Origin of the sequence: Streptomyces sp. NPDC015661 (assembly GCF_043077765.1) — a bacterium.
In the GTDB taxonomy this organism is placed as follows: domain Bacteria; phylum Actinomycetota; class Actinomycetes; order Streptomycetales; family Streptomycetaceae; genus Streptomyces.
This window is the reverse complement of record NZ_JBIBST010000002.1, coordinates 1-218,165: the sequence shown is the minus strand read 5'-3', so window position 1 is coordinate 218,165 and position 218,165 is coordinate 1. Positions and strand designations below refer to the sequence as shown.

The following is a 218,165-nucleotide window of genomic DNA, read 5'->3' as shown; positions in this document are numbered from 1 at the left end:
AGGACGCGCTCCTGCGGGAGATCCTGCAGGAGTCGGACCAGGCGCGGCGACTCAACGACCGGATTCGGGCCGGCGACCCCGACCCCCGGCTCCCGATCCAGCTGGGGGAGCTCGTCGCGGCCGAAGTGGGGGAGAGACGGGAGACCCTGGCGGCCGGACTCGTGCAGTCACTCGTCCCCCTCGCGGAGGACCACAGTGTCCGCGATCCGGCCGACGGCGACATCCTCAACATCTCCCTGCTGGTCCACGACGACAACAAGGACGCCTTCCTGCAGACGCAGGCGCGCTTGGCCGACGAGGTCGGAGGCGTCTCGTTCCGCTTCAGCGGGCCGCTGCCCCCTTACAGCTTCGTGTAGCGCCCGCCACGCGGGCAAGGTTCGGCGGGTGGCTTCGAGGGCGGCTGGACCGCCCAGGAAATGCCAAGGAAAAAGCCATGGGAATGCTGACCAAACTGCTGACCGCGCCGCTGCTTCCCATGCGGCTCGTGACGTGGGCGGCGCAGAGAGCCGTAGACCGGGCGAACGAGGAGTACTACGACCCGGCCCCCGTCTACTCCGCCCTCGCCGAGCTCGAGCGCGGACTGCGGGACGGCGAGATCGACCAGGACACCTTCGACAGCCAGGAGGACCAACTCCTTGACCGACTAGACGAGATCGTGAAGTTCCGGCAGAACCAGCTGTAACCCGGGAGGTCGGGCATCGTGACTGACCCACTCGCCCACCGGATCGCCCCACTGCCGTCCCGGGCGACCCCGATGTCGTATCCGCCGTCCTCGTCGGCCAGCCTGGCCGACATCCTCGAACGCGTCCTGGACAAGGGCATCGTGATCGCCGGGGACATCCGGATCAACCTTCTCGACATCGAACTGTTGACGATCAAGCTGCGGATCCTGATCGCGTCGGTGGACAAAGCCAAGGAAATGGGTATCGACTGGTGGGAGTACGACCCCTCCCTCTCCTCCCGCCACAGCGGCGACCCGCTGGCGGAGGAGAACCGTCGCCTGCGTGCCGAACTGGACGCCATGCGCGTTCGGTTGGACGCCCTGCCGCGCGACCGGGCGGAGGAGAGTCCGGTCAGGCACGAGGAGGCTCGACCCGCCGGGGACTCCGATTAGGGGAGACGCACACCATGAACCACGAACCCGGTCTCATCTACGTCTACGCGGCGACCGCTCCCGCCCCCGGTCTGGGGGATTCGCTGGCGGATCTTCGCGGCGTGGGAGGCGCTCCGGTCACCCTTCTGGCCCCCCGGACCGGATCACCCGGCCCGGCGTTCGTCGTCAGCGAGGTTCCCAGCGGACAATGGGGGGAGGAAGGCCTCAGAGCACGCTTCGAAGACCTCGCCTGGCTGGAGGACACCGCCAGAGCCCACCACGAAGTCATCCAGGCCCTCACAGAGCACACGGTCGTCCTGCCCCTCCGTCTGGCCACCCTCTACCAGGACAACAACCGAGCTCTGGAAGCCCTGAGCGAGCAGCGGGACATCTTCTCGGCCCGGCTGGCCCTCCTGGCCCACCATGTCGAGTACGGAGTCAAGGTCTACGTCGCCACCGAAGCCGACACGACCGAGGCCGTCGGCGCCGAGGGCAGGTCTCACGGCACCGCGTCGACGGATTCCGCGAGTCCCGGCAAGGCCTACCTCCGCGCCCGCCGGGCCCAGCACCACGCCCGGGAGGACCGCTACCAGCAGGCCAGACGAGCGGCGGACCGGATTGCCGCCACCGCGGCCGTACACGCAACGCATGGCGTCCGTCACCCCGTGCAGACCGGACCGCTCACCCGCGGCGAGGCCGGCGAGAACGTCGTCAATGACGCCTTTCTCGTCCCCGACGAGAAGACCGAGGACTTCCGCGCCGCGCTCGAACAGGCGGGCCAGGGCCTGCCCGACGTCCGCATCGAAGTCACCGGCCCCTGGGCGCCCTACTCCTTCGCGATGCCGTCGGCCCAGGCAGCCGACACGGCCGACCGGCCGGGCCCATGATCATGAGTCCCACCGAACGGGACGAACCCCTGCCCGGACGGCAGGTCGCCCTCGTCGACCTCCTCGACCGGCTCCTGGCAGGAGGCGTCGTCATCACGGGCGACATCGTCCTGTCGATCGCCGACATCGACCTCGTACGCATCTCCCTGCGGGCCCTCATCAGCTCGGTCACCGACTCGGACGATCCCCTCGCCACCAGGAGACGGACATGAACCCGGAGCACGGCGCACAGCCGCCCCCTCGCGATCCGGACGCCCTCGGTGCCCCGCTCGCACACGCCTTCCGGCTTCTCCAGGCGCCCCCAGCCAGGCCGGGCGAGATAGCCAGGTCGGGCGAGATCCGGCCCCCGGCCCACCGCATCTGCACCGACCCCGACGCCGCAGGCGAGGATCTCCTCAAGCTGGTTCTCACCATCGTCGAACTACTGCGCCAGCTGATCGAACGCCAGGCCCTCCGGCGCGTCGACGCGGGCGACCTCACCGACGAGGAGGAGGAGGAACTGGGAGCCACCCTCCTCGCCCTGCACGACCGCATGACCGACCTGTGCGCCGAGCACGGTTACACCCTCGAAGACCTCAACCTGGACCTCGGTCCCCTGGGCCCCCTGCTGCCGCCTGCGGACTGAGCACGGTGACCCGGCCCCCTCGGGGGAGAGGGGGCCGGGCGGTCGGGTGCGGGATCCTCGAGGCGTCGCCGAGCGACGCGTCACCTACGCCGCGCGAACAGACGGAAGATCGCGAGAAGGATGAGCGATCCGACGATGGCGGCGATCCACGTGGACAGTTCGAAGAAGCCGTCGACGGACTCGACGTCGAAGATGACCTTGCCGAGCCAGCCGCCGAGCAGGCCGCCGGCGATGCCGATGAGTGTGGTGACGATGATCCCGCCCGGGTCCTTTCCAGGCATCAACATCTTGGCGATGATGCCCGCGAACAGCCCGAGGAGGATCCAAGCGAGTATTCCCATGATTCCTTCTGTCTCGCGATGTGACGTACGGATGTCATGCCTGTCAGGGGAGACGAGGCCCGCGTTCCTGCGACCGACCGCAGTCGGATCAAGGAAGCTTGTCCTTGGCCTTCTCCTTCGTGTGCCGCGCCTTGCCGCGCATGTACAACGCGCCGCCCTTGGCCGCGAGTTTTTCGTTGCCCATCGCGTGAGCGGACTTCCTGATGGCACTTCCGGCCACTTGCTCCATCTGCCCCTTCGCCTTCTCCCAGTTGCTCATCCCTCCTCCTTCCACAGGTCCTCGTCCTGCACCTACACCCTGTGTCGAATCGCTGCCGGCATCACGGCGTGCAGGGCCCGCCGGACCGTCATCCGCACGCCCCAGGCCATCAGGTGGAGCTCCCATTTCGTGATGCGCACCAAGCTCCGGCGCACGAGAGCACGCGGCGTCCACCGAGAGAGCACCCGGGGTCTCCTGTGGCCGTGCCGGCCAACGCCGAACTTCATCGGTGCCCCTCTCGATCGCACCTCATAGGGCCGCTCTGCCTCGAAAGCCACGGGCGCTCGATGAGGCAGACTGCCCGTGACTTTCCTCGTCTTGATGTGCGAGTGCGCAATCGGTTCGACTTTAAACATCAGGTGGAGGGAAAAGGCAGCAGCGCACACTCGACCACCACACCTGACCGGGACATCGCGACGACCGGACTGCGCGCGCCGGAACGGCCCCACCACCTGCAACGCCCTCTCGGCACAGGCGCCTTCGAAAATCGCCGGAACGCCGAATGGGGTGCCACACCTGGGGCAGGCACAGCATGTGGTGAAGTCGGCGGCCTGCACACGGGTGTGTGCTGCCCTCGACCCTCGGAGGTGAAGAGATCGGCACCGGAACCGGCGCGCTGGCGCTGAACGCCGCACGCAGGGGTGCCGCGGTCACGGCGGCCTGGCCCGCAGTCGTCACAGCGCGTGTGAACGCCCTGCTCCAACGGTTACCGCTGAGCGTCTTGCACGGCGACTTCGCGTCACGCACCGCAGGCCGTCGCCACGACTTGATCGTGACCCATCCGCCGTACGTCCCCGCTCCGGCAGCACAGCCGCCGTCACGTGGCCCTGAGCACGCCTGGGACGCTGGGCCCGACGGACGCTTGGTGATCGACCGGATCTGCGCGCACGCCTCGGGCCTGCTGTGCAGCCCGGCGGGGTTCTCCTCCCGGGAACACCCGATCCCCACGCTCACGTGGTCCCGACGGTGGGAGCGCGGGGGTGACCGGGACCGGTTGGGGGCGCAGGGCTATGGCTCCGCGGCTTCCGTGCCTCGCCGCGCACCGACCCCGCGAAGGCGCCCTCATCCTGGAACGGCTAGGTCTTGAGTGGACGTCGGGGTGATTCGGGTCCGGGGTGCCATTCGACGAGCAGGATGGTGGCGTCGTCTCGCAGGTGGTGGTCCTGATGGTGCAGGAGTTCCTGCAGGAGGCGTCGCAGGGCTTCGGGGGCGGGGTCGCCGGCGGCCATGGCGCGGATGACTGTGTCGGCGAGCCGTTCTTCGCCGAAGAGGTCCCCCTTGGTGGAGCGGGCTTCGGTGACGCCGTCGCTGTACAGCAGGATGCGGTCGCCGGGCTGGAGATGCGTGTGGTGAACGGTCGGCGGGGACGTGGTGTGGAAGGCCCAGCCGAGCGGGAGGTCGGGATCGCGTTCGAGTATGCGGGGCAGGACGTGGCCGTCGCGGATCAGCAGGGGCGGCGGGTGGGCGCAGTTGACCCACCGGAGGGTGCCGTCGTGGACGTTGAGGTTGGCGATGACCGCGGTCATGAGCCGGTCGGTGAACCATTCGTTCAGAACCTTGTCGATCGCGGGCACGATGTCGGCGAGGGCGCCGCCGGAGCGGCGGGTGGCGCGGCAGGCGGCGAGGCCGGCTGCGCTCGCGCCGCCGGAGGCGAGGTCGTGGCCCATGGAGTCCAGCAGCGTCAGGTGGAGCGCGTCTTCGGTGAAGCTGTGGTCGAAGGCGTCCCCGCCGATGTCGTACGCGGGCTCGAGGACGGCGGACGAGGTGACCTGTGAGGTGCCGATTGTGCGTGGGGGCAGGAATGCCCACACCAGCTCGCCCTGCACGGTCATCTTCCGGCGCCGTTCGGTCTCGATCAGCAGATCGTTGTGGGACGACTTCGACACCAGCAGCAGCGCGGTCACGCCGGCCAGCGCCTCGCACCATCCGATCAGGTCGTCGTCGGGATCGACGGCGGTCGCTTTCAGCACGCCGAGGCGTTCGATGCCGTCGATCATCGGTACCCAGAGTGTGCCTCCGTCCCGCGAGCGCTGCGTCCGCTCCGTGCGGTAGGCCAGACCGGCCAACGAGGCATCGATGTCCAGTGCCGATGCTTCTGCGGTCACGGGCTGCGGCAGAGCCAACAGGGTGGTCTGTTGCAGGTCGGTCACGTACACGCCGGTGCCGTCCAGGCCCGCACGCCGGCCCGTCTGGAACACCAGGGGGCCCAGCGCCCGGCCCGGTACCAGGTGCGAGGCGTCGATCAGGTCCGACAGCAGCTTCTCGCGCGACTCCATGGGCACACGCCCTCCGTAGGCTCGCCGATCACGGCCTCACCCACCTACCTACCGAGCGTAGTGGCCGGATCCCCTACGGGCCTGTCCTGGACGGGGACGACCGCGACGGACGGACGGCATGATGCGGCCGAGGATCGCCTGCTCCAGCGCGGAGGCCCGTAGGTCGTCGAAGGTACGACGCCGACGGGCCAGGGCGATGGCGACTTGGAGGCCGAAGGAGCACCTGATCATGGGCGGGGAGTGTGAGCAGGGACTGCACGCTCATGCGAGATCACCCGGGGTCACGAGCACGGCAGCGGCGCAAGCCTGTTCGGATGGGCCGAACTCCACGGGCAGGTGCCCGGTGGGCAGTCCGAGTACTTCTTGAACAGATCTGCCGCCGACGAGGTAGTCGCGAAGATCGAGACGGAGGGCGGCAGCGCCTTCGCGGTCCGCGACGAAGCTCAGGCCATCCGCATGATCGAACAGGCGGCACCCGACGGTCGCCTCGATGTCCTGGTGTGCAACGCAGCTGCGGCTACGTTTGTCCCGACGTCGGTGACTGGGTTGTCCTGGTCCGACTTCTGCACGAAGGTGACCGACGAACTGGCCAGCTCCTACACCCTGGCGCAGCGCGCACTGGCCCTGATGGAGAAGCGGAAGAGGGGCAGCATCGTCTTCGTGTCCAGCACCGTGGCCGACGGCCCGCCGGCCCCCGGGATGGCGGCGACGGCCCGCCGGCCCCCGGGATGGCGGCCCACGGAACGGCCAAGGCCGCCCTGAACACCTTCGCTCGATTCCTTGCGTGCGAGGCCGGCCCCATGGGTGTCCGGGTCAACGTGGTCGCCCCCGGCTTCGTACGCACCGAAGCCGGCGCCCACATGCCGGAGGCGGTCCAGCAGCAGTTGGCGGACCGCGCGCCCCTCGGGCGCGTCGTCGAAGCGGACGACGTCGCGAGGGCCATCGCGATGCTCGTGAGCGACGACGCCCAGTTCATCACCGGGGCCGTGGTGCCGGTCGACGGTGGATCGACCGTGTCCCGCAGGTGAGTTCGGGTTGCCGTGGCCCGGTGCTGCTCATTCACTGATTGCGGAGGCGGTGAGTGAGCTGCTGGGGTGGGGCGGTGTCCACGTCGATCCTTTGCCGCGCGTGGTTCAGGACGCCGGAGCTGTAGCGGCTGGTGGCGCGTGCTTGGAGCAGCTGGGCGTTCAGTGCTTCGAGCAGCCGCAGCTGCACGTACTCTTCGCGCAGCACGTCGTCCCGCGCCGTCTAACGACCTTGGGAGCGATTGACCTCGTGACGGGTTGGCCTGGTGGGGCTCGGCGAAACTCCGTAGAAGCGAAAGGCGGCTGACCAGGCATGATGACGGACGTAGAGTGGCCATCACTGGCTGCAGCGGGCTCCGGACCTCTCCGAGGCGACCTCGAGCGGATCACGGCTCGGTTGACTGTGTGGCCGCAGGCCGCAAGCCGCCGTCCGCGCACGACGGGCGGCGGCGCATCGCGTGGCTCGGGTCAGGCGAGGCCGAGCAGGGCGCGGACTCGGTCATGCGGGAGGGCTGGCGTGCGGTGTCCCCGGCGGCCGGTCATGGGCTCGTTGGCGACCAGGGCGTTGAGCACCGCTTCCTCGACGCACTGCACCGCCGCTTCGTAGAAGGGGTCGATGCGACCCCACGGGACGAAGCGGAGGTTGTCGTAGTCCTCCTTGGTCGGGTCCCCCTCGGGGAAGGTGCTGTTGAGGGCGCCGGCGTTGGCGGTGGAGAAGGCGAGGAAGATGTCGCCGGAGAAGTGGCCTCCAGGGGTTCCGGTGCGTCCGAGTCCGAGTGCGGCACGGCGGGCGAGGGCCTTGCACTGGCCGGGGAGGAGGGGCGCGTCGGTCCCGATGACGACGATGACGGAACCCGCCCCGCCCGGCACGCGGCCGGGTGTACCTCCCAGGTCCCGCTGGAACCAGTCGTCGTCCTCCAGCGGGTTGTCGTCGAGCAGGGAGCGGCCCACCGGCGCGCCGGCGATGACAAGTTCGCGCCGGTCGCCGAAGTTGGCCTGGGCGAGGGCGCCGATGGTCCAGGTGTCCGGCCCGTACCCGACGGTGCGGGAGGACGTGCCCGAACCGCCCTTGAAGCCGTAGCAGTTCATGCCGGTGCCGCCGCCGACCGATCCCTCCTCCAGTGGGCCCGAGGCGGCCGCGTCAATGGCGGCGATGGCGTGTTCGGGGTGGACATGGCGGCCGTTGATGTCATTGAGGTAGCCGTCCCAGGTCTCGGCGACCACGGGGAGCATCCACTGCGCGGCGAGCCGCGGATGGTTCTCCGCGACCCACTGGTCCACGCCGGTGTGGACCGCGCCGACCGCGTGGGTATTGGTGAGTGCGATCGGCAGGTTGAAGCCGCCGGACTCCTCGATCCAGGTCGTGCCGGTCATCTCGCCGTTGCCGTTGAGCGAGTACCAGCCGGCCGCGCAGGGCGTACCGACCCCGTTCCGGCCCCTCGGCAGCAGGGCGGTGACGCCGGTACGAACGCCTTCGCCCTCGATCAGAGTGACGTGCCCGACCTCGACGCCCGGGACGTCGTTGATCGCGTTCCAGGGGCCGGGGATGCCGTCGAGCGGGATACCGAGGGCGCGCGCCCGGGGACGGCCTGAGGGAGTGTGGTGGGCGGGGACGGCCTCGGTCGTGCTCAGGGGGGCGCTGAGGGTCATGATGCGGGGCTCTCCGTATGAGTGGTGGGTGGTTCGTGAGTGTCAGCGGGACCGAAGGAGAAGGCTCGCTGCTCGGTGACGCGTGCTTCCGCGACTGCACGTCGGCCTTCGCGGAAGAAGCGGAGGAGCCGGCGCTCGGTCGGCAGCCCCATGGGGGAGCACGGTGCGCGGCCGAGAAGCCGTGCGCCGGCGAAGGCGGTGGTGCTGCAGGCGCAGATGAGCAGGTGGCCGGTCGCCCGGGTCCTGCGGAAGGCTGGACTGCCATCAAGCCGCTCCAGGATGGTGACCAGATCATTAAAACGAAATTTAAGAAGCTTCCCTCAAGGCTGTCAACAGATGATGCCCTCTGTTTTAATGGGAGTGAGATGCACTGAGGCGTGGCTGTATGGCCGAGGAGGTACTGTCGTGGGGCGCGGCGCAGGCAAGGGCAAGGAAGCCCGCATGACGGAACTGACCGAGGCGGTGGAGCGCGCGCTGTTCGCGCGCGGGCTGGAATCCCTCCGGCTTCGGGACGTCGCCGAGGAAGCAGGTGTCACCCCGGCCGCGCTGCTGTACTACGGGGATCTCGACGCGCTGGTCCACGAGACCTACCAGCGGGCCATCGAGCGCTTCGCGCGTGAACGCGAGGAGGCCGTCGAGGCCCACCCGGACGCGCGGGACCGGCTGCGCGCCTGCATCGACAAGGGGGTGGCGACCGGACCGGACGACACCCTCACGCGGCTGCTGTTCGAGTACTGGCCCCGCTGCCTGCGCGACGTCAAGGCCGCCACGCTCGACAGCTCCCTGACCGAGCGCCAGATCGCGATCTACTACGGCATCCTGCTGCTCGGCCAGGCGCAGGGGCACTTCACCCTCCAGGGCCCGCCGTTGCAGCTCGCGGCCACCTTCCTCGCGCTGGAAGACGGATTCCAGATGGAGGTCCTCGCGGGTCGCCGTTCCCGTGACCAGGTGATCGCCGCCGTGTACGCCTACGTCCGGGCGGTCACCGGCTGGACGCCCTGAAACCGGCTCGGCACCGGCCCGTCCGTATGTCGATCCGGCAGGACGCGCGCGCCGTAGGGGACCGCGATGCGGATGACGTGGTTCTGGGAGCGTTCGACGCGGAGCCCCTGATCGTCATGGGTGGTACCCGATGGGTGGTCGGCGGGTACTGGTCTCCGTTGGCGTTCTGGGCTTCCTGGGCCGTCGCGTGATCACAGGGCCCGGCGTCGAGGTCGTTCAGGCGCCGGCGTCTACCTGCAGGAGCACCTTCCGGACTTTCGGTTGTACGGCGTCAAGGTGCCTCACGCGTGCATCAGCGTCCGGCATGTCGTACCGGCCGAGGAGATCGGCGTCGAAGGCGTGAGCGCCGGCGGCATCGAGCGCACCGGCATGTGAAAGGCCGTAGGCGGCCGCCTATGTGTCGTGCGGGCGGCCCGTCCTGCCTCGCGCCACTCGTGCTCGCTGCGTGGCCGCGCTCGGCGTGCTCCCGGCGGTCCGCCTCGTCCTGCTCGCCTTCGCGGCATCCCGCCCCGTGTGCGCGGTCCGGTCGAGCGTGGCGCCGAGCGGTGGACCGCCCCGTCCACCGTGCACTACCTCGACGACTACTCCCTCTTCGGCCACCGCCTCTACCAGCGCCCGGGCCTCGACAGCCGTCTGCACTGGGCGTCGACCGAGACGGCCACCGACCATGCCGGACACATCGAAGGCGCCCTCGCCGCAGGAGAACGCGCAGCCCAGGCCGTCCACGAGGCACCCGCCGGCGCGAACGACGTCACCATCGACGTCACCGCCCCCGGCAGATAGGGCCGCTCTCCGCTGACCAGCAGGCAGCCAGTCCGCCTGGCGCTTGAAGGTGACGGACCAACCGCACCGAACCCGCACGCATCACAGCACAACGCCCCTCAGCAATGCCCGGCCCTTACGCATGGCGATGTCGCTATCCCGGAAGAGAGATGACCAGCACGGAACCCGCCGGAACGACGGCCCTCATATCCGACCCCGCCCAGACACAGCGGCGTATCCTGCGCGTCCTGGTCGCCTCCCAGGTCCTCAGCGGAGCGGGACTGGCAGCCGGCGTCACCGTCGGCGCGCTCCTCGCCCAGGACATGCTCGGCACCACCGCCCTCGCCGGGCTGCCGAGCGCCCTGTTCACCGCTGGATACGCGCTGACCGCCGTCGCCGTCGGCCGCATCTCGCACGCCCGCGGCCGTCGCCCGGGTCTGGCCGCCGGATACCTCGCCGGGGCGATCGGCTCGGCCGGCGTCATCACCGCGGCCGTCCTCGACAACGCCGTCCTGCTGTTCGTGGCGCTGTTCGTCTACGGCGCGGGCACCGCCACCAACCTCCAGGCCCGCTACGCCGGAGCCGACCTCGCCGCACCCGGCCACCGCGCCCGCGCGGTCTCCACGGTCCTGGTCGCCACCACCCTCGGCGGCGTCGCCGGTCCCAACCTCGCCGCCCCCACCGACGCCCTCGCCGAGCACCTCGGCATTCCGAACCTCGCCGGACCGTTCATCCTCTCCGGTGCCGCCTACGCGCTCGCCGCGCTCGTCCTCGCCTTCTGGCTCCGGCCCGACCCCCTACTGACTGCCCGCGCCCTGGCAGAGGCCGAGGCCCAGGAAGCCGACACCGCGACCGCCACAGCCACCACCAACACGGTGGACGGCCGCGGAGGCGTCGTCCTCGGCGCGCTCGTCATGATCCTCAGCCAGCTCGTCATGGTCGCGATCATGACGCCGGTCCACATGCACGAGCACGGCCACGGCACCGCCGCCTCCGGCCTCGTCATCGCCATCCACATCGGCGTCATGTACCTGCCCTCCCCGCTGACCGGCTGGCTCGTCGACCGCTACGGCCACCTGAAGATCGCCGCCGCCTCCGGCATCACCCTCCTGGCCTCCGGCATCCTCGCCGCGCTCGCGCCCGGCGACTCGATCGCTCTCCTCGCGCTCGCCCTCGCCCTGCTAGGCCTCGGCTGGAACTTCGGCCTCGTCGCCGGCACCGCGATCACCACCGACACCGTCCCGCTCGCCACCCGCGCCAAGACCCAGGGCACGGTGGACGTCTGCGTCGCCGTCGCCACCGGCGGCATGGCCTCCGGCCTCATGGTCGCCGCCACCGGCTACCCCGCCCTCGCCCTCACCGGCGGCATCCTCTCACTCGCGCTCCTGCCCGCCGTCGCCGCCTACCGCCGATGAATGACCACCGCCACGACACCCCCGCGCCGGACATCACCGTCGACGGCACCGGCCTCCCCTGCGTCAGGCTCCTGCTGCGCCAGCGCAAAGAGATCGACGGAGCCGAGCCGGGCATGGTCGTCCACGTCATCGCCACAGATCCGGCCGCACCGCTCGATCTGCCCGCCTGGTGCCGCATGACCGGCCACCACTACCTCGGACCCGTGCCCGGTCGCGCCCCGGACCGGTACGTCCTTCGCCTCGCCGCCCGGCCGACGCCGACCAGGCCCGGTGCACCCTGGCACCGGGCCGAATCCCCACAAGGCCGTGCCCCAGCCGCGCCAGTAACAAGAACATCGCAAGGTGCGCCGGACGGCGTCTGCGCGATCTCACCGCTGGCGCCGTCTGACCCGAGAAGGAGAGCGCAGAGCAATGTCAGCGCGTTCCGTCACTGACGTCACCTTCGCCCATGAGGTCCTCCTCAGCGACAAACCCGTCCTCGTCGACTTCTGAGCCGACTGGTGCCCGCCGTGCCGCATGTTCGGCCTGGTCTTCGAGGCCGCGTCCGAGCGCCACCCCGACCTCGTCTTCGGCAAGGTCGACACCATGGCACAGCCGGAACTCGCCCAGGCGTTCGACATCCAGTCGATCCCGACGCTCGCGATCATCCGGGACAAGGTCGCCATCTTCTCCCAGCCCGGTGCCCTGCCCGAGAACGCCCTGCAGGACCTGATCGCACAGTCGCGGAAGGTTGACATGGACGAAGTAGGCAAGCAGATCGCCGAGGAGCAGAAGAAAGATGAACCGCGAGTTTTGGTGTAAAACGCGACCCCTGCCTACGTGGGGCGAGCGAGGGGCGCCTGCCCGGGCAAAAGACCAGGTCAGGCGCCCTTTTTCGTGCCCCTAGAAGAACCCGAGCTTCTTCGGCGAGTAGCTCACCAGCAGGTTCTTCGTCTGCTGGTAGTGGTCCAGCATCATCTTGTGCGTCTCGCGGCCCACGCCCGACTGCTTGTAGCCGCCGAAGGCCGCGTGGGCCGGGTAGGCGTGGTAGCAGTTCGTCCAGACGCGGCCCGCCTGGATCGCTCGGCCCGCGCGGTAGGCGGTGTTCGTGTCGCGGGTCCAGACTCCGGCGCCGAGGCCGTAGAGGGTGTCGTTGGCGGTGCGGATCGCGTCGTCGAAGTCGGTGAAGGACGTCACCGCCACCACCGGGCCGAAGATCTCCTCCTGGAAGATCCGCATGCGGTTGTCGCCCTCGAAGACGGTCGGCTGGACGTAGTAGCCGCCCGCCAACTCGCCGCCGTGCTCCACGATCTGGCCGCCCGTCAGGATCTTGGCGCCCTCCTTCTGGCCGATCTCCAGGTAGGAGAGGATCTTCCGGAGCTGGTCGGCGGAGGCCTGGGCGCCGATCATCGTGTCCGTGTCCAGGGGGTGGCCCGGGACGATCTTCTCCGTGCGGGCGACCGCCGCTTCCAGGAAGTCGGCGTAGTGACCGCGCTGGACGAGGGCGCGCGAGGGACAGGTGCAGACCTCTCCCTGGTTGAGGGCGAACATCGTGAAGCCCTCGAGGGCCTTGTCGCGGAAGTCGTCGTCCGCCGCCCACACGTCGTCGAAGAAGATGTTGGGGGATTTGCCGCCGAGTTCGAGGGTGACCGGCTTCAGGTTCTGCGAGGCGTACTCCATGATCAGCCGGCCGGTCGACGTCTCGCCCGTGAAGGCGATCTTCGCCACGCGCGGGCTGGACGCCAGCGGCTTGCCGGCCTCCTCGCCGAAGCCGTTGACGATGTTCAGGACGCCCGGCGGCAGCAGGTCCGCGACCAGGCTCAGCCAGAAGTGCACCGAGGCCGGGGTCTGTTCGGCCGGCTTGAGGATCACCGCGTTGCCCGCGGCCAGCGCCGGGGCCAGCTTCCAGACCGCCATGAGGATCGGGAAGTTCCACGGGATGATCTGCGCGACGACGCCCAGCGGCTCGTGGAAGTGGTACGCGACGGTGTCGTCGTCGATCTCGCTCAGCGCGCCCTCCTGGGCCCGCAGCGCCCCCGCGAAGTAGCGGAAGTGGTCGATCGCGAGCGGGATGTCCGCGGCGAGCGTCTCCCGGACCGGCTTGCCGTTGTCCCAGGTCTCGGCGACCGCGAGCGCCTCCAGGTTGCTCTCCATGCGGTCCGCGATCCGCAGCAGGACGGCCGCCCGCTCCGCCGGTGCCGTCCGTCCCCACGCCGGGGCCGCCGCGTGCGCCGCGTCGAGGGCGCGTTCCACGTCCTCGGCGGTGCCGCGCGCGACCTCCGTGAAGGGGCGGCCGTCGACCGGGCTCGGGTTCTCGAAGTAGCGGCCGGCCGCCGGGGCGACGTACTCGCCGCCGATCCAGTGGTCGTAGCGGGCCTGGTACGACATGAGCGCGCCCTCGGTGCCGGGTGCGGCGTAACGGGTCATGGATGGCCTCCCTGGGACGCGCCGGCCGTCCCTGGCCGGCGCTCACGCCCGAGTGTGGAGACCCGTACGTTGCAATCCCGTTGCACCGGCCGACAGTTCCGCCTCCAGAGAGGCGAGACGCGCGCGTACGGGGGGAAGCTGGGCGGCGGGCACCGCCTGGCACAGCGCCCGCCAGACCACCACGTCGTCCTCGCCCCACGCGCTGTACGCCCAGTCGGCGAGCAGCCCCGGATCCCGCCGGTCGACCAGTGCCGCCCGCAGCCGGTCCGCGAGCCGTTCCCGCAGCCGTACGACCCCGGGCGCGGTCGACGCGGGCAGCAGCGGGCCCGCGTAATCCCCGGCCGCGGCCGCGACCGCCCCCGAGGCGAGCCGCCGGTCGACCGTCGCGAAGTCCGCGTCCACCGCCCCGGAGAGCCGGTACGGCCGCGAGCGCAGCGCCTCGGGGCCGAGCAGCGCCCGCAGCCGGGACAGCTCGGCCCGCAGCGTCACCGGGGTCACCGACTCGTCCTCGTACAGGAGGGTGAGGAGCTCGTCTCCGCCCACTCCCTCGGGACGGTGCGCGAGGACCACCAGGATCTCGCTGTGCCGGCGGCTCAGCCGCAGCCGCCGTCCGCCCACCGAGAGCACCGCCTCGTCCCGTCCGAGCGCCGACAGCCTGAGCCGGCCCGGGTCCGGGGCCGGGCCCAGCAGGGCCAGCTGGGACTCCGCCGCCCGCGCCACCGCCTGCACGAAGCCGAGGCTGTGCGGGTGCGCGAGCCGTTCGCCGCCCGTGATGTCGACCGCGCCGAGCACCCGGCCGCTGTACGGGTCGTGCACGGGGGCCGCGGCGCAGGTCCAGGCCCGCACCGGACGCCGGAAGTGCTCGGCGGCGACGACCTGCACCGGACGGTCCACCGCCAGGGCCGTACCCGGCGCGTTCGTCCCGACCGCCGCCTCCGACCAGCGGGCCCCGGCCACGAAGTTCATCCCCCGGGCCTTGCGCAGGGTGCCCCGATGCCCCTCGACCCACAGCATCCGCCCGGCGGCGTCGCAGACCGCGAGGAGATGCTCCCCGTCCGTCGCGTACGCCCCCATCAGCTCCCGGATCACCGGCATCGCCGCGGAGAGGGGATGCGCCTCGCGGTACGCGGCGAGCGCGTCCTCGTCCAGTTCCACCCGCGCCGCCCCGTCCGGGCTCACGTGCGCGCGGAGCGAGCGCCGCCAGGACGCGGCCACCAGCGGGCGGGCCTCGCGGTTGTCCGGGTCGGCCTCCCTGCTCGGGCCGACGTTCCCTTCCGGATCCCCAGCCGGTGCCCGCTCCGTGCCCAAGCGGCTCGCCGGCGCCCTCATGGACGCCTGCTCCCCGGCCACCCACGCATCGCTCAACTCGGCCTCCTCGTCGAGGTCGTCCCGGCCCATCGCGCTCATCGTGGTGCGCCAGGGCGCCGCCGACAAGCCACCTCGCACCACGGCATATGCACCCTGTCCGGGACCGGCCCCCGACCGCTCACGTAGAGTGGGCCCCGGGCCGTGACTGGCGCTTGAGGTGGATCACCACCGGGGAGCGGCCCGGCGGAGCGTCCCCCGTGGCGCGACCGTGCCGATGCCGTGCGCCTGGGCGAACCACCGGTCAGAGACGACGCCCAGGAGTTGCCATGTCCACCAGCACCGCCACCCTCATGGACGGTACGGCCCTCGCCCGCCGCACGGTCGAGGAGACCGCCGCCCGAGCCGCCGAGATCACCCGCCGCACCGGCGTCACCCCCTGCCTCGCGACCGTTCTGGTCGGCGCGGACCCGGCCTCCGTCACGTACGTGAAGATGAAGCAGAACCGCTGCGCGAAGGCCGGAATCCGCTCCAAGCACGTCGAGCTGCCCGCCGGGACGACGACCGAGGCGCTCGTCGCCGCCATCACCGCCCTGTCCGAGGACCCCGAGGTCCACGGCATCCTGCTCCAGCACCCGGTCGGCCCGCACATCGACGAGCGCGCCGCCTTCGAGGCCATCGCCCCCGAGAAGGACGTCGACGGCGTCACCATGGCCTCCTTCGCCGCCATGGGCTTCGGTCTGCCCGGGTTCGTCTCCTGCACCCCCGGCGGCATCATGCGTCTCCTCGACGCGTACGACGTCGAACTCACCGGCAAGCGCGCGGTCGTCGTCGGCCGTAGCGCCATCCTCGGCAAGCCCGCCGGCCTGCTCCTCCTCGGCCGCGACGCCACCGTCACCTACTGCCACTCCCGCACCCAGGACCTCTCCTCGGCCGTCCGCGAGGCCGACATCCTCGTCGCCGCCGTCGGCAAGCCGAACTTCATCAAGGGCGAGGACATCAAGCCGGGCGCCGTCGTCATCGACGCCGGCTACAACCCGGGCAACATCGGCGACGTCGACTTCGCCTCGGCCGCCGAGCGCGCCTCCCTCATCACCCCGGTCCCCGGCGGTGTCGGCCCCATGACCATCGCCGTGCTCCTCGCCCAGACGGTCGAGGGCGCGCAGCGTCAGCTCGGCCTGTAGGCAGCCATGACCGGGCGGCGGCGGTGACGGGGGAGCGGCGCTGGCGTCCGCGCGCCTCCGCACCGCGCCGCCCGGGCGTGTCCGGTCCCACCGGCACGGACGCCTCGACACACCCGACCGCACCGGCCGATCCCCGCGTCACCGGGCCCGGCCTCACCGATCCCCGCGTCACCGGCCCCCGCGTCGTCGAGCGGCTCGTGACCGGTGGCGAGGGCGGATGGTCGACTCGGTTCGTGCGGCCCGGCGCACCCCGGCCGGGACCTGAGGCGCGGCGCGCCCGTTGGTTCGGTGTACCGCTCGTGCCGCTGGTCACGGCCGCCCTGGTGGCCGGCGCCTTCCTGACCGCCCGTGGCGGCGCGGAGGGCGGCGCACTCGCCGACGGCCGACCGGGAGGGGCACCCGCCGGCGCGCCGTCCCCCGCCGTCACCGGTGGTACGGGATTGCCCGCCCCGGCGACCGGAGGTGAAAGGGGCGACACGCCGACCCGTACCGAGCCCGTGGACCGCACACCGGCGGACCCTTCCCGGTCCGCGAGCACCGCCCCCGTGCCCTCGGGGCGCCCGTCGGGCGAACGGCTCCCCGAGCGGCCCGTCTCCTTCGAGGCGCTCCGCGTCGGCGACTGCTTCGACATCGACCGCGACGCGCCGGGCACGGCCCTCCGCCGCGGTTGCGACACGCCGCACCACGCAGAACTCGTCGCCCGGCCCCGCCTGGTCGGCACTTTCGCCACCGACCAGGCCGTACGCGAAGCGGCCACCGCGCTCTGCCGCGAACCGCTCCGCCGCAAAGCCGCCCGGCAGCCGCTCGGCACGCGCTGGACGACCTTCGCCCAGTACCCGTACCTGACGAGTCACCTCCTCGGCGCGGACACCGTCGCCTGCAGCCTGGCTGCCGTCAGCGGCACGCTCAGCCACCGGCTCCAGTAGCGCCGGCGGCGAACGCCGTCGCCAGGGCCGCCGCCGGGTCACGGTCCGGCGGGCCGGCCGGGGACCATCGGGCCCCTGCCTTCAGGTACGGCCACCAGCGCCCGTCCTCGCCGAGCCGCAGCTGCGCCTCCGCGCCCGCGACCGTCCACCGCGCGCCGCCCGCGCGTCGCAGCACCGGCCGTTCGTCGTCCTGCCAGGCCCCGGCGAGCCGGAGCCCGGCCCGGTCGAGCGCCTCCGCGTCCGGCGTCCACTCCTCCTCCAGTACGGCGAGGGCGGCGGCGCCCCCGAACCGCCACGCGCGCGTGGCCAGGTCCAGCTCCGTCCGCGACCTGCCCGAACCGGAGGCGAGGCGCGCCGCGATCCAGGGCACGGGAGCGGCCGCCGCGAGCCGGACCGCGTCCTGAGCAACCGTCAGGCGTCCGTCGGCCGAAGCGGTCGCGCCTGCGTCCGCCGACAACTCCCCGAGCAGCCGCTGCGCGCGTGTCGCCGCGTCCTGGGCGAGGAACTCGAGCGCGGCCGGGTCGACCCCCGGCTCCGGCGGGGTGTCCGTGTCCAGGGACGGCGACCGCCCGGGCGCGGCCGGCGCGACCGGAGGGGCGGGCAGCGGCGGTACGAGGAACCCCGCCGCGAACACCTCCCCGGCCGACACGCCGGGCAGCCCGCCGACCCCCTCGAACCCGCCGCCCGCCTCCTCCCCGCCCCGCGCGGACGGCGCGACGGCACGTGCCGCGCTGCGCTCCTGCAACTGCTCCAGGAGGGTGCGCTCGCCGCGCCCCCGCATCAGGAGGAGGACGAAGGGATCCTCGTCGAGGAGGCGGGCGACCTGGTAGCAGAGCGCCGCCGTGTGCGGGCAGTGGTCCCAGGCCTCACAGCCGCACTCCGGCTCCAGATCCCCGATGCCCGGCAGCAGGTCGAGCCCGGCCGCCGCCGCGTCCTCCACCAGATGCGGCGGCATCTCGCGGTCCAGGAGAGCGGCGATGTGGCCGGCGCTGTCCACGGCGAGGCCGAGGAGCCGCTCCCACTGCTCCTCCGAGAACTCCCGCACCAGCACGTCGCCGCGGTACGTCGTGCCGGCGTGGTCCTTGACCAGGGCTGTGATCCGGCCGGGTCGCACCGAGACGGCGCCCACCGCCCCCGCGCGCGCGTGACGGCGCCCCGCCTTGAGCTGCTGCCCGTCGAGCGCGGAGTCCTCCAGGGCCTTCAGCCACGCCTGTCCCCACCAGGTGCGGGCGAACCCGCCGCCGCCCACCGGCGGCAGCGCCTCGAAGGTCCGTTCGTCGTCCGCGCGGCCGTGGCCATGACCGTGGCCGTGTCCCGCTTCGTACGCGCTCATCGTCCGTCCCCTCGCAGCCGCACCAGCTCCGCCAGTTCGGCATCGGTCAGTTCGGTCAGTTCCGGCGGGGCGTCCCCGCCGCTCCCGAGGACGGTGTCCGCCAGTTCGCGCTTGCGGTCGAGCATCGCGGCGATCCGGTCCTCGATCGTGCCCTCGGCGATCAGCCGGTGGACCTGCACCGGCCTGTCCTGCCCGATCCGGTACGCACGGTCGGTGGCCTGCGCCTCCACGGCCGGGTTCCACCAACGGTCGTAGTGCACCACGTGTTCGGCGCGGGTCAGGTTGAGCCCCGTCCCGGCGGCCTTCAGGGACAGCAGGAAGACCGGGACCTCCCCGCTCTGGAAGCGGGAGACCATCGCCTCGCGCTCGGCGACCGGCGTGCCGCCGTGCAGGAACTGCGTCCGCACGCCCCGCGCCGCGAGGTGCGTCTCCAGGAGCCGGGCCATTCCCACGTACTGGGTGAAGACCAGGGTGCACGCGCCCTCGGCGAGGATCGTGTCGAGGAGTTCGTCGAGCAGCTCCAGCTTTCCCGAACGTCCCTCGATCCTCGGCCGCTCCTCCTTGAGGTACTGGGCGGGGTGGTTGCAGATCTGCTTGAGGCCCGTCAGGAGCTTCACGACGAGGCCCCGGCGCTCCATGCCGTCGGCCTCGGCGATCGCCGCGAGCGTCTCCCGTACCACCGCCTCGTACAGACCGGTCTGCTCGGGCGTCAGGGAGACGGTCCGGTCGGTCTCGGTCTTCGGCGGCAGCTCGGGGGCGATGCCGGGGTCGGACTTGCGCCGGCGCAGCAGGAAGGGGCGTACCAGCGCGCCGAGCCGCTCGGCCGCGGCCGGGTCCTGCCCGCCCTCGACGGCGGCGGCGTACCGGGTCCGGAAGGCGCCCAGGCTGCCGAGCAGCCCCGGCGTGGTCCAGTCGAGGATCGCCCACAGCTCGGAGAGGTTGTTCTCCACCGGCGTGCCGGACAGGGCCACGCGCGCGCGTGCGCCGATGGTCCGCAGCTGACGGGCTGTCGCCGAGTAGGGGTTCTTGACGTGCTGTGCCTCGTCCGCGACGACGAGCCCCCAGTTCCGGTCGGCGAGCCGCTCGGCGTCCAGGCGCATCGTGCCGTACGTGGTGAGCACGAAGCCGCCGTCGGCGAGCGCCTCCAGGTCACGGGCCGCGCCGTGGAAGCGGCGCACGGGTGTGCCCGGCGCGAACTTCTCGATCTCCCGCTGCCAGTTGCCCATGAGCGAGGTCGGGCAGACGACGAGGGTGGGCCCGGCGGACGCCGGGTCGGTCTGTCGGTGCAGATGCAGGGCGATGACGGTGATCGTCTTGCCGAGGCCCATGTCGTCGGCCAGGCAGCCACCGAGGCCGAGCGAGGTCATCCGGTCGAGCCAGTCGAGTCCGCGCAGCTGGTAGTCGCGCAGGGTCGCGGTGAGCGCCGGGGGTTGCGAGATCTCCGGGCGGTCGCCCTCGGGTTCGGCGAGCCGCTTCCGCAGTCGCTCCAGCCAGCCGGTGGCGGCCACCTCGACGGGGCGTCCGTCGACCTCGGTCGTTCCGGTGAGGACGGCCGCGAGGGCGTCCACCGGTGTGACCTTGCGGTCCTGGTGGGCGCGGGCCCGCCGCACCTCGGCCGGATCGACGAGGACCCAGCGGTCGCGCAACCGTACGAGTGGCCGTCCGGTCTCGGCGAGCCGGTCGAGCTCGGCCCGGGTGAGCTCGTGGTCGCCGACGGCGAAGCGCCAGTTGAAGGCGAGCAGGGAGTCCGCGGCGAGGAACGAGGGAAGCGCGGAGGCGCGGGCGGATCCGGCGGAGTCCGCGGATTCCGAGTCGTCGGCGGCGCGTCCGACGCCATCGTGGAGGCCGGAGTCGGCGGCCCCCGCTCCGGCTTCGTCATGGAGACCGGAGCTCGCGGTGCCGGCGGCGGCTTCCTCCGGGCCGATCACCGCGCGGGCGGTCAGCCGGTCGGCGAGTTCGCGCGGCCAGTGCACAGGGACGCCCGAGGCCGCGAGGGCCTCGCCGGCAGGACCCAGGAGCTCCGCGACCTCCTCGTCGGCGAGTTCGACGGTGTCGGGCACGGCCGCGGACAGGAGCGGGGACAGCGGGGGCCAGGCGCGGGCGGCGCGCCGGAGAGCCAGGAGCGCGTCCATCCGGGCGCGGGGGCCGAAAGCGGCACCGGCCCGGCCGGAGCCCGCCCACACCTCCGCCGCGTCCGCGATCAGAGTGGGGTCGGCGACCCCGTGCAGCTGGAGCACGCCCCGGAAGGCGGGCGCTTCCCGCGCTTCCGCGGTGAAGCCGGGCAGTTCGAGCCGGAGCGAGAGCCGGACGCCCGCGTCGTGCACCGCCGCCACGTCGGCGGCCCAGGCCCGCTGTTCGGGAACGATCTGCGGTTCGTCGGCGGCGAAGGCGGGGCCGCCGGCCGCGAGCGGGGCCGCCGGGGTACGGGGCAGCGTGTCGGCCACCGCGTCGGCGAAGGCCCGGAGCAGTGCCTCGGGTTCGGGCAGCAGCAGCGGCTCGTCGTCGGAGAGCGGTACGGCGTCGGACTCCGAGGCGTGGACCGACACGGGTGCGGCGTCGGACTCCGAGGCGTGGACCGACACGGGTGCGGCGTCGGCCTCCGAGGCGTGGACCGACAGGGGTACGGCGTGCGCCGCGGGCGGCATCGAGGCGGCGAGGGTGCGGAGTTCGGTCAGTTCCGCGGGACCGAGGGGTCCGGCGCGCCAGGCGTCGTGGTCGCCGGGTGTGAGGCCGGGCAGCAGCAGACCTCGCGCGACGAAGTTCAGGGAGAGCAGGGACGCGGCACCCCAGAAGGCGGCCGCGGGGGAGGCGGTGTCCGAGAACCGCGCACGGGCGAGCAACGGCAGGGCGTCCCGTACGGACAAGGTGCGGGCGGCGATGGTCACGGCCTGGAGCGAGTCGCCCTCGACGACCGTGATCGTCGTGTTGCCCGAGGGAGCGTCGGCGGCGTCCGGCAGGGGTTCGCCGTCCGGTGACCAGAAGGCGATCCGTCCGGCGCGGGGCGGATCGGCGGGAAGGAACACGGCGGAGTGGTGCAAGAGTTCGGAGGCTTCGGGGACGGGTTCGCGGGCCGGTTCATGGGATCCGTGCGAGAGCGACAACGCATTCCTCAAATTTGACTACCTGGAGACCGAGTCGCCGAGGATACCTGACGGGATCGACCCGCGTAGGCCTGTCCCGGGTGACCTGCATCACTCGGCGTGAGGGGTGGGGATCGCCCTACCCCCACACCCCGGTGCGCCCCCGGCAGTGGACGGGTGGTGACGCCATGGCCCCGGACGATCACGGATCCGTACGTTTCTGACAGGCGCCCACCGACCCCATCGACCGACAGAAACCGGAGCCCGCCATGTCCCAGGCCACCGTCCTGCCCCCGGCCGCCGCACCCGTCGCGGCGCCCGCCCGTGCCCGGGGCGGCAGCGAGTTCAGCCCGCTCCTGCGGACGGTCAGGGAACAGGGCCTCCTCGAACACCGCCCCGGCTGGTACGCCCGGGGCATCGTCGTCAACCTTCTCGGCATCGCCGCCGTGGTGGCCGGACTCGCCCTGATCGGGCCTTCGTGGTGGGCGCTGCCGCTCGCCGTCCCCCTCGCGCTGTTCTCCGCCCGCGCCGCCTTCGTCGGCCACGACGCCGGCCACGCCCAGATCACCGCGAACCGCAAGGCGAGCCGGATCCTGCAGCTCGTCCATGCCAACCTCCTCCTCGGCATGAGCCGGGAGTGGTGGAACGACAAGCACAACCGTCACCACGCCAACCCCAACCACCTCGACAAGGACCCGGACGTCGCCGCCGACATCCTCGTCTTCGCCGACCACCAGACGGCGGGCCGCACGGGTCTGCGCGGGTTCCTCACCCGCCACCAGGCCTGGCTGTTCTTCCCACTGACCACCCTGGAGGGCATCGCGCTCAAGGTGTACGGGATCCAGGCCCTGCTCGCGAAGGACGGCCCGTGCCGCACCCGGCGCGAGCGGCTCGTCGAAGGCGCCCTGCTCCTCGCCCACTTCGCCGGATACGCGACGCTGCTCCTGGCCTTCCTGACGCCCGCCCAGGCCCTCGTCCTCGCCCTCCTCCACCAGATGCTCCTGGGCGTGCACCTCGGCATGGCCTTCGCCCCGAACCACAAGGGAATGGACCGGCCGGACGAGCACGAGGACGGCGAGAGCTGGGGTCATCTGCGCCGCCAGGTGCTCACCTCGCGCAACATCCGGGGCGGCGCCCTGACCGACTGGTTCCTCGGCGGCCTCAACTACCAGGTCGAGCACCACCTGTTCCCGAGCATGCCGCGCCCGAACCTCCGCCTGGCGCAGCCCGCCGTGCGGGCCCACTGCGCCGCGCTGGGCGTCCCGTACACCGAGACCGGCTTCGTGGACTCGTACCGCCAGGCCCTCGGCCATCTGCACGAGGTGGGCGCGCCGCTGCGCGCCGAGGGCGCCGAGTAGGGTCGTACGGAGAGGCGCGATGTGATCATCGGTCCGGGTGGGGGCGGGGAGCCTCCGCCTGCACCGGCAGAGAAGGGGAGCTCTCACCATGAGCGGCGGTACCGTCACCACGGTCAGCAGCAACGGCACGTACTCGTTCACCAAGCCCAACCGGGAGGGCATCACCCTGCTCGCCGGGCTCGGCGTGGAGGGCGACGTCCACGCGGGCGTGACCGTGAAGCACCGGTCCCGCGTCGCCCAGGACCCGACCCAGCCCAACCTGCGCCAGGTCCACCTCATCCACGCCGAGCTGTTCGACGAGGTCGCCGGCGCCGGCTTCGAGGTCGCCCCCGGCGACCTCGGCGAGAACGTCACGACCCGCGGGATCGACCTCCTCTCCCTGCCCACCGGCACGCTCCTCCACCTCGGCGCGGAGGCCGTCGTCGAGGTCACCGGACTGCGCAACCCCTGCGCGCAGATCGACAACTTCCGGCACGGTCTGCTCAAGCAGGTCCTCGGCCGCGACGAGAACGGCGAGATCGTGCGCAAGGCGGGCATCATGGGCGTCGTGCTCACCGGCGGGGAGGTGCGGCCCGGCGACCCGATCCGGGCCGAACTGCCGGCCGGGCCGCACCGCCCGCTGGAGCGGGTCTGAGCGTCCTCAGGAGCCCGCTCAGCCCTCCAGGGCGCAGGAGTTGACCACGTCACCGCTCGTGGGCCGCGCGATCGTACGGTCCGCGGGCGGCGCCGTACCCTCCTCGACCCAGCGCGTCAGGGCGTCGAACGCGGAGCGGTAGCACGGCAGGATCGGCCGCAGCCTGTCCGGATAGGTGTCGTACAGGCCGTCCGTGTGCGTCCCGTCCTGCACCGTGTAGTAGCGGTGCAGGACACCCCGGCCCCGCGCGTCGATCATCCGGTCGTACACGTCGGAGTCCGTGGCGATCGGCAGCAGGGTGTCCAGATCGCCGTGGAGCGTGATGAGCGGCTTGCCGATGCGTCCGGTGAGCGCGACCTTCGCGACCGCGCGGTGGACGGACGCCGGCCGCGAGGCGTAGTCGTAGGAGGCGTCCGAGGCGCAGGGCGCGAAGATCTGCTCCACGGTCCCGCCGGCGGTGGAGCCGGGGCAGGCCGGGTCGTACGAGGGGTCGAACTCGGCCCGGAACAGCTTCTGCGTCAGACCCCAGTAGGCCTTCTCGTGGTACGGCCACAGGAAGCGCGAGCCGGGCGCGAAGCCCGCCGCGATCAGGTCCTCGTCGGTGGCGAGCCCCTGGGACCTGGCTACCGTCACCGGCAGGCTCGTCAGGAGGTTCGGGCCGCGTGTCGTCCACAGCACGCCCTCCCAGTCGACCCCGCCGTCGTACAGCTCGGGCCGGTTCTCCAGCTGCCAGCGCGTGAGGTAGCCGGCGTTGGAGATGCCGGTCATGTACGTGCGCTCCGGCGCGTGCCCGTAACGCTGCCGTACGACCTTCTTGGCGGCCCGCGTCAGCTCGGTCACCCGGCGGTTCCACTCGGCGACCGCGTCGCCCGGCTCCTTCCCGTCGGTGAAGAAGTCCGGGCCGGTGTTGCCCTTGTCGGTGGCGGCGTAGGCGAAGCCCCGGGCGAGCACCTGGTCGGAGATCAGCGCGTCCGTGGAGTACTGGCGGCGGGAGCCGGGAGCGCCGGTGACGACGAGCCCGCCGTTCCAGTGGTCCGGCAGCCGGATGACGAACTGCGCGTCGTGGGCCCAGCCGTGGGTGGCGTTGAGACGGGAGTCGTCGGGGAAGTAGCCGTCGATCTGGACGCCCGGAACCCCGGAGGGGTTGCGAGTCGCCTTCGAGGCCAGACCGGCCTGGTCGGCCAGGTCGGTGTACGGGGTGCCGGCCAGGCCGGTCGTCGTCAGGTCGTCCAGACAGGCGGACTGCTGACGCTCGGCGCCGGGCACCTGGACCCGGTCCTGCCGCGCACAGTGCGCGGTGGCGGGCGTCCCGGCGCCGGCGGCGCTCGCGGGGCCGAGGACGGTGACCCCGGTGAGGAGCGCGGCGAACAGGGAGACGCCTGGGGACAGGCGCATGGTGAGCCTCCGATGGGACGACGGAAAAGAGGGTGCGGCGCCACATCGTGCGGCGCACCACCACCGCCGGACCATGGTTCGGAACCACACCGAGGGACGCCGTCCTATGGGGCGCGGAGACGGGTGGTACGGGTGGGGTCCTTCAGGAGGCGCGTACCGCCATCGCGTCGAGCGCTTCGAGGAGCGCGGGCAGCCTGGGCCCCCGGGTCACGGGCAGCACCTCGCGCGGCGCCTCGTCGAGGAGGACGAACGCCATGTCGTCCGCCTTGGCCACGAGCGACCAGCCGGGACCGTCGGCACGGAGCATCCCGGCGGACGCGCGGACCCTGCCGACCGGCGGGGGCTCCTCCAGATAGCCGCGCAACTCGTCCAGGGCCTTCCTGACGCCGGTGTACGGGCGGGGGGAGGCGTCATCGGAGCCGGCGCCACCGGGGGTCGGGGCCTGGGCCGGGGGCGTGGACTGCCCGGTGGTTCCGGGGGTCGGGGCCTGGGCCCGGGGCGTGGACGGCCCGACGGCTCCGGTGGTCCCCGGGGCACGGGCGGCCGCGGGTTCCCCGCCCTCGTCGCCCACCCGGGCCCGCCAGGCCTCCCACTGGGCCGCCACCTCGTCGGCGCCCAGCCGGCGCTGTGCCGGGCCCCACTCCTCGCCGGAGGGCGGGACGAGGGGCGCGGGATCGCCCTCCTCGGGCTCCGGGTCGTGCGGGGCCGGGACTCCCGGGGCGACGGTCGCGACGGGAAGCGGCCAGCCCGGCAGGCCGGCCACCACCGAGTGCTCGTCGGGGGAGAGGTCGTACGCCATGCCGCAGTCCCAGGAGGAGATGGCCACCGCGACGAGCGACACGTCGTCGACGACGACCGTCCAGCGGGCACCGTGCCCGTCCTGGCCGAACACGAGCCCGTACCCCTCGGCGTACGGCTGCAGGCCCAGCGCGGCGCAGGCCGCCGGGTAGTCGTCACCGAGCACGCTCGGGAAGCGCGCGGGCGTGAGCAGTGCCGCGGTCAGCACAAGGAGCGCGTCGGCGTCGGCCTCGGCGATCGGGTCCGTCCCAGCCACGGCTTCCTCCCCATCTGGTCGTCGGCGCACCTTAACCAGTGGGTAACCCGCGCGTCGAGGGTCTCCACCAGGGAACCTCGACGCACCGGCGCGGGTCCGTCACGTGTCACCGGCCCGCCGGGGCACCGGTACGTCCCGCAGGCCGAGCAGCGAGCGGGCGACGGTGCGGGGGGACTGGTTCCGTTCCCGCGCGAGGGTGATCAGCGCCCGGCATGCCAGTTCGTTGACCCCGAAGGAGAGCATGCCGGGGGAGACCCGGCTCGCCGCCTCCTCCGCCCGGGCGGGGTCGTCCTCGGCGCAGGCCGCCACGTACTCGGCGGCGGCCTCGAAGAGGTTGTGCCCCTGCCGGGGGCGCGGTGGAGCCGGCGCGGCGGCTTCGGGCGCCTTCCGGCCGGAGGGGAGGAGTCTGCGCAGTCTTTCCGGAACTCGTGCCACGGCCCGCCGCCTTTCCCGGGCACGACTGCCCGGCATTTCTACGGTAGACAGTGAAGTGCCGGTAAAGAAGGGTGCGTTGACTCCCTGCTTCGGTCCTCCTGCTTCAGTCCTCCTGCTTTGGTCCTCCTGCTTCAGTCCTCGCGGACGGCGAGGGCCAGATAGCGGGCGTCCTCGTCGACGTAGCTGACGAGTCGCCAGCCGGCCTCGGCGAGCACGGGGCGCAGCCGGGGCTCGGCGCGCAGGTCGTCGGGCGTGATCTGCCGGCCGTGACGGGCCGCGAGCGCGGCTCGCCCGATCGGGTGGAAGAGCGCGAGTCTGCCCCCGGGCCGTACGACCCGGGCGAGTTCCCTCAGACCGGTGCCGGGTTCCGCGAGATGCGAGATGAGCCCCGCCCCGAAGACGGCGTCGAGGGCTCCGTCCCGTACCGGCAGCCGGCCGACGTCGGCGAGCAGCAGCGTCCCGCCGCCCTCCCCGGCGCGTCCTGCGGCGACGGCCCGTTCGAGCATCTCGGGGGTGAGGTCGGCCCCGAGTACCGTGCCGGAGGGGCCGACGGCGGCACGGAGCGGCGGGAGCGCGCGGCCGGTCCCGCAGCCGGCGTCGAGCACGGCGTCGCCGGGCCCGAGGCCGAGTTCGTCCACGGCAGCGGCGTACGCGGGTCCGTCGTCGGGGAACCGGCTGTCCCAGTCGGCGGCGCGAGCGCCGAAGAACTCTCGTACGTGTGTGGGGTCATCGCTCATGCGCTCATGATCTCGCACGATGCGGCACACGGAGGGGTGAACGTTCTGTGTGCACGTTCGAGCTCGGCGTGATCGTTCGGGACCATCTCTCTGTCATATTCCAACAGCTTTCGAAATGCGCCCCCGGTGCGCCCCCCGGTGCGCACTAGCGTCCCTGAGCCATGGGACACCTGGACCACGCCACCTTCGGCTGGCTGACACCCGCGCTGTCGTACGCGATGGCCTGCATCGGCGCCGCCCTCGGACTGCGCTGCACCGTACGAGCGCTCGACGCGACCGGCAGGTCGCGGCGCAACTGGCTGCTCACCGCCGCCTCCGCGATCGGCACCGGCATCTGGACGATGCATTTCGTGGCGATGCTCGGATTCGGCGTGACGGGCACCGACATCCGCTACGACGTTCCGCTCACCATCCTCAGCCTCGTCATCGCGATGGCCGTCGTCGGCGTCGGGGTCTTCGCCGTCGGCTACGGACGCGACCGGGTCCGCTCGCTCCTGATCGGCGGGCTGACCACCGGCATCGGTGTGGCGAGCATGCACTACATGGGCATGGCCGCCCTCCGGCTCCACGGCCAGGTGCGGTACGACCCGCTGCTCGTCGGCCTCTCGGTGCTGATCGCCGTCGTCGCCGCCACGGCCGCGCTCTGGGCGGCGCTCAACATCCACGCGCCCGTGGCCGTGGCCGTCGCCTCGCTCGTGATGGGCGCGGCCGTCAGCAGCATGCACTACACCGGCATGTTCGCCGTGCGGGTCGAGGTCGCCCCCTCCGGAGCCGCCCTCCCGGGAGCCACGGTCATGCAGTTCATCTTCCCGCTCGCCGTCGGCCTCGGTTCGTACCTCTTCATCACCTCGGCCTTCGTCGCCCTCTCCCCGACGGCCCGGGAACGCGCCGCGTACGCCTCCGCCGGACGCCTCACCGAACCGGACGAGCGCGCGGTCGACGTCGCCCCACCCGGCTTCCGCCCCGCGGAAGCGGCCCGGACGCCCACGACCTGACCCGCATGACCTGACCCCCGACGTATGCCACACCGCACCAGAGACAGACGCATCCGGAACGAGGAGGCCATGCGAACTCCCCGCAAGAACAAGGACGCCGAGGCGGCCACGCCGCCACCGGCGGCCGCGCGCGGGCGGCGCGCACACGCAGGCCCGCCCGCCGACGAGCCGGGGGAGCGGACCCCCGGGGCCTCCCCGACCACCCCGGGCCACGAGGGCACCTCCGCGCCGGGCGCCGCCGCGCACGCCGCCGGGCACCCTGCCGGGCACTCCGCCGGGCCCTTCGTCGCCGGAGGTGCCGACACCGCCGCACCTGCCTCCGAGCGTCGTCAGACCTCCGAAGGTCCCCAGGCTTCAGGATGGACCCAGGCCTCCGAGCGTCCTCAGGCCTCCGAGCGTCCTCAGGCCTTCGAGCGTCCTCAGGCCTCAGGAGGGACCCAGGCCTCCTCCGACGGGCCCCGGGCGTCCGACGTGGGACGGGGCCGGCCCGCGTTCCAGGGGCTGCGCCCGCGCACGGTCCGCGCCAAGATCGTCTCGCTCCTGATGGTCCCGGTCGTCTCGCTCCTCGCCCTCTGGGGCTTCGCCACCGTCACCACCGCGCAGGACGTGGCCCGCCTCCGCCAGCTCCAGCGCGTCGACGCCGAGATCCGCGAGCCCGTGACGGCCGCCCTCGCCGCCCTCCAGGCCGAACGGCGCGCCGCCGTACGGCAGGTCGCGGCACCCGGAGCCACCCGCGCCGCCGAACTCAAGGACCGGATCCGCCGTACCGACGAGGCCGTCGACAGGCTCCGCCTGGACGGCACCCACACCGTCGGCGACACCGGAGACCTGCCCGGCGACGTCGCCGACCGGGTGAGCGTCTTCGTCGGCAAGGTCGAGGGCCTCGCCCGGCTCCGCACCGCCGCGGCCGACGGGCGCGCCGACTGGGACCAGGTCTACGCGGCGTACACGGACACCATCTCGGCCGCCTTCGCGGTCGGCGGCGCCCTCACCGGCATCCAGGACGCCGAGCAGGGGTCCGACGCGCGCGTACTCCTCGAATTCGGCCGGGCCGGCGAGATGCTGTCCCGCGAGGACGCCCTCCTCACCTCCGCCCACCTCACCGGCCGGCTCACCGCGGACCGGCTCCGCGCGTTCTCCGGGGCCGTCGAGACCCGGCGTACCCTCACCGCCTCGGCCACCGTCGACCTGCCCGCCGCCGAACGCGCCGCGTGGGCCCGGCTCTCCGAGGGCGGCGACCACGCCCGGCTCACCCGGGCCGAGGACCGGGTCGGCGCCGCGAGCCCGGGCCGCCCCGCCGCCCAGGCCGTGACCTCCGCCGAGTGGGACGACACCCTCGCCGCCGTACGCGGCGGACTCACCGCGATCGAGACCGACGCGCGCGGAGCGGCCGCCGACAGCGCCGACCCCTTCGCCGGCGGAGCCCTCACCGCGGGCGGTGCGGCGGTCGTCCTCGGCCTCGCCGCCGTCGCCGCCTCGCTCGTCATCTCCGTACGGATCGGCCGCGGCCTCGTCGTCGAGCTCGTCAGCCTCCGCAACACCGCCCTCGGCATCGCCCGCCGCAAACTCCCCGCCGCCATGCGCCGGCTCCGCGCCGGCGAGGAGATCGACGTGCAGGCCGAGGCCCCGCCCGGTCCCGTCTCCCAGGACGAGATCGGCCAGGTCGGCGAGGCCCTCACCACCGTCCACCGCGCGGCGCTCTCGGCAGCCGTCGAACGTGCCGAGCTCGCCAGCGGCATCTCCGGGGTCTTCGTCAACCTCGCCCGCCGCAGCCAGGTCCTCGTCCACCGCCAGCTCAACCTCCTGGACAGCATGGAACGGCGCGCCGACGACCCCAACGAACTCGGCGACCTCTTCCGGCTCGACCACCTCACCACCCGCATGCGACGCCACGCGGAGAGCCTGATCATCCTCTCCGGAGCCGCCCCCGGCCGTGCCTGGCGCATGCCCGTCCCGCTGACCAACGTCGTCCGCGCGGCCGTCTCCGAAATCGAGGACTACGCGCGCGTGGAGGTACGCCGGCTCCCCGAGACGGCCGTCGTCGGCGGAGCCGTCGCCGACCTCACGCACCTCCTGGCCGAACTCATCGAGAACGCCGCCCAGTTCTCGCCGCCCCACACCAAGGTGCGGGTCAGCGGCGAACCCGTCGGCAACGGCTACGCCCTCGAGATCGAGGACCGGGGGCTCGGCATGGGCAAGGACACCCTCGCCGAGGCGAACGCCCGCATCGCCCAGTCCGAGGCCCTCGACCTCTTCGACAGCGACCGGCTCGGCCTTTTCGTGGTCAGCCGCCTCTCCTCCCGCCACGACATCAAGGTCCATCTGCGGACCTCCCCCTACGGCGGGACGACCGCCGTCGTCCTGCTCCCGACCGACCTCCTCCAGGGCGCGCTGCCCTCCGGCCGAGGGGCGTCGGCGAGCGCGTCCGACACCCCGCCCGCCGGAACCCCGCGCGCGGGGCACCCCCGTACGCACGCGCCGGGCGGACCGGCCGCCGACGGCAGGACCGGCAAGGCGGCCCCGCACACCGACGACGCACGGGCCGCGCGGGAACGTGAAGAGGCGCACCGCGCCGAGGCCCGCCGCTTCGGCCGGCCCCAGGCGCCGCAGTCCACCCCGCCGGTCCGCCCGCCTGCGCCGGCGGGCCCCGCGCTCACCGGACGACCGGACTCGCCGTTGGCCTCGGGACGCCCGGCCGCACAGCCGCCGGCGGGCGCGCGACCGGGGAACCTGCCCCCGCAGACGGGCGGATCCCGTCCGCCGGCCCCTCCGCAGCCCCCGACGGCCGGTCGCCCGCAGCCGCAGCCGCAGCCGCTGCCGCGCCCGACAGCCGTGCCCGCGCTCGGGTCGCGCCCGGAGCCCGGCCCCGCCCCGGCATCCGCGGGCGTCACCGAACTGCGCCGCCGCGGCCCCGCCGTACCGCCGCCCGCGCCGCCGGCCACGCGCGAGCAGTCGCCCGGCGCACCGACCGGTGAAGCACCCGTCGGGCACGGTGACGCCGAGGGTGAACTGCCCCGTCGCGTACGGCAGGCGAGCCTCGTTCCCCAGCTGCGTGAGGCGCCCGCCCCGACGCCGGTGCCCGTACCGGTCGCACCCGGCACCGACGCACGTACACCGGAACGGGTACGGGACCGCATGGCGGCGTACCGGGACGGCTGGCAGCGCGGCGGTGGCGCCGCCCCCGGCGCCAGACGGCCCCTCGGTACGGGCTTCGCCACCGACACGGGCCGGGACCTCGGCCACGGCACCGCCCCTCTCGACCCTCGCTCCGAAGGAGACGACGCATGATCGACCACGAGCGGATCTCGTACCACCGGTCCGGCGAACTGGACTGGCTCCTCGACGACCTCGTCATGCGGGTCCGCGAGGTCCGACACACCGTGGTGCTTTCGAACGACGGACTCGCGGTGGGTGCCTCCAACGGGCTCAGCCGGGAGGACGCCGAGCACCTGGCTGCCATAGCCTCCGGCTTCCACAGCCTTGCCAAGGGCGCCGGACGCCAGTTCCACACCGGCGGGGTCCGCCAGACGATGGTCGAGATGGACGACGGCTTCCTCTTCGTCGCCGCGGCGGGGGACGGCTCCTGCCTCGCCGTCCTCAGCTCCGTGAGCGCCGACATCGGCCTCATCGCCTACGAGATGGCCCGCCTCGTGAAGCGCGTCGGCGAGCACCTCCACACCCCGCCGCGTGTCGCGGCGACCCCGCCGGCCGCCGGCTGACCCGGAGAAGCCCATGAACGACGACAGCACCGGCGGCGACCCGAGCGTGCCGGGCAGTCAGTGGTACGACGCCGAGGCGGGACCGCTGGTACGCCCGTACGCGATGACCGGCGGACGGACCAAACCGGGTCCCAGCAACGTACGGTTCGACCTCATCGCCCTCGTCGTCGTGGACGACGAGCCGCCCGGTCCGGCCGAGGAAGCACTCCTCGGCCCCGAGCACCGGTCCCTGCTCACCCTGTGCCGGGCCGAGACCCAGTCGGTGGCCGAACTCGCCGCCGACGCGGACCTGCCCGTCGGCGTCGTCCGGGTCCTCCTCGGCGACCTCCTCGAATCGGGCTTCGTGCGCGTCAGCCGGCCCGTACCTCCCGCACAGCTCCCCGACGAAAGAATCCTGAGGGAAGTAATCGATGGCCTACGAGCGCTCTGAGAGCACCGGTGCCGAGGACGGCCCGGACACCACCGCCCTCGCCCTGAAGATACTGGTCGCCGGTGGATTCGGCGTGGGCAAGACCACCCTCGTCGGCGCGGTCAGCGAGATCCGGCCCCTACGCACCGAGGAACAGCTCAGCAGGGCCGGCGAACTGGTCGACGACACCGGGGGCGTCGACCAGAAGACCACCACGACCGTCGCCATGGACTTCGGCCGCATCACGATCCGCTCCGGGCTCTCCCTCTACCTCTTCGGCACGCCCGGCCAGGACCGGTTCTGGTTCCTGTGGGACGAGCTCTCCCAGGGCGCCCTGGGAGCCGTCGTCCTCGCCGACACGCGGCGCCTGGAGGACTGCTTCCCCGCGGTCGACTACTTCGAGCACCGGAAGATCCCGTTCGTGGTCGCGGTCAACTGCTTCACGGGCGCGCGTACGTACGGGGCGCACGACGTCTCCCGGGCGCTCGACCTGGACCGCGGCACGCCCGTCGTCCTGTGCGACGCGCGCGACCGCGATTCGGGGAAGGAGGTCCTGATCCGCCTGGTCGAGTACGCCGGCCGGATGCACACCGCGCGGCTCCTCGACTCGGTCGGCTGAGGGGGGCCAGGTGGCGGGGCCGGTACCTCAGTCGGAGGCGGCGGGGTCGGTACCTCAGTCGGAGATGCCGGCCTCGGCGATCACCTTCTCGATCCTCACCCGGACGAGGAGTTCGCCGGGGACCGCGTTGCGCTCCCCGAACTCCTCCGCCCGGTCCGCCCCCATGTACCGGCCGCCGATCCGGGTGGCCCAGCGGCGCAACTCGACGGGGTCCTCGATGAGTTCGGCGCGACCGCGGAGCGACACGTAGGCGAAGGGCGGGGTGTCGTCGTCGACGCAGAGGGCCACGCGGCCGTCGCGGGCGAGGTTGCGGCCCTTCACCGTGTCCTTGCCCGTGTTGAACACCAAGTCGTCGCCGTCGAGCAGGAACCAGACGGGGACGACGTGTGGACTGCCGTCGTCGCGCACGGTCGCCAGCTTGCCCGTGCGGGTCCCCTCGGACACGAAATTCCGCCACTCTTCCTCGGTCATTCTCGTCATGGCCCCATCCTGCGGCACGCGCGGGCGTGGTGCGGTGCTTGCCCTGTTCACGACAGTGCGTAAGGCTTGCGGCGATACGCGGACCACGACGGTACGGACCACGAGGCCTCGCGGACCAACAGGGTCCGCCCGAGGGGGACGTACCGGCTAGGGGGAGGACCACTGATGGCATTGGACAAGGGCCTGGACTGGCTCCTGGACGACCTGACGCAGCGCGTCGGATACATACGGCACGCGCTGGTGCTGTCGAACGACGGACTGGTGACGGGCGCGAGCAGCGGACTCGTCCGCGAGGACGCCGAGCACCTGGCGGCCGTCTCCTCGGGCCTGCACAGCCTGGCGCGGGGCTCGGGCCGGCACTTCCGGGCGGGCAGGGCGCGGCAGACGATGGTGGAGTTCGACGACGCGCTGCTCTTCGTGACGGCGGCGGGCGAAGGCAGCTGCCTGTGCGTCCTGAGCGCGGCAGAGGCGGACGTCGGTCAGGTGGCGTACGAGATGACGCTGCTGGTCAACCGAGTCGGCGAGCACCTCGGTGTGGCGGCGCGACAGCCCGGAATCCCGGGCGGAGGCGCGCTCTGACGCCATGGGCGGTGGTCTGACGCCACCGCCGGTGGTCTGACGCCACGGCCGGGCGGTTGTCCACAGGGCGTTGTCCACAGGTCGTACGAGTGTCGTCACTCTGCGTTACGTTCTTCGAGTGGGTCCGAGGGGCCCGCGATCCGAAGAGAACACGGACGCAAGGGGGAGGGCCGCGACATGACGGTGGACGAGGGAGCGCGCACGGTGACACCGGGGCGGGCCGCACAGGAACTGGAACTGAGGCGCGACGAGTTCGGGCTCGCGGTCCAGCTCGGCCTCGTGAGGACGGTGCCGGCCGGCGAGGGAGAGCGGCGGCGGGTCGAGCGGTGCGAACTCGACCGCCTCCGGGCGGCCCCGGACTTCCCTGCCGGCCTGCGCGAGCGGGTGCGCGCGGTCGGTACGGGGGAGGCCGCCGCCCTCCTCGGCATCACCGCCGACCGGTTCACCCGGCTGGCCCGGACGGGGCACGTCAGTCCGGTGCGGTTCTCGCTGAACCGCTACCGGGCCGTGGTGTGGCTGTATCTGGCGCAGGAGGTCGTCGAGTTCGGCCTCACGCGCCCGGACCTCCTCACCGGGCGGCTGCCGCTGGAGCTCCGTGCGCGTCTTGCCGCGCACGAGGACCGGCGGCCCAGGAACTGGCGGGCGCGACGGCTCTCCCTGCTGCTCCGCGCCACCGGGGACCCGTGGGCGCGGGCCGCCGCCATCGCCTCCCTGCTCGACCCGGTCCAGGTGGCCGAGGTCGTCGACGATCCCTACGAGCGCACCCACCTCGACCGGCTGCGCCCGCCTCCGCCGCCCGGGGTGCCCCTGCGGCCGGTCGCGCGCGAGCTGGCCGAACGGCTGACTCGGGCCGACGACCCGGACGAGATCCTCTGGCACCGCCTGAGCCTGGGCCTGGCCGTGGACGAGGCACGCGCGGAACGACAGGCGCCTCATCCCGGGGACACGGGGGTGGCCGCGCAAGTTCAGATGGTGCCGGCGAGGCCATGGGCACCACCGGCGGTGCCTGCCCCGGTTGTGCCTGCTCCGGTGGTGCCTGCCCCGGCGGCGGAGGACCACGCGGTGGAGGTTCCCGGGGTGGAGGCGCTGGTGGTGGAGGTTGCCACGGTGGAGGCTCCCGCGGTTCCGGTTCGTGCCGTGTCGGTTCGTGCCGTGCCGGATCCTGCGGGACCAGTTCCGGCAGGTCGGCCCGGGGCGGTCGATCGTCCTCCGGGGCGGGCCACGCGCCGCAGGCTGTTCGAGCGTTTCCGGCGGGGGAGGGCGGCCGGTGGGGCGCGGCCTCGGCGGCGGAGGCGTCCGGTGGCCTGGCCGTGATGCGGTGGTCCGGCGTGCGGAGGGGGCGGCCGGTGGGGAGGATGGGCCCATGCTGCTGGCGCGTGTCGCGGAAGTGTCCCGGGAGGTCGCCGCCACCTCCGCGCGCTCGCGCAAGATCGCTCTGCTGGGCGAGCTGTTCGCCGAGGCGGGACCCGAGGAGAGCCCGCTCGTCATCGCGTATCTCTCCGGGCGGCTGCCGCAGGGGCGGATCGGCGTCGGGTGGAGCATCCTCAAGGAGGTCATCCCACCGGCTGTTCCTCCCGCCGACGACCCCGGGCTCACGCTGGGGCAGGTCGACGAGGCGATGGCGGAACTCGCCGCCGTGTCCGGCGCAGGGGCCCGCGCCGAGCGGACCCGGCTCGTCCACGCGCTGTTGGCGGCCGCCACCCTCGACGAACAGGAACTCCTGCTGCGGTTGCTGGCCGGCGAGGTGCGCCAGGGGGCTCTGGACGCCATCGCCCTGGAGGGCGTGGCCAAGGCGGCAGGGGTGCCGGCGGTCGAACTGCGGCGCGCCGTGATGCTCGAAGGCTCGCTGCCCCCGGTCGCCCAGGCGGTGCTGACCGAGGGAGCGTCCGCCCTCGACCGGTTCACGTTGCGGGTCGGCAGTCCGGTGCAGCCCATGCTCGCGCACACCGCCGCTTCCGTGGCCGAGGCGATCGCCGACCTGGGGGCGTGCGCGGTCGAGGAGAAGCTCGACGGGATCCGGATTCAGGTGCATCGGCGCGGCGAGGACGTCCGGGTGTACACCCGCTCGCTCGACGACATCACCGACCGCCTCCCCGAGGTGGTCGCGACCGCCCGGGCGGTCGACGCCGACGCGTTCATCCTGGACGGCGAGGTGATCGCCCTCGACCCCGGAACCGGGCGTCCCGTGTCGTTCCAGTCGATCGCCTCCAGGGTCGGCTCCCGGGCCGACGTGGCCGGTGCGCGCGCCGCGCTTCCCCTGACGCCGGTCTTCTTCGACGTCCTCGCGGCGGAGGGGGAGAGTCTGATCGACCGACCGGGCGTCGAGCGGCACGCCGTCCTCGCCCGCCTGCTCCCGGAGTCCCAGCGGGTCCGCCGCACCGTCGTGACGGATGCGGCCGACCCGGGGCAGACCGAGGCAGCCGGCGGGTTCTACACGGAGACCCTGGCCCGGGGACACGAAGGTGTGCTGGTCAAGGCGTTGGAGGCGCCCTATGTGGCCGGGCGCCGTGGGCGCACCTGGCTGAAGGTGAAACCGGTCCACACCGTCGACCTCGTCGTGCTCGCGGTGGAACGGGGCCACGGTCGCAGAACGGGGCTGCTCTCCAACCTCCACCTCGGCGCGCGGACCGCCGAAGGCGGCTTCGTCATGCTGGGGAAGACCTTCAAAGGGCTCTCGGACAGCATGTTGCGGTGGCAGACCGAGCGGCTCGGCGAGCTCGCCGTGTCGGACGACGGCTTCACCGTACGCGTGCGGCCGGAGCTCGTCGTGGAGATCGCGTACGACGGACTCCAGGCCTCGACGCGCTATCCGGCCGGTGTCACGCTCCGGTTCGCCCGGGTCGTTCGGCACCGGCCCGACAAGTCGGCCTCGGAGGCCGACACCGTCGAGCGGATCATCGAAAGCGGCCACTGACCACGGAGGGCGGACCTCGCGGGGTGGCCTCCCACGAGGGATGCTGGAGACGTGGCACGACGAGCGCCCGGCACGAGGAGCGCGTGGCACCACGAGCGGGCGAAGGGCCGCGAGGAGATGAGCGACGTGTACGACTTGCACATCGACACCGACGTCACCGTGCAGCTCAGTGACTGCTGCAAGGAGGACGCCCAGGCCGTGTTCGACGTCCTCGACCGCGTCTACCAGTTGGAGGACATGGAGACGGTGAGCCCGCAGGCCGCCACGGGACCGGCCCCCACCGTCTGGAGCGCCACGTTCGACACCGCCGCCGGACGGCACGAGGAAGTGGGTCCCACCCACCTGACCGCCCTGGTCGGCGCCACGCTCACCGGCGGCTACCACGCCGTCGACGAGGTCGAGAAGGTGCTCGCCACCGGCTTCGACATCCAGTCGCTGCAGTCCGTCTCCGGTGACCAGGAGACCGAGGCCCGACTGTTGCTCGCGTCCCGCTGAGCGGGACGCGCGGACACTCCGGGCGGCGCGGACGGGCGCCGTCCGGGGTTCTCGTGTGCCCGTGAAGGGCAGGCGGACCCCGCCGACATCCCCGGTATACACCGTGTGTAGAGTGCCTTTCGATCAAGCCCACCGCCCTGACCAGCGGTGACGGCTGTACCGAAGACACCACGGGGAAAGCGGGTCCACCATGTTCCGATCCAGGCCTGGCCGCGGCAGGGCAGTGACGACCGCCCTGCTCGCCGCGGCATCGCTGATGCTGACGCTCGGCGGTTGCGGCGTCGACCCGATCACGCCGCAGGATGCCCGGGGCGAGGCCGGAACGGACGGCAAGGCGGGCGGCACGGCCCGCCGGGTCGACTGCACCAAGGTCAAGTGCATAGCCCTGACCTTCGACGCGGGACCGGGCAAGGACACCCCGCATCTCCTCGACGTCCTCAAGGAGAAGCGGGTTCCGGCGACCTTCTTCCTCCTCGGCAGCAAGCACGTCGACCGCTACCCCGACGTGGTCAGGCGCATCGCCGACGAGGGCCACGAGGTGGCCAACCACACCTGGTCGCACCGGATCCTCACCGACCTCGACGAGTCCGAGGTGCGCGAGGAACTGTCGAAGACCCAGGACGCCATAGAGAAGATCACCGGCCGGAAGCCCACGCTCATGCGCCCGCCGCAGGGCCGCACCGACGGTACGGTCTCCGACGTCAGCCGCGAGCTCGGGCTCGCCCAGGTCCTGTGGAGCATCACGGCCAAGGACTACTCCACCACCGACTCGGCCCTCATACGGCAGCGGGTCCTGGAGGCCGCCCACCGCGACGGGATCATCCTGCTCCACGACATCTACGACGGCACGGTGCCGGCCGTGCCCTCGATCATCGACGAGCTCAAGCGGCGGGGCTTCACGTTCGTGACGGTGCCGGAGCTGCTCGCTCCCGGAAAGGCCGAGCCCGGTGAGGTCTACCGCCCCGAGAGGGACTGACGGACCTGCCGAAACCGGGTGAGGTGCCTCACATCGACCACCCGGGATTTCTCGGAACATTCGGGAAAGGTTTACCGTTCATACGTATGTGACTGCGAAGGGGTCCGGTCCCCAAGGTCCCCCCCGAGAGGTGACCGCTCTTCGTCCGTCACGGCGATCGGCCCCGGTTGGAATCCCCCGTCCAACCGGGGCTTTGTCGCGTAGGCGTCCTCATCGCCGCCGCCCCTTCTCCGCCCCTTCTCCGCACCTTTTCGGCACGTGGGCAGCACGTGGACGGCGCGTGAGGGGCGCGCACCCCGGCGCGTTCGACTCGTTCGAGTGAGCCTCGGCATGGTGGCCCGACCGCCGGGCAGTGATCTTCCCGAGCCGGTCAAGACGATCACCGCCGGCCACTCCGACCAGGGACGATCGAAGGGGGACCCTATGGTCCGCACCACCTCCCGCGCCCGTCGCGCCCTCCTCGCCGCAGCCGCCGCGCTCCTGCTCTCGGGCTGCGCCACCGTCGGACCCGGTGGGCCCGAGCCCCCGGGTGTCCCGGCGAGCACCGCGGCCCAGGACGAGCTCCTCGCATCCGCCGAGCACCGCCTCGTGGTGGACTGTCTCGACGCCCGGGGGCTCACCCTCACGGCCCGGCCCCGCGCTCCGGACGAGGACCGCACCTTCCAGGCGGCGCTCTTCGGCGCCGGACCCCGCGAGCTCTCCGTCACCCTCGCCACGGGTGCCACCGTCACCGCCCACGAGGACGGTTGCCTCGCCACCGCCCGCCACCGGCTCTACGGAGACCAGCGCCGCTGGTTCCGGGCCCAGGTCACCGTCGACAACCTCCGCGCCGAGGCTCAGGCCCGGATGCGCTCCGACCCCGCCCACCAGGCGGCGCTCGCGCGTTGGACCCGCTGTGCGAGCCCACCCGGCCACCCCCGCCCCGACCGCCCCGATCCCGCCGTCGCGGCCCGCTGTGCCCGCGAGACCGGGCTGGCGGACGTCCGCGCCCGGCTGGAGGCCGCGGAGCTGGTCACGGTGCGCACCCTGCACCGCGAGGAACTCACCACCTATCGGCAGCTGCGCGACCGCGCGCTGCGGCGGGCAGTCGCACTGTCCGCGTCCACCCACCCACAGAAGGGCTCCACCCACTCGTGAAGCGACTCATCGCCACCTCCGCCGCCGCCCTCCTCGCCGTCACCTCCGGACTCGCCCTCGCCTCCGCCGCCGGAGCCGCCGAATGCCCCGCCGGCGAGTTCTGCGTCTGGCAGGACGCGAACTTCGGCGGTCAGCGCGCCAACTGGAGCGGGGATGACGGCTGGTGGGAGAGCTGGATCTCCGACACCGACTCCTCGTGGGCGAACCACGGCATCTCGGGACCGGGAATCAAGGACCACGTCCAGGTCTACGAAAGCGCCTGGCAGGGCGGCAGCATGACCATCTGTCTCGCCCCGGGGCAGGAGGTCGGATACGACGGCGCCGCCAACGACCGTGGTGACTCCCACATCTGGTCCACCGGCTGCTGACCCTCCGCCGGCCGCGCGACAGTTGCGCAGCCCGGGTGGCGGAGGGTCAGTAGCCGGCAAGGGGCGGGAGCGGGTCAGGCCTCGGCGCCGAGCCACAGGTCGGGGCCGAAGACCTCGTAGTGGATGTCGGCCGCCGGGGTGCCTCGGCCGAGGAGGTCGCCGCGGACCGCGCGCAGGAAGGGCAGCGGCCCGCACAGGTACGCGGTGGTGCCCGCCGGCAGGTCGATGAGGGTGACGTCCGCGCGGCCCGGCCGGGCGTCGGACTCGCCCGGCTCCTCGTACCAGAGGTGCAGCGTCCCCTGCGGGAGGGCGTCCACGAGGCGCCGCAGCTCCTCGGCGTGCGCGTGCGTGGCGGGCGCGCGGTCGGCGTGCACCACGACGACCGGCCGGGTCGATCCGGTGGCGACCAGGTGGTCGAGCATCGCCAGCATCGGGGTGCTGCCGATGCCCGCGGAGGCGAGCAGCAGGGGAGTGTCGCCCTCGGGCAGGACGAGGTCGCCGAACGGGGCCGAGACCTCAACGGTGTCGCCCGCGCGGGCGTGTGCGTGCAGCCAGGAGGAGACCTCGCCCGCCGGGTCGCCGTCGACCCGCTTCACCGTGATCCGCCACTGCGGGTGCCCGGGAGCGGAGGAGAGGCTGTACTGGCGGATCTGCCGGGCGCCGTCGGGCAGCTCGATGCGGACGCTCACGTACTGGCCCGGCCGGAACGGGGCCGTCGGGGTGCCGTCGGTGGGGCGCAGGACGAGGGACACCGTGTCGGACGTCTCCTCCCGGCGCTCGGCGATCTCCATCGGGCGCCAGACCTGGCCCTCGGTGACGCCGGCCTCCTGGTAGAGACGGGCCTCGACGGCGATGAGCGCGTTCGCCATCAGCCAGTAGACCTCGTCCCAGGCCTGTGCGACCTCGGGGGTCACCGCCTCGCCGAGGACCTCCACGATCGCGGCGAAGAGGTGCTCGTGCACGGTCTTGTACTGCTCGGAGGTGACGCCGAGCGAGGCGTGCTTGTGCGCGATCCGGGACAGCATGGCGTCGGGGCGGCTGTCCGGGTTCTCGAGCAGGGCGACGGCGAAGGCGGCTATGGAGCCCGCGAGCGCCTTCCGCTGCTCGCCGTTGGCCTGGTTGCCCCGGTTGAACAGGTCGCGCAGGAGCTCGGGGTGGGCGGCGAAGAGGCGCCCGTAGAAGCGCTCGGTGATCTCGTCGAGTGCGCCGCCGACGGCGGGCAGGGTGGCGCGGACGACCGGAACGGCCTGCTCGGACAGCATGGGAACTCTCAATCTGGTAGATGATCTACGTATTAAAAGGTGTGGATGATCCCCCGGGGTCGCCCAGTCGCTCGGCGGCCCGGTCGAGCGGGCTCGGTCAGGGGAGTCGCGTGGGGCTCGGGCTGAGGGTGAGGAGCAGGGGGCCGGTCGGCGAGCCCACGAGCTCCGCCACCGTGATCGGGTCGAGCGTGCGGTAGAAGGCCTCCTGGGCCTCGCGCAGCGCTCCGCGCAGCCGGCATGCCGTACGCAGCGGACACGGTGGATCGCCCTCGCAGGCGACGACCTCCTCCTCCCCCTCTAGGGTCCGCGTCAGCCAGCCCACCGAGGAGCGGCGCCCCAGCTCCGTCAGAGCCAGCCCGCCGCCACGGCCCCGTCGCGCCTCGACCACGCCGAGGTGCTGGAGCCGTGTGACCACCTTCGCCATGTGGGCGTAGGGCACGTCCATCGACTCCGCCACCTCGCGGGTGGTGACGGACTCCTCGGGTGCGGTGACCGCCAGGCGCATGACGGCACGGAGCGCCAGGTCGGTGAACTTCGTCAGCCTCACGGCCTGACCGTATCAAAGATGCATCTCATATACGTATTAGGGGGGTGGTTGACGGCGTCGTCGCCGGCGCCGCCACAGCCACCATCCGCCCGTGACCAGGCAGCTCGTCGTCAGGACGATCCCGGCCACCGGCCACCGTCCGCCCGCGATCCGGGTGTCGGTCACGATGACCAGGAACAGGGTGACCGCCGGGAGCAGCATCGATCCGAGCGCACGCAGCCCCGCCGTGGCCATGGCGGGGTCGACGCGGACGCCACGCGGGGTGCGCTGGTCACGCGAGCCGACGTAGAAGACGGTGGCCCGGTCGATCATCCGGTTGGTGGCGCGGTTGTACGAGAAAGCCATGTACGGCAGCCACACGAGCGGGGCCACCAGGCCCACCAGGAACACGGCGCCGACGAGCGCCCACTGGCCGATCCGGGTCCATCGTCCGACCTTCTCGTCGGAGGGAGTGAGCAGTCCGAGCAGCCAGGCCATGCGCACCACGAGATAGCGGAGCGAGGCCACCCGCCCGCGCCGGTTCTCCGGCCGAGGCCTGCCGGTGGTGGTGTCCAGGGCGGCCAGCGCCGTCCCGGTGTCCTCGTACACCCCTTGCAGGACCAGCAGTTCGGCCGCCCGCTCCGGATCCGTGGTGTCGCGCCCCTCGGTGGCGGCGAGTTCGAGCATCATGCGCGCCTGGGAGAGGAGGGCTCCGCAGAAGGCGACGGGGATGAGGAGCATGAACGGTCCCCCGACGAAGGACCCCTCGGCTGTGACCCTCCGGCGCCCGCGGCTGACGACGAGGGCCCGCAGGGCCGCCCCGTCGGCCTCGGGGTGCTTCGCGCGGAGGCGTTCGACCGACGGCCCCGCCCCGGGGCCGAGGTGACGCAGGGCGAAGGAGGCGAGCGCTTCCGGCAGCCTCCCGGGCTCCGCCGCGACTTCCCGCAGCAGGGAACCACTGAGCCCGTCGCCGCGCCCGCCTCCCTCGGTGTCGGCGCGCCGCCGTCCCGCCCGCCGCATGTGGAATCTCAGGACAGGACCTTGGCCTTGGCCTTCTCGAACTCCTCCGCCGTGATGGCCCCCTTCTCCTTGAGGTCGGCGAGCCGGGCCAGTTCGTCGGTGGCGCTGCCGCCGCCGCCCTGCGTCCCGGCGGTCTTGCGGATGTACTCCTGGAACGCCGCCTCACTCTCCTTGGCCTGCTTGACGTCCCGCTGACCCATGCTCTTGCCGCGAGCGATGACGTAGACCAGCACGCCGAGGAACGGGAGCACGATGCAGAAGATCAGCCAGCCGGCCTTGCCCCAACCGTTGAGGGAGTGGTCCCGGAAGATGTCGGTGATCACCTTGAACAGCAGGAACAGCCACATGATCCAGAGGAAGAACCACAGCATGGTCCAGAAGAGATTGAGGGCGGGGTAGTCGTCCATGCCTGCACACTCCGTTCCCGCGCAGGCCGGGGAGGCCTGGCGATGCAGCGAGTCTCACCCAGCCTCCGCCCGTCCGCATGTCGTGCCGGAGGTCCTGCCGACTCCGTGTGCGGGCCGGGCGCGGCCGTGTTCGGATGGAGGCCGCGGATCGTCGCCGGAGCCGGGCACCACCCGCCCGCGCCGGGCCGCGAACCGCACGAGGAACGGAACGGAGCAACATGGGCCCGGTGGAATGTGTCGTGCTCGCCTTCCCGGGGGAGCGACTGAGAGTGGCGGCGGTGACGGCCGTCGCGGAGCTGCGCAGAGCGGGCCAGGTGCGCCTGGTCGACTCGCTCGTCGTCGTCAAGTCCTCCTCGGGCGAGGTGTCCACCTCCGAACTCGTCGAGTACGAGGAGTTCGACGAGGCCACGGCGGAGATCGGACCCGAGATCAATCTCCTCGGCCCCGAGGACGCCGCCGAGGCGGCGCAGACGCTCGAACCGGGTTCCTGCGCGCTGATGCTGCTCGTCGAGCACGTCTGGGCCACGCGCGCGTCGGAGGCGATCCGCGAGGCCGGCGGCCGGATCGCCGCGACCGTGCGCGTACCGCACGAGCTGGTCGAAGAGGCGCGAGCCGTCCATCGCGAGGCCGTGGCCGCCGCAGCGGTCGGAAGGAGCTGAACGTGTTCCTGCGACGACGCCCCCTCCTGCGACCGGTCGTCCGGCCCGCCGGCGCGCCCCTGTTGCGTGGCGCCCTGGTCGGCGGCGCGGCCTACGCGGCGGGCCGCAGCTCCGCACGCGCCGCGCGCCGCGAGGAGGACCAGGAGCAGGCCATCGCCGAACTCCAGGCCCAGCAGCAGTCGGCGGCACCGCAGCCCGGCCCCCCGGCCCCCGCCGCGCCCCCGCCCGCGCCGCCCGCCCCCGGCGGGGAGGCGTCGATCACCGACCAGCTGGCGCGGCTGGGCGAGCTCGCGCAGCAGGGCCTGCTCACGCCCGAGGAGTTCGCGGCCGCCAAGGCGAAGCTGCTGGGCGTCTGACAAAGGGTCCGCGGGGTCAGGCGCCGCGCAGGGCGGCCAATGCGCGGTCCGCGTGGGCGCTCATCCGCAGTTCGCTGCGGACGACCTCCCGGACCCGCCGGTCCTGGCCGATCACGAAGGTGACCCTCTTCGTCGGCGCGAGCGAGAAGCCGCGCTTCACGCCGAACCGTTCCCGGATGGCACCGTCCGGGTCGGACAGCAGGGGGTAGCCGAGCGAGTGCCGCTCGGCGAACTCCTGCTGCCGCTCCACCCCGTCGGTGCTGATGCCGACCGGCAGGGCGCCGACGGCACGGAACTCGGCCGCGAGGTCACGGAAGTGACAGGCCTCGGCGGTGCAGCCCGGGGTGAGGGCCGCCGGGTAGAAGAAGAGGACGACCGGGCCTTCGGCGAGGAGGCCGGTCAATGAGCGCGGTGCGCCCGTCTCGTCCGGAAGAGTGAAGTCCTCGACGAGGTCACCGACGTTCATTTCAGGCCGTCCTCGATGCGTCCGCGGGGTGCCACCGGTGCCTCCGATGGCCGGCCCGTGACGTTACCGCACGGTAGGACCGGCGTCACCCCTGGCGTACCGCCTCCGGGGCCGCGCTCCCTGCGGCGGCGCGCCGGTCGAGCACGGCGAGGGCCCGCTCGCCCCAGCGCAGGTTCTCCTCCTCGAAGAACCGCCCCCGCATCAGCGTGAGGTACGGCCCGACGCGCTCCGCCTCGCCCAGGTACGTGTCCTCGTCCCGGCCGTCGAGCATCCACTCCCGCAGCCGGTCGTAGCGGGCGAGCTTCGCCCTGGCCGTCTCCATCCGCTGCGCCACGAACTCCCGGACGGCCGCGGTGTCGCCCTCGTCGCAGGCCTGGACCTGCACCATCAGCTCGTCGCGGACGGCGCTCGGGCGCGGCGGTGTGCTCGTGCAGGCGACCAGATCCCGGCGGCCCGACTCCGTCAGACTGAACATCCGCTTGTTGGGGCGCCGTTCCTGCTCCACCACGCGGGCCGCGATCAGGCCGGCCTCGGCGAGCCGCTCCAGCTCGCGGTAGAGCTGCTGCGGGGTGGCGGCCCAGAAGTTGGCGACGGACACGTCGAAGATCTTGGCCAGGTCGTATCCGGAGGCCTCGCCCTCCAGGAGAGCTGCGAGGACGGCGTGCTTGAGGGACATTCGGACACGCTAGCAGCACGTTGAATAGTTTCCTCCGCACCTATTCACCGATGCGGCCTCCGGGAGCGACCGGCGCGGCCTCCGGGAGCGACCGGCGCGGCGTCCGTGGGCGACCGGCGCGGCTTCCGTGGACGGCGGGCCCGGCATCCGCAGACGGCCGGCCCAGCATCCGTCGACGGCCGGCCCGGCATCCGGGCACGCCGGACGGAGGCCCTTCGCTGGCAGGTCCGTCCGGCGCCTGCCTAGGCTGGAGAGGGGCAGGCCGCGGGGGAGCAGATCCGAGGGGCAGTGCGATGGACAGCGACACGTTCGTGTACACCACCTACATCCGGACCACTCCCGAGGAGCTCTGGCAGGCGCTCACGGAGCCGGAGCTCACCCGCCGCTACTGGGGCGTGGCCTTCGAGTCGACGTGGACCCCAGGCGCGTCCATGGTCTGGGACGAGCAGGGCCGCAGGACCGTCGACCCCGAGCAGGTGGTCCTGGAGGCCAAGCCCGGCCGCCTCCTCTCGTACACCTGGCACACCTTCACCCCGGACTGGGCGGAGGCCGTCCGTCTTGAACCGGAGGCGTACGAGCGCCTCACCCGCGAGCGCCGGTCCCGGGTCACCTTCGTGATCGACCCGTCCGGCGACACGGTCAAGCTCACGGTCACCCACGGCGACCTGGAGCCCGACGGCACCATCAAGGGCCTGATCGGCGAGGGCTGGCCCGCGCTGATCTCCAGCCTCAAGTCCCTGCTGGAGACGGGCGAGGAGCTCCCGGAGCCGCCCCGCTGACACCCGCCCGGCCGCCCCGCCCCCGCCTGATCTCGACCGCCCCGCTGACCCATTCGAGTCGTCTCGCCCCCGACTCCGCGCCACGCCCGGCGCCTTGATCATCTTTTTCTCCTTTCATCCGTTTTGATGCTGCGGTCGGCAACGCCCGCCGACGCCACCGCATGAAGGGGATGGTGTCCGACGTGCCGTCACGCCGATACGCACGGGGATGGGGAGCGCTCTCCCTCGCCGTGGGGGCCGTCCTCGTCAGCACGGCCGCCCAGTCGCCGGGCCCCGACTCCGCACCCGAGCAGGGGGCCGCCGCGGACCGGGACGCCACCGCCGTCGTCTCCCTGGACGGCTGCGCCGCCGCCGACGGCCTGTGCTCCGCCCCGCCCCGGACGGTCGTGCTCGGCGGCGACCGCGTCCTCACGGGCCGGCCGTTCACGCTCGACCCGAAGGCCACCGGCCGCGTGGAGCTCGCGCTCCGTACCCCCGGCGTGCTCGCCGACGTCAACGTCACCGACCGGCGCGGCCGCCGTGTCGCCGGAGTGCAGAGCGCGGACCACACCCGGTGGACCAGCGCCGCACCCCTGCCGGCCGGCGCCCGCTACGCCGCCCGGATGGTCGTCGACGGGACGGGGGCGTACGGCCCGCACCGCGCCCGCCTCGACTTCCGGACCGCCCCCATGCCCGCCGGGGAGCGGCTCACCGTCGCGTTCGGACCGGAGGACGGCGGCACGTACGGGGTGGGGCAACCGATCACCGCCGAGCTCAGCCGGCCCGTCCCGGCGGACGACCCCGGCGCCCGCCGCGCCGTGGAACGAGCCCTCGCCGTACGGAGCTCACCCCATGCCGAGGGCGCCTGGCACTGGGTCGACGCCGTCACCCTCCACTACCGGCCCCGCACGTACTGGCCCGCCCGCGCCACGGTCCGCGTCCGCAGCGGCCTCGACGGGGCCCGCATCGGCGGTGGCCTCTACGGCGGCCCCTCGCGCCCCCTCACCTTCACCACCGGAGCCCGGATCGAGGCCGTCACCGACGTCTCCGCCCACGAGATGAAGGTCTTCCGCGACGGGGAACTCCTGCGCACCCTGAAGGTCACCACCGGCAAGTCCGGCTACCGGACCAGAGGCGGCATCAAGGTCGTCCTCGGCAAGGAGCCGCTCGTCCGCATGCGCGGCGACTCCATCGGGATCGCCCGCGGCAACAAGGACTTCTACGACCTCAAGGTCCGCTGGGCCACCCGGGTGACGTGGAGCGGTGAATACCTGCACGCCGCGCCCTGGTCGCTCGACTCCCAGGGCAGCGAGGACGTCAGCCACGGCTGTACGGGGATGAGCACCGAGGACGCCGCCTGGCTCTTCCACACCGTCCGCGAGGGCGACCTCGTACGGGTCGTCAACGGGTACGGGAAGCCCATGACGCCCTTCGACAACGGCTTCGGCGACTGGAACCTCGGCTGGTCCGAGTGGCTCCGGGGCAGCGCCCTCGCCGTGGACACCACCAACGGCACCACGGTCGCTGTCGTCAGGTCCGTCGCGGGTGCCCTGAGCCCGAGACTCTGACCGTCCGACCCGAGGGAGCACCGATGCAGGAGATCACCAAGGTCGAGGTCGGGGACGCGACGCTCTTCGTGGAGGCACGGCGCCTCGGTCCCGACTCCGGACTCGAAGGGCTCGGCGACCGCCTCCCGGACCTCTCCGCCGTCACCGATGCCCTCGCCTCCTTCGCCGGACGGATCGGCGAGGCGCTCCATGAGGCGGCCCCGGACCGTGCGACCGTCGAATTCGGCTGCCAGCTCGGCCTGGACTCGGGCAAGCTCACCGCACTGGTCGTCCAGGGCAGCGCGAACGCGAGCCTGCGCGTGACCTTGGAATGGGTGAGGAAGCCCGGTCGCTGAGCCGTCAGCGACCGGGCCCCGTCTCCGCCGGCTCCGTCATGTCCTCCGGGGTGGCCGGGGCGGGTTCGCCGAGGCTGAGCCGGGGACGCCGCTGGAGCCCGGCGCCCACGAGGACGCCCAGGGCGATCGCGGACACCGGGGCGAACTAGCAGGACGACGGTGGCACCGCCGCCCTGGCGCCCCTCGCACCCACCGGCCGCCCGGCGTGTCCCTCACACCCACCGGCCGCCCGCTGTGTCCCTCACACGCACCGGCCGCCCGCTGTGTCCCTCACACCCACCGCCGCCCGGCGTGTCCCTCACACCCACCGACCGGCCGGCGCGCCCCTCACACCCGCCCGCCGCCCGGTGTGTCCGAGGAGAGTCGCTGGGCCGCGTAGATCGGGATCACCGAGAGCAGCACGAGCGCCGCCGCCACCACGTTCACCACCGGGGCCTGCTGAGGGCGGGTCATGTTGTTGAAGATCCACACAGGCAGGGTCTGCACCCCCGGTCCCGCCGTGAACGTCGTCACCACGATCTCGTCGAAGGACAGCGCGAAGGCGAGCAGTCCGCCCGCGAGCAGCGCCGAGCGCAGCAGCGGGAAGGTGATGTCCCAGAAGACGCGGAAGGTGTGCGCCCCCAGGTCCATCGCCGCCTCCTCGTACGAGCCGGGCAGCCGCCGCAGCCGCGCCACCACGTTGTTGAAGACGACCACGATGCAGAAGGTGGCGTGGCCCACGACCACCGTGAACATCCCGAGTCCCACGCCGAGGGGCTCCAGGACCGTGCCGAAGGCCGAGTTGAGCGCGATGCCCGTGACGATGCCGGGCAGCGCGATCGGCAGCACCACCGCGAAGGAGACGGCCTCGCGCCCGAAGAAGGCGTACCGCTGCACGGCGAAGGCGATGAGCGTGCCGAGGACGAGGGCCACCGCCGTCGCCGCGAGACCGGCCTGGACGGAGGTCCACAGCGCCGCGCGGGCGCCCTCGTTGTCCCAGGCCGCCGCCCACCAGTCGAGCGTGAGGCCGGGCGGCGGCCAGCTCGCCGAGCGGTCCGGGTTGAGCGAGCCGAGCAGGACGAGCAGCAGCGGCAGATAGATCGCCGCGAAGCCGAGGCCGGCCGCGGTGCGCAGCGCGATCCGCGCGGGACGGGAGAGGTTCATCGGTCGCGGTCCTTCCGGCCGGTCACAGGCTGCGCAGCGCGCCGGAGCGCCGCACCGCGAGCAGGTACACCACGATGACGGCGACCGGCACGGTGCCGAGCGCGGCCGCCAGCGGCAGGTTCAGGGTGACGTTGGAGTAGACGAGGTTGCCGATCAGCTGGGTCTTCCCGCCGACGATCTGCACCGTGATGTAGTCGCCGAGGCTCAGGGAGAAGGTGAAGACGGACCCGGCGGCCACCGCCGGCCACACCAGCGGCAGCACCACCGAGACGAAGGTCCGCCGGCTCCTCGCCCCGAGGTCCGCCGAGGCGTTCAGGAGGTTGTCGGGGAGCTGGGCGAGCGCGGTGTGGATCGGCAGCACCATGTACGGCAGCCAGAGGTACGTCAGGACGAGCACCGTCGCCGTGAGCCCGTACCCGGGTCCACTCAGGCCGAACGGCCGCAGCGCCCAGTCCAGGGGCCCGCCCTCGGAGAGGATGAGCCGCCACGCGTACACCTTCACCAGATAGCCGGCCCACAGCGGCATGAGCAGAGCCACCACGAAGAGCGGACGGCGGCGCGGGTGCGCGACGCGCGCCGTGTAGAAGGCGAGCGGGAAGGCGATGACGGCGCAGAGGGCGGTCACCGCGAGGGCGACGCCGACGGTCCGCAGCGCGACCGTCCGGTAGACGGGCGAGCTGACGAGTTCCTCGAAGTTCTGTGTGGTCCAGATCCGGACGACCTCGGAGGTGAAGCTGTCGGTCGACCAGAACGCGGACAGGAACAGGGCCGCAAGGGAGCCGAGGTAGGCGAGGACGAGCCAGAGCAGCGGGGCGGTGAGCAGGGCCGCGAGCCGCAGCCGGGGCCGCCGGTGCAGGGCCCCGGCGAACCGCCGGACGGCACTGCGGCCGGGGCTGGCGGCTCGCGTCGCGGACTCGGGGGAGAGCCCGGGGGAGAGTGCGGTCATGGCGTCCGGGTCAGCCCTTGATCTCGTTCCAGGCCTGGACCCACTTGGCGTACGGCACGCAGCGCGCGTCCGTCCGGCCGTCCAGGCACTGCTCGATGGGCGTGGTCCAGAAGTGGACCTGCTTCCAGTAGTCCTCGTCGGTGGCGTGGAAGGTGGCGCAGTGGTTCTTGTCGGTGGTCTCGGCGCACGACTTGGCGTTGGCCGGGGCCTCGCCGAAGTACTCGGCGACCTGTGCGTTGGTCTTCGGCGAGACGATCCAGTCGAGCCACTTGTAGGCGCAGGTGGGGTGCTTGGCCTTGGCCGAGACCATCCAGGTGTCGGACCAGCCGGTGGAGCCCTCCTTCGGCAGGACCGCCTCGACCTTCGCGCCCTCGGCCTTCGCGAGGTTGGCGATCACCTGCCAGCTGGTGCCGACGACCGAGTCGCCGCTCTTGAAGGCGGAGATCTCCTTGAGGTAGTCGCTCCAGTACTCGCCGATGTGTCCGTTCTGCTCTTTGAGCAGGGCCACGGCGGCGTCGAACTGCTTCTGGTCGAGGGCGTAGGGGTTCTTGATGCCGAGCCCGGGCTTGGTCGCCTTGAGGTACAGGGCGGCGTCCGCGAGGTAGATGGGGGAGTCGTAGGCGGTGACCTTGCCGCTGTGCGCCGAGGCCTTGTCGAAGACGGCGGACCAGGAGTCGGGCGCCGGCTTCACCTTCTCCGTGTCGTACATGAGGAGGTTGGCGCCGCGGCCGTGCGGGATGCCGTAGGAGACGCCCTTGACGGAGTTCCAGTCCTTGTTCTTGAGTCCGGCGAACACGTCGGCGTAGTTGGGCACGAGCGCGGTGTTCACGGGGGCGGCGTCGCCGGAGGCGATCAGGCGGAGGGAGGCGTCGCCGGAGGCGGAGACGGCGTCGTACGCGCCGGTCTTCATCAGCGAGACCATCTCGTCGGAGGTCGCGGCCGTCTTGGCGTTGACCTGGCAGCCGGTCTGCTTCTCGAAGGCGCTGACCCAGTCGACCTTCGGGTCGTTGGTGCCGTCCTCGACGTATCCGGCCCAGGCGATCAGGTTGACCTCGCCCTCGGCCTTGCCGAGGGCGGTCGGCGCCTTGAGGTCGGGCGGGTTGAGGCCGCCGGACTTCCCGGAACCCGTCGGGTCGGCCGATCCGCAGGCGGTGACGAGGAGCAGCCCGGAGAGGGCGGCTGCGGTCAGGAGGGAGCGGTGCGGGCGCACGTGGTTCTCCGTTGCGTGAGGGGACGGGGTTGTCGGCGAGTGCTCTACGCGTGGTCCGGGACGGGCACCGCGTGGCTCGGGTGCCACTGGAGGCCGATGCGGGCGCCCCGGAAGGCGGCGAGGTCGGCGGAGGAGGTCTCCAGGTTCTGCTGGAGGGCGGTGAGCCGGCCGCCGCCGTCGAGGTCGACCAGGAAGCGGGTGGAGTCGCCGAGGTAGACGACCTCGGCGACCGTGCCGGCGGCGGTGGTGTGGCCGGGGTCGGCGGCCGCCTTGTGGTCGGGGAGGATCCGGATCTTCTCCGGGCGGATGCTGTACGTGCCCGGTGCCCCGACCACCCGTCGCGCGGTGTCCCCGGTCAGCAGGTTCGAGGTGCCGACGAAACCGGCGACGAAGGGGGTCGCGGGGCGCTCGTAGATCTCGGCGGGGGTGGCGACCTGTTCGATCCGGCCCTGGTGGAAGACGGCGATCCGGTCGCTCATCGTCAGGGCCTCCTCCTGGTCGTGGGTGACGAACACGAAGGTGATGCCGACCTCGCGCTGGATCTCCTTGAGTTCGACCTGCATCCGCTCGCGGAGCTTGAGGTCGAGTGCCCCGAGGGGTTCGTCGAGCAGGAGCACGCTGGGGCGGCCGACGAGCGCGCGGGCCAGGGCGACGCGCTGGCGCTGGCCCCCGGAGAGCTCGGCGGGCCGGCGCCTGCCGAGACCTTCGAGTCCGACCTGCGTCAGGGCGGCGCGGGCCCGCACCAGGCGCTCGGCGCGGGGGACGCCGCGGACCTTCAGGCCGTAGGCGACGTTCTGTTCGACCGTCATGTGCGGGAAGAGCGCGTAGTCCTGGAAGACGGTGTGCACATCGCGTTCGAAGGGGGCCAGGCGGGTGACGTCGCGGCCGGCCAGTTCGACGGTGCCGGAGGTCGGTTCCTCGAAGCCGGCGATCATCCGCAGCACGGTGGTCTTCCCGGAACCGGAGGGGCCGAGCATCGAGAAGAACTCGCCGTCCGCGATCTCCAGGTCCACCCCGGCCACGGCCTCGGTCCGGCCGTAGGCCTTGCGCAGTCCCGTCAGCCGGATCGCCATTCCCTCCATGGGCGGGAACCTTTCTGGTGCGGTGGAGCGTTGTTCGGGCGTGGGTGTAAACATATGAAGTCATAGTTCAAATCTCAAGACCCCTTTAAGGTAAAGCCTGAGTCAACGCTCGACGCGCGAGGTGGTTAACCGTGAGACCGAACGGCAGGCCGGACGACGGCGGCGGCGCGGCCGGGACGGGCGCGGCCCGCAGGGCCGTCTTCACGCCCGTCGACACCCGGGCCCGGGTCGACACCGTCGTCCGCCGCATCGGCGACGCCATCGAGCTCGGACTCCTCGCCGACGGGGAGCAGTTGCCCGGTGAGACCGAACTCGCCGGACAGCTCGGCGTCTCCACCGTCACCCTGCGCGAGGCCCTCATGGCCCTGCGGCAGCAAGGCCTCGTCACCACCCGCAGGGGCCGCGGCGGCGGCAGCTTCGTCACCCTGCCCGACAACCCGCCGGAGGAGCGGCTGCGTGCCCGCCTCGCCGACTGGTCCACCGAGGAACTCCGCGACCTCGGCGACCACTGGGCCGCCGTCTCCGGCGCCGCCGCCCTGCTCGCAGCCCGCCGCACCCAGCCCGGAGACCTGCGCCCCCTGACCCGCACCGTCGAGGAACTCGCCGCCGCAGGAGACCCGGCGACCCGCAGCCGGCTCTACGGGCGCTTCCACGTCGAGCTGGCCGCCGCGGCCCAGTCCGCGCGGCTCACCCGCGAGGAGATCGCCCTCCAGACGGACCTGGGCGCACTCCTCTGCCTCGTCCTCGACGACCCCGTCCATCTCGGCGATGTGTCGGATCGTCACCGCGCCGTGATCTCCGCCGTGCAGGATGAGGCCGACGAGCGGGCCAGAACGCTCGCCGAGACGTGTGTACGGGAGTCGGTGGGGCGGCTGATCGCGCTGCGCCTCGGCAACCCCGGCCGCGCACCCGAGCCCCAGGAGGACACGCATGGGCAGGAGCACCGGGCTCGCGGGCCCCGCGGGGGTCACCGCTGACGCGGAGGCGGTCGACAGGGTCGTCCGCCGCGTCCGGGGCACCCTCGAAGAGGTCTTCGCCGTCGTCGCCGAGACCGGCGCCGACACCGGCGCCCTGCTGGCCGGGGCCTCCCGGCCCGGGCGCGAACCCGTCGCCGCCGACCTGGCGGGCCTGCGCCCCGGACTGCGGGCCCGGCTCGCCGGCCACCCGCTCGTCTCCGGTGTGGGCTTCGTCGCCGCGCCGGGCCTCCTGGCCGACGTGCCGGGCTGGCTGGAGTGGTTGCAGCGCGGCCCCGACGGAGCCGTACGCCCGCTCCTGCTCGACCTCGACCCGGAGCACTCCGCGTACTCCGACTACACGCACTGGGACTGGTACACGCTGCCCCGCGAGACCGGCCGCCGGGCCGTCGCCGGGCCGTACGTGGACTACCTCTGCTCCGACGAGTACAGCCTCACGCTCTCCGCGCCGGTCGAACTCGGCGGCCGGTTCATGGGCGTGGCGGCCGCCGACGTCTATCTGCGGCACTTCGAGGCGGCCGTCCTGCCCGTGCTCCAGCGGCTGCCCGTACCGGCCCGGCTCGTCAACGCGCGGGGCCGGGTCGCCGCCTCGACCGACCCGGCGCACCTCGCCGGATCCCTCACCAAGGGCCCGGACTTCGCCGCCGTCCTCGCCGGCCCACCGGCCGAACACCGCACCGACGGCCTGCTCCTGCGTCCCTGTGGCGACACCCCGCTCGTCCTGGTCACGGCGGACGCCTGAACCGAGGACCCGGCGGCACACGAGTACCGCCGGGAGGAACCTCCTCGGAGGCGTCGCGTGACACCGCCGCCCTGCTCGCCGCCCCGGTCCTCGCCGTGCGGGGCCGCGCGCCGATGGTCAGAGGCTCGTCAGCAGGTCGTCGAGCGGTTTCGGGACCTGCTCGGTGTCGAGGGCCTCCACCAGGAGGGTGCCGTAGCGGATCTTGCGGCCCTTCTTCGTGCCGAGGAAGCGCCGCAGCTGCTGGTGACGGGGCCGTCCGTGCTGGGCGGGCTGGCTCAGGAAGGTCTGCCAGGGGCGCAGGTCGCCCTCCGCCCGGATGATCTCCTCGACCCTCGCCGGGCCGAGCGCGCGGATGAGTTCGTCCTCCAGGTCCGCCACACAGACGAAGAAGTCCTGCAGCGGCGCCCCGGCCCGCTGCAGCCCCCGCTCGTAGTAGCCCCGCTCGCGTTCGTCGCACAGGCCGGTCAGACGCAGGTCGAGACCGGGCGGTCCGAGCAGTTCGGCGTAGCGGGCCACGCTCATCGCCCCGCCCATCGACACCACGCACACGCCTTCCGCGGCGAGGTCCCGGCCGCGCCGCGCGGCCAGCGTCTCGACCGCCGCGAAGTCGCTCGGCCCTTCCAGGAGCACCGCCGTCCGCACCCCGAGGCCCGCGGCCAGCTCCCTCGCCGTGTCCCCGCCGGAAAGGCCGGCGGCCCAGCGGCGCACCTCGTCCTGGAACGCCTTCATGTCTGCCATGGGGCGAGTCTGCACGGCCACGCGCCCGCACGGCACCGGAATATCCGGCGGTCAGTCGTTCACGGCCGTCAGCAGCACCACCGCGTCCTCCAGGGCCGTCAGCCCGTGCCGCTCCTTGGGGATCATCCGCAGCGTGCCCGCCGGCAGTTCCTCCGCCCACCCGGCGGCGGTCAGGTTCACCCGGCCCCGCAGCACCTGGAGGCTCGCGGCCGGCGGCGCGTTGTGCTCGTCCAGGGAGGTGCCCGAGGTGAGGGCGATGACGGTCTGCCGCAGCACCCCGTCGTGCATGATCCGGTGGGCGCTGCGCCCGTGCGGTGCCGTACGGGCCGCGGCCAGGTGTTCGTCGGCGAGGGCGGTGAGGTCCAGCTTCATGACTCTCCCTGCGGGATGCGCGGGCGGATACCCCCAGCCTCCCGTGTGGCGTCCGGGACGCAACTCGGGGCCGCCGGTCGTGCCGCGACCGTCACCACGAGCCCGGCGACGGCGACGCACGCCCCCGCGGCGAGCAGGGCGACGGGCCAGCCGTGCGCCGCGTACAGCCAGGACCCGGCGAGGGAACCGAGGGCCCCGCCGCCGAACGTGGCCAGCATGAAGACCGTGTTCACCCGGGCCGCCACCGCCCGGCCGATCCCGAAGATCCGCGCCTGTCCGGCGACCTGGCACGAGCTGACCCCGACCACGAGGAGGTTCGCCCCGGCCACCAGGGCCACCGGGGAGTACGGGGCGAGCCCGGCCACCGCGAGGCCGAGCCCCGCACAGGCCAGCCCCCCGGCGCTCACCGCGGACGCCCCGTACCGGTCGGCCAGCGGCCCGGCCGTCGCGGACAGCAGCGCCGCGGGCAGGGTCAGCACCCCGAAGAGTCCCGCGGCCCCCGGACCGTACCCGAGCGGCGGCGCCGCCAGATGGAAGGCGAGCACGGACCAGAAGACGCTGAACGCGGCGAAGACGCACGCGCCGAGCAGCGCCGAGATCCGCAGCTCCCGGTGGACCGCGAGGAGCCGGGGAAGTCCGGCCAGGAGGCGGGGGTACGAGGTGTGTCCCCGCGACCCGAGCCGTTCGGGCAGCCGGCGGGGCAGGACGAGGAGCAGCGCGGCCGTCGCCACGGCCGCCACCACGTAGGCGACCCGCCAGCTGCCGCTCGCGTCGGCCACGGCGCCGGAGACCGTACGGGACAGCGTCGAGCCGAGCGTCAGCCCGAGGCCCACCAGGCCCACGACCCGGCCCTGCCGTCCCGGGCCCGCGAGCACCGCCGCCACCGGGGTGAGGATCTGCGGCAGCACCGTCGTGGTGGACAGCGCGAGCGTCGCGAGGGTGAGGGTGACGATGTCGGGCGCCGCCGCGGCGACGAGCAGGGCGGCACTGGTCAGGGCGAGCAGTACCGAGGTGAGGCGCCGCAGTCGCGCGGAGTCGGCGAGCGGCACGAGCAGCAGGATGCCGAGCGCGTAGCCGATCTGGGCGGCCGAGGCGATCAGCCCCGCCGTCCGCTCCGACACCCGGAGGCCGTGCGCCACGGCGGCGAGCAGCGGCTGCGGGAAGTAGATGTTGGCGACCGTGGCCGCCCCCGCGACGGCGAGGAGCAGGACGTTCACGGGCCGGGTGGAGGTGGCGGGGGCGAGGGGGCGAGGGACCACGGAGGGCCTTCCGTACGGGGGAGGGGGACGCCTCCAGGCTCCCGGCCGCCGGCCCGGCCGATCAAGATGCCATCATGAAACCGGCGTTGAGCCACACTCAACGATCAGCTGATGTCGAGGACGGAACCGATGCTCGAACGGTACGAACTGGAGGCGTTCCTCACGCTCGCCGAAGAACTCCACTTCGGGCGCACCGCCGAGCTCCTCGGCGTCTCCACCGGCCGGATCAGCCAGACCGTCAAGAAGCTGGAGCGCCGCGTCGGCACCCCGCTCTTCGCCCGCACCAGCCGCAGCGTCCGCCTCACCCCCGTCGGCCAGGCCCTGTACGAGGACCTGCTGCCCGCCCACCGACAGATGAGGGCCGCCCTCGAACGGGCCACCGCCGCGGGGCGCGGAGTCCACGGGAGGCTGCGCGTCGGCTTCGGCACCCCCTGGGGCGGCGAGCTGCTCACGGCCGCCGCCGACGCCCTGCTCGCCTCGTACCCCGACTGCGAGATCACCGTCCGCGAGGTGCCCCTCGACGGCGGGGTCCGCTCCCTCCAGGACGGCACGCTCGATGTCCAGTGCGCCGCCTTCCCGGTCCACGAGCCGGACCTCACCACCGGCCCCGTCGTCGTCACCGACGAACGGGTCCTGCTGCTGCCCGCCGGACACCGGCTGGCCCGCCGCGACTCCCTCGGCCCGGAGGACCTCGCGGGCCTCGACCTGATCGCGCCCGGCGGAGCCGTACCCCGCTACTGGACCGACCACCACTACCCGCGCAGCACCCCCTCCGGCGCCCCCGTCGGCCGGGGACCGGTCGCCGGCACCTGGCAGGAGGTCCTCTCCCATGTGACCGCCGGCCGGGGCGCCTCCCCGGGGGCGGGCCGGGGCGCCCGGTACCACCCCCGCCCCGGCGTCGCCTACGTCCCCCTGCACGGCACTCCGCCCCTCGAATACGGCCTCGTCTGGCCCACCGCCTCCGAATCCGCCCTGCTCAGGGCCTTCGTCGCGACGGTCGAAGGTCTCGCTGCGGAACGGCCAGGGCACCCGTCAGATGGTCGTACGCCACGTGCGCGTGGAGACGGACACCGGTGACGAGGGTGTCGTCGTCCGCGTAGAAGTGCGGGTTGTGGTTGGTGACCAGACCGCGACCGCCCTCCACCGCAACCGGCCGGCCGGAGGCGTCCAGCAACGCGTCCTGGACGCCGAGCATCACGTACAGGCCGCCGAACCGGCCGACCAACTCGGAGACGTCGTCGTACCCGAGCGTCCCGCCCGTCGCCACCACGCGTTCCCCGCCGGCCACCCGGCGGAGGGTCGGCAGAGCGGCCTCCACCCACGGCCCGCTGTTGTGCACGGGCGGCACGGACTGCAGATACTCCACGGTCGCCGTCGCGCCGTACGCCGCCGCGGAGTGCTCGACCAGTGTCGTCAGGCGCCGCCGGACCTCGGCCATGTCGGACTCCACGGCGCAGCGGACCGTCCCCCACAGGGTCACCGTCTGGCCGATGATGTTGAACCGGCCCACGTCCTCGACGTGCCCGATCGTCACCGTGACCGGGTCGAAGGCCGAGACCTGCCGGTACAGCTGGCCGATGCCGGTGAGGACCGCGCCGACCGCCGGCATCGGGTCGACCCCCTCCCACGGCGTGGAGCCGTGGACCTGCTGTCCGGTGACGACGACACGGACCAGGGTGGACGCGCCGTACTGGTTGCCGATCCTGTACCCCACGTACCCCTTCGGATAAGGCGTCACATGCAACCCGAAGGCCATCGTCGGCACCGGGTCCGCGAAGGCGCCCGCCTCGACCATCGCGCGCGCCCCGCCCTCCTCCGTCACCGGCGGGCCCTCCTCGGCGGGCTGGAAGACGAAGAGAACGGTGCCGGGAATCCGCTCGCGGACACCCGCGAGCACGGTGGCCGCACCCATCAGCATCGCCGTGTGGCAGTCGTGCCCACAGGCGTGCGACACGGGGAACGGGCCTCCCGGGTAGTCGGCGTCCACCACCTCGGAGGCGAAGTCCGCCCCGCAGAGGTCCTTCACCGGAAGCGCGTCCATGTCCGCCCGCAACGCGACGACCCGCCCACCGCCGGGCGCCGTCCGCTCACCGTCCGGCGCCGACCCGCGCAGGACGCCCACGACGCCGTGCCCCGCGATGCCCGTACGGACCTCGTCGAGGCCCAGGGCGCCCAGGTGGTCCGCCACCAGGCGGGCCGTGTTCACCTCCCGGTTGGACAGCTCCGGATGCCGGTGCAGATGCCGCCGCCAGGCGACCACGCGCTCCGACACCTTCGCTGCCCGCTCGTCCAGTTCACCGTGGATCGCCTCGCTGCCCAACGGGGACTCCCTCTCGTACCGGCTGACGCCGTGGCCCTGGGAACCGTGCCCGACCAGACTGCCACCCATGACGGCCCGCGGCGCCGGCCCGGTCAGTCGGCCGGACCCACCGGGGCACTGCTGCGCCCCCGGTCCCTCCCGGTGAGCTCGGCGTCGAGCGTCTCCTGGGCCACCCGCATGGTCTCGGCGTACGCCGGGTCCTTGAGCCGCCGCCACATCTCGTCCTCGGCGACCTCCTCGACGAGGCTGCTCACCCACCAGATGTTTCCGAACGGGTCGCGGACCCGCCCGCCGCGCTGCCCGAAGGCGTCGTCGGCGAGCGGGGTCACGACATGGGCGCCCGCGGCGGTGGCCCGGGCGAACGCCTCGTCCGCGTCGGCGACGAACACCCGCAGCAGGCTCGGCAGGACGGGCCAGTCCGCACGTCGGTCGAAGGCCAGCACGACGGTGTCGCCGACCCGGATCTCCCCGTGACCGATCGCTCCGTCCTCGGTGGCCACCCGGGCCAGCTCCACACCCTCGAACGCACGGGTGACGAAGTCGAGGAAGGCCCCCGTGTCGTCGGTGACGACCCAGGGCGCCACGGTCGTGTACCCCTGCGGAGTGGTGCCGGTGTGCTCGGACATCCTGATCCCTTCGCCAATGGCCCTCGTTGTCGTACGGGGGTCACGCTAGGCGGGAAGTAGGCCAGGAGCTGTCCGACATGACCGGTCAGGCGGGTGTGGCCACCGCATCCGGGCCGCTGCGCGCGATGATGGCCGCCGTGTCCACGCCCGCCGGCAGCGTGCCGAAGGCGAGGCCGCGGTCGCCGTCGAGACGCGAGGCGCAGAACGCGTCGGCGATCGCCGGGTGACCGTGCCGGACGAGCAGCGAACCCTGGAGCACCAGCGCGAGGCGCTCGACGAGCCGCCGCGCCCCGTACGCCGCCGCGTCCGGGTCGCCGAGTCCCGCGAGGTCCTTCCGCAGGCCCGCGACCGCCGTGTCGAGCCGCCGGTCGGCGCCCGCACCCCGGTCGACCTCCGCGAAGTACGCCTCCACCGCATCCGGCTGACGGGCCATCGCCCGCAGCACGTCGAGCGCGGCGACGTTCCCGGAGCCCTCCCAGATGGACGGCAGCGGCGACTCCCGGTAGAGCCTCGGCAGGCCCGAGTCCTCGACGTAGCCGTTGCCGCCCAGGCACTCCAGGGCCTCCGCCGCGTGCGCGGGGGCCCGCTTGCACACCCAGTACTTGGTCACCGCGAGGCCGAGCCGCCGCAGCTGCTCCTCCTCGGCGTCACCGCGCGCCGCCCGGTCCACCGCGCCCGCGAGGCGCAGCGACGCGACCGTCGCGGCCTCCGCCTCCACGGCGAGGTCGGCGAGGACGTTCCGCATCAGGGGCTGGTCCACGAGCCTCGCCCCGAACGCCGAGCGGTGCGTGGCGTGGTGCACGGCCTGTACGAGCCCCAGACGCATGCCGGAAGCCGAGCTGATGGCGCAGTCGAGCCGCGTCATGTTGACCATCCGGATGATGGTGGCCACCCCGCGCCCCTCCTCGCCGACCAGCCGGCCGAGGGCGCCCTCGTACTCGATCTCGGAGGAGGCGTTGGACCGGTTGCCCAGCTTGTCCTTGAGGCGCTGGAGCCGGATCGCGTTGCGGCTGCCGTCGGGCAGCACCCGGGGCACCAGGAAGCAGGAGAGTCCGCCGGGCGCCTGAGCCAGGGTGAGGAAGACATCGGACATCGGCGCCGAGGTGAACCACTTGTGGCCGGTCAGCGCGTACACGCCGGGCTCGCCCGCGGGCACCGCCCGGGTCGTGTTCGCCCGGACGTCCGAACCGCCCTGCTTCTCGGTCATCGACATCCCGGCGATGATGCCGCGCTTCTCCGTCGGCACCCGCAGCCCGAAGTCGTACGAGGAGGAGGTGAGCAGCGGCTCGTACACCTCGGCGAGCTCCGGCTGGACGCGCAGCGCCGGCACCGCCGCGTACGTCATGGAGACCGGGCACAGGTGGCCCGCGTCGGCCTGCCCCCACACGAACACCTTGGCCGCCCGGGCCACGTGCGCCCCCGGCCGCTCGTCGCGCCAGGGTGCCCCGTGCAGTCCGTGCCGCACGGCCACGTCCATCAGCTCGTGCCAGTGCGGGTGGAACTCGACCTCGTCGATCCGGTGCCCGTACCGGTCGTGGGTGTGCAGGACGGGGGAGTGGCGCTCGGCGAGCCGCCCCCACTCCTGGGCCTCCTCGCCGCCCGCCTTCGCCCCGAGCTCACGGACCTCGGCCTCGGCCCAGCCCGCGCCCTCGCGGCGCAGGGCCTCCAGGAGCGCGGGGTCGGCGGAGACGTCGTAACCGGTCAGCGGTGGTACCTGGTTGGTGACCTCATGCGTGGTCGGCATCGGGAACTCCCAGTGCTCGCAGGGTGAAGGTGACGAGTGCGGGTACGGTCTCGGGCCCGACGGCCCCCTCCGCCAGCGGCCCGACGAGCGCCTCGGCGCCCGCCCCGACCAGCGCCGAGGCCGTCAGGGCCGGGTCCTGGGGCGGCAGCTCGCCCGAGCGCACGCCCTCCTCGACGCGCGCGGCGAACACGTCCCGGAACGCGCGCCGGAAGACGAGGCGCTCCGCGTCCACGGCCGGGTCGACCGGTTCGGCGAGCAGCGCGTAGGCGAGGCGCGGCGACTTCAGGGCGCGCTGGGCGAAGGTCTCGATCACGGCGACCACCCGCTCGGCCGCCGAACCGTGCCCGGGGTGCCCGGCCGCCTCGGAGACGGCCGCGACCTCCCGGCTCACCACGGTCCTGAACAGTTCGACGGCGAGTTCCGCCTTGCTCGGGAAGTGGCGGTACACGCTGCCCGTGGCGATCCCCGCGCGCGCGGCGACGGCGGCCATCGTGCAGCCCGCGTACCCCTGTTCGGCGAGCAGCCCGAGGGCCGCGTCGACGACCGAGGCGCGCTGGGCGTCGAGCCGGGCCTGGACGGCGGGGGTGCGTCGGTAGGGCATGGAAGGAGTGAAGCAGTGATTCACTGCTTCATCAAGAGGCCGGGCGGGGGCACCCGCCCGGTCGCGCCGAGTGTCAGCCGCCGGTCAGGTCGCGGAGCGCGAAGTCGTCCGGCAGCGGGGTGCCGAGCTCGTTGAGTGCCGTGACGAGCTTCTTCTCCTCGTACGTGAAGTGCGACTCCACCAGGGCGACGAGGCCGTCCAGCTCGCCGCGTACCCGCCGCACCTCCGCCGGATCCGGGTCGGTCCCCGGCTCGGCCGGGAGGGTGTCGAGGAGTTCCTGGAGGCGGACCAGGATCTCCTCCACCTGCACGTGGTCGCGGGCCAGTTCGTCGAGCACGGGCCGCAGCGCCGGATACGTCTCGGCGAGGACGGGGAAGACGCCCCGGTCCTCGGCGGTGTGGTGGCGGGTGAGCGCGGAGCGGAAGGCGAGGCAGTGCGCCCGCAGGTCGCGCGGGCGGGAGCCGCCGCCGGAGAGGAAGGAGTCCAGCTCCTCGCGGAGGCGGGCGAGCTCCTCGCGGAGCCAGAGGTGCACGTCGACGAGTTCGTTCCCGAACGCCGTGAGGCGGTCGGCCGGTTCGGAGGTGGTGGCCATGCGGCGCATGATTCCACCGGGCCCGCTCCGGCGCACGCCCCGTCCCGGAGCGACGGGCGTGCGCCGGAGCGGGGGCGTGCTCAGCCGGTGAAGACCTCGGTCAGGGACCAGACCGCGAGCCCCGCCATGCAGATGCCGCCGATGCGCTGCACGGTCTTGAGGGGGACGCGCTTGGCGATGAAGCGGCCCGCGACCAGGGCCAGGGCGGAGACGGTCGTCAGGGCGGCGAAGGAGCCGATCGCCGTCGACCAGGTGCCGTTGGTGGCGGCCAGGTTGGCGGTGGTGATCTGGGTCAGGTCGCCCCACTCGCTGATGAAGACGGCCATGAACGCGGTCGAGAAGACGGGCCAGAAGCCGCTGACCGTGCGCCCGCCCTCGTCGGCCTCGTCGTCGTCGCCCTCGCCGCGCAGCAGCATGAACGCGCCGAAGCCGAACATCAGGGCCGAGGCCAGCTTGACCGTCCAGCCCGGCAGCAGCCCGAGCAGGCTGCCGGCGCCCACCGCGATGGCGACGTGGGCCAGGAAGGCGGTGGAGGTGCCGATCCACACGTACAGCGGACGCATGCGCGTGCCCATGGCGAGGGACGCGAACATCGTCTTGTCGGGAAGCTCGGCGAGGAAGATCAGCCCGAAGGCGGTGAGGATCGCCAAGGGGTCGAGGTGCATACCGGGGCTCTCTGCTCGGTCCGGGCCCCGTGGCTCCGGGCGCCACCTCGGTGGGCGACGGGAGGACCACTCGGCCCGGCATGACGGACCACGCCCACGGGAACGCGGACGTGGCTGTTGCCTGGCCGAAGGTCTCGCCCGTCCGCGTCGTGCGCGGACCCGGTCACCGGGAACCCGGGGGTTCCAGTGTGTCGACGACCGGTTCGCGGGGCTACTCCCCTTCGCTGCCGTCGAGTGTAACGGATCAGGGCGCACGGAAGGGTAGACACTGTCTACTCGATCTTGGTAGACAGTGTCTATGACCCTGCATCGGAACGGCCCCGAGGCCGAGACCACGGACGGGCTGCGCGACCGGCTCGTCCGGGTCGGCGTCGAGCTCGTGAACACCGAGGGCGCCCAGGCCCTCTCCCTGCGCGAGATCGCCCGCCGCGCCGGCGTCTCCCACGGAGCCCCACGGCGCTACTTCCCCGCCCACCTGGACCTGCTGTCCGCCATCGCCCGCCAGGGCTTCGCCGAACTGGCCGCGCGCATCGCCGAGGAGGACCCCGAAACGGCCCCGGCCCGCGAGCGGATCGAGGCCCTCGCCCGCGTCTACCTCGACTACGCCGGCAGCCGGCGCGGCATGTACGAGCTGATGTTCCGGCACGAACTCCTGGAGAGCGGCCGGCTCGGGCTGCGCGAGACCAGCCTGCCGCTCTTCGCCCACCTCGCCGCGCTCCTCGCCCGGGTCCGCCCGGACGCCGACCCCGTCCTCCTCGCCGGCGCCCTCTGGGCCAACCTGCACGGCATCGCCCAGCTCTGGCACTGGGGCAGTCTCGGCCTCGCCACCGGCGCCGACGACCCGGGCCCCCTCCTGTCGGCCGCGCTCGACGCCCATCTCGGCCCCGCGGAGACCGCCCCGTGAACCGGACCCTCGCCTGCAGCGTCGTCGGTGCCGCCGTCGTCGCCCTCGACGGCACGGTCCTGACCGTCGCCCAGCCCGCCCTCCAACACGACCTGCACGCCCGCGTCGGCCAGGTGCAGTGGACCAGCACCGGCTACCTCGTCGCCGTCGCGAGCCTCCTCGTCTTCGCGGGCCGCCTCGGCGACCGTTACGGCCACCGCCGGGTGTTCGCCGTCGGCGCCCTCGGCTTCGCCGCCGCCTCCACCGGGATCGCCCTGGCCCCCGGCATCGGCACCGTCATCGCGCTGCGCGTGCTCCAGGGCGTCTGCGGAGCGCTCCTCCAGCCCGCCACCCTCGGCATGCTGCGCACCGCCTACCCGCCCGAACGGCTCGCGACCCCGATCGCCGTGCGCACCGCCGCCATCGGCCTCGCCGCCGCGGCCGGCCCCGTCGTCGGCGGCGTCCTCGTCTCCTCGTACGGCTGGCGCGCGGTCTTCCTCCTCGGCGTCCCCCCGACCCTCGCGATCGGCCTGCTGGCCCTAGGGGGTGTCCGGGACGTCCCGCACAGCACCCGCGGCGCCCGGCACGCCCCCTCGCCGGACCGCCCCACCTCACCGCAGCACCCACCGACGGATTCCCCCGACCGCCCGGCATCCGGCCCCGCCACCCCCTCCCGCCTCGCCGGGCTCGACCTCCTCGGCGCCCTCCTGCTCGCCGCCACGCTCGGACTGCTCGTCCACGGGCTCGACGCGGCCTCACGGCCCGGTGGCACCGGCGCCGCCGTCCTCGCCTGCGCCGGGGCCCTCGGCGCCGGGGCGGTCTTCGCACGGCACGAGCGGCGCGTGGCACACCCCCTGCTGCCCCCGGCGCTGCTCAGGAGCGTTCCGGTCGTCGCGGGGCTCGCCGCGCTCCTCGCGGCCTCGGCGGCCCTCTCCGGCGCGCTCTTCGTCGCGACGTACTTCCTCCAGGACGTCCAGGGCCTCGACCCCCTCGGCTGCGCGCTGCGCGTCCTGCCCCTCGCCGCCCTCATGATCCTCGGCGCGCCGCTCTGCCCGCCGCTCCAGCGACGCTTCGGGCCCCGGCGGACGGCGACGGCGGGCGCCGCACTGCTCACCCTCGGGGTCCTGGGGCTCTCCCGGCTCGACGCGACGGCCGGCGCGGCCTCCGTCGCCGTCGCCTCCGCACTCGTCGGGGCCGGGTTCGTCACCCTCATGGTCACCGCGACCTCGGTCGTCGTGCACCGCGCCCCCGAGGGGCACGCGGGGGTCGCCGGCGGCCTCCAGCAGACCGCGATGAACGTCGGCCCGGCGCTCGGCGTCGCCACCGCGAGCCTCCTGCTCGCCCTCGTCCCGGACGGCGGCTTCGTCCCCGCCCGGGGAGCCGCCCTCCCGGCCCTGGCGGCGATCGCCGCGCTCGCCCTCCCCGCCGCGCTCGCCCTGCCCCACGCCGCCCACCGTCGGGGAACACGCCCGGAGGAGGCGCTGCCGGGGCCCGGCACACAGCCCTGCGTACGATCATGAGATGCCCGCAGCCGGTCCCCGCCGCCCTCCCGGCACGGCGGCGCGCACCCAGTTCAACCTCGGTCGCGCCCTGCCCTTCCTGGTCCTGGTCCTGACGGTCGTCGCCGACCTCGTCACCCCGGACCGGGAGCGTTTCGACCGACTCCTCGTCGCCGCGCCCGCGCTCGCCGCCGTCACCTGGAGCGTGCGCGAGACCGTCGCCATCGGACTGACCGCGATGGGCGTCCGCGCACTCCTCGGCTTCAGCAGGGGTGAGGAGTTCGCCTCCGAACTCCTCGCCAGCGAGGCCGTCATCGCCGCGGTCACCGCCGCCTCCGCGTGGGTCAGCCGGGTGCGGACCCGCTACGAGCAGGACCTGCGCGAGGTCACCGCCGTCGCCGAGGTCGTCCAGCGGGTCGTCCTGCGCCCGCTGCCCGAACACCTCGGCCGCTTCGAACTGCACCTGCTGTACGTCGCGGCCGCGGCCAAGGCGAGGATCGGCGGCGACTTCTACGAGGCCGTCAAGGTCCCCGGCGCCGTGCGGGTCATGCTCGGCGACGTCCAGGGCAAGGGCCTCGGCGCCGTCGAGACCGCGTCCGTCCTGCTCGGCTCGTTCCGTGCCGCCGTCAACGACGCCCACGACCTGGCGGCCCTCGCCGACCGGCTCGACGAGGGCCTCGCCCGCTACGGGGCCTGGGACCCGGACTCCGACGCCGCCGAACGCTTCGCCACCGTCCTCCTCGTGGAACTCCCCGACGGCCGGGACATCGCACGGCTCCTCAGCTGCGGCCACCCCGCCCCGCTGCTCCAGCGGGCGACCGGCGTCGAGCCCGTGCACTTCGCCGACCCCTCACTGCCCGTCAACCTCGCGGGCCTCGCCGAGAACCACCACCGGATCGAGGAGGTGCCCTTCGGGCCGGGGGACCGGCTGCTCCTCTACACCGACGGCGTCAGCGAGACCCGCGACCGGGCCGGCACCTTCTACCCGCTGGAGCTGCGCCTGCGCGGCTGGGCCAGGGAGCCGGCCGCGGAGCTGCCCGCGCTCCTCCACCGCGACCTCGCCGCCTACGGGGCGGACGGCCTCGACGACGACGTCGCCGCCGTCGTCGTGGTCCGCCCGCCCGGGACCGCCTAGGGGGTGTCGCGGGCCGGCACCGGCCGGAACGTGCCCCCGTACATGGGCAGGTCGATGCGGTCGCCGTAGCGGGCGAGCTGGTCCCACGGCCGGTTGATGCCCGCCGAGCCGTACGTACGCACGCGCGTGACGGTGTCGAGGTCGAGGACGTCGACGAGGACCTCCTCGCCGGGGCCCGCCTGCTGGCGGATGATTCCCTCCGGGTCGACGATGACGCTGCCGCCGACCCCGGCCGGGTCCGCGGCGTTGACGTTGACGACGAAGAGCTGGTTCGTCCAGGCGTTCGCCCGGGCGCAGACGAGCTCCATCTCGCGGTCGCGGGTGGTGGTCAGCGTCGGCTGGATGATCACCTCGGCGCCCAGCCAGGCCAGCTGCCGCGCCGTCTCCGGGAACGAGCCGTCGTAGCAGATCGCGAGGCCCGCGCGGCCGATGCCGGGCAGGTCGAAGACGACGAACTCGCTGCCGGGGCGCGTCTGCTCGTACGGCTGCCAGGGGAAGACCTTGCGGTAGCGGGCGGCGATCTCGCCCTCGGGGGAGACGGCGAGGGCCGTGTTGTAGACGTGGCCGTCGTCGGCCTGCTCGTAGACGCTTCCCGGGACGAGCCAGAGGCCGGTCTCGCGGGCCAGGGCGCGGAGCCGGTCCGTCAGCGGCCCGGGGAGCGGCACGGCGGCCTCCCGCATCCACGCCACGCGGGCCTCGAGCAGCGGTGCCTCCGCGGAGAGCAGCAGCTCCGGGACGACGACGAGCTGGACGTGCGGGAAGGTGCCGCGTACCGCGCGGACCTGGTCGGCGAACCGTTCCCAGCTGGCCTCCGGGTCATGGGCGACGGGGGTGGTCTGGACGGCGGCGACGGCGAGGGTGCGCATGGGTTCAGTTCTCCGTGACGGACAGGGTGGTGACGGCCGTGCGGCCGTCCTGGAAGAAGCGACGGTGGCGGGTGCGGACGAGCAGCATCACGAGGCCTCCGAGGACGATCGAGCCGACGCCGAGGAGGAAGACCCCGCCGACCCCGCCGACGGACGTGGAGCCGTAGTCGGGGTCGGCCATGTCGTAGGCGCTGCGGACGAACGCCGCCAGCATCATCAGGCCGCCGGTCGCCGGCAGGACGCCCTTGACCAGCAGGTCGCGCGGGGAGTTCCGCAGCTGTCGGCGGAAGTACCAGGCGCAGGCGAAGCCGGTGACGCCGTAGTAGAAGGCGATCAGAAGGCCGATCGACAGGATGGCGTCGCCGAGGAAGTCGGCGGAGACCAGGGTGAGCAGGACCAGGGCGACGGCCGCCACGGCTCCGCAGAACACCGTCCCGAAGGCGGGCGTGCGGAAGCGGGGGTGCATGCGTCCGAAGGCGGCGGGCAGGGCGCCGTGCGCGCTCATCGAGAGCGTGCTCCGGGGGCTGGAGCCCGCGCAGGTCAGCAGGGCGCCCACGGCCGAGACGGCGATGGCGAGCGTGACGACCCGGCTCGCGGCGCCGCCGAGGACGGTGGGGGCGAGGTGGGTGAGGACGTCAGCGGCGTTCTCCTCGTTGCCGAGTCCGAGGCCTGCGGTGCCGGTCCCGGCGAAGGAGATCGCGGCGAACGCGGTGAAGAGGTAGGCGACGAGCAGGATCAGGGTGGAGGCGACCGCGGCCCTGCCGGGGGTGCGGTCGCTGTCGACGGTCTCCTCGTTGAAGGTGATCAGGGCGTCCCAGCCCCAGTAGATGAAGAGGCAGAGGAGCACCGCCTCGGCGAAGGAGCCGAAGTCGTCGAAGGCGAAGGGGGAGACCCAGCCAAGGGACGGGGTGGCGGCGCCGTCCCGGGCGAAGGCGGCGACACCGAAGGCGAGCATCGCGAGGAGCTGGAGGCCGAGCATCGCGTACTGCACGTGGGCGGCGAGCTGGATGCCCCGGTAGGCGACGGTGACGACCAGGGCGATCAGGACCACGGCGAGGGCCGTGACGGCGAGGGTGCTGCCGGCCGCCGCGTCGAGCCCGAGGAAGGCGAGGATCGCGGCGGCTCCGACCTGGGCGAGCGCGGTCATCGCGAGGACGGTGGCGACCAGGACGGTCCAGCCGCCCGCCACCCAGCCGACGGCCGGGCCGAACGCCCTCGTGTTCCACACGAAGGTCGTGCCGCAGTCCGGCATCCGCCGGTTCAGCTCACGGAAGGCGAAGGCCGTGAGGAGGATCGGCACGAAGCCGAGGAGCAGGGCGGCGGGAGCCAGGTCGCCCACCACGAGGGTCACGAGGCCCAGGGTGATCGCGATGCTGTAGGCGGGGGCGACGGAGGCGAGCCCGAGGGCGATCGTCGCGAGAAGGCCGACGGAGTCGCTCCGCAGGCCCTTCCCGGCGGGTGGTGCCGTGGCGGGTGGGGTGTCGGATGCGCTGGTCATGAGGGCCTCCTGAGGAAAGCGTACGGACGCGGCAGATTCGTTAAACGGAGATTTAAGGAAGCCGCCGTGGTGCGGTCAAGACCTGGCGCTGTATCTTTTGGTTGCGATTTAGTTCACGAGACGGGGGAGGGGTCCGGTGGCGCGGAACAAGGACCAGGAGGCCCGGCGTGCCCAGCTGGGCGAGGCCGCGGCACGCGCCCTGCTCAGTCGGGGACTCGAAGGGCTCCGGCTCAAGGACGTCGCCGCCGAGGCCGGGGTCACACCGGCGGCGGTCCTGTACTACTACGAGGACCTCGACGCCCTCAGGTACGAGACCTTCCAGCAGGCCATCGAACGGTTCTGCCGCGAGCGGGAGACGGCGGCGGAGCGGGAGGCGGACGCGCGGGGGAGGCTGCGCAGCTGCATCGCGTCCGGAGTGGCGTCGGGCCCCCAGGACCGGCTGCCCCGGCTGCTCTTCGAGTACTGGCCCCGTGCCCTGCGCGACCCGAAGGCCGCCGCCCTCGACAGCGTCCTGACCGAGCGCCGGATCGGCGTCTACCCGCACGCTCGCCGCACGGCCGAAACACCCAAGTAGCTCCGCTACGAGGGCGTCCCGGCCTGATCCGACGCGCATGGTCAGACACCCCCTGGGGAGGTGTCCTGAGGGCCGCCCGACAAACATCGGCTTCGGGGTGGCTTGTGTCGTTGCCGCCCGGTTGCGCGTCCCGTGCGCCGTTCGTGCGCTCTGGTCGCCCCGTTCCCGGTACGTGAGGCTTGCGGGCATCCGCAGAGCGGACAGCCAGCAGCCCAGTCGAGAGGAACGGGTGCACGTGCCCCAGGACACCCCCTTCGCCAACGGATCGTCCGAGGAATTCCCCGGCTTCCCGGGCATCACGGCCCGCCTCACCGCCGCCGAGGCCTCCCGCATGACCGGCCGCGGCCTCTGGGCCGCCGACGGCACCGTCGACCCCGACGCCGTCCGCCTCGGCCAGACCCTCGCCACCGCCCTCCTGAACGGGGGCGACGGCGAACTCCCCGCCGTACTCGCCGCGCACATCGAGGAGGTCCGGGGCCTCGCGCTGCCCGCGTACCACCGCATCGATGCCACGGACGGCATCCGGCTCTCCGCCTTCAGCCTGCGGCAGCGGGGCCCCGGGCCGCACCCGCTGGTCGTCGTCCCGGCCGGCTGGACCCCGTTCGGCTGGCCGCTGTTCCTCTGGGCCTACCTCGCCCTCGCCCGCAGGGGCTACCACGTCCTCGCCTACACACCCCGCGGCCTCGGCATCCCCGGACTGCCCTCCACCTCCGAGGGCTTCGTCGACGTCGCCGGACCCCACGACTGGGCCGACGGCTCCGCCGTCGTCGACTTCGCGGTCGAGCACCTCGCCCCGAGCGTGATCGGCTTCCTCGGCGAGTCCTACGGCTCCGGCATCAGCCAGCTCGTCGCCGCCCACGACGACCGCGTCGCCGCCGTCGTCGCGCTCAGCACCTGGGGGAACCTCGCCACCAGCCTCTACGACCACGACACCCGGCACCTGGCCGCCGTCAAGGCCCTCCTCGCGCTCACCGGAGGCCCGGTGGAGACCAAGTTCGACGAGGCGAACCAGAAGATCCTCGCCGACTTCCTCGCCGACCGGAACCTCGACCGGGTCGTCGAGTGGGGCCGGCTGCGCGCCCCCGAGTCGTACCTGCACCTCACCAACGAGAACGAGACCCCCACCTTCTTCTCGAACACCTGGCACGAGGGCCTCTTCGCCGTCAACCAGCTCCTGGAGACCTTCGACGGGCTCGACGTCCCCAAGCGGCTCAACCTCTGGATCGGCGACCACGCCGCCCCCGAGGGGCCGGGGCTGATCGGAACGGAGCCCGGCAGGACCAACGTCCCCATGGCCGAGGCGTACGCCTGGCTCGACCACCACCTCAAGGGCGAGCGCAACGGGGTGGAGGACTGGGAACAGGTCTGCCACCAGGTCATGTTCACCTACGTCACCGAACCCGTCCCGGATCCCGGCACCGGCGAGCCGACCGGCGAGAACCGGATCGTCGAAGAGGCTTCCCGGGAGCGCCGCGCCGACTGGAGCCGGGTCACCACCGGCGTCGAGGTGTTCGGCCTCACCGGCGACGGCGCGGGCGGCACCGACGGCCGGCTCCTGCCCGCCGGCGAGACGACGGCTCCCTCGGAGGTCACCGGCTGGCGCCGCGCGTTCCTCGCGGGCGTGGACACCGAGGCCACCGTCATGGACGGCCTCATGAAGACGGGCCGGGCGGAACGGGACGGGAACCCCAAGACCTACGACACCCGCAAGATCGACCGGCGGCACGCCCTCGTCTGGACCACCGCACCGCTCGCCTCCCCCGCGGGGGAGGCCACGGCCGGCCGTCGCGTCCGGGGCATCCCGCGACTGCGCCTCACCGTCCGCTCCACCGCCGCCTCCGCCTGTCTGATCGCCCACCTCTTCGACGTCGCCGAGGACGGCACGGCCCGGATCATCACCCACGAGCCGCTCAACGTGTACGGGCTGACGCCCGACCAGGACCGCACCGTGACCTGGCGGCTCCAGGCCGCCGCGTACGACATCGCCGCCGGTCACCGGCTGATGCTGGTCGTCGACAGCAAGGACCCGCTGTACGGGGACGCCTCCGTCACCTGGACGCAGACCGTCATCAGCTCCCCGGAGGGCGCACCGGCCTTCCTGGAAGTGCCGCTGGGCTGAGGACGGCCGTACGACGGAGGCGGGTGCCCGGGATCCGGGCACCCGCCTCCGCGGGTCACGCCACCGGCGCGAGCCCCAGATGTTCCCGGAGCGTCGTCCCCGTGTACGCCGTCCGGTACACGCCCCGCTCCTGGAGCTCCGGCACGAGCAGCTCGACGATGTCGTCGAGTCCGTCCGGCACCAGGTACGGCGAGATGTTGAAACCGTCGACGGCCCCGTGCCGCGCGAACCGGGCGAACTTCTCCGCGAGCCCGGCCGGGGTGCCGACGTGGCCGCGCTGCGGACCGAGCTCGATGACCGTCTCGCGCAGCGTCCAGCCGTTGGCGTCGGCCTTCGCCCGCCACTCGGCCACCACGTCCAGGGTGTCGCCCAGTTGGCGCGTGCCGAACTTCCCGTCGTACTCGGCGACCACCGGATCCTCGGCGGGCAGCGGCCCGTCCGCGTCCCGCCCGGACAGGTCGAATCCCCACAGCCGGCTCGCGATGCCCAGCGCCACCGCGGGGGTGACCTGCTGGAGCCGGACCCAGCGGGCCTTCTCCTCCGCCTCCTTCTCGGTGGCCCCGATGACGATCTCGGTGCCCGGCAGGATGCGCAGGGCGTCCTCGGGCCTCCCGGCCGCCCGCAGCCGGCGCCGGACGTCCTCGGCGAAGGCGAGAGCGTCGTCGAAGTCCTCACCGTGCGCGGAGAAGATCACGTCCGCGTTGCGGGCCGCGAAGTCCCGGCCCTCGCCGGAGTCGCCCGCCTGGAAGATCACCGGATGCCCCTGCGCGCTGCGCGGCAGCGTCGGCGCCAGATCGACATCGAAGTGGTCCGTCCGCGTCCGTACGCGTGCCACCGCCCCCGGCACCGACCAGGACCGGGCGTCGGCGGAACCGGCGACCGCGCCCTCTGCCCAGCCGTTCCACACGGCGCGGGCGACGGAGAGGAACTCCTCGGCGCGCCGGTAGCGGTCGGCGTGGTCGAGGAAGCCGCCGCGCCGGAAGTTCTCTCCGGTCCAGGCGTTGTGGGTGGTCACCATGTTCCAGCCGGCCCGGCCACCGGAGAGCAGGTCGAGCCCGGCGAGCCGCCGGGCGAGGTCGCCGGGCTCGTTGAAGGTGGTGTTGGAGGTGGAGACCAGACCGATCCGTTCGGTCGCCGCGGCGAGCGCCGACAGCTGGGCGATCGAGTCCGGCCGGCCGGCGACGTCCAGCTCGTGGATGCCGCCCTCCGACTCGCGCAGCCGCAGGCCGTCCCCGAGGAAGAAGGCGTCGAAGAGCCCGCGTTCGGCCGTCCTGGCCACCCGCAGGAAGGTCGCCGGGTCGATCTGGGAACCGCTGGACGGGTCCGACCAGATGGTCCAGTGGTTGACGCCCTGGACGAAGACACCGAAGTGCAGCCGGGCGTCCGGGCGGGGGACGTCGTCGTGGTCGGCGCGGGTCATCGGGTCTCCTCCCGGACGAGCGCGGCGGCGCCGTCGGTCGTGAAGCGGCTGAGGGGCCGGGGGAGGCCCAGGGAGGTGCGCAGGGTGGTGCCGGGCAGCGGGCGGGCGGCGATCCGCCGGACGAACAGCTCGGGCAGGACGAGCCGGGAGAGCACCGCCAGGTCCTCGTCGAGGACGAGCGGACGCAGCCGCACCCCGTCCACATGGCCACCGAGCTCCGTCAGGAGGTCCACCAGACCGGCGGCGGAACCGGCGTACCGCAGCCGTTCCGGGCCGCCCTCCCACGGGGCGTACCGCTCCAGGTCGGCGATCCGCTCCCGCGCCGTCGCGCCGGGGGTGTCGAGGGCGACCTCCAGCTCGGCGAAGGCGAGCGGCGTGCCTGCGGCCGCGGCCGCCTCTCCCGCCTCGGCCGGCGTCGCGCCGCCGACCAGCGCCACATCGGCGAGACCGGCCGGGACGAGACCCGCGCGGGCGAGGACCACGGGACGGCCCTGCGGCGGGCGCGGCACGATCGACGGGCCCTTCACGGAGTACGTCTCGCCCGTGAAGTCCACGGCGTGGAGCCGCGAGCGGTCCAGATAGCGGCTGGTGGCGACCGACCGGATCACCGCGTCGTCCTCCCACGAGTCCCACAGGTCCCGTACGACACGGAGACCGTCACGGGCCTCGCGGGCGCGCGCCTCGGCGCCCTCGACGAGCGGGCGACCCCAGGCGCCGGCGGCGGCGGGGTCCTCCTCGACCCCCACCACCCAGCCCGCCCGGCCGGCCGAGACGTGGTCGAGCGTGGAGAGCTGCGAGGAGACGTGGAACGGCTCGGCGTACGTGGTCGCCACGACGGGCGCGACGCCGAGGACGCTCGTCGACGCCGCCGCGAACGCGGCCCGCTCCACCGAGCCGATCCGTCCCACGGGACCGGACTCGGTGGAGGAGCCGTCGCCGGGCGGCAGGATCGAGTCATCGAGGGTGACCAGGGTGAACCCGGCGTTCTCGGCGGCGGCAGCGACCCGGGCGAGCCGTCGGGGGGTCAGCAGCTCGCCGGGGGAGTGCGCGGCACGGCGCCACGCGGCCGGATGGGCACCGTCGCCGTCGATCTCGACGGCCAGGTGCAGGGCAGGGCGGGGCATGGGAGTCCTTCCGAACGACAGGGACGCGCGACGGCACGGCAGCGGTGCGGAGCACGGCTGCGCGGGGCCGGGCGACGGGACGTCACGGGACGCGCGGACCCACGCGGGGCGGGGTCAGGCGCGAAGGGAAGGACAGATGGCCGAGGAGGTACGGCAGTAGTCGACGTGCCGACGGCAGACGAGGCACGTGCGCGGACGGGCGGAGAGCGCCGCGGTGATCATCGCGAGCATGTGCGCCTCCCCCCGGTTCCGGTCCCGTCCGGGGTGCGGACGGCGACTCCTCACCATAGGCAGCCCGCCTTCGGCACTGTCAAGATCCTCTCGAAGGCCGGGACGTCGGGACGGGCAACTCCGGCCGGGCGCCCGGGACCGGATCCCGTGTCAGACCCTGGGCTGACCGAACGTAGGCCCGTGGACGGACGCGCGGCTCCGGCCCCGGCACCTAGCGTGCCTCGCATGATCCGATTCACCAGGGCGGCCGCGGCCGCCGTGCTCGCCTGCTCCCTCGCCTTACCCGCCGGCGTCGCCACGGCGGCCGACACGGACAGGCCCGTCACCGAAGCCCCGACGCCGGTCGCGCGCCCCGCCGCACTGCCGGACCCCACCGGGCCGTACTCCGTCGGCAGCACCGTCCTGCCGCTCGTCGACCGCTCCCGTACCGATCCCTGGGTGCCCACCGCCGACGGTCGCGCCCTCATGGTCACGCTCCACTACCCGGCCGCCCACCCCGGCGGTGGCCGCCCCGCCCCGTACGCCACCGGGGACGAGGCGCGGCTGCTCGCCGAGCAGCTCGGGCCCGGCGTCTCCGGCGACGTCCTCGCCCGCACGCGCACCCACAGCAGGACCGACGTCCGGCCCGCGGCCGGCCGGCACCCCCTGGTGCTGCTCTCGCCGGGCTTCAGCGTCTCCCGCTGGACGCTCACGAGCCTCGCCGAGGACCTGGCCTCGCGGGGCTACGTCGTCGCCTCCGTCGACCACGCCTACGAGTCGTACGGGATCAGCCTCCCCGGCGGCCGCACCCTCACCTGCGTCGCCTGCAAGGCCCTCGACGAGGGCGGGGTGCACGGCAGCGTCGTCACCTCGACGCGCGCCGCCGACATGCGCCACGTCCTGGACCGGCTCACCGGGCCCGAGCCCGTCTGGCGGTACGCGGGTGTGATCGACGCGCGCCGCGTCGGCATGGCCGGCCACTCCATCGGCGGGGCGAGCGCGGCCACCGCGATGGCGGCGGATCCGCGCATCGACGCCGGGATCAACATGGACGGCGCCTTCTGGGAGGACCTCCCGGCCGAGGGCCTGAGGGGCCGCCCGTTCCTGATGCTCGGGACCCACGACAGCATGCACCTGCCCGGCGGGCAGGACACCAGCTGGGACCGGACGTGGACCGCGCTGGACGGCTGGAAGCGCTGGATCACGGTCGCCGGATCCGAGCACTTCAGCTTCTCCGACGGTCCCGTGATCCAGCGTCACTTCGGGTTGCCCCAGCCCGAGCTGCCCGCCGACCGGGCCGTCGCCGTCACCCGGACCTATGTCGCGGCCTTCTTCGACCGGCATCTGCGCGGAGTCCCCCGCCCGGTCCTCGACGGCCCGACGCCCGCGAACCCGGAGGTCCACTTCCAGCACCGGTGAGCCGTGCGGGCGGGGGTCAGGAGCGGTACGGGGTGTTCGCCTCCGCCCAGTCGGCCAGCGCCCGCGCGCACTCGGCGACCGATTCCCGCCAGGTGCGCGCGGCGCCGTCCCCGGCCTCGTCGCTGACGTGCTTCACGATGCGCAGCGGCACCCCGGCGAGCTCCGCGGCCGCCGCGAGCGCGTACCCCTCCATGTCGACCAGCGGCGCCCGCTCCGCGAGCCGGGCACGGGCCGCCTCGTCCGAGATGAACGCGTCGCCGGTGGCGAGGACCACGTCACCGCCGTCCGGAAGCACCAGCGGCGCCCCGTACGTCTCGCCGGTCAGCGTGGCGAGCAGCTGCCCGTCGAGGTCGTGCTGCACCACGGTGCCGACGACATGCGTCCCGGTCCAGCCGGGCCGCAGCGCCCCGGCCGTCCCCAGGTTCACGATCCCGGAGGGCCGCGGCCCCCGGCCGAGGACGGTCGCGAGCGCGGTGGCCGCGTTCACCTTGCCCATGCCGGTGAGCAGGACGGGCAGCTCCGTGTCGAGGAACTGCGCCTCTTCCTTGACGGCGAGCACGAGCAGGGGACGGCCGGCGGTGATCTCTCCCAAGAGTTCCATGGGGGCCACGCTAGTTCGACGGCCCGCCCGCCGTACAACCGGGCGGGGCTCAGCCCAGCGACTTCCCCTGCTCCGCGAGCGCCTCGCCGAGCACCCGCAGGGCCTTCGGCCCGACGCCGTGCAGGGCGGCGAGCTCGGCGGCCGGCACATCCGCGAGCTGGGCGAGGCGCGTGTACCCGGCGGCGACGAGCGCACGGGTCGCGGGCGCGCCGATCCCGCGCGGGAGGTCCGTCTCGGGTCGTTCCGTTCCGTCTGCCATGGACCGATCGTGCCACGCCGGGGAGCGGGAGGCGGGCCGACCGGGCGCCACGGGGCCGTGCCCGCCGGCGCCCGTCCTCACACCGGCAGCAGCCGGCCGATCACCGCGCCCAGCTGGCGGGCGTTCCGGCAGGGGCGCATCTCCACGAGCTCGGCGTAGGCCGGGGCCACGGAGTCGCCCGTCCCCCACAGCGAGGGCTGTTCGGGGTTGAGCCAGTGGACCCGCCGCGCGCGGTCCGCCACGAGCCGGAGCGCCGCGAGGTTCGGGTCGGCGCCGTTGGTGCGGGCGTCGCCGAGGACGAAGACCACCGTGCGCGGGCCGATCGCCTCCGCGTACCGCTCGGCGAACTCCCCGAGCGCCGTCCCGTAGTCGCTCTGCCCGTGCCACCCCGTGAGCTCCGCCTCCGCGAGGATCCGGTCGCCGAGCCCGGCGGGATCCGCCGCGCCCCGCGCGATCAGCCCGGTCACCTCGTCGACGCGGTTGACGAAGGCGAAGACCCGTACCCGGCTGAACTGGTCGTGCAGGGCCTGCACAAGGAGCATCGTGAACTGCGCGAACCCGGCCACCGACCCCGACACGTCGCACAGCAGGACCAGCTCGGGACGCCGGGGGCGACGCCTTCGCAGGACCGGGCGCACCGGCACGCCGCCGGTCGACAGCGAGCCGCGCAGCGTCCGCCGCAGATCGATCTCCCCGCGCGCCGCCCGGCGCCGCCGCGCCGCGAGCCGGGTGGCCAGCTTCCGCGCCAGCGGCCGTACCGTACGCCGCAACTCGTCCAGCTGCGCCCGCCCGGCCAGCAGGAAGTCCACGCCGTCCGCCGGCCCCGCGACCGCCCGCCGCGCGACCCGGTCACGGCCCTGCCGCTCGGCGACGCGCCTGCGGGCCTCGGTCCGCACGCGCTCCCGGAAGGCCTCGATCCGCCGCCGGATCTCGTCGTCGACGAGTCGCTCGGTGAATTCGGGGTCCCCGTCCGGGGCCGCCGCCCGCAACCGGTCGCGCACCCGGGCGAGCAGGGTCTCGGGGCGCAGCCGGGAGAGCGTCTGGTACGAGGACCAGCCGTCCGACTCCGGCCCGGAGCCGTAGCCGCCGAACCCGCCCACCGCCTCCGCGGCCAGCCGGTCGAGCGCGGCGCCGTCACCGGCGGTGAGGGCCTCCGCCAGCCGGTCCCGGAGCGCCGCCAGGTCCGCGGCGGTGTTCTGGTACGTCTCGGCCGCCCCGGGAGCGCCGCCGAGCGGGAAGTACAGGTCGAAGACCTGGTCGAACACCGTGCGCCGGCCCTCCCCGTGGAGCAGCGTCGCCGCCAGCGCCTCCCGGACCCGCTCCCGGTCCGTGAACCCGACCGCTTCGAGCGCCTGGCCCGCGTCCACGGTCTCACCGGTGCCGATCCCGAACCCGTGCGCGCGCAGCGCGGCGACGAGCCCGGTGAGCCGTACGGCGACCCCTGCGGGGGCAAGGGAGCCGGCCGGGTCCGCCGTGCCGGCGCCGCCCGTGGAGGCGCCCGCGTCCGCCGTACCTACTCCTTGCGCCGTACCGACTCGTTCCGCCGTACCGACTTCTTGCGCCGTACCGACTCGTTCCGCCGTACCGACTTCTTGCGCCGTTCCGACTGGTTTCGCCGGGCCGGCCGCCGGCCCGCTCACACCGCGTCCAGGTCGAGCTTGGCCGCCGCCTTCACGATGTCCTCCTGGTGCTTGAGGAGGACGCCGAGGGTCTCCCGTACGACCCGCTCGTCCAGCCGCTCCGCGCCGAGCGCGAGCAGCGTGCGGGCCCAGTCGATCGTCTCCGACACGGACGGCACCTTCCGCAGGTCCATCGCCCGCAGCGCCCCCACGACCCGGACGACGGACGCGGCGAGCGCGGCATCGAGCCCCGGCACCTTGAGGGTCACGATCCGGCGTTCCAGCTCCTCCTCGGGGAAGCCGATGTGCAGGAAGAGACAGCGGCGGCGCAGTGCCTCGGACAGCTCGCGGCTCGCGTTGGAGGTGAGGACGGTGAACGGCCGCCTCGTCGCCGTGAGGGTGCCGAGCTCGGGCACGGTCACCTGGAAGTCGCTCAGGACCTCCAGGAGCAGCCCCTCCACCTCGACGTCGGCCTTGTCGGTCTCGTCGATGAGCAGCACCGTGGGCTCCTCGGACCGGATGGCGGTGAGGAGCGGCCGGGGAAGCAGGAACTCCTCGCCGAAGATGTCCGTGCGCGTCTCGTCCCAGGACTCGCCCCGGCCCGCGGTGATCCGCAGCAGCTGCTTGGCGTGGTTCCACTCGTACAGCGCGCGGGACTCGTCGACGCCCTCGTAGCACTGCAGCCGGACCAGGCGTGCTCCCGTGACCTCGGTGACGGCCTTGGCGAGCTCCGTCTTGCCGACTCCGGCGGGGCCCTCGACGAGCAGCGGCTTGCCCAGCCGGTCGGCGAGGAAGACGGTGGTGGCGACGGCCGGCGACGCCAGGTAGCCGGTCGTCGCGAGCCTTTCGGCGACGTCGTCGACGGAGGTGAAGAACCCGGTCGTGGTGGCTGATCCGGTCGTCATGCGGTCCCCCCGGGAAGCGAAAACTCGTACTGGCCAGTAGCCTCAGGTGTACTTGATCAGATCGGGCACCACCGCACAACCGTCCCGGGCGAGCTCCGTGCCGCGCGCGGGGCGGCGGCCGCTGGTGCAATGGGGGGACCGGGTGTACGACCCGGAGGCCCGCACGGCGGTGGAGGTGTCGTGGCGGAACAGGACGAGGCTGCTCTGACCAGGGCGCGGGCCCTGGAGCTGGCGATCGGCGAGATCGGCACGACGCTCGACGCGACGACCACCTGCCGCGAACTCGTGGGCTTCCTCGCCCGTCACCTCCGGGGCACCGTCACGGTCGATCTGCTCGACGAACCGGGAGGCCCGGTCCGGCGCGCGGCCTCGGCGGGCGCGGCGGACACCGGCGGTGGCGAGGGCCCGGTCCGGCGCGCGGCCTCGGCGGGTGCGGCGGACACCGGCGGTGGCGAGGGCCCGGTCCGGCGCGCGGCCTCGGCGGGTGCGGCGGACACCGGCGGCGGCGACCGTGCTCCCAGCCTCGCCGTCCCCCTCGCCGTCCACGGCGAGCGCCCCCTCGGGGCGGTGATCGTCACGCGCCGGGGCGGCCCAGGTTTCACCGCCGACGAGGTCGCGGTCCTGCGTCACTCGGGACGGCTGGCCGCCCGCCACCTCGGCCATGCCCGCCGGCTCGCCGAGACCGAGGAGACCGCCCTCCATCTCCAGCGGGCCCTCGTCGCCGAACCCGGTCTGCCGCACCCCAACCTGCAGATCGCGGGCAGCTACCTCCCGGCGGGCCCGCGCGCCCTCGTGGGCGGCGACTGGTTCGAGACCGTGCGGCTCCACTTCGGCCGCAGCCTCCTCGTCGTCGGCGACGTGATGGGCCACGGGCTCGACGCGGCCGTGGACATGAACGCCTACCGCGCGCTGCTCCGCGAGGTCGCGGGGACCGATCTGCCGCCGCACCGGGTGCTGCGCCACCTCGACTCCGTGGTCGCCGAGGACGACGCCCGCCGGCCCGCCACCTGTCTGCTCGTCCGGGTGGACCCGGCCCGTGGCACCGCCACCTTCGCCAACGCCGGGCATCTGCCGCCCGCCGTGTTCGCCGCGGACGGCTCCGCGGAGATCGTCGACCTCCCGGTGGGACCGCCGCTGGGCACCGGCGTCGGCGGCTACGAACCCACCACGCGCCCGCTCACCCCGGGGGAGACCCTGCTGATGTTCACCGACGGCCTCGTCGAGCGCCGCGGGGAGGACGTCGACGTCTCGCTCGCCCGCCTCGCGGCCCTCCGGCTCCCCGCGGACTCCGGCCCCGAGCAGGTCGTCGAAGAGGTGCTCCACCGGCTCGACGCCCACCGGGCGGAGGACGACGTGGCCGTCCTCGCGGCCCGCATCCGCGCCCGCCCGGCACCGTGACACAGGGTCACATCCTCCCCACGGGGCGCCGTGACACACGGTCACACCACCCCCGCCGACGACGTGTTTCCCGCCGCGGCGGGATTGTTGCCGCAGGACGCTTGTGCGCGGACCCGGGGCCCGGCACGCTCCTCGTATGAACACGGCCAGGCATGCCAGTGAACGTCTGATGAGCTGGCCCTCGCTGACCCCCGGGCGCGCCCATTGCGGCGCCGAGCTCGGACTGGGCACCGGGACGCAGGAGATCGTCCACTTCCACGGCGAACACGAGGCGGACGTCCACCTCACCCGTGCCATGGTCGCGAAGCTGCGCCCGGCGCTCCTCGGGTCGAGCGCGGTCCGGTTGCGGGCCGGGTCCGGCTGGGTGACGGTCCGTCTGGACATGGGCTCGGACATCGACCTGCTCGCCACCCTGGTGAGCGCCGCCCTCCAGGCCAACGGTGTCCCGGACGTCGCCCCGGACGGCTGCACCCGCACGCGTCCGGTCCCGGGCACCCGCTGAACCCGCCGGATCCGCTGAACCCGCCGCATCCGTCGCGTCTCCCGGGTCCCCCGGGTCCTAGGACGGAACCGGGAACAGCATGCAGGTGCTGGTCGCGTGACCGAGGAGACGGTCCTCCCCGTCGTACAGGCTCGCCTCCGCCAGCGCCGTGCGGCGCCCCTGCGACAGCACCGTGCCGACGGCCCGGATCTTGCCCGTGTCCATCGTGATCGGGCGCAGGAAGCGGGTCGACAGGTCGAGCGAGGTGTACGCCATGCCCTGCGGCAACGTGCTGTGGACCGCGCAGCCGGCGGCCGAGTCGAGCAGCGTCGCGTACACGCCGCCGTGCACACTGCCGATCGGGTTGTAGTGCTCCTCGCCCGGTTCGAGCGCGAACACCGCGCGCCCCGGCTCGACCTCCTCCAGGGTGAATCCGAGGAGGGCGGCGAGCGGCGGTGCGGGCAGCCGGCCCGCCACCATCTCCCGCAGGAAGTCGATGCCCGCCATCGACATCGCGGCCCGCGCGCTGGCCCCGGCGTCCTCCCACTCGACCGTGCGTGACCGCCCCATCACCACTCCACTCCGCTCACTGTCCGACCGATCTGGCTCTGTATGGCGAAGCTAGCCGCGCGGTCGCCTGACTGTCAACGACAGAGCCAGGTGGCTACAGTGGGCGCATGAACTGGCTGGATACGGATACGGAGAACTGCCCCGTCCGCCGTGCCCTGGACGTCGTGGGCGAGAAATGGAGCCTGCTCATCCTGCGCGAGGCCTTCAACGGCGTCCGCCGGTACGACGAGTTCCGCCAGCACCTCGGCCTCTCGGAAGCCGTCCTCGCCGACCGCCTCCGCAAGCTCGTCGCCGCCGGCGTGCTCCGCAGCGAGCCCTACCGCGAACCGGGCGCCCGCACCCGCCACGAGTACCGCCTCACCCGAAAGGGCGTCGACCTCTGGCCCGTACTCCTCGCCCTCAAGCAGTGGGGAGACACCCACGCCGCCGAGCCCGAGGGGCCGGTCCTCGACATCCGCCACGCCGACTGCGGCGCCCCCGTCCGCGTCGTCGTCCAGTGCGAGGGCGAGGAGCGGGCCACCCTCACGGCCCGCGACGTCACCGTCCGCCCGGGCCCGGCGGCCCGTCCGCGCCGCGCCGGCTGACCCTCGGCCGGCCCCCGCCACCCCGACCCCTCCGCCCGCCCCACCCGTTCGGCCGTACCCCTGCGATGCCCCGGCGCCCCGCCGGGTACCTCACCAGGCATGCCCTCCACACCCGGTCCGCCGCCCGACGGTGCCCCCGCCGAACACGGCCACTGGTTCGCACGGCTCCACGCCCGCGTCCTCACCTCGTCCATCGGCCTCGCCTGGAGCCGCGGCCGGGCCATGGAACTCATGCACCGCGCCATGGGCTTCGCGGCGCTCAGCCTGCTCACCCTCGTCCCCCTGCTCATCGTCGTCGCGGCCGCCGACCTCGCCAGCGGCAAGGGCTTCGCCCGCTGGCTGGTGCAGGGCCTCGGCGTGTCCGACGTCTCCGAGGAGCAGGTCGAGCGGCTCTTCGGCCAGCCGGGACAGGCCCTGCAACGCACCACCGCCTTCGGCCTCGCAGCCCTCGCCGCCTTCGGCGTCACCTTCGGATCGGCCGTACAGACCGGGTACGAGCGGGTCTGGGACCTCCCCACCGCCCGCTGGCACACCATGTGGCGGCACGTCGTCTGGCTCGCGGTCCTCGTCGCGGCCCTGCTGCTCTTCGTCGCCTTCCCCACACCCGACAAGGCCCCGGCGGGCGTCACCACGGCCGTCGCCCTCGGCGACGTCCTCGGCACCTTCGTCTTCTTCTGGTGGTCGCAGCGCTTCCTGCTCTGCGGCCGCATCCGCTGGCGCGCCCTCGCCCCCGGCGCCGTCCTCACCGCGCTCGGCCTGCTCGGGCTGCGGATCTTCTCGCAGCTCGTCTTCTCCCCGCTGATCGCCTCCAACGCCGTGACGTACGGCCAGTTCGGCACCGTCCTCGTCCTCCAGTCCTGGCTCGTAGGCGTCGGCTTCGTCGTGTACGGAGGCGCCCTCGTCGGACGCCTCGTCCACGAACACCTCGTCATCCGCCGGCTGCGGCGTCTCCAGTGACCCCTACTGGTCCCGGCCGCGCACCGCGAGGACCGTCACCACCGCCCCGCCCAGCGCCCACAGCACGAACACCAGCCACGCACCGCCCGCCGACCACGGGAACGGCTCGTCGACGGGCGGTCCCGCGTCCGCGAGCCGCTGCCAGGCGTGCAGCGGGGTCGCGTGGGCGAGCGCCGCGGTCAGGTGACGCCGCTCCGTGAGCACCGCGGGCAGCAGCAGAAGCAGGACCACCGCGCCGACGACCGAGGCCGCGCTCTTCCTCAGCAGCGCGCCGATCGCCATCCCGGCCACCGCGCACACCGGGGCGAGGAGCGCCGAGGCCACGACGATGCGCAGCGCCCCGGGGTGGGTGATCGGCAGCCCGATGTCCCGGGCCGACAGCATCGCCTGCGTCGACCAGAAGGAACCGCCCGCGACCATCGCCCCGAAGAGGACCTGCACCACCGTCACGACCAGCACCTTCGCGGCCATGAGCGCGCCCCGCGCGGGCACCGCCGTGAACGTCGTACGGATCAGCCCGCTGCTGTACTCGCCGACCACGGCGACCGCCCCCATGGCGGCCGAGGAGAGGATCAGCACCAGCGCCGCGTTGTACGTGAAGGCGTCCCACAACGCCATGTCGTTCGCCGTGAACTCGGCCCGGCTCGCCGCGTCGTACTGCAGCCAGTAGCGGTAGTGGTCCCAGGCGGTGCCGAAGTTGAAAGCGACCACGGCGAGCGCGCCGAGCAGCAGCGACCAGCCGGTCGAGCGCAGCGACCACAGCTTCAGCCACTCCGACCCCACCAGGTCGCGGAAACGGGCACGGGGCTCCACCACGGAGGCCACGGGAGCCACGGGAAGATCGAGGGTCGTCATCGGGCGTCTCCTGCCAGGTACTCGACGCTGTCGGCGGTCAGTTCCATGAACGCCTCCTCCAGGGAGGCCGTACGGGTGGTCAGCTGGTCGAGCAGCACCCGGTGCTCCAGGGCCAGTTCGCCGATGCGGGCCGCCGAGAGCCCGGTCACCGTCAGCAGACCGGCCTCCTCCTCGACCTCCGCCCCCTCCCCGAGCAGCAGTGCCGTCAGGCCCGCCCGGTCCGGCGAGCCGACCGTCACGCTCAGGCGCCTGCCCCGCGCGGCGAACTCCGCCAGGCTCTCCGCCGCGATCAGCGCGCCCCGGCCGATGACCACCAGCTCGTCCGCCGTGTGCTCCATCTCCGTCATCAGATGACTCGACACGAAGACCGTGCGGCCCTCCGCGGCGAGCCGCCGGAACAGCCCCCGCACCCACTTCACGCCCTCCGGGTCGAGGCCGTTCAACGGCTCGTCGAACAGCAGCACCGGTGGGTCGCCGAGCAGCGCGCCGGCGATGCCGAGACGCTGCCGCATGCCCAGCGAGTACCCGCCGATCCGGCGCCTCGACGCCCCCGAAAGACCGACCTCCTCCAGGACCTCGTCGACCCGGGACAGAGGGATGCGGTTGCTGCGCGCCAGGACCGCCAGATGCGCCCGGGCGGTCCGGCCCCCGTGCACGTCCCCGGCGTCGAGGAGCGCGCCGACGTGCCGCAGACCGCGCGGCCGGTCCGCGAACGGCCGTCCGTCGACCGTCACCGACCCGCTCGTCGGCGTGTGCAGGCCCAGGATCATCCGCAAGGTGGTGCTCTTTCCCGAGCCGTTGGGGCCGAGGAAGCCGGTGACCCGGCCCGGCCGGACGGTGAAGGTGAGCGCGTCGACGGCGGTCGTGGCGCCGTAGCGCTTGGTGAGTTCCCTGACTTCGATCATGCGCACCACCGTGCCGTCCGGGCCCCGCGCGGGGCATCGGCCCCGTACGGACAATCGGCGGCGGCCCCTGTCACCCCAGGTCGTACACCCTCGGTCCGATGCCCCCGTCCAGGGCCGCCGTTTACGATCACCGCATGTCCGCCACCCCGTCACAACCGTTCTTCAAGAGGGTCACGCCCGGCGGGTGGGCCGCCGTCGCCTGGGTCGCGGGCATCGTCTTCACCGCGCTCCTCCGGATCCGTGTGCCCGGTCAGGAAGGGCCGGACGTCCTGCCCGGCTTCGTGATCCTGCGCTGGGACGGCCTCACCATGCTGGCCGTCGCCACGCTCCTCACCTTGCGCGGCAGTGCCCTTCTCGCCCGCCGTCCGACCGCCGCCCTCAACTACCTCCTCGTCGCCTCGGTCATCGCCTCCACCCCCCTCGGCGTCACCGCCATCCCCTTCGCCCAGTACCTCGCGGTCGACGTCGCCCTCTACGCCATCGCCGCGGGCCGCCCCCGCCACGAGGCCTGGCGGGCGTTGCTCCTGGCGCTCGGTCTCCTCGTCGTCTACCTCGCTGTCCGGCTGCTCGCAGGCTGGGGCGCCGGCACCACGAGCGAGCTGGCCGTGGCCCTGACCGCCCTCGTCGCCTGGCTCCTCGGCCGCTCGGAAGGGCAGGCCCGGGAGTACGCCGAACGGAGCCGCGCGCAGGCCACCGAGCAGGCCGTCACCACCGAACGCCTCCGGATAGCCCGCGAGATGCACGACACGGTCGCCCACAGCATCGGGATCGTCGCCCTCCAGGCCGGCGCCGCCCGGCGGGTCATCGCGACCCAGCCCGAGGCCGCCCGCCAGGCCCTCACCGACATCGAGACGGCGAGCCGGGAGACCCTCGCGGGCCTGCGCCGGATGGTCGGCGCCCTGCGCACGGCGGCCCCGGAGACGGAAGCGGAGACCGGGTCCGAGGCGGATCAGCCGACCGCCACCGGCCGTACGGCCTCCGCCGATCTCCCGGGACTCCCCGAGATGCCCGGCCTCGCCGCCCTCGAACGGCTCGCCGAACTCACCGGCAACGCGGGCGTCCGGGTCGCCGTCCGCCGCATGGGAGCCCCCTGCCCGCTGCCGCCGGACCTCGACCTCTCCGCCTTCCGGATCGTCCAGGAGTCCGTCACCAACGTCGTACGGCACTCGGGCGCCGAGTCCTGCACGGTCACCGTCGACCACCGCGACCCCGAGTCCCTCGCCGTCACCGTCGAGGACAGCGGCCCCGTCCCCGGCCACGCGCGCGTGAGCACCGGCCCGGGGTCCGGATTCGGCCTGACCGGGATGCGGGAGCGCGTCGCGGTGCTGCACGGAGAGTTCAGCGCGGGACCCCGCCCCGGCGGCGGCTTCCGCGTCACCGCCCGCCTTCCCCTGCCGACAGGAGCCACGAACCGATGAACCAGACCACCGCGGAGCAGCCGGTCCGTGTCGTCCTCGCCGACGACCAGCCCCTGGTGCGCACCGCGCTCCGGATGGTCGTCACCGACACCACGGACCTCGTCGTGGTCGGCGAGGCCGCGAACGGCGCCGAGGCCGTCCGTCTCGTCGAGGAGACCGGCGCCGACGTCGTCGTCATGGACCTGCGGATGCCCGGCACGGACGGCATCGAGGCCACCCGGATCATCACCGAGGGCCCGACCGGCGCCCGGGTGGTCGTCCTCACCACCTTCGACGACGACGACCACGTGTACGCGGCGCTCCACGCGGGCGCGTCCGGATTCCTGGTCAAGGACATGGCCCTGGACGACATCCTCGCCGCCGTCCGCGTCGTCGCCTCGGGCGACGCCCTCATCGCGCCCAGCGTCACCCGACGCCTCATCAAGGAGTTCACCGACCGCCCCAGGACCTCGCCCGCGGCGCCGCGCCGGCGCGCCGAGGGGATCACCGACCGGGAGCGCGAGGTCCTCACCCTCGTCGGACGAGGCATGTCCAACGCCGAGGTCGCCGACGCGCTCCACATCAGCATCGCCACCGCGAAGACCTACGTCACCCGGCTGCTCGCCAAGCTGGACGCCCGCGACCGCGTGCAGCTCGTGATCATCGCGTACGAGGCGGGTCTGGTCTCCGCCGCCTGACCGTTCCACCGCCGGAGCGTTCCGGCGGGCGCTCACACGATCCGGTGATCCACTCGCGAGCCGCCGGCCGGCCCGCCCAGGACCGCTTGGATGGAGGAGATCCATTCGGTCCGTCGAGAGAGAGCCGCCCATGGCGAACACCTGGTTGCCGCCCGCCGAGTACGTCGACACGCTGCCGAGAGCGACCGCGTACGCCTGCCTCTACTTCACCGACACCGCAGGCCGCCCCTTCCAGCTCCGGGCCACCTATCAGACCGAGCTGTGGCAGTGGCCGGGCGGCAACATGGACCCGGGGGAGACGCCCTGGGAGACCGCGGTGCGCGAGTGCCACGAGGAGACGGGGCTCGTCTTCACCGGCGAGCCGCGGCTCCTCGCCGCCCACTTCGTCACGGACCGGGGCGAGGACTGGCCGGCCAACCACATCGGCTTCATCTTCGACGGGGGCGAGCTGACGGACGAGCAGATCGCCGCCGTCGTCCTCGACCCGGAGGAGCACAGCGAGTACCGCCTGCGGACCCTGGACGAGTGGAAGCGGGAGATGAAGCCCCGCGAGTTCGCCCGCCTCGCCGAGATCGACCGGGCACGCAGGACCGGGTCGACCGTGTACGTGGAGACGGGCGCCACCGGAGGGTGAGCGGTACGGGTGAGGGGCCCGTCCGGGGGACGGGCCCCTCACCCTGCCGGTCAGGACCGGCAGCCCATGGTGTGGGCGATGTCGACGACGAACCGCTCCGGCGAGTGCAGCCGGAAGGTCTTGTACACGGGCTTGGTGTCGAAGGCGGCTCCGATGGTGACCACGCCCTCGAAGTCGCCGGTGAGCGCGACCCCCTTGAGCGTGGGCAGGTAGATCTTCACCAGCCGGGGGCCCTTGTAGACGGACCGGCCGGAGTCGTCGTGGGCGGCTGCGGGGGAGAGCTTGATCTCCAGGAAGTGCTTCCCCGCGAGCGGGACCCTTTCTCCCGATCCGTCGTAGTACAGCGCGCGGGTCTGGTGGACGGTGACCGGGGGCATGGCGCCGCGGACGTCGATCACGAGCCGGTCGAAGGTGGCGTGGCCGCCCCAGCGGGCGTTGACGACCAGGGCCGTGGTCGGGGTCGTGGTGCTCAGGGTCGGGGCGTTGGCCGCGCCCGCCGGCATCGTGGCGCCGATTCCGGCGGTCAGCAGGATTCCCGCGGCGACGGCCGCGAGGGTGTGGCGGTGCTGCATGACGTCCCCCAATTTCTGCTGTTCCGGGGACAGGGGTGTCACTGGCAGAGACATCCCTCACCACCATACGGTTCCGCCTGTTATGAGGTATATGGCAGTTATGGGGTAAAAGTGCGTCATGTGCTGGAGTGCGACCGCCGATCTCTGGGCGGGCCTCGGGATCGGCGCCGTCGGCGTCGCCTCCCTGGCCTCCGTGCGCCGCCCCGGCGACGTGCCGCTCGCCGCCCTGCCACTGCTCCTCGGCGCCCACCAGATCGTGGAGGCCGCCGTCTGGCACGCCGGGGGCGGCACCGGGCCCGCCACCCTCGCCTGGGCCGTGATCGCGCTTCCCCTGCTGCCCGTCTGGGTGCCGCTCGGCGTCCTGACGGCCGCCCGCCCCGCCGACCGGCCGCGCCTGCTCGTACCGCTCGCCGCCGGCCTCGCGACCGCCGCCGTCCTCGCGTACCGCCTCGTCACCCGCCCCGTCTCGGCCGGGATCCGCGGCCACACCCTCGGTTACGCGGTCGACCTGCCGTACGTGCCGGTGGTCCTCGCCGGATACCTGCTCGCCACCGTCGGCGCCCTCCTCCTCGCCCGCGACCCGATCCTTCGGGCCCTCGGACTGCTCACCGGCGCCGGAGCGCTCGTCTGCGCCCTTCTCTGGCGCACCGAGTTCGTCTCCACCTGGTGCGCGCTCGCGGCGGTCGCCTCGCTGCTGCTGCTCGCCTGGGTCAGAGGACGACCGCGATCGGTCCCCGTGCGTGGATCCGAGCCCGGCCGACCGTAACCCGACGGCGTCTCAGCAGTTGACCAGGGCATGAAGAAGCGCAGCATGCTCGCCATCGCCTCCCTCGCCGCAGGCGTCGTCACCGCCATCGTCACCCCGCCGCCGCAGGCCAGCGCCGCGGACAACCCCCTGGCCGGCACCACGGGCCTCCTCCAGGAGGACCAGACGTCGACCGTCCTCCACGAGACCGTCCAGGGCGCCGAGGGCGCCCTCCAGAACCAGCAGGCCGGCGGGCTCCTCTGACCTCGCGTCCCAGGTGGCGACCGGTGCCCCGCGTTCTCCAGGGAACGCGGGGCACCGGCACACCGTGACCCGGTAGGAGGCAGCCCGTGCGCGCGCCGTGTGTGTCTAATGACAGGATGTCCCCATGAGCGACAACGTTTACTTCGACATCACCATCAACGACGAGCCCGCGGGCCGCATCACCTTCAAGCTGTTCGACGAGGTCGTCCCGAAGACGGCCACGAACTTCCGCGAGCTCTGCACCGGCGTGCACGGCTTCGGTTACGCCGGCTCCTCGTTCCACCGCGTCATCCCGCAGTTCATGCTGCAGGGCGGCGACTTCACCCGGGGCAACGGCACCGGCGGCAAGAGCATCTACGGCGAGAAGTTCGAGGACGAGAACTTCAAGCTGAAGCACGACCGCCCGTTCCTGCTCTCGATGGCCAACGCCGGCAAGAACACCAACGGCTCGCAGTTCTTCATCACCACGATCGTCACCGACTGGCTCGACGGCAAGCACGTCGTCTTCGGTGAGGTCGTCGAGGGCCAGGACCTGGTCAAGAAGATCGAGGGCCTCGGCTCCGCCTCCGGCGCCACCAAGGCCAAGATCACGATCGCCGAGTCCGGCATCGTCAAGTAGGTCTGATCGCCTCTCCGGGCTGAGCGAAGGTCCTCGTGCCCTCGCTCGCCCGCAGGCCGGGGCGGGGAACGCGGTCCGTCGGACGCGCGTCCCCGCCTCCGCCATGTGGTGAGCGGCCGGCAGGTTCCTCAGGCGAAGGCCGGCGCGTTGCGCTCCGCCCACGCCGAGAACGGCCGCGGCGGCCGACCGAGCACCCGCTCCACGTCGGGGCTCACCCGCCGCTCCTCCGCACGGGGTTCGCCCATCACCGACAGCATCCCGTCGACGGCCTCCTCCGGCAGGAACCGCACCAGCTGCGCCCGCGCCTCTGCCGCGCTCTGCGGCACGAACTCCACCGGAGCACCCAGGGCGCCGGCCAGAGCCCGCACCTGCTCGCGCGGCGAGACCGCGACCGGGCCGGTCAGGACGTACGTCCGCCCCGCGTGGGCCGGGTCGCGCAGCGCGGCGGCCGCGACCTCGGCGATGTCCGCGGGATCCACCACCGGCAGCGCCACGTCCGCGAACGGGGCCATGACGGTACGCGCGGAGCGCACCGGCTCGGCCCAGAGGAAGGCGTTGGACGCGAAGCCGCCGGGCCGCAGCACCGTCCACGCGACGCCCGACTCCCGTACCGCCGTCTCGAAGGCGCGCAGGATCTCGTGCGACACCGAATCCGTCCGCGTGCCCACCAACTGCGAGGACTGGAACACGATCCGCCGTACCCCGCAGGCCACCGCCGCCGCCACGATCTCGCGCGGACGCAGCTCGTCCCCGAGCCCCGCGACGAGCAGATACACGGCCTCGGCACCCTCGAACAGCCCCTTGAGGCCGTCGACATCGGCCAGGTCGCCCTGCCGGTGCGTCACACCGGCGGGCAGCGCCCCGGCAGGACGGCGGCTCACCGCCGTGACCTCCTCGCCGGCCGCGGCCAGCAGCTCCACCAGCGGTCGCCCGACGTTTCCGGTCGCTCCGGTCACCACGATCACAGCTGTTCCCCTCCAGGGAGTCCGTGGCGGAGCGCGAGCGCCCCGCCGTCTTCGTGACCTCATCCTGGAAGGGAAACTGTCCACCTTCTGGCCAGTTTCAGAAGCGACTTCCTCCGGTTCTTCTCTCTCCTGGCCCTCTTGGGCCTCTTTCTCCCGGCCCTCTTGCTCCGGGGCCGCCCGAGGTCACTCCTCCTCGCCGAAACGGCGCTGGAACTTGGCGATCCGGCCTTCGGAGTCCACGGTCCGGGCCGTGCCCGTGTAGAACGGGTGGCTCTCGGAGGAGATCTCGACGTCGATCACCGGGTACGTGTTGCCGTCGTCCCACTCGATGGTCCGGTCGCTGGTCGCGGTCGACCGGGTCAGAAACGCGTACCCCGCCGAGCGGTCACGGAACACCACGGGGCCGTACTCGGGCTGCTTGTCCTGCTGCACGTGTCCTCCTCGGGCTGCCGCCCTGGCTCGTCCGGCCTGATCGGCGCGGCACCACCCAGCCTCCCCGCGCCCATGGCACCCGACCAGCGCCAAGGGCCCGACCGGGTGACGGGCCGGGAAGGCTCAGCCGCTCTCCGTCCACCGCGCCGCGAGCAGCAACGCGATGTCGTCCGGCCGTGACGTGGCGGCCCGTGCCTCCCGGATCAGCCGGTCGGCCGTCTCCGCCAGCGGCAGCGCACCCGTCGCGGCGAAGACGCCGCTCAGCCGCTCGATCCCCTCGTCGATGTCCTTCCCCGGCTGCTCGATCAGACCGTCCGTGAACAGTGCGAGGACGGCCCCCGGCGCCAGCCGCAGCCGCGTCAGCGGGTACGAGGCCCGGGGGTCGACCCCCAGCACCATCCCGCCCGCCAGGTCCACCTCCTGTGTCGTCCCGTCCGGCCGCCGCAGCAGCGGTTGCGGATGCCCGGCCCGCACCGCGCGCGCGTCCCCCGTCTCCGGGTCGAGCAGCACGTAGCAGCAGCTCGCGAACTGGCCCGGGTCCAGGTCAATCAGAAGCCGGTTGGTGCCCCGCATCACGTCCTGCGGCCGATGGCCCCCCAGCGCGAAGGCCCGGACGGCGCTGCGCAGCTGCCCCATGGTGGCCGCCGCGGCCACCCCGTGTCCCTGCACGTCGCCGATCACCAGGGCGAGCCGCCCCTGACCGGTCTCGATCACGTCGTACCAGTCGCCGCCCACGTCCATGCCCTGGGTGCCCGGCAGGTAGCGGCCCACCGTGTCCACGCCGTCCCGAACCGGCAGCCGGTGCGGGAGCAGCGCGTCCTGCAGTCCGCGCGCGACCGCCGACTCCGTGTCGTACCTCTGCGCCCGCTCCAGGGCCTGGGCGATCAGCCCCGCGAGCGCCGTCAGCACGGTCCGCTCCTCCGCGCTGAAGCCGCGCGGCGAGTCGAAGCCGAGGATGCAGGAGCCCACCGGCCGGCCCGAGGCGATCAGGGGCAGGAAGGCCCGCGCGCCCGAGTGCGCGTCCATCGGGAGCTCCGGATACGCCAGCCCCAGCTGCTCCATGGACTCGAAGAACAGCGGCCTGCCGGTCGTCAGCGTCTCCACGCCCGGCACCCGGGCGTCGAGGGCCACCCCGTCGAAGGGTTCGAGGAATCCCGGCGGGAAACCCGTCTCCCAGGCCAGGTAGAGGCGGCGGTCGCTGAGCAGATAGATCGCCAGCTGACGTCCGCCGAACGCCGGAAGGAGTTCTTCCGTCACCACCGCGGAAACCTGGCGTGCCGTCACCGCCTCGGAGAGCGCGATCGCCAGGGCCACCGGCCGGTAGAGCGCCGCCGCCCGCTCGCCGGGGGCCGACAGCACGTGATCCGTCCGCCGCTCGCTCGCGGACAGGACGTCGTCCGTCGCCCGCCCGCCCCCCGGCGGGGCGTCGTCGGTCCGCGGCTCGACCTGCGGCGGGGCGTCGTCCGTGGGCCGCTCGACCCGCGTGGCCGCTGCGGGCGGCGCGGGATCCTCCTCGGGGACCAGCACCATCGTCAGCCCGTCCCGGCCCGGGTGGAGCGAGACCGACAACCACCGTCCCCGGCCCGGGTGGGCCAGGAAGCGCACCGGCTCGCCGGAGAGCAGGGCGGCGCGCAGCTGTTCCTCGTGGAGGGGGTGACCGAACCAGGGCAGCGCCTCCCACAGCGTCCGCCCCGCCAGTGCCGTGCGCGGCCGGCCGAGGAGGCGTTCCGTGCGCTCGTTGACGTAGGTGACGCGGCCCAGCCGGTCGACGGCCAGGATGGCCCGCGGCAGCCGGTCCGTGGCGTCCGAGCCGACCAGTCCCGTACCGAGGTCCACGAGCGTGCCGTCCAGCCGCCCGCCGCCCGAAGACCCCGGCCCCGACGCGGTCCGCCGTGCCCGCGCGGACACCTCGAGGAGGTGCAGGCCGCCGTCCGGGCCCTTCAGCCGGATCCTGCGGACCGGCGACCGTCCGTCCGCGCCCGTCGCCTGCCGGGCCGCCGCCCACAGCGCGTACCCGTCCTCGGGATCGAGGAGCGACGTCAGCCCCTCGATCGAGCAGGGCGAGCCGATTCCCGTCCCGAGAATGGCGAGGAGCCCGTCGTCCAGCGTGACCCTCCCCGTGTCCAGGTCCCAGGAGAAGGAGCCGTACCGGACCGGCGGACCCGAACCGATGGGCAGCTGCACGCACACCGGGTCGCCGGGCCACTCCACCACCGTCCCCTGCCGGGCCAGCTCGGCCAGGGCCCCGCCGAGACGGAGCGCGTCCCGCGTCATGCGGTTCCGGTCCCGCGCGTCCACCGGCACCCCTGGCGTCGGTGGACGCAGCGCCACGAGCACGCCGAAGCGCTCACGGCCCGCGACCACCGGCGCGTACAGCGAGGAGAACGGGAACGGCAGGCTCGCCACCAGCTGGGGGAAGCGCCGCATGGCCTCGTCGACGTCGGCGAGGTGGACGGACTGCCCGGAGCGGTGCACCTCGGCGACGGGGAACGGGCGGTTCGCGTGCATGCGCCACCAGGGGCGGAACAGGGGCCCTGGCAGCCCCACCAGGACCGCGAGCCGCAGGAGGCCCGGGGTGCCGGAGCGCAGGTACACCCCGCCCGCGTAACCGCCGACCTCCTCCACCGCCGCGAGCGCCGTCTCCGCGAGGGCCCACGTCAGCGCACCGGAAGCAGGCCCGTCGGCAGTGCCGTTCCCGGACGGACGCCCGGTGCCGCCCGCCGGGCCGGGGCCGGACGCGCCGTGCGAGGTCACACAGCCAGGATGCGCCCCAGGCGAAAGCACCCGCATCCCGGACCCGGCGCCGCGTGCGGTACGGGGGTGCCGAGGGCCCGACACGCTCCCGCGCGCCCCGGCCGACGAGGTTGACCCCACGCGCCCGCACCGTCACACTCGGTCGTCGACCGCCGCCGTCCGTGCGCGGCGGCACGACCTCGCGAGCAGGGGGCACGATGACGGGCCAGGTTCTTCCGTACGACGTACACGGCGAAGGCCCGGGGAGGGCCCTCGTGCTGCACAACTGGTTCGGCGACCGCACCAGCTTCGCGCCCCTGCGCGCCCACCTCGACGACACCCTCGGCACGTACGCCTTCGTGGACTGCCGGGGCTACGGCGAGGCCCTCGACCACGAGGGCGCCTACACGATGGAGGAGGTCGCGGCCGACGCCCTGGCGGTCGCCGACGACCTCGGCTGGGACTCCTTCTCCGTCATCGGCCACTCGATGGGCGGCAAGGCGGCCCAGCTGATGCTCCTCGACGCCCCCGACCGGATCCGCTCGATCATCGGCGTGTCACCGGTCTCCGCCGCAGGCTTCCCGCTCGACGGCGAGACCTGGGAGCTCTTCGCCGGAGCCGCCGACGAACCGGCCAACCGCCGCGCGATCATCGACAACACCACCGGCGGCCGCTACGGCGACGCCTGGCTGAGCGCACTCGTCGACCGCTCCGTCACCCGCTCCTCCGCGACGGCCTTCCGCGCCTATCTGGACTCCTGGTCCCGCACCGACTTCCACGAGCGCGTCCGGGACAACCCCGTCCCCGTCCTGCTCGTCGTCGGCGCCCACGACCCCGCGCTCGGCTCCGAGGCGATGGAGGCCACCTGGCTGCGCTGGTACCCGAACGCGCGTCTCGAAGTGCTCAAGGACGCCGGGCACTACGCCCCGGAGGAGACCCCGCAGGCCCTCGCCGAGGCGATCGAGGCCTTCCTGGGGGCCTGAGACCGCGGGGCCGGCTTCGGCCGGCCCTCTCCCGGCCTGACGTCGATTCTCATCCGAAGGTCTACGGAACCGACGACTTTCGAGGACAGCGGCGGGGCCCCTCGGCAGAGGAACATCGTGCTCACGACCTCAGGGGGGTGGTCCTCCACGGACCGTCCACGACCGCCAGGAGCACGACCGATGGGCCTCGCACAGTCACAGCAGCGTTTCCTCGTACGGCAGAAGGTGACGCCGATGGCCAACCGCTACATGGTGCACACCGTGGGCCCGGACGGCGGGGAGGCCGAACTCGTCGCCTTCGCCCACCAGAAGAGGATGGCGCTCAAGGAGCACGTCACCTTCTACACGGACGAGTCCCAGCGCCAGATCCTCTTCACCTTCAAGGCGCGTCAGGTCATCGACCTGGGCGCGACGTACGACGTGTTCGCGGCGTCCGGCACCCGACTGGGCGGCTTCCGGAAGGACTTCGGGGCGTCCCTGCTGCGCAGTACGTGGCACCTGAGCCGGGAGGGCGAGGGGCGGGAGGCCACGGGACAGGAGCGGAACGAGACGGTGGCGCTGCTGCGGCGGGCCTGGGAGTTCCTGCCGTTCACGGACCTCGTGCCGTTCGTCGTGCCGTACCACTTCGACTTCGCCGACGGCGGTCGCTCCGTCATGTCGGTCGACAAGCTGTTCGGGATCCGGGACCGGTACGTGCTCGACATAGCCGACCCGGAGCTCGACCGGCGCCTCGCGATAGCCCAGGCCGTGGCCCTCGACGCCCTGCAGTCCCGCTGACCGGTCCGGCGCCGGCCCGCCGATCGGGCGGCGCCGCCGACCGGGGCGGCCCGACTACTCTGGAGGGACGGGCAGGGGACGGGGCACACCGTTCCGCCCCGGGCCCGAGCCGCGCAGGCGGAAGGGCGGCGGACCATGTTCTTCAGCGATCGTACGGACGCGGGGCGGCAGCTGGCCGCTCTCCTCGATCACCTCAAGGGCCATGACGTCGTGGTCCTCGGGCTTCCACGGGGTGGCGTCCCGGTGGCGGCGGAGGTCGCCGACGCCCTCGACGCGCCGCTCGACATCTGTCTCGTCCGGAAGCTCGGGGTGCCGCACCAGCCGGAGCTCGCGATGGGGGCGCTGGGGGAGGGCGGTGTGCGGGTGCTCAACGAGCGGGTGCTCCTGGAGACCCGGGTGGGAGAGCGCGATCTCGCCGCCGTGGAGGAGCGGGAGCACGCCGAGCTGGAGCAGCGCTCCCTGCGTTACCGGGGGAGCCGGCCGTCGGTGCCCCTCGAAGGGCGGACGGTCGTCGTGGTCGACGACGGGCTGGCCACCGGGGCCACGGCGCTGGCGGCCTGCCGGGTGGTACGGGCCCGGGGCGCGGCCCGGATCGTCCTCGCGGTCCCGGTGGCGCCGCGTGGCTGGACGGCCCGCCTCGGTGGCGAGGCCGACGAGACCGTCAGCGTGCACGCGCCGGAGCTGTTCTTCGCGATCGGGCAGTTCTACCGGGACTTCTCGCAGACCCCGGACGCCGAGGTGATCGCCTGCCTGGAGCGGAACAGGGCCACGCGGGCCCCCGTCGTGCGGGACACGGACGTGAGGATCCCGGTCGGCGGGGTCACCCTGAGTGGGCGCCTGGCGGTGCCCGAGGACGCGGGCGGCATCGTCCTGTTCGCCCACGGCAGCGGCAGCAGCCGCCACAGCCCGCGGAACCGGGCCGTCGCCGCGGCGCTCAACCGGGCGGGCCTGGGGACGCTGCTCTTCGACCTGCTGACCGAGTCGGAGGCGACCGACCGGGCGCATGTCTTCGACACCCCGCTCCTGGCCGGAAGGCTCGCCGGGGCCACGGAGTGGCTGGCCGCGAGGCCCGAGAGCACGGGACTCCCGTTCGGGTACTTCGGCGCCAGCACGGGCGCGGCCGCGGCGCTGTGGGCGGCGGGCGATCCCGCGTCCCCGGTGAGCGCCGTCGTGTCACGCGGCGGCCGGCCGGACCTCGCCGCCGAGCACCTGGCCCGGGTGCGTGCCCCGACGCTGCTGGTGGTGGGCGGCGCGGACGCGCTGGTCCTGGACCTCAACCGGCGGGCCCTGGCCCTGCTGCGCTGTGAGAACCGGCTCTCCGTCGTGGGCGGCGCCGGTCACCTCTTCGAGGAGCCGGGTGCCCTGGAGGAGGTGGCGGACCTCGCCACCTCCTGGTTCCAGGAGCACTTCCGGCGGCAGGCGGTCAGTACGCCGAGTTGACGTTGTCGATGGAGCCGTAGCGGTCGGCCGCGTAGTTGCAGGCGGCGGTGATGTTGGCGACCGGGTCGAACAGGTCCATGGACGTGCCGGGCACGTGGTAGGCGAGGAAGGTCGGCTCGATGACCTGGAGCAGGCCCTTCGACGGGGTGCCGGCGACGGCGTTGGAGTCCCAGAGGTTGATGGCCTGGGGGTTGCCGGAGGACTCGCGCATGACGTTGCGGAGGATCCCGTCGTAGGAGCCGGGGATGCCGTGCTGGCCCATGATGGCCAGCGACTCCCGGATCCAGCCGTCGAGGTTGTCGGCGTAGTTGGTGGCGGCGACCGGGGCCGCCTTGACGGCGGCCGGGGCGGCCGCGGCGGCCGAGGCGCCCGCACCGGTGGCGACGGCGGGGGTGGCCGACCGGTGCGCGGAGCGGCTCGCGCGCTCCGTCGTGGCGGACTTCTTCGCCTTCGCGGGGGCTGCCTTCGCGGAATCCCGACGAATCGTCAGTTCGAGACCGGGGCGAATGAGTGACGGATTGTCACCCACGACGCTCTTGTTGACACGGTAAAGGCTCTTCCAGCCGCCCTGAATTCCCTTCTTGTGGGCGATCAGGGAAAGCGAGTCGCCGCTCACGACGGTGTACGTGTGCGCGGCGGCCGGGGCGGCGGGCGCCTTGGCCGCGACCGGCGCGGCGGGGGCGGCGAAAGACTGGGCGGCGATCTGCGGGGCGCCGGAGACGGGCGCCGCGCCGGCGACGGCCGGGGCGATGAGCGGCAGGGTCAGGGCGGCGCCACCGGTGCCGACCAGGGCGAGGCCGCGCGAGACGCGGACGCGGCGGGGGCGGCGGTGCTTACCGTGAGCAGGCATGACGGTTTCCTCTCCGGCGCCTGCGGGGTGAGCTGTCGGGTTCGGACGGGAGCTGTCCGGCCGCGCGCACGCGGCTTCACCCCGAGCCGTTCCGGAATCCGGACCGGCGTATTCGTGGGTCCCCCGCTCCTGCCGTCGGGTGAAAAGGGAGGTTTAGCGAGCGGCGGCAGGATTGGGCGTTCCGCTCGAATGGAGGTGACCGTAGGCCAGTAATGCGACGGATAACAAGGGGAGTGGTTGCCGTGTGCCGTTAAATGGATCAATGAATTCGGTGAATTCAAGATCGATGCCGTCCCCGGGGTGCCGAACTTCCTTGTCCGGTACGGGGTGGGGGAAGGAGTCGCCGGGCGACCGGGTTGCCCGAGTGAGTCGCATCACCCGGAGTGCAATGTCCGAATTTGGGGTGTAATTCCGGGGTGGGTAATTAGGGGGGGAATCCCCGCGATGGGGCGTGTTCCTCCCGGCGACTCTCCGAGTGGGAGCAAAAGTCGCAAAACCGACATTCGTCTTGAAAGATGGAGGGAGTCGACCCAGGAGCCACCCCCATGCCGCCTTCCACCTCCCAGCTCAGCCCCGACGCCCTCGACCGCGAGGCGGCCGCCCTCTTCGAGAGCGCCACCTGGCAGCGGATCGTCACGGACTGGAACGCCCCGGAGCCCTCGCCACCCGCGGAGGAGGGCTGGCGGGAGCTGCTCAGTGTGCCCGTGGACCGGCTCGTCGCCGACGCGCTCGCCGCCCTGCCGCCGGCGCTGCCCGTCGAGCGCCGGCTCCCGGGGCGCCTCGGAGCCGTACTGCCGGACCGGCTGCACGCCTGGCGCCGCATCGGACAGCCCGAGCTGCGCCCCTCGGTCCACCTCGGCTACGCGCGCCTGGTGCTGACGGAGTGGGGCTGGCAGAACGCCCCGTACAAGCTGCGGGACGTGCGCGGCGCACGGTGCGTCTGTGGGGCCCTGCTCGCAGCCCACCGGCTCGGCTACGGCGGCGCGGACACCATGAACGAGGCGGCCGCCTGGATCATGACCGAGTTGCGCTCGCGGGGATGGCAGGAGCTGATCGGGCCGTGGAACCGGGCCCCCGGCCGTACGGCCGCCGACGCGGTCGCCCTCCTCGACGCCACGGTCCGCCGCGCCGCGCTCGCCGGCCGCTGACGGCACGCCCGGGATCCGGACGGCGACCGCACGGCCGCCGCCCGGATCCCGGGGCGGGATCAGCCGCTGACGCTCGCGGCGCCGGTCTCGATGTGCCCGGTGTACCGGCGCGACCAGGTTCCGTCGATGTCGGCGGAGATCGTGAAGTCGTACCAGCCGCCGTTGTACGCCACCGCGTTGAAGAAGTCCTCGCGGCTGGAGTTCGCCGGCACCGTGTACGTCCACGGGCCGTCGGAGCGGTAGGCGTTCGAACGGATCGTGAAGGTGACGGGACCGGCCGAGGTGTTCGTCATCCTGAACCACAGGGCCGTCTTGCCCGTCCCCGCCTCGGGCGCGAAGCGGGCGGCCACCTCGACGGCCTTGCCCGCCTTGGACGCGTCCCCGATGAACCGGCGCAGGAAGCGGTTGGGGCCCATCATCGAGATGTCGTACTTCCCCGAGCCCGAGCCGAGTCCGATGTTGAAGTAGTCGGTGGCCGTGCCGCCCGGGTCGACGGTGTACTGCCAGGCGGCCGTGTCCCGGTACTGGTGCGGGTGGATCGAGAAGTGCGCGGAGCGCTTGGCCTCCGTGCCCTGGTTGGTCATCGAGAACCAGGCCAGGATCTTGCCCGCGGCGCCGAACTCGAAGCGATCGAGGTTGCCGTTCACCTGGTACGGCAGCGCGCGCGCCGGACGGGTGCCGGACTCCTGGGCGGGCAGCGCGTTGTTCTGGGGCGCCGGATTCGGCAGCGGGCCGCAGGTGGCCTGCCCGATGACCTTCGCCGTCGAGGGGAGGCCGGCGGGCACTCCGTACACCGGGTGGGCGAAGTCGAAGACGCCGGTCAGATCGCCCGTCACCTTCCGCCGCCAGTCGCTGATGTTGGGGCAGGTGGCCGGGGTGCCGAGCGCCGTCGTCCAGGTCTCCATGAAGCGCAGCACCGAGGTGTGGTCGAAGACCTCGGAGCTCACCCAGCCGCCCCGGGTCCACGGGGACATGACAATCATCGGGACGCGGAAGCCCAGACCGATCGGCACGCCGTCGAGGTACTCGCCCGGGGTGCCCGGAGGGGCGACCGGCGGCGGCACGTGGTCGAAGAAGCCGTCGTTCTCGTCGTAGTTGAGGAACAGCACCGTGGAGTCGAACACCTCGGCGTTCGCCGCCAGCGCGCGGTAGACGAGGTCGACGAAGTGGGCGCCGTCCCCCGGAGGGGCGTACGGGTGCTCGGAGAAGGCCTCGCTCGCGACCACCCAGGACACCTGCGGGAGGGTGCCCGCGACGACGTCGGCGCGGATCGCCGCGGCGATGTCGTCCGGGGTCGAGCCGGTCACCTTCGGGACCGAGCCCATGCCCCGGTCGTACAGCGGGTCCCCGGGCCGTGCGTCGGTGAACTTCTTGAAGTACGCGAGACCGTTGTCGCCGTAGTTGTCCTGGGCGTTCTGGTAGACCTTCCAGCTCACCCCGGCGCGCTGGAGCGCCTCGGCGTACGACTCCCAGGTGAGGCCCGACTCGTCGCCCCCGTCCTTGCTGGAGCCGTCGATCTTCCCGCTCCACAGGAACGTGCGGTTGGGGCCCGTGGCGCTCAGCGTCGAGCAGAAGTACGCGTCGCAGATCGTGTAGTTGTCGGCGAGCGCGTAGTGGAAGGGGATGTCCCCGCGGTCGAGGTGGCCGAGCGTCCGGGTGTTGCCCACGCCCGTGACCCAGTTGTCGAGGCGTCCCTTGTTCCACGCGGCGTGCTGGGAGGTCCAGCTGTGCGGCAGGTCGCCGTTGCACTGTGCGAGGGTCTCGCCGTCGACGCCGCCGGCGGGCGGCGTGTCGCTGAGCTTCCAGGGGTACTGGCGGCCGCCCCAGTTGGGCTGGTTGAACATGCCCCAGCCGCCGGGCAGGTTGCCCGCGGCGCGGTCGCCGAAGCCCCGCACGCCCTTCAGGGTGCCGAAGTAGTGATCGAAGCTGCGGTTCTCCTGCATGAGGATCACCACGTGCTTCACGTCCGTCAGGGTGCCGGTCGCGGTGCTCGCTGATGCGGATGCCTGGACCGGCGGCAGCGCGGCCCCCGCCATGAGCCCCGCGCCGATCCCGACGAACCCCCTGCGGCTGATGGGAATCATGCCCCGCCTCTCCTGTCACGGTGTGCCCCAGCGGCACGTCGGAGACATGATGAGGGAGGGGAGCTTAAAGGTATACAGCCGTGCGGTAATTACTGCGTGAATACACAGAGGCCTTGGAGGCAGAGGCTCTCGATTGGTTCATCTTCAGACCAATGAGCCACATGGTTCAGACGGTGAGGACCTTCACCCCGGCCTCGGTGAGCTGCTCCACCGTCTCCTGCGCGATGCCGGTGTCGGTCACCAGCAGATCGATCCGATCCAGACCGCAGATCCGCGCGAAGGCCCTGCGGCCCATCTTCGAGGAGTCGGTCACCACGACGACCCGGCTCGCCCGCTCGGCGAAGAGCCGGCTGATGCTCGCCTCGTCCTCCTGGTGCGCCATCACGCCGAGTTCGGCGTCGACCCCGTCGACACCGAGCACCACCACGTCGAGCACGACCTCGTTGAGCACCCCGACCGTCAGCGGACCCACCAGCTCATAGGTCTGGGGGCGTGCGACGCCTCCCGTGGTGACGATCTTGATCTGCGGACGCACCGCCAGCTCGCCGGCAATGTTGAGCGCGTTGGTGACCACGGTCAGCGCGGGCCCGGCCGACACCGCCGCTCCCGGAGCCTCGGTCCGGCCGCTCGCGAACCGCAGCGCGAGCGCCCGCGCGACCTCCGTCGTCGTCGTACCCCCGTTGAGCCCGACGACCTCGCCGGGCGCGACCAGATCCGCCACCGCCTCCGCGATCCGCCGCTTCTCCGGCGCGTGGCGCGTCGACTTGTACCGCAGGGGCAGCTCGTACGAGACGCCGTGCACGACGGCCCCGCCCCGCGTCCGTACGAGCAGCTGCTGCTCGGCCAGCTCGTCGAGGTCCCGGCGGATCGTCGCGGCGGAGACGTCGAGCGCGGTCGCCGCCTCCTCCACCTCCAGCTTCCCCGAGGCCGCGAGCAGCTCCAGGAGCGTGTTCCACCGCTCGTGCTTGGACATGGGTCCCTCCCTCCACCGGGGCCGCGACCACATGACCACCCCGCTCGTGCGCGCGTCCGATTCTAGCCGCCACAGGGTGCGGGATCTGGAAAGAGGATGCGTGTTTCTGCTTGAATAGGAGCGACTTCAAGCAACTTCCATCATCATTGCGCACTCTTCTTGCAAGGAGATCGGCATGACCACTCGCACCGCCGTGGAGATCGCCTCCCAGCCGGCGACCTGGCGCCAGGCGGCCCGCACCCTGCCCCAGCACGTCGCGGCCCTGCCCCGACGCGGCGAGCGGGTCGCGGTGATCGGCTGCGGCACCTCCTGGTTCATGGCCCTCGCCTACGCGGAGCTGCGCGAGTCCGGCGGCCATGGCGAGACCGACGCCTTCGCGGCCTCCGCGTTCCCCTACGGCCGCCGCTACGACCGGGTCGTGGCCATCACCCGCTCCGGCACCACCAGCGAGGTCCTCGCCGTCCTGTCCCGGCTGCGCGGCACGGTTCCCACCGGCGCGATCACGGCCGACCCCACGACCCCGGTGATGGACCTCGCCGACGAGGTCGCCGTGCTCGACTTCGCCGACGAGCAGTCCGTCGTCCAGACCCGCTTCGCGACCACCGTGCTCGCCCTCTTCCGCGCGCACCTGGAGTCCGAGGACGCCCTCCCGGAGGGGGTCGGCACCATCGAGGACGCCGCCCGGGACGCCGAGCAGGCCGTCACGTCCCCGCTCGACGAGAGCGTGCGCACGGCCGAGCAGTTCACCTTCCTCGGCACCGGCTGGACCTACGGACTCGCCCTGGAGGCGGGCCTGAAGATGCGCGAGGCGGCCGGCGCATGGACCGAGGCGTACCCGGCGATGGAGTACCGCCACGGCCCGATCAGCATCACCGGCCCCGGCCGGGTGACCTGGGGCTTCGGCCCCCTGCCCGCCGGACTCGCGGACGAGGTGCGCAAGGTCGGCGGCACCCTCGCCGAGAGCGACCTCGACCCGCTCGCCGACCTCGTCCGCGCCCAGCGCCTCGCCGTCGCCGTCGCCGAGGCCCAGGGCCTGAACCCCGACACCCCCCGGAACCTCACCCGCTCCGTCGTCCTCACCGACGTCCATGCCTGACCGCCGACCCGCAAGCGCCCACCACCCCGGAGACGCACCATGCCGCTGACGCCCACCGACGAGATCGTCCGCCGCGCCCGCGCCGCGGGCACCGGGGTGGGGGCGTTCAACGTCCTCCAGCTCGAACACGCCCAGGCCATCGTGGCCGGCGCCGAGAACGCCGACCGGCCGGTCGTCCTCCAGATCAGCGAGAACACCGTCCGCTACCACGGAGCCCTGGAACCGGTCGCGCTCGCCTCCCTGGCCGTCGCCCGCGCCGCCAAGACCCCCGTGGCCGTCCACCTCGACCACGCCGAGAACCCCGACCTCGTCCGCGAGGCCGTCGCGCTCGGCCTGGGCTCGGTCATGTTCGACGCCTCGAAGCTCCCGTACGCGGAGAACGTCGCCGCGACCCGCGAGGTCGTGGAGCACTGCCACAGCCACGGCGTCTGGGTCGAGGCCGAACTCGGAGAGGTCGGCGGCAAGGGCGGCGCCCACACACCGGGTGTGCGCACCGACCCCGAGGAGGCCCGCGCCTTCGTCGCGGCCACGGGAGTCGACGCCCTCGCGGTCGCGGTCGGCAGCTCCCACCAGATGGTGACCCGGGACGCCGTCCTCGACCTCGACCTGATCGCCCGGCTGCGTGCCGCGGTGGACGTCCCGCTCGTCCTGCACGGCTCCTCGGGCGTCTCGGACCCGCACCTCGCCGAGGCGATCACGGCGGGGATGACCAAGGTGAACGTCTCCACCCATCTGAACAAGGCGTTCACCGGGGCCGTCCGCACCCACCTCACCGAGCACCCCGACACGGTCGACCCGCGCCACTACCTGACCCCGGCCCGCGCGGCCGTGGCCCGTGAGGTCACGCACCTCCTGGCGGTCCTGGCACCGTGACCCCGTCCGTACGGGGCCTCCTGAAGCACGCGCAGGAGGCCCCGTACGGGTGGCGAAACCGCCGGCGCACGAGCTAGTCGGTCCGCTCGGCGACGAAGAGGGGGATCTCGCGGTCGGTCTTGCGCTGGTAGTCGGCGTAGTCCGGGAACGCCGCGACCGCCCGCTCCCACCAGGCCCGGCGCTCCTCGCTGGTCACCAGGCGGGTCTTCATGTCCCACGCGCGCGTGCCGTCGCGCAGTTCGATCAGCGGTGCCGCGACCAGGTTGTGGTACCAGACGGGGTGCTTGACCGCGCCGCCGTTGGAGGCGACGAGCGCGTACGCGCCCTCGTGCTCGACCCGCATGAGCGGGGTCTTGCGGAGCTTGCCGCTCCGGGCGCCGAGGCTCGTCACCAGGACGACGGGGAGGCCCCGCATCGTCGTGCCGTCGGTGCCGCCCGACGCTTCGTACAGCTCGACCTGCTCGCGCACCCAGGTCGTCGTGCTGGGCTCGTACTCGCCTTCGAGGGGCATCGGTGTGCGTCCTTTCGCATGGCGTCCGGCGGCGCCGGCCCGCTTGTCGCCGACGCTATCCGAGACCTCGCGCCCGCGGCGGCAACCGTTCCGGCGGGCGTTGTCAGTACCCGCTCGTAGGGTGACTCCTGACGGCAGGACAGTGGTGCGACACAGGGGAGAGAGCGGCATGCGGGAGTTGTTCCTGGAGGCGGAGCGGGCGTACATCCGGTGGATCGACCTGCCGGGGGAGGGCCCCGTGCGGGTCTTCGTCCACGGGCTCGGGTGCACGGCGGCCTCCGACTTCGCCCACATCGCCGCTCACCCCGCGCTCGGCGGCGGCCGGGCGCTGCTGGTCGACCTGCTCGGTTACGGGCTGAGCGACCGGCCCGCCGACTTCGACTACCGCATGGAGTCCCAGGCGGCGGCGGTGGCCGCCGTCCTGGACCACCTCGGTGTCTCGGGCGTGGACCTCGTCGGGCACTCGATGGGCGGTGCCGTGGTCATCCACCTGGCGGCGGTCCGCCCCGATCTGGTCGCGAGACTCGTGGTGGCCGAGCCGAACCTGTACGCGGGCGGTGGGGTGTTCAGCTCGCCCGTGGCCGCCCAGGACGAGGAGGTGTTCGTCGCGGAGGGCTTCGCCCGGATGCTCGCCGGCACCGACCGCCCGGACTACGCCGCCCGGCTGCGGCTCGCCGACCCGAGGGCCGTCCATCGCAGCGCGGTCGCCCTGGTGGAGGGGAGCGTGCCCGCGCCGGGCGACCTGCTGGCCGGCCTCCGGATGCCCCGGACCTTCCTGGTGGGGGAGTTGAGCCTGCCGGACGCCGACGCGGAGAAGGCGGCCGCGCTCGGGATCCCGGTGACCGAGGTGGCCGGGGCGGGGCACAACCTGATGCTGGACAATCCGGACGGCTTCGCGGAGGCCCTCGCCGACGCGCTCGCGGACGGGCCGACGGGCCCGGTTCCCGGCCACCGGAGCGCCTGATCCGGCCAGGTGAACGGGCCTCGACGGGGGTTCCATTGCAAGCGTATGGCGGATACATGACAAGACCTCAACTCCCTTGAGCCACGCCCGTGGAGCGGCCAGGCTGCTGATCACGTCGGGACCGGACACACCGGTCCCGACCGTGTACGTGGCCCCACGTGCACCCCCCACAGTCGCGCCGCCCCACCCCTTCGGGCGCGACGCCCATGAGGAGGACTCCCGCGCCATGGCACTCCCCAAGAGCAACAAGACCCGCCTCGCCGTGACGGCTTCCGCCGCGACCGCCGCAGCCCTGCTCGGCACCTTCGCCGCCGTCCCCGCCCGGGCCGCCCCCGCGGAGGGAACCGTCCTCGCTGCGGACTCGGCCGACGCGGTCCCCGGCAGCTACATCGTCACCCTCAAGCAGGGCGCGGGCTTCAAGGCCGCCTCCGCCAAGGGGCGGAACCTGATAGCCGGTTACGGCGGCACGGTCCGCAAGACCTTCGGCTCCGCGCTCAACGGCTACACGGCCACCCTCGGAGCGACCGAGGCCCGCCGCCTCGCCGCCGACCCGGCCGTCGCGTCCGTCGAGCAGAACCAGATCGTCCGCGCCGACGCGACGCAGACCAACGCCCCCTGGGGCCTGGACCGCATCGACCAGGCCGACCTGCCGCTGTCCGGCACGTACACGTACCCCGACAGCGCCGGCAGCGGCGTCACCGCCTACGTGGTCGACACCGGCGTGCGGATCAGCCACTCCCAGATCGCCGGGCGCGCGGTCAACGGCTACGACGCCGTCGACGGCGACTCGGTCGCCCAGGACGGCAACGGCCACGGCACCCACGTCGCCACGACCATCGCCGGCTCCACCTACGGCGTGGCCAAGTCGGCGAAGATCGTCGCCGTCCGCGTCCTCGACGACAACGGCTCCGGCACCACCGCCGGCGTCATCGCGGGCATCGACTGGGTCACCGCGAACCACACCGCGGGCGCTCCCGCGGTGGCCAACCTCTCCCTCGGCGGCGGCGCCTCCACCGCCCTCGACAACGCGGTGAAGAACTCCATCGCCGACGGCGTCACCTACGCGGTCGCCGCAGGAAACTCCGGCGTCAACGCCTCCTCCTCGTCGCCCGCCCGGGTCGCCGCCGCCCTCACGGTCGGCGCCACGAACAACGCCGACGCCAAGGCCGGCTGGTCCAACTACGGTTCGGTGCTCGACCTCTTCGCCCCCGGCGTCTCCATCACCGCCGGCTGGAACACCAGCGACACCGCCACCAACACCATCTCGGGCACCTCGATGGCCACCCCGCACGTGGCGGGCGCCGCCGCGGTCTACCTGGCCGGCCACACCTCCGCCACCCCGGCCCAGGTCGCCACCGCCCTGGTCAACGGCGCCACGCCCAACAAGGTGACCAGCCCGGGCAGCGGCTCCCCGAACCGCCTCCTGAGGATCGTCCAGTAGCCGAGGACACGGAAAGCCCCCGGAGGCAGCCGCCGCCTCCGGGGCGTTTCCGCGAGCTCGTACGGCACACCGGAGGCCGCCCGCCCGCCCGTACCGCAGGACGGCCCCGCGCTGCTCGACGGGGTACGGGCCGTGGTCGAGCCGTACTACCGCTGACGCGCCCGCCGCGGCCCCCGCCCTCCCCCGTGAGACCGGACTCCGCATGCGTCAGGATGGGGTCATGACCGAGATCCTCACCCCCCGACTCCTCCTCCGCCGCTGGAGCGACGACGACCTCGTCCCCATGGCGGAGATCAACGCCGACCCCGAGGTCATGCGGTGGATCGGCGACGGCTCGGTCCGGACCCTGGAACAGACCGCGGAAGCCATCGAGCGGTGCGAGGAGGAGTGGGACGAGGAGGGCTTCGGGATCTTCGCCGTCGAGCTCCTCGGCTCCGGTGAGCTCATCGGCTTCGCCGGACTCTCCGTGCCGGAGTTCCTCCCGGAGGTGCTGCCCGCCGTGGAGATCGGCTGGCGTCTGGGCCGGCAGTACTGGGGCCAGGGGTACGCCTCCGAGGCCGCCCACGCGGTCCTGGAGTTCGCCCTCCAGGACCGTGGGCTCGACCGGGTCGTCGCCATCACCCACACCGGCAACCGCGCCTCCGAGAACGTCATGCGCAAGCTCGGGATGGTGCCGGAACGGGAGACGAGCCACCCGGTCTTCGGTCTTCCCCTGCGGGTCTACGCCATCGACCTCACCGAGTACCAGGCCTGATCACCGGGACCTCGCCGGGGAGCCGTCGTGGACGCTCCGGGGAGGTCCCGGTCCGCCGTCAGTGACGCTCCGGCAGGTCCCGCTCCGCCGGCAGCGACGAGACGTCGCCCGCGCCGGGCGAGGAGGCGGCGCGCGAGGACGGCGCAACCGCCGGCTTCGTGCCGCAGAAGGCCGCCTCCAGGGTCCCGCCGAGCGCCGTGTTGGCCTCGCCGTGGTTCGAGGTGTTCGCCATGGCCGACAGGCTGCGCCGGCCGTCGCGGGTCGAGAAGGCGTAGGTGTAGAAGCCCTGCACGGTGCCCGTGTGCCCGTACACCCGGGTGCCGCACGACAGGTCGTAACGGCGCAGGCCGAGACCGTAGAACCGGGTGTTGGTGGTGTCCGTCGGCGTGACCGTCGTCATCGCCTCCAGCATCGCCGGGGACAGCAGCCGGCCCCGCATCAGCGCGCTGGTGAAGGCGTTCAGGTCGGCCGGGGTGGAGATGACGGCACCGGCCGACTGCGCCCAGGACACGGTCTGCTCCGTGGAGTCCACGAGCGGGTCCCCGGCCGCGTCCGGGTGCAGATAGCCCCGGACGTTCAGGCCCTTGATGCGCGTGTCGGGGTGGACGTACGACGTGCCGCGCAGCTTCAGCGGCTTGAAGATGCGCCGCTCGTACGCGTCGGACACCGGTCGGCCCGTGAGCTTCTCGATGAGCATGCCGACGACCACGAAGTTGGCGTTGGAGTACTTGTACGCCGCGCCGGGTTCGGTGGTGCGGGGCTCGCTCAGGGAGAGGTCGACGAGCTCCTGGTAGCTGAACACCCGGTTCCGTACGGCCTCGAAGCCCGGCACGGTGTCGTTGAACATCGCGTTCGTGTAGTCGGCGAGCCCGCTGCGGTGGGTGAGCAGGTGCCGGACCGTGATGCGGTCGTCGGGGAGCAGCCCGGGCAGGTAGCGGTTGACGGGCGCGTCGAGTTCCAGCCGGCCCTCCTCCACCAGCTGCAGGAGCACGACCGTGGAGAACGTCTTGCTGACGCTGCCGATCCGGAACCGCGCGTGGATGTCCATCGGCGCCCCCGACACCCGGTCCCGGACCCCGACGGCCCGGCTCTCGACCCCCTCGGGGCCGGTGAACCGGGCCATCGCCCCCGGCGCGCCGTTGGCCATGGCCGAGTCGAGCGCCGCGACCACGCCCTCCATGTCCGGGGCGGGAACCGCGGGGGCGGCGCTCGCGACGGGGGCGGTCCCCGCGTCGGGGGCGAGAGGAGCGGCGAACGCGCTGGTGGCTGGGGCGACACCCGTCGCGAGGGCGGCGAGCACAGTGGCACTCACGGCCAGGCGGCGGTGCGAAGACAGGGGCACGGTGATTCCTCGGCTTCTTCCGGATCGTGGGGCGCGGCACCGGCAGGGGCGGGCCGCGGGGCGGGGGACCGCGCCGGTGTCGCGCGTGACCCCCTGTGTCCACCGATCATGAGTGCCGTCGTGCGAGAACGGTTCCTGATATGGGTGGACAAGATCCGGACGGCGTAGTTCCGTCCCGGGCCCCCGCCGTTGGGCGGCTGCCCAGCCGGGCCCGGGCAGGACTGGGCTCCTGCCGACAGACAACCGCCCCGGGGAGACCGATCATTGCGCTGGTCACGCTTGCGAGGACGCGCAACGGACCACATCCGCAAAGGAGTTCACATGTCACGGAGTTGGGGCCGCGCACTCGGCGGCCTGCTGCTCGCCTTCCTGACGGCGGCGTACGCCGGGCCGGGCACCGCGGGCGCGACGGAGCCGACGACCGGCGGGATCCCGTCGGTCGGCACCGCCTGGGACCAGCCGGGTCCGTACGAAGTGACCGTCGACATCGAGCTGGTGCACACCTTCTACCACCCGAAGGACATGGGGCAGCGGGGAGAGCTCCACCCGGTGGTGATCTGGGGCAACGGCACCGGCGCCGTGCCCGGGATCTACAGCTCCCTCCTCCGCCACTGGGCGAGCCACGGCTTCATCGTCGCCGCGGCCAACACCCCCACCTCCAACTTCGCGCTCAGCATGCGCGCCGGGATCGACGCACTGGAGCACCGGAACGCCGACAGCTCCAGCCCCTTCTACCGGAAGGTCGACCTCGAACACATCGGCTCCGCAGGCCACTCGCAGGGCGGCGCGGCCGCGGTCAACGCCGCCGTCGACCCCCGGGTCGACACCGCCGTCCCCATCCAGCCGGGACCGCTCACCGACCCCGACCTGATGGACGAGCCGGTCTTCTACCTGGCCGGTGAGCGCGATCTGACGGTGTGGCCGGCCCTCGTGCGGGCGCTGTACCGGGACTCGTCCCACGTCCCCGCCGTCTACGGCGAGGTCCGCGGCGCCGGGCACCTCGACTCCATCGGGGACGGCGGCGACTTCCGCGGCCCGACCACGGCCTGGCTGCGGTTCTGGCTGATGGGCGACGAGAACGCCCGCGGGATGTTCTTCGGACCCGGCTGCGCCTACTGCACGGACACCGACGTGTGGTCCGGCTGGGAGCGCAACACCCGGGCGCTCCAGATCCCGGGCCCCGCGGCCTGACGGTCGGCCGCCCCGTACTCCGGCAGGGTAGGCTCCCGGCCGTCGCGATGATCTTCGAGACGACCGAGGGCCGGACCCGGTACGGAGGGGGAAGACGTGAAGCGCGCCGTTGTCCTGGGAGGAAGCTTCGCCGGGCTGCTCGCGGCCCGGGTCCTGAGCGAGTTCGCCGAGGAGGTCGTGGTCGTCGAACCCGACCTCCTCGACGGAGAGCGCAACGGTACGGGTCCCGGCGCGCCGCACCGGGGACAGCTGCACGCCCTGCTCGCCATGGGCCACACCCAGATCGAACGGTTCTTCCCCGGCATCACCCACGAGATGGTGAGCGGCGGAGCCCGCCTCGGACAGGGCGACGAGGTGCGGTTCTACGTCGACGGAACGCTCAAGGCACCCGTCGCCGACGCACGGATGCTCGGCGCGACCCGGCCGTTCGTCGAGACGCACATACGGCGCCGCGTGACGGCCCTCGCCAACGTCAGGTTCGAGCCCGCCACCGGCAAGGGGCTGCTCCTCCGGGGCGGACGGGTCGTCGGCGCGCGCGTGGCGGCGGTGAACGGCGCGACCGCCGAGCCGGAAGAAGAGACCGGGGCCGCCGAGTACGACCTCACGGCGGACCTCGTCGTCGACGCCATGGGACGCTCCAGCCGGCTCGGCAGCTGGCTCGCCGCCGAGGGCTGGGGCCAGGCACCGGTCGACCGCATGCGCGTCGACCTCGGCTACGCCACCGCCCGCTTCGCCCGCGGCGATGAGCTCCCGGACACGGTGATCGCCCACTCCACACCCGGCCCGGCCAGCGACTACCAGCCGGCCGTGTGCGAACCCGGGGCCCTGACCGCCGTCGAGGGCGACGCCTGGTCCGTGGTCCTCGCCGGATACGCCGACCACCGCCCCGGGCGCGACCGGGCGGAGTTCCTCGCGCGGATGAGGCGCTGCGTCGAGCCCCTCCGCGAGGTGGCCGAGCGGTGCGAGATGACCGGCGAGGTGGAGCCCTTCCACTTCAGCGAGAGCCGCCGGCGCCGGTTCACCGACCTGACGAACTTCCCCGGCGGGCTCGTCGTCCTCGGAGACGCCCTGGCGACCGTGAATCCCGTCTACGGCCAGGGGCTGACCCTCGCCACCCTCCAGGCCTCCTCGCTCCACGTCCACCTGAGGTCCGGCGCCTCGCCGCACGACCCCGCCCTGGACTACTTCCGCCGCGCCGCGGTGGTCGTCGACGCCGCCTGGCAGCTCTCGACGACCGCCGACCTCGCCCAGCCGCACGTCACCGGACCGTACCCGCGCGGCTACCGGTTCCTGCGCTGGGCGGGCGACCACATCACGACCGCGTCGGTCAGGGACTCGCGGGTGAACCAGACGTACATGGACGTCGTCCACATGCGGAGGCACCCGAAGGCGCTCACCGGCCCCCGCGTCCTCGCGCGCACCGCGCGCGTCCTCTGGCGGGGGTGACGGGACAGACGCTCGGGACCGCCGCTGACCAGCGAGGACACACGTACGCGTACCCTCGTGGACGTGTCTGCCTCACGTCTCCACCGCGTCGCCGTCCTCGTACTCGAAGGCGCCAAACCGCTCGATGTCGGAATCCCCGCGCAGGTCTTCACGACCCGGGCGAGCATGCCGTACGAGGTACGGGTCTGCGGCGCGGAACCCGGGGTCGTGGCCGGCGGCGACGGCCTCGCCTACCAGGTCGCCCACGGCCTGGAGGCGCTCGCGTGGGCCGACATCGTCTTCGTCCCCGGCTACCGGCACCCGGACCGCGAGGACCCGCCCGGGGCGGTCGTCGACGCGCTGATCGCCGCCCACGACCGCGGGGCACGGCTCGCCGCCATCTCGACGGGGGCCTTCGCCCTCGCCGCCACCGGCCTCCTCGACGGCAAACGCGCCACGACGCACTGGCACTACGCGCGGGCCCTCGCGGCGAAACGCCCCCTGATCCAGGTCGACGAGAACGTCCTCTTCGTCGACGAGGGCAGCATGCTGACCTCCGCCGGCGCCGCCTCCGGCATCGACCTGTGCCTCCACATCCTGCGCCGCGACCTCGGCGTGGCCGCCTCGAACCACGCCGCCCGCCGCCTGGTCGCCGCCCCGTACCGCAGCGGCGGCCAGGCACAGTACGTACCGCGCAGCGTGCCGGAGCCGCTCGGCGAGCGGTTCGCCGCCACCCGCGAATGGGCACTGCACCGGCTCGGCGAGCCCCTCACCCTGGAGATACTCGCCCGGAACGCGGCGGTGTCACCGCGCACGTTCTCCCGCCGGTTCGCCGAGGACACCGGCTACACGCCGATGCAGTGGGTCATGCGGGCCCGCATCGACATGGCCCGTGAACTGCTCGAACGCTCCGAGCGGGGCGTCGAGCAGATCGCCGCCGACGTGGGCCTGGGCACCGGGGCGAACCTGCGCCTGCACTTCCAGCACATCCTGGGCACCACGCCGAGCGAGTACCGGCGCACGTTCGCACAGGGGGAGTAGACGGTCCCGAGGGCGTCGTGGCGTGACCTTGGCGCGATACTTGCGGACCGTGGCGATCACGCCGCTGGTTGAGGCGGGCGTTCCGCGCGAACCTTGGTGGCGAATCGGAAGGTCGGAAGGGACACCACCGCTCATGACTCGCATCGCCATCAATGGTTTCGGTCGCATCGGACGCAACGTGCTGCGCGCGCTCCTGGAGCGCGACACCGACCTCGAGGTCGTCGCCGTCAACGACCTCACGGAGCCCACCGCCCTCGCGCGCCTCCTCGCCTTCGACTCGACGTCGGGCCGTCTCGGCCGCCCGGTCACCGTGGACGGCGACACCCTCGTCGTCGACGGCCGCCGCATCAAGGTGCTCGCCGAGCGCGAGCCGTCGGAGCTGCCCTGGGCCGAGCTCGGCGTGGACATCGTCCTGGAGTCGACCGGCCGCTTCACCTCGGCCAAGGCCGCCCGCGCGCACCTCGACGCCGGGGCGAAGAAGGTGCTCGTCAGCGCTCCCGCGGACGGCGCTGACGTCACCCTCGCGTACGGCGTGAACACCGACGCGTACGACGCCGATCTGCACACGATCGTCTCGAACGCCTCCTGCACGACCAACGCGCTCGCGCCCCTCGCGAAGGTCCTCGACGACCTCGCCGGCATCGAGCACGGCTTCATGACGACGGTTCACGCCTACACGCAGGAGCAGAACCTGCAGGACGGCCCGCACCGCGACCCGCGTCGCGCCCGCGCCGCCGGCGTCAACATCGTGCCGACCTCCACGGGCGCCGCGAAGGCGATCGGCCTCGTGCTGCCGAACCTCGACGGCAAGCTGTCCGGCGACTCGATCCGCGTGCCCGTCCCCGTCGGCTCGATCGTCGAGCTCAACACGACCGTCGCCCGCGACGTGACCGTCGAGGACGTCCTGGCCGCCTACCGCACCGCGGCCGAGGGCCCGCTGGCCGGCGTCCTGGAGTACTCGGAGGACCCGCTGGTCTCCGCCGACATCGTGGGCAACCCGCACTCGTCGATCTTCGACTCGGCCCTCACCCGCGTCGAGGGGCGCCACGTCAAGGTCGTCGCCTGGTACGACAACGAGTGGGGCTTCTCGAACCGCGTCATCGACAGCCTGCAGCTCCTCGCCGCGCGCTGACGAAGAGCCGAACGGACTGCTCCCGCCGCAGGGCGGGAGCAGAAACGGTCACACACGCCGACTCGGGCCGCACGGAGTCGGCGTGTGACGCGTTTCCGGGCGGAAACCGCCCCTCAGCCGCCCCCGGCGTCGGCCGACAAACCGTTCGCCCCGCCGGCAGGGCAGGTGGCAGGGTGCGGGGCATGGCACCCCAGTACCAGATCCGTGCCGATCACGACGCACGCACGATCGTGGTCTACCAGGCCTACTCGCCCGCCATCGCCGACGCGGCGCTGCGCGCCGGGCGCTTCGTCGCTCCGTTCTCGTTCCATCGGATGACATGGATCAAGCCCTCGTTCCTGTGGCTGATGCACCGCAGCAACTGGGCCCGGAAGTCCGGCCAGGAGCGGATTCTCGCGGTGCGGATGACCCGCGAGGGGTGGGAGGAGGCCCTGTCACGGGCCGTGTTGACGACCGCGGACCCGGCGGCCGTGGCGAGGGCAGCCGTGCACGTGCAGTGGGACCCGGAGCGCTCGGTCCGCGGGGCGGCCCTGAACCACTACAGCATCCAGGTCGGCATCAGCCGCCATCTGATCCACGCGTTCAACGACGACTGGATCGTGGAGCTCACCGACGTCACTCCCCAGGTCCGCAAGGCCGCGACGCTGATCCAGTCGGGACGTGCGGCCGAGGCACGGGCCCTGCTCCCCGCCGAGCGTGCCTACCCGCTGCCCCGGACCCTGGAGACCCTCCTGTGTCCGCCGGGATGACGGGCGTCGCATGCCGACTGGATACCGTTGCGCGGTGAAGCCCACCACCCCCTACCGCCCCCTCGACATCACCCTTCCCTTTCCCGAACTGACGGCGTACGCGCGCACCGCGACGCGACTGCATCCGCGCCCCGGCGCGCCCACGGCCGCCGACAGTTCCGTGGGCGGGCCGTTGCTGTGGCCGGAGGACGAGGCGTGGCCGGAGTGCCGGGAGCACGGCAGGGTCCGGGGCGTGCGGCTGCAACGGGCCCGCCGCTACGAGGAGATCCTCGGGGCGGCCCGGGCACGCCCCTGCCCGGACGGAACCGCCGGGTGGGCGTACACGGACGCCGAACGGGCCGAGGTCCAGGAGATGGCCGACGCCGGACATCGGCCGGACCGGCACGACGGCGGCCCCCTGCCGCTCCTCGCTCTCGCCCAGTTCCACGTCGGCGACGTGCCCGATCTCGCGGCCTACGCCCCGCCGGGGAAGGACCTGCTCCAGGTGCTGTGGTGCCCGTTCGACGGCCACGATGACGGTTCGTACAGCGACTTCGGGCCGTCGACACGCCTCTTCTGGCGCCGCGCGGCGGACGTGACGGACCCGCTGTCCGCGCCGCCCGAGCCGCCGATCGCGGAGCACGCGTGGTACGTGCCGGTGCCCTGCGTTCTTCATCCGGAGCAGATCGTCGAGTACCCGTGGGCCGACTACCTGCCGCCGGACCTCGTGGACCGGATCTACGCCTGGGAGGACGACGTCGAGGCGCGGGTGGGCCGGGCGGCACCCACCTACCAGTACGACCTCTCCCTCGCGCCCGGCTGGAAGATCGGCGGCTGGGACTCCTGGCACAGGACCGACCTGACGCGGGTCCACTGCGATGCCTGCGGAACCGAGATGCGTCTGCTGCTCACCATGGACTCGTGCGAGTCCCAGGCCAGTTGGGGTCCCTTCCCCGAGCCCGGCTGCCCCACCGGCGTCAGGGCGGGACGCGACGAGTACCGGGCCTTCGTCTGCCCGGCCGACCCGGCGCATCCCCACCGGATGAGCACCCAGTAGGACGCCGACGGGCATTGTCAGTGCCCTGCGACAAGATGTTCGACATGACGACAACGCCCGCCGTTGAGGCGCACTTCAGCCTGTCCAGCCGTGCCGCGTACGAGGCCGCCATCGAGCGTCTGCGCGACGCCTCCCGCACGTACTTCGGCGCGGGCTACAGCGTCATGGACGACGCCACGTACGACCGGCTGCGGCTCGCCGTGAAGGCCTGGGAGGAGGTGCATCCGGAGGACGTCGCTCCGGACTCGCCCGCCGATCAGGTCGCCGACGGGGCCGCCCCGGCCGGTGACGTCGCGCACACCACGCGGCTGCTCAGCCTCGACAACGTCTTCGCGCCGGAAGAGCTCCTCGCCTGGGGTGCCTCGCTCCAGCGGCGGCTCGGGCACGAGCCGGCGGGCGGGTTCACCGTCGAGCCGAAGATGGACGGCGCCGCCGTCGCCGCCCGCTACCGCGACGGACGCCTGGTGCAGATCATCACCCGCGGCGACGGCACGCAGGGCGAGGACGTCAGCCACGTCATAGGGACGATCGTGGGCCTCCCCGACCAGCTGCCCGTACCCGCCACCTTCGAGGCGCGCGGCGAAGTCCTCTTCACCCAGGAGCAGTTCGAGACAGCGAACGAGACGCGGATCGCGCACGGCGGAGACGTCTTCGCCAATCCGCGCAACGGCGCCGCCGGCACCCTGCGGGCGAAGGACCGGCCCTACCGACTGGCCATGACCTTCTGGGCGTACGGCGCGGTCGACCTGGACGACACGGCGTTCCTGCCCGCCGGGGCCGGTCACGCCGAGACGCTGGCCGCGGTGGCGGCGGCGGGCGTGCAGACCACGGCGGCGACCCCCGCCGGACTGCACGTCGTCACCACCCTCGCCGAGGCACAGCAGAGGGTCGACGCGATCGCCGCGATGCGCGCGACCCTGCCGTTCGGCATCGACGGAGTCGTCGTGAAGGCCTACAGCGCCACCGAGCAGGCGACGGCGGGCTTCGGCAGCCGCTTCCCGTACTGGGCGATCGCCTACAAGCTTCCGGCCGTGGAGCGCCAGACCGTCCTCGAGGACGTGTTCTGGGAGGTGGGCCGAACGGGTGTGCTCGCCCCGACGGCCGTGCTCGCCGCCGTGGAGCTCGACGGGTCCACCGTCACCCGCGCCACCCTCCACAACCCCGCCGACATCCTCCGGCGCGACCTCCACATCGGCGACACCGTGACCGTCCACAAGGCCGGCGACATCATCCCGCGCGTCCAGGCCGCCGTCGTCGAGCTGCGCCCGCAGGGCGCCCCGCCCGTACCGCTGCCCGAGGAGTGCCCGAACTGCGGCGGGGAGATCGACAAGAGCCAGGAGCGGTGGCGCTGCGCCAAGGGCACCGCCTGCGCGCTCGCGCCGCTGATCGAGTACGTCGCGGGGCGCGACATCCTCGACATCGACGGCCTCGGCAGGAAGTACGTCGACGCCCTGATCGGAGCCGGGGTCGTCGGGGACGTCGCCGACCTGTTCACCCTCACCGAGGAGCAGCTCACCACCGCCTCCGGCAGCGCCAAGCGGGGGGCGAAGCTGGCCGAGCAGATCCGGCTCGCCACGTCCCGACCCCTCAGCCGGGTCTTCTGCGCGCTCGGTGTGCCGGGCACCGGCCGCAGCATGTCCCGGCGCATCGCCGCGCACTTCGGCACGATGGAGGCGATCCGGGCGGCCGACGCCGACGCGCTGCAGGAGGTCGAGGGCATAGGCCCGGAGAAGGCGCCGGTGATCGTGGAGCAGGTCTCCGCGCTCGCCCCGGTGATCGACAAGCTGATCGCGGCGGGCGTCGGCATGACCGAGCCGCGAGAGGAGAAGGCCGAGGACGCGGTCGAGGGCCCGCTGAGCGGGAAGACCGTCGTGGTCACGGGGAAGATGACCGGTCCGCTGGACGGCTGGGGCCGCTCCGAGATGGGCGCGATCATCGAGAAGGCCGGCGGCCGCGTGGGCAGCGGTGTCAACTCCAGGACCACCTACCTGGTGGCGGCGCCGTCCGCGAGCGGCAAGCCGAGCTCGAAGGCCGTCAAGGCCCAGGAACTGGGCGTCGAGGTCCTCGCTCCGGAGGCCTTCGCCACGCTGGTGGCCGCGTACCTCGACTGAGCGGCAGGACCGCCCGTGACGGTACGGGCGGAGTACGACGGCGGCGTCAGTCGCCGCCGTTCCTCGGGCGCGGAACGGCCACGGTGCGGGGGAGCCGGGGCGGGGCGCCGAAGCGGACGGGAACGCCCGGTGAGTACAGCACGCTCACGGGCTCCCCGAGCGGGCGGCGCAGTCCGGCCGCCGTGAGGAGGGTCTCGTCGCAGGTGAGAAGGCGGGCGCGGTGCAGTGGCCAGCGGGGGTGCGTGTTCGGCAGGTAGAGGGGGCGCCCGCGGAAGGAGCTGTGCATGCCCCAGCGGGCGGTCAGGAAGTGTTCGAGCGCGGTGGGCTCCACGACCCGCTCGCCGATGTCCAGGCTGATCGCGCTGCGCGCCCCGCGCGGTCCCGGCCACCGGCGCCTGCTGGTGTACGTGACCGTGGAGGCGTCTGTCCCGACGGTCATCTTCGACCACACGTACGGGATGCGGAAGGCCCACCGCCCGACGGCCACGGGGACGAGACGGGACGCGTCGAGCGAGCGGAACACCACACCGCGGCGCCCGTGGCCGTCCACGGAGTAGAGGCGGACGTTCGTCTCCGGAAAGCTCCCGAGGTACGGGATCCCGGGCAGGCGGAACCAGCCGACGCGGTGCATCCGGAAGGCGACGAGGCCGACGTAGGTGACGCCGTCGAGGGTGTCGGGCACGGTCCCGGCGGGAAGGAGCGGGGCCACCTCGGAGGGATCCACGGACCAGTGCAGAAATGCCAGGTCCAGCCAGGACTGGGTGAGCAGGGTGCGGGCCGTCCGGTGCGGCGGGTCGGCCGATATGGGCTCGGGCTCCCTGGCGGGCGGGGTCTGCGGCATCGCGCCAGTATCCAGGGTGCGCACGCCCCGCCCGCCGAAGGGGTGGGGTCGTGCTGGGGCCTGCAATCCTTCGGGGGCGGCGCTCAGGCCTGGGTTTTGTTGAGGGCGCGCTCAGGCCTCTGGGTTCCGTTGCGGGCGGCGCTCAGGCCTGCGCTCCGTCGGGGGCGCCGCTCACGCCCCGTCCGCCTGCGCCGCTCCGGAGGCCTCGGCGACGATGCGATCGAACTGCGCGCCCATCGCCTCGGCCAGCGCCTGGGCGGCGGAGAGCGGCCGGACCATGACCATGAAGTCGTCGATGCGGCCCTGCTCGTCGAGGTGGAGGAAGTCGCAGCCGGTGATCGCGCGGTCGCCGACCCGGGCCTCGAAGACGAGGGCGTGATCGCGACCGTCCTCGCCGGTGAGCTCCCGGACGTAGCGGAAGTCGGTGAAGACACGGGAGACCCCGCGCAGGACGGCCGCGGTGATGGCCTTGCCGACGTACGGCTTGAACGCCACGGGGCTGGTGAAGACGACATCGTCGGCGAGCAGCGCCTCGATGGCCGCGTGGTCGTTCGCCTCGACGGCCTGACGGAAAGACTTCATATACATCTCCGCAGCTAGTCAACAAAGTGAGTAGGTGAGGAGAGGCTAGTGACGCGGGACAGCCCTGTCCAGGCCCGGAGGGCCCCCGCCCCGGCGAACTCCGGGGCGGGGCCGCGCGTGGGCCTCGGCGAGCCGATCCGTACCGAGACGGTCAGCCCAGCTTCTTGAGCAGCTCCGCGGCGAGCGGGGCGGAGGATGACGGGTTCTGGCCGGTGACCAGGTTGCCGTCGACGACGACGTGCGGCGCCCACGGCTCGGCCACCTGGACGTCCACGCCGGCCTCGACGAGCCGGCTCTCCAGCAGCCACTTGGCCCGGTCGGCGAGGCCGCCCTGGGTCTCCTCGGCGTTGGTGAACGCGGCGACCTTGCGGCCGGCGAAGGCGTTCGAGCCGTCGGCGTTCGTGGCGGCGAGGAGCGCGGCCGGGCCGTGGCAGACGACGCCCAGCGGCTTGCCGGACTCGAGGGTGTCGATCAGCAGCCTGCCGGAGGTCGCGTTCACGGAGAGGTCCTCCATGGGGCCGTGGCCGCCGGGGTAGAAAACGGCGTCGTAATCGGCCGGACGGACGTCCTCCAGCCTGACCGGCTTCTTGATCTCGTCGAAGGAGGCCAGCGCCGCGGCGATCCTGTCCGCGCCCTCCTGGCCGCCGTTGAACTCCGGGGCGAGGCTCCCCGCGTCGACGGTCGGGACGACACCGCCCGGCGTGGCGACGACGACCTCGTGGCCCGCGGCCTTGAACGCCTCGTACGGGGCGACGGCCTCCTCGGCCCAGAAACCGGTCGGGTGCTTGGTGCCGTCGGCCAGCGTCCAGTGGTCGACACCGGTCATCACGAAAAGGATCTTCGACATGAGGGAGCTCCAGGGGATGGTGGGCCCGGACGGGGCCCGGAGGCGGGAATGCGCACACTGACACTCTGGTCCGAGTGACGTTCCGCGGCGAGATCGTCAGTGCGGCGATGTCGTCGACAGTAGGTCGGCCATCCATTGGTTTCCAATGGGGAAACCAATGCCTCCCATAGGGATCCCGATGTCTCGGCAGGAATACGAGCAGGGGCGAAGGTCCCCGCGACGGAGGGACGGGTCACCGTCGCGGGGCGGGGCGGAGCCCGTGCAGCCTCACCCCCGTCGGGGCGCCGTCACGCACCCGTCCCGTCGGCCGGGGCATGGAGCGTGATCGCCTGTACGGGGCAGGCGCGGACCGCCTCGCGGACCAGCGTTCCGGTGCCGTCCTCCCTGCCCGGGACGACCGTCCCGAAGCCGTCGTCGTCCTGGGTGAAGTCGTCCGGCGAGGTCAGCGCGCACTGACCCGCGCCGATACAGACGTTCGCGTCGATCGAGACCCGCATCCGCGCCTCTCCTTTCACCACGTGACGGGGAGTTCGAGCATCCCCTGAATCGTGTCGCCCGGCTTGAACGGGATCTCCTCGGCGGGGACGGCCAGCCGCAGCCCCGGCAGCCGGTGCAGCAGGGTCCCGAGGGCGATCTCCAGCTCCGCCCGCGCCAGGTTCTGCCCGAGGCACTGGTGGATGCCGAAACCGAAGGCCACGTGGTGACGGGCGGAGCGGGCCCAGTCGAGGGTGTCCGGATCGGCGTAGGCGGCGGCGTCCCTGTTGATGACCGACGTCGAGAAGACCACGCCCTCGCCCGCGCGGATCACCGTCCCGGCGACATCGATGTCCTCGCGCGCGACCCGCAGCAGTCCGTCGGCGATCGACAGGAACCGCAACAGCTCCTCCACGGCGACGGGTACGAGCCCGGGATCGGCGCGCAGTTCGGCCAGCCGCTCCGGGTGGCGCAGCAGGGTGTACGTACCCAGCGAGATCATGTTCGCCGTGGTCTCGTGCCCGGCCACCAGCAGGATGGTGGCGAGCTGCACCAGCTCCTCGCGTTCGGGACCGCCGTCCTCCGACCCGCGCGCCACCAGGTCGTCCAGGACACCGTCCCCGGGCTCCCGGCGCTTGCGGTCGATCAAGTCGCCCAGGTAGCCCTCCAGCCGGGCCAGCGCCCCCTCGGTGTCCGCCACGGTCGGGCCGCGCAGCAGCCGGCGCGACTGCTCCTCGAAGAAGTCGTGATCCGCGTACGGCACGCCGAGCAGGTCACAGATGACGATCGACGGCACCGGCAGCGCGAAGGCGCTCACCAGCTCGGCGGGCGGCCCCTCTTCCTCCATCGCGTCCAGGAGCCGGTCCACGGTCTCCTGGATGCGGGGCCGCAGGCCCTCGGCGCGCTTGAGGGTGAAGCTCGGGATCAGCAGCCGCCGCTGGGCGTTGTGCTCGGGGTCGTCCCAGCCGAGCAGCGCCGCTCGACGCCGCCTGCGAACGGCCGTCGCGCGCTCCGTCGGCAGCGGGAAGCCGCCACGGGTGGAGTCGGTGGACAGGCGCTGGTCCGCGAGGAGCGTGCGGGCGGCGGCGTGTCCGGTGACGAGCCACACCTGCCTTCCGTCCCACAGGGAGACCCGCGACAGTGGGCGGTCCTCCTCGGTCCGGGGGTAGGCGGTGGGCGGGTGGTAGGGGCAGGTCCGGTCCTGGGGGAACGCCACGGCTTTGGTCACGGGGGCCTCGCTAGGGGCGGATCGGTGGCAGGGGCTGTGGTGCCGTCAACTGTGGTGCGGTCATCGGTGGTGCCGCGGTGGTGCCGTCGTCTGTGCTGCCGTCGTGTGTCATGCCGTCGTCTCCACTACATGCCTCAGGCACCTATCTGGTCTACGCACAGTTCGGCCATTCCACCGGAACGGACGCGGCCGCTACGCCAGAGGCGCCGAGGCGGGCGGAGCGCGCCCGGTCCCAGGGTGATCGCGCGCGGTCTCAGGGCCGTGGCGACAGCGGGATGACGGCGGTCAGAACCGTCCCCTCGCCCGGAGTCGACTCGATGGTCAGGGCACCGCCGAGCTGCTGGACACGCGCGCGCATGGCGGGCAGTCCGTGGCCGCGCACCCCGCCGGGCCGCTCGACGGGGTCGAAGCCCCGGCCGTCGTCGGCGATGTCGAGGACGACCTGATCGTCCAGATGGCTGAGGGTCAGGGCCGCGGTGCCGGCATCGGCGTGCTCGCGGATGTTGGCCAGCGCGCCCTGGGCGATCCGCAGCAGCGCCGCCTGTACGCGGTCGGGGAGGGCGGCCGTCGGCGTGCCGTCCTGGTGGAAACGGACCTGGAGGATGTCGGAGGACTCCCGCTCGGCGAGCGTGCGCAGCGCTTCGTCGAGGCCGCCGCCCCCGGCGAGGTCGGCGGGCGCGAGGTCGTGGACGAAGCGGCGGGCCTCGGCGAGATTGCGCTCGGCGATGGACTCGGCCGTACGGATGTGGCGGCGGGCGGAGGCCGGGTCGGTGTCCCAGAGCCGGTCGGCGGCCTGGAGCAGCATCTGCTGGCTCGACAGTCCCTGCGCGAGGGTGTCGTGGATCTCCATGGACAGCCGCTGGCGCTCGGCGAGGGTGCCCTCGCGGCGCTCGGTCGCGGCCAGTTCCCGGCGGGTGCGGACGAGGTCGTCGATGACGGCCCGCATCCGGTCCGCCTGGCGCTGGGAGTAGAGGAAGACGGCGGTGGCGACGGCGGCGCCGGCGAACGGCGCGAACATCAGGTTCGGGTCGAAGCCGAAACGGAGCCGCAGTTTCAGCTGAGCGGCCACGACGCACAGGGTGATCAGGCCGACCAGGACGATCGCGGACCGGGTGCGCAGGGAGCGCAGGCTGGTGTACAGGAGCGGCACCACGCACCAGCCGAAGCTGGGCGCGAGGACCACGAGGGTGAACCACACCCCGATGACGGCCGCGAGCCAGAGCCTGGAGGTCGTGGGCGCGGAAGCCCCGGGGCCGTCGGCCTGCTGCGGGCCGAGGACCGGGCCGAGTACGTACAGCAGGGCCAGGACGACGGCGAGGATGATCACCCACGGGGTCGTACGGGCCCCGGGGTGGACGATCAGGTACCGGGTCAGCGACGAGCACAGCAGGACGAAGAACGCCACGTGCATCACGGTCGCGAGCCAGCCGGCGTCCGGGTCGGCCACCTCCGTGTCGATCGGTGACCGCCTGTCCATCCGCACCGTCCACTCCTTGCCCCGCTGCCGACCGTTCTCCCGAGCCCCAGGCTATCCGGACGGTCTTGTTCCGCATCGACCGATCGGTTGACCCCCGTGTCGTCCGCCGGGCGCGCCGGACCGAGCCCGTAGGCCGACCGGAGAGGGCCGTGAGCGACACCAGGATGGATGTCAGAGCGGGAACGCAGAGCTTCCCGAGCCCCCCGAGGGGGTTGATGCCCAAGGAGCTGATGATCGTGAAGAAGATGACCCTGCGCACCCGTGTCCTGACCGGTACCGTCGCCGCCGGCGCCCTCGCCGCGGGCCTGTTCGGCACCGTCTCCGCGAACGCCGCCGCCCCGGCCGCCGCTCCCGCCGCCGTCATGGCCGACGCGGACAACGGCAACACCCTGCAGACCACGCACCTGACGATCGCGGCCGCCACGAAGGCCGCGCAGGCGACCCTGGACGCCGCCGAGAAGGAGAACCAGCGGGTCTCCGTCGCGGTCGTCGACCGCAACGGCAACACCCTCGTCACCCTGCGCGGCGACGGCGCGGGCCCGCAGTCCTACGAGTCGGCCGTCAAGAAGGCGTACACCGCGGTCTCCTGGAACGCCCCGACCTCCGAGCTCGCCAAGCGCCTCACCAACGCCCCGACGCTGAAGGACATCCCCGGCACCCTCTTCCTCGCCGGCGGCGCCCCGGTGACCGCCAAGGGCGCCCCGATCGCGGGCATCGGCGTCGCCGGCGCCCCGTCCGGCGACCTCGACGAGAAGTTCGCCCAGGCCGGCGTCGCCGCCCTCGCGAAGTAACACCCCGCAGACACCGGCGGTACCCGGCCCCCCGTCCGGGTGCCGCCGGTCTCCTCGTCACGGACACGGAGGACAGGGAGGGACCCGGGCCTGCAGAAGGGCGACCGAAACCCCGCCGAAGAGCCCTACCGCGACCGTCCTACCGGGCGGCACGATGACGGTCACCCGCGACGCCCCGGCGCGCGCCGACGAGTGCAGGCTCACCGTCTCACCCGCCGCTTTCCTGCTGGTCTCCTTCCGGCGCATGCCGACCTGGAAGGCGATCGCCCTCGGCCGGATGGGCGCCGGCGGCCGCAGGCCCTGGCGCGCCCCACGGCTCGGTCGCCTCGTCACCACGCCCTGAACCGAAGGACGAGCCCGGCCCTCGTACGCCACGCTCTCGTCGGTAGGCTGCGTCGTCATGACACGTGCCTGGATCCTGCCGACATTGATGGTCATCAGCGGCGCACTCGCTTCTGCCGGTCTGATCACCCGCGGCAGTCTCCTCCAAGGCACCGTGCTCCTCCTGGTGTTCCTGCTGCTCGCTGTGGCGAACTCGCCGCTGATCTACCCGAGATCGATCGGCGCGGCGGAAGCCCGACGCCGCAGCGAGGCCGACGGCCGGCCGATCGTCTACTGGCGGCCGGGATGCCCGTACTGTCTGCGGCTGCGCATGAGCCTGGGCCGCCGTGCCCGCCGGCTGCACTGGGTGAACATCTGGCGCGACCCGGACGGAGCCGCGGCCGTGAGGGCGGTGAACGACGGCAACGAGACCGTGCCGACGGTCGTCGTGGCGGGCCGGCCGTTCACCAACCCCGATCCCTCGTGGGTACGCGAGCAGCTCTCGCCCTCCGCCTGACGGGTCAGCTCGCGCCCTCCTCCGTCCACGGGCGGAGCTTCTCCGGGTTGCGGACCGCCCAGATACGGGTGACGCGGCCTTCGGCCAGCTCGAACGCCGCCACGGTCACCGTCACACCGGCGTTCTGGGCGACGAGCCCGGGCTGGCCGTTGACCGTCCGTTCCAGGAGCGTCAGCCCGGGAGCCTTGTCGGCGATGTGGATGAGGTACTGAGCGATGAGCCGGCTGCCCTCGACGGGACGCAGTACGGCGCCGACCAGTCCGCCGCCGTCGGCCGTCATCGTCGCCTCGGGGTCGAGCAGATCGACGAGGGCCTTGATGTTCCTGGCCTCCCACGCCTCCTTGAAGTGCCGTACCAGAGCGGCCCGTCCGGCCACCGGCGCGGCCGGGGGCTGCGCGGCCCCGACGCGCCGACGGGCCGAGGACGCCAGCTGCCGGCAGGCCGCGGGGGACCGGCCGACGATGTCGGCGATCTCGGCGAACGGGTAGCGGAAGACATCGTGGAGGATGAACGCCACGCGTTCGGCCGGCGTCATCGACTCCAGTACGACGAGGAACGCCATGTTCACCGACTCGTCCAGGGTGATCCGGTCGGCGGGGTCGACGGGCTCGGCCCGGCCGCCGTCCGCACGCACACTGGACCACTCCACACGGTCGGGCAGCGGTTCGGGCAGCCACGAGCCGACGTAGCGCTCGCGCCGGACCCGCGCCGAGCCGAGCATGTCCAGACAGACACGGCCGGCCACGGTCGTCAGCCAGGCCCCGGGAGAGTCGACGGCCTCGCGCTGCCGCGGCGACAGCGCGTACCAGCGAGCGTACGTCTCCTGCACGGCGTCCTCGGCCTCGGCGAGCGAACCGAGCAGCCGGTAGCCGAGGTTGAGCAGGTGGCGCCGCTCGCCGACGACCACGCTCAGGTCCGGCTCGGACCGGTCGAGTCCCGACTCGAAGGAGGTGCTCATGATCGCGAGTGCTCCCTGGTTCGCTCGTCGCGTGCGATGACGCTCTCGGTCCCGTGTCCGTGTGACGGAGAAAGCCCCTCCGGAAAAGAAGCCGGGCACCCGCCTCACATTTCACGGGCCTGCGTCGTCGGACAGTCGAGACACTACCGAGCAACCGCCGCGAGGCAACCGCCGCGAGGCAGAGAAAAGGATCACGTCATGGCCACGACTGCGCAGACCACCGCGGAGACCACGGCAGTACAGGGCAGCGGCAACCCCACCTTCCTGCGGGTCTCGATCGCCCTGCAGACCCTCACCCTCTTCTTCCAGGCGGCCACCGCCGGGCTGTTGCTGACCTCGTCCACCGGCGAGCTGCTGCACAGCGTCGGGGCACGCGTGACGTACGGCGCGACCATGCTGTACGTGCTCGCGGCGGTCCTGGCGTGGAAGCCGGGCGGCGGTTCGCCCCGCCCCATCCTCTACTCGACCGGCTTCCTCGTGCTCTCCTCGATACAGGTGGTGCTGGGGATCGCGCACAAGCCGGCCCTGCACGTCCCCCTGGGAGTGCTGATGTTCGGCCTCAGCGTGCTGGCCCTCGGCCAGGTCCTCACCGCCCGGTGGAAGGGACGCCCCGGCACCGGACGGCGGTAGTCACCACCGGGCCGCCACCCGGTGGCCGGCGTGATCGCGGAGCAGTTCTGCTGTGATCCACATGTCCGTTCCCGTTCATGCCCTCGCCCACCGGCCGTTGACGACCGAGGCCGTCGCCGAGAGCCTCGTCACCGGGCCGGCCCTGACGCACCGGATCTGGCGCACCGCCACCCACGCCCTGGTGATCGGACCGGCGGCCGACAACGGCCCGTACGGCTACCTCACCCATCTGCAGCTGTCCTGCACCCCCCTCGACTGCGCTCCCGAACTTCCGCCCGCCGACGACGAGGACGGCCTGGCCGAGTGGATCGCCGCGCACATCGACTGGTGACCCGACCGCCCGGGGCGCTCAGATCCCGGCCAGCAGGGAGCGGCCGAGGGGAGTGAGGCTGTGGAGCACGGCCGTGCCGGTGCGCACCGTCTCGACAAGTCCCGCTCCCCGCAGGACGCTTGCGTGTCCGCTGGCCGCCGCCAGGGACACGCAGGCGCGTTCGGCGAGGGCCGTGGTGGTGGCGGGGGAGCGCAGGAGCGCCAGCACCTGGGCCCGCGTGCGGCCGAGGAGCGCCGCGAGGGCCTCCGGGCGGTCCTCGGCCGAGCCGGCCGCCCCCGCCCCGGCGGCGACCGGGTCGTCACCGTCGTACATCGGGTAGACGAGGACGGTCGCCGACTCGGGGCGGTACATCACCATCGGGCCGGTCGCGAACCACGAGGGGACCAGCAGCAGCCCGCGCCCGCAGAGCGGGACGTCGTACGCCGACGCGGAGGGCAGGTGCAGGGTCGGTGCCTGCCACCGCCAGGTCGTCCCGAGCGTGGTCAGCAGGGCGTCGACACCCCCGCGCAGCAGCATCTCGGCCCGTAGCGCGCGGTCGGTGAGGGTGTCGCGGCGGATCCGCGGCCAGAGCGGCTCGACGGAGCTCGCGAAGTAGCGGCGGGTGTCGTCGAGCAGGGCGCGGGTCGCGGCCGGCGACCCCTGGGCGAGCTCGTGGGCCCACCGGCCGGGCCGGACCAGACCGCCGTTCCAGCCGGAGACCTCCGGGATCCCGAGATCCCGTGCGAGGCGCTCCACGGGCGTCGACGAGGCCGCGTCGAGGGCCTCGGCGAAGTCGTGGGCCGAGGGTTGCAGCAGGAAGTCCGGTACGAAGCCGTCCTCCGCGACCAGTTCGGCGAGGACTCCGGCCCGGGCGCCCGCGCCTCCCCGCAGGGAGTGGTGCCACTGCCGGGCCGCGGGCCGCGGACGGTACGGCTGTGCGCGGCCGCGGCTCTGTCGCGCACGGCCCAGGCGCAGACTCAGCCGCAGGCTCAGGGCGGTCTCCGAGAGCGCGTCGGCCCCCGGGGCGAGGGTGATCCGGCCGAGGTCGGCGGCCGTGAAGTGAAGGCGGATCATGCCGACCGATTATCGGCCCGTCGGACCCTTTCACCCAGGGGTGAAAGGCAGTGCGTTCCGGGCGAGGACGCAGGAGGCTCCCGTTGTCCCCCTCACCACCCCGCCGATGCCCTTGCCGGAGGTCGTGCCGATGCGCCGCATCCCCGTCCGAACAGCCTGCCTCACAGCCGCACTTCTGCTCACCGGCCTCGCCGGCGCTCCCGGCCCCGCGAGCGCCCGGGACCTGCCGGACACCTATGTCGTCTCCCGGGACCCGGGCGTGCTCCCCGAAGGGATCGCGGTCACCCCGGACGGCACCCTGTACGTCTCCTCGGACGGCCGGGGAACCCTGTACCGGGGCCGCGTCGGCGACCCGGAGCTGAAGCCGTTCCCCGCGCGCGGCCTGGAGAACCGGCCCAGCACTCTGGGCGTGCACACCGACCGGCGCGGCAGGGTCCTGTCCGTGGGCGGCGCGAGCCTGACCGTCCACGACCGCCACGGACGTCTCCTCGCCACCCGAACGGCACGCGGCGGCCCGCTCGGCGCGCCCCGCCTCAACGACCTGGTCGTGACGGACGACGCGGTGTACGTGACGGACTGGGCCAACCCCGTCGTCCACCGGGCGGAGATCCGGGGCTCCACGCTCGGCCCCCTCGAACCCTGGCTCGACATCCGGGCCGCCTTCCCGCAGTTCCCCGCCCAGTACTGGCTGCTGAACGGCATCGTGGCCGACGAGTCCGGCTCGACCCTCCTGGTGGCGTCCAACGGCACCGAGGCCGTCTGGCGGATCGGCACCGCCGACAAGGACGTCAGCCGGCTCGACCTCGGCGACCAGTCCTTCGGCCCCGACGGCATGGTGCTGCACGGCCGGACGCTGTACGCGGTGCTCAACTACGGTGCCCCGCACGGCGTCTACCTCGCCCGGCTCGACGAGGAGCTGCGGACGGGCACGGTGACCCATCGCCTCACGGACGGACCCTTCGACCTGCCGACCACCCTGGCACGGCACGGCTGCCGCCTCTACGTGGTGAACAGCCAGCTCGACGAGCCGCCGGGCCGGCCCCCGTACACCGTGAGCGCGATCGACGACCCGATGTGCGAGGACAGACCGTGATTCCGCGCGTCAGCGTGGCTCGGGAGCGGGCCACGCGCGCGGGTAGGGCACACGCAGCGACTCGGCCGCCACGGGGGTGTGGCCGGCCGCCGCGTGCAACCGCCCGTCGCGCAGGACGATCCCGCCCGCGGAGAGCATGGACGTCACCAGGTCGGTGGCCAGGGCCTCGGGAGTGAGACGCAGGAGGCGTGCGGCGTCCGTCAGCCACGCACGCGCGTGGAGGTACGGTTCGACCTCCCCGGACGGGATGCCGCCGCGGATCATGAGCGCGAAGGCGAAGATCCGGCGGACGCCGTACCAGACGGCTCCGTCGGGGTCGTCGACCAGCCGCCGGCCCCGGCGCAGGGCGGCGGCGAACGCGGCCCCCGTGTCGACGGGCACCGGGCCGTGGGACGGCAGGATCACCCGCGGATCGAGGTCGGCCATCCGCTGGAGGGAGGCCAGCGCCGTCGCCGCGGCGCCGGGCCCGTCGAGCGCGAGGTTGACCCAGCCGACGTCGTAGTCCGACAGCGCGTCGCCGACCACGAGCAGCCGCTCCTCCGGCTGCCACAGGGCCAGGTGGCCCGGCGTGTGACCGGGTGTGCGGACGACCTCCCAGTCGGTGTCGCCGAGGCGGAGGACGTGCCCGTCGTCGAGGGACAGGTCCACGGAGTACGGGGCGACCGGCTGGTCGAGGTACTCCGCCGCGCAACAGCCGGGGTCCCGGCGGGAGAGCGCCTCGGCTTCGGGGGCCCCGGCGGCGACGGCGGCGCCTCGTGCCTGGAGGAGGGCGTTGCCGCCGACGTGGTCGGAGTGCCAGTGCGTGTTCACGACGAGGCCGATCCGCCCGGCCCGGGCGCGCGCCCACTCGGCGGTCTCCTCGGCGTGGCCGACGAACCCGGAGTCGACCAGGGCCGGTTGCTTCCCGTGGAGCAGCAGCGTGTTGGCGTCGGGGAACGGCCGCTGCCACCAGGTGGCCCAGGACGGCAATGTCGGCGGCGGGCTCACGGCCCGGGACCGGGGGCTCACTGCTCGGCTCCGTCCACGCGGATCAGCGTCTGCTGGCCTGCGGCGACGAGCTTCCGCTCGCCGTCGGCCAGGACACCGAACACGTCGAGGCGGCACACGGTCAGCGTCCGGCCGGACTTCAGAACGGTGCCGACCGCCTCTATGTGTGTGCCGACGGCCGGCGCGACGAGATTGATTTTGTACTCGACGGTGAGCACCTCCGAGCCCTCGGGGAACAGGGTGAGGGCGGCGTAGCCACCGGCGCTGTCCGCGATGGCGCTGGTGCCGCTGGCGTGGAAGTAGCCGTGCTGCTGGGTCACTTCGGGGCGGGCAGGGAGCACGACGTGCACACGGCCGGGGCCGATGTGCGAGAGGCGCGCGCCGAGGTGGGCCATCAGCCCCTGACGGTCGAAACTCGCCTGGACGCGCTGGCGTACCTCCGGGCTCGCCTGTTCCCGCTGCGTCGGGTCTTCCACGTGCTCTCCTTCGGCTGCGACGGACATCACGATCATGGGATCGTACGGGCAGGGGGTCGGATAACCGGTCGACACCCCGCTCCCGGCCGGGTTGGCTGGACGGCATGCCAGAGCTGCGAACCGACCGTCTGCTGCTCCGCCGCTGGCGGGAATCCGACCTGGAACCGTGGGCGGCCATGAACGCCGATCCCGAAGTTCGGGAACACCTCGGGGACCTTCTGACGCGGGAGGAGAGCGATGGCGTGGTCGCCCGCATGCGGGCCGATTTCGACGCGCGGGGTTTCGGCTGGTGGGCCCTCGAATCACGGGTGACCGGTGAGTTCATCGGCCGTGCCGGCCTGGACGTGGTGGGCGAGGACATGCCCTTCACGGGAGTGGACGTCGGATGGCGCCTGACCCGTACGGCATGGGGCCACGGCTACGCCACCGAGGCCGCCCTTGCCTGCCTGGCCTTCGGCTTCGAGGTCCTCGGCCTGCCGGAAGTGCTCGCGTCGACGACCGTCCACAACGTTCGCTCCCAGGCGGTGATGCGCCGGATCGGCATGACCCGGGATCCGGCGGACGACTTCGAGGACCCGAGCGTCCCCGAGGGGCCGCTGCGCCGGTGCGTGCTGTACCGGACGCCCGCGGAGCCGCGTACGGCCCACCGGGGCACGTGACGCCGCTCCGCGGACCGATGGCCTCAGGTCCCCGTGGTCGCGGTCCGCGCGATGCGTTCGAGGGTGGTGCGCATTCCGGCCCGGTTGAGCGCGATGCGACGGGCCGGGTTCGATCCGGCGAAGACCGTGCCGAGCAGTTCGGCGACCCTGGCCCCGAACCCGTCCGTTCGCAGGTCCTGCCAGAACTCGGTGAGCCGGGTCCCCGAGCCCTCCGGTTCGAACCGGTAGCCCCAGCGGGCGATCGGCAGCCCGAGGACGCCGATGTCGAAGACGAACTCGCGGTCCGGAAGCATTCGGGTCACCCGCCCCTGGGTCGGCCAGAGGAACGGACCGCGCCGGTTGAACCCGATGAACCGGGTCCCGGTCCGCGCCGGCGGCCGCAGGACCCACACGGAGCGGCACTCCGGGCTCCATCGCCCCATGTTCCGCAGGTCCGACACCAGCCGGTAGACGACCTCCGGCGGCGCGTCGACGACCGTGCTCTCCTCCAGGCTCAACTGCCGATCCACGGCCATGCCCCGCTCCCCTCGCCCGGTGGGGGAGACCGCCCCCACTACCTACTCGCCGGTACGTTAGCGGGCGCGGGAGCGGCCTGTCTCGCTCAGTTCTCGACGTCCTGCGGGTACCAGCGCAGTTCGACCGTGTTGCCGTCGGGGTCCTTCACGTAGACCGACTGGGCCGAGCCGCGTGCGCCCCAGCGCGGGACCGGACCCTCCAGGACCTCGAACGTGCCGGAGTCGATGACCTCCTGCCAGTCCAGGGGGTCCACGACCAGACAGATGTGGTCGACGTTGGATTCGCCGCGCGGGCGGGAGAACAGGTCGATGACGGTGTTCTCGTTTATGCGTACGGACGGGAACGACACCTTGCCGGCCCGCCACTCCTCGACACGCTCGGGCTCCAGGCCCAGGGCGCCGGTGTAGAAGTCGAGGGACTTGTCGACGTCCGTCACGTTGAGCACCAGGTGGTCGAAGGCTTTGACTCGCATGAGGGGGCTCCCTGCCTCTCCGGGGTTGCGTCTCGTCTTGATGATCATGGTGACTGCGGAGGCCGCGATCAAGGGCTCCGGAGGTCCACGATCCGGACCGTGCGCCTCCGGCCCCGGCCTCCCGGGCGGCCTCCGTGCCGTCAGATGTGGAGCTCGGGAGGGAATCCGGTCCAGCGCAGCTCGGCGGGGAGGTGCCCCGTGTCGTTGAAGAAGAGGACGGCAGGGGCCCGGCCGGGCGCGTACCGGATGACGGTCAGAGCCGCGTTCGCGTGGTTGATGCCCATCCATCGTGCCTTCGGCGCGTCGAGGGCCTCCCGGACGAGCCAGGCGATGAGGAAGTTGTGCGTGACGACGAGTTCGTGGCGCGGCCGGCCGCCGTCGATCGGGCCGGTGAACCGGGCGACGGCCTCCGCGGCCAGTCCGGGCCCCTCCTCACGCTCCCGCGCCGGGAACCCTGCCAGGAAACCGAGCATCGCGTCGGCCGACTCCGAGGGCAGTTCCTCGCGCCTCGGGAGGTAGGGGATGTAGTCGCCGGCGGGCGGGGACATCCGCACGGGCACCCCGTCGAGCTGGTCCCCGACCAGCCGGGCCGTCTGCTCGGCGCGGGCCAGCGGGCCGTGATGGATCGCCGTGAGCGGGGCCTCGCGGAGCCGCTCGCCGAGCAGGACGGCCTGGCGGCGCCCCCTGTCCGTCAACGTGCTCTCGTCCTCGGACGCTTCACCGTGCCGCGCCAGGTACAGGTAGCGGGCGGCGGTCTCGGTCATGCTCGACTCCTCCGGCAAGGTTCATGATCGTGCGAACGCGTGAACAGACGTGCTGCGGCGGCATGTGGTTCCGCGGCCAGGGGTGTTGCCGCACGAAGGGCGGTGTCAGTGCGTCTCTCTAGGGTGCACCCATGAACGTGATGGAGCCTTCCGTGGACAAGGTCCGCCCCGCACCTGAGCGCACGGTGCGGCGCCTCCTGGAGTCGGCGCGTGAACGGGCGACGCAGGTGGACCTGGAGGCCGCCTTCGCCTGGGTGACGGAGGGGCGGCTCGCGCATGACCTGCTGGCCGAATGGCACGCCCTGCGGGAGGAGGCGGACGCGGAACTCGGCCGCTGCCGGACGTCCCTGCGCGGTCTCAGGGACGCGGCGACCCCACAGGACACCGTGCGGTACGGCCGTTGCGCGGCGGAGAAGATCCTCGAGGGAGAACTGCGGGAGCTGGTGTCCCGTACGGAGAGGGCCGTGGAGTGGTGCGAGAAGGCCCGCGACCAGGTCATGGCGGACCTCGGCCGGCTGGTGAGGGAGCGGCGTACCGAGTTCCCCTCGGCCAAGGCGGCACCCCTGGGGGAGCTGCTCGCGGAGTCGACGCGGGCACGAGCGGACCTCGACCGCGCTCTGGAGACGTACCGGGAGGAGATGCGCGAGCTGGCCCTGGAGGAAGAGCGGCGCCAGGAGTACCTGCGGAGCGGGGACAGCATCTCCCTGGAGGAGATCCGCGCCCTGTCCAGTCGCGGCTTCGAGGAGCTGATCGCCTCGCTCCTGGAGCGCGACGGCTGCGAGGTGCGGCGCGCGCACGGCGGCGCGGGCGACGGGGGAGCGGACGTCATCGCGATGGGCGGCAACGGGGAGCGGATCGTCGTGCAGTGCAAGCTGCGCAGGAAGCCGGGCGCGGCGATCGGGGTGTCCGATGTCCAGACCTTCAACGGCACGGCCCGGCCCGACCACCGGGCGACCCATCCCCTCATGGTGACGAACGCCCGCTTCACCGCCCAGGCGGAGGCAGCCGCGGCGCGTTACGGGATCAGACTGATGGACAGGGGAGCGCTGCGCGCCTGGGCGACCTTCGGGAAGCCCCTCGGACTCGCCTGAGGGCGTCAGAGCCGGAGGAGGACCAGGGCCGTGTCGTCGGTGATGCCGGTGGGCGGGGTGAGCTCGGCGAGCAGGATGTCGGCGAGGGACTCGGGAGGGACGGCCCGGTGCCGGGTGAGCGCGTCGGCGAGCCTGGTCAGGCTGGTGTCGATGTCCTCACGGCGGCGTTCGACGAGACCGTCGGTGTAGACGGCGAGGACCGTGCCGTCGGTGAAGGAGACCCGGGCCTGCGGCCGGGGCGCGTGTTCGGGGAGGGCGCCGAGCGGGGGGTCGGTGGCCCGGTCGAGGAACTCGACGGTGCCGTCGGGGTGGCAGAGGACGGGTGGGGGATGGCCGGCGCTGCTGTACGTCAGGACACGGTTCGTCCAGTCGATCACGACGGACACGGCGGTCGTGGACTCGGCGCCCGGGACGTCGCGCGAGTACAGGTCCAGGACTTCGAGGGCACGGGCGGGGCCGTCGGCGACGCGCGAAGCCGCCGACAGGGCGCTGCGGAGGAGTCCCATCACGCCGGCGGCGCGCAGACCGTGGCCGACGACGTCGCCCACGGCGACCGCGGTGCGGCCGGGCAGCTCGACCAGGTCGTACCAGTCGCCGCAGACGTTGAGCGCTCCGGTGGCGGGCCGGTAGCGCACGGCGGCGTGGTGGTGACCGAGGGGGTGCGGCGCGGGCAGCATCGCCTCCTGGAGGTGGAGGGCCACCTCCCGCTCGTGGGCGTGCGCCCGGCGCAGGCGTTCGTTGACCGCCTGCAGCTCCTTCGCGCGGGTGTATAGCTCGGACTCCAGGACCTGGGCGCGCTCCCCGGCACCGCCCCCGCCGCGGGCCTGGATCAGTTCGGTCACCTCCTCCACGCGGTGCAGAAGCAGAGCCACGGAGCCGTCGGGCGCGAGGACGGGGGCGTTGACCGGGCTCCAGTACCGCTCCTGCCACTGCCCGGGCCGGTCGGGGGACTCGACGTCGTAGCGCTGCAGCGCCATGCTGTCGGGTGCCCCGGTGGCGAGGACCCGCTCCAGGGAGGCGCGCAGGTTCCGCACGCCGGTCGCGGACGGGTCGTCCGGGTTGTCGGGGAAGACGTCGAAGAGGTACCGGCCGACGACCTGCTCGCGCGTCCGGCCGGACATCGACAGAAACGCCTCGTTGACGTCCGCGTAGACGAGCCCGGGGGTGAGCAGCGCGACACCACCCGGCAGGGCCTGGAACACCGCCTCGTAATCGATCCCGGGTCCGTTCACCCTTCACCTGCCCGTCCGCCGCGGGTCCGGCAGTGAGACTGCCCCCACGATAGGCGCGACCCACGACCACGGCCTCCGGACGGCGCCCGTCCGGAGGCCGTGGTCCGCCCCGGCCCCCTTGCCGGGCGCCGAAACGAAGCGATCATGTCGGGATGACAGATCACCACTCCTCCGCGTCACCGGCCGTGGTGCGGCTGGCGGCGTACACGAAGGCCGACCAGGACGAGATCCTCGGCGACGGTGCCGACCCCTTCGGGGTCGCGGACGCCGGGCTGACCTGGCTGCCCAAGAAGCAACACTTCGGCATCAGACAGCAGGACCGCCTCGTCGCCCACGCCGGCCTGCTGCGGCTCCCCCTGTCGATCGGCGGCGCTGACACCCAGGCCGTGGGCGTCGGCGGCGTGGCCGTCGCCCCCGACCTTCGCGGCCATGGACTGGCGCGCGCGGTCCTCTCGGCGGCCCTGGACCACGCCCGGACGCTGGGGCCCCGGCACGGGCTCCTCTTCTGCCGGCCACCACTCGTCGCGCTCTACCGGCGACTCGGCTGGCACCTCCTCGAACAGCCCGTCCACGTCGAACAACCCGAGGGGCCCGTGATCATGCCGCTCCGGACGATGTGGACACCGCTGCACGCCGACGCGACCTGGCCGCCCGGAGAGGTCCGGCTGCTCTCGCTCCCCATGTGACCGACGGCGGGGCCCGGGGCCGGCCTCCGTGTATCGCGGGCATATCGAAAATCGGAGACGCCGGGGCAACGGGCTCCCGGCTGCAATAGGGGGATGAACGACCACACCTCTCTGTCCGTACCGCCCCGCCGTGCCCGCAGGATCGTGTTCCCCGGTCTCGCGGTGCTCGGCCTGGCGGGCGGCCTGTTCGTCCTGCGGGGGCCGCTCCTGATGGCCGCCCCGCGGTGCGTGGCCGGGCAGTGGCACGGATGCTTCGACACGTTCAACGGCGTCGTGCTCATGACGCTGGTCACGCTGCCCCTGGCCGTCCTGGTGGCGTGGGGTCTGGCGTCCTGGCGGCGTGCCGCGGGAGTCGCCTCGGCGTGGCGGATCTCGCTGGCCGAGGTGGGCATGGTCCACGGGACGGTGCCGTTCCTGTGGCTGACCATGATGCCGGGCGCCGGCGCCGGTGTCGTCCCCGGCCGGGTGAGCCTGGTCCCGCTGCGGGACCTGGTCACGATGGGGTCGCTCGGGATCGCCGGAAACCTGTTGGTCTTCGCGTCGCTCGGGTTCTTCGCCCCGATGCGGTACGCGGCGCTGGCCTCCGTGCCGCGGATCCTCGCGCTCGCGGCGGGCTGCTCGGTCCTGGTCGAGACCGCACAGTACGTCCTGCGGCTCGACCGGGTCTCCTCCGTCGACGACGTCCTGGTCAACACCACCGGCGCCGTCCTGGCGGCGCTCGCCTCGCGCCGCTGGTGGCGCGCTCCGGGGGAAGGACCGTCGGACGCTCCTCGCCCGGCACCGGCATTCCACGGTGCTGCTTAGGCTTGAGGCATGCGTGTACTGATCGTGGAGGACGAGCCCTACCTGGCCGAAGCAGTCCGTGACGGGCTCCGCCTGGAAGCGATCGCCGCCGACATCGCCGGCGACGGCGACTCCGCGCTGGAAATGCTCGGCGTCCACACCTACGACCTCGCGGTCCTGGACCGCGACATCCCCGGACCCTCCGGCGACGAGGTCGCCCGGCGCATCGTCGCCTCCGGCAGCGGCATCCCGATCCTCATGCTCACCGCCGCCGACCGGATCGACGACAAGGCCTCCGGGTTCGAGCTCGGAGCCGACGACTACCTCACCAAACCGTTCGACCTGCGCGAGCTCGTCCTGCGGCTCAGGGCCCTCGACCGCCGCCGCGCACACGCCAGGCCCCCGGTCCGCGAGATCGCCGGCCTGCGGCTGGACCCCTTCCGCCGGGAGGTCTTCCGCGACGGACGTTACGTCGCGCTCACCCGTAAACAGTTCGCCGTCCTCGAAGTCCTCGTCGCCGCCGAGGGCGGTGTCGTCAGTGCCGAAGAGCTCCTCGAACGGGCCTGGGACGAGAACGCCGACCCCCTCACCAACGCCGTCCGCATCACCGTCTCCGCCCTGCGCAAACGGCTCGGCGAACCCTGGATCATCGCCACCGTGCCCGGCGTCGGGTACCGCATCGACTCCGGCGCGCGTGGATAGGCGCCCGGGGCTCAGCGCCCGGCTGAAACTCACCCTCAGCTACGCCGGGTTCCTCGCCGTCGCCGGCGCCCTCATGCTCGCCGTGGTGTGGGGGTTCCTGCTGCGCTACGTACCGGACAACTCGCAGGGTCTTCTCGGGATCTCGCCCAACCGGTACCTCCTCGTGCACACCTTCGCCCCCGCCGCGGCCGTGGCGATGGCCTTCCTGCTGGTGTTCGGCCTCGTCGGAGGGTGGATCCTCGCCGGCCGGATGCTCGCACCGCTCACCCGGATCACGGCCGCGGCACGGACGGCAGGAAGCGGTTCCCTGTCCCATCGCATCCGCATGAAAGGCCGCCGGGACGAATTCCGCGAGCTGTCCGACGCCTTCGACTCGATGCTCGAACAACTCGAGTCCCACGTCGCGGAGCAGCAGCGCTTCGCCGCGAACGCCTCCCACGAACTGCGCACCCCGCTGGCCGTCTCGCGCACGCTCCTCGACGTCGCCCGCAAGGACCCCACACGCGACCGGGACGAACTCATCGAACGTCTGCAGACCGTCAACACCCGGGCGATCGGCCTCACCGAGGCCCTGCTCCTGCTCAGCCGCAGCGACGGCGGAAGCTTCACCCGGGAGAGCGTCGACCTGTCCCTCGTCGCCGAGGAGGCAGCCGAAAACCTGCTCCCGCTCGCCGAACAGCGCCGGATCACACTCGACGTCACCGGCGGCGAGGCCCGCACCCGCGGCTCCGCAGAACTCCTGCTGCGGATGGTCACGAACCTCGTCCAGAACGCCGTCGTCCACAACCTCCCCTCCGGGGGCACCGTGACGGTCCACACCGAGACGCAGGACGGCGCCGCCGTGGTGCGGGTCGAGAACACGGGGCAGCCGCTGTCACCGGACGTGGTGCCGACCCTCACCGAGCCCTTCCGGCGCGGAACGGAACGCGTACGCACCGACGAGCACGCCGGCGCCGGCCTGGGCCTCGCCCTCGTGCACAGCGTCGTCCGCGCCCACGACGGGACCCTCGACCTCGCCCCTCGCCCCGTCGGCGGTCTCCGCGTCACGGTCCGGCTTCCCGGCGCGCCGTAGCACCGCGCCGTGGACCCCGGTGGCGCCCCGGGCTCTCACGCCGCCCCCGTCCGCACCGGCCGGCGCACCAGGTACAGGGCCGCCGAGGTGACCAGGAGCAGCATGCAGCCGGTGAACACCAGGCCCGCCTGCTCCAGGCCGAGCGGCTCGGCAAGCAGGCCCACTCCGATGACCGGGATCGAGATTCCCGTGTACGCGACCACGAACAGGGTCGAGATCACCGCCGCACGCTGCTCCACCGGCGCGGCCGCCGCGACGGCGGACAGTGCCGCGCGGAAGGAGAGCCCCTGGCCGACTCCGCCGACGACGGCGGCGAGGACCACGAGCGCGAGCAGCTCCGCGGAGAGCGCCCCCGCCAGGAACGCCAGGCCGGCGAAGAGCACGACGCAGCCCAACGGCAGGGACCGGGGCACTCCGAGGCGGCCGACGGCGAGCTGACCGGCGGTGGAGGCGAAGAAGGCCAGCGCGACGATCAGACCGCTCACGGCGTGGTTGTCGACGTGCAGGTAGCGGGCCAGGAAGGCGGGGCTGACCGAGGTGAACACCCCGAAGAGGGCGAAGCCCGCGAAGGACGCGATGGCCGCGGGGAGGAACACCGGGCGGACCTGCGGGGGCAGGGCCGGCCGTTGTGGCCGTACGGCGGTCAGTGGCCGCGGGGCCCGCACGGTCTCCGGCAGCCGCAGGAGGACGAGGGCCGACACGGCCACCATGGCGAGGTGCACGGCGAAGGGGAGCAGCAGCGGCTCGGGGGCGTACTCCGCGAGCAGGCCGGCGAGCAGGGGCCCGCAGCCCAGTCCGCCCATGTTGGCGGCCGTCGCCACGAGCGTCGCCCGGGACTGGCCGCCGGGCGGGGCGAGATCCATGACGTACGCGGTGGCCGCCCCGGTGAACAGGCCGGCCGAGAAGCCCGAGAGCAGACGACCGGCGTACAGCCAGCCCAGCCCGTCGGCGCTCAGGAAGCAGACGGCGCTCGCCCCGGCGAACCCGAGCCCCCACAGGAGCGTCGGCCGCCTGCCGACCGTGTCCGAGGCGTTGCCCGCGAGCAGCAGCACGCCGATGACCCCGAAGGCGTACACGGCGTACACGACGGTCACCGTCAGCTCGGAGAAGCCGAACTTCTCCTGGTAGAGCGGGTAGAGCGGAGTCGGCAGCGTGGTGCCGGTCATCCCCACGACGAACACGCCTCCGGCGAGGAGACACCGGAGCCACCCTTGACGATCACCAACCATGCCGCCGACGGTAACCCCGCCCCGCGCCGCAGCCCGGCAACGCGACGCCTGCGATCGGGTCATGTATGGGCCCACGGGACGAGGGGCTCTGCGCGCTTCGCAGCCAGCGGGGTGGGGCTGTCCCCACCTCCTGTACTCCGGCCTGCTCCGGTGACCCGTAGGAGTTCATGCGGGACAGTGGTCGGTATGACAGCAGCAACACCGCGGACGGGCTCCGCGGTCCCGTCGCGATCGACCGCCCTCCACGGTCGCGCACTCGCCCTCCTCACCGGCGCCGTCCTGGCCCTCGCCGCCGCCTTCGTCCTCGCCCCGCGCACGCTGGCGGCGACCGGCCCGGGGGACGACTTCGGAGAGCCGGGAGTCCTTGCCGGGGCCTTCCGCAAGGCGTTCGTCGGGTATTGGAGCGCGGGCGAGCGGCGATTCCCGGCGGACTTGGACGGAATCGTCGACTACTGGTCCCGCTATCACGTCGCCAAGGGCGTGATCGCCGCCCTGTTGCTGACGGCGTTGGTCGCGCTCGGCGTGCTGCTGTGGAAGGCCTTCGTGAGGGCCGACGGCCTGGGGCCGGCGAAGAGGTTCTCCCTCGCTGCGGCCGGCGTGGTCACGACGCTGCTCGCGCTGTTCTCGCTCGCGGCGGTGATGGCCAACATCCAGGGTGCGACGGCACCCTTCGCCTCCCTCCTGCCGATGCTGCCCGCCGGCACGACCGACGGTGAACTCGCGGGCGCACTCGGCGAGGTCGGGCAGCGGCTCGCCGTCGCCCCGGGCGCGGGTCACCAGGACCCGCCCGCTCTTGACGTGATGATCGGCGACTTCGCCCGCTACCACGAGGCGATGGCCGTGATCGCCGCCACGGTCGCGGTCGGCCTCGCCGTCTTGGGCGTGCTGTCCTGGAGGAGGTTCAGGAGGACGGGGCCGGCCGATCGGCGAACGAGGCGCGCCGTCGCGGCGTTCGGCGTCCTCTCGGCGCTCGCGGCGCTGTTCGTGGTGATGGTCGCCGTGGCCAACACGACCACAGCCGCCGACCCCCGGCCGGCGCTGCTGGCCTTCTTCGAAGGCGGGTGGTGACGCACCGGGGTGGTCAGTCCACGTCGTCGGCGCGCAGGGTGAGTTCGAGGAGGCCGGGGAAGCGGGCGTCGAATTCCTCGCGGCGGAGGCGGTTCAGCCGCTTCGGGCCCTGGTCGCGCTGCTCGACGAGGCCGGCCCCGCGCAGGACGGTGAAGTGGTGGCTCTTGGCGGCCCTTCCCACGGGGACGTCGAAGTTGCTGCAGCTGAGCGTCCAGTCGGGCTGGGAGGCCAGTTCGCGGACCAACTGGAGGCGTACGGGGTCCGCGAGCGCGGACAGCGCGGTGAGGAGGGCGACGTCATCGGGGTGTGTGTGCACGGGCGCCGCACGATGGCCCGCGCTGCCCTCCGGCTCCGGCATCCCGCTCACTCCTTCGTCGCGATCCATTCGCTTGCCGAATGTTCGATGACCATCATACAGTGCGAGTGTTCGCTTCTCGTTGAACACTCCGTCCGAGCTCTCCGTCCGAGCTCTTCCTGAAGGGTGGTTCGTCCATGCGCGCGATCGAGTTCCACGAGTACGGCGGTCCCGAGGTCCTGCGAGTCGTCGAGGCCACGACTCCCCGGCCGGGACCGGGCCAGGTGGCCATCGACGTCGCCTGGGCGGGGGTGAACTTCGCCGACGTCAAGGCACGCGCCGAGGGATACCGCGTCGACGAACTGCCCTACCGCCCCGGCCTGGAGGTCTCCGGTCGCGTCCTGGCCGTCGGCAAGGGAGTCGACGGTCTGGAGGTCGGCCAGGAAGTCGCCGCCCTCGTCGGAGGACGCGGATACGCCGAAGTCGTCCTCGCCCAGGCCGAGTCCGTCTTCCCGCTCCCCGAGGGCCTCGATCCGAGGACCGCGGCGACGCTCCCCACGGTCCTGCCGACCGCGCACGCCCTGATCCACGAGGTGGGGCGGCTCCGCGCGGGGGAGAGCGTGCTGGTGCACGGCGCGGCGGGCGGCATCGGTACGGCCGTCGGCCAACTGGCCCGGGCGGCGGGCGCCGGGGCCGTGTACGGCGTGGCCTCCACCGAGGCGAAGGCCGCGTACGCCCTGAAGTACGGCTACGACGAGGTCTTCGGGTCCGACACCTTCGCCGAGGACGTCCGCCGGGCCACCGACGGCAGGGGAGTCGACCTCGTCCTCGACCCGGTGGGCGGGGACACCCTGCGCCGCGGCCTGGGCGCCCTGGCCCCCTTCGGACGTCTCGTGTCCTTCGGCAACGCCGGCGGCGGCGCGCCCTGGCAGGTCGGCCAGCCCGAGCTGTACGGCCAGGGGCACACCGTCGCGGGCTTCTCCGTGCTGTCGCTCGCGCAGACGGCACCCGCCGCCGCCCGCGCCCTGACCGAGCGGGCCCTGCGCGCGGTCTCGGAGGGCGTGGTGACCCTGCCCGTCACCGCCGAGTTCCCCCTGGCCGAAGCGGCCGAGGCCCACCGGCTCCTGGGCGGCCGCACCTCCACGGGCAAGCTTCTGCTGCGCGTGAAGGACTGACCGCGCCCGATCGAACGCCGGCCGCTCCGGCCGGCATGTCCTCGATGAGACCGGCGGCGCGCGGAGTTCTCACGGAGCGGATTCACAGCTGGTGGATCCAGGCGATGACCAGCACGACCCCGGCAACCGAGGACGCCAGCAGGACCAGCACGGGAGCCGCTCCCACCCTGCGCCCCCACATCCAGCCCGCGAGCCGCGACCGCAGGCGGTCCAGGAGCCAGAGGGCGCCCAGGCCGGCCGCCGCGAACGGCAGGGCGACGAGGAAGTGCACGAGCCACGCCCCTGCCATGGTCGGACCGCCCCAGGAATGGTCGTAGGGGCCCTGGTCGACGAGACCGTAGAGCACTCCGCGCAGGACGAACAGCACCTCGATGCCGACGGGGATGAGGGCGAGCAGCCCGAGCGGTACGCACACCAGCGCGTGCGCGAGCAGGCGCACCGCGCCGGGCTGCCGGGTGGACGACCGCACGGCCGGATCCTGCTCGTCGACCCGCGCCCACCAGGCGCGCGCCGTGTCCGAACGTCCGGCCACGACCGCCCCGAGCGTCGCCACCGAGGCCGGAAGCAGGGCTGCGGCATACCCGGCCCGGCGCGCGAAACGTGCCGGGAGCGCAGGCGAACCGGAGCCCGAAGGCCGCGAGTTGTGACGCCGTGCGGCAAGGAATGACATGACCCGTCCCCGTTCTCGTGATGGTCGGCCGCTGCCGACGCCCGGAGAGTAGGGGGAAGCCACCGTCGACCACGTCACACCACGGTGCCAAGGCGCCGTCGTACCCGAGTAGGGGGTGGGCGCCGCGGCGGGCCCCGCCGGGCGCCGCCAGCTCCCAGCCCGCCGCGTGGGTACCCGCGCCGCGTCAGCGTGTGGTCCTGTCGTCCTGCCGGCGGAGGTCCAGCATGCAGAAGACCTTGTCGTAGCGGTGTTCGCCGACCGCGACGAAGTCGGGCAGACGGCCGTACTCGGTGAAGCCCAGCGTCCGGTAGAGGTGCAGGGCGGAGGCGTTGTCGCCGCGGGCGTCCAGGGTGAGGACCTCGATCCCCGCCTCCCGGGCGTCGGCGATCAGGGCCGCGGTCAGCGCCCGACCGACGCCGAGGCCCTGGGCGGAGGTGTCCACCGCGATCTTTTCGAGGTCGGCGTGCGGCCGATGGGTCGGGCGGGCGTAGCGGAGCCAGTACCCCAGTCCGACGAGCCGACGGTCGAGGTAGGCGACCCGGAGGGCCGCGTCCCCGGCCCGTACGGCGGCGAGGACGTGGTCCAGGAGCTCCGCCACCTCGTCCGGCGAGGGCGGTTCGACCCAGCCCAGCGCGGCCCCGCCACGGACCAGGTCCGCCAGGATCCGGTGCGCCGACCCGGCGAACCGTTTCCGCAGGGCGGGATCGGAGGTCAGCTCCACGGTGTCGAGGACGGCGGGCTTGACGGTCGCGTCGTGGGGCAGGCCAGGCTTCATGATCGACAGCCTAGCCATCCCGACGTCAGGGCCGGCGCCGGCGCTTGCGGTTCGGCCGGTGCGGGCGGTCGAGGGCGTCGAGGGCGCCCACGGCCGCACGGACGTGCGCGGCATCGCGCGGGACGCGCCCGCCCGCGCACCACCAGGACGGCGGCCCGTCCGTCAGATATGGATGCATGCCGAGGTCGTGCTCCCCGCAGAGGGGCCATGCCTGCCACAGTAGCTCGGTGACGGTCTCCTGCGCGGCGTCGACGACGGCCATCAGGGCGCGCACCGGATCGTCGGCCGACTCCGGATCCAGGAAGTTGCCGTGCCATTCGCCGTTGGCCAGGGCCACGTAGACGTTCTCGCCCTCGCCCCCGTCGTACTCCGGCACTGCGAGGAGCCGCAGAGGCTCTTGGTCCGGCAGGGTCACTGCGAGATCCCGGTTGACCAGGACGAGGGCCTCGTCCCAGAGCGGGTGGGTGCCCGGAAGGGCATGGCGGGGTGCGGACGCATCGAAGGCGGGGCTCACGGGGACCATCCTGCACGGTCGGCCACCGAGAAGCCCCTGCATTTCGTCCCCCCGTCGACGCGACACCGGCCGGGGCGGGTCGCCGCCCCGGCCGGTCGGATCACTCGCCGGAGTCGACCGTCGGCCGGCGCAGCTGCACCTCGGCACCGGTCTGCTTGAAGGATTCGGCGGACACCGGAACGAGCACCGCGTCGCGGTGGAAGTCCCGCAGGTTCGTCGACCCGCAGCTGATCATCGTCGAGGTGAGCTTCGCACGGGTCCGCTCCACGTTGTCGTAGAGGCTGCCCGCGTACGGCACGTAGCCGTCGACGCCCTCCTCGAAGACCATCTGACCGCGCTGGCCGTAGCGGGCCGCGTTCTGCGCGCGCCGCGAGCCCTCACCCCAGTACTCCTTGTACCACTGGCCGCCGATCTGCAGCTTCCGGGACGGGCTCTCGTCGAGTCGGGCGAAGTAGCGGCCGAGCATGATGAAGTCCGCTCCCATCGCCAGCGCCATCGCCATGTGCGAGTCGTTGAGCAGACCGCCGTCGCAGCACAGCGGCACGTACACCCCGGTCTCCTGGGCGTAGGCGTCACGCGCCTCGACCACGTCGAGCAGTGCGGAGGCCTGGCCGCGGCCGATGCCCTTCTGCGCCCGCGTGGTGCAGATGGCGCCGCCGCCGATCCCGACCTTCACGAACGCCGCGCCCGCATCGGCCAGGTACCGGAAGGCCCGCCCGTCCACGACGTTCCCCGCACCGACGTGGACGTCGTCCCCGTACGTCTCCCGGGCGAACTCGACGGTCCTCGCCTGGTACACGGAGTAGCCGTCGGAGGAGTCCAGACACAGCACGTCCGCACCGGCCTCCACCAGAGCGGGGATGCGGTCCTTGAAGTCCCGGGAGTTGATGCCGGCTCCCACGCGCAGCCGCTTCTCGCCGTCCACGGTCGCCCGGTGGAAGGTCTTGTGGGCCTGGTAGTCCCGCTTGAGGACGAGGGAGGCGATCCGGCCGTCCTCCAGGACGGGAAGCACGTCCAGATGGTGCTGCCAGATCAGCTCGTTCGCCTCGGACAGGGAGACCGTGGCCGGCGCGGTGACCAGGCCGTCACGGCCCCGCATCCGGTTGCCCGCGGTCTCGGTCGCCCCGTGACGCTCCAGATGGAAGTCGTCGAGGCTGATGATGCCGAGGAACTCGCCGTCCGCGTCACCGCTCCGCGTGACCACGGCCACGCCCTGCTCGGTGTCGGCCAGCTGCCGGGAGACCTCTCCGAGCGGCGTCGTCGGCGCCACGGTGACCTCGCTGGTCCGGAAGCCGGCCTTGTGCCGCTTCACGGCCCGCACGTCCGCGGCCTGGTCCTCGATCTGCTGGTTCTGATGGACGAACGACAGCCCGCCGGCCTGCGCGAGTGCCACCGCGAGCGTCGGTGACGACACGGCCTGCATGATGGCGCTCACCATCGGGGTGGCGATCCGGATTCCCGGCTCCTCGCCGACCCGGTGACGCACCAGCGGCGCCCCGAGATCCACATTGTCCGGTGTGCAGTCTTCTGTGGTCAGGCCGGGAATGAGGAGGTACTCACTCAGCGTACGAGAGATCTCGGGAAGGATTTTCACATCGTCTCCAGCAAGGAGCCTGCACACCGGTCAACGACGGAACGGCGGGGCTCGTACGGGCAGTGCGGATCGATGCCGGCCGGGTGCGCACTGACGGAAGAAGACGCTCCGGAAACCCGGGAGCGGGCGCGCCCGGCGAGGGCAGTGCAGACACACGCGGCCGGATCGACGGCGGAGGCGCGACCGACCCGAATCCCACGATGTGGCACAGGCGTTGACTTCCATTACGCCATACGTGATCTTAGCGCACCGCGCGTGCGCACCCGTCCGCTCAGGGCGACGGGCCCGTCGGCGGACCAGGTGCGGGGGATAGGGTCCCGCCATGGTTTCGGTACTGCAGAATGTGGCGATCGACTGCACGGACGCCTACGGGCTCGCGCGGTTCTGGAGCGCGGTGACGGGGCGTCCGCTGGATCCGGAGGACAGGCCGGGCGCCCTGGAGACGCAGGTGCTCCTCGCGGAGGGCCCGGTGCTGTACTTCAACCAGGTGCCCGAGCCGAAGACGGTGAAGAACCGGCTCCACCTGTGCCTGCGCCCCGAGACCTCGCGCGATCAGGAGGTGGAGCGACTCCTCGGCCTCGGCGCCACGTTCGTCGGCGACCACCGGAACGCCGACGGCACGGGCTGGGCCGTCCTCGCCGACCCCGAGGGCAACGAGTTCTGCGTCCTGCGCAGCGATTCCGACCGGGCGTCCGCGACGTCCTGACGCCCGCGAGCGTCGGGGCCCGGCCCGGCCTCGCCGCCCCGGAGCGGGTGAAAAGGCCGCTGACTATGATCAGTTCATGAATGCCCCCGTCGTACTGCACGTGGCCGCGACGCCGGCCTCCCCCGCTCTCGTCCTCCGCCCCTGGCGCCCGGAGGACGTCGCCGCACTGGTCCAGGTGAGCCGGGATCCAGGACTGAGCCTGTGGGCGAGTTCCGTCGTGGACGACGAGGCCCAGGGGGCGCAGTGGGTGCGGACCCGGCAACAGGACTGGGCAGGGGGAGACCGGTTGGGCTTCGCCGTCCTCGAGGAACAAGGGGATTCGGCCGGCGGACGGCTGGTGGGCAGCGTGGTCCTCAAGGACGCCGCCCCCGGCAGGCCGGCGGCGGAGGTGGGCTACTGGACCGCGGCGCGCGCCCGTGGGCGGGGAGTGGCCTCCCGCTCCTTGGCGGCCCTCACCGGCTGGGCCTTCGACACCTTCGCAGCCGACGGGCTCGAGCGCCTCGAACTCCTGCACCAGGTGGACAACCTGGCGTCGTGCCGGGTCGCGCAGAAGGGCGGGTACGACTTCGACAGCATCCTGCCGGCGTCGCCGCCCGCCTTCCCCCACGACGGCCACCTGCACATACGGCGCGCGAGCGCCTGACGTCCTCCCGGCTTCGGCGGATCCGCCGCCGGCTCCGTGCCCGGTCAGCCGGCGTGGAGGACCCGGAACCGATCGGGGTGTACGGGGTCCCGGTCGACGACCTGGATCGGCGCCCACGTCCACTGCCACACGCCGATGCCCGGCGCGCGGGAGAAGCGGATCGGCCCGCGTGTGCCCTCGACGGTCACGCGCGGCCAGGACCCGGCGACCACCAACCGGTCCGTGCCGTGGGAGCGCAGCGCCTCGGCGAGGACGGTGATCGTGTCCCAGCCCTCGAAGGCGACGAAGGAGGGCGCCTCGCCCAGCCGCTCGGCGAGCTCCTTCCCGACGCGCTCGCCCAGCGGCCCGAAGTGCTCGGGCCGATAGCGCAGGAAGGGGATCCCGGCGCCGTCCTCGCCGAGCGCGGCGGCCCATTCCGCGAACTCCGGCTGCCCGGCCGGAGCGCCGATCAGCAGCTCCGCGAGCCGCCGGTCGCCCCGTACCGCCCGGACGATCGGCACCGCCGGCTCCGGGCTGCCGACCAGGAGAAGAAGCGCCGTGGCGCCGTGGTCGACGAGCGCGTCGCACAGGGCGTCGGGGGTGAGCGTGGTCGCGTCGAGTTCGACGACGCTGCCGCCCCGGGAGGCGAGGTGGTCCCGCAGGACGCGGGTGCCGGTCGCCCAGTAGACGCTCGGCTGGGTCGCCACGGCGATCCGGGGCCGGCCCGCGGCGAGGAGGAAGTCCGCGTAGATCCGCCAGCCGCGCGACTGGGCCGGAGCAAGGCGTGCGACCCACTCCGTCGGCTCCTCGGTCAGCGCGTCGAGCACCGCCGACGAACACAGGAACGGCACGCCGAGGGCGTCGGCCCGGGCGGCGGCGGCACGGGCGACGACGCTGTGGTACTCGCCCACCACGGCGGCCACGCCGAGGCCCGCCAGTTCGTCCACGGCCGCCGCGGCCCGTTCGGGGTCGGCCGCGGTGTCCCGGACCACGAGCTCCACCGGACGGCCGTCGATCCCGCCCGTGTCGTTGACCTCGCGCACGGCCAGGTCGAGCCCGGCGAGCAGGTGCGTGCCCGCCTCGACCCAGCCGGGACGCGTGAGCGGTACGAGGGCGCCGAGGCGGACGGGCGAGCCGTCCGTGTGAGGGGCTTCGGACGGAGAGGGTGGCGTGTTCATGGCGCTCATTGGAACCATGCGCACCGGGCCCTCGGCAAGCCCTTATCCGCTCGCGGCCCTCAGCGCCGGTGAGGCGGTGAACAGGGCGGACACGGCGGCCCGTACCTGTTCCGCGACCACCTCGGGGGAAGAGGCGTCCAGCTTGCCGTCGAGGTGCAGGAACGCCAGGCCGTGGACGAGGGCCCACACGGTGGTCGGGAGGGGACCCGTCCCGTCCGCGCCGGGAAACGCCTCGCGGACCATGCCGCGGACGTACTCCGTGATGACGGCGGTCGCGGCGACCCGCTCCTCGCTGGTCGGATCGCAGGGCTCCGCGAACATCGCCCGGAACAGCGCGGGGTGGTCGAGGGCGAAGCGCACGTAGGCGACGGCGACGGCTGCCAGGTCGTCGGGAGTCGACGGCGCGGGGTGGGCCTCGGCCAGGTGCTGGGCGAGTTCGCGGTAGCCGTCCGCGGCGACCGCGGAGACGAGCGCGTCCCGGTCGGCGTAGTGACGGTAGGGAGCCGTGGCCGACACGCCCGCCCGTCGGGCGACCGCACGCAGCGAAAGGCCCGCGCTGCCGTCCTCCTCCAGGAGTTCGCGCGCGGCGCGCAGGCAGGCGGCGCGCAGATCGCCGTGGTGATACGTACCGGTTTGCGACATAGGTCACACTCTTTTATGTTTGCGCTGCTTACATCGAGGCTTAATGTTTGTGGTGCACACATCGTAGGTGAGGGAGAAGGAAGAGGGAACCGGGATGACCAGCGCGCTGTTCTCGCCGCTGCCCCTGCGCTCGGGGCAGGTGCTCGACAACCGCATCGCGAAGGCGGCCATGGAGGAGAACATGGCCGGCGGCGGCCAGCTCCCCGACCGGCGGCTGCTGACCCTGTACCGCCGATGGGCCGCCGGCGGCACCGGGCTGCTCATCACCGGCAACGTGATGGTGCACGCCGAGGCGCTGACCGGCCCCGGCGGAGTCGTGCTCGACGAGCATGCGCCCCTGGAGCCCTTCGCCGAGTGGGCGAAGGCCGGCAAGTCCGGCGGCGGCGCGATCTGGATGCAGATCAACCACCCCGGCCGCCAGGTGGCGTCCGACATGCCGGGCGTCGTGTGGGGCCCGTCCGACGTCGCCGTCGACCTGGGCAAGCACAGCGGCCGGTTCGGCCGGCCGACCGCCATGACCCCGCAGCAGATCGAGGACACCGTGGCGCGGTTCGCCGTCACCGCCCACCGCGCCGAGCAGGCGGGCTTCGACGGAGTCGAGATCCATGCCGCGCACGGCTACCTGCTGTCGCAGTTCCTGTCCCCGCTCGTCAACAAGCGGACCGACCAGTGGGGCGGGTCCCTGGAGAACAGGGCCCGGATGCTCCTCGACGTCGTCCGCGCGGTCCGCGCCGCCGTCTCGCCGTCCTTCGCGGTCGCGGTGAAGCTCAACTCCGCCGACTTCCAGCGCGGCGGCTTCGAGGCCGACGACGCACGCCAGGTGATCGAGCTGCTCGCACCGCTGGGCGTGGACCTGGTCGAACTGTCCGGCGGCAGCTACGAGAGCCCGGCGATGGCCGGCCGTCCCGCCGAGGGCCGGGGGAGGGGCGGCCGTCCCGCCGACGACCGCACCCGCGCCCGCGAGGCCTACTTCCTGGACCTGGCCGAGGACCTGGTGAGGACCAGCCCCATCCCGCTGATGCTCACCGGCGGCATCACCCGGCGCGCGACGGCCGAGCAGGTCCTCGAAAGCGGCGTCGCGGTCGTCGGGATGGGAACCGCCCTCGCCGTCACCCCGGACCTGCCCGACCGCTGGAGGAGCGACCGCGAGGCCGAGCGGCGCCTCGCGCAGGTGAGCTGGTCGGACAAGACCCTCGCCTCGGCCGCCGGGATGGCGCAGGTCCGCCACCAGATGCGCCGGCTCGCCCGGGGCAGTGAGCCCAGGCCCGGTACGCACCCGGCGATCGCCCTCGTCTCCGAGTACCGGAAGCAGCGGGTGGCCCTGCGCGGCTACCGCACCTGGCTCGCCACGAGCCGGTAAAGGGGGGGGAACTTCCCCGCCTTCGCACGCGTTCCGGAAGGCGACCTGATCATTTGACGTGGGACACGGCGGCGGGGCGCGCCGTCGGGGGAAGTGAGCAAGCCATGGCCATGGTGGGCCTGTTCTGGATCGCCGAGGGCGACGTGTACGTGGGCGCGAAGCCCTCCGGCCTGGCCCCTGGGGTCCGCCTGACGCCCGACGGTGTGGTGGCCCTCGGCGACGGGCAGTCCGGCCTCCATCTGTGGGAGGACGTACGCGCCCTCACGGTGGCGGACGTTCCCGTGAAGTCCTTGAAGCGGCAGGTCGGCGTCGTCACGGACGTGGCCCTGGACGTGGTGATGAACCTGGCCATGACCTTGGGCCCGGGCCGCACGGGGGAGGCCCCGCCGATGATGACGCTGGGCCTGGAGTCGGGTGACGGCGCGTACGAGCTGAAGGCCTACGTGGCCGCGGCCGTCGGCTACTCGCCGGCCGAGGTCGAGCTCTCCCGCGCCCTCCTGTCCCGCCTCACGGAGGGCGCCGCGACGATGGCCACGACGCTCGCGGCGATGTCGGAGTGGGGGCGCGCCTGGGAGGGCGGGTCGCCGCGCGCGTCGCAGCGCGAGGAACTGCTGCGGCGGTGGCTGGACTAGCCGGCGCATCGGGTTGCGTTTGCACCCGAGGCGGGGACCATGGAAGGGAGAACAGGGATTCGACGCCCGTAGAAGGCGACCCGCGTCAGGAACGGGCGGGGCCCGGACACGGACGCCCCCGCTCCGCATGCTCGTCGTGCGGGTCGACCATCGACTCCCGGCAGGGCCGCGAAGCCAAGGCGGACCGGCCGGTCCCGTCCTGACCCGCCACGCATCCGATACGGCCCGGACTCGACCGCACTCCCCCTCAGGAGGCGTCATGACCGAACCCGAAGACCCACTCGGCCAGTGGACGGGTCGGTTGCTCCGGCTCGGCGTCGGCATCGCGCCCGAGGCCGCTCGGAGTTTCGTGCACGACCTGTACGCACAGGCCCAGTCCGACCTCGACGACGAGCGGGCGGAGGCCGACTTCCAACGGGAGGAGTGAAGCCGGGCGAGAGCCGTCGTGGATCTGGTGAGGAACGGAGTTCCACATGACCGACACGGAAACGTGGGGCGATGACGTCTACCAGCCCGACGGCAGCGAAGTCCAGGACGACGCGGGTGTCCTGGACTACGAGGACACCCTCGAAGGACCGGTCGGCGACCCGCTCGACGCGGGGTACTCGCCGCCGGAACGGCCCCTCGGGGCCGAGCACACGGGCGAGACCGCGGCCGAACGGCAGCGGGGCGAATCCCTCGACGAGCGCCTGGCGGAGGAGGAGCCGGAGCCGTCCCTCCTCGATGGCGACGGCATCGGCGACTCGACGGACACCGACGGCGAGCTCCTGGACGACCAGGTCGGCGGCCGGCGCGCGGGCCGACTGATGTCCGAGGACGAGGGCGCGCACGCCATCAGCTCGGAACTGAACGCCCGGGACCTCGGCATCGACGGCGGTGCCGCGTCCGCCGAGGAAGCCGCGATGCACATCATCGACGTGGAGTGACTCAACCGGCCTTCGGATCGCGGACCGCCAGGAGCGCCGCGCCGAAGTCCGCGGCCGCGCGCGGGTCGGCGAGGGAGCGGCCCGTCAGTTCCTCGACGCGCCGCAGGCGGTAGCGCACGGTGTTGGGGTGCACGAAGAGGCTTCGGGCCGCGCCGGCGGCCGAGCCGGCGGCGGCGAACCAGTGCTCCAGGGTGCGCAGCAGACGGGACCGCTCCGCGGCAGGGAGATCGAGCACCGGCCGGAGCACCACGTCCATCAGGTGCGCGGCCTCGGCCGGAGCCGCGGCGACGACCATGGCCAGCGGATTGTCGTCGAAGCGGGCCACACCGGGGCCGGTGCCTTCGAGCCCGGCCAGGGCGAGACGCGCGAAGCGCAGGGCCTGCGGTGTGTCCCGCAACGACTGGAAGCGTGGACTGAAGCCCACACGGGCGCGTGTGCGGCGCAGGATGCGCAGACACGTGGCCTCCGCCGCCGGCGTGGGCAGGGCGATCAGAGCGAGCTGCTGGTCCGGCAGGAGCCTCCAGGCGGACGGAAGGTTCGCCTGGCGCAGCGCCGCCTCCGCCCCGGTGAGCGGTTCCTCGCCCGGCGTGGCGGCCTTCGCCGCGGCGACCGCGTAGGGCCCGTGCTCGGGCAGCTCCAGTTCGCGCGCGGTCTCCCACAGCGTGCGATCGGTGACGATCCCGGTGAACAGCGCCTCCACCAGGGCGGACCGACGTGCCTGTCCCTGCGAGGTGAGCTCGGCGGCCGCCTCCCGGTAGGCCACCGCCACGGACTCGGCGTACAGACCGGACAGCGCCCAGAACTCCGTCGACTCCGACAGCAGGAGGTCGACGGAGATCTCCGGGCGGGTGCGGGCCTCGGCGAGGATCTCCGTCCACAGGAGCTGCGAGCCGATCCGGTACGCGTGGAGGGTGTCCGCCAGCGGTACCCCCTGCTCCGCCCGCAGCCGACCCGTGTCCCGGGCCGAACTCGCGTCCGGAGTGCCGCCGAGACGGAGGTGGGTGAGGATCAGGTCCGCGTTGGCGGTACAGGAGCGGCGCAGGGAGTCCAGCGGGATCAGCGACTCGTCCTCGTACGCCTCCACCTCCGCACGGATGCGCAGTGCCATGCGCTCGCCGAGTTCCGGAAGCCCTGCCTGAAGCGTCGCGGCCACGCCCGAAAGGATCATTCCCGCAGCTTAACGCGGTCACATTGTGGTCAGGGACAAACCCGAACGTCATGCGTTGTCGCACCGGCCATAGGCCGGTCGTGCATACGACGGCAGTATGTCGACGATGTAAACATTCGATGATGCCGTGTAACGGAGGCAGGTCATGGCCAATCTGGCAGGGTTCCTCGTGGAGACGGCTGCGCGGCAGCCCGAGCGTCCCGCGCTGCGCCTGGGGGAGCGGGTCATCAGCTACGCGGAGCTGGACGAGAGCAGCGCCCGCGCCGCCGCTCTGCTCAGGTCCGAGGGCGTCCGGCCGGGTGACCGGGTCGCGCTGATGCTGCCGAACGTTCCCGAGTTCGTCGTCCTGTACTACGGCGTGCTGCGTGCCGGAGCGGTCGTCGTCCCGATGAACCCGCTGCTGAAGACCCGGGAGAGCGAGTTCCACCTCGCCGACTCCGGCGCGGTGTGGCTCTTCGAGTGGCACCAGGCTCCGGGCGAGGGCGCTCAGGGGGCGGCCGCGGCGGGTGTGCGGCACACGGCCGTCGAGCCCCTCGCGTTCGCCGCGGCGCTGGCCGGGCGGGAGCCGCTGCCCGAGGTCGCCGACACGGACGACGAGGACATGGCCGTCCTGCTGTACACCTCCGGCACCACCGGCCGCCCCAAGGGCGCCGTCCTCACCCACGCCGGCCTGCGGCACAACACCGAGGTCAACAGCGTCCACATCCAGGAGATGACCCCGGAGGACGTGGTGGTGGGCTGTCTGCCGCTGTTCCACATCTTCGGCCAGATCTGCACCATGAGCGCCGCCGTCCGCAGCGGCGCCTCCCTCGTCCTCATCCCGCGCTTCGAGCCCGGAGCCGTCCTCGCGGCCGTCGCCCGCGAGCGGGCCACCGTCTTCGAGGGCGTGCCGACCATGTACGCGGCGCTGCTCCAGCACCCCGCGGACGCGGACGTGTCGACGCTGCGGATGTGCATCTCCGGCGGCGCCTCGCTGCCGGTGGAGATCCTCCACGGCTTCGAGCGGCGCTTCGGCTGTCCGGTCCTGGAGGGCTTCGGCATGTCCGAGACCAGCCCGGTGGTCACGTTCAACCACCCCGACCGGCCGCGCAAGGCCGGCTCCATCGGCACCCCCATCCGGGACGTCGAGGTGCGGCTCCTCGACGACAAGGGCCAGGACGTGGCCCCCGGCGAGGTCGGCGAACTGTCCGTCCGCGGACCCAACCTGATGAAGGGTTACTGGAACCGCCCGCAGGAGACGGAAGCGGCCATCCCCGACGGCTGGCTCCGCAGCGGCGACCTCGCCCGCGCCGACGAGGACGGCTACCTCTACGTCGTCGACCGCAAGAAGGACATGATCATCCGCGGCGGCTACAACGTCTACCCGCGCGAGATCGAGGAGGTGCTGCACGAGCACCCGGCCGTCGCCCTCGCCGCGGTGGTGGGATTCCCGCACCCCGAGCTCGGCGAGGAGGTCGCGGCCGCGGTCGTGCTGCGCCCCGGGGCGGAAGCCGCCCCCGAGGAACTGCGGGAGTACGTCAAGGACCGCGTGGCCGCCTACAAGTACCCGCGCAGGGTGTGGCTCGTGGACGCGCTGCCGCTGGGGCCGAGCGGCAAGATCCTCAAGAGGGAGATCACCGTGCCCGCGGCCTCCGGCGAGCCGGGTCAGTAGGCGGTCGCCCTGTTCTCCTCCGCCCAGAGCCGCTCCGTGTCGGAGCCGCCGGGCGGAGGAACGAGCCCGTTGATCATCCAGAGCTCCTCGCTGGTCTCGTCGACGTGGAACTCCCAGTGGAGCCCGGCGTGCCGTTCGAGGTGGGGGCGCACCATCTCCCTGATCCAGCGGGCCGTCCGGCGCCTGCTCTCCTCGTCGGGGTTGCGCCGGGCGATGTGGTCGATGGTGATGCGGACCCCGACCTGGGCGGGCTCCCCGCCGACGTAGAAGTCCTCGGGCCGGGTCTCCTGGAACAGGGTGACCACATAGAAGCGGGGCAGGCCGGCCTTCTCGTAATGGTCGGCGACGGACGAGGCGAGCCGGTGCTTCTCGTCGGCGGAGAAGATTCCCGGCGTGTGGTGAACGGTCCACAGGGGCATGGCGGTTCGTGGCTCCTCGGTCGGGGGTGCGGGGTGGTCAGCCGGCGGCCGGGAACGTCAGGTGTTCCACGGGCCCGGACAGCGCGGACTTCACGGTGATGCTGACGTCGTCGGCGAGCACCTCGACGGCCCCGGCCTCCAGGCCGTCGACGATCCGCGCGGCGACGTCGGCGGGCTTGGCCTTGCTCCGGTCGAGGGCGGACACCATGTCGGTGTCGATGAATCCGGCGTGCACGCCGACGACGTGCGTGTGCTGCGGCGCGAGTTCGAGCCGGAGCGAGTTCGTGAGCGACCAGGCCGCCGCCTTGGAGGCCCCGTACGCTCCGCTGCCCGCCAACCACGACAGTACGGAGTGCATGTTCACCAGCGCTCCGCCGCCGTTCGCGGCGAGGACGGGGGCGAACGCCCGCGCCACCCGCAACGGTCCGAAGACGTTGACGTCGAAGGTCTCGGCCGTCTGCTCGAAGTCGCCCGTGAGCAGCGGCGCGGGCAGCAGGACCCCGGCGTTGTTGAACACGATCCCGGCGTCCGGGGCGAGCTCCGCGAGGGCGGCGACCGACTCGGCCGAGCGGACGTCGAGCACGGTGGTCACCACCCGCGGGCGCTCGTCGACGTAGGCCGAGCGGGCGGTGGAGTACACCTTGCTCGCCCCGCGTGCCAGGACCTCGTCGACGAGCGCGGCGCCCAGTCCTCGCCGCCCGCCGGTCACCACGACCACCTTGCCCGCCACCGTCACCACGACACTCACTTCCCATCTGGATAACGACCTCGTTAGTCAGATGCAAGCACGTCGGGGCTGAGTAACGCAAGCATTAGTTACAATGGGCCGGTGGCGATGAGCTTCGAGAAGAGACTGAGCGACCGGGACACGTGGTCGATCGGCGACGGGTGCTCGGCCGGCCGGGTGCTCGACCTGCTGAGCACCCGGACGGTCTTCATGGTCGTACGGGAGTGCTTCTACGGCACGACCAGGTTCGAGGACTTCGTGGTGAGGATCGGCACCTCCGCGCCCTCGGTCTCCCGCGCGCTCAAGCAGCTGGAGTCGGCCGGGGTCGTGGCGCGCACTCCCTACCAGGAGCCGGGCAAGCGGGCCCGCGACGAGTACCGGCTCACCGAGGCGGGCGAGGACCTGCTGCCGGTCTTCCTGTCGCTCGTCCGGTGGGGGGACGCGTACCTGCAGGACGGCCGTCCGCCGCTGGCCTTCGTCGAAGCCGGGAGCGGCCGCCCGCTGAGCGTGCGCGTGACCGCCGACCCGGCGCCCGATCCGTCGTCCGACGACATCGAGATCCGTCTGCACCCCGACTGGCGTCGCGACTGACGCCGGCGCGGCGCGAGGAGCTGTACGGGGCTCAGTCCGCGCGCTTCCTGCCGTGGAGGTGCAGCGAGCGCAGGGCCGCTTCGAGGGCGAACCGGTGGTCGGGATCGAGGAGCCGGTCGCCGAAGTGGTTGTCCAGGTTCCGCAGGCGGTAGCGGACCGTCTGCGCGTGCACGCCCAGCATCTCGCCGACCTGTTCGGCGGGGGCGCGCGTGGAGATGTGGACGCGCAGGGTCTCGATCAGCCGCTCGCGCCGGGTACCGGAAAGGTCGTCGAGCGGGGCCAGTTCACGCGCGGCGAGATGCGCCGTGAGGGCCGGATCGGACAGCAGCCACAACGTTGTCAGGTGCTCCTCGCAGCGCACGAGGGGCGCGTTCGCCACGATGCCGTCGTCGATGAGTTGCAGTACGCGCCGGGCCCAGCGGATCGAGTGCGCGGCCTGCGCCGGCGGCACGGTCAGGCCGACGACGGCGGGAGTGCCGGCCAGGGCGGATTCGAGCATCGCGAGGCGCTGCGGGGTGAGCGGCCCCGGGATGAGCAGGTGCGGCTGGGGAAGGCTGAGGTCGGCCAGGACGTCCCGGTCGAGACCCGCCTGGACGAGCTCGGCGACCGGGGGACGGAGGGCCACCAGGGTGCATTCGGCGGGGAGCTGCCAGGAGGCCTCCTGGCACAGCTCGGCGATCGTCGCCCGGGGCAGTGGCGGACCCGCGACGACGAGGTGGAGTAACTGTCTTCTCCGTGCCGCCACGTCGGACACCGCGCGGGCCTGGGCCATGACGTAGCCCTCGCGGGACAGGGCTTCGAGCTCCTCGACGTACGCGAAGAGGGCGTCCGCGAAGGCCAGGATGAGGGTGGGGGAGAGGTTGTAGGTGCGGCCGATGCTCTTGGCCCGGCGCAGCGCGATGCGGGCCCCGAGACGGTAGGCGCCCTGTAAGCAGTCGAGGTCGCGGCCCTCGTAGGCCTCCACGCGGCCGAACTTGCGCAGCAGCTCGTCCCGGAGGACCGACTTCGTGCCCGGGGCGGCGACCCGTTCCACGAAGGCCGCCAGGGCCTGTTCCACGCCCTGGCGGATGGCGTCCGAGTGCGGTCCATTGAAGAGATGGGCGTAGACGGGATAGGTCCGCTGGACCTCCACGCCGATCTCCTTGATGAGGCCCGGGATCTCCGGCCTCATCAGGTCGGCGAACTCCCTGGGGAGCGGGTCGAGCGGCTCGCCGATGTTCGGTGACTGTGCCATAGCGGGCATGGGCCGATCCCTTGCTCTCCTGCGCGACCGGTGGGGAGCGGCGGTGCGGCGCCCTCCCTCGTGGGGTGGGCGCCGCCCCGGCCGTCAGGTGCGTACCAACGGGGACTGCTGAAGCTAAATCAACTGCTGTGTGCTGTACACAACTTGCGCAAGAGTTGGCGGTCCGGGGGCCCGTGTGCCGCCTGACTAGGCCGGGAATCGCCCTTGGGTGGCCGTTACCTGACGGCCGAGTGCCAGTTCTGCGAGAAGACCTTGCCGGCGTCGGGGGCGATCACGCCGGGGGCGTAGAGACCGGTCAGATACGTCTGGGTGTTGTTGAGGGTGAGGCTGTTGCGGCCGGCGGCGGAGGGCAGCCCCGTCTTGAGGTTGACCGCGCCGTTGACCAGACCGAGCCCCAGGCCGCAGCCGCTGGCACCGGGGACGGCGAAGGTGGTGTCGACCTGGGTGGAGCCGAGGAGGTTGAGGCGGCTCATGTCGCCTTCCTCGTTCGGGGTGCCGTCGCCGGAGTAGCGGTCGACGGAGAAGTCCGGCGCGGTCTTGTTGCTCGGGCGCAGCAGGATCGGATTGGACTTCGTCCCGATGTAGCAGTTGCTGCCGAGGAAGGGGTTCTCCAGGTGGATCCGGACCGGGATGGTCACGATCGGCATGTCGGTGAGAACGCCCGCGATCTGATCGAAGTTCGAGGGCGTGCCGACCGATTCCATGGTGGCGGTGATCCTGTTGAGGTCGGCGTCGGACAGCTGTCGGCAGATGTCGGTGATGAACGGGATGTCGCTCGGACACATCAGGCCGAGCAGGCCGCCGGGGACGGTGGCGGAGTCCGTGATGATCGAGCCGGCGGGCGGGGCGACGACGGTGTTGGTGCCGTCGGCGTTCTGGATCACGCCGATCTGGAGGTTCGTCCTGCCGGTGACGACGGTCGTGTTCCCGAGCTTGATGGAGCCTCCGGCCGAGGAGGACGACACGCACTGCGGCGCCTTGTCGAGACCGTCGGCGGCGACGATCGCGGGGGCGTCGACGGGGCAGCGGTCGAACGGGGCCCAGCTGCCGTTCAGCTGCGGTGCGGCCGCGGTCGCCGTGCCGACGGAGACGAAGGCGCCGAGAGCGGTCAACGCGGAGAGGGTGGCGAGTCTCGTGCGGGAGGAGACGAGGGACATGGCGGATGCCTTCCGTCGGGGAGAGGGGGACAGGGCGGTCTGTTCAGCGTTCGGGCTTGGGGACCACGTACGGCTGGCGGTCCTCGGTGCACTGGCCGTCGGTGGGCACGTCGACGCCGACGGCGCAGGTCTGACCCTGGATCTGCTTGATGTGGTTGCCGGGGCCGGAGATGGACGCGGTCAGGAGCCGGTCGAGGTTCTCGCCGCCGGCCCCGCAACCCTTGAAGGCGGGGATGGACACCTCGCCGGAGAGCGGCCCGCCGCCGGTGAGGAGGTAACCGGTCGCGTCCGTGCCGTTGAGGAGCTGTCCCTTGCCCAGGAGCACGAGGTGGTCCCCGGGGTACTTGACGGGGTCGGGCTCGGGGGAGGTGAGCGGCCTCTCGGTGCGGCAGTCGGGCCCGACGTCCAGCCGGGTGCCGTTCACCCGGACATCGAGGACGCGCAGCACGAAGGGGGCGCGGATGTACGTCTCCGAGAGGTTGTCGGGGAAGACCAGCAGGACGTCCGAGTCGACGGTCAGGGGCCCCGTCTGCTCCAGGACCATGGTGGCCGTGGCCGGCGCGAAGCCGAACGTCAGGAAGGTGGCCTTGAACGGCGGGGTCTGTTTGCGCCCCCGGTAGGAGAGGTTGCCCGTCGACGGAGTGAGGAGGTGCATGCTTCCGTCCGGCCGGATGACGAATTCCGGCTGGCCCTGCTCGATCAGGACGCAGGACACCGGAATGACGGTGGCGCCGTTCAGCTTGCGCACGTTGGAGTAACCGGTGATGTACGCCGACAGCGAGGTGGGGGTCGGTGCCTCGGTGACGCAGGGTGGTGCTGCGGGTCGGCCCGCCGGGGTGCCGGGTGTGTCCTCGTCGGTCACCGTCAGGCCCCTGCCCCTGTCCGCCTGCTGACCGATCCGCGGGCCCTTCGGGTTGTGGCCGTTGGCCGTTCCCGGCCTCACCGGGACCGTCCGTCCCGAGGGGGAGGACGGCCCGCGGGAAGGGGAGGAGGAAGGGGACGCCGAAGGGGCCGACGGCGGCGGAGGGGTGCTCGGTTCCCCGGTGCCGGTGTCGGCGCCGACCGGGACCGTGGCCAGCAGGGTCCGGCCCTCCGCGTCCCGGCCCGGGGTGCAGGTGACGGAGACGGACGTGGGGGTGGTGGGTGCGCCGGCGTCCGTGCTCGGGGCGAGATCGAGGGTGAGGCCCGCGGCGGTGAGGGTCAGATCGCCGGCCGTGCCCGTCGTCAGCGTGGGCACGTCGCCGGTCGTGGTGAGCACGAGAGGCCCCTCGGCCGGGACGTCGAGGGACTGCGCCGTCCCGTTCCATGTGGTCTGCGCGCGCTGCTCGTTCTGGGCCACGTCGACCGTGAGCCGGGTTTCCGCCCGTACGGTGGAGCCCAGGGGCGCGGTGAGGCCGGCCGCGGCCGGGAGTTCCACCGTCGTGGTGACGCCGGTGGGCCTGATCTCCTCGCCGGGGGCCGCCCGGTCGGGGAAGGCCGCCGTGATCCGCACCGTCGCCGGCTGCTGTCCGGACGGCAGGGCGCAGACGTAGGGCAGCGCGGTGTCGACCTTCAGCGTCCCGACGGCGACGGCTGCCGCCGGGAGCAGGGGGGCGAGCGCCACGAACGCGGCGATCGTCGCGCCGCTCGCGCGGATACGGGAAGGTCGAGGGGTGGGCCCGGGGCCTCTCATCTGCTGCTCCGCTCGGGTCGTTCGTGCGCCGGTGGGGAAGGGGGCCGGCGAAGGGCGCGCGCACAGGCCCGCGTCCGCCCGGCCGGGGTCGCCGGCCGGACGGACGCGGGTTTCTGCGTCCTTACGGGTTGGAGCCGACGATCGTCGGGATGGTCGTGGTGCCCGCCACCTTGAAGAGGTAGGTGCCCTTGAAGGTGGGCTTGGCGCCGACCGGGACGGCCGAACCGCAGCCGCTCGACGAGACGACGGTCAGCTCGCCGGAGACGCTGTTGACGGCCAGCGCGCCCGTCGAGTTGGTGTACGTGCTGGACGCCTTGCCCGTCACCCGGAAGACACAGGCGCCGACGGTCACCGTGGCGTCGACGTTGCCGACGTAGCCCTTGGTGACGCCCGTCGAGGCGGTGTAGTCCTGCGCCACGATCGTCCAGGGGGTGGCGGGGACGGCGGTCACGGGGCCCAGCACGCTGGTGCAGGGCGTGCCGCTGACGCCGAAGGCGATGGAGTTGATGGTGCCCACGGTCGCCGGGTTGCCGGTGGTGCTCTGCCCCGTGCCGGAACCGTTCGACTTCGTACACGTCATGGCGATGCCGTTGACGCTGAGGACGATGTTCCCGCTGTTGACCGCGGTGATGCTGGCCGGCGACGGGCTGACGGTCCAGACCGTGGACGCCACCGCCGACGCGGGGCTCACGGCCAGGGCGAACGCGGCCGAGGCGGCTCCGGCGACGACGGCGAGCTTTCTGATGGGCTTCTTCATGGCTCTGGGACTCTCCTTGGGGATTGACCGGCAGAGGGGTGGCCGCGGTGGGGGTCGAGCGGCCGGCGGCCCGACATTTCTCGGCCGCGAAACCAGACGTTACTTGCGGGAAACTTAGCTGAACAATGGCGCAGTCCATGATTCTTTGGAGATGTCGAAATGCCTGTCAAGTGGGTGAGCGATGGCGTGAATCCCCTTGGTTCCCGGGTGCGTAATGTCGACAATTCTGATCGATCGCCGGGGTGGCCCGACACTCTCCCCGGTGATAAGCGGTGGGGCCGAACTGTCTCCCGCCTGATAAATGTTCCGCCGTTTGATTTCCTGTCGGGAAAACTCGGAATCGGCTATTGCCGCGAGAGGTTACTCGGCCGTAGCGTTCCCGGGGCGGCGCACCCTCGCAGGTCGGCGCAGCTCTGTGTCTCCACGGAGACAAAAGTCGATCCCGACCTTGTCTCCGTGGTGACAAATACGGGGCCGGATCAAGGAATGTGACGCCCGCCTATTGTCCGGGTGATCCGCACCGCCTTAACGTGCGCCCGCGGCGCACACCCGACGCACGCCTGCTGGAGGTGGGATGGGAATCGAAGTAGTCGTTGAGGGGCTGACCATGTCCTTCGGCAAGCAGAACATCTGGCAGGACGTGTCACTGACCCTGCCGGCCGGAGAGGTCAGCGTCATGCTCGGCCCTTCCGGTACCGGAAAGACGGTCTTCCTGAAATCGCTCATCGGACTGCTGAAACCCCAGCAGGGCCGTGTCCTCATCAACGGTGTCGACATGGTCAGCAGCCCGGAACGGGACATCTACGAGACCCGGAAGCTCTTCGGCCTCATGTTCCAGGACGGCGCCCTGTTCGGCTCCATGAGCCTCTTCGACAACATCGCCTTCCCGCTGCGCGAGCACACCCGCAAGCGGGAGTCCGAGATCCGGCGGATCGTCATGGAACGGATCGAACTCGTCGGTCTGCTCGGCGCGGAGGACAAGCTGCCGGGCGAGATCAGCGGAGGCATGCGCAAGCGCGCCGGACTCGCCCGCGCGCTCGTGCTGGACCCGCAGATCGTGCTGTGCGACGAGCCGGACTCCGGACTCGACCCGGTCCGCACCGCCTACCTGTCCCAGCTGCTCATCGACCTCAACGCGCGGATCGACGCCACGATGCTCATCGTCACCCACAACCTCGACATCGCCGCCACCGTCCCCGACAACATGGGGATGTTCTTCCGGCGCAGGCTCGTCACCTTCGGGCCCCGCGAGGTCCTCCTCACCAGTGACGAACCGGTCGTGACCCAGTTCCTCGCCGGCCGCCGCGAAGGACCCATCGGCATGTCCGAGGAGAAGGACGCCGCCCTCCTCGCCGCCGAGGCGGACAACCCGGCCGGCCACGCGACCGCGCCCCGCGTCATCGTCCCGCAGCTGGAACCGTCCCCGGGGCTGCCGCCCCGCGCGGCCGTCACCCGGCGCCGGGAGCGCGTCCTCGGCATGCTCGACCAGCTGCCGCCCGCCGCCCGCGCCGCCATCCGCGACACCTACGCGCGGACCGCCGCCGCACCCACCCTGACCATGCCGGCCACCGGGAGCGGCTCGTGATCACCGGCGCCCTGCGGCAGACCGGCCGCCTCTTCGCCCTCGCCGCCGAGGTGAGCAGGGCCGTCTTCCGGCGCCCCTTCCAGTTCCGCGAGTTCATCGAGCAGTTCTGGTTCGTCGCGAGCGTCACCATCCTGCCCGCCGCACTCGTCTCCATCCCGTTCGGCGCCGTCATCGCCCTCCAGGTCGGCTCCCTCACCCAGCAGCTGGGAGCCCAGTCGTTCACCGGCGGTGCCAGCGTCCTCGCCGTCATCCAGCAGGCCGGCCCGCTCATCGTGGCCCTCCTGATCGCCGGCGCCGGCGGCTCCGCCATCTGCGCCGACCTCGGCTCCCGCAAGATCCGGGAGGAGCTCGACGCCATGGAGGTCATGGGCGTCTCGCCCGTCCAGCGCCTGGTCGTCCCGCGCGTCCTCGCCACCATGGCGGTCGCCGTGCTCCTCAACGGCATGGTCTCCGTCGTCGGCACCCTGGGCGGCTACTTCTTCAACATCGTCCTCCAGGGCGGCACCCCCGGCGCGTACCTCTCCAGCTTCTCCGCCCTCGCCCAGCTGCCCGACCTCTACATCAGCGAACTCAAGGCCCTGATCTTCGGGTTCATCGCCGGCATCGTCGCCGCCTACCGGGGGCTCAACCCCCGCGGCGGACCCAAAGGCGTCGGCGACGCCGTCAACCAGTCCGTCGTCATCACCTTCATGCTGCTGTTCTTCGTGAACATGGTGCTCACGGGCATCTACCTGCAGATCGTCCCGCCGAAGGGAGGCTGAGACCGATGGCCTCCCCTTTCGTATGGCTCGACCGGTCCGGTGACCAGCTCCTGTTCTACGTCCGCGCCCTGCTCTGGATCCCGCGCACGCTGCGCCGCTACCTCAAGGAGGTGCAACGGCTGCTCGCCGAGGTCGCCTTCGGCTCCGGCGGCCTCGGCGTCATCGGCGGCACCATCGGCGTCATGATCGCGATGACGCTGTTCACCGGAACCGTCGTCGGCCTCCAGGGCTACGCGGCCCTCGAACAGATCGGCACCGCCGCCTTCACCGGATTCGTGTCCGCGTACTTCAACACCCGCGAGATCGCCCCGCTCGTCGCCGGACTCGCGCTCTCCGCCACCGTCGGCGCCGGATTCACCGCCCAGCTCGGCGCCATGCGCATCAACGAAGAGGTCGACGCCCTCGAAGGCATGGGCATCCGCTCCATGCCGTACCTGGTCACCACCCGCATCATCGCGGGCGTCGTCGCCATCGTCCCGCTCTACGCGATCGGCCTGCTCTCCTCCTACCTGGCCTCCCGCTACGTCACGGTCCTCTTCAACGGCCAGTCCCAGGGGACCTACGACCACTACTTCAACCTCTTCCTGTCACCGACGGACGTCCTCCTCTCGGTGCTGAAGGTGCTGATCTTCAGCGTGATGGTGATCATCGCCCACTGCTACTACGGCTTCCGGGCCACCGGCGGCCCCGCAGGCGTCGGCATCGCCGTCGGCCGCTCCGTACGCAACGCCATCGTGCTGATCAGCGTCACCGACTTCTTCCTGTCCCTGGCCCTCTGGGGCGCGACCACGACCGTGAAGGTGGCGGGGTGAGATGAGCGACTCACGTGCCGAGACCGTCCGCCGCCGGTTCGCCGGCGTCGTCTTCCTGCTCGTACCCGTCCTGCTCGCCTCCCTCGCGGTCGCCGTCTACGACAAGCGCTTCACCGACTCCGACCCGATCACCGTCGAGACCGGCAGCGTCGGCAACGAGATGCACCTCGGAGCCGAGGTGAAACTCCGCGGCGTCGTCGTCGGCGAGGTCCGCGCCATCGACGCCACCGACGGCGGAGCCCGGCTCACCCTCGCCATGCGGCCCGGAACCCTGAGCCACGTCCCCTCCGACGTCCGCGCGCAGATGCTGCCCACGACCCTCTTCGGCGAACGCTTCGTGGCCCTCGTGCCGCCCGTGACCCCCTCCGCCCGGGCGCTCGGACCCGGAGACGTCATCCCCGAGGACCGGTCGAGCAACGCCGTGGAGCTCCAGCAGGTCCTCGACGACGTCCTGCCCCTGCTCACGGCCGTCCAGCCGCAGAAACTGTCGGCGACCCTCTCCGCCGTCTCCCGCGCCCTCGAAGGACGCGGCGACAAGCTCGGCGAGACGCTCGCCCAACTCGACGCCCACCTCCGTGAGTTCAACCCGCACCTGCCCGCCCTCACCCGCGACCTGAAAGAGCTCGTGAAGGTCAGCCACCTCTACGCGGACGCCGCCCCGGACATCGTCACCGCGCTCACCGACTTCACCAGGACCAGCGGCACCCTCGCCGAGAAGGAGGGCGAGTTGGCCGGAACCTTCGGCGCCACCACCCGCACGGCACAGGACATGACCGCCTTCCTCCGGCAGAACAAGAACAACATCATCCGCCTCAGCGCCACCGGCAGGCCCACCCTGGAACTGCTCGCCGAGTACTCCCCGTCCTTCCCCTGCACCCTGCGCACCCTCGCCCAGTTCGTGCCCGCGATGGACAAGGCCCTCGGCAAGGGCACGAACCAGCCCGGACTGCACGTCGAGGTGACCACCGTCCCCTCGCGCGGTGCCTACGTCCCCGGCCGCGACACGCCCTCGTACGGATCGGGCGGCGGCCCCCACTGCTACCCCGTGCCCTACCTCGGCGTCCCGGCCGCACCCGCCGCGCGGGCCTCCGCCGCGGCCGAGCAGCACCTCGGGCCCGCCAACTCCCCGCAGGAGAACGACCTCGTCAACGAACTCCTCGCCCCCGCGGCGAAGAAGCGGCCCGGCGACCTGCCGGACTGGAGCAGCCTGCTCGCCGGCCCGGCGTTCCGCGGCGCGGAGGTGACCCTCCGATGACGACACGGCCCTCCGCCACGCGACGACGCGGCCTGACCGGGACCGTCCTGAAGTCCCTCGCGTTCGTCCTGGTCACGGCGCTCGCCACCACCGTCCTCGGCTTCAGCATCGCCAACACCGGGGTCGGCTCCGCCACCCGCACGTACAAGGCGCTGTTCACCGACGTCACCGGGCTCGCCGAGGGCGACTCCGTGCGCATCGCCGGAGTGAAGGTGGGCGAGGTGACCGACGTGCGCGTCGTCCAGCGGCGCACCGCCCAGGTCACCTTCACGGTCCGCGAGGACCGCACCCTGCCCCGGTCGGCGACCGCCGCCGTGAAGTACCTCAACATGGTCGGGCAGCGGTACGTCTCCCTCGGCCGGGGCACCGGCGACCTGACCGGCACCCTGAACGCGGGTGACACCATCCCGCTCGACCGCACCACACCCGCACTCGACCTGACCCTGCTGTTCAACGGCTTCAAGCCCCTGTTCGAGGGACTCTCGCCCGCCGACGTCAACGATCTCGCCGGCTCGCTCGTGCAGGTCCTCCAGGGCGAGAGCGGAACCGTCGACAGCCTCCTGCGGCACATCGGCTCCCTCACCAAGACCGTGGCCGCCAAGGACAAGGTCATCGGCGAGGTCGTCACCCACCTCAACACGGTCCTCACCACCCTCAACAACCGCGAGGCCGCCTTCGGGGACCTCGTCGTCACCCTCCAGAAACTCGTCACCGGCTTCAACACCGACCGCAAACCCCTCGGCGAGGCGGTCAAGGCCATCGGCGACCTCACCACGACGACCGCCGGACTCCTCCAGGAGGGACGCGCCCCCCTCAAGAAGGACATCCGCGAACTCGGCCGGCTCTCGGGCACCCTGGGCGACCACACCCCCGCCATCGAGACCTTCCTCGCCCACACCCCCGGCAAGATGACGGCCCTGGCCCGGCTCTCCTCGTACGGATCGTGGTTCAACCTCTACCTCTGCGAGGCACGCGTGAGCGGCGTGGGAACCTCCGACGGCTCCAAGCCGCCGACCGGCATCGCCGTGACCGAGGCGAGGTGCCGCGGATGAGCCCGCTCGGCCGGATCAAGCCGGTCAAGGAACGCAGCCCCGTCGCCGTCGCCCTCGTCGGCCTCGTGGTCCTCGCCCTCATGACCGTCCTGGCGTACAACGTGGAACGGCTGCCCCTCGTCGGCGGCGACACCGCCTACAGCGCCGACTTCACCGAGGCCGCCGGACTCGACGCCGGCGACGAGGTCCGCATCGCCGGGGTCAAGGTCGGCAAGGTCACCGAGGTCGCCCTCGACGGCCCCAGGGTCAAGGTGACGTTCGAGGTCGGCGACGCCTGGATCGGCGACCGCTCCACCGCCGCCATCGCCATCAAGACCCTCCTCGGTGAGAAGTACCTGGCACTCGACCCGCTGGGCTCCGCCCCGCAGGACCCCGGCACCCGCATCCCGCAGTCCCGCACCACCTCCCCGTACGACGTGACGCAGGCCTTCGAGGACCTCAGCGGCACCGTCGACGCCATCGACACCGAGAAGCTCGCGGAGAGCTTCGAGACGATCTCCGACACCTTCAAGAACAGCCCGCCGCACGTACGGAACGCCGCCACCGGTCTGTCCGAGCTGTCGAAGTCCGTCTCCAAGCGCGACACCGAGCTCGCCCGGCTCCTGGAGAACAGCAAGAAGTTCACCAAGACCCTGCAGGACAAGAAGTCCAGCTTCGAGATCCTCATCGAGGACGGCGGCTCGCTGCTCGGGGAGCTCAGGAAGCGCCGCGAGGCCATCCGCGCACTCCTCAAGGGAAGCAGGGACCTGGGCACCGAGCTCAGCGGCCTCGTCGGCGACAACAAACGGCAGCTCGGCCCCACCCTGAAGGCCCTCAGCCGCGTCACCGGCGTCCTGGAGAAGAACAGCGGCCAGCTCGACAAGACACTGGCGCTCATCGGCCCGTACTACCGGCTCGTCGGCAACACGCTCGGCAGCGGCCGCTGGTTCGACAGCTACCTGTGCGGCGTGGTGCCCCGCACCTATCTGCCCGAGGCCTCGCAGCCCAAGACCGGATGCCTGCCGCCGAAACAGACGGCGACGGCCAAGGGGAGCGGTGAACGATGACCAAGCCCAGAAAACCCCTCGTCGCCGGGCTCGCCCTCACGGTGCTCGCGGCCTGCGGCCTCGTCGCCGTCCGCGTCCTCGACGACGACGGCATCCGCGTCACGGCCTGGTTCGACCGGGCGGTCGGCATCTACGCCGGATCCGACCTCCGCGTCCTCGGCGTACGCGTGGGAGAGGTGGAATCCGTGGAGCCGCAGGGCACCCGGGTCCGCGTCGAACTCCGCCTCGACGAAGGCGTCCGCGTCCCCGCCGACGCCCGGGCCCTCGTCGTCGCCCCGAGCATCGTCGCCGACCGGTACGTCCAGCTCACCCCCGCCTACAGCACCGGCCCCGCCCTCGCCGACGGCGCCCAGCTGCCCGCCTCGCGCAACCGCACCCCCGTCGAGATCGACCAGCTCTACGACTCGATCACCGAACTGAGCAAGGCGCTCGGCCCCGACGGCGCCAACTCCGCCGGAGCCCTCTCCGCACTCCTGGACACCGGGGCGAAGAACCTCAAGGGCAACGGCACGGCCATCGGCACCTCCATCGAACAGTTCGGCAAGGCCGCCAAGACCCTCGACGGCAGCAGCGAGAACCTGTTCACCACCCTCGGCCAACTCCAGACCTTCACCACCATGCTGAAGAAGAGGGACGGCGACGTCCGCACCGCGCAGGAACGCCTCGACGAGGTCGTCGGCTACTTCGCCGAGAACAAGGAGGACCTCGCCGGCGCCCTGAAGGAACTCGGCAAGGCCCTCGCCCAGGTCAAGACCTTCATCAAGGACAACCGCGGTGAGCTGAAGAAGAACGTCGACCGGCTCGTCCCCCTCACCCAGACCCTCGTCGACCAGCGGGCCTCCCTCGCGGAAGCACTCGACGTCGCCCCGCTCGCCGCCGGCAACGTCGTCAACGCCTACAACCCGGACACCCGCACCCTCGACGGCCGCGCCGACCTCAACGAGATCAGCATGGGCGGACCCCTGCTGCCCCTGCCGGTCACCGGAGCCTCGTCGGCGAGCACCGGAGAGGGGGAGCGGTGAACCGGGACTCCCTGCCCTCCCGGAGGGCCGTCGGGGCCGGCGCCGTCGGAGCCGTCGCCCTCGGCCTCGGACTCGCCGTCGTCCTCGGCGCGATCCCCGCGCACCCCGTCCGCTTCGACGGCATCGAGAACCTGCCGCTGCCCGGCGGCGCCGACCTCGGCCCCCACCCCTACACCGTCACCGCCGAACTCGACGACGTACTGAGCCTCGTCCCGCAGTCCGCGGTCAAGGTCAACGACGTCGCCGTCGGCCGCGTCACCGCCATCGAACTCGGCACCGGTACCTGGTCCGCCCGCGTCACCCTGAAGATCAACGGCGACGTCCGGCTCCCCGCCGACGCCGGGGCACGGCTGGAACAATCGAGCCTCCTCGGCGAGAAGTACATCCAGCTCGTCGCCCCGCGGAAGGACACCGGCGCCCGCCTCACCGACGGCAGCGTCATCCCGCTCGCGCGCACCAGCCGCAACACGGAGGTCGAGGAGGTGTTCGGCGCGCTGTCGCTGCTCCTCAACGGCGGCGGCGTCAACCAGCTCAAGACCATCACCCGGGAACTCAACGCGGCGCTCGGCGGCCGCGAACCCGAGGTCCGCTCGATGCTGAACCGCGTGAACACCCTGGTGACGAACCTCGACGCGCACCGCGGCGACATCACCCGCGCCCTCGACGGCGTCAACCGGCTCTCCGCCACCCTCGCCGGCCGCAAGAAGGACGTCGACACCGTCCTCACCGGCCTCTCGCCCGGCCTGAAGACCCTGGAACACCAGCGAGGCTCCCTGCTGACCATGCTGCGCGCCCTCGACACCCTCTCCGGCGTCGCCGTCTCCACCGTCGACGCCAGCAAGAAGGACATGATCGCCGACCTCAAGGCCCTCGCACCGACCCTCACCGCGCTCGCGGACGCCGGAGCCGACCTGCCCGCATCACTCCAGGTGCTCCTCACCTATCCCTTCACCGACGAAGTGATGCGCGGCATCAAGGGCGACTACCTCAACACCTACCTCCACCTCGCCGCCGCCCCGGGCACCGAGGTCGTCCCGCCCCTGATCCCCAGGGCCGAACCCACCCCGACCCCCAGCCCGTCGGCCCCGGAGCCGACCGCCCAGCAGCGCACCGGAACGAAGGACACCCCGCGGAACCCGCGACCGGCGCTGCCCCTGCCCCCGGTCACGACGGGCACCACACCCAAGGACGGAGGCGAGAACCGGTGATCACCCGCACGATCCGACTGAAGAACCTCGCGTTCCTCGTCATCGCCGTACTCGTCCTCGGCTTCGTCGGCATCCGCTACGCCGACCTCGGCCGCTACGCCGGCGTCGCCGACCACTACACCGTCCGCGTCCACCTCGCCCGTACGGGAGGTCTCTTCACCCACTCCGACGTCACCTACCGGGGCGTCTCCGTGGGCCGCGTCGGCGCCATCGACCTCACCGCCGACGGAGTCGTCGCCGAACTGCGCATCAAGAAGTCGGCGCCCCGGATCCCCGCCGACGCCCGCGCCGTGGTCGCCGGACTCTCCGCCGTCGGCGAGCAGTACATCGACCTCCGCCCCGAGAGCGACGGCGCACCCTTCCTCGCCGACGGCGCCCGCATCGAACAGTCCGACACCGAGGTGCCGGCGCCCGTCACCGACGTCCTCTCGAGCGTGAACGACCTCACCCGCTCCGTACCCCTCGACTCCCTGCGCACGGTCGTCGACGAACTCGGCAAGGCCTTCGAGGGACACGGCGACGACCTCCAGGTCCTCCTCGACAACGGCAGCAGATTCGTCCAGGCCGCCGACCGGTCCCTGCCGGCCACCACCCGGCTCATCGACGACGGCGAGGTCGTCCTGCGCACCCAGGCCGACGAGAGCCGCGCCATCCGGGACTTCGCCACCGGCGCCCGCGACCTGGCCGCCACCCTCAAGGGCTCCGACGCCGACCTGCGCCGCCTCCTCGCCGTCACCCCCGACGCGACCGGCCAGGTCAGCGGCCTCCTGCGCGACCTCGACCCGAGCCTCGGCGTCGTCCTCGCCAACCTCCTCACCACCTCGGAGATCGCCGTGACCCGGCAACGCGGCACGGAGGAACTCCTCGTGAAGTTCCCGGCGGCCGTCTCGGCGGGAGCCACCACCGTCGACGGAGGACACGTGAACTTCGGCATGGCCGTCACCTTCTTCACACCACTGCCGTGCACCTCCGGCTACGGCGGTACGCGCTACCGCAACGGACTCGATCTTGGGACCGCGCCCGCCCTCAACACCCGAGCCGCCTGCACGTCCCCGGCCTCCACCGGCATCGCCGTACGCGGCTCGGCCCACGCCCCCGGGAGCGGCCGCGTACCCACCCCGGCCCGGCCCGGCTCCCTGCCCTCCGGCAGCGCGCGCACCACCGGCGACACGCACCAGGCCCTGCCGGGCGCGCTCGCCCTGCCCGGCGAGACCGGCACGCCGACGGACATGGCCGGACTCCTCGGCCTGAGCACCGGGAGCACCCGATGAAGCGGGGGAAGGCCCTGGTCACCGGCGCCCTCGTCGTCGCCCTCGGCTTCTGCGGGACCGGAGCCTGGACCTACGCCCAGGCCCGCACCGACGAGGAGCTCGCCTTCAGCCGGGAACGCGACACCGCCCTCGCCGAAGGCCGCAGCCGCATCACCGTCCTGAACACCCTCGACGCCTCGACCCGCGAACGCGCCGAAGCGGGCATCCGGGCCTGGCGCGAGGCCTCCACCGGACCGCTCCGCACCGAACTCGGCCGCACCGCACCCGCGGTCGGCGCCTCGGCACGCGCCACGGTCACCGAGGCCGCGCTCACCGCCCTCGACCCGAGGGCCGGTACGGCGAAACTCATCGCGACCGTACGCGTCGACGTCACCCCGCGCGGCGCCGCGACCGCCACCACCGACCGCAAACGCCTGGAGGCCGTCCTGACCCGCACGGACGAGAACACCTGGAGGGTCGCGGCACTGAGCGCGGTGCCGGTCGCCGGAGCGGAGGACGGGAACCGATGACGCGACTGCTGCGCGAGGAGACCGCAGGGGACACGGAAACCGACGGGGGAGAGGCAACGGAGCCCGTCGGGGGAGAGACACCGGAGACCGACGGGGGAGAGGCAACGGAGCCCGTCGGGGGAGAGACACCGGAGACCAACGGGGGAGAGATACCGGAGGCCGACGGCGGAGAAACACCGGAGGCCGTCGGCGGAGAAACACCGGAGGCCGACGGCGACGACCGGCCGGAGACGACGTCGGTCACGGACGGGGACGCGACCGGGACCACCGGCACAACCGGACGCCGATCCGCCGGCGCGTGGCGAAAGGGCGCCCTCGCCGCCGCCCTCACCGTCCTCCTCCTCGGCGGCAGCGGGTTCTTCCACGCCGCCCACCAGCTCCGCTCCACCCCGTCGGCGCGCAACCACGCGCTCACCGACACCGAGAACACGACCCGGGTGAGCGGCGACGTCGCCGAAGGACTCGCCCGGGTCTTCTCCTACACGGCGGCGAACACGGACGCCGCCGAACGCTCCGCCCGCACCGTCCTCGCGGGGCGCGCCGCCCGCCAGTACGCCGACCTGCTCGCCCAGGTCCGCGCGCACCTGCTCGAGCAGCGCATCACCCTCTCCACCCAGACCGTCCGCACCGGAGTGATCGAACTCGACGGGGACAGCGCGCGCCTCCTCGTGTTCCTCGACCAGCGCTCTCGCCGGGACAAGGCCGCCGCCACCTCCGCCGCGGCCCAACTCACCGTCACCGCCGAGTACCGCGGGGACCGGTGGCTGATCGTCGACATCAAGGCCCGCTGACGATGAGCGGGAGACAGGAGAAGCCCATGACACGCCAGGTCCGCGGCTCGGCGGGAAACCGGCCGGCCCTGGCCGCGGCCCTCGTGCTCACGCTGGTCGCGGGCGGCTTCGCGGCCTGGGAGGGCCGGAGCTGGTACGCCGCGGCCCACGACGACTCGGCCGCGTACGCCGTGCAGCGCGACCGGGCGCTCGCGGCGGGGGAGCAGGCCGTGCAGAACCTCAACACCCTCGACCACCGGCGGGTGGACCAGGGCCTCGACCTCTGGGAGACCTCGACGGCCGGCGAGCTTCACCAGCAACTGGTCGACGGGCGGGCGGAGTTCACCACGCAGGTGAAGTCGGCGAAGACGGTGACCACGGCCCGGGTGCTGTCCGGCGCCGTCACCGAACTCGACGACAGGGCGGGCCGGGCACGGCTGCTCGTCGCGCTGCGCATCACCGTCACGACGCCCGACAGCAAGAGCACCGAGAAGGACAGCCGCATGCTGGGCGAGCTCACCCGCACCGACGGCCAGTGGAAGCTCAGTGCTCTGGGGCAGGCCCCCGTGGGCGGCACGACGACCGGTTGACCGGACCGTCCCGTACGTGTCAGCCGCAAGCACCGAAAGGACCCGCACGATGCCAACGCCCCGCCACCACCTCAACCGCCAGCGCCGCCGCCAGGCCCTCGCCGACCAGTCGGCCCCCGCGTCCCGGCCCCGCTCGGCGGTCGCCCTCCTGCCGGAGCCCGAGCCCGAGCCCCGACCCGCGCCGAAGTCCGGACCCAAACCCAAGCCCAAGGCAAACCCGGAAGCGGCGGACGGGAGACGCGCCCGTCCCCTCGCCCCCCTGGTGGTCCTCTGCGTCCTGACCCTCCTCCTCGGAGGCTTCGCCGGTTGGGCGCACAGCAGGACCGGGGAACTGCGGGCCGACCCCGCGCGCGGCAACACGGCCCTCACCGACCTCGCCCGGACCAGCGAGATCAAGGGGCAGACCGCCGCGGCCGTCGCCGCGCTCTTCTCGTACGACCACGCCGACACGGGTCCCTTCGAACGGGCCGGGAAGACCCTCCTCACCGGCAAGGCCGTGGCCCAGCACCGGACGCTCTTCGGCGGGGTGCTCGCCCAGGCGGCCCAGCAGAAGACCGTGATCACCACGACGGTCACCGACAGCGCGGTCGAGCGGATCGACGGCGACCGTGCCCGGGTCCTGGTCTACGCAGACCAGAGCAGCGTGAGCACGGCGGGAACCGTCAGGACCGGCGGAGGGAAGCAGAAGCCGAAGGCCCAGGACCAAGGCGTCTACGCGGGTGCCATGTTCGCCGTGGACGTCGTGCGCCGCGACGGCCGCTGGCTCGTCGAGAACATCGACACCTTCGGCCGCTGACCCGCCCGCACGGGAGAAGCAGCGGCTCTCGGGCCGTTCAGAGCGGTACGACCGTCGTCTCGGTCGCCTTGACGCTGGTCCAGACGGGCACCCCGTCGGCGAGTCCGAGTTCGGCGGCGGCCTGCGGGGTGATCTCGGCGACGAGGTCGGGGACGCCGTCGGAGGTGACGAGGACCCGCAGCCGGCTGCCGCTCGCGGTGATCTCGCGTACGGTGCCGGGCCAGACGTTACGGGGGCTGCCGGCGGGCTTCTCGCGGTGGACGGAGACCGCCTCGGGCGCCACGATCGCCAGCGCCGCAGTGCCGACCGCCGGTGGGTCGGCCGCGACCAGGACACCGCCCTCCTCCAGGGCGAGCCCTTCGGCGATGGCGGTGCCGGGCCAGGCGTTGCGGCCGAGCATACGGGCGACCCAGGGGGAGCGGGGATGCCGCGTGACCTCGGCGGGGCTGTCGTCCTGGAGCGCCCGGCCCTCGTCGAGGACGAGGACGCGATCGGCGAGGGACACGGCCTCGACGGGATCATGGGTGACGATGAGACAGACGCCGCCGAAGCCCGCGAGGTGCGTGCGCAGGGTGTGGCGTACGTGGCCGCGGGTGGTCTGGTCGAGGGCGGCGAGCGGCTCGTCGAGGACGAGGAGCCGGGGGCGGGCGGCGAGCGCCCGGGCCAGGGCGACCCGCTGCGCCTGGCCGCCGGAGAGCTGGCCGGGGCGGCGGTGGGCGAGGTGGCCGACGCCGAGCCGGTCGAGCCAGTGCCGGGCCGCGCGCCGGGCCTCCGTGCGGGGGACGCCCTGGGCGCGTAGACCGTAGGCGGTGTTGGCGAGGGCCGTCATGTGCGGGAAGAGGGCGCCGTCCTGCGGCACCCAGGCGACCCGCCGCCGGTGCGGCGGGAGAGCGGTGACGTCGGTGCCGCCGAGGGTCAGCTCCGCGTGGGCCCGGGGGGTGAGGCCGAGGAGGGCCCGGAGCAGGGTGGTCTTGCCGGCACCGTTCGGGCCGACGACGGCGATGGTGGTGCCCGGTTCGGCGTCGAGGGTGAGGCGCGTGAAGCCGGTGGCCTCGGCGTGCAGGGCCCAGCGTTCCCCGGACTGCTCCGCCTCGGCGGAGTCGGCGGCGGAGGTCCCCGGTTCCGGATCCTCCACGGGCTCGGGGGCGGGCCGGGCCTTGCGGTCGACCGGGGTGCCGGTCCACCGTCCGCGCAGGGCGACGAGTACACCCATCGCGATGGCGAGCAGGAGCAGCGAGACGGAGGTGGCCGCCTCCGGTTCGTCCTGGAGCAGCAGATAGACCTGGAGGGGGAGCGTCTGGGTGGTGCCGGGCAGATTGCCGGCGAAGGTGATGGTCGCGCCGAACTCGCCCAGGGCCCGTGCCCAGGTGAGGGCGGCGCCGGCGACGACGCCCGGAGCCACCATGGGCAGCGTGACGGTGAAGAAGACGCGGACGGGTGAGGCGCCGAGGGAGGCCGCCGTCTCCTCGTACCGCGGCCGCAGTCCGCCGAGCGCGCCCTCCAGGCTGATGACCAGGAACGGCATGGCGACGAAGGTGGCCGCGAGGACGGCGCCCGAGGTGTGGAACGGGAGGGTGATCCCGAAGGCCGACTCCAGCCACGGCCCGAGCAGGCCGCGCCGCCCGAAGGCGAGGAGCAGCGCGACGCCGCCGACGGTGGGCGGCAGGACCATCGGCAGCAGCACGAGCGAGCGGACGAGCGCCTTGCCGGGGAAACGTACCCGGGCGAGCAGCCACGCGAGCGGCACCCCGAGCAGCAGCGAGAGCCCGAGCGCCCAGAAGGAGACGAGCAACGAGAGCTTCAGCGCGGTGACCGTGCCCGACGCGCTCAGATGTCCGGCGAGCTCGCTCCACTCGGTCCGTACGAGGATCCCGATCAGGGGCAGCGTCAGGAACGCCACGGCGAGCAGCGCGGGCACGGCCAGCGTCAGCGGCGGACGGGTACCGGACCTACGCGCGCCTGAGTGTTTCATCGAGTGACCCCGCAGAGATGACGACATGAGGACGAGGGGCTGTCCGTTCCCCCGGCACGGACAGCCCCTCGCGATCCGGACGATCCCGGATCCGCTACGGCTTCTGGAAGCCGGCGTCCTGAAGGATCTTCTGCCCCTCGGGCGAGGAAAGCCAGGCGACGAACGCGGCGGCGGCCTCGGCGTTCTTCGAGTCCTTCAGCGCGGCGGCCGGGTACTGCGCGATCGCGTTCTGCGCGTCCGGGATCTCGACGGCGTCGACCTTGTCCTTGGCGCTCTCGGCGTCCGTCTTGTAGACGAGACCGGCGTCGGCCTCGCCGAGTTCGACCTTGCTGAGCACCGCGCGCACGTTCGGCTCCTGGGAGACCGGCTTCACGGTGATCTTCTGGGCGTCGAGGACCTTCTTGCTGTACTTGCCGGCCGGCACCTCGGGCGCGGCGAGGACCACCTTGAGCTTGGTGTCCGCGAGGTCCTTGAGCTCGTCGACCTTGAAGGGGTTGCCCTTGCCGGTGGCGATGACGAGCCGGTTCTTCGCGATGACCGTCGGGGTGCCGGTCTCGGCCTTCACCTTGTCCATGCTCTTGGTGTCGGCGGTGACCAGGACGTCGGCGGGGGAGCCCTGGGAGACCTGGGCGACGAGCTCCTGAGAGCCGGCGAAGGAGAAGGTGAGCTTCGTACCCGGGTGGGACTGCTCGTAGGCGGCGCCGGCCGTCTTGAAGACGTCGGTGAGGGAGGCGGCCGCGAGGACCGTCAGGTTCGCCCCGCTCGCGGTGCTCCCGGAGCCGGTGGCCCTGCCGGTGTCCTTCTTCGTGTCGTCGCTCGAACAGGCCGCGAGCGGGACGAGCAGGGCGGCGGTGAGGACGGCGGCGGCCGCACGGCGTCCGGCGGGGGTGACGGTGACGGGCATGAGGGTCTGAACTCCTATGGGGACGAACGGAAAGTGCGGTGTGAGGGCGGCTGCGCCGATGGTGCTGCGGTACTGCGTGAGGGGTGGTCAGGTGCGGTCGACGTGCACGCTGGTCGATTTCACGCGGGCGGTGGCCTGCATGCCGACTTCCGGTCCCAGCTCCTCCACGGCCTCACCGGTGAGGAGGGAGCCCATGCGCTGCGGTCCGGCCTGGATGGTGACCTGGGCCGCGATGTCCCCGGGATCGATCCCGGTCACGATGCCCGGGAAGGCGTTGCGCGCCGAGGTGGAGGACGCGTCGTCGTCACCGCTCCGGGCGATCAACCGTGGGGCCTGCCCGATCGTGTAGGACTGCATGTGCGACACCGTAGGGCGCTCAGGCTCTCATCTGCAACAACTCCGTGCGACCCTCCATCGCGAATGCGAGTGGGCCTGGAGGAAGGTACGAGGGGGAGCGCGGCGCCCGCCTGCGGCTCGTAGGGATCCTGCACACGGCAGAGTGCTTCCCCGGTGAACATCGGAGAGGTGTTTCGCCGATCGACCACCACCGCGCGCGGTGGAGGCGCTGCGGGGCAGGGACGGCGCGAGCGTGCGGATCGAGGCTGACGTCACCGTCTTCGACGCCTGGTACCTGTACCTGCCCGACGACGGCCAGGTGCCGCCCCGGATCCCGCACGAGATCGGAGAACTGGTCGGCCGCCACCGGCGCCTCCAGGACCGGCGGGCCGCACCCCGCAGGCAGGCTCACGAGGAGCAGGTGACCCGGTCGAGCGCGGCGTACTGGGGAGCCGAACGGCCTGGAGGAGGCCCTGCGCGCCTGTGGGCTCGCCGCCACCGCGTACACCGTGGCGGTCGCGGTCGCGACCTCGGGCGACGCGGAGGACCGGGGCGACGCGGCCGTGGCCCTCACGGGGGCGCTGCGGCCCCGGCGGACCGTCGCCTTCGCCGCCGCCGGACGCCCGGAGGGGGAGGCCGTCGCCGTGCCGGACCGCGAGCCGGACCCGGGCGAGGGCGTGTCGGCACGGCTCCGAGAGGTGTGACCGCTGCTGCGCGCCGGCAAGGGCTCGAACGCGAGCCTCCTGGACACCCCGGAGGTCTTCCTGGCGCACAACTGCTCCGGGGCCAGGACCGGAGGCCCGCACCTGCGCGTGAACACCGTCCGCTACCGCATCCCGGCCGTCCCTGCACGACGGCACGCGGCGCACCGAGCCGCCGGCGCCCCGGCGGCTCGGACGCTCGCGTCAGCAGGATCCGGTGATCGGCTTCGTACCGACGTACACGACACCACTGGAGTTGATGTCGACGGTGGACCCACCGCCCCACTGGCTGTTGCTGCTCCACACCGCCCGCGTGCTCCACTGGGGGTAGACGACGAAGTTCCCGTCGTTCTGGTAGACGGCGTAGTAGCCGGAGTACTGGGTGTTCGCCGCCCAGCAGACCTGCCGGTCGCCGATCACGTCCCCCTTGTACTCCACCAGGTTGCCGTCCTTCTGCATGACCAGCTGGTAGAACGAGTAGTCGTTGATCCAGCGCGTGATGTACTCGCCGGGCCCGAGCGACTCGCCCCGGACGAGGCGGTCGGAGTACGAGTGCGCCGCCGAAGCGCTGCCGGCGCCTCCGACCAGCACCCCGGCCACCATCGTGCTCACTGCAAGTGCCGTCATGGCTGCTCGACGCTTCATCAGGTCCTCCTGGAGTCCCGCCCCGTGGTGTGCGCGGGCCGGTCCCGCGCATGGCCGCGACCCTAGGAACAGCCGCCAACGGCTCGCCAACGGATCTCCAACAGTCGGGCGCGGGCCCTCAGCCTTCCTCGTCCCGGTCGTCGCCCCCGGGCTCGTAATCGTCCAGTTCGCCCCGCAGGGAGCCCGAGCCCGCGGCGGGGCCCTCGCGGAGGAGGGTGAGGAAGCTGCTCAGCGGGTGGTGCCGGGGGCGGGCGTCGTAGTCGATGCCCTCCGGGTCCCGGTACTCGTGCAGGCGCGTGAAGGGCGCGATCACATAGGGGCGCCTGGACCAGGGGTGACCGTCGGCGGGGTCCGGGTCCATGCGCCACTCGGTGCCCCGCGTGCGGTTGTGGACCTCCCCCACGTACCAGCAGGCGACCTGCACCAGGGGAGTGTGCTCCTGGGCGAACAGGTCGTCCACGGACGTGAGGTGTTCACGGACGAGGGCTTCCATCCGGTCGAGCGAGCGCTCGCCGAAGTCCCATCCGCCGCCGTGGTCACGGCTCCAGTCCGCGAAGCCGTCCTCCTGCTCGCGCAGCCACGCCGCAAGGCGGGGATTGTCGGCGTGCTCCTTGTCGATGCGCTCGGCGACGACGTACTCGTCCCCGCCCTCGTCGCCGTCCTCGTCGTCCCAGATTTCATTGCTCACAGCAGCTAACCCTAGCTCCCCCTGTGTGACCGTAAGTGTCGCGAATCTGCACGGAGTTAACACACTCCACGCCACCGAAACGACGTTGCTGCGGCAAACCGACGCCCTAGGATCGGACCGCTCGTGCGGCGCCCACATGAGCATCGGGGGCCCTGGCGCCACACGGCCGCACTCTGACCCGTGGGGGCTCCCGGGGGAAAAGCACTGTGAAGCCAGTACGAATAGCCAGCCGCTGGCGTGCGCTCAGGAACAGCCTGCTCGCGCTCGCCTGCGCCACCGTCATCACCGTCACCGGCCAACCCGTCACCGGAGTCGGCGGCGTCGCCGAAGCGGCGCCGCCGCCGCTGAAGCCCGGCAAGCGGTGCGACGAGATGTACGGGGTGAAGGACGTACCCACCGGCGGTCTGCCCATGGGGGACGCCTCACGCGCGGTGGACCGCTGGGACACGTACGAGTACACCAACCCCGGTCTCCAGTTCGACGGCCTCGCGCCGACCCAGGCCGAACTCGACGCCGCGGGTACCGACTACAAGAAGTACGACCACAGCGACCCGAGGCGCATCTACGCCCGGTTCAACGCGCAGAAGCGGTGGAAGAGCTTCGGCGACTACCTGTCGAAGGTCTACATCCCGAACCAGGGCTACGACGCCCGCGGCAAGGCCTTCATGGGCAAGGTCGTGCGCGAGATGGGGCTGACCGGCCCGGACTGGATCTGCGAGAAGGAGTTCTGGTTCAAGGACCCCGAAACCGGCGAGCGCTACAAACGCCGGCTCGACGCGTACAACAAGCGCACCCGGGAGATCGTGGAGGCCAAGTCCAACGGCAGCCCCGACGGCCGCGAGAAGCCCGCGGACCGCGCCTGGGCCAAGAACCAGGGCTGGCGCTCGTACAAGTACACCTACGTCTTCGCGGAGAACCAGACCCGCGATGCCAAGAACTTCATGAAGGAGTTGAAGGACACCGCGGGCAAGGACGCCCTCGGCCGTGACCGGGTCCGTACCTACGACTACCAGTCCCACCACAAGGGCCTGCCCCCCAAGGGCACCGAGAACGGCCCGTACCGCGCGAACGGCACGACGATGTCGCCGGGCAACGGCACGTCGACCGGGTCCCGCGGCTCCGGCAACCAGGTCGTCAACCAGTCCCCGCCGAACCCGCAGACCCTCAAGGAACAACTCGACCGGCTGGGCAAGACCGGACAGCGGTCCCTCATGAACCGCGGCCTCGGAGGCATCGACTTCACCACCCTCGACCTGCGGTACATCGGCAAGGGCAAGAGCGGCAAGGGACTCGACTACGCCTTCTCCGCCAAGTCGGTGGAGGACGAGTACGCGGCCGGGTGGGGCGGCCAGGAGAAGGGCAACCTGATCTCCGACTCCTTCTTCACCTGGCTCGCCCTCGACCCGTCCACGTTCTGGGTGAACCTCAACCCGGACGAGCCGAACCGCATCATCGACGAGAAGTTCGGCAGGACCGACGCCGGCCGGGTGCTCCTGGAAGCCGACCTGGAACTGAAGCACGACATCTTCAGGGCCATGGACCCGGAGACCGAAGCCGGCCGCGACTTCATGAACGCCCTGCCGAAGCGCAACGGCTTCCCCTGCTGGGCCGGCTTCCGCTACTGGATCGAGCCGGAGACCGCGGTCGTGCGCGAGCAGGACGGCGGCATCCACATCCTCGACACCCCGCTCAAGCTGTCCACGGTGCCGCAGGAGACCCACACGCAGCCGCCCGGCGGAAAGGGCTGCGACCTCACCGAGGCGGAGACCCAGCAGTCCGACCGCGTCCTCGACCGCTACATCACGCCCCTGGTCGCCGAGAAGGTCAACAACGGCGACTACTACGCCGACCTGCGCCGCGTCTACACGGCCCGCGTCGCCGCCGAATGGGTACGCCAGAACGCGGCCGACATGCCAGCCGAGTACCGCAGGATCATCAACAGCAACGACGTGAGGCGCTGGCCGCTGCGCGCCCCGCACCAGAACTGGACCGGCAAGCAGGTCTGGGACCGCTACTACAAGGCCTTCACCGAAGGCACCTTCAAATACAAGTGGTCCAACGGCGAGGACGTCTACGTCTACACCGTGGGCGGGGTCGACTTCTCCAAGCAGCCCAAGCGCAACATGAACCCCGCGCGCTTCCGCACCGAGCAGCGCTACAAGCCCCGCACCGTCGGCTTCGCGGTCGACACGATCGCGGACGACCCGAACAAGCAGGGCTACCTGATGTTCGGCGGCAACAGCGCCGGACACTCCGAATCCGGCACGCCCACCCCCACCCCCACGCCGACCGGCACCGGAACGCCGACCCCGGGCCCGACCGGCACGGCCACGCCCACCGCGTCCCCGACGGGCAGCCAGTCCCCGCAGGACCCCGGGGCCACCACCCCGCCCGGCCCGACGGACCCCGACGGCGACCTCGCCGACACCGGCAGCAGTGCCCCCGTCGGCCTGATCGTCGGGATCGCCGCCGCCGCGATCGCCGCGGGCGGCGCACTCGTCTGGTGGCGCCGCCGGGCGAACACCGGGAGCTGACCGGCACGGCACCGGCACAGCAGGAGGGGCCCTTCCCGTACACGGGGAAGGGCCCCTGTCACGTACGGGCAGCTCGCGCCGTCGCGGCCAGCTGCGCCTCCGCCCGACCCAGGAGCGTGTCCAGGACGACGGGATAGGCGCTCTGGTTCATCCGCTCCGCGAGCAGGTGCGCGGTGGCCGCGATGTGGGGGTGGGTCTCGGCCGGAAGCCGGGCGTAGGTGGTGGTCCACATCTCCTCGTCCGCCTCCCGCACCTCGTCCTTGATGGCCAGCGCGCCCGCGTCCAGGGCGGCGAAGGCCAGAGCCAGGTCGATGAAGGCGTGGTACACGCCGACGGCGTCCGCGTCGCGGAAGCCCGCGCCGCGCAGGATCCCGAGGATCGTCTCGTCCACCTCGATCTCCCGGGGGCGGCCGGTCACGCGGCTGGCGGTCAGCAGCGCGGCCTCGGGATGGGCGAGGTAGGAGGCGTGGACGGCCAGGCCGAGCGCCCGCAGGTCGGCACGCCAGTTCCCCGTGGCGGTCCAGCTGTCCAGGGCCCGCCCCATCAGCTCCTCGCCGATGGCCCGGGTCAGGCCGTCCAGGCCGGCGAAGTACCGGTACACGGTGCTCGGGTCGGCGCCCAGCGCGGCGCCGAGCCGGCGTGCGGTCAGGCCCGCGCTCCCGTGCTCGCGCAGCATCCGCAGCGCCGTCCGCACGATCAGCTTCTCCGACAGCACCGTGCCCTGCCGGGTCGGCCGCCGCCTGCGCCGCTCCGCCTCCGGAACCACCTTCTTCGGCATCGTGCCACCGCCTCGCCGCTTCTCCCGCCCCTTATGCCAACGCCGTAGACCTTAACCGTGAGGCTCGTGTTCCATCGAGTCGTCCCCGGGCAACCGCCGGGACGGACTCGACGAAAGGGTGTGTGACATGCGTGTACTTCTCGTGGGTGCGGGCGGCGTCGGAACCGCCGTGACCCGTATCGCGGCCCGCCGTGACTTCCTGACCCACATGGTCGTCGCCGACTACGACCCGGCCCGCGCGGAGGCCGCCGTGGCCGCGCTCGGCGAGCAGGAGGACCGGTTCAGCGCCCACCGCCTGGACGCCTCCGACGAGGCAGCGGTCCGCCGGCTCCTCGCGGCGGAGAACTGCGACGTCCTCCTGAACGCGACCGACCCCCGGTTCGTGATGCCGCTCTTCAACGCGGCGCTCGCCGCCGGCGCGCACTACGTCGACATGGCGATGTCCCTGTCCGCGCCCCACCCGACCGCCCCGTACGAACAGTGCGGCGTCAAGCTCGGCGACGAGCAGTTCGCCCTGGCCGAGGCCTGGGAGAAGGCCGACCGCCTCGCCCTGGTCGGCATGGGCGTGGAACCGGGACTGTCGGACGTGTTCGCCCGCTACGCGGCCGACGAACTCTTCGACGAGATCGAGGAACTCGGCGTCCGCGACGGCGCGAACCTCACCGTCGAGGGGTACGACTTCGCCCCCTCCTTCAGCATCTGGACCACCATCGAGGAGTGCCTCAACCCGCCCGTGGTGTACGAGAAGGACCGCGGCTGGTTCACCACGGCACCCTTCAGCGAGCCGGAGGTCTTCGACTTCCCCGAGGGCATCGGCCCGGTGGAGTGCGTGAACGTCGAGCACGAGGAGGTCCTCCTCATGCCCCGCTGGGTGGACGCGCGGCGGGTGACGTTCAAGTACGGCCTCGGCGACGACTTCATCGCCAAGCTGAAGACCCTCCACGAGCTGGGCCTCGACTCCACGGCGAAGGTCACCGTCCCGGGCGCGGACGGTCCGGTCCAGGTCTCGCCGCGCGACGTGGTCGCCGCCTGTCTGCCCGACCCGGCCACCCTGGGCGACCGCATGAAGGGCAAGACCTGCGCGGGTACATGGGTCAAGGGAACCAAGGACGGCGCGGCGCGCGAGGTGTACCTGTACCACGTCGTCGACAACGAGTGGACGATGCGCGAGTACGGGTCCCAGGCCGTGGTCTGGCAGACCGCCCTCAACCCGGTCATCGCGCTTGAGCTGATCGCCGACGGAACCTGGAAGGGGCGCGGAGTCCTGGGCCCCGAGGCCCTGCCGCCCCGCCCCTTCCTCGACCTGCTCGGCGCGTACGGCGCTCCGTGGGGGCTGCGCGAGGAGAACCGGGGCTGACGGTGCCCGTCCACCCGGGATCAGGGGCGGTGCCGCACGAAGCTGAGGTAGGCGAAACCCTCGCCTTCGCGCGGCGCCCGGGTCCAGGACCGGGTGGTGAAGGTACGGAGCCTGCCCTCGCTCAGGGCGAAGCGGGGCAGTGAGAGACCCAGCGCGGTGTGCAGGGCCTCCAGGAACCGCCGCTCGCCCTCCGCCGGGCCGTCCTCCGGGCGGAACAGCCGGGTCGGGTCCAGCTCCTCGGGGATCGTGCCGGACCGCTCGACGTCCGTGCCCCGGACCGTGAAGGCGTAGAGCTCCCGGCCGTGTTCGGCCACCGACAGGTGGAACGTGCCCGGGTCGTCGACCGGGGACGAACGCCCGGGGTCGCACCACACGACCACCGCGCGGCCGGCCGACGAGGCGGCCACGGCCGGGGACGCGAACAACGCGTGCAGACGGCGGTGGGAGTAGCCGTCGAAGGCGAAGGCCCATGCGTCGTCGGCGCGGCCGACGGCGACGACGGCCCGGTCCTCCCACAGCTCCACGCCTTCGCGCTCGTGCGGCCCGGGCGCCCGCCGGGAAGCCTCGCGCGGATCCACGGGCGCGCCCAGCTCGGCGCCCTCCTCACCGATCAGGGCCGGCAGATCGGCGGGGTCGGCCCCCTCGACCCACACGCAGCGGTATCCGTCGAACCGCTGCCGATGACCGGCAGGCTCCGTCAGCCACGCGAGGCCCGGCGGGTCGAGATCCGGCACCGGTTCGGGAGCGGCTCCCGTCTCTCCGGCCCGCGGCGTCCCGAGGATCTCCCGACCGCGCTCGGGGGTGACCAGCGACCCCAGGACAGGATCGGCGAGCAGACCGACCGGGGCGATCAGCAGGGGTCCCGGCGCCTCCCACAGCGGCAAGGCCTCCCGCAGGATCCGCCAGGCGGCGTCGGTCCGCCCCCAGCGGGCGGACTCCCGGGCCTCCGCGACGGCCCGGCCCCACGGACCGGGCGGCGCGTAGCGGTAGGTGCCGTCCCGCATCGTGCCCAGTACGGTCTCGGCGGTCTCCCGGTCGACCCCGCGCGCGGTCATCATCCCGACCCAGTGCTCGTCCCCGCCCGGCCGCCACTCGTGCCGGGCCGGCGCCATGGCCTGCACCGGGAGGAGCTCGGGCAGGTACCGCGGGTCGGCGACCAGCAGGTGGCCGAGGTCCCGGGCGCTGCCCGGAGCGAGCAGATGCCGTATCTGGTCCAGCAGGACGGCGCTCCGGGGCCGTCCGAAGGACAGCGCCTCCTCCAGCAGGGGCAGGGCCTCCTCGTACCGTCCGCGCAGGGCGAGCAGGCGGGCCGCGTCCACCCGGCCGTCCTGCACGCGCGTGGTCGCGTTCACGAAGTCGGGGTTCCCCGCCCGATCGCCGTGGAAGCTGCGGTACATGGCCTCCATGTACGCGCGGAACGACGGATACCGGGTGGGAAACTCGCCGCCCCACCCCTTGTAGACATAGAGGGCCCACTCGCCGTCCTGATCGCTGTCGCCCGGGTCGAGCAGGGCGTGCGACATGTCGGAGTCCGTCTCCAGCCGCAGCGCCCGCTGCCACATCCCGGCCAGCAGGACGTCCTCCTCGCGGGGGTTCTCGCCCAGACTCTCCTCGTACAGCGGGGTCATGTCGTAGGGGTCGCGGAACCAGTCGACCTCCGCGGCGCCGCCGAGCTGGTAGACCCCGGCGGTCTGCTCCACATGCCATCCGTCGCTCACGGCCAGGAACTCCCGGTACGAGGGCGGCAGTCGTCGACCAAGACGCTCCTCGGCCGCCGCGATGGCGCTCTCGTCCGCCCCCGGCGCACCCAGGGGGCCGACGGCCTCGTCGTCCTCGTCCTCGTCGGCGGGCGGAACCCACTCCTCCTGCCAACGCCGCAGGAACTCATGCCAGTCGAAGGACACATCGCTCATGGGTGGATCGTGTCATCCGGCACTGACAACGAGCCGGGGGACCAGCGTGGCCCCGGCACTGACAACGAGCCGGGGGACCAGCGTGGCCCCGGCACTGACAACGAGCCTGGGGGGCCAGCGTGGCCCCGGCACGGACAACGAGCCCGGGGGACCAGCGTGGCCCCGGCACGGACAACGAGCCCGGGGGACCAGCGTGGCCCCGGCACGGACGACGAGCTCCCTGATCCGGCCAAACTCCTTTGAGCCCAGGTCCCGTTGGGGCCCCCTCTGCGACGATGGCCTGCGACCACCCCTGCCGAGGAGCGGAGTGCAGTGTGAGCGGGCCACACCTGAGTTCGGCCGTCATGACCCACCCCGTACGCCTCGACCAGGCGAAGGAGCTGGCCGCCCGACTCCGGCTCGACCACCTGGCCGTCGACCCCGATCCGGACGGCCCGCCCTCCGCCCTGCGCACCGCCCTCGTCGCCTGGGCGGCCGCGGATCCGGAGGCCGGCCACCACCTCGTCGTCCAGGACGACGTCGACGCGCCCGCCGAGCTCCTGGAGATCGTCGCCCGGGCAGCCGCCCGGTTCCCCGACGAAGCGCTGGTCTTCTACACCAACTGGCATGCCCGCAACGGCGCCACGGCCCGCCTCGCCGCCCTCGCCGGCGCGACCTGGGTGCGGGCCGTCCCCGACGAGTTCACGCCCTCGCTCGCCGTCTGTCTGCCGACCGCGACCGCCGCCGCCTTCCGGGCCTTCGCCCGCGACAGCGACGAACGACACGACGACGAACTGTTCTCCGTCTTCTTCCGCGGCCGCGGACGGATGAGCCTGCTCGCCGTACCGAACATCGTCGAGCACATCGGCACCAGCAGCATCAACGGCCACGCCGCCCAGGGCATCCGTCTCGCCGTGTGCCCCACCCCGGCGACCGACGCCACGCCCCTCCTCGACCGGGGCAGCGTCCTGGAGGAGCCGGGCTGGGTCCCGTACATGCGGTACGGGGAGGGCTACATCCGGCTGGTCGGACAGGAACACGGCCCCGACGGGGGGCGAGGCCACCACCGCTGGCGCGAGGCCCTGCCGGCGACGGGCCTCACGGAGGAGATGGTCCGCGCCGCCAGGGACGCGCACCTGCCGGAGGGGCTCGCGGCGGGGGTGGCCGGCACCTTCGGCAGGCCCTTCGCCGAGGAACTGTGGACCCACTGCCTGCTGCTCGGCCGCCAGGCCGCCCACGCGGCCCGCCGCCTCCCCGGAGCCGGGGACGACGTGCCCACGGACGCCCTCGACCGGATGCGGCACTCCGCAGTCGCCACCGCGGGACCCGCAGGACTCCCGCCCGAACGCCGCCCCGAGGCGGGCCCGGGCGAGGTCCGGGCGATGACGGCCCTGGCCTGGAGCGCGGTCCGGGCCGGCGAACAGCTCCCGTGACGAGTGAGGTTCTCCAGCGCCTGTCCGGCGGATCGGGGCCGGACAGGACCTAAACCCGGTGGGTGATCCACACCCCCGGCTCCCAGTACCCGCCGCGGTCCCGCGCGCGGTCCACATGGAGCGGCGCGAGGCCGCCGGGGAACACGTACTCCCCGTCCTCCGGGAACGCGAGGCCCGTCCACCCCTCCCACTCGGCGACCGTCCCGGTGATCCGCGAGGAGTGGGCGGACGCCGCCGCGATGGTGCCGCCCGCCCCCACCTGGGTCCGGATCCACGGGTCGAACGGGCTTCCGTCGTCCCGGGTCCATGCCGCGTACCGCTCGATCGGCACCAGCGGATACCGGTCCTTCCAGGTGGGCCGGACCGGCACCAGGACCGTCCCGAGCCCGGCGCGTCGGGCCGTGTCCGCCATCGCGTCGAGCAGCACCTTCGACAGGCCCCGGCCCTGGTGGTCCTCGGCCACCTCGATCCCGAGCGCGCACAGCGCACCCGGGGCGCGCCCGGCGTCGCGGTCCGCGAAGGCCCGCGCGATCGAGTCGTCCAGGCCCGGCCCCAGGTCCTCGGGCGTGCCGTCCCACGTGCGGGGCAGCGAGCGGCCCGCGCCCGCGACGACATCGCGCTCGTCGTCGTACAGGACGAACTGGTACTCCGGGAAGTCCGTGAACAGCCGGTTCCAGTAGTCGCCGTTGATGTCGCCGTGCAGGTTGTACTCGGGCACCACGCCGGCGAACCGCTCCGGGATGCGGTCCCACAGCTCGGGCCGCTCCGAGTGCCGTACCAGGACCAGGGACATCAGGCCTTCTCCCCCCGGGCGGGGACCTCGACGTCCCAGACGACCACGATCGGCAGGCCCTCCCAGGCGGCGCGGGCCGCGTCTCCGACGGCCTCCTCGTAGCCGCCGGGCGCGAGCCGTCCGTTGAACAGCGGCTCTTGGCAGGCGCGGACCCGAAGCCCCGCCGTCCCGAACGCGTCCAGGTACTGGCTCAGCAGATGGACGTGATTGCGGACGAAAGCGAGCTCCTCGGAGCCGCGGACGAAGAGGCACTGCCCCTGGAGGGCGATCACGAAGGGGTGCAGATCCGTCACGACGATCCGTCCGCCCGGCCGCACCACACGCGCCAGCTCCGCGACACCCGGGGTGAGGTCGCGCAGATGGGTCAGGGCGAGCGAGCAGACGGCGAGGTCGACGGAGTCGTCGTCGAGCGGCAGCCGCTCCAGGTGTCCGACGCGGAGATCGGCCCCGGGGGAGTGCGCCCGGGCCTTCTCCAGCATGTGCGGCGACTGGTCCACGCCGATGACCCGGTGACCGCGCTCGGTCAGCGTCCGGGTCTGCCGACCGGTCCCGCAGGCCGCGTCGAGGGCGACACCCGGCGCGAGACCGTCGAGGATCTTCCCGACGACCGGTTCCTCCACCTCGATGTACGAACTGGGAAGCGAGTCGTACACGGCCGACCAGGCCGCGTACCCCTCCGCCGCGTCGAGTTCGCTGACGGTGGCACCGCCGTCCGGCAGCTTCCCCTCGCCGGGCTCGGCGAGCGCGAAGCGGCGGATGTCCTCCACCCGCTCCCGGAGGAAGGCCTCGTCCCCGTCCACGGCGTTGCGCAGCAGCGCGAGCCCCTCGATTCCCAGCACCAGTTCCCGTACGCGGAATTCACCGCTCATGCGAGCCCCTCACCGATCTGCCGAAGATCACGTCGTCTCTTTCGGAATCCGCACTACCCCACCCAACGGGCCGGAATGCGACTTCGCGTCGCCGTGGCCGAAAAGCGGGTCCGAATGGCCGGTTGGGGGCGCCGTTGTCCGTCGGGCTCACGGCTGCCTACCATGACCGCCATGATCGAAGGATATCTGGGAAGAGAAAGCGTCACCCTCGGTGGTGAGATGACACTGCACATCTCCACCGACGCCCCACGATTCCGTCTCCGCTTCTACCGGCTCGGCGACACGCTCGCCTTCGTCGGGGAATCCGAGGAATTCGAGGGAGGCATGCACCCGATCCCCTCCCATCCCCACGGATTACCCGGACGTGCCTCGCCCGCCGACGACTGGAAATGGCCTCCGCTCACCCTCCCCGTACCCGAAGAGTGGACCCAGGGGATCCACCTCGTCGAATTCGTGGAGTGCGGTCCGGCGGGCGAGGGCGGAGATCCGCCGCTCCTGGACCTGGCGCGGCTCGAAGGGCACGCGCGGGAGTTCTTCGTCGTCCGCCCCCGTGTCCCCGGCAGCCGGTCCCGCATCCTCTACAAGAAGTCCACCTACACCCGGCACGCCTACAACCGCTCCGACCGGCCCGGGCTCGAACGGGCCGTCAGCCTCTACGACCAGCCCGTCCACCGCCCCGGCGGCGCCGGCGAACCCCCAGGTCACAAGGTCAGCCTCCACCGCCCCGGCGGAGTGATCGACCTCGCCTACTGGGACGCCCCCTTCATCGGATGGCTGGAGCGCCACGGCTACGACGTCGAGTACGCCACGGACCTCGACCTGCACGAGGACCCCGCCCTCCTCGCCTCCTACGACCTCCTCCTCAGCGTCGGGCACGACGAATACTGGAGCGAGCGCATGCGCGACCACGCGGAATCGTTCGTCCGCGACGGCGGGAACATCGCGTTCCTCAGCGCCAACACCTGCTGGTGGCGCATTCACCCCACCGACGGGAACACCGCGTTCGTCTCCGACACCGACCACCACGTGGGCGAGGAATACCCGCACCTGCCCGCCACCGACCAATGGTGGACACCCGCACCCGACGGCGTCGGAAATCCGGAGAACTCCCTCACCGGCGTCAGTTTCCGCAACGGGGGAATGTGGGCGGCCACCGAATGGCCCGGCGACCGGCCCCGCGAGGGATACACCGTGCAGCACGCCGACCACTGGATGTACGAAGGCACCGGATTACGCGACGGAAGCGACGGAGGAACCCCCGACCGGCTCGGCGCGGGAACCCCCCTCATCGGATACGAGTGCGACGGCGCCGCCTACGCCTACGACGAATCCGGAATCGCCCGGGCCACCGGCGAGGACGGAACTCCGGAAAACTTCCTCATCCTCGGAATTCACGTCCTCGACCCGGTGCACGAGGATTTCCACCACTTCAAGTACGGCCACTGGAACAGCGTCGTGCGCGAGCCGGCCATCACCAGCCCCCGGGCCGCCACCATGGGCCTCCACACCGCACCGGGACCCACCGGCGGCACCGTCTTCACCGCCGGCACCACCGACTGGCCCGTCGTCTGCGGCCACGAACAGGACCCGGCCGTCGTCCGTGTCACCCGGAACCTCCTCGACCGCCTGCGCCACCGCCTGCGGTGAGTTCCCGCAGCCCGGCGATCCGCACCGCCCCTTCCGGCAGCGGCGGAGCGATCCCGTCGACCGCCCGGTCCGGCCGCCACAGATGGACCGCCCGCATGCCCGCCGCCAGCGGACCGAGCACATCGGGCACCCACATGTCGCCCACGAACAAAACCCGCTCCGCCGGCAGGGCGCACCCTTCGAGCACCGCCCGGTAGATCAGCGGATGCGGTTTGCGGGCCCCCGTCCGCGCCGAGCCCACCACCAGGTCGACCGTCTCGCCGAGCCCCACCTCGGCGACACGGTCCTCCAGGTCCCAGTACCAGTTGGAGCACACCCCGACGAGCAGCCCGCACCGGCGCAGCGCGGCGAGCGACTCCCGAACGTCCGCGAAGAGCGCGAGCCGGACGGCCTTCATCGCCCGGTCGAGCTCCTCCACCAGACCGTCGAGCGCCTCCTCCGGCACGCCGCAGGCTCGCGCCCGGCGCCGCAGCCGCTCGCGCTCCCACGTCACGTACGCCGTCTCGTCCGCCGAGTGCGCCGTGTGCTCCTCGCCCTCGCCGGGGCCCACCGACCACTGGTCGCCCCAGAGTTCGCCCTGGGCCGCGAGACCCCGGCGCGCGAAGACACCCCGATGGTCCGGCGGCAGCGGCTCCACCATGCGGACCAGCGTCCCGTAGAAGTCGAAGACGACCGCGCGGATCCCGGGCGGCACCACCACGGGAATCTCCTAGAACCGGCCGTACCTGCGCGGGAAGTAGTCCTCCAGGGTGCCGTCCCGCTCGATGTCGACGGTCGCGCAGTGCAGTCCGCCGCCGAACGGTCCCACCGCACGGAACGGCACCGGCACGATCTCGAAGCCGTACGAGGAGAGCTGCTCCGCGAGCCGCACCTCGTTCTCCTCGACGCACAGCGTGTTCTCGTCGAGGTTCAGCATGTTCCCGGCGAGCCACGGGCTGCAGAACGACAGCTTCGGCGGATGGTCCCAGCTCGCCGGCTGCACCGCCTCGACGATCTCCCAGTCGTTCAGCTTGAAGAACTCCATCAGCTCCGCGTCCGCGAGCCGCTCCCCGCAGTGCAGCACCAGGCCCGGGCGCAGCGGCACCCACGTGGCGTCGATGTGCAGCGGATGGGTGTTCGTCGAGGTCACCGCGTGCACCCGGTGGTCGGGGAAGTGGCGCCGCAGCCAGTCGTACCCGCTGCGGTTCGTCACGAACGACAGCTGCACGAACAGGTCCTTGCCGAACCGCGCCACGTCCGCCGCGTCGAACAGCGGCTCCGCCTCGGTGAGCACCAGGTCGTAGTCACGGACCCTGGCCAGCTGCACATCGGTCGGCAGCTCGTTGTACGTGTCCCAGAAGCCGGTCTTGTACGAGGCGTCCGTGAGCCTCGGCTTGGGCGCGGCCTCCCAGCGCATCCGGGGGTCGGCGTCGAAGAGGTCCTGCAGCACCGGCCGGTAGCAGAGGTACTCGAACCAGCGGCTGCGGTACGACATGGTCGCTTCGAGCACCTCGTTGCCGACGGTGAGCAGCAGGTCCCGGGGCGGCATGCAGCCGAACATCGACTCGTGCGTCCACTCCGGCGTCGACACCTCCTGCGTGAAGTCGAGCGGCGTCGGCCGGTCCACCCGGATGCCGCGCCGCCGCAGCAGGTCCGCGAAGTCGTCGAGCTGCTGGTCGGCCTCGGCCACCATGTCCGCCGGCATCGGGCCGTACGCCCCCAGCGGGAAGCCGTCGTCGGGGTAGTCCCGGCGCACCGCGTGCTCGGGCGCCTGCACCACCGTGCCCTCGGCCCGGCCGACGATCACATGCCGCAGCGGGTCCCAGCCGTTCCACGCGTTGACCCGCACGGGCCGCTCGGCGGCGCCAGTGGGGTCGTGAGCGGAGCTGTCCTGTGCGGGGGTCGTCCTCTGCTCGGTCACGTACAAACCCTTCGATGGGGGACGTGGAGTGCCGCAGGGGACAAACTGCGGGCAGCGAGCCGTCACCGTCAAGAGTCACTCCGTCACCCACCGTGCCGTTCGCGCCAGCGTGGCCTGAGCACGGCCCCGCCGCTGCCGCACACGAGGACAACGGCGCAGCGCAGCGGGGGAGCGCTCGGCCCTTCGGGGGACGCGCACCGCCGTCTTCCGGCCGAAACTCCGTGGCGCGGCGAGGTCCCGTGATCGGCGGGGTAGGGAGAGACCGTCGCCGAAGCCCCGTACATCCCCCGCGTCCCCGCCACGTCCCGCACGGAGGAATCCATGACACCGCGCCTGCCCCGCCGTTCCGTGATCCTGGGAGCCCTGCTGCTCACGGTGGTGGGCTGCGGCTCGGGTGACGGCGGCGCACCGGGCGAACGGGCCGACGGCGGCGGCAGGCTGACGGTGTGGCTGACGGTGGACGCCCGGGAGAGCTGGCCGGAGATGGTCGCCTCCGCGAACAGCCGGTTCGCGAAGGCGCACCCCGGTGTGGAGGTCGACGTCCAGTACCAGCAGTGGACGACGAAGAACCAGAAGCTCGACGCGGTCCTCGCCGGCCGGAACGTGCCCGACGTCGTCGAGATGGGGAACAGCGAGACCACCAACTACATCGTCAACGACGCCTTCGCCCCCCTCGACCCCAAGACCTTCTACCGGTCCGGGCAGTGGCTGCCCGCCCTCGCCGACGCCTGTCGCCACGACGGCCGGACGTACTGCGTGCCGTACTACGCGGGAGCCCGCGTCGGCGTCTACCGCACCGACTACTTCAAGAACACCGGCATCACCAGCGCCCCCCGCACCTATCCCGAGCTGATCTCCGCCCTCGACCGGCTCAAGGCCCGGTACGGAGCCGGGGACCGCGGCTTCTCCGCCCTCTACCTGCCCGGCCGCTACTGGTCCGCCGCCATGGGCTTCGTCAAGGACGCCGGCGGCGAGATGGCGGTCGAGAAGGACGGCCGCTGGCAGGGCGCCCTCTCCGCGCCGAAGTCCGTCGCCGGGCTCACCACCTGGAAGAAGCTCATGGACGACTACTACGTCGGCGACCGGGCGAAGGACAACGGCGACCAGCCGGCCGTCATCGGACAGGGCAAGGTCGGCGTCTTCTACGGCAACACCTGGGAGGCGGAGGCCGCGGCCGACGCCCGGTCCGGCGGCGACCCGCGCCTCAAGGGCAAGTTCGCCACCTTCGCCTTCCCCGGACCGTCCGGAGAGCTCCTCCCGCCGTTCCTCGGCGGATCCACCCTGGCCGTGCCCGCAAAGTCACGCAAGCAGGACCTCGCGGCCGACTGGATCCGGATCTTCACCGACCAGGAGTCCCAGCGGCAGCTCATCGCCGCCAACACCCTGCCCAACAACACGGTCCAGCTCGCCGACGTCGCCGCCGGAGGCATCAACGGACCCGCCGCGCAGGCCGCCGCCCGCGGCTGGGTCACGCCCCTCGCCCCGGGCTGGACCTCGGTGGAGAAATCCAACATCCTGCCGGAGATGCTGGAGCGCATCGCCACCGGCAAGGCCTCCGTCGAGGACGCCACCCGCGAGGCGGACCGCAGGATCGACGCGGTGATCAATGAGCGCTGAACCGGCCGGGCGCCGGCCGCGCCCCCTCCTGCCCTACCTGCTCCTCGCCCCGTCGCTCCTCGCCCTCCTGGTCGTCCTCGGCTATCCGCTGGTCGACATGGTGACCCTGTCGTTCCAGGACATGACCCGCAAGGAGCTGTTCAGCGGCGCGGCACCCCCGTGGGCGGGGCTCGGGCAGTTCCGGACGATCCTCGGCGACGGATTCTTCTGGACGGTCGTGGCCCGCACGGCCCTGTTCACGGGCGTCTGCGTGACCCTCACCATGGCCTCCGGACTCCTCGTCGCGCTCCTGATGCGCCGCACCTCGCCCTGGGTCCGGGCCGTCGTCGCCGGGGTGCTCGTCGCCGTCTGGGCCATGCCGGTGATGGTCGCGGCGGCCATCTTCCGCTGGCTCTTCGACGCCGACTACGGCCTCGTCAACTGGCTGCTCTCCACACTGCCCGGTGTCGACCTCGCCCGGCACAACTGGTTCACCGAACCCTGGCAGGGCTTCGCCGTCATCACCGCCGTCGTCGTCTGGGGCGCCCTGCCGTTCGCCGCGATCAGCCTCCACGCGGCGCTCGCCCAGATCCCGCCCGAACTGGAGGAGGCCGCGCTCATCGACGGCGCCCGGCCCTCGCAGGTCTTCCGGTACGTCACCTTCCCCGCCGTCAAACCCGTCTTCGTGATGGTCACCACCCTGATGGCGATCTGGGACTTCGGCGTCTTCAACCAGATCTGGCTGATGCGGGGAGGCCAGCCCGAGCGCGAGTACTACCTGCTCGGCGTGTACTCGTTCATCGAGTCCTTCGCCGTCAACCGCTACAGCACCGGAGCGGCGATCGCCCTGGTCACCGTGGTCCTGCTGCTCGCCGGGGCCGTGATGTACCTGCGCCAGATGCTGAGGCTGGGGGAGGCCGAATGAGCCCGGCGGGGAGGCGTACGAGCCAGGCCGCGGGAGGCGGAAACAGCTCAGCCGGCAGGGCGAGCCAGGCCGCGGGAGGCGGAAACAGCTCAGCCGGCAGGCGTACGCGCAGGACCCGGCGGCGAAGGCAGCGGCGCCGCCACGACGTCCTCGGTCTGCTCGTCGCCGCCGTCATCGGCTTCCCCGTCTACTGGATGGTCCTCACCGCGTTCCGGCCCGCGACCGAGATCCTCAGCCTCCCGCCCGAGTTCTGGCCGAGCAACCCCACCCTCGCCAACTTCTCCCGCGCCATGGGCACCGAGACCTTCTGGGCCAACGTCCGCTCCAGCGCCGTCATCGGCCTCGGCACCGTCCTCGTCTCCCTCCTCGTCGGCACCCTCGCCGCGTTCGCCCTCGCCCGCTTCCGCTTCGCCGGGCGCAAGGCCTTCGTCGTCGTGATCCTCACCGTCCAGATGATCCCGCTCGCCGCCCTCGTCATCCCGGTGTACCTGCTCCTCAACGACGCCGGGCTCACCGACAGCCTCGTCGGGGTGATCGTCGTCTACCTCGTCTTCACGCTGCCGTTCACCGTGTGGATGCTGCACGGCTTCATCGCGGCGATCCCCGTCGAGCTCGAAGAGGCGGCCATGGTCGACGGCTGCGGCCGGCTCGGCGCCTTCGTCCGCGTCGTCCTGCCCCTGCTCGCCCCCGGCCTCGTCGCCACCTCCGTCTTCGCGATGGTGCAGGCGTGGAACGAGTACGTCCTCGTCTACGTCCTGCTCTCCACTCCCGAGAAGCAGACCCTCAGCATCTGGCTGGTCTCCTTCCAGACCAGCTTCGGCACCGACTACGGCGGCCTGATGGCCGGAGCCACGCTCACCGCCCTGCCCGTCGTCGTGTTCTTCCTGGCCGTCCACCGCAAGATCGCCGCGGGGCTCGCCACCGGAGCGGTCAAGGGCTGAACGACGCCCGTCCCGCACCGGCACGACCCGTCGACGACCACCCTTCACCACACAGAGGAGAGCCCTGTGACGCACGACCGTCTCGACCTCGTCTCCAAGCTCTACCAGCCCTCCGGCTGGCCCCGGATCCTGGAGGCCGCGTCCGGCTCGCCCACCGGCGCCCCGCTCGTCGTGGACCTCGACCCCACGACCTTCTGCGACCTGGCCTGCCCCGAGTGCATCAGCGGAAAGCTCCTCAACCAGGGCCGCTTCACCCCGGAACGGCTCGCCGCCCTCGCCGAGGAGCTCGTCGCCCTCTCCGTACGGGCCGTGGTCCTCATCGGCGGCGGGGAACCCCTCGCCCATCGCGGCACACGCCACGTCTTACGCATCCTCGGCGAGGCAGGCCTGGCCGTCGGAGTCGTCACCAACGGCACGATGATCAGGCAGAACCTCGCCGAGCTCGCCCGGTACGCGTCCTGGGTCCGCGTCTCCGTCGACGCCGGCACCGCCGAGACGTACGGCAGGTTCCGCCCCGACCGCAAGGGCCGCAGCGTCTTCGACAAGGTCGTCGACAACATGCGGCTGCTCGCCGCCGAGAAGAAGGGAGCCCTCGGCTACTCCTTCCTCGTGATGTCCCGTCAGGAACCCGACGGCACCACCGTCACCAACCACCACGAAGTCCTGCGCGCCGCCGAACTCGCCCACGACATCGGCTGCGACTACTTCGAGACCAAGGCGATGTTCGACGACGACCACCACATCGTGCAGGTGCCCCGCGAGCTGCTCGACTCCGTCGACCGGCAGCTCGCCGAGGCCTCCCGCCTGGAGAGCGACCGCTTCCAGCTGGTCAACTCCTCCACCCTCACCGCACTGCGCCGCCACGTCGGACCCGTCCAGCCCAAGGAGTACGACCGCTGCCGCGTCGCCGAACTCCGCACCCTCATCACCCCCTCCGGGGTGTACGTGTGCGCCTACCACCGGGGCAACCCGCTCGCCCGCATCGGCGACGCCGTCACCGACGACCTCGCCACCATCTGGCAGAAGTCCGACCGGGGGATCGTCGACCCCAGCCGGGACTGCCGGTTCCACTGCGCGCGCCACCGCTCCAACCTCGAACTGGAGCGCATCGACGCCGGAACCGGCGAGCCCCCGCTGACAGAGGACTACGACCCCTTCCTCTGACCTCCCCCCGCCGCCACGGGCACCGGCTCCCGCCGGGCACCCGGCGCCGCCGACGTGGGGATCACCCTGGCCGCCGGATGGGAGACGCGCACGGCCCGCGCAAGACGCGCCGCGGTCTCCGCCACCTCCTCCGCCGGGCACACGCCGACCAGCGCACCGCCTCCGCCGGCCCCGCTGAGCTTCAGCGACAGACCGGCGGAGCGCAGCGCGACCTCCCGCAGCTCCTCCAGAAGCGGTGTCGACATCCGCTGGTGGTCCCGCATGGCCGCGTGGGCGTCGGCCATCGCCGCCCCGAGCGCCGCCAGGTCACGGCCGCGCAGCGCCTCCCACACCCGCCCCGAGGCCTCGTCGGCCGCGGACCGGTAGGCGGCGAGCGCCGGGTCCCCGGCCGCGAGCTGCGCCCGCACGTCCCGGATGTGGTGCCCGGTGTCCTTGCGGGTTCCGGAGTCCACGACGACCACCCGCCACTCGTCGGGGAACCCGAGCCGGTCACGTACGACGGGAAGCCCCCGCTCACGGCCTTCGAGGAGGAGCGCCCCTCCCTCCACGACCGCCACGTGGTCCATGCCGCCGCCGCGGAACACGGCGAACTCGAACTCGTACGCCCACCGCGTCAGCGTGGCGTCCGGGACGCGCGGCCCCCGTACCGAGGCGTCCGCGAACGCCCGGAACAGCGCCACGATCCGCGCCGTCGACGACGACAGACCGCTCGCCGCGGGCGCCTCGCTGCGCACCGTCACCGCCGGCGGGCGCGCGGCGAGGCCCGGCAGCCGCGCACGCACGAACGCCCACACCTCCTCGTCCCAGCCGCCCCCGCCCGCCGCTTCGGGACCGGGCCCCGCAGCGACCTCCACGGTCGTCATCAGGCCGAGCGCGAGGCTCACCGAGCGGCCCCCGCCCAGCCAGTCCAGGTCCTCGCCGGACAGACAGGCCCGGCACGGCACCACCGCGCGTATCGGATCGGTCGCCGGTATCGGATCGGTCGCCCGTATCGGATCTATGGCGTTCACCTTGCCTGGAACCTTCCCTCCGTGCGGAACCTCTCGAACAGGGACAGCACCACCGCCGTCGGCGGGTGCAGCGGCCGCGGCGGCGCGTCCAGCGGCAGGAACCGCGCCTCCCGCACCTCATCGGCGCCCGGGGCGAGCGTTCCCGACCAGCGCCGGGCGACGAAGCACAGCGCGAAGCAGTGCGTCACGTCCCCGTTCGGATACGTCAGGGTGTGCACCCCCGGATCGGAGAGCGACGCGAACGCCTCCAGGTCCTCCTTCGCCACCCGCAGCCCCGTCTCCTCCAGGAGCTCCCGCGCTGCGGCGTCCGCGAAGTCGCCGTCCTCCTCGCAGGACCCGGCCGGAAGCTCCCAGACACCCGTGTCCGCCCGCTGCTGGAAGAGACCGCGGCCCTCCCCGTCGAGGAGCAGCACCTGCGCCCCCGGCACCAGGAGCTTCCGGGGGCCGACCCGCTGCCGCAGCGACCAGATGTAGGAACCGGCATAACCCATCGCGTACCTGCCACCCTCGTCGCCGTCTCTCGCCCCCGCGGGGCCCGTCGGTGCGCAGCGTGTCACGCCCCGTGGGTCTCCTCCGCGAGCCAGCGCGGTGTGGCGTCCGGCGTGGCGAGCAGCCAGCGCACGTACCGCTCGACGCCCTCCTCGACGGGGATGCGGGCCTGCCAGCGCAGCAGGTCGCGGGAGCGCTCCGTGGAGGCGTACCCGCCGAGCGGGTCGCCCTCGGGACGCGGGGTGACGATCCGCCGCGCGCCGGGGAAGTACGGGGCGATCAGGTCGGCCACCTCACGGACCGACGTGGGCCGCCCGGTGCCGATGTTGACGGTCTGCTCGGCCATCTGTTCCTCGATCAGCGCGAGCGCGGTGGCCTCCGCGATGTCGTCCACGTGGACGAGGTCGCGGACCTGGTTCCCCCCGCCGTTGAGCCGCATCGGCCGGCCGAGACGCGCCTGGAGCGAGAGCCACGGCACCATCCACGAGTGGCTGCCCGGCTTGGGGATCTGCGGCTCGCCGTACACCGAGAAGTAGCGCACCACCGCGTACTCCGTCCCGCTCGACGCGCCCAGCATCAGCCGCGTCTGGTGCTCCGCCCACAGCTTGCCGTTGGCGTACACCGACATCGGGAAGAGCGGCTGGTCCTCGTGGAAGACCTGCGGCCCCTCGACGTCGGGAAGCCCGTCCCCGTACACCGAGGCGGAGGAGACGAGCACGAGCCGCCGCACCGGGAACCGGGCCGCCTGCTCCAGAACGACCTGCGTGCCCTCGACGTTGGCGCGGAACGCGATGTCCGGGCGCCGCGTGCAGGCGGCGACGTCCGCGTACGCCGCCGCGTGCACCACGAAGTCCGCTTCGCGGAGCAGCGCGCCGACGGCTGCGGCGTCGCGCACGTCACCGACGACGAGCCGGGCGCCGCTCCGTGCCGTCCCGAAGGTCTCGTGACCCGACTCCGGATAGGCGTCCATCCGGTCCAGGACGGTGACGACCGCACCCGCCTCCTGCAGCAGCGCGACCAGCCTGCTGCCGACGAGACCGCCGCCACCGGTCACGACGACCCGGGCGTCGCACAGCTTGTCCAGCCGGGAGCGGACGGTCTCCTCGGTGGTCGTGGCGGCGGCGGGTGCGGTCGACTGGGGTAACACGGGCATGGAAGCCTCTTTCCGCTGTCGGGGGAGAGGCACGCGGTTCACGGGCCCAGGCGTGCCGGGCCCCAGCATCCACGGGCCCTTCACCGGACTGCCAGAGGGCCATTTCGGCACTCTTGCGGGCCCCCCGCACCGCCCGTACTGTCCGGAACCGGCTGGCGGACACGGGTCTGGTACGGATGCCCGGCCCGGTCCGGGCCGAACCGGAGCGAGGAGGACGTATGGCGCGTCAACGGCTCAGCGCGGTGGTCATGACCCATCCCAGACGTCGCGAGGCAGCCGAGAAGCTGGCCCTGAGCGCGCCCTCCGGCCTTCTGCGGGTCGTCATGGACCCCGATCCCACCGGCACCCCGTCGGTGCTGCGCACCGCGCTCGCCGCCTGGTCGGCCATCGAGGACGGGGCCACACATCAACTGGTGATCCAGGACGACATGCTGTTGTCCGAATCCTTCTACGACCGCGTCCGGTCCGCGATCGAGGCCCAACCCGACGCGGCGCTCGCCCTGTTCGCCCTCTGGGACTCCAGGAACGGGGCCGCCGTGCGGATGGGCGCCCTGGCCGGCGCCCGCTGGGTCGGCGCCGTCAACGAGTACTTCCCCTGCGTGGCCATCGTGCTCCCGCGACGGCACGCGGAGGGCTTCGCGGCCTACGGCAGGCAGCGGCTCGGCGGCTGGCCCGACGACATCCTGATGCACCGCTACCTGCGCGACCAGGGCGTGCCCCGCTATGTCGCCGTCCCCAACCTCACCGAGCACGAGGACCGGGGCTCGATCTCCGGCAACGCCTTCCGCGGGCCGCGCCGCTCGGTCTGCTTCCTTCCGAAGGACCCGACGGCCCAGGAGGAGAACAGGACCCTCACCGGCCTGACCGTCCTGCCGTTCTTCAAGCACGGCGTCGCACAGTGCGCCGTCCGCGTCCCGGGCCCCGGGCCGGAGCGCTGGCTGCACCTGGACACGGAGCAGTACCTCGAAGGCGCCGGACTCCCCGAGTCGTTACGCCGACCGCCCGGCGCGGGGGGCCTCGCCGAGGCGGATGTGCGAGGGACCTGGCTGACGGCGGTGGCCATGGGCTTCGAGGCGGCCCGCACCGGGCTCGCCGGGGCAACCCGGGATACGGAGGCGTACGCGGAGGCCCTGGCGACGATCGGCCCGGGCGGCATCAGCAACGCCCACACCGAGGAGCACCTCGCCCGGCGCCGCGAGGCCCTCGCCGACGTGGCACGGCGGGCACTCGACGCCGGACACGAAGCCGCCGGACGACGCCCACGCCCACGGAGGCGCAGCGGCCTGGTGTGGCGCGGCGCGGACAATCCACTCGGCGAGCATCTCGCCCGTCGGCTGGCCGACCGGCATGAACAGGCGGACGCCGTCATCGACCTGACCCGCCTCGCGTCCGCCGCACCGGAGGTGACGGTCCACCCGCAAGGCGCCCCGCACCCGTACACGCTGAGCCTCGGCGAGGTCTACGGTCCCGGCTGCTCCCGCCGCACACCGATCGGCCGCATGGTGTGGGACGCGCTGCGCAGCCACCCCATCACGGTCGAGGGCTCCCCGGACGCCGAGGTGCACGCCGTGTACGTGCACGACCTCGCCGACGCGATCGCGGCGGTCCTGCGCACCCGCCCGGACGACCTGGCGTTCACGGTCGCGGCGGAACCGCACACGGCGGCCGAACTCGCCCGCGCGGTGCACGAGGCCGTGCGGCCCGTACCGATCCGGACAGCACAGGGAGAGGACCCCGGCCGGCATACCCCGCCCGACCACGCACGCCCCCCGGGATGGACACCCGTGACGAGCCGGGCACGCGGACTGCACGCCTTCGCCCAGTGGCTCGCCTACGAGGGAATCCTGCTCGACCCGAACCGGCCGTGAGCCGGAGGCCGCGGCCCTGACGAAGCCTCAGGCCCAGACGACCTTGACCACGGAGTGACCCGCGGAAGCCGCCTGACCGTAGAACGCCAGGAGGGACTCGTGATAGGCGAGGAACTCCTGGCGGAACAGCGCATCGTTCTCGCCATGGCCCCCGAACCCGGCTCCGGCGATCCTCCACGACTCGTCGAAGGAGACCGACGCGAGGAAGTCGGCGGCCTTGGACACGTCCGGCGGGTCCAGGATCATCATCGGCGGGTTGCCGAGGTCGGCGTCGGCGCTGTGCCCCACGGGACGGCCGCCGTAGATCGGCAGTGAGGACGTCTCGGAGTCCACCCCGGGGGCTCGGGCCGCACCATAGAAATCGTTCACCCGGCCCCAGGCCTTGTTGATCGCATCGGCGATGCCCGCCTCGCACTCCTCCGCGACGCGTTCCCACGCCTCGTACATGAACGCCGCGAGCCAGGTGTGGTCGTCCCGGATCTCGGATTCGGCGACGGCCCGAAAATGCAGGTAGATGCTCACCGGTGGTAGCCCCCTCTGTCCGTCCGGCCCCCTGTTCGGGCCGGACGGACACAATCTAGGCGGAGGCACTGACAACCTCAGTAGCGCAGCAGCCCCGCGTCGATCCGCTCCCAGGCGGCCCGCAGTTCGCCGAGGCGCGCCTGCTCGAACGGCGCCCGGTCCGCCTGTTCACGGGAGTCCTCGGACAGGTGGAAGAGCTGGTCGCGGCCGGACTTGCCCCGGTAGTACTTCCAGTCGCCGCGGCGCAGCGCCCGCTCGCCCCGCACCCGCCAGAAGAGGTCCCGCTCGGGCACATCGGCGCCGCGCAGCAGATGCCCGGCGAGGCTGGTGCCGTCGAGGGGGTACGCGGGGTGGGGGCGGGCGCCGGCCAGTTCGAGGAGCGTCGCGGTCCAGTCGGGCGTGAACACCGGCAGGTCGCTGACCTGGCCGCCGTCGATCCGGGCGGGCCAGCGCAGGATCGAGGGGACGCGGATGCCGCCCTCCTGGAGCGAGGCCTTGTTGCCGGCGAGCGGCCAGTTGTAGGAGAAGCGTTCGCCGCCGTTGTCGCTGGCGAAGAAGACGAGCGTGTCCTGCTCCTGGCCGGATCGCTCGAGCGCCGCCAGGACCTGCCCGATCGAGCGGTCGAGGTCCTCGACCATCTCCTTGTACTTCTCGACCGAGCCGCCGTCCTGGTGCCAGAGGGCGGAGCGGTCGCCGGCCTTGATCCGGCGGACGATCTCGGCGCTCTGCTCCTCGTCGCCGTCGGCTATCCACGGCCAGTGCGGGGTGGTGAAGTTGAGGTTGAGCAGCCACGGCTTCTCGTGGTCACGGCTGACGTACTCGCTCGCGCGCTCGGTGAGGATCCGGGTGTAGTAGCGCAGGTCCTTGTACTCGGCGTCGCCCTCGTAGAGGTCGTACTCGCCGCCGAGCCCGAGCTTGGAGTAGTACTCCAGGGCGCCGCCGAAATTGCCGAAGAACTCGTCCCAGCCGGACTTGGTGGGGGAGTAGTCCGGCAGGTAGCCGCAGTGCCACTTGCCGATGAGCGCGGTCGCGTAGCCGGAGTCCCGGAGCAGCGAGGCGAGCGTGGGGTGGGTGGGCTCCAGGCCGACCGACTTGTCGGCGATCGGCTCGGCCAGCCCGCCCTTCGTACGGCCCGGGTAGCGGCCGGTGTAGAGGCTGAAGCGGGTGGGGGAGCAGGTGGCGGAGCCGGCGTAGGCGTCGGTGAAGCGGACGCCCTGGCGGGCGAGGCGGTCGAGGTGCGGGGTGCGGATGTGCGGCGAGCCGTAGGAGGAGAGGTCGGCCCAGCCGAGGTCGTCGCCCAGGATGAAGAGGATGTTGGGCCGGCGGGAGTGGCGGCGCGGCTGCGCGGCCCGGAACGGACGCTCCTGCGCGTGGGGCTCGGGGGCCGCCTGCGCGGCGGGTGCGGCGGAGCCGAGGGCGGCCGCGGCGGCGGCACCGGCGGCGACCCCACCGAGGGCACGGCGGGACAGGGGCGTGGACATACGGGTCTCCAGAAGAGCGTGCGGACGTACGGGCATGCCTCCGGGACGGGCGGAGGAGCGTGGGACACGGCTGGGCGAGCGGGAATCCGGCCGTCAGGCGCAGCGACAGACAGCGCTCGCGACACGGACGAGGTCCACGTGCCGGCGCTGGACGAGGGTGACCGAGCGGTCACGCAAGGGCTGCATGGGGCAGGAGCTTGCCCCGGGAGAGAAGGGGCGTCAACGGCGTAGGGCCTGGTTGACGCGCGTAGTTCTCATGATCGAAATGCCTGCGCAATACCCGGCGTGGCGGCTCGGGATGTTGTGCTCCTGCTCTCGAATGTAGTACTTCTTATACATGAGCGAGCAGGTGCACAACAGGCTGGCCGTTGTCAGGGCAGAGCGGAAAGTGTCGCGCCAGGCACTGGCCGAGGCAGTGGGCGTCCACTACCAGACCATCGGCTACATCGAACGCGGCCAGTACAACCCCAGCCTCGACCTGGCCCTGAAAGTGGCCCGGTTCTTCGGGCTTCCGGTGGAGGCGCTGTTCTCCCTGGAGCCGTTCCAGCCGCTCACCGACGAGGTCTACGGGAGGAAGCAGTGATGACCGCGACGCGCTACGACCGACGGATGTACGCCGTGATGAACGACCGGCGGGCGGCCGCGGTCTATGCCACCGGGCCCCGGCGCCGACTCCTGGTCGGGGCGCACTTCGCCCTCACCGTCACGGGAGTGGGCGCCTGGATCGCCACGGTCTTCGCGCCCGGATACGGACCGGTCGTCGTGCTCGCCGTGGTGATGCTGCCCTGGATCCTGCTCACCGGCATGCTCAACGGCTCCACGCGCGGACTGCTCGAACTACGCGCCCGGATGCTCGACGAGCGCCAGCTGGTCGAACGCGACCGCGTGCGCGCCCTGGCCCACCGCATCACCCTGTGGCTGCTCGTGGCCGTGGCGTCCGGCACCGGCGTCTACGGCGCCCTGACGGACGCACCCCTGCGGGCGGCCGTGACCCCGCTGCTCGTCGGCGTGCTCGCCGTGCACTGGATGATGCCGCTGTGGGTGGCGGCCCTGCGGGTCCAGGACGAACTGGGCGACGACGTCGGCGACGCGTCCTGAAACCTGCCGTCGCCGCCCCGCAGGCAGCCCCCCGGGCTCAGGCCCCCTGAGCGGCGGCCTGCTTCGCGGCGGCGACGAAGGCACGGATCAGATCGTGGTCCTTGACGCCGGGGGCGGACTCGACGCCGCTGGAGACGTCGACGCCCCAGGGACGGGCGCGGTCGATCGCCTCGGCGACGTTGTGCGGTGCGAGCCCGCCGGCGAGCAGCCACGTGCCCTCGGGGCGGGCCGTCTCAAGGAGGGACAGATCCCACGGCTCGCCGGAACCGGCCCGGGGCGAGTCGAGGAGGAGGACCTCCTCGCCGTGGGCGCCGACACGGGTGTCGGGCCGGTCGCTCAGCGAAGTGGCCCGCCACAGCCGCGGAAAGATCGCGGCCGCAGCGGCGAAGTCCTCCTCGCGGTACGCGCTGCCGTGCAGCTGCAGAGCACCGAAGCCCAGCTCACCGGCCAAGCGGGCGGCGTCGGCGGCAGGCGTGTCGTTGACGACGAGAACGGACAGGACACCCGGCGGAACATGGGCGGCGAGCCGCGCCGCCCGGTCACGGTCGAGCCCACGCACACTGGTCCCGCTGATCACCAGGCCGACGGCGTCCGCCCCGGCCGCGGCCGCCACATCGATGTCGGCGGCCGTCCCGAGCCCGCACACCTTCACGAACACGTCTCTCTCCTCTGCTGACACCGACGCGGCACGCCGAGCCTACCGACCCTCGGACGGCCCGCCGACACAGCCCGCCGCGAAAGATCGAGATGCGCCCGGCGCATGTTGCATGCGGAATCTGCATGCGGTGTTGCCAGGTTGCTCTCATGACGGGTGTGGAGGAACTCCTCAGGCTCACCGTGTCCGCACTGATGTCACGGACGGGGGAGTGTCAGCAGGACCTGGCGGCGGGGATCGGAGAGTCCCAGGCGCAGGTGTCGCGCAAGCAGCGAGGCCAGCAGCACTGGTCGCTGGAGGACGTCGACCTGCTGGCCGCGCACTACCGCCTGCGGGCCCTGGACCTGCTCGCCGGGCCCACCCACGCGGTGGGAGTCCTGCACGGCGCGGTAGCGGGCCTGCAACCGTCCGGCGAGCCGACCACGGGTGCACGGCGCGGTAGCATGCCTGCAACCGTCGGGCGAGCCGACCACGGGCGTGCCTGTGCCGCAGACGATTGGGGAACGGGTCCCGCAGGCGCAGGCGCAGGCGGAGCCGGAGCCGGAGCGACAGCCGGAGCCGGAGTCGCATGCCGGTGATCGCGCCACGGACGGCCACGCCCATCGACCCGCGGCAGCAGGGGCTCTGTCGGCTCCCGCGCCGCATCCGTCGACTCACCTCGACCTGCCGCTAAATCAGTGATCAGAGGGCTCGTGCTCGGGCTCCCGTGCAGGGTCCGTCACGAAACGGCTCAACCGGTAGGTGGTCGGCAGCTCCAGGCGCCCGCACAGCGTCTCGATCCGGATCGTCGATGGGTCGACGCCCGCCTCCCGAAGACGACGCAACCGTGTACGCATTTCCGCCTGGTCCCGAGTCTCAACGACCACTTCTCACTGTCCCGCGTCCGGCGCGGTGCGAGCAGCAAGCCGCTGGTCCTCGTGGACCTGGGTATTCGCCGGAAGACTCGCGGCAGCGCTCTCCGCGCCCAGGCCCGTCAGGAGGCGCAGGCCGTCCTCGGTGGGGCTGTCGGGGGCCGCGGAGAGCACGATCAGTTCCATGCCCGACTCGTCGGGCAGCGCGAAGTTCTCCTGGTGCAGTTCCAACAGCCCCACCAGCGGGTGCCGGTACGCCTTGCGTCCGTGCGTACGAGCGCGTACGTCCGCACGGGCCCAGAGGCGGCGGAAGCGTTCGCTGCCCATCGCGAGTTCGCCGATGAGCGAGGCCAGGCGCGGGTCGTCGGGGTGTTTCCCGGCGGCCAGGCGCAGGTGGCCGACGACGTCGAGCGTGCAGGCGTCCCAGTCCCCGTAGAGACCGCGCTCGGTCTCCTCGAGGAAGATGTGCCGCGCGGTGTTCAGGCCGGGTATCGGACGGCCGTACAGAAGTCCGGCGAGGCGGTTCCCGGCGAGGACGTCCAGGCGGTGGTTCATGATCAGCGCGGGCGCGTCCGCGACCAGGTCCAGGAGGCGCAGCAGTTCGGGCCGGAGGCGCCCGCCCGGCGCCTTCGCGGGCCGGCGGCGCTGCCGCGCGAGCCGGTAGAGGTGCCCGCGTTCGGTCTCGTCCAGGCCGAGGACGCGGGCGAGCGCGTCGAGGACCTGCTCGGACGGCTGGGTCGCACGGCCCTGCTCCAGGCGTACGTAGTAGTCGACGCTGACTCCCGACAGATGCGCGACCTCTTCGCGCCGCAGCCCTGCGACCCGGCGACGGCTGTCGGTGGGAATGCCGACCGCCGCCGGATCGACCCGGGAGCGCCGCGTCCGCAGGAAACCCGCAAGATCGTCCATGCCCCCAGTATGGCTTCGGAGACGCCCGCGAAGGTGGCCCTGCGAGTACCAGGAAGTCCGGTCCTACGGAAGAGGCGCCCCTGAACAGCGGCCGGCCCGGCGACCAGGATCGAAGGCATCCGATCCGAAGGAGTCGCCATGAAGACGCTGATCGTCCACGCCCACCCGGAGCCGAAGTCGCTCAACAGCTCGCTCAAGGACCTTGCGGTGTCCACGCTGGAAGCCGCCGGGCACGACGTACGGGTGAGCGATCTGTACGCGATGAACTGGAAGGCCGTCGTCGATGCCGCCGACTACGGCCCCGCCGCGTCCAGCCCGCTGAAGGTGGCCCTGGACTCGGGCCGGGCCTTCGACACCGGGACGCTGACTCCGGACGTCCTGGCCGAGCAGGAGAAGCTGCTGTGGGCCGACACGATCATCTTCCAGTTCCCGCTGTGGTGGTACACGATGCCCGCGATCCTCAAGGGCTGGTTCGACCGGGTCTTCACGTACCGCTTCGCGTACGGCGTCGGCGAGCACAGCGACACCAAGTACGGCGAGCGCTTCGGCGAAGGCACCCTCGCGGGCCGCAGGGCCCTGCTCTCGGTGACCGCCGGCGGCCCGGAGAGCCATTACGCCGCCCGCGGGATCAACGGTCCCATCGACGACCTGCTGTTCCCGATCCACCACGGCATCCTCTACTACCCCGGCCTCGAGGTCCTGCCGCCGTTCGTGCAGTACGGCACCGACCGGATGACCGACGAGGAGTACGGCGACGTCGCCAAGGCCTGGGAGCAGCGCCTGCTCACCCTGGAGTCGACCGAGCCGATCGCCTTCCGGCGGCAGAACTTCGGCGACTACGAGATCCCCTCGTTGCACCTGAAGGAGGGCCTGGAGCCGACCGGCCGCACGGGCTTCGGGCTGCACGTCCGCGCCTGACCGCCGGAGAGCTTCGCCCACGGACACCGGAGCCACGCACGCCCGGTGCCACGCACACCGGAGCCACCCACACCGGTGCCACCCACACCCGAGCCACCCCCGCCGACCCTCGGCGGGGGTGGCTCCGCGCGCGCCGTGCGCGACGGCGCTTGACCCTCACGTGACGTCATGCCGCATGGTCGGGGGCGTGGAAGAACACCTGACCGTGGGGCGCGTGGCCGAGCTGGCCGACGTGAGCGTCCGCACGCTGCACCACTACGACGAGATCGGCCTCGTACAGCCGTCCGCGCGCACCTCGGCCGGATACCGGGCCTACTCGGCGGGCGACGTCGAGCGGCTGCGGGAGGTGCTCGGCTACAGGCGGCTCGGTTTCGGACTGCGCGAGATCGCGGATCTCGTCGACGACCCGACCACCGACGCGGTCGCGCACCTGTACCGGCTGCGCGGCCTGCTCGTCGACCAGCGCGACCGCGCCGCCGCCACGGTGACGGCCATCGACAGGGAACTGGAGGCACGGGCCTTGGGCATCAGGACGAACCCGGAGGAGCAACTGAAGGTGTTCGGGGCGCAGTTGTACGAGGTCATCGGCTCCGCGTACCCGGCGACGCGACGGACCGAGCCACGGATCGCCGCGAGGGTCTGGGAGGCCCTCGGGGACGCGCGGACGGTACTGAACGTGGGCGCCGGCACCGGCTCCTACGAACCCCCGGACCGTGACGTGACCGCGGTGGAGCCCTCGGCGGTCATGCGCGCGCAGCGTCCGGAGGGCGCGGCGCCGTGCGTGGCGGCGACGGCGGAGAGCCTGCCGTTCGAGGACCGGTCCTTCGACGCGGCGATGGCCTTCAGCACGGTTCATCACTGGCAGGACCCGATCGCCGGGCTGCGCGAGATGCGGCGGGTGGCCCGGCGCGTGGTGGTGTTCACGCACGACGCCAGTGAGACCGGCTGGCGGGACCGGTTCTGGCTCTCCCGCGACTATCTGCCGGAGGTCGCGGGGCTGGTCGCGGGCCGGCCCTCGGTGGACCGGCTGGCCGGCGCGATCGGGGCCCGTCTGGAGCCGGTGCTCATCCCGTGGGACTGCGCGGACGGCTTCTTCGAGGCGTACTGGCGACGGCCCGAGGCGTACCTGGAGGAGCATGTGCGCCGCGCGGTGTCCGTATGGACCAGAGTCGGGCCGCAGGCCGAGCAGCGGGCGGTGAACAGGCTCCGCGAGGACCTTGCCTCGGGCCGCTGGGCCGAGCGGAACCCCGAACTCGTCGCCCTCGACGCGGCCGAACTCGGCCTCCGTCTCCTCGTGGCCTGAACCGCCGCGCGCGAGAGCACCGCAGGGACCGACCGACCGGAAGCGGCGGCCGGCGGCGCCACGGCAGCGGCCCCTGGGAAGCAGCTCACCGGTCCAGGGCCTTGTCGAGTGTCATCGCGGCGGTGATGAGCGCGAGGTGGGTGAAGGCCTGGGGAAAGTTGCCCAGTTGCTCGCCCGTCGGGCCGATCTCCTCGGCGAAGAGCCCGACGTGGTTGGCGTACGTGAGCATCTTGTCGAAGGCGTAGCGGGCCTGGTCGAGGCGGCCGGCCCGGGCGAGCGCGTCCACGTACAGGAAGCTGCACAGGGAGAAGGTTCCCTCCGAGCCGCGCAGCCCGTCGGGGGAGGCTGCCGGGTCGTAACGGTAGACCAGGCTGTCGGAGACCAGCTCGCTGTCCATCGCGTCCAGCGTGGACAGCCAGCGCGGGTCGCGCGGCGCGATGAAGCCGGTGATCGGCATCAGCAGGAGTGAGGCGTCCAGTACCTCGCTGCCGTAATGCTGGACGAAGGCCTGCCGCTCGGTCGACCACCCTCGCTCCATGACCTGATGCAGTACGGCGTCCCGCGCGGCCGTCCAGCGCGGCAGGTCGGCGGGACGACTGAGTGCGACGGCCATCCGTACGGCACGGTCGAGGGCCACCCAGCACATCAGCCGGCTGTAGGTGAAGTCCTGGCGGCCGCCACGGGTCTCCCAGATTCCCTCGTCGGGCCGGTCCCAGTGCTCGCACAGCCAGTCCACCGTGGCAGCGAAGCGCAGCCAGCCGTCGTAGCCCGCGAGCTGGGCCAGGTCGTGCGCCTGCGCGAAGGCGAAGACGGCCTCGCCGTAGATGTCGAGCTGGAGCTGGTCGGCGGCGCCGTTGCCGGCCCGGACCGGGGCGGAGCCGCGCCAGCCCTCCAGATGGCCGAGCACCTCCTCGCTCAGGTGCGGGTCGCCGTCCACCCGGTACATGATCTGCAAGGGCTCACCACTGACGGTGCCACCGGCCTGGAGCCGGGCGCCGAGCCACCGGCGGAACGCGTCGGCCTCCTCGGTGAAACCCAGGTCGACCATGGCGCGCACCGACAGAGAGGCGTCCCGGACCCAGGTGTAGCGGTAGTCCCAGTTCCGCTCGCCGCCGACCTGCTCCGGCAGGCCCATGGTGGCGGCGGCGACCGGCGCGCCGGACGGGGCATAGGTGAGCAGCTTCAGCGTGACCGCCGAGCGATTGACCTGCTGCTGCCAGCGGCCCCGGTACGTGCAGCGGCTGATCCACTCGTGCCAGAAGGAGCGGACCCCGTCGAAGGCGGCCTGCAGGCTCGCCTGGTCCGCCGGGAGGGGCGACTCGGCTCCGGGACCGTCCACGGTGAGCACGGCGGCGGCGCGCTGACCGGCGGTCAGCTCCACCTCGGCACGGACGTCCGCACCGTCGCGCTCCGGCACGACGGGCCCGAGGACCTGGAGGTGCGCGGTGGCGGTGGCGCCGGAGAAACGCGCGGTGGCGCCGTCGACGACCAGTTCGTGCGCTTCCCGGCCGTAGTCGAACCGGGGCCGGCACTCCAGCGAGAAGCGGACCGTTCCGCGCACCACCCGAAGGACCCGGACCAGGGTGTGCCGGTCGGTCGGTACGGTCGGTTCGGCGGCCAGCGGCATGAAGTCGGCCACCTCGCCGACACCGTCAGGGGTGAGGAAACGGGTGAGCAGAACCGCGCTGTCGGCCAGGTACAACTGACGCACCGTCGTGCCCGGCGTGTTGACGGTGATCGAGAAGTGGCCGCCACGCTCGTGGTCGAGCAGTCTGCCGAAGATGCTCGGTGAGTCGAAACGGGGTGAACAGAACCAGTCCACCACGCCCTCGGCGGAGACCAGCGCGCACGTCTGCAGGTCTCCGATGAGCCCGTGATCGGCGATCGGGGGATAGCGGTGCATCGGCGGCATCCTCATGGGCTCGGACGGCGGGCGGTCTTCAGAACCACCCTCCGACGGGACGCCTCCCGAGACCACTGAGGCTGCGCCGAACGGGGCGCCCGGCAGACGTGGTCCTTGGAGAGCCCGCAGGAACAGCTCGCCGCGGTGAGGACCCGGCGCAACCCGAGCACCGGGCCGGACCCCCCACCCTGCGCACGCGCCGCAGACCGAGGCGGCCTCTGCCACGGTGACGACCGTAGGTCCTGCTGTCGCCAGCGAATCGGTGGGTGCCGGCCAGTAGCCCCGTGCGGACGCGGAAGAGGGGGCGTGGAGCCGGGCGGCCGTCACGTCCCGGTTCGGTATGCCTCCAGGTGGTCGGCCAGTTCTGTGGGGTGGCCGAGCATGGGGCAGTGGTCGCCGGGCAGCTCGTCGGGTGTCATGCCCAGGCGCTCCCGCACGATTCGGCGCATGTACTCGGCGGGGAAGAAGCGGTCGTCGCGGGACAGCAGGAACTTCGTGGGCACGTCTGGCCATGCGGCCAGCGGCCATGGCTTCACGAACGGGGTTGCCGACTGCGTACGCGTGTGCTTCTCGGCCTCGGCGGCCAGTTCCGGCGGGGTGTCGTGGTAGAACAGGGCGGTCTCGTCGCCGGGGTCCCTGCCGTCGCGTTCGTCTTGTTCGCGCCTGGCTCGTTCGTAACCGGTGTTGGCCCACCACTGGCCTGGGGCCTCACCCGGTGCCGGGATCTGCGCCTGCAGCATCACCAGCAGGTCCACCGGCGCGCGGTCGCACACCAGCGGGGCGGTGAACCCGCCGAAGGAGTGGGCCACCAGGATCAGGCCGGTGCGATCACCGATGGCGTCGACCACGGTGTCGGCGTACTCGGCCAGCCCGGCCGAGTCGTCGTCGCACGGCAGGTCCACCGCCACCACGTCCTGGCCCCGCCCGCGCAGCTCGGCCTCCAACAGGTGCCAGTACCACGGGCTGGACGCGGCACCGGGAATCAACACATACGTAGCCATCGTGAACGACCCCTCAGTTGTGGACGCCGTGCTGCCTCAACGCCGTCGCTCGGCCTGCCGAGTCACGGCGAGCGAAGGCGCACCGCCGGGGCGAGTTGTCCCCGGTACTCGAGCGGGCGTGATCGATGCGGTGACGAGGTGAGGGCGTCCATGATCATTGCGTGACGAACAACCTGGACACCCTCGCGACATCACTCTATGCGACGGCCTACGACCGGCGATCCGCTGAAAGAGCGTCCGGACATGGCGCCGCGGCGGCCGAGGGTGGGAATCGTGCCGCGGCTCACGGACGCTGGTACGGACGCAGGACCATGAGCGAGTCCTCCGAGGTCGCCACCATGGCGAAGGGGAACCGGTCGAGCTCAAGGCAGAGTGCGACGTCATCGGCGTGCACTCCCCGACGGACCCCCTGAGCCAACTCGGCGGCGGCGCGCGACTCGGCGGCGCGGCGGAGGAAGGGAGCGGCGTCCGTCCCGGCCTCGGAGACTCTCCCGGCGATGTACTGCGCGCAGGCCAGATCCTCGTCGGCCCGGCCGTCCTCGCCGGTGACGACGAAGGTGACGTGGTCACTCGCTCGCGTCCGGAGGAGCCGGGCCGTCGCCTCCGCGACCACGAAGCCGGCGCACAGCACCAGCTCCGCGTCCTTGACCGCGAGGGCACCGACCGTCCCTGCCGTGGTCTTCTGGACCACGGTCCGCCCCGTGAGGTCGACGGACCGCAGCATGCCCGGCGAGTTGACCATGTCGAACCCCGGCGCGGGCGGACCGTCCTTGAGCGCCGCCCAGTCCGGGTGGCGAGCCTTGAGCGCCAGAGCGTCGTCCAGCGACTCGGCGAGGACGATCTTCTCCGCCCCCTGGGCGAAGGCCCAGGCAGCCACGGTGTAGGCACGCATGACATCGACGACGACCGCCACGGAGGGCGTCTCGGTCAGATCAGCGATACCAAGGAAACGAGCGTCCATGCCGATCATGATCACGCATGCCCACCCCAGGGTCCCCGCCGAGTGACGGGCATCACGCCGGCGATCTCGGCGGGGACCGCGAGGGCGACTCGGCCGGTGGCCGTCGGGACGGCGAACGGGCTCCCTGCCTCAGGCATCGGGCACGGGCGTGGCCTGGTGGTAGTACATCCGCCACCCGGACTCGTCATCCAGCTTCCGCCAGATCGAGCTCCTCCGGGATCGCCTGCCGTCGAGCATCGTTTCGAACGTCAGGTGCACAATCCCCGGCGCCAATACGGTGCCGGTCATCTCGGAGGCCACGTACTGCGGGCCGTCGTCGGCTGCACCCTGCATGACGGGCAGCGCCGCGAGCATGGACGGGCGATCCCACCGTCGCCCCGAGGAACCCACCTCCACGAACTCCGGATCGAGGAGTTGCTCCGCCAATGCCCTGGATGATCGCCCGGCCGGAGTCAACAACCGAAGCTCTCGCTCGATGACCTCGGCCACGCTGCTTTCCCCGTCCACGCTCATGGGAGCATCCTGCCCCGGCTGACCTGGGCATTCGCAAGTGGTTTGAGGTTCGGCCGCGCCGGTACATGCCGCAGCCGTCCGTGCTCAGCAGCAGCGCGCCTTGCTCGAACACTGCGGCCGTCCTGGCCTCGAACTCCCGGTCCGACAGGGCCTCCTCGTCGTCCTCCGTGTCCCACAGCCATGCGCGATGCCGTGCTCCGCCTCGAAGGCCCGCACCGCCTCTGAGCCGGTCGGCGGCGCCGCCTCGGGGCGGGATGCGAAGACCTCGCGCAGGGGGGCGCCTGTTGCCGTGTTCAAGCAGGTCATCATGCAAGATGCCGAAGTGGCGACCTGAGCCGGTCCGGTCGGGACGTCACGGCCGACGGGTGTGGAGCGTGCACCCGCGAGACCGTCCGAGGGGGCATCACATGACGTGGCAGGGGACCATCGCGATCGAGCGCATGGACGGATCGGTGACAGAGCAGGCCGTGGAGGCGTTCAGGCTGATCTATGCCGAAGCGTTCGCCGAGCCCCCGTACAACGAGACCGAGGACGGCGTCGCCGCTGCCTTCCGCCGTTTCCCCTCCCAGGTCGCCAAGCCCGCCTTCCGTGCCGTGTTGGCCCGTACCGAGGACGGCGAGCCGGTGGGCATGGCGTACGGCCACCCGCTCGCCCCCGACACCGGGTGGTGGGACGAACTGGCCGAGCCTGTGGCCGAGGACATGCGACGGGAGGACGGACACCGCACCTTCGGGCTGATGGAACTCGCCGTGCGCGCAGCGTGGCGCGGGCACGGCGTCGCGGCGCGTCTCCACGAGGCGCTCCTCGACGGCATCGCGGCCGAGCGGGTGCTGTTGAACGTCCACCCGGGCGGCACGGCGGCTTCGGCCGCCTACCGGGCCTGGGGATACCGCAGGATCGGCGAGACGCGGCCCTGGGGGACGGGCGAGGACCGCTATGACGCGATGCTCCTCGACCTGCGCCGACAGGAGCCGATGAACGCGGTGGGCACCGCCGGCGGAGTCGACCGACGTCCGAACCGACCGTGATCGTTCTCGGCCGGCCCCCAGGGCCGGGATATTTTTGCAGACCGTGCATTTTTGCGTACCCTGCACCCATGGTGGGTGGGGTTCCCGTCGAGGGCGGGCTCAGAGAGCGCAAGAAACGTGCGACGCGTGCCGCTCTGGTCGAGGCGGCGGTACGTCTCGCGGTGGAGTGCGGTGTCGAGCACGTGACCGTCGACGCCATCAGCGCGGCGGCAGGGGTCTCCACGCGCACGTTCTTCAACTACTTCGAATCCCGCGACGAGGTCTTCGTCATGGTCGGCGCGGACGCCGGCGACCGAGTCCGCCGAGCCGTCCTCGCCGCCCCGCCCGCACTCTCCCCGCTGGAGGCGCTCCGTGAGGCCCTGGCGGCGGAGCTGAGCGAGATCGAACAGCAGCAGGAGCTGTGGCGTCTGCACGCCGAAGTCCTGCGCAAGGCACCCCAGCTCCTCGCACGCAGGATCGGCGCCCACATGGCCGACGAACTCGGCCTCGCCGAGGCGCTCGCGGAACGCATCGGAACGGGCTCGCCCCTCTTCGCCGAAGAGCGGCCGGCGTTCGCGTCGCCGGAGGACGAGGAGCGGCGCCGCGCCTTGGGCCTGTACCCACGCCTGCTGGCCGCCGTCGGCGGCTCGGCCGTCCGCGTCGCCTTCGAGCACTGGTGCGTCCGGCAGGGGGAGGCCCCCTTCGCGGACGTGTTCCGGGAGACGTTCGACCACCTCGCCGCAGGCCTCCCCATGCCGCCGCTTCCGACCGACGGACGCTGAGCTTCCGATCCCGTACCGGCTGGTCCCGTCCCGGCTGTTCCCGTACCGGCTGGTCCCGTCCCGGCCGCTCCAGTCCCGGGGGAGTCCGAGCCGCCTGATGCCGCCCCGGCCGATTCCGTTCGAAGCAGCCCAGCTCTCGTATCTCCCGCGCGCCAGGGCGGGCCACAGCGCCGGGCCCCAGGTGCGGTCCCCCTGAACCCCTGTGAACCACGAAACACTGAGAAGAGATGTTGTGAAATCACCAGCGGCGCCGGTCGACGCCTCCCCGGCCGCCATGTCCGACCGTCAGATACTCCAAGCCATGTCCGGCCTGATGGCGGGCATGTTCGTCTCCATCCTCGCGGGCACCGTGGTCGCCAACGCGCTGCCCCGGATCATCGCCGACCTGGGAGCGAGCCAGTCCTCGTACACCTGGGTCGTCACCGCCGAACTGCTCGCCATGACGGCGACGGTGCCGCTGTGGGGCAAGCTGTCCGACCTCTACAACCAGAAGCTGCTCCTCCAGATCTCCCTCGGTCTGTTCGTGGTCGGCTCGCTCCTTGCCGGCTTCTCGCACGACGTCTCGCTGCTGATCTTCAGCCGCGTCGCCCAGGGCATCGGCGCCGGCGGTCTGACCGCCCTCGCGCAGGTCGTGATGGCGGCGATCATCCCGCCGCGCAGGCTCGGCAAGTACGCCGGCATCTTCGGTGCCGTCTTCGCGGTCGGCACCGTCGCCGGGCCGCTCATCGGTGGTGTTCTGGTGGACACCTCCTGGCTGGGCTGGCGCTGGTGCTTCTTCGTCGGCGTCCCCTTCGCGCTGCTCGCCATCGTGCTGCTGCAGCTGACGTTGAAACTGCCCGTCAGGCGCCGAGAGGCGAAGATCGACTACTTGGGCGCCTTCCTGATCGTCGCCGGCGTCTGCGCGCTGCTCATCTGGGTGTCGCTTGCCGGGAACAGCTTCGACTGGGCCTCCTGGCAGACCGCGGCCCTGACCGGTGGAGGCCTGGTGCTGCTCGTCGCCGCGGTCTTCGTCGAGTCCCGGGTGCCCGAGCCGATCATCCCGCTCGGCATCTTCCGCAACCGCACCGTGGCGCTCGCCACCGTCGCCAGCCTCTTCGTCGGTCTCGCCATGTTCGGCGGCACCGTCTTCCTGTCGCAGTACTTCCAGATCTCCCTGGGCAAGTCCCCGACGGTCGCGGGCCTCATGAGCCTGCCGATGATCCTCGGCCTCCTGGTCTCCTCGACCGTGGCCGGACAGATCATCAGCAAGACCGGTCGCTGGAAGGCCTACCTGGTCGCCGGCGGCATCACGATGACCGCCGGCCTTGGCCTTCTGTCCACGATCGGCTCCGATACGAGCTTCGGCCTGACCAGCGTCTACATGGCCGTCATGGGCATCGGCGTCGGCATGCTGATGCAGAACCTGGTCCTGGCCGCGCAGAACGACGTGGCTGCCACCGAACTGGGCGCCGCCACCTCGGTCCTCTCCTTCTTCCGCAGCCTCGGCGGCACCATCGGCACCAGCGTGCTCGGCGCCATCCTGGCCAGCCGCGTCGCCACCGAGATGACCAAGGGGCTCGCGGACGCCGGTATTCCGACCGGAGGAGGCTCCGGCGGGGACGGCGCCGTGCCGGACATGGCGACTCTTCCCGCCCCGATCCGCGAGATCGTGGAGCACGCCTACGGCGTCGCCACGGGCGAGATCTTCCTCGTCGCGGCCCCCTTCGCGTTCCTCGCGCTCCTCGCCGTCCTCTTCATCAAGGAGAAGCCGCTGAAGACCACCAGCGGCATGCAGCGGCTCGCCGAGGAAGCCGACGGCGCAGGCCAGGAGGGTGGGAGCGGCCCGTCCCGAACTTCCGTCGACGCCGCGCCGGCGCAGCCTGTCGAAGCCGGCTGAGACACCCCGGCGACGCGTCGCCGGGACACACGACAACCTCGTACGGACACGGCTCCCCATTCTTTGCCGGGGGAGCCGTGTCCGTCTGCGGTTTCAGGGGGTGGTCAGGACCACGTGCAGCGCGCGGGGGCCGTGCACCCCCTCGACGCGGTCGAGCTCGATGTCGCTGGTGGCGGACGGACCGGAGATCCACGTCAGCGGGCGGGCCGGATCCAGGCGGTGCAGTGCCTGCGGTACGGAGGCAACGACCTGGTCGGCGGCGCGTACGACGCAGACGTGCAGGTCGGGGACCAGGGTGAGGGCACGGCGGCCCTGGCCCGGACCTCCGTCCAGGACGATCGTGCCGGTCTCTGCGATCGCCAGGGCGCAGCCGGTGACCACGGCGTCCGTGGCGTCCAGGTCGTACGGGGTGAGCTCGGCTTCGTCGTCGTGGCGCTGCTCCGCCGTCGTCGCGGACAGCCAGGCGGTGGGCAGCCCGGGCGGGACGGCGACGGTGCGGGCGCCGCGCCGGTCGAGCAGTGCTGCCACCAGGACGGGGAGTTCGTCCTCCGTGGCGCGGTGCACGATCGCCCGGTAGTCGGCGAGGTTCTTGTGCAGGAGGTCGAGGACGGTGCCGGGGTCGTCCGGGGTGTGGCAGGCGAGGTAGTCGCGTGCGGGTTCCGGGGCGAGGGGCGCGTCGGCGAGCGCCTGGCGGATGCGTCCCAGGATGCGTGCGCGGGAGTTCTGGCTCACGGGCGGCCTCCTGTGCGGTTCTTCTTCCACCAGTCGCGGAACGGTGCGTCGGGCATCTTTGGCAGGTCGCGGCTCTCCGTCCACGGGCCGATGCCGGGTCCGGGCAGTTTCTTCGGGTGCAGTGCGCGGGTCTTGGAGGCGAGGCGTTCGCCGGCCGCGAGGACGTCGGGGTGGTTGAGGACCCAGGTGGAGGCCTTGATGGCGGTCTTCTCCAGTCGGTGGCCTGGTCCTCCCTGCTCGGCGACT

General features: G+C 72.5%; 229 protein-coding genes, 1 pseudogene and 2 riboswitches (1 of these 232 running past the window's edge). Of the genes and pseudogenes, 121 read left to right on the top strand and 109 right to left on the bottom strand.

Annotation, left to right across the window (positions count from 1 at the left end; translation table 11 throughout):
* From ACF07V_RS05560 to ACF07V_RS05535, 6 genes are all read left to right on the top strand, one after another.
* A protein-coding gene (locus ACF07V_RS05560; RefSeq protein ID WP_392151596.1) for a GvpL/GvpF family gas vesicle protein crosses the window boundary here: on the top strand, positions 1-356 show its 3' portion. 355 nt of this gene lie to the left of the window's left edge; only the last 356 of its 711 coding nucleotides appear in the window; the start codon falls outside the window, past its left edge; the stop codon is at positions 354-356.
* A gap of 77 nt (positions 357-433) precedes the next feature.
* Positions 434-682, top strand: coding sequence for a gas vesicle protein GvpG (locus ACF07V_RS05555; RefSeq protein ID WP_392151595.1), 249 nt, complete (start codon positions 434-436; stop codon positions 680-682).
* Positions 683-700: 18 nt separating this feature from the next.
* Positions 701-1,114: a gas vesicle protein gene (locus ACF07V_RS05550; RefSeq protein WP_392151594.1), complete on the top strand. Its 414-nt coding sequence runs from the start codon at positions 701-703 to the stop codon at positions 1,112-1,114.
* Between the two features lie 14 nt (positions 1,115-1,128).
* On the top strand, positions 1,129-1,980 hold the full coding sequence (locus ACF07V_RS05545) for a GvpL/GvpF family gas vesicle protein (RefSeq protein WP_392151593.1): 852 nt from the start codon (positions 1,129-1,131) through the stop codon (positions 1,978-1,980).
* A 2-nt stretch (positions 1,981-1,982) separates the two neighbouring features.
* Positions 1,983-2,192, top strand: coding sequence for a gas vesicle protein (locus tag ACF07V_RS05540; protein WP_392151592.1), 210 nt, complete (start codon positions 1,983-1,985; stop codon positions 2,190-2,192).
* Complete coding sequence (locus ACF07V_RS05535) at positions 2,189-2,605, top strand: gas vesicle protein K (RefSeq protein ID WP_392151591.1); 417 nt, start codon at positions 2,189-2,191, stop codon at positions 2,603-2,605. Before ACF07V_RS05540 ends, ACF07V_RS05535 begins: the two co-directional genes overlap by 4 nt.
* 80 nt (positions 2,606-2,685) lie before the next feature.
* Here the strand turns inward: ACF07V_RS05535 and ACF07V_RS05530 are convergent, their stop codons facing one another.
* The 3 genes from ACF07V_RS05530 to ACF07V_RS05520 all read right to left on the bottom strand — a co-directional run bounded on the left by ACF07V_RS05530 (position 2,686) and on the right by ACF07V_RS05520 (position 5,481).
* Positions 2,686-2,946 (bottom strand): GlsB/YeaQ/YmgE family stress response membrane protein, encoded by a 261-nt coding sequence (locus ACF07V_RS05530; RefSeq protein WP_392151590.1) that lies wholly within the window; start codon positions 2,944-2,946, stop codon positions 2,686-2,688.
* An 88-nt stretch (positions 2,947-3,034) separates the two neighbouring features.
* Positions 3,035-3,205, bottom strand: coding sequence for a hypothetical protein (locus ACF07V_RS05525; protein ID WP_392151589.1), 171 nt, complete (start codon positions 3,203-3,205; stop codon positions 3,035-3,037).
* A 1,076-nt stretch (positions 3,206-4,281) separates the two neighbouring features.
* The gene (locus tag ACF07V_RS05520; RefSeq protein WP_392151588.1) at positions 4,282-5,481 is read right to left on the bottom strand and encodes a PP2C family protein-serine/threonine phosphatase; all 1,200 of its coding nucleotides are present in this window, start codon (positions 5,479-5,481) and stop codon (positions 4,282-4,284) included.
* Positions 5,482-5,817: 336 nt separating this feature from the next.
* Here ACF07V_RS05520 and ACF07V_RS05515 point away from each other — a divergent pair, with 336 nt between their 5' ends.
* Positions 5,818-6,243: an SDR family NAD(P)-dependent oxidoreductase gene (locus tag ACF07V_RS05515; protein WP_392151587.1), complete on the top strand. Its 426-nt coding sequence runs from the start codon at positions 5,818-5,820 to the stop codon at positions 6,241-6,243.
* Complete coding sequence (locus ACF07V_RS05510; protein ID WP_392151586.1) at positions 6,210-6,509, top strand: SDR family oxidoreductase; 300 nt, start codon at positions 6,210-6,212, stop codon at positions 6,507-6,509. Before ACF07V_RS05515 ends, ACF07V_RS05510 begins: the two co-directional genes overlap by 34 nt.
* 31 nt (positions 6,510-6,540) lie before the next feature.
* On the opposite strand, the gene ACF07V_RS05505 is transcribed toward ACF07V_RS05510, so the two are convergent.
* Entirely contained in the window at positions 6,541-6,714 is a 174-nt protein-coding gene (locus tag ACF07V_RS05505) for a hypothetical protein (RefSeq protein ID WP_392151585.1), read from the bottom strand.
* A 260-nt stretch (positions 6,715-6,974) separates the two neighbouring features.
* On the bottom strand, positions 6,975-8,156 hold the full coding sequence (locus tag ACF07V_RS05500) for a P1 family peptidase (protein WP_392151584.1): 1,182 nt from the start codon (positions 8,154-8,156) through the stop codon (positions 6,975-6,977).
* A 441-nt stretch (positions 8,157-8,597) separates the two neighbouring features.
* Between ACF07V_RS05500 and ACF07V_RS05495 the strand changes: the two genes are divergently transcribed.
* From ACF07V_RS05495 to ACF07V_RS05475, 5 genes and pseudogenes are all read left to right on the top strand, one after another.
* A complete protein-coding gene (locus tag ACF07V_RS05495; RefSeq protein WP_392151583.1) occupies positions 8,598-9,158 on the top strand; it encodes a TetR/AcrR family transcriptional regulator in 561 nt (186 codons plus the stop codon).
* A gap of 513 nt (positions 9,159-9,671) precedes the next feature.
* Positions 9,672-9,941: an FAD-dependent oxidoreductase gene (locus tag ACF07V_RS05490; RefSeq protein WP_392151582.1), complete on the top strand. Its 270-nt coding sequence runs from the start codon at positions 9,672-9,674 to the stop codon at positions 9,939-9,941.
* A 149-nt stretch (positions 9,942-10,090) separates the two neighbouring features.
* Complete coding sequence (locus tag ACF07V_RS05485) at positions 10,091-11,335, top strand: MFS transporter (RefSeq protein WP_392151581.1); 1,245 nt, start codon at positions 10,091-10,093, stop codon at positions 11,333-11,335.
* The gene (locus ACF07V_RS05480) at positions 11,332-11,769 is read left to right on the top strand and encodes a sulfurtransferase TusA family protein (protein WP_392151580.1); all 438 of its coding nucleotides are present in this window, start codon (positions 11,332-11,334) and stop codon (positions 11,767-11,769) included. The genes ACF07V_RS05485 and ACF07V_RS05480 overlap by 4 nt, the downstream gene beginning before the upstream one ends.
* A 58-nt stretch (positions 11,770-11,827) precedes the next feature.
* Positions 11,828-12,136 (top strand): annotated as a pseudogene (locus tag ACF07V_RS05475) (thioredoxin family protein); the annotation flags it as partial.
* 81 nt (positions 12,137-12,217) lie between these two features.
* On the opposite strand, the gene ACF07V_RS05470 reads toward ACF07V_RS05475, so the two are convergent.
* Both ACF07V_RS05470 and ACF07V_RS05465 read right to left on the bottom strand, forming a co-directional pair.
* Entirely contained in the window at positions 12,218-13,741 is a 1,524-nt protein-coding gene (locus ACF07V_RS05470; RefSeq protein WP_392151579.1) for an aldehyde dehydrogenase family protein, read from the bottom strand.
* A gap of 42 nt (positions 13,742-13,783) precedes the next feature.
* Complete coding sequence (locus tag ACF07V_RS05465; protein ID WP_392152353.1) at positions 13,784-15,106, bottom strand: GAF domain-containing protein; 1,323 nt, start codon at positions 15,104-15,106, stop codon at positions 13,784-13,786.
* A gap of 134 nt (positions 15,107-15,240) precedes the next feature.
* Positions 15,241-15,347, top strand: a riboswitch (ZMP/ZTP riboswitch).
* A 28-nt stretch (positions 15,348-15,375) separates the two neighbouring features.
* Between ACF07V_RS05465 and ACF07V_RS05460 the strand changes: the two genes are divergently transcribed.
* Both ACF07V_RS05460 and ACF07V_RS05455 read left to right on the top strand, forming a co-directional pair.
* Positions 15,376-16,230 (top strand): bifunctional 5,10-methylenetetrahydrofolate dehydrogenase/5,10-methenyltetrahydrofolate cyclohydrolase, encoded by an 855-nt coding sequence (locus ACF07V_RS05460; RefSeq protein WP_392151578.1) that lies wholly within the window; start codon positions 15,376-15,378, stop codon positions 16,228-16,230.
* Between the two features lie 77 nt (positions 16,231-16,307).
* On the top strand, positions 16,308-17,156 hold the full coding sequence (locus ACF07V_RS05455) for a hypothetical protein (RefSeq protein ID WP_392151577.1): 849 nt from the start codon (positions 16,308-16,310) through the stop codon (positions 17,154-17,156).
* Here ACF07V_RS05455 and ACF07V_RS05450 read toward each other — a convergent pair.
* Both ACF07V_RS05450 and ACF07V_RS05445 read right to left on the bottom strand, forming a co-directional pair.
* Positions 17,137-18,489 (bottom strand): SWF or SNF family helicase, encoded by a 1,353-nt coding sequence (locus ACF07V_RS05450; RefSeq protein WP_392151576.1) that lies wholly within the window; start codon positions 18,487-18,489, stop codon positions 17,137-17,139. The two genes, ACF07V_RS05455 and ACF07V_RS05450, sit on opposite strands and share 20 nt — an antisense overlap.
* Complete coding sequence (locus tag ACF07V_RS05445) at positions 18,486-21,512, bottom strand: DEAD/DEAH box helicase (RefSeq protein WP_392151575.1); 3,027 nt, start codon at positions 21,510-21,512, stop codon at positions 18,486-18,488. Before ACF07V_RS05445 ends, ACF07V_RS05450 begins: the two co-directional genes overlap by 4 nt.
* A gap of 326 nt (positions 21,513-21,838) precedes the next feature.
* Between ACF07V_RS05445 and ACF07V_RS05440 the strand changes: the two genes are divergently transcribed.
* Together ACF07V_RS05440 and ACF07V_RS05435 are read left to right on the top strand one after the other, a co-directional pair.
* The gene (locus ACF07V_RS05440; protein WP_392151574.1) at positions 21,839-22,927 is read left to right on the top strand and encodes a fatty acid desaturase family protein; all 1,089 of its coding nucleotides are present in this window, start codon (positions 21,839-21,841) and stop codon (positions 22,925-22,927) included.
* 88 nt (positions 22,928-23,015) lie between these two features.
* Positions 23,016-23,561: an MOSC domain-containing protein gene (locus ACF07V_RS05435; RefSeq protein WP_392151573.1), complete on the top strand. Its 546-nt coding sequence runs from the start codon at positions 23,016-23,018 to the stop codon at positions 23,559-23,561.
* A gap of 18 nt (positions 23,562-23,579) precedes the next feature.
* Here the strand turns inward: ACF07V_RS05435 and ACF07V_RS05430 are convergent, their stop codons facing one another.
* The 4 genes from ACF07V_RS05430 to ACF07V_RS05415 all read right to left on the bottom strand — a co-directional run bounded on the left by ACF07V_RS05430 (position 23,580) and on the right by ACF07V_RS05415 (position 27,182).
* Positions 23,580-24,956, bottom strand: a complete 1,377-nt coding sequence (locus ACF07V_RS05430) for a tannase/feruloyl esterase family alpha/beta hydrolase (protein WP_392151572.1) — start codon at positions 24,954-24,956, stop codon at positions 23,580-23,582.
* 142 nt (positions 24,957-25,098) lie between these two features.
* Positions 25,099-26,010, bottom strand: coding sequence for a hypothetical protein (locus tag ACF07V_RS05425; RefSeq protein WP_392151571.1), 912 nt, complete (start codon positions 26,008-26,010; stop codon positions 25,099-25,101).
* 99 nt (positions 26,011-26,109) lie between these two features.
* Entirely contained in the window at positions 26,110-26,481 is a 372-nt protein-coding gene (locus tag ACF07V_RS05420; RefSeq protein ID WP_392151570.1) for a hypothetical protein, read from the bottom strand.
* Between the two features lie 95 nt (positions 26,482-26,576).
* The gene (locus ACF07V_RS05415) at positions 26,577-27,182 is read right to left on the bottom strand and encodes a class I SAM-dependent methyltransferase (RefSeq protein ID WP_392151569.1); all 606 of its coding nucleotides are present in this window, start codon (positions 27,180-27,182) and stop codon (positions 26,577-26,579) included.
* Between the two features lie 161 nt (positions 27,183-27,343).
* Here ACF07V_RS05415 and ACF07V_RS05410 point away from each other — a divergent pair, with 161 nt between their 5' ends.
* From ACF07V_RS05410 to ACF07V_RS05390, 5 genes are all read left to right on the top strand, one after another.
* Positions 27,344-28,177, top strand: coding sequence for an MHYT domain-containing protein (locus ACF07V_RS05410; protein WP_392151568.1), 834 nt, complete (start codon positions 27,344-27,346; stop codon positions 28,175-28,177).
* Positions 28,178-28,246: 69 nt separating this feature from the next.
* Positions 28,247-31,465: a nitrate- and nitrite sensing domain-containing protein gene (locus ACF07V_RS05405; RefSeq protein ID WP_392151567.1), complete on the top strand. Its 3,219-nt coding sequence runs from the start codon at positions 28,247-28,249 to the stop codon at positions 31,463-31,465.
* Positions 31,462-31,896: a roadblock/LC7 domain-containing protein gene (locus ACF07V_RS05400; protein ID WP_392151566.1), complete on the top strand. Its 435-nt coding sequence runs from the start codon at positions 31,462-31,464 to the stop codon at positions 31,894-31,896. Before ACF07V_RS05405 ends, ACF07V_RS05400 begins: the two co-directional genes overlap by 4 nt.
* A 13-nt stretch (positions 31,897-31,909) precedes the next feature.
* Positions 31,910-32,326, top strand: a complete 417-nt coding sequence (locus ACF07V_RS05395; protein ID WP_392151565.1) for a DUF742 domain-containing protein — start codon at positions 31,910-31,912, stop codon at positions 32,324-32,326.
* On the top strand, positions 32,307-32,924 hold the full coding sequence (locus ACF07V_RS05390) for an ATP/GTP-binding protein (RefSeq protein WP_392151564.1): 618 nt from the start codon (positions 32,307-32,309) through the stop codon (positions 32,922-32,924). Before ACF07V_RS05395 ends, ACF07V_RS05390 begins: the two co-directional genes overlap by 20 nt.
* Positions 32,925-32,978: 54 nt before the next feature.
* Here the strand turns inward: ACF07V_RS05390 and ACF07V_RS05385 are convergent, their stop codons facing one another.
* The gene (locus ACF07V_RS05385; RefSeq protein ID WP_392151563.1) at positions 32,979-33,404 is read right to left on the bottom strand and encodes a PPOX class F420-dependent oxidoreductase; all 426 of its coding nucleotides are present in this window, start codon (positions 33,402-33,404) and stop codon (positions 32,979-32,981) included.
* A 165-nt stretch (positions 33,405-33,569) separates the two neighbouring features.
* On the opposite strand from ACF07V_RS05385, the gene ACF07V_RS05380 reads away from it, so the two are divergent.
* From ACF07V_RS05380 to ACF07V_RS05350, 7 genes are all read left to right on the top strand, one after another.
* Positions 33,570-33,983 carry a roadblock/LC7 domain-containing protein gene (locus ACF07V_RS05380; RefSeq protein ID WP_392151562.1) on the top strand — a complete coding sequence of 138 codons (414 nt, stop codon included), beginning with the start codon at positions 33,570-33,572 and terminating at the stop codon, positions 33,981-33,983.
* Between the two features lie 177 nt (positions 33,984-34,160).
* Positions 34,161-35,297: a DUF6397 family protein gene (locus ACF07V_RS05375; RefSeq protein ID WP_392151561.1), complete on the top strand. Its 1,137-nt coding sequence runs from the start codon at positions 34,161-34,163 to the stop codon at positions 35,295-35,297.
* 49 nt (positions 35,298-35,346) lie between these two features.
* On the top strand, positions 35,347-36,897 hold the full coding sequence (locus ACF07V_RS05370; RefSeq protein ID WP_392151560.1) for an ATP-dependent DNA ligase: 1,551 nt from the start codon (positions 35,347-35,349) through the stop codon (positions 36,895-36,897).
* A 51-nt stretch (positions 36,898-36,948) separates the two neighbouring features.
* The gene (locus ACF07V_RS05365) at positions 36,949-37,392 is read left to right on the top strand and encodes a hypothetical protein (protein ID WP_392151559.1); all 444 of its coding nucleotides are present in this window, start codon (positions 36,949-36,951) and stop codon (positions 37,390-37,392) included.
* Positions 37,393-37,582: 190 nt separating this feature from the next.
* Positions 37,583-38,368, top strand: a complete 786-nt coding sequence (locus tag ACF07V_RS05360) for a polysaccharide deacetylase family protein (protein WP_392151558.1) — start codon at positions 37,583-37,585, stop codon at positions 38,366-38,368.
* A 423-nt stretch (positions 38,369-38,791) separates the two neighbouring features.
* Positions 38,792-39,505 carry a hypothetical protein gene (locus ACF07V_RS05355; RefSeq protein WP_392151557.1) on the top strand — a complete coding sequence of 238 codons (714 nt, stop codon included), beginning with the start codon at positions 38,792-38,794 and terminating at the stop codon, positions 39,503-39,505.
* A complete protein-coding gene (locus ACF07V_RS05350; RefSeq protein ID WP_392151556.1) occupies positions 39,502-39,873 on the top strand; it encodes a peptidase inhibitor family I36 protein in 372 nt (123 codons plus the stop codon). The genes ACF07V_RS05355 and ACF07V_RS05350 overlap by 4 nt, the downstream gene beginning before the upstream one ends.
* 74 nt (positions 39,874-39,947) lie before the next feature.
* Here ACF07V_RS05350 and ACF07V_RS05345 read toward each other — a convergent pair whose 3' ends face one another.
* From ACF07V_RS05345 to ACF07V_RS05330, 4 genes are all read right to left on the bottom strand, one after another.
* On the bottom strand, positions 39,948-41,135 hold the full coding sequence (locus ACF07V_RS05345; RefSeq protein ID WP_392151555.1) for a globin domain-containing protein: 1,188 nt from the start codon (positions 41,133-41,135) through the stop codon (positions 39,948-39,950).
* Between the two features lie 97 nt (positions 41,136-41,232).
* On the bottom strand, positions 41,233-41,682 hold the full coding sequence (locus ACF07V_RS05340; RefSeq protein WP_392151554.1) for an RrF2 family transcriptional regulator: 450 nt from the start codon (positions 41,680-41,682) through the stop codon (positions 41,233-41,235).
* Between the two features lie 36 nt (positions 41,683-41,718).
* Positions 41,719-42,681: a hypothetical protein gene (locus ACF07V_RS05335; RefSeq protein ID WP_392151553.1), complete on the bottom strand. Its 963-nt coding sequence runs from the start codon at positions 42,679-42,681 to the stop codon at positions 41,719-41,721.
* An 8-nt stretch (positions 42,682-42,689) separates the two neighbouring features.
* Positions 42,690-43,088 carry an SHOCT domain-containing protein gene (locus ACF07V_RS05330; RefSeq protein ID WP_392151552.1) on the bottom strand — a complete coding sequence of 133 codons (399 nt, stop codon included), beginning with the start codon at positions 43,086-43,088 and terminating at the stop codon, positions 42,690-42,692.
* Between the two features lie 218 nt (positions 43,089-43,306).
* Between ACF07V_RS05330 and ACF07V_RS05325 the strand changes: the two genes are divergently transcribed.
* Both ACF07V_RS05325 and ACF07V_RS05320 read left to right on the top strand, forming a co-directional pair.
* The gene (locus tag ACF07V_RS05325; protein WP_392151551.1) at positions 43,307-43,747 is read left to right on the top strand and encodes a DUF6325 family protein; all 441 of its coding nucleotides are present in this window, start codon (positions 43,307-43,309) and stop codon (positions 43,745-43,747) included.
* Between the two features lie 2 nt (positions 43,748-43,749).
* A complete protein-coding gene (locus ACF07V_RS05320) occupies positions 43,750-44,103 on the top strand; it encodes an SHOCT domain-containing protein (RefSeq protein WP_392151550.1) in 354 nt (117 codons plus the stop codon).
* A 16-nt stretch (positions 44,104-44,119) separates the two neighbouring features.
* Here ACF07V_RS05320 and ACF07V_RS05315 read toward each other — a convergent pair whose 3' ends face one another.
* Positions 44,120-44,569: a peroxiredoxin gene (locus ACF07V_RS05315; RefSeq protein ID WP_392151549.1), complete on the bottom strand. Its 450-nt coding sequence runs from the start codon at positions 44,567-44,569 to the stop codon at positions 44,120-44,122.
* An 85-nt stretch (positions 44,570-44,654) separates the two neighbouring features.
* Positions 44,655-45,245, bottom strand: coding sequence for a PadR family transcriptional regulator (locus ACF07V_RS05310; protein ID WP_392151548.1), 591 nt, complete (start codon positions 45,243-45,245; stop codon positions 44,655-44,657).
* Between the two features lie 293 nt (positions 45,246-45,538).
* Here ACF07V_RS05310 and ACF07V_RS05305 point away from each other — a divergent pair, with 293 nt between their 5' ends.
* The 3 genes from ACF07V_RS05305 to ACF07V_RS05295 all read left to right on the top strand — a co-directional run bounded on the left by ACF07V_RS05305 (position 45,539) and on the right by ACF07V_RS05295 (position 47,906).
* Entirely contained in the window at positions 45,539-46,024 is a 486-nt protein-coding gene (locus tag ACF07V_RS05305) for an SRPBCC family protein (RefSeq protein ID WP_392151547.1), read from the top strand.
* 173 nt (positions 46,025-46,197) lie between these two features.
* Entirely contained in the window at positions 46,198-47,571 is a 1,374-nt protein-coding gene (locus ACF07V_RS05300) for an Ig-like domain-containing protein (RefSeq protein WP_392152352.1), read from the top strand.
* A gap of 23 nt (positions 47,572-47,594) precedes the next feature.
* Positions 47,595-47,906: a CU044_2847 family protein gene (locus tag ACF07V_RS05295; protein WP_392151546.1), complete on the top strand. Its 312-nt coding sequence runs from the start codon at positions 47,595-47,597 to the stop codon at positions 47,904-47,906.
* A 4-nt stretch (positions 47,907-47,910) separates the two neighbouring features.
* Here the strand turns inward: ACF07V_RS05295 and ACF07V_RS05290 are convergent, their stop codons facing one another.
* The 5 genes from ACF07V_RS05290 to ACF07V_RS05270 all read right to left on the bottom strand — a co-directional run bounded on the left by ACF07V_RS05290 (position 47,911) and on the right by ACF07V_RS05270 (position 52,287).
* Complete coding sequence (locus tag ACF07V_RS05290; RefSeq protein WP_392151545.1) at positions 47,911-48,042, bottom strand: hypothetical protein; 132 nt, start codon at positions 48,040-48,042, stop codon at positions 47,911-47,913.
* A 191-nt stretch (positions 48,043-48,233) separates the two neighbouring features.
* The gene (locus tag ACF07V_RS05285; protein ID WP_392151544.1) at positions 48,234-49,049 is read right to left on the bottom strand and encodes an ABC transporter permease; all 816 of its coding nucleotides are present in this window, start codon (positions 49,047-49,049) and stop codon (positions 48,234-48,236) included.
* A gap of 22 nt (positions 49,050-49,071) precedes the next feature.
* The gene (locus tag ACF07V_RS05280; protein ID WP_392151543.1) at positions 49,072-49,995 is read right to left on the bottom strand and encodes an ABC transporter permease; all 924 of its coding nucleotides are present in this window, start codon (positions 49,993-49,995) and stop codon (positions 49,072-49,074) included.
* A 10-nt stretch (positions 49,996-50,005) separates the two neighbouring features.
* Positions 50,006-51,205 (bottom strand): ABC transporter substrate-binding protein, encoded by a 1,200-nt coding sequence (locus ACF07V_RS05275; RefSeq protein ID WP_392151542.1) that lies wholly within the window; start codon positions 51,203-51,205, stop codon positions 50,006-50,008.
* A gap of 44 nt (positions 51,206-51,249) precedes the next feature.
* Positions 51,250-52,287 (bottom strand): ABC transporter ATP-binding protein, encoded by a 1,038-nt coding sequence (locus ACF07V_RS05270; protein WP_392151541.1) that lies wholly within the window; start codon positions 52,285-52,287, stop codon positions 51,250-51,252.
* Between the two features lie 131 nt (positions 52,288-52,418).
* Here ACF07V_RS05270 and ACF07V_RS05265 point away from each other — a divergent pair, with 131 nt between their 5' ends.
* Positions 52,419-53,264 carry a FadR/GntR family transcriptional regulator gene (locus tag ACF07V_RS05265; RefSeq protein WP_392151540.1) on the top strand — a complete coding sequence of 282 codons (846 nt, stop codon included), beginning with the start codon at positions 52,419-52,421 and terminating at the stop codon, positions 53,262-53,264.
* The gene (locus tag ACF07V_RS05260) at positions 53,218-54,003 is read left to right on the top strand and encodes a cache domain-containing protein (protein WP_392151539.1); all 786 of its coding nucleotides are present in this window, start codon (positions 53,218-53,220) and stop codon (positions 54,001-54,003) included. Before ACF07V_RS05265 ends, ACF07V_RS05260 begins: the two co-directional genes overlap by 47 nt.
* Positions 54,004-54,120: 117 nt before the next feature.
* Here the strand turns inward: ACF07V_RS05260 and ACF07V_RS05255 are convergent, their stop codons facing one another.
* From ACF07V_RS05255 to ACF07V_RS05245, 3 genes are read right to left on the bottom strand one after another with little or no spacing between them, the layout of a single operon-like run.
* Positions 54,121-54,741: a TOPRIM nucleotidyl transferase/hydrolase domain-containing protein gene (locus tag ACF07V_RS05255; protein WP_392151538.1), complete on the bottom strand. Its 621-nt coding sequence runs from the start codon at positions 54,739-54,741 to the stop codon at positions 54,121-54,123.
* Between the two features lie 51 nt (positions 54,742-54,792).
* On the bottom strand, positions 54,793-55,113 hold the full coding sequence (locus ACF07V_RS05250) for a cupin (RefSeq protein ID WP_086829565.1): 321 nt from the start codon (positions 55,111-55,113) through the stop codon (positions 54,793-54,795).
* Complete coding sequence (locus ACF07V_RS05245; protein ID WP_392151537.1) at positions 55,110-56,372, bottom strand: MFS transporter; 1,263 nt, start codon at positions 56,370-56,372, stop codon at positions 55,110-55,112. The genes ACF07V_RS05250 and ACF07V_RS05245 overlap by 4 nt, the downstream gene beginning before the upstream one ends.
* Positions 56,373-56,483: 111 nt before the next feature.
* Between ACF07V_RS05245 and ACF07V_RS05240 the strand changes: the two genes are divergently transcribed.
* Positions 56,484-57,449, top strand: a complete 966-nt coding sequence (locus tag ACF07V_RS05240; RefSeq protein ID WP_392151536.1) for a LysR family transcriptional regulator — start codon at positions 56,484-56,486, stop codon at positions 57,447-57,449.
* Here ACF07V_RS05240 and ACF07V_RS05235 read toward each other — a convergent pair.
* The 6 genes from ACF07V_RS05235 to ACF07V_RS05210 form a co-directional block, all read right to left on the bottom strand.
* Positions 57,349-58,692, bottom strand: coding sequence for a M20 family metallopeptidase (locus ACF07V_RS05235; protein ID WP_392151535.1), 1,344 nt, complete (start codon positions 58,690-58,692; stop codon positions 57,349-57,351). The genes ACF07V_RS05240 and ACF07V_RS05235 overlap by 101 nt on opposite strands.
* Positions 58,693-58,784: 92 nt before the next feature.
* A complete protein-coding gene (locus tag ACF07V_RS05230; RefSeq protein ID WP_392151534.1) occupies positions 58,785-59,318 on the bottom strand; it encodes a VOC family protein in 534 nt (177 codons plus the stop codon).
* A gap of 85 nt (positions 59,319-59,403) precedes the next feature.
* Positions 59,404-61,062, bottom strand: coding sequence for an acyl-CoA dehydrogenase family protein (locus ACF07V_RS05225; protein WP_392151533.1), 1,659 nt, complete (start codon positions 61,060-61,062; stop codon positions 59,404-59,406).
* On the bottom strand, positions 61,046-61,663 hold the full coding sequence (locus ACF07V_RS05220) for a TetR family transcriptional regulator (protein ID WP_392151532.1): 618 nt from the start codon (positions 61,661-61,663) through the stop codon (positions 61,046-61,048). Before ACF07V_RS05220 ends, ACF07V_RS05225 begins: the two co-directional genes overlap by 17 nt.
* 73 nt (positions 61,664-61,736) lie before the next feature.
* On the bottom strand, positions 61,737-62,255 hold the full coding sequence (locus ACF07V_RS05215) for a hemerythrin domain-containing protein (RefSeq protein ID WP_392151531.1): 519 nt from the start codon (positions 62,253-62,255) through the stop codon (positions 61,737-61,739).
* Between the two features lie 80 nt (positions 62,256-62,335).
* On the bottom strand, positions 62,336-62,920 hold the full coding sequence (locus tag ACF07V_RS05210) for a TMEM165/GDT1 family protein (RefSeq protein ID WP_392151530.1): 585 nt from the start codon (positions 62,918-62,920) through the stop codon (positions 62,336-62,338).
* Positions 62,921-63,218: 298 nt separating this feature from the next.
* Between ACF07V_RS05210 and ACF07V_RS05205 the strand changes: the two genes are divergently transcribed.
* The 3 genes from ACF07V_RS05205 to ACF07V_RS05195 are packed head-to-tail and all read left to right on the top strand — an operon-like array spanning position 63,219 to position 66,437.
* Positions 63,219-63,824: a TetR/AcrR family transcriptional regulator gene (locus ACF07V_RS05205; protein ID WP_392151529.1), complete on the top strand. Its 606-nt coding sequence runs from the start codon at positions 63,219-63,221 to the stop codon at positions 63,822-63,824.
* The gene (locus tag ACF07V_RS05200; RefSeq protein ID WP_392151528.1) at positions 63,821-65,323 is read left to right on the top strand and encodes an MFS transporter; all 1,503 of its coding nucleotides are present in this window, start codon (positions 63,821-63,823) and stop codon (positions 65,321-65,323) included. The genes ACF07V_RS05205 and ACF07V_RS05200 overlap by 4 nt, the downstream gene beginning before the upstream one ends.
* A gap of 1 nt (position 65,324) precedes the next feature.
* Positions 65,325-66,437 (top strand): PP2C family protein-serine/threonine phosphatase, encoded by a 1,113-nt coding sequence (locus ACF07V_RS05195; protein WP_392151527.1) that lies wholly within the window; start codon positions 65,325-65,327, stop codon positions 66,435-66,437.
* Here ACF07V_RS05195 and ACF07V_RS05190 read toward each other — a convergent pair.
* Entirely contained in the window at positions 66,434-67,303 is an 870-nt protein-coding gene (locus ACF07V_RS05190; protein WP_392151526.1) for a carbon-nitrogen hydrolase family protein, read from the bottom strand. The genes ACF07V_RS05195 and ACF07V_RS05190 overlap by 4 nt on opposite strands.
* A 4-nt stretch (positions 67,304-67,307) precedes the next feature.
* Positions 67,308-68,801, bottom strand: coding sequence for an APC family permease (locus tag ACF07V_RS05185; protein WP_392151525.1), 1,494 nt, complete (start codon positions 68,799-68,801; stop codon positions 67,308-67,310).
* A gap of 136 nt (positions 68,802-68,937) precedes the next feature.
* Here ACF07V_RS05185 and ACF07V_RS05180 point away from each other — a divergent pair, with 136 nt between their 5' ends.
* The gene (locus ACF07V_RS05180) at positions 68,938-69,375 is read left to right on the top strand and encodes a TetR/AcrR family transcriptional regulator (protein WP_392151524.1); all 438 of its coding nucleotides are present in this window, start codon (positions 68,938-68,940) and stop codon (positions 69,373-69,375) included.
* Positions 69,376-69,610: 235 nt separating this feature from the next.
* Positions 69,611-71,494: an alpha/beta fold hydrolase gene (locus ACF07V_RS05175; protein ID WP_392151523.1), complete on the top strand. Its 1,884-nt coding sequence runs from the start codon at positions 69,611-69,613 to the stop codon at positions 71,492-71,494.
* Positions 71,495-71,549: 55 nt separating this feature from the next.
* Here ACF07V_RS05175 and ACF07V_RS05170 read toward each other — a convergent pair whose 3' ends face one another.
* On the bottom strand, positions 71,550-72,914 hold the full coding sequence (locus ACF07V_RS05170; RefSeq protein WP_392151522.1) for an NtaA/DmoA family FMN-dependent monooxygenase: 1,365 nt from the start codon (positions 72,912-72,914) through the stop codon (positions 71,550-71,552).
* Positions 72,911-74,038 carry an LLM class flavin-dependent oxidoreductase gene (locus ACF07V_RS05165; RefSeq protein ID WP_392151521.1) on the bottom strand — a complete coding sequence of 376 codons (1,128 nt, stop codon included), beginning with the start codon at positions 74,036-74,038 and terminating at the stop codon, positions 72,911-72,913. The genes ACF07V_RS05170 and ACF07V_RS05165 overlap by 4 nt, the downstream gene beginning before the upstream one ends.
* A gap of 456 nt (positions 74,039-74,494) precedes the next feature.
* Between ACF07V_RS05165 and ACF07V_RS05160 the strand changes: the two genes are divergently transcribed.
* The gene (locus tag ACF07V_RS05160; protein WP_392151520.1) at positions 74,495-75,667 is read left to right on the top strand and encodes an alpha/beta hydrolase family protein; all 1,173 of its coding nucleotides are present in this window, start codon (positions 74,495-74,497) and stop codon (positions 75,665-75,667) included.
* Positions 75,668-75,683: 16 nt separating this feature from the next.
* Here the strand turns inward: ACF07V_RS05160 and ACF07V_RS05155 are convergent, their stop codons facing one another.
* The 4 genes from ACF07V_RS05155 to ACF07V_RS05140 all read right to left on the bottom strand — a co-directional run bounded on the left by ACF07V_RS05155 (position 75,684) and on the right by ACF07V_RS05140 (position 79,051).
* Positions 75,684-76,268: a nucleosidase gene (locus ACF07V_RS05155; protein ID WP_392151519.1), complete on the bottom strand. Its 585-nt coding sequence runs from the start codon at positions 76,266-76,268 to the stop codon at positions 75,684-75,686.
* Positions 76,269-76,317: 49 nt separating this feature from the next.
* The gene (locus tag ACF07V_RS05150; protein WP_392151518.1) at positions 76,318-76,527 is read right to left on the bottom strand and encodes a DNA-binding protein; all 210 of its coding nucleotides are present in this window, start codon (positions 76,525-76,527) and stop codon (positions 76,318-76,320) included.
* A 77-nt stretch (positions 76,528-76,604) separates the two neighbouring features.
* A complete protein-coding gene (locus ACF07V_RS05145; protein WP_392152351.1) occupies positions 76,605-77,933 on the bottom strand; it encodes a VWA domain-containing protein in 1,329 nt (442 codons plus the stop codon).
* 230 nt (positions 77,934-78,163) lie between these two features.
* Entirely contained in the window at positions 78,164-79,051 is an 888-nt protein-coding gene (locus ACF07V_RS05140) for an AAA family ATPase (protein WP_392151517.1), read from the bottom strand.
* Positions 79,052-79,231: 180 nt separating this feature from the next.
* On the opposite strand from ACF07V_RS05140, the gene ACF07V_RS05135 reads away from it, so the two are divergent.
* A complete protein-coding gene (locus ACF07V_RS05135) occupies positions 79,232-80,449 on the top strand; it encodes a PP2C family protein-serine/threonine phosphatase (protein ID WP_392151516.1) in 1,218 nt (405 codons plus the stop codon).
* Positions 80,450-80,585: 136 nt separating this feature from the next.
* Positions 80,586-80,951, top strand: coding sequence for a luciferase family protein (locus ACF07V_RS05130; protein ID WP_245727810.1), 366 nt, complete (start codon positions 80,586-80,588; stop codon positions 80,949-80,951).
* Between the two features lie 57 nt (positions 80,952-81,008).
* Here the strand turns inward: ACF07V_RS05130 and ACF07V_RS05125 are convergent, their stop codons facing one another.
* Entirely contained in the window at positions 81,009-81,500 is a 492-nt protein-coding gene (locus ACF07V_RS05125) for a PaaI family thioesterase (protein ID WP_392151515.1), read from the bottom strand.
* Positions 81,501-81,607: 107 nt separating this feature from the next.
* On the opposite strand from ACF07V_RS05125, the gene ACF07V_RS05120 reads away from it, so the two are divergent.
* Together ACF07V_RS05120 and ACF07V_RS05115 are read left to right on the top strand one after the other, a co-directional pair.
* A complete protein-coding gene (locus ACF07V_RS05120) occupies positions 81,608-82,084 on the top strand; it encodes a winged helix-turn-helix transcriptional regulator (protein ID WP_392151514.1) in 477 nt (158 codons plus the stop codon).
* 99 nt (positions 82,085-82,183) lie between these two features.
* Positions 82,184-83,041 (top strand): YhjD/YihY/BrkB family envelope integrity protein, encoded by an 858-nt coding sequence (locus ACF07V_RS05115; protein WP_392151513.1) that lies wholly within the window; start codon positions 82,184-82,186, stop codon positions 83,039-83,041.
* Between the two features lie 3 nt (positions 83,042-83,044).
* Here ACF07V_RS05115 and ACF07V_RS05110 read toward each other — a convergent pair whose 3' ends face one another.
* Complete coding sequence (locus ACF07V_RS05110) at positions 83,045-83,896, bottom strand: ABC transporter permease (RefSeq protein ID WP_392151512.1); 852 nt, start codon at positions 83,894-83,896, stop codon at positions 83,045-83,047.
* Positions 83,893-84,801: an ABC transporter ATP-binding protein gene (locus ACF07V_RS05105; protein WP_392151511.1), complete on the bottom strand. Its 909-nt coding sequence runs from the start codon at positions 84,799-84,801 to the stop codon at positions 83,893-83,895. Before ACF07V_RS05105 ends, ACF07V_RS05110 begins: the two co-directional genes overlap by 4 nt.
* Before the next feature lie 134 nt (positions 84,802-84,935).
* Here ACF07V_RS05105 and ACF07V_RS05100 point away from each other — a divergent pair, with 134 nt between their 5' ends.
* The 3 genes from ACF07V_RS05100 to ACF07V_RS05090 all read left to right on the top strand — a co-directional run bounded on the left by ACF07V_RS05100 (position 84,936) and on the right by ACF07V_RS05090 (position 87,530).
* Positions 84,936-86,219 carry a sensor histidine kinase gene (locus ACF07V_RS05100; RefSeq protein ID WP_392151510.1) on the top strand — a complete coding sequence of 428 codons (1,284 nt, stop codon included), beginning with the start codon at positions 84,936-84,938 and terminating at the stop codon, positions 86,217-86,219.
* Positions 86,216-86,896: a response regulator gene (locus ACF07V_RS05095; protein ID WP_392151509.1), complete on the top strand. Its 681-nt coding sequence runs from the start codon at positions 86,216-86,218 to the stop codon at positions 86,894-86,896. Before ACF07V_RS05100 ends, ACF07V_RS05095 begins: the two co-directional genes overlap by 4 nt.
* 130 nt (positions 86,897-87,026) lie before the next feature.
* Complete coding sequence (locus tag ACF07V_RS05090) at positions 87,027-87,530, top strand: NUDIX domain-containing protein (protein ID WP_392151508.1); 504 nt, start codon at positions 87,027-87,029, stop codon at positions 87,528-87,530.
* A 50-nt stretch (positions 87,531-87,580) separates the two neighbouring features.
* Here ACF07V_RS05090 and ACF07V_RS05085 read toward each other — a convergent pair whose 3' ends face one another.
* Complete coding sequence (locus ACF07V_RS05085) at positions 87,581-88,102, bottom strand: hypothetical protein (RefSeq protein ID WP_392151507.1); 522 nt, start codon at positions 88,100-88,102, stop codon at positions 87,581-87,583.
* Positions 88,103-88,220: 118 nt separating this feature from the next.
* On the opposite strand from ACF07V_RS05085, the gene ACF07V_RS05080 reads away from it, so the two are divergent.
* The 3 genes from ACF07V_RS05080 to ACF07V_RS05070 all read left to right on the top strand — a co-directional run bounded on the left by ACF07V_RS05080 (position 88,221) and on the right by ACF07V_RS05070 (position 89,730).
* Complete coding sequence (locus tag ACF07V_RS05080; protein ID WP_392151506.1) at positions 88,221-88,868, top strand: DUF6629 family protein; 648 nt, start codon at positions 88,221-88,223, stop codon at positions 88,866-88,868.
* A gap of 30 nt (positions 88,869-88,898) precedes the next feature.
* Positions 88,899-89,111, top strand: coding sequence for a hypothetical protein (locus tag ACF07V_RS05075; protein ID WP_392151505.1), 213 nt, complete (start codon positions 88,899-88,901; stop codon positions 89,109-89,111).
* Positions 89,112-89,235: 124 nt separating this feature from the next.
* Positions 89,236-89,730, top strand: a complete 495-nt coding sequence (locus ACF07V_RS05070) for a peptidylprolyl isomerase (RefSeq protein WP_392151504.1) — start codon at positions 89,236-89,238, stop codon at positions 89,728-89,730.
* A 128-nt stretch (positions 89,731-89,858) separates the two neighbouring features.
* Here the strand turns inward: ACF07V_RS05070 and ACF07V_RS05065 are convergent, their stop codons facing one another.
* From ACF07V_RS05065 to ACF07V_RS05055, 3 genes are all read right to left on the bottom strand, one after another.
* The gene (locus ACF07V_RS05065) at positions 89,859-90,695 is read right to left on the bottom strand and encodes an NAD(P)H-binding protein (RefSeq protein WP_392151503.1); all 837 of its coding nucleotides are present in this window, start codon (positions 90,693-90,695) and stop codon (positions 89,859-89,861) included.
* Positions 90,696-90,878: 183 nt separating this feature from the next.
* Entirely contained in the window at positions 90,879-91,127 is a 249-nt protein-coding gene (locus ACF07V_RS05060; RefSeq protein WP_392151502.1) for a type B 50S ribosomal protein L31, read from the bottom strand.
* A 123-nt stretch (positions 91,128-91,250) separates the two neighbouring features.
* Complete coding sequence (locus tag ACF07V_RS05055; protein WP_392151501.1) at positions 91,251-93,881, bottom strand: SpoIIE family protein phosphatase; 2,631 nt, start codon at positions 93,879-93,881, stop codon at positions 91,251-91,253.
* A 197-nt stretch (positions 93,882-94,078) separates the two neighbouring features.
* On the opposite strand from ACF07V_RS05055, the gene ACF07V_RS05050 reads away from it, so the two are divergent.
* The 3 genes from ACF07V_RS05050 (at position 94,079) to ACF07V_RS05040 (ending at position 97,060) form a co-directional block, all read left to right on the top strand.
* Positions 94,079-94,843 carry an alpha/beta fold hydrolase gene (locus ACF07V_RS05050; protein WP_392151500.1) on the top strand — a complete coding sequence of 255 codons (765 nt, stop codon included), beginning with the start codon at positions 94,079-94,081 and terminating at the stop codon, positions 94,841-94,843.
* Between the two features lie 180 nt (positions 94,844-95,023).
* Positions 95,024-95,620, top strand: coding sequence for a hypothetical protein (locus ACF07V_RS05045; protein WP_392151499.1), 597 nt, complete (start codon positions 95,024-95,026; stop codon positions 95,618-95,620).
* Positions 95,621-95,755: 135 nt separating this feature from the next.
* Positions 95,756-97,060, top strand: coding sequence for a phosphoribosyltransferase family protein (locus ACF07V_RS05040; protein WP_392151498.1), 1,305 nt, complete (start codon positions 95,756-95,758; stop codon positions 97,058-97,060).
* On the opposite strand, the gene ACF07V_RS05035 is transcribed toward ACF07V_RS05040, so the two are convergent.
* Positions 97,044-97,910 (bottom strand): transglycosylase SLT domain-containing protein, encoded by an 867-nt coding sequence (locus tag ACF07V_RS05035; RefSeq protein ID WP_392151497.1) that lies wholly within the window; start codon positions 97,908-97,910, stop codon positions 97,044-97,046. The genes ACF07V_RS05040 and ACF07V_RS05035 overlap by 17 nt on opposite strands.
* Before the next feature lie 4 nt (positions 97,911-97,914).
* Positions 97,915-98,079, bottom strand: a riboswitch (cyclic di-AMP (ydaO/yuaA leader).
* Positions 98,080-98,455: 376 nt separating this feature from the next.
* On the opposite strand from ACF07V_RS05035, the gene ACF07V_RS05030 reads away from it, so the two are divergent.
* On the top strand, positions 98,456-99,058 hold the full coding sequence (locus ACF07V_RS05030) for a hypothetical protein (RefSeq protein ID WP_392151496.1): 603 nt from the start codon (positions 98,456-98,458) through the stop codon (positions 99,056-99,058).
* A 59-nt stretch (positions 99,059-99,117) separates the two neighbouring features.
* Here the strand turns inward: ACF07V_RS05030 and ACF07V_RS05025 are convergent, their stop codons facing one another.
* Positions 99,118-101,142: a phosphocholine-specific phospholipase C gene (locus ACF07V_RS05025; RefSeq protein ID WP_392151495.1), complete on the bottom strand. Its 2,025-nt coding sequence runs from the start codon at positions 101,140-101,142 to the stop codon at positions 99,118-99,120.
* A 166-nt stretch (positions 101,143-101,308) separates the two neighbouring features.
* Positions 101,309-102,115 carry a DeoR/GlpR family DNA-binding transcription regulator gene (locus tag ACF07V_RS05020; protein WP_392151494.1) on the bottom strand — a complete coding sequence of 269 codons (807 nt, stop codon included), beginning with the start codon at positions 102,113-102,115 and terminating at the stop codon, positions 101,309-101,311.
* 175 nt (positions 102,116-102,290) lie between these two features.
* Here ACF07V_RS05020 and ACF07V_RS05015 point away from each other — a divergent pair, with 175 nt between their 5' ends.
* Both ACF07V_RS05015 and ACF07V_RS05010 read left to right on the top strand, forming a co-directional pair.
* Positions 102,291-103,211 carry an SIS domain-containing protein gene (locus ACF07V_RS05015; protein ID WP_392151493.1) on the top strand — a complete coding sequence of 307 codons (921 nt, stop codon included), beginning with the start codon at positions 102,291-102,293 and terminating at the stop codon, positions 103,209-103,211.
* A 39-nt stretch (positions 103,212-103,250) separates the two neighbouring features.
* Positions 103,251-104,084 carry a ketose-bisphosphate aldolase gene (locus ACF07V_RS05010; RefSeq protein WP_392151492.1) on the top strand — a complete coding sequence of 278 codons (834 nt, stop codon included), beginning with the start codon at positions 103,251-103,253 and terminating at the stop codon, positions 104,082-104,084.
* A 73-nt stretch (positions 104,085-104,157) separates the two neighbouring features.
* On the opposite strand, the gene ACF07V_RS05005 is transcribed toward ACF07V_RS05010, so the two are convergent.
* A complete protein-coding gene (locus tag ACF07V_RS05005) occupies positions 104,158-104,595 on the bottom strand; it encodes a nitroreductase family deazaflavin-dependent oxidoreductase (protein ID WP_392151491.1) in 438 nt (145 codons plus the stop codon).
* 169 nt (positions 104,596-104,764) lie between these two features.
* Here ACF07V_RS05005 and ACF07V_RS05000 point away from each other — a divergent pair, with 169 nt between their 5' ends.
* The 3 genes from ACF07V_RS05000 (at position 104,765) to ACF07V_RS04990 (ending at position 107,754) form a co-directional block, all read left to right on the top strand.
* Positions 104,765-105,559: an alpha/beta fold hydrolase gene (locus tag ACF07V_RS05000; protein ID WP_392151490.1), complete on the top strand. Its 795-nt coding sequence runs from the start codon at positions 104,765-104,767 to the stop codon at positions 105,557-105,559.
* Between the two features lie 226 nt (positions 105,560-105,785).
* Positions 105,786-107,000, top strand: coding sequence for a S8 family peptidase (locus ACF07V_RS04995; RefSeq protein ID WP_392151489.1), 1,215 nt, complete (start codon positions 105,786-105,788; stop codon positions 106,998-107,000).
* Between the two features lie 220 nt (positions 107,001-107,220).
* The gene (locus ACF07V_RS04990; protein WP_392151488.1) at positions 107,221-107,754 is read left to right on the top strand and encodes a GNAT family N-acetyltransferase; all 534 of its coding nucleotides are present in this window, start codon (positions 107,221-107,223) and stop codon (positions 107,752-107,754) included.
* Between the two features lie 58 nt (positions 107,755-107,812).
* Here the strand turns inward: ACF07V_RS04990 and ACF07V_RS04985 are convergent, their stop codons facing one another.
* On the bottom strand, positions 107,813-109,096 hold the full coding sequence (locus ACF07V_RS04985; RefSeq protein ID WP_392151487.1) for a serine hydrolase domain-containing protein: 1,284 nt from the start codon (positions 109,094-109,096) through the stop codon (positions 107,813-107,815).
* A 321-nt stretch (positions 109,097-109,417) separates the two neighbouring features.
* Between ACF07V_RS04985 and ACF07V_RS04980 the strand changes: the two genes are divergently transcribed.
* From ACF07V_RS04980 to ligA, 7 genes are all read left to right on the top strand, one after another.
* Positions 109,418-110,287: an acetylxylan esterase gene (locus tag ACF07V_RS04980; protein WP_392151486.1), complete on the top strand. Its 870-nt coding sequence runs from the start codon at positions 109,418-109,420 to the stop codon at positions 110,285-110,287.
* Positions 110,288-110,383: 96 nt separating this feature from the next.
* On the top strand, positions 110,384-111,733 hold the full coding sequence (locus tag ACF07V_RS04975; protein WP_392151485.1) for a hypothetical protein: 1,350 nt from the start codon (positions 110,384-110,386) through the stop codon (positions 111,731-111,733).
* A 63-nt stretch (positions 111,734-111,796) separates the two neighbouring features.
* Complete coding sequence (locus tag ACF07V_RS04970) at positions 111,797-112,753, top strand: GlxA family transcriptional regulator (RefSeq protein WP_392151484.1); 957 nt, start codon at positions 111,797-111,799, stop codon at positions 112,751-112,753.
* A 133-nt stretch (positions 112,754-112,886) separates the two neighbouring features.
* Positions 112,887-113,885 carry a type I glyceraldehyde-3-phosphate dehydrogenase gene (gene gap / locus ACF07V_RS04965; protein ID WP_392151483.1) on the top strand — a complete coding sequence of 333 codons (999 nt, stop codon included), beginning with the start codon at positions 112,887-112,889 and terminating at the stop codon, positions 113,883-113,885.
* A 182-nt stretch (positions 113,886-114,067) separates the two neighbouring features.
* On the top strand, positions 114,068-114,634 hold the full coding sequence (locus ACF07V_RS04960) for a DUF4291 domain-containing protein (RefSeq protein ID WP_392151482.1): 567 nt from the start codon (positions 114,068-114,070) through the stop codon (positions 114,632-114,634).
* Between the two features lie 34 nt (positions 114,635-114,668).
* On the top strand, positions 114,669-115,670 hold the full coding sequence (locus ACF07V_RS04955; RefSeq protein WP_392151481.1) for a hypothetical protein: 1,002 nt from the start codon (positions 114,669-114,671) through the stop codon (positions 115,668-115,670).
* 44 nt (positions 115,671-115,714) lie between these two features.
* Entirely contained in the window at positions 115,715-117,781 is a 2,067-nt protein-coding gene (gene ligA, locus ACF07V_RS04950; protein WP_392151480.1) for an NAD-dependent DNA ligase LigA, read from the top strand.
* Positions 117,782-117,827: 46 nt separating this feature from the next.
* Here ligA and ACF07V_RS04945 read toward each other — a convergent pair whose 3' ends face one another.
* The 6 genes from ACF07V_RS04945 to ACF07V_RS04920 all read right to left on the bottom strand — a co-directional run bounded on the left by ACF07V_RS04945 (position 117,828) and on the right by ACF07V_RS04920 (position 123,230).
* Positions 117,828-118,622 (bottom strand): YqjF family protein, encoded by a 795-nt coding sequence (locus ACF07V_RS04945; RefSeq protein WP_392151479.1) that lies wholly within the window; start codon positions 118,620-118,622, stop codon positions 117,828-117,830.
* A gap of 171 nt (positions 118,623-118,793) precedes the next feature.
* The gene (locus ACF07V_RS04940) at positions 118,794-119,204 is read right to left on the bottom strand and encodes a nuclear transport factor 2 family protein (RefSeq protein ID WP_392151478.1); all 411 of its coding nucleotides are present in this window, start codon (positions 119,202-119,204) and stop codon (positions 118,794-118,796) included.
* Between the two features lie 151 nt (positions 119,205-119,355).
* A complete protein-coding gene (locus ACF07V_RS04935; RefSeq protein WP_392151477.1) occupies positions 119,356-120,051 on the bottom strand; it encodes a type 1 glutamine amidotransferase domain-containing protein in 696 nt (231 codons plus the stop codon).
* Positions 120,052-120,338: 287 nt separating this feature from the next.
* Positions 120,339-120,548, bottom strand: coding sequence for a ferredoxin (locus ACF07V_RS04930; RefSeq protein WP_392151476.1), 210 nt, complete (start codon positions 120,546-120,548; stop codon positions 120,339-120,341).
* A gap of 14 nt (positions 120,549-120,562) precedes the next feature.
* Positions 120,563-121,753 carry a cytochrome P450 gene (locus tag ACF07V_RS04925; RefSeq protein ID WP_392151475.1) on the bottom strand — a complete coding sequence of 397 codons (1,191 nt, stop codon included), beginning with the start codon at positions 121,751-121,753 and terminating at the stop codon, positions 120,563-120,565.
* 253 nt (positions 121,754-122,006) lie between these two features.
* Positions 122,007-123,230 carry a sensor histidine kinase gene (locus ACF07V_RS04920; protein ID WP_392151474.1) on the bottom strand — a complete coding sequence of 408 codons (1,224 nt, stop codon included), beginning with the start codon at positions 123,228-123,230 and terminating at the stop codon, positions 122,007-122,009.
* A gap of 236 nt (positions 123,231-123,466) precedes the next feature.
* Between ACF07V_RS04920 and ACF07V_RS04915 the strand changes: the two genes are divergently transcribed.
* The 3 genes from ACF07V_RS04915 to ACF07V_RS04905 all read left to right on the top strand — a co-directional run bounded on the left by ACF07V_RS04915 (position 123,467) and on the right by ACF07V_RS04905 (position 124,859).
* Entirely contained in the window at positions 123,467-124,021 is a 555-nt protein-coding gene (locus tag ACF07V_RS04915) for a heme-binding protein (protein ID WP_392152350.1), read from the top strand.
* Between the two features lie 154 nt (positions 124,022-124,175).
* Positions 124,176-124,364: a hypothetical protein gene (locus ACF07V_RS04910; RefSeq protein WP_392151473.1), complete on the top strand. Its 189-nt coding sequence runs from the start codon at positions 124,176-124,178 to the stop codon at positions 124,362-124,364.
* 57 nt (positions 124,365-124,421) lie between these two features.
* On the top strand, positions 124,422-124,859 hold the full coding sequence (locus ACF07V_RS04905; RefSeq protein ID WP_392151472.1) for a glutaredoxin domain-containing protein: 438 nt from the start codon (positions 124,422-124,424) through the stop codon (positions 124,857-124,859).
* 4 nt (positions 124,860-124,863) lie between these two features.
* Here ACF07V_RS04905 and sigJ read toward each other — a convergent pair whose 3' ends face one another.
* A complete protein-coding gene (gene sigJ, locus ACF07V_RS04900) occupies positions 124,864-125,817 on the bottom strand; it encodes an RNA polymerase sigma factor SigJ (protein WP_392151471.1) in 954 nt (317 codons plus the stop codon).
* A 198-nt stretch (positions 125,818-126,015) separates the two neighbouring features.
* On the opposite strand from sigJ, the gene ACF07V_RS04895 reads away from it, so the two are divergent.
* Positions 126,016-126,447, top strand: a complete 432-nt coding sequence (locus tag ACF07V_RS04895; protein ID WP_392151470.1) for a hypothetical protein — start codon at positions 126,016-126,018, stop codon at positions 126,445-126,447.
* Positions 126,448-126,508: 61 nt separating this feature from the next.
* Positions 126,509-126,778: a hypothetical protein gene (locus ACF07V_RS04890; protein WP_392151469.1), complete on the top strand. Its 270-nt coding sequence runs from the start codon at positions 126,509-126,511 to the stop codon at positions 126,776-126,778.
* 18 nt (positions 126,779-126,796) lie between these two features.
* On the opposite strand, the gene ACF07V_RS04885 is transcribed toward ACF07V_RS04890, so the two are convergent.
* A complete protein-coding gene (locus ACF07V_RS04885; protein WP_392151468.1) occupies positions 126,797-127,831 on the bottom strand; it encodes an ArsR/SmtB family transcription factor in 1,035 nt (344 codons plus the stop codon).
* 106 nt (positions 127,832-127,937) lie between these two features.
* Here ACF07V_RS04885 and ACF07V_RS04880 point away from each other — a divergent pair, with 106 nt between their 5' ends.
* Positions 127,938-128,924: an SMP-30/gluconolactonase/LRE family protein gene (locus ACF07V_RS04880; RefSeq protein WP_392151467.1), complete on the top strand. Its 987-nt coding sequence runs from the start codon at positions 127,938-127,940 to the stop codon at positions 128,922-128,924.
* 9 nt (positions 128,925-128,933) lie between these two features.
* Here the strand turns inward: ACF07V_RS04880 and ACF07V_RS04875 are convergent, their stop codons facing one another.
* Both ACF07V_RS04875 and ACF07V_RS04870 read right to left on the bottom strand, forming a co-directional pair.
* Entirely contained in the window at positions 128,934-129,932 is a 999-nt protein-coding gene (locus tag ACF07V_RS04875; RefSeq protein WP_392151466.1) for an MBL fold metallo-hydrolase, read from the bottom strand.
* Positions 129,929-130,387: a PaaI family thioesterase gene (locus ACF07V_RS04870; protein ID WP_392151465.1), complete on the bottom strand. Its 459-nt coding sequence runs from the start codon at positions 130,385-130,387 to the stop codon at positions 129,929-129,931. The genes ACF07V_RS04875 and ACF07V_RS04870 overlap by 4 nt, the downstream gene beginning before the upstream one ends.
* A 104-nt stretch (positions 130,388-130,491) precedes the next feature.
* Between ACF07V_RS04870 and ACF07V_RS04865 the strand changes: the two genes are divergently transcribed.
* Positions 130,492-131,046: a GNAT family N-acetyltransferase gene (locus ACF07V_RS04865; protein ID WP_392151464.1), complete on the top strand. Its 555-nt coding sequence runs from the start codon at positions 130,492-130,494 to the stop codon at positions 131,044-131,046.
* 23 nt (positions 131,047-131,069) lie between these two features.
* Here the strand turns inward: ACF07V_RS04865 and ACF07V_RS04860 are convergent, their stop codons facing one another.
* The 3 genes from ACF07V_RS04860 to ACF07V_RS04850 form a co-directional block, all read right to left on the bottom strand.
* Positions 131,070-131,561, bottom strand: a complete 492-nt coding sequence (locus ACF07V_RS04860) for an SRPBCC family protein (protein WP_392151463.1) — start codon at positions 131,559-131,561, stop codon at positions 131,070-131,072.
* An 86-nt stretch (positions 131,562-131,647) separates the two neighbouring features.
* A complete protein-coding gene (locus ACF07V_RS04855; protein ID WP_392151462.1) occupies positions 131,648-132,034 on the bottom strand; it encodes a VOC family protein in 387 nt (128 codons plus the stop codon).
* A gap of 140 nt (positions 132,035-132,174) precedes the next feature.
* On the bottom strand, positions 132,175-132,798 hold the full coding sequence (locus tag ACF07V_RS04850; protein WP_392151461.1) for a histidine phosphatase family protein: 624 nt from the start codon (positions 132,796-132,798) through the stop codon (positions 132,175-132,177).
* 131 nt (positions 132,799-132,929) lie between these two features.
* On the opposite strand from ACF07V_RS04850, the gene ACF07V_RS04845 reads away from it, so the two are divergent.
* Positions 132,930-133,889 (top strand): restriction endonuclease, encoded by a 960-nt coding sequence (locus tag ACF07V_RS04845; protein WP_392151460.1) that lies wholly within the window; start codon positions 132,930-132,932, stop codon positions 133,887-133,889.
* A 5-nt stretch (positions 133,890-133,894) separates the two neighbouring features.
* Here ACF07V_RS04845 and ACF07V_RS04840 read toward each other — a convergent pair whose 3' ends face one another.
* Complete coding sequence (locus ACF07V_RS04840; RefSeq protein ID WP_392151459.1) at positions 133,895-135,121, bottom strand: PP2C family protein-serine/threonine phosphatase; 1,227 nt, start codon at positions 135,119-135,121, stop codon at positions 133,895-133,897.
* Positions 135,122-135,273: 152 nt separating this feature from the next.
* Between ACF07V_RS04840 and ACF07V_RS04835 the strand changes: the two genes are divergently transcribed.
* The 4 genes from ACF07V_RS04835 to ACF07V_RS04820 all read left to right on the top strand — a co-directional run bounded on the left by ACF07V_RS04835 (position 135,274) and on the right by ACF07V_RS04820 (position 138,364).
* Positions 135,274-135,807, top strand: coding sequence for a GNAT family N-acetyltransferase (locus tag ACF07V_RS04835; protein WP_392151458.1), 534 nt, complete (start codon positions 135,274-135,276; stop codon positions 135,805-135,807).
* A gap of 93 nt (positions 135,808-135,900) precedes the next feature.
* A complete protein-coding gene (locus ACF07V_RS04830) occupies positions 135,901-136,611 on the top strand; it encodes a VanZ family protein (RefSeq protein ID WP_392151457.1) in 711 nt (236 codons plus the stop codon).
* A gap of 9 nt (positions 136,612-136,620) precedes the next feature.
* Complete coding sequence (locus ACF07V_RS04825) at positions 136,621-137,292, top strand: response regulator transcription factor (protein ID WP_392151456.1); 672 nt, start codon at positions 136,621-136,623, stop codon at positions 137,290-137,292.
* Positions 137,285-138,364 carry a sensor histidine kinase gene (locus tag ACF07V_RS04820; RefSeq protein WP_392151455.1) on the top strand — a complete coding sequence of 360 codons (1,080 nt, stop codon included), beginning with the start codon at positions 137,285-137,287 and terminating at the stop codon, positions 138,362-138,364. The genes ACF07V_RS04825 and ACF07V_RS04820 overlap by 8 nt, the downstream gene beginning before the upstream one ends.
* Positions 138,365-138,399: 35 nt before the next feature.
* On the opposite strand, the gene ACF07V_RS04815 is transcribed toward ACF07V_RS04820, so the two are convergent.
* Entirely contained in the window at positions 138,400-139,593 is a 1,194-nt protein-coding gene (locus ACF07V_RS04815; RefSeq protein ID WP_392151454.1) for an MFS transporter, read from the bottom strand.
* 186 nt (positions 139,594-139,779) lie between these two features.
* Here ACF07V_RS04815 and ACF07V_RS04810 point away from each other — a divergent pair, with 186 nt between their 5' ends.
* Positions 139,780-140,661 carry a hypothetical protein gene (locus ACF07V_RS04810; RefSeq protein WP_392151453.1) on the top strand — a complete coding sequence of 294 codons (882 nt, stop codon included), beginning with the start codon at positions 139,780-139,782 and terminating at the stop codon, positions 140,659-140,661.
* Between the two features lie 13 nt (positions 140,662-140,674).
* Here the strand turns inward: ACF07V_RS04810 and ACF07V_RS04805 are convergent, their stop codons facing one another.
* Complete coding sequence (locus ACF07V_RS04805; protein WP_392151452.1) at positions 140,675-141,019, bottom strand: ArsR/SmtB family transcription factor; 345 nt, start codon at positions 141,017-141,019, stop codon at positions 140,675-140,677.
* A gap of 134 nt (positions 141,020-141,153) precedes the next feature.
* Between ACF07V_RS04805 and ACF07V_RS04800 the strand changes: the two genes are divergently transcribed.
* The gene (locus tag ACF07V_RS04800; RefSeq protein ID WP_392151451.1) at positions 141,154-142,131 is read left to right on the top strand and encodes a zinc-binding alcohol dehydrogenase family protein; all 978 of its coding nucleotides are present in this window, start codon (positions 141,154-141,156) and stop codon (positions 142,129-142,131) included.
* A gap of 82 nt (positions 142,132-142,213) precedes the next feature.
* Here the strand turns inward: ACF07V_RS04800 and ACF07V_RS04795 are convergent, their stop codons facing one another.
* The 4 genes from ACF07V_RS04795 to ACF07V_RS04780 all read right to left on the bottom strand — a co-directional run bounded on the left by ACF07V_RS04795 (position 142,214) and on the right by ACF07V_RS04780 (position 145,684).
* Positions 142,214-142,663: a hypothetical protein gene (locus tag ACF07V_RS04795; RefSeq protein WP_392151450.1), complete on the bottom strand. Its 450-nt coding sequence runs from the start codon at positions 142,661-142,663 to the stop codon at positions 142,214-142,216.
* A 322-nt stretch (positions 142,664-142,985) separates the two neighbouring features.
* Positions 142,986-143,576: a GNAT family N-acetyltransferase gene (locus ACF07V_RS04790; RefSeq protein ID WP_392151449.1), complete on the bottom strand. Its 591-nt coding sequence runs from the start codon at positions 143,574-143,576 to the stop codon at positions 142,986-142,988.
* 25 nt (positions 143,577-143,601) lie between these two features.
* Positions 143,602-144,099, bottom strand: a complete 498-nt coding sequence (locus tag ACF07V_RS04785; RefSeq protein WP_392151448.1) for a hypothetical protein — start codon at positions 144,097-144,099, stop codon at positions 143,602-143,604.
* A 91-nt stretch (positions 144,100-144,190) separates the two neighbouring features.
* Positions 144,191-145,684, bottom strand: coding sequence for an IMP dehydrogenase (locus tag ACF07V_RS04780; RefSeq protein WP_392151447.1), 1,494 nt, complete (start codon positions 145,682-145,684; stop codon positions 144,191-144,193).
* Positions 145,685-146,006: 322 nt separating this feature from the next.
* Here ACF07V_RS04780 and ACF07V_RS04775 point away from each other — a divergent pair, with 322 nt between their 5' ends.
* Together ACF07V_RS04775 and ACF07V_RS04770 are read left to right on the top strand one after the other, a co-directional pair.
* Positions 146,007-146,390 carry a VOC family protein gene (locus ACF07V_RS04775; RefSeq protein ID WP_392151446.1) on the top strand — a complete coding sequence of 128 codons (384 nt, stop codon included), beginning with the start codon at positions 146,007-146,009 and terminating at the stop codon, positions 146,388-146,390.
* 76 nt (positions 146,391-146,466) lie between these two features.
* Positions 146,467-147,033, top strand: coding sequence for a GNAT family N-acetyltransferase (locus ACF07V_RS04770; RefSeq protein WP_392151445.1), 567 nt, complete (start codon positions 146,467-146,469; stop codon positions 147,031-147,033).
* Positions 147,034-147,077: 44 nt separating this feature from the next.
* Here the strand turns inward: ACF07V_RS04770 and ACF07V_RS04765 are convergent, their stop codons facing one another.
* Together ACF07V_RS04765 and ACF07V_RS04760 are read right to left on the bottom strand one after the other, a co-directional pair.
* On the bottom strand, positions 147,078-148,190 hold the full coding sequence (locus tag ACF07V_RS04765; protein ID WP_392151444.1) for an ABC transporter substrate-binding protein: 1,113 nt from the start codon (positions 148,188-148,190) through the stop codon (positions 147,078-147,080).
* A gap of 42 nt (positions 148,191-148,232) precedes the next feature.
* Entirely contained in the window at positions 148,233-148,832 is a 600-nt protein-coding gene (locus tag ACF07V_RS04760; protein WP_392151443.1) for a TetR/AcrR family transcriptional regulator, read from the bottom strand.
* A gap of 94 nt (positions 148,833-148,926) precedes the next feature.
* Between ACF07V_RS04760 and ACF07V_RS04755 the strand changes: the two genes are divergently transcribed.
* The 4 genes from ACF07V_RS04755 (at position 148,927) to ACF07V_RS04740 (ending at position 151,750) form a co-directional block, all read left to right on the top strand.
* The gene (locus ACF07V_RS04755) at positions 148,927-150,192 is read left to right on the top strand and encodes an NADH:flavin oxidoreductase/NADH oxidase family protein (RefSeq protein ID WP_392151442.1); all 1,266 of its coding nucleotides are present in this window, start codon (positions 148,927-148,929) and stop codon (positions 150,190-150,192) included.
* Between the two features lie 104 nt (positions 150,193-150,296).
* Complete coding sequence (locus ACF07V_RS04750) at positions 150,297-150,824, top strand: hypothetical protein (protein WP_392151441.1); 528 nt, start codon at positions 150,297-150,299, stop codon at positions 150,822-150,824.
* Positions 150,825-151,083: 259 nt separating this feature from the next.
* On the top strand, positions 151,084-151,251 hold the full coding sequence (locus tag ACF07V_RS04745) for a hypothetical protein (RefSeq protein ID WP_392151440.1): 168 nt from the start codon (positions 151,084-151,086) through the stop codon (positions 151,249-151,251).
* A 46-nt stretch (positions 151,252-151,297) separates the two neighbouring features.
* On the top strand, positions 151,298-151,750 hold the full coding sequence (locus ACF07V_RS04740; RefSeq protein ID WP_392151439.1) for a DUF5709 domain-containing protein: 453 nt from the start codon (positions 151,298-151,300) through the stop codon (positions 151,748-151,750).
* A gap of 1 nt (position 151,751) precedes the next feature.
* Here the strand turns inward: ACF07V_RS04740 and ACF07V_RS04735 are convergent, their stop codons facing one another.
* Positions 151,752-152,903 (bottom strand): PucR family transcriptional regulator, encoded by a 1,152-nt coding sequence (locus ACF07V_RS04735; protein WP_392151438.1) that lies wholly within the window; start codon positions 152,901-152,903, stop codon positions 151,752-151,754.
* A gap of 160 nt (positions 152,904-153,063) precedes the next feature.
* Between ACF07V_RS04735 and ACF07V_RS04730 the strand changes: the two genes are divergently transcribed.
* On the top strand, positions 153,064-154,569 hold the full coding sequence (locus tag ACF07V_RS04730) for a long-chain fatty acid--CoA ligase (protein ID WP_392151437.1): 1,506 nt from the start codon (positions 153,064-153,066) through the stop codon (positions 154,567-154,569).
* On the opposite strand, the gene ACF07V_RS04725 is transcribed toward ACF07V_RS04730, so the two are convergent.
* Both ACF07V_RS04725 and ACF07V_RS04720 read right to left on the bottom strand, forming a co-directional pair.
* Positions 154,563-154,988, bottom strand: a complete 426-nt coding sequence (locus ACF07V_RS04725) for a tautomerase family protein (protein WP_392151436.1) — start codon at positions 154,986-154,988, stop codon at positions 154,563-154,565. The two genes, ACF07V_RS04730 and ACF07V_RS04725, sit on opposite strands and share 7 nt — an antisense overlap.
* 37 nt (positions 154,989-155,025) lie before the next feature.
* Positions 155,026-155,736: an SDR family oxidoreductase gene (locus ACF07V_RS04720; protein ID WP_392151435.1), complete on the bottom strand. Its 711-nt coding sequence runs from the start codon at positions 155,734-155,736 to the stop codon at positions 155,026-155,028.
* 87 nt (positions 155,737-155,823) lie between these two features.
* Here ACF07V_RS04720 and ACF07V_RS04715 point away from each other — a divergent pair, with 87 nt between their 5' ends.
* Positions 155,824-156,306 carry a winged helix-turn-helix transcriptional regulator gene (locus ACF07V_RS04715; protein ID WP_392152348.1) on the top strand — a complete coding sequence of 161 codons (483 nt, stop codon included), beginning with the start codon at positions 155,824-155,826 and terminating at the stop codon, positions 156,304-156,306.
* Between the two features lie 31 nt (positions 156,307-156,337).
* Here the strand turns inward: ACF07V_RS04715 and ACF07V_RS04710 are convergent, their stop codons facing one another.
* From ACF07V_RS04710 to ACF07V_RS04695, 4 genes are all read right to left on the bottom strand, one after another.
* A complete protein-coding gene (locus ACF07V_RS04710) occupies positions 156,338-157,549 on the bottom strand; it encodes a helix-turn-helix domain-containing protein (RefSeq protein WP_392151434.1) in 1,212 nt (403 codons plus the stop codon).
* 215 nt (positions 157,550-157,764) lie between these two features.
* On the bottom strand, positions 157,765-158,706 hold the full coding sequence (locus tag ACF07V_RS04705) for a hypothetical protein (RefSeq protein ID WP_392151433.1): 942 nt from the start codon (positions 158,704-158,706) through the stop codon (positions 157,765-157,767).
* Positions 158,707-158,749: 43 nt separating this feature from the next.
* On the bottom strand, positions 158,750-160,378 hold the full coding sequence (locus ACF07V_RS04700; RefSeq protein ID WP_392151432.1) for a DUF6801 domain-containing protein: 1,629 nt from the start codon (positions 160,376-160,378) through the stop codon (positions 158,750-158,752).
* 121 nt (positions 160,379-160,499) lie between these two features.
* Positions 160,500-161,135 (bottom strand): hypothetical protein, encoded by a 636-nt coding sequence (locus ACF07V_RS04695; RefSeq protein ID WP_392151431.1) that lies wholly within the window; start codon positions 161,133-161,135, stop codon positions 160,500-160,502.
* A gap of 574 nt (positions 161,136-161,709) precedes the next feature.
* Between ACF07V_RS04695 and ACF07V_RS04690 the strand changes: the two genes are divergently transcribed.
* The 13 genes from ACF07V_RS04690 to ACF07V_RS04630 are packed head-to-tail and all read left to right on the top strand — an operon-like array spanning position 161,710 to position 173,812.
* Positions 161,710-162,720 (top strand): ABC transporter ATP-binding protein, encoded by a 1,011-nt coding sequence (locus ACF07V_RS04690; protein WP_392151430.1) that lies wholly within the window; start codon positions 161,710-161,712, stop codon positions 162,718-162,720.
* Positions 162,717-163,481 (top strand): MlaE family ABC transporter permease, encoded by a 765-nt coding sequence (locus ACF07V_RS04685; RefSeq protein ID WP_392151429.1) that lies wholly within the window; start codon positions 162,717-162,719, stop codon positions 163,479-163,481. The genes ACF07V_RS04690 and ACF07V_RS04685 overlap by 4 nt, the downstream gene beginning before the upstream one ends.
* A gap of 5 nt (positions 163,482-163,486) precedes the next feature.
* A complete protein-coding gene (locus ACF07V_RS04680; RefSeq protein ID WP_392151428.1) occupies positions 163,487-164,293 on the top strand; it encodes an MlaE family ABC transporter permease in 807 nt (268 codons plus the stop codon).
* Between the two features lies 1 nt (position 164,294).
* Complete coding sequence (locus ACF07V_RS04675; protein WP_392151427.1) at positions 164,295-165,548, top strand: MCE family protein; 1,254 nt, start codon at positions 164,295-164,297, stop codon at positions 165,546-165,548.
* Positions 165,545-166,600: an MCE family protein gene (locus ACF07V_RS04670; RefSeq protein WP_392151426.1), complete on the top strand. Its 1,056-nt coding sequence runs from the start codon at positions 165,545-165,547 to the stop codon at positions 166,598-166,600. Before ACF07V_RS04675 ends, ACF07V_RS04670 begins: the two co-directional genes overlap by 4 nt.
* Positions 166,597-167,646, top strand: a complete 1,050-nt coding sequence (locus ACF07V_RS04665) for an MCE family protein (protein WP_392151425.1) — start codon at positions 166,597-166,599, stop codon at positions 167,644-167,646. Before ACF07V_RS04670 ends, ACF07V_RS04665 begins: the two co-directional genes overlap by 4 nt.
* Positions 167,643-168,668, top strand: a complete 1,026-nt coding sequence (locus ACF07V_RS04660; protein WP_392151424.1) for an MCE family protein — start codon at positions 167,643-167,645, stop codon at positions 168,666-168,668. The genes ACF07V_RS04665 and ACF07V_RS04660 overlap by 4 nt, the downstream gene beginning before the upstream one ends.
* A complete protein-coding gene (locus tag ACF07V_RS04655) occupies positions 168,665-169,876 on the top strand; it encodes an MCE family protein (RefSeq protein ID WP_392151423.1) in 1,212 nt (403 codons plus the stop codon). The genes ACF07V_RS04660 and ACF07V_RS04655 overlap by 4 nt, the downstream gene beginning before the upstream one ends.
* Positions 169,873-171,147, top strand: a complete 1,275-nt coding sequence (locus tag ACF07V_RS04650; protein WP_392151422.1) for an MCE family protein — start codon at positions 169,873-169,875, stop codon at positions 171,145-171,147. The genes ACF07V_RS04655 and ACF07V_RS04650 overlap by 4 nt, the downstream gene beginning before the upstream one ends.
* Entirely contained in the window at positions 171,144-171,656 is a 513-nt protein-coding gene (locus tag ACF07V_RS04645; protein ID WP_392151421.1) for a hypothetical protein, read from the top strand. Before ACF07V_RS04650 ends, ACF07V_RS04645 begins: the two co-directional genes overlap by 4 nt.
* On the top strand, positions 171,653-172,447 hold the full coding sequence (locus tag ACF07V_RS04640) for a hypothetical protein (protein WP_392151420.1): 795 nt from the start codon (positions 171,653-171,655) through the stop codon (positions 172,445-172,447). The genes ACF07V_RS04645 and ACF07V_RS04640 overlap by 4 nt, the downstream gene beginning before the upstream one ends.
* A 26-nt stretch (positions 172,448-172,473) precedes the next feature.
* Entirely contained in the window at positions 172,474-173,016 is a 543-nt protein-coding gene (locus ACF07V_RS04635; RefSeq protein WP_392151419.1) for a nuclear transport factor 2 family protein, read from the top strand.
* Between the two features lie 49 nt (positions 173,017-173,065).
* Positions 173,066-173,812, top strand: coding sequence for a hypothetical protein (locus tag ACF07V_RS04630; RefSeq protein WP_392151418.1), 747 nt, complete (start codon positions 173,066-173,068; stop codon positions 173,810-173,812).
* 37 nt (positions 173,813-173,849) lie between these two features.
* Here the strand turns inward: ACF07V_RS04630 and ACF07V_RS04625 are convergent, their stop codons facing one another.
* The 3 genes from ACF07V_RS04625 to ACF07V_RS04615 all read right to left on the bottom strand — a co-directional run bounded on the left by ACF07V_RS04625 (position 173,850) and on the right by ACF07V_RS04615 (position 177,045).
* Positions 173,850-175,784 (bottom strand): ABC transporter permease, encoded by a 1,935-nt coding sequence (locus ACF07V_RS04625; RefSeq protein WP_392151417.1) that lies wholly within the window; start codon positions 175,782-175,784, stop codon positions 173,850-173,852.
* Positions 175,785-175,878: 94 nt separating this feature from the next.
* Positions 175,879-176,688, bottom strand: coding sequence for a molybdate ABC transporter substrate-binding protein (gene modA, locus ACF07V_RS04620; RefSeq protein WP_392151416.1), 810 nt, complete (start codon positions 176,686-176,688; stop codon positions 175,879-175,881).
* 87 nt (positions 176,689-176,775) lie between these two features.
* On the bottom strand, positions 176,776-177,045 hold the full coding sequence (locus ACF07V_RS04615; protein ID WP_392151415.1) for a molybdopterin-binding protein: 270 nt from the start codon (positions 177,043-177,045) through the stop codon (positions 176,776-176,778).
* Between the two features lie 488 nt (positions 177,046-177,533).
* Here ACF07V_RS04615 and ACF07V_RS04610 point away from each other — a divergent pair, with 488 nt between their 5' ends.
* Entirely contained in the window at positions 177,534-177,728 is a 195-nt protein-coding gene (locus ACF07V_RS04610; protein WP_392151414.1) for a hypothetical protein, read from the top strand.
* A gap of 201 nt (positions 177,729-177,929) precedes the next feature.
* On the opposite strand, the gene ACF07V_RS04605 is transcribed toward ACF07V_RS04610, so the two are convergent.
* Together ACF07V_RS04605 and ACF07V_RS04600 are read right to left on the bottom strand one after the other, a co-directional pair.
* Positions 177,930-178,370 (bottom strand): hypothetical protein, encoded by a 441-nt coding sequence (locus tag ACF07V_RS04605; protein WP_392151413.1) that lies wholly within the window; start codon positions 178,368-178,370, stop codon positions 177,930-177,932.
* Between the two features lie 118 nt (positions 178,371-178,488).
* Complete coding sequence (locus tag ACF07V_RS04600; RefSeq protein ID WP_392151412.1) at positions 178,489-179,058, bottom strand: hypothetical protein; 570 nt, start codon at positions 179,056-179,058, stop codon at positions 178,489-178,491.
* A 206-nt stretch (positions 179,059-179,264) separates the two neighbouring features.
* Here ACF07V_RS04600 and ACF07V_RS04595 point away from each other — a divergent pair, with 206 nt between their 5' ends.
* Entirely contained in the window at positions 179,265-181,592 is a 2,328-nt protein-coding gene (locus ACF07V_RS04595; RefSeq protein WP_392151411.1) for an LPXTG cell wall anchor domain-containing protein, read from the top strand.
* A gap of 58 nt (positions 181,593-181,650) precedes the next feature.
* Here the strand turns inward: ACF07V_RS04595 and ACF07V_RS04590 are convergent, their stop codons facing one another.
* Positions 181,651-182,370, bottom strand: a complete 720-nt coding sequence (locus ACF07V_RS04590) for a TetR/AcrR family transcriptional regulator (protein WP_392151410.1) — start codon at positions 182,368-182,370, stop codon at positions 181,651-181,653.
* 127 nt (positions 182,371-182,497) lie between these two features.
* Between ACF07V_RS04590 and ACF07V_RS04585 the strand changes: the two genes are divergently transcribed.
* Positions 182,498-183,727 carry a saccharopine dehydrogenase family protein gene (locus ACF07V_RS04585; RefSeq protein ID WP_392151409.1) on the top strand — a complete coding sequence of 410 codons (1,230 nt, stop codon included), beginning with the start codon at positions 182,498-182,500 and terminating at the stop codon, positions 183,725-183,727.
* A gap of 20 nt (positions 183,728-183,747) precedes the next feature.
* Here ACF07V_RS04585 and ACF07V_RS04580 read toward each other — a convergent pair whose 3' ends face one another.
* Positions 183,748-185,640 carry an SMI1/KNR4 family protein gene (locus ACF07V_RS04580; RefSeq protein WP_392151408.1) on the bottom strand — a complete coding sequence of 631 codons (1,893 nt, stop codon included), beginning with the start codon at positions 185,638-185,640 and terminating at the stop codon, positions 183,748-183,750.
* Positions 185,641-185,954: 314 nt separating this feature from the next.
* Between ACF07V_RS04580 and ACF07V_RS04575 the strand changes: the two genes are divergently transcribed.
* Positions 185,955-187,052 (top strand): hypothetical protein, encoded by a 1,098-nt coding sequence (locus ACF07V_RS04575; protein ID WP_392151407.1) that lies wholly within the window; start codon positions 185,955-185,957, stop codon positions 187,050-187,052.
* 49 nt (positions 187,053-187,101) lie between these two features.
* Here the strand turns inward: ACF07V_RS04575 and ACF07V_RS04570 are convergent, their stop codons facing one another.
* The gene (locus ACF07V_RS04570) at positions 187,102-187,845 is read right to left on the bottom strand and encodes a GNAT family N-acetyltransferase (protein ID WP_392151406.1); all 744 of its coding nucleotides are present in this window, start codon (positions 187,843-187,845) and stop codon (positions 187,102-187,104) included.
* On the bottom strand, positions 187,845-188,714 hold the full coding sequence (locus tag ACF07V_RS04565; protein ID WP_392151405.1) for a class I SAM-dependent methyltransferase: 870 nt from the start codon (positions 188,712-188,714) through the stop codon (positions 187,845-187,847). The genes ACF07V_RS04570 and ACF07V_RS04565 overlap by 1 nt, the downstream gene beginning before the upstream one ends.
* 171 nt (positions 188,715-188,885) lie before the next feature.
* Between ACF07V_RS04565 and ACF07V_RS04560 the strand changes: the two genes are divergently transcribed.
* Positions 188,886-190,361: a N,N-dimethylformamidase beta subunit family domain-containing protein gene (locus tag ACF07V_RS04560; RefSeq protein WP_392151404.1), complete on the top strand. Its 1,476-nt coding sequence runs from the start codon at positions 188,886-188,888 to the stop codon at positions 190,359-190,361.
* Here the strand turns inward: ACF07V_RS04560 and ACF07V_RS04555 are convergent.
* Both ACF07V_RS04555 and ACF07V_RS04550 read right to left on the bottom strand, forming a co-directional pair.
* Positions 190,318-191,061, bottom strand: coding sequence for an HAD family hydrolase (locus ACF07V_RS04555; RefSeq protein ID WP_392151403.1), 744 nt, complete (start codon positions 191,059-191,061; stop codon positions 190,318-190,320). The genes ACF07V_RS04560 and ACF07V_RS04555 overlap by 44 nt on opposite strands.
* A gap of 9 nt (positions 191,062-191,070) precedes the next feature.
* Entirely contained in the window at positions 191,071-192,261 is a 1,191-nt protein-coding gene (locus tag ACF07V_RS04550) for a serine/threonine protein kinase (protein ID WP_392151402.1), read from the bottom strand.
* A 321-nt stretch (positions 192,262-192,582) separates the two neighbouring features.
* Between ACF07V_RS04550 and ACF07V_RS04545 the strand changes: the two genes are divergently transcribed.
* From ACF07V_RS04545 to ACF07V_RS04530, 4 genes are all read left to right on the top strand, one after another.
* Positions 192,583-193,878, top strand: coding sequence for an extracellular solute-binding protein (locus ACF07V_RS04545; RefSeq protein WP_392151401.1), 1,296 nt, complete (start codon positions 192,583-192,585; stop codon positions 193,876-193,878).
* Complete coding sequence (locus ACF07V_RS04540) at positions 193,868-194,782, top strand: carbohydrate ABC transporter permease (protein WP_392151400.1); 915 nt, start codon at positions 193,868-193,870, stop codon at positions 194,780-194,782. The genes ACF07V_RS04545 and ACF07V_RS04540 overlap by 11 nt, the downstream gene beginning before the upstream one ends.
* The gene (locus tag ACF07V_RS04535; protein WP_392151399.1) at positions 194,779-195,723 is read left to right on the top strand and encodes a carbohydrate ABC transporter permease; all 945 of its coding nucleotides are present in this window, start codon (positions 194,779-194,781) and stop codon (positions 195,721-195,723) included. Before ACF07V_RS04540 ends, ACF07V_RS04535 begins: the two co-directional genes overlap by 4 nt.
* 66 nt (positions 195,724-195,789) lie before the next feature.
* On the top strand, positions 195,790-196,887 hold the full coding sequence (locus ACF07V_RS04530) for a radical SAM protein (RefSeq protein ID WP_392151398.1): 1,098 nt from the start codon (positions 195,790-195,792) through the stop codon (positions 196,885-196,887).
* On the opposite strand, the gene ACF07V_RS04525 is transcribed toward ACF07V_RS04530, so the two are convergent.
* The 3 genes from ACF07V_RS04525 to ACF07V_RS04515 all read right to left on the bottom strand — a co-directional run bounded on the left by ACF07V_RS04525 (position 196,869) and on the right by ACF07V_RS04515 (position 199,539).
* Positions 196,869-197,897: a galactokinase gene (locus tag ACF07V_RS04525; protein WP_392151397.1), complete on the bottom strand. Its 1,029-nt coding sequence runs from the start codon at positions 197,895-197,897 to the stop codon at positions 196,869-196,871. The two genes, ACF07V_RS04530 and ACF07V_RS04525, sit on opposite strands and share 19 nt — an antisense overlap.
* The gene (locus tag ACF07V_RS04520; RefSeq protein ID WP_392151396.1) at positions 197,894-198,388 is read right to left on the bottom strand and encodes an NUDIX domain-containing protein; all 495 of its coding nucleotides are present in this window, start codon (positions 198,386-198,388) and stop codon (positions 197,894-197,896) included. Before ACF07V_RS04520 ends, ACF07V_RS04525 begins: the two co-directional genes overlap by 4 nt.
* A 62-nt stretch (positions 198,389-198,450) precedes the next feature.
* A complete protein-coding gene (locus ACF07V_RS04515; protein ID WP_392151395.1) occupies positions 198,451-199,539 on the bottom strand; it encodes an NAD-dependent epimerase/dehydratase family protein in 1,089 nt (362 codons plus the stop codon).
* Between the two features lie 218 nt (positions 199,540-199,757).
* Between ACF07V_RS04515 and ACF07V_RS04510 the strand changes: the two genes are divergently transcribed.
* Positions 199,758-201,407: a hypothetical protein gene (locus tag ACF07V_RS04510; protein WP_392151394.1), complete on the top strand. Its 1,650-nt coding sequence runs from the start codon at positions 199,758-199,760 to the stop codon at positions 201,405-201,407.
* A gap of 27 nt (positions 201,408-201,434) precedes the next feature.
* Here the strand turns inward: ACF07V_RS04510 and ACF07V_RS04505 are convergent, their stop codons facing one another.
* From ACF07V_RS04505 to ACF07V_RS04495, 3 genes are all read right to left on the bottom strand, one after another.
* Positions 201,435-201,929 carry a DUF1877 family protein gene (locus tag ACF07V_RS04505; RefSeq protein WP_392151393.1) on the bottom strand — a complete coding sequence of 165 codons (495 nt, stop codon included), beginning with the start codon at positions 201,927-201,929 and terminating at the stop codon, positions 201,435-201,437.
* A 77-nt stretch (positions 201,930-202,006) separates the two neighbouring features.
* A complete protein-coding gene (locus ACF07V_RS04500; protein WP_392151392.1) occupies positions 202,007-203,446 on the bottom strand; it encodes a sulfatase in 1,440 nt (479 codons plus the stop codon).
* 57 nt (positions 203,447-203,503) lie between these two features.
* A complete protein-coding gene (locus ACF07V_RS04495) occupies positions 203,504-203,596 on the bottom strand; it encodes a putative leader peptide (RefSeq protein WP_389313368.1) in 93 nt (30 codons plus the stop codon).
* 151 nt (positions 203,597-203,747) lie between these two features.
* On the opposite strand from ACF07V_RS04495, the gene ACF07V_RS04490 reads away from it, so the two are divergent.
* Both ACF07V_RS04490 and ACF07V_RS04485 read left to right on the top strand, forming a co-directional pair.
* Positions 203,748-203,993: a helix-turn-helix transcriptional regulator gene (locus ACF07V_RS04490; protein WP_055639523.1), complete on the top strand. Its 246-nt coding sequence runs from the start codon at positions 203,748-203,750 to the stop codon at positions 203,991-203,993.
* Positions 203,993-204,508: a hypothetical protein gene (locus tag ACF07V_RS04485; RefSeq protein ID WP_392151391.1), complete on the top strand. Its 516-nt coding sequence runs from the start codon at positions 203,993-203,995 to the stop codon at positions 204,506-204,508. The genes ACF07V_RS04490 and ACF07V_RS04485 overlap by 1 nt, the downstream gene beginning before the upstream one ends.
* 37 nt (positions 204,509-204,545) lie before the next feature.
* Here ACF07V_RS04485 and ACF07V_RS04480 read toward each other — a convergent pair whose 3' ends face one another.
* The 3 genes from ACF07V_RS04480 to ACF07V_RS04470 all read right to left on the bottom strand — a co-directional run bounded on the left by ACF07V_RS04480 (position 204,546) and on the right by ACF07V_RS04470 (position 206,923).
* A complete protein-coding gene (locus tag ACF07V_RS04480) occupies positions 204,546-205,166 on the bottom strand; it encodes a phosphoribosylanthranilate isomerase (protein ID WP_392151390.1) in 621 nt (206 codons plus the stop codon).
* A gap of 194 nt (positions 205,167-205,360) precedes the next feature.
* A complete protein-coding gene (locus ACF07V_RS04475; protein WP_392151389.1) occupies positions 205,361-205,528 on the bottom strand; it encodes a hypothetical protein in 168 nt (55 codons plus the stop codon).
* A gap of 504 nt (positions 205,529-206,032) precedes the next feature.
* A complete protein-coding gene (locus ACF07V_RS04470; protein WP_392151388.1) occupies positions 206,033-206,923 on the bottom strand; it encodes a helix-turn-helix transcriptional regulator in 891 nt (296 codons plus the stop codon).
* Positions 206,924-207,061: 138 nt separating this feature from the next.
* On the opposite strand from ACF07V_RS04470, the gene ACF07V_RS04465 reads away from it, so the two are divergent.
* Together ACF07V_RS04465 and ACF07V_RS04460 are read left to right on the top strand one after the other, a co-directional pair.
* Positions 207,062-207,841 (top strand): NAD(P)H-dependent oxidoreductase, encoded by a 780-nt coding sequence (locus ACF07V_RS04465; RefSeq protein WP_392151387.1) that lies wholly within the window; start codon positions 207,062-207,064, stop codon positions 207,839-207,841.
* Between the two features lie 175 nt (positions 207,842-208,016).
* Positions 208,017-209,144, top strand: coding sequence for a methyltransferase domain-containing protein (locus ACF07V_RS04460; protein ID WP_392152346.1), 1,128 nt, complete (start codon positions 208,017-208,019; stop codon positions 209,142-209,144).
* An 85-nt stretch (positions 209,145-209,229) separates the two neighbouring features.
* Here ACF07V_RS04460 and ACF07V_RS04455 read toward each other — a convergent pair whose 3' ends face one another.
* From ACF07V_RS04455 to ACF07V_RS04440, 4 genes are all read right to left on the bottom strand, one after another.
* Positions 209,230-211,047 carry a glycoside hydrolase family 15 protein gene (locus tag ACF07V_RS04455; protein ID WP_392151386.1) on the bottom strand — a complete coding sequence of 606 codons (1,818 nt, stop codon included), beginning with the start codon at positions 211,045-211,047 and terminating at the stop codon, positions 209,230-209,232.
* 323 nt (positions 211,048-211,370) lie between these two features.
* On the bottom strand, positions 211,371-212,048 hold the full coding sequence (locus tag ACF07V_RS04450) for an alpha/beta hydrolase (RefSeq protein ID WP_392151385.1): 678 nt from the start codon (positions 212,046-212,048) through the stop codon (positions 211,371-211,373).
* A gap of 283 nt (positions 212,049-212,331) precedes the next feature.
* Positions 212,332-213,009 carry a 2-phosphosulfolactate phosphatase gene (locus tag ACF07V_RS04445; RefSeq protein WP_392151384.1) on the bottom strand — a complete coding sequence of 226 codons (678 nt, stop codon included), beginning with the start codon at positions 213,007-213,009 and terminating at the stop codon, positions 212,332-212,334.
* 129 nt (positions 213,010-213,138) lie between these two features.
* Positions 213,139-213,522, bottom strand: coding sequence for a DUF4440 domain-containing protein (locus ACF07V_RS04440; protein ID WP_392151383.1), 384 nt, complete (start codon positions 213,520-213,522; stop codon positions 213,139-213,141).
* A gap of 407 nt (positions 213,523-213,929) precedes the next feature.
* On the opposite strand from ACF07V_RS04440, the gene ACF07V_RS04435 reads away from it, so the two are divergent.
* The 3 genes from ACF07V_RS04435 (at position 213,930) to ACF07V_RS04425 (ending at position 217,187) form a co-directional block, all read left to right on the top strand.
* The gene (locus ACF07V_RS04435) at positions 213,930-214,550 is read left to right on the top strand and encodes a GNAT family N-acetyltransferase (RefSeq protein WP_392151382.1); all 621 of its coding nucleotides are present in this window, start codon (positions 213,930-213,932) and stop codon (positions 214,548-214,550) included.
* Between the two features lie 68 nt (positions 214,551-214,618).
* The gene (locus ACF07V_RS04430; RefSeq protein ID WP_392151381.1) at positions 214,619-215,311 is read left to right on the top strand and encodes a TetR family transcriptional regulator; all 693 of its coding nucleotides are present in this window, start codon (positions 214,619-214,621) and stop codon (positions 215,309-215,311) included.
* Positions 215,312-215,585: 274 nt separating this feature from the next.
* A complete protein-coding gene (locus ACF07V_RS04425) occupies positions 215,586-217,187 on the top strand; it encodes an MDR family MFS transporter (protein WP_392152344.1) in 1,602 nt (533 codons plus the stop codon).
* A 93-nt stretch (positions 217,188-217,280) separates the two neighbouring features.
* Here the strand turns inward: ACF07V_RS04425 and ACF07V_RS04420 are convergent, their stop codons facing one another.
* Together ACF07V_RS04420 and ACF07V_RS04415 are read right to left on the bottom strand one after the other, a co-directional pair.
* Complete coding sequence (locus tag ACF07V_RS04420; protein WP_392151380.1) at positions 217,281-217,919, bottom strand: lactate utilization protein C; 639 nt, start codon at positions 217,917-217,919, stop codon at positions 217,281-217,283.
* A partial coding sequence (locus tag ACF07V_RS04415) for a lactate utilisation protein LutB domain-containing protein (protein ID WP_392151379.1) occupies positions 217,916-218,165 on the bottom strand: 250 nt, incomplete at its 5' end. The genes ACF07V_RS04420 and ACF07V_RS04415, both read right to left, overlap by 4 nt.

Bases quoted from the DNA above. Each gene is read 5' to 3' on its own strand.
- ACF07V_RS05380 (WP_392151562.1), top strand. From the start codon at position 33,570: ATGGCATTGGACAAGGGCCTGGACTGGCTCCTGGACGACCTGACGCAG.
- ACF07V_RS05385 (WP_392151563.1), bottom strand. From the start codon at position 33,404: ATGACGAGAATGACCGAGGAAGAGTGGCGGAATTTCGTGTCCGAGGGG.
- ACF07V_RS05185 (WP_392151525.1), bottom strand. From the start codon at position 68,801: ATGACCAGCGCATCCGACACCCCACCCGCCACGGCACCACCCGCCGGG.
- ACF07V_RS05050 (WP_392151500.1), top strand. From the start codon at position 94,079: ATGACGGGCCAGGTTCTTCCGTACGACGTACACGGCGAAGGCCCGGGG.
- ACF07V_RS05110 (WP_392151512.1), bottom strand. From the start codon at position 83,896: ATGACGACCCTCGATCTTCCCGTGGCTCCCGTGGCCTCCGTGGTGGAG.
- ACF07V_RS04660 (WP_392151424.1), top strand. From the start codon at position 167,643: ATGACCAAGCCCAGAAAACCCCTCGTCGCCGGGCTCGCCCTCACGGTG.
- ACF07V_RS04755 (WP_392151442.1), top strand. From the start codon at position 148,927: ATGACCAGCGCGCTGTTCTCGCCGCTGCCCCTGCGCTCGGGGCAGGTG.
- ACF07V_RS04860 (WP_392151463.1), bottom strand. From the start codon at position 131,561: ATGGCCGTGGATCGGCAGTTGAGCCTGGAGGAGAGCACGGTCGTCGAC.
- ACF07V_RS04510 (WP_392151394.1), top strand. From the start codon at position 199,758: ATGGCGCGTCAACGGCTCAGCGCGGTGGTCATGACCCATCCCAGACGT.
- ACF07V_RS04680 (WP_392151428.1), top strand. From the start codon at position 163,487: ATGGCCTCCCCTTTCGTATGGCTCGACCGGTCCGGTGACCAGCTCCTG.
- ACF07V_RS05120 (WP_392151514.1), top strand. From the start codon at position 81,608: ATGAACTGGCTGGATACGGATACGGAGAACTGCCCCGTCCGCCGTGCC.
- ACF07V_RS05540 (WP_392151592.1), top strand. From the start codon at position 1,983: ATGAGTCCCACCGAACGGGACGAACCCCTGCCCGGACGGCAGGTCGCC.
- ACF07V_RS05420 (WP_392151570.1), bottom strand. From the start codon at position 26,481: ATGCCGGGCAGTCGTGCCCGGGAAAGGCGGCGGGCCGTGGCACGAGTT.
- ACF07V_RS04765 (WP_392151444.1), bottom strand. From the start codon at position 148,190: ATGAACACGCCACCCTCTCCGTCCGAAGCCCCTCACACGGACGGCTCG.
- ACF07V_RS04910 (WP_392151473.1), top strand. From the start codon at position 124,176: ATGACGGTCACCCGCGACGCCCCGGCGCGCGCCGACGAGTGCAGGCTC.
- ACF07V_RS05000 (WP_392151490.1), top strand. From the start codon at position 104,765: ATGCGGGAGTTGTTCCTGGAGGCGGAGCGGGCGTACATCCGGTGGATC.
- ACF07V_RS05035 (WP_392151497.1), bottom strand. From the start codon at position 97,910: ATGCCTGCTCACGGTAAGCACCGCCGCCCCCGCCGCGTCCGCGTCTCG.
- ACF07V_RS05480 (WP_392151580.1), top strand. From the start codon at position 11,332: ATGAATGACCACCGCCACGACACCCCCGCGCCGGACATCACCGTCGAC.
- ACF07V_RS05310 (WP_392151548.1), bottom strand. From the start codon at position 45,245: ATGTCCCTCAAGCACGCCGTCCTCGCAGCTCTCCTGGAGGGCGAGGCC.
- ACF07V_RS05525 (WP_392151589.1), bottom strand. From the start codon at position 3,205: ATGAGCAACTGGGAGAAGGCGAAGGGGCAGATGGAGCAAGTGGCCGGA.
- ACF07V_RS04745 (WP_392151440.1), top strand. From the start codon at position 151,084: ATGACCGAACCCGAAGACCCACTCGGCCAGTGGACGGGTCGGTTGCTC.
- ACF07V_RS05020 (WP_392151494.1), bottom strand. From the start codon at position 102,115: ATGTCCAAGCACGAGCGGTGGAACACGCTCCTGGAGCTGCTCGCGGCC.
- ACF07V_RS04895 (WP_392151470.1), top strand. From the start codon at position 126,016: ATGGCCACGACTGCGCAGACCACCGCGGAGACCACGGCAGTACAGGGC.
- ACF07V_RS05220 (WP_392151532.1), bottom strand. From the start codon at position 61,663: ATGCCCTACCGACGCACCCCCGCCGTCCAGGCCCGGCTCGACGCCCAG.
- ACF07V_RS05090 (WP_392151508.1), top strand. From the start codon at position 87,027: ATGGCGAACACCTGGTTGCCGCCCGCCGAGTACGTCGACACGCTGCCG.
- ACF07V_RS05430 (WP_392151572.1), bottom strand. From the start codon at position 24,956: ATGCGCCTGTCCCCAGGCGTCTCCCTGTTCGCCGCGCTCCTCACCGGG.
- ACF07V_RS04715 (WP_392152348.1), top strand. From the start codon at position 155,824: ATGAGCTTCGAGAAGAGACTGAGCGACCGGGACACGTGGTCGATCGGC.
- ACF07V_RS04810 (WP_392151453.1), top strand. From the start codon at position 139,780: ATGACAGCAGCAACACCGCGGACGGGCTCCGCGGTCCCGTCGCGATCG.
- ACF07V_RS05545 (WP_392151593.1), top strand. From the start codon at position 1,129: ATGAACCACGAACCCGGTCTCATCTACGTCTACGCGGCGACCGCTCCC.
- ACF07V_RS05105 (WP_392151511.1), bottom strand. From the start codon at position 84,801: ATGATCGAAGTCAGGGAACTCACCAAGCGCTACGGCGCCACGACCGCC.
- ACF07V_RS04605 (WP_392151413.1), bottom strand. From the start codon at position 178,370: ATGAAGCGTCGAGCAGCCATGACGGCACTTGCAGTGAGCACGATGGTG.
- ACF07V_RS05250 (WP_086829565.1), bottom strand. From the start codon at position 55,113: ATGAAGCTGGACCTCACCGCCCTCGCCGACGAACACCTGGCCGCGGCC.
- ACF07V_RS05160 (WP_392151520.1), top strand. From the start codon at position 74,495: ATGATCCGATTCACCAGGGCGGCCGCGGCCGCCGTGCTCGCCTGCTCC.
- ACF07V_RS05040 (WP_392151498.1), top strand. From the start codon at position 95,756: ATGTTCTTCAGCGATCGTACGGACGCGGGGCGGCAGCTGGCCGCTCTC.
- ACF07V_RS04545 (WP_392151401.1), top strand. From the start codon at position 192,583: ATGACACCGCGCCTGCCCCGCCGTTCCGTGATCCTGGGAGCCCTGCTG.
- ACF07V_RS05500 (WP_392151584.1), bottom strand. From the start codon at position 8,156: ATGACCCTCAGCGCCCCCCTGAGCACGACCGAGGCCGTCCCCGCCCAC.
- ACF07V_RS04710 (WP_392151434.1), bottom strand. From the start codon at position 157,549: ATGCCCGCTATGGCACAGTCACCGAACATCGGCGAGCCGCTCGACCCG.
- ACF07V_RS05260 (WP_392151539.1), top strand. From the start codon at position 53,218: ATGGGCAGGAGCACCGGGCTCGCGGGCCCCGCGGGGGTCACCGCTGAC.
- ACF07V_RS04695 (WP_392151431.1), bottom strand. From the start codon at position 161,135: ATGAAGAAGCCCATCAGAAAGCTCGCCGTCGTCGCCGGAGCCGCCTCG.
- ACF07V_RS05125 (WP_392151515.1), bottom strand. From the start codon at position 81,500: ATGGGGCGGTCACGCACGGTCGAGTGGGAGGACGCCGGGGCCAGCGCG.
- ACF07V_RS05435 (WP_392151573.1), top strand. From the start codon at position 23,016: ATGAGCGGCGGTACCGTCACCACGGTCAGCAGCAACGGCACGTACTCG.
- ACF07V_RS04470 (WP_392151388.1), bottom strand. From the start codon at position 206,923: ATGGACGATCTTGCGGGTTTCCTGCGGACGCGGCGCTCCCGGGTCGAT.
- ACF07V_RS04675 (WP_392151427.1), top strand. From the start codon at position 164,295: ATGAGCGACTCACGTGCCGAGACCGTCCGCCGCCGGTTCGCCGGCGTC.
- ACF07V_RS05495 (WP_392151583.1), top strand. From the start codon at position 8,598: ATGACGGAACTGACCGAGGCGGTGGAGCGCGCGCTGTTCGCGCGCGGG.
- ACF07V_RS04790 (WP_392151449.1), bottom strand. From the start codon at position 143,576: ATGAAGCCTGGCCTGCCCCACGACGCGACCGTCAAGCCCGCCGTCCTC.
- ACF07V_RS04570 (WP_392151406.1), bottom strand. From the start codon at position 187,845: ATGTCCCTGGTCCTGGTACGGCACTCGGAGCGGCCCGAGCTGTGGGAC.
- ACF07V_RS04785 (WP_392151448.1), bottom strand. From the start codon at position 144,099: ATGGTCCCCGTGAGCCCCGCCTTCGATGCGTCCGCACCCCGCCATGCC.
- ACF07V_RS04630 (WP_392151418.1), top strand. From the start codon at position 173,066: ATGCCAACGCCCCGCCACCACCTCAACCGCCAGCGCCGCCGCCAGGCC.
- ACF07V_RS04815 (WP_392151454.1), bottom strand. From the start codon at position 139,593: ATGGTTGGTGATCGTCAAGGGTGGCTCCGGTGTCTCCTCGCCGGAGGC.
- ACF07V_RS05335 (WP_392151553.1), bottom strand. From the start codon at position 42,681: ATGCGGCGGGCGGGACGGCGGCGCGCCGACACCGAGGGAGGCGGGCGC.
- ACF07V_RS04540 (WP_392151400.1), top strand. From the start codon at position 193,868: ATGAGCGCTGAACCGGCCGGGCGCCGGCCGCGCCCCCTCCTGCCCTAC.
- ACF07V_RS04990 (WP_392151488.1), top strand. From the start codon at position 107,221: ATGACCGAGATCCTCACCCCCCGACTCCTCCTCCGCCGCTGGAGCGAC.
- ACF07V_RS05215 (WP_392151531.1), bottom strand. From the start codon at position 62,255: ATGGCCACCACCTCCGAACCGGCCGACCGCCTCACGGCGTTCGGGAAC.
- ACF07V_RS05405 (WP_392151567.1), top strand. From the start codon at position 28,247: ATGCGAACTCCCCGCAAGAACAAGGACGCCGAGGCGGCCACGCCGCCA.
- ACF07V_RS05100 (WP_392151510.1), top strand. From the start codon at position 84,936: ATGTCCGCCACCCCGTCACAACCGTTCTTCAAGAGGGTCACGCCCGGC.
- ACF07V_RS05280 (WP_392151543.1), bottom strand. From the start codon at position 49,995: ATGACCGCACTCTCCCCCGGGCTCTCCCCCGAGTCCGCGACGCGAGCC.
- ACF07V_RS05010 (WP_392151492.1), top strand. From the start codon at position 103,251: ATGCCGCTGACGCCCACCGACGAGATCGTCCGCCGCGCCCGCGCCGCG.
- ACF07V_RS05375 (WP_392151561.1), top strand. From the start codon at position 34,161: ATGACGGTGGACGAGGGAGCGCGCACGGTGACACCGGGGCGGGCCGCA.
- ACF07V_RS05345 (WP_392151555.1), bottom strand. From the start codon at position 41,135: ATGCTGTCCGAGCAGGCCGTTCCGGTCGTCCGCGCCACCCTGCCCGCC.
- ACF07V_RS05005 (WP_392151491.1), bottom strand. From the start codon at position 104,595: ATGCCCCTCGAAGGCGAGTACGAGCCCAGCACGACGACCTGGGTGCGC.
- ACF07V_RS04725 (WP_392151436.1), bottom strand. From the start codon at position 154,988: ATGCCCCTGTGGACCGTTCACCACACGCCGGGAATCTTCTCCGCCGAC.
- ACF07V_RS05355 (WP_392151557.1), top strand. From the start codon at position 38,792: ATGGTCCGCACCACCTCCCGCGCCCGTCGCGCCCTCCTCGCCGCAGCC.
- ACF07V_RS05130 (WP_245727810.1), top strand. From the start codon at position 80,586: ATGAACACGGCCAGGCATGCCAGTGAACGTCTGATGAGCTGGCCCTCG.
- ACF07V_RS05315 (WP_392151549.1), bottom strand. From the start codon at position 44,569: ATGAACGTCGGTGACCTCGTCGAGGACTTCACTCTTCCGGACGAGACG.
- ACF07V_RS05095 (WP_392151509.1), top strand. From the start codon at position 86,216: ATGAACCAGACCACCGCGGAGCAGCCGGTCCGTGTCGTCCTCGCCGAC.
- ACF07V_RS05530 (WP_392151590.1), bottom strand. From the start codon at position 2,946: ATGGGAATACTCGCTTGGATCCTCCTCGGGCTGTTCGCGGGCATCATC.
- ACF07V_RS04690 (WP_392151430.1), top strand. From the start codon at position 161,710: ATGGGAATCGAAGTAGTCGTTGAGGGGCTGACCATGTCCTTCGGCAAG.
- ACF07V_RS05155 (WP_392151519.1), bottom strand. From the start codon at position 76,268: ATGGAACTCTTGGGAGAGATCACCGCCGGCCGTCCCCTGCTCGTGCTC.
- ACF07V_RS05555 (WP_392151595.1), top strand. From the start codon at position 434: ATGGGAATGCTGACCAAACTGCTGACCGCGCCGCTGCTTCCCATGCGG.
- ACF07V_RS05140 (WP_392151517.1), bottom strand. From the start codon at position 79,051: ATGACGACCGGATCAGCCACCACGACCGGGTTCTTCACCTCCGTCGAC.
- ACF07V_RS04465 (WP_392151387.1), top strand. From the start codon at position 207,062: ATGAAGACGCTGATCGTCCACGCCCACCCGGAGCCGAAGTCGCTCAAC.
- ACF07V_RS05395 (WP_392151565.1), top strand. From the start codon at position 31,910: ATGAACGACGACAGCACCGGCGGCGACCCGAGCGTGCCGGGCAGTCAG.
- ACF07V_RS04425 (WP_392152344.1), top strand. From the start codon at position 215,586: ATGTCCGACCGTCAGATACTCCAAGCCATGTCCGGCCTGATGGCGGGC.
- ACF07V_RS04665 (WP_392151425.1), top strand. From the start codon at position 166,597: ATGAGCCCGCTCGGCCGGATCAAGCCGGTCAAGGAACGCAGCCCCGTC.
- ACF07V_RS04485 (WP_392151391.1), top strand. From the start codon at position 203,993: ATGACCGCGACGCGCTACGACCGACGGATGTACGCCGTGATGAACGAC.
- ACF07V_RS04980 (WP_392151486.1), top strand. From the start codon at position 109,418: ATGTCACGGAGTTGGGGCCGCGCACTCGGCGGCCTGCTGCTCGCCTTC.
- ACF07V_RS05450 (WP_392151576.1), bottom strand. From the start codon at position 18,489: ATGAGCGCGTACGAAGCGGGACACGGCCACGGTCATGGCCACGGCCGC.
- ACF07V_RS04960 (WP_392151482.1), top strand. From the start codon at position 114,068: ATGGCACCCCAGTACCAGATCCGTGCCGATCACGACGCACGCACGATC.
- ACF07V_RS05075 (WP_392151505.1), top strand. From the start codon at position 88,899: ATGAAGAAGCGCAGCATGCTCGCCATCGCCTCCCTCGCCGCAGGCGTC.
- ACF07V_RS05195 (WP_392151527.1), top strand. From the start codon at position 65,325: ATGCCCGCAGCCGGTCCCCGCCGCCCTCCCGGCACGGCGGCGCGCACC.
- ACF07V_RS04845 (WP_392151460.1), top strand. From the start codon at position 132,930: ATGAACGTGATGGAGCCTTCCGTGGACAAGGTCCGCCCCGCACCTGAG.
- ACF07V_RS04705 (WP_392151433.1), bottom strand. From the start codon at position 158,706: ATGTCCCTCGTCTCCTCCCGCACGAGACTCGCCACCCTCTCCGCGTTG.
- ACF07V_RS04940 (WP_392151478.1), bottom strand. From the start codon at position 119,204: ATGAAGTCTTTCCGTCAGGCCGTCGAGGCGAACGACCACGCGGCCATC.
- ACF07V_RS05170 (WP_392151522.1), bottom strand. From the start codon at position 72,914: ATGACCCGCGCCGACCACGACGACGTCCCCCGCCCGGACGCCCGGCTG.
- ACF07V_RS04560 (WP_392151404.1), top strand. From the start codon at position 188,886: ATGATCGAAGGATATCTGGGAAGAGAAAGCGTCACCCTCGGTGGTGAG.
- ACF07V_RS04590 (WP_392151410.1), bottom strand. From the start codon at position 182,370: ATGCCGAAGAAGGTGGTTCCGGAGGCGGAGCGGCGCAGGCGGCGGCCG.
- ACF07V_RS04640 (WP_392151420.1), top strand. From the start codon at position 171,653: ATGACGCGACTGCTGCGCGAGGAGACCGCAGGGGACACGGAAACCGAC.
- modA (WP_392151416.1), bottom strand. From the start codon at position 176,688: ATGCCCGTCACCGTCACCCCCGCCGGACGCCGTGCGGCCGCCGCCGTC.
- ACF07V_RS05150 (WP_392151518.1), bottom strand. From the start codon at position 76,527: ATGGCAGACGGAACGGAACGACCCGAGACGGACCTCCCGCGCGGGATC.
- ACF07V_RS04625 (WP_392151417.1), bottom strand. From the start codon at position 175,784: ATGAAACACTCAGGCGCGCGTAGGTCCGGTACCCGTCCGCCGCTGACG.
- ACF07V_RS04730 (WP_392151437.1), top strand. From the start codon at position 153,064: ATGGCCAATCTGGCAGGGTTCCTCGTGGAGACGGCTGCGCGGCAGCCC.
- ACF07V_RS05190 (WP_392151526.1), bottom strand. From the start codon at position 67,303: ATGCGCACCCTCGCCGTCGCCGCCGTCCAGACCACCCCCGTCGCCCAT.
- ACF07V_RS04995 (WP_392151489.1), top strand. From the start codon at position 105,786: ATGGCACTCCCCAAGAGCAACAAGACCCGCCTCGCCGTGACGGCTTCC.
- ACF07V_RS05295 (WP_392151546.1), top strand. From the start codon at position 47,595: ATGCAGGAGATCACCAAGGTCGAGGTCGGGGACGCGACGCTCTTCGTG.
- ACF07V_RS04520 (WP_392151396.1), bottom strand. From the start codon at position 198,388: ATGGGTTATGCCGGTTCCTACATCTGGTCGCTGCGGCAGCGGGTCGGC.
- ACF07V_RS04930 (WP_392151476.1), bottom strand. From the start codon at position 120,548: ATGCGGGTCTCGATCGACGCGAACGTCTGTATCGGCGCGGGTCAGTGC.
- ACF07V_RS05390 (WP_392151564.1), top strand. From the start codon at position 32,307: ATGGCCTACGAGCGCTCTGAGAGCACCGGTGCCGAGGACGGCCCGGAC.
- ACF07V_RS05510 (WP_392151586.1), top strand. From the start codon at position 6,210: ATGGCGGCCCACGGAACGGCCAAGGCCGCCCTGAACACCTTCGCTCGA.
- ACF07V_RS05330 (WP_392151552.1), bottom strand. From the start codon at position 43,088: ATGGACGACTACCCCGCCCTCAATCTCTTCTGGACCATGCTGTGGTTC.
- ACF07V_RS04445 (WP_392151384.1), bottom strand. From the start codon at position 213,009: ATGGACGCTCGTTTCCTTGGTATCGCTGATCTGACCGAGACGCCCTCC.
- ACF07V_RS04490 (WP_055639523.1), top strand. From the start codon at position 203,748: ATGAGCGAGCAGGTGCACAACAGGCTGGCCGTTGTCAGGGCAGAGCGG.
- ACF07V_RS05015 (WP_392151493.1), top strand. From the start codon at position 102,291: ATGACCACTCGCACCGCCGTGGAGATCGCCTCCCAGCCGGCGACCTGG.
- ACF07V_RS04635 (WP_392151419.1), top strand. From the start codon at position 172,474: ATGACACGCCAGGTCCGCGGCTCGGCGGGAAACCGGCCGGCCCTGGCC.
- ACF07V_RS05205 (WP_392151529.1), top strand. From the start codon at position 63,219: ATGACCCTGCATCGGAACGGCCCCGAGGCCGAGACCACGGACGGGCTG.
- ligA (WP_392151480.1), top strand. From the start codon at position 115,715: ATGACGACAACGCCCGCCGTTGAGGCGCACTTCAGCCTGTCCAGCCGT.
- sigJ (WP_392151471.1), bottom strand. From the start codon at position 125,817: ATGAGCACCTCCTTCGAGTCGGGACTCGACCGGTCCGAGCCGGACCTG.
- ACF07V_RS04760 (WP_392151443.1), bottom strand. From the start codon at position 148,832: ATGTCGCAAACCGGTACGTATCACCACGGCGATCTGCGCGCCGCCTGC.
- ACF07V_RS05210 (WP_392151530.1), bottom strand. From the start codon at position 62,920: ATGCACCTCGACCCCTTGGCGATCCTCACCGCCTTCGGGCTGATCTTC.
- ACF07V_RS04905 (WP_392151472.1), top strand. From the start codon at position 124,422: ATGACACGTGCCTGGATCCTGCCGACATTGATGGTCATCAGCGGCGCA.
- ACF07V_RS04770 (WP_392151445.1), top strand. From the start codon at position 146,467: ATGAATGCCCCCGTCGTACTGCACGTGGCCGCGACGCCGGCCTCCCCC.
- ACF07V_RS04880 (WP_392151467.1), top strand. From the start codon at position 127,938: ATGCCCTTGCCGGAGGTCGTGCCGATGCGCCGCATCCCCGTCCGAACA.
- ACF07V_RS04450 (WP_392151385.1), bottom strand. From the start codon at position 212,048: ATGGCTACGTATGTGTTGATTCCCGGTGCCGCGTCCAGCCCGTGGTAC.
- ACF07V_RS05470 (WP_392151579.1), bottom strand. From the start codon at position 13,741: ATGACCCGTTACGCCGCACCCGGCACCGAGGGCGCGCTCATGTCGTAC.
- ACF07V_RS04865 (WP_392151464.1), top strand. From the start codon at position 130,492: ATGCCAGAGCTGCGAACCGACCGTCTGCTGCTCCGCCGCTGGCGGGAA.
- gap (WP_392151483.1), top strand. From the start codon at position 112,887: ATGACTCGCATCGCCATCAATGGTTTCGGTCGCATCGGACGCAACGTG.
- ACF07V_RS05025 (WP_392151495.1), bottom strand. From the start codon at position 101,142: ATGATTCCCATCAGCCGCAGGGGGTTCGTCGGGATCGGCGCGGGGCTC.
- ACF07V_RS04580 (WP_392151408.1), bottom strand. From the start codon at position 185,640: ATGAGCGATGTGTCCTTCGACTGGCATGAGTTCCTGCGGCGTTGGCAG.
- ACF07V_RS05415 (WP_392151569.1), bottom strand. From the start codon at position 27,182: ATGAGCGATGACCCCACACACGTACGAGAGTTCTTCGGCGCTCGCGCC.
- ACF07V_RS04825 (WP_392151456.1), top strand. From the start codon at position 136,621: ATGCGTGTACTGATCGTGGAGGACGAGCCCTACCTGGCCGAAGCAGTC.
- ACF07V_RS05085 (WP_392151507.1), bottom strand. From the start codon at position 88,102: ATGCAGCACCGCCACACCCTCGCGGCCGTCGCCGCGGGAATCCTGCTG.
- ACF07V_RS05400 (WP_392151566.1), top strand. From the start codon at position 31,462: ATGATCGACCACGAGCGGATCTCGTACCACCGGTCCGGCGAACTGGAC.
- ACF07V_RS04835 (WP_392151458.1), top strand. From the start codon at position 135,274: ATGACAGATCACCACTCCTCCGCGTCACCGGCCGTGGTGCGGCTGGCG.
- ACF07V_RS04830 (WP_392151457.1), top strand. From the start codon at position 135,901: ATGAACGACCACACCTCTCTGTCCGTACCGCCCCGCCGTGCCCGCAGG.
- ACF07V_RS04615 (WP_392151415.1), bottom strand. From the start codon at position 177,045: ATGCAGTCCTACACGATCGGGCAGGCCCCACGGTTGATCGCCCGGAGC.
- ACF07V_RS04740 (WP_392151439.1), top strand. From the start codon at position 151,298: ATGACCGACACGGAAACGTGGGGCGATGACGTCTACCAGCCCGACGGC.
- ACF07V_RS05325 (WP_392151551.1), top strand. From the start codon at position 43,307: ATGGGCCCGGTGGAATGTGTCGTGCTCGCCTTCCCGGGGGAGCGACTG.
- ACF07V_RS05520 (WP_392151588.1), bottom strand. From the start codon at position 5,481: ATGGAGTCGCGCGAGAAGCTGCTGTCGGACCTGATCGACGCCTCGCAC.
- ACF07V_RS05070 (WP_392151504.1), top strand. From the start codon at position 89,236: ATGAGCGACAACGTTTACTTCGACATCACCATCAACGACGAGCCCGCG.
- ACF07V_RS04890 (WP_392151469.1), top strand. From the start codon at position 126,509: ATGTCCGTTCCCGTTCATGCCCTCGCCCACCGGCCGTTGACGACCGAG.
- ACF07V_RS04670 (WP_392151426.1), top strand. From the start codon at position 165,545: ATGACGACACGGCCCTCCGCCACGCGACGACGCGGCCTGACCGGGACC.
- ACF07V_RS04500 (WP_392151392.1), bottom strand. From the start codon at position 203,446: ATGCCCGTACGTCCGCACGCTCTTCTGGAGACCCGTATGTCCACGCCC.
- ACF07V_RS05410 (WP_392151568.1), top strand. From the start codon at position 27,344: ATGGGACACCTGGACCACGCCACCTTCGGCTGGCTGACACCCGCGCTG.
- ACF07V_RS05535 (WP_392151591.1), top strand. From the start codon at position 2,189: ATGAACCCGGAGCACGGCGCACAGCCGCCCCCTCGCGATCCGGACGCC.
- ACF07V_RS04700 (WP_392151432.1), bottom strand. From the start codon at position 160,378: ATGAGAGGCCCCGGGCCCACCCCTCGACCTTCCCGTATCCGCGCGAGC.
- ACF07V_RS05370 (WP_392151560.1), top strand. From the start codon at position 35,347: ATGCTGCTGGCGCGTGTCGCGGAAGTGTCCCGGGAGGTCGCCGCCACC.
- ACF07V_RS04800 (WP_392151451.1), top strand. From the start codon at position 141,154: ATGCGCGCGATCGAGTTCCACGAGTACGGCGGTCCCGAGGTCCTGCGA.
- ACF07V_RS04885 (WP_392151468.1), bottom strand. From the start codon at position 127,831: ATGATCCGCCTTCACTTCACGGCCGCCGACCTCGGCCGGATCACCCTC.
- ACF07V_RS04775 (WP_392151446.1), top strand. From the start codon at position 146,007: ATGGTTTCGGTACTGCAGAATGTGGCGATCGACTGCACGGACGCCTAC.
- ACF07V_RS05485 (WP_392151581.1), top strand. From the start codon at position 10,091: ATGACCAGCACGGAACCCGCCGGAACGACGGCCCTCATATCCGACCCC.
- ACF07V_RS04920 (WP_392151474.1), bottom strand. From the start codon at position 123,230: ATGGACAGGCGGTCACCGATCGACACGGAGGTGGCCGACCCGGACGCC.
- ACF07V_RS05030 (WP_392151496.1), top strand. From the start codon at position 98,456: ATGCCGCCTTCCACCTCCCAGCTCAGCCCCGACGCCCTCGACCGCGAG.
- ACF07V_RS05440 (WP_392151574.1), top strand. From the start codon at position 21,839: ATGTCCCAGGCCACCGTCCTGCCCCCGGCCGCCGCACCCGTCGCGGCG.
- ACF07V_RS04430 (WP_392151381.1), top strand. From the start codon at position 214,619: ATGGTGGGTGGGGTTCCCGTCGAGGGCGGGCTCAGAGAGCGCAAGAAA.
- ACF07V_RS04440 (WP_392151383.1), bottom strand. From the start codon at position 213,522: ATGAGCGTGGACGGGGAAAGCAGCGTGGCCGAGGTCATCGAGCGAGAG.
- ACF07V_RS05115 (WP_392151513.1), top strand. From the start codon at position 82,184: ATGCCCTCCACACCCGGTCCGCCGCCCGACGGTGCCCCCGCCGAACAC.
- ACF07V_RS04535 (WP_392151399.1), top strand. From the start codon at position 194,779: ATGAGCCCGGCGGGGAGGCGTACGAGCCAGGCCGCGGGAGGCGGAAAC.
- ACF07V_RS04585 (WP_392151409.1), top strand. From the start codon at position 182,498: ATGCGTGTACTTCTCGTGGGTGCGGGCGGCGTCGGAACCGCCGTGACC.
- ACF07V_RS05360 (WP_392151558.1), top strand. From the start codon at position 37,583: ATGTTCCGATCCAGGCCTGGCCGCGGCAGGGCAGTGACGACCGCCCTG.
- ACF07V_RS04750 (WP_392151441.1), top strand. From the start codon at position 150,297: ATGGCCATGGTGGGCCTGTTCTGGATCGCCGAGGGCGACGTGTACGTG.
- ACF07V_RS04645 (WP_392151421.1), top strand. From the start codon at position 171,144: ATGAAGCGGGGGAAGGCCCTGGTCACCGGCGCCCTCGTCGTCGCCCTC.
- ACF07V_RS05240 (WP_392151536.1), top strand. From the start codon at position 56,484: ATGTCGAGGACGGAACCGATGCTCGAACGGTACGAACTGGAGGCGTTC.
- ACF07V_RS05230 (WP_392151534.1), bottom strand. From the start codon at position 59,318: ATGTCCGAGCACACCGGCACCACTCCGCAGGGGTACACGACCGTGGCG.
- ACF07V_RS05165 (WP_392151521.1), bottom strand. From the start codon at position 74,038: ATGCCCCGCCCTGCCCTGCACCTGGCCGTCGAGATCGACGGCGACGGT.
- ACF07V_RS05045 (WP_392151499.1), top strand. From the start codon at position 95,024: ATGGGCCTCGCACAGTCACAGCAGCGTTTCCTCGTACGGCAGAAGGTG.
- ACF07V_RS04805 (WP_392151452.1), bottom strand. From the start codon at position 141,019: ATGCCGGAGCCGGAGGGCAGCGCGGGCCATCGTGCGGCGCCCGTGCAC.
- ACF07V_RS05460 (WP_392151578.1), top strand. From the start codon at position 15,376: ATGTCCACCAGCACCGCCACCCTCATGGACGGTACGGCCCTCGCCCGC.
- ACF07V_RS05305 (WP_392151547.1), top strand. From the start codon at position 45,539: ATGGACAGCGACACGTTCGTGTACACCACCTACATCCGGACCACTCCC.
- ACF07V_RS05270 (WP_392151541.1), bottom strand. From the start codon at position 52,287: ATGGAGGGAATGGCGATCCGGCTGACGGGACTGCGCAAGGCCTACGGC.
- ACF07V_RS04945 (WP_392151479.1), bottom strand. From the start codon at position 118,622: ATGCCGCAGACCCCGCCCGCCAGGGAGCCCGAGCCCATATCGGCCGAC.
- ACF07V_RS04855 (WP_392151462.1), bottom strand. From the start codon at position 132,034: ATGCGAGTCAAAGCCTTCGACCACCTGGTGCTCAACGTGACGGACGTC.
- ACF07V_RS04460 (WP_392152346.1), top strand. From the start codon at position 208,017: ATGGTCGGGGGCGTGGAAGAACACCTGACCGTGGGGCGCGTGGCCGAG.
- ACF07V_RS04565 (WP_392151405.1), bottom strand. From the start codon at position 188,714: ATGAGCGGTGAATTCCGCGTACGGGAACTGGTGCTGGGAATCGAGGGG.
- ACF07V_RS05285 (WP_392151544.1), bottom strand. From the start codon at position 49,049: ATGAACCTCTCCCGTCCCGCGCGGATCGCGCTGCGCACCGCGGCCGGC.
- ACF07V_RS04935 (WP_392151477.1), bottom strand. From the start codon at position 120,051: ATGTCGAAGATCCTTTTCGTGATGACCGGTGTCGACCACTGGACGCTG.
- ACF07V_RS04455 (WP_392151386.1), bottom strand. From the start codon at position 211,047: ATGCACCGCTATCCCCCGATCGCCGATCACGGGCTCATCGGAGACCTG.
- ACF07V_RS04495 (WP_389313368.1), bottom strand. From the start codon at position 203,596: ATGCAGCCCTTGCGTGACCGCTCGGTCACCCTCGTCCAGCGCCGGCAC.
- ACF07V_RS05080 (WP_392151506.1), top strand. From the start codon at position 88,221: ATGTGCTGGAGTGCGACCGCCGATCTCTGGGCGGGCCTCGGGATCGGC.
- ACF07V_RS04435 (WP_392151382.1), top strand. From the start codon at position 213,930: ATGACGTGGCAGGGGACCATCGCGATCGAGCGCATGGACGGATCGGTG.
- ACF07V_RS04515 (WP_392151395.1), bottom strand. From the start codon at position 199,539: ATGCCCGTGTTACCCCAGTCGACCGCACCCGCCGCCGCCACGACCACC.
- ACF07V_RS05255 (WP_392151538.1), bottom strand. From the start codon at position 54,741: ATGGCAGACATGAAGGCGTTCCAGGACGAGGTGCGCCGCTGGGCCGCC.
- ACF07V_RS04850 (WP_392151461.1), bottom strand. From the start codon at position 132,798: ATGACCGAGACCGCCGCCCGCTACCTGTACCTGGCGCGGCACGGTGAA.
- ACF07V_RS05225 (WP_392151533.1), bottom strand. From the start codon at position 61,062: ATGCCGACCACGCATGAGGTCACCAACCAGGTACCACCGCTGACCGGT.